General features: G+C 38.3%; 167 protein-coding genes and 3 tRNA genes (1 of these 170 running past the window's edge). 55 read left to right on the forward strand and 115 right to left on the reverse strand.

Annotation, left to right across the window (positions count from 1 at the left end; all coding sequences use genetic code 11):
* Positions 1 to 72 precede the first annotated feature (72 nt).
* The 8 genes from ACO052_RS00235 to ACO052_RS00270 form a co-directional block, all read right to left on the reverse strand.
* The gene (locus tag ACO052_RS00235; RefSeq protein WP_422105981.1) at positions 73 to 837 is read right to left on the reverse strand and encodes a hypothetical protein; all 765 of its coding nucleotides are present in this window, start codon (positions 835 to 837) and stop codon (positions 73 to 75) included.
* Between the two features lie 17 nt (positions 838 to 854).
* Entirely contained in the window at positions 855 to 2,309 is a 1,455-nt protein-coding gene (locus ACO052_RS00240; protein WP_422105982.1) for a RagB/SusD family nutrient uptake outer membrane protein, read from the reverse strand.
* Positions 2,310 to 2,318: 9 nt separating this feature from the next.
* Entirely contained in the window at positions 2,319 to 5,555 is a 3,237-nt protein-coding gene (locus tag ACO052_RS00245) for a SusC/RagA family TonB-linked outer membrane protein (RefSeq protein WP_422105983.1), read from the reverse strand.
* Positions 5,556 to 6,304: 749 nt separating this feature from the next.
* On the reverse strand, positions 6,305 to 7,813 hold the full coding sequence (locus tag ACO052_RS00250; RefSeq protein ID WP_422105984.1) for a helix-turn-helix domain-containing protein: 1,509 nt from the start codon (positions 7,811 to 7,813) through the stop codon (positions 6,305 to 6,307).
* A 250-nt stretch (positions 7,814 to 8,063) separates the two neighbouring features.
* On the reverse strand, positions 8,064 to 9,608 hold the full coding sequence (locus tag ACO052_RS00255; protein WP_422105985.1) for a helix-turn-helix domain-containing protein: 1,545 nt from the start codon (positions 9,606 to 9,608) through the stop codon (positions 8,064 to 8,066).
* Between the two features lie 424 nt (positions 9,609 to 10,032).
* Positions 10,033 to 10,155: a hypothetical protein gene (locus tag ACO052_RS00260; protein WP_422105986.1), complete on the reverse strand. Its 123-nt coding sequence runs from the start codon at positions 10,153 to 10,155 to the stop codon at positions 10,033 to 10,035.
* 197 nt (positions 10,156 to 10,352) lie between these two features.
* The gene (galE, locus tag ACO052_RS00265; RefSeq protein WP_422105987.1) at positions 10,353 to 11,372 is read right to left on the reverse strand and encodes a UDP-glucose 4-epimerase GalE; all 1,020 of its coding nucleotides are present in this window, start codon (positions 11,370 to 11,372) and stop codon (positions 10,353 to 10,355) included.
* Positions 11,373 to 11,375: 3 nt separating this feature from the next.
* Positions 11,376 to 12,536, reverse strand: a complete 1,161-nt coding sequence (locus tag ACO052_RS00270; RefSeq protein ID WP_422105988.1) for a DegT/DnrJ/EryC1/StrS family aminotransferase — start codon at positions 12,534 to 12,536, stop codon at positions 11,376 to 11,378.
* Positions 12,537 to 12,670: 134 nt separating this feature from the next.
* On the opposite strand from ACO052_RS00270, the gene ACO052_RS00275 reads away from it, so the two are divergent.
* Together ACO052_RS00275 and ACO052_RS00280 are read left to right on the forward strand one after the other, a co-directional pair.
* Positions 12,671 to 13,900, forward strand: a complete 1,230-nt coding sequence (locus ACO052_RS00275; protein ID WP_422105990.1) for a 3-deoxy-D-manno-octulosonic acid transferase — start codon at positions 12,671 to 12,673, stop codon at positions 13,898 to 13,900.
* A 106-nt stretch (positions 13,901 to 14,006) separates the two neighbouring features.
* Positions 14,007 to 14,372 carry a hypothetical protein gene (locus ACO052_RS00280; protein ID WP_422105991.1) on the forward strand — a complete coding sequence of 122 codons (366 nt, stop codon included), beginning with the start codon at positions 14,007 to 14,009 and terminating at the stop codon, positions 14,370 to 14,372.
* A 56-nt stretch (positions 14,373 to 14,428) separates the two neighbouring features.
* Here the strand turns inward: ACO052_RS00280 and ACO052_RS00285 are convergent, their stop codons facing one another.
* The 35 genes from ACO052_RS00285 to ACO052_RS00455 all read right to left on the reverse strand — a co-directional run bounded on the left by ACO052_RS00285 (position 14,429) and on the right by ACO052_RS00455 (position 68,330).
* The gene (locus ACO052_RS00285; RefSeq protein ID WP_422105993.1) at positions 14,429 to 15,427 is read right to left on the reverse strand and encodes a LacI family DNA-binding transcriptional regulator; all 999 of its coding nucleotides are present in this window, start codon (positions 15,425 to 15,427) and stop codon (positions 14,429 to 14,431) included.
* A gap of 5 nt (positions 15,428 to 15,432) precedes the next feature.
* Entirely contained in the window at positions 15,433 to 17,550 is a 2,118-nt protein-coding gene (locus ACO052_RS00290) for a thioredoxin domain-containing protein (RefSeq protein ID WP_422105994.1), read from the reverse strand.
* A gap of 112 nt (positions 17,551 to 17,662) precedes the next feature.
* Positions 17,663 to 19,111: a T9SS type A sorting domain-containing protein gene (locus ACO052_RS00295; RefSeq protein ID WP_422105995.1), complete on the reverse strand. Its 1,449-nt coding sequence runs from the start codon at positions 19,109 to 19,111 to the stop codon at positions 17,663 to 17,665.
* Between the two features lie 209 nt (positions 19,112 to 19,320).
* Positions 19,321 to 22,617 carry a VCBS repeat-containing protein gene (locus ACO052_RS00300; protein ID WP_422105996.1) on the reverse strand — a complete coding sequence of 1,099 codons (3,297 nt, stop codon included), beginning with the start codon at positions 22,615 to 22,617 and terminating at the stop codon, positions 19,321 to 19,323.
* A 95-nt stretch (positions 22,618 to 22,712) separates the two neighbouring features.
* On the reverse strand, positions 22,713 to 23,603 hold the full coding sequence (locus ACO052_RS00305; protein WP_422105997.1) for a glycosyl hydrolase family 17 protein: 891 nt from the start codon (positions 23,601 to 23,603) through the stop codon (positions 22,713 to 22,715).
* 18 nt (positions 23,604 to 23,621) lie between these two features.
* A complete protein-coding gene (locus ACO052_RS00310) occupies positions 23,622 to 24,539 on the reverse strand; it encodes a glycosyl hydrolase family 17 protein (protein ID WP_422105998.1) in 918 nt (305 codons plus the stop codon).
* A gap of 4 nt (positions 24,540 to 24,543) precedes the next feature.
* Positions 24,544 to 25,974 carry an MFS transporter gene (locus ACO052_RS00315; protein WP_422106000.1) on the reverse strand — a complete coding sequence of 477 codons (1,431 nt, stop codon included), beginning with the start codon at positions 25,972 to 25,974 and terminating at the stop codon, positions 24,544 to 24,546.
* Between the two features lie 21 nt (positions 25,975 to 25,995).
* Positions 25,996 to 26,631, reverse strand: coding sequence for a hypothetical protein (locus ACO052_RS00320; RefSeq protein ID WP_422106001.1), 636 nt, complete (start codon positions 26,629 to 26,631; stop codon positions 25,996 to 25,998).
* Positions 26,632 to 26,673: 42 nt separating this feature from the next.
* Positions 26,674 to 28,104: an MFS transporter gene (locus ACO052_RS00325; protein WP_422106002.1), complete on the reverse strand. Its 1,431-nt coding sequence runs from the start codon at positions 28,102 to 28,104 to the stop codon at positions 26,674 to 26,676.
* Positions 28,105 to 28,120: 16 nt separating this feature from the next.
* A complete protein-coding gene (locus ACO052_RS00330; RefSeq protein ID WP_422106003.1) occupies positions 28,121 to 29,563 on the reverse strand; it encodes a glycoside hydrolase family 30 protein in 1,443 nt (480 codons plus the stop codon).
* 61 nt (positions 29,564 to 29,624) lie between these two features.
* Positions 29,625 to 30,914 (reverse strand): glycosyl hydrolase family 17, encoded by a 1,290-nt coding sequence (locus ACO052_RS00335; protein WP_422106004.1) that lies wholly within the window; start codon positions 30,912 to 30,914, stop codon positions 29,625 to 29,627.
* Between the two features lie 43 nt (positions 30,915 to 30,957).
* Positions 30,958 to 32,247: a glycosyl hydrolase family 17 protein gene (locus ACO052_RS00340; protein ID WP_422106005.1), complete on the reverse strand. Its 1,290-nt coding sequence runs from the start codon at positions 32,245 to 32,247 to the stop codon at positions 30,958 to 30,960.
* A 13-nt stretch (positions 32,248 to 32,260) separates the two neighbouring features.
* A complete protein-coding gene (locus ACO052_RS00345; RefSeq protein ID WP_422106006.1) occupies positions 32,261 to 35,707 on the reverse strand; it encodes a hypothetical protein in 3,447 nt (1,148 codons plus the stop codon).
* A gap of 99 nt (positions 35,708 to 35,806) precedes the next feature.
* Positions 35,807 to 36,706 (reverse strand): glycoside hydrolase family 16 protein, encoded by a 900-nt coding sequence (locus ACO052_RS00350; protein ID WP_422106007.1) that lies wholly within the window; start codon positions 36,704 to 36,706, stop codon positions 35,807 to 35,809.
* A gap of 11 nt (positions 36,707 to 36,717) precedes the next feature.
* Positions 36,718 to 38,130 carry a carbohydrate-binding protein gene (locus ACO052_RS00355; RefSeq protein ID WP_422106009.1) on the reverse strand — a complete coding sequence of 471 codons (1,413 nt, stop codon included), beginning with the start codon at positions 38,128 to 38,130 and terminating at the stop codon, positions 36,718 to 36,720.
* A 13-nt stretch (positions 38,131 to 38,143) separates the two neighbouring features.
* On the reverse strand, positions 38,144 to 41,329 hold the full coding sequence (locus tag ACO052_RS00360; protein WP_422106010.1) for a glycoside hydrolase family 2 TIM barrel-domain containing protein: 3,186 nt from the start codon (positions 41,327 to 41,329) through the stop codon (positions 38,144 to 38,146).
* A 152-nt stretch (positions 41,330 to 41,481) separates the two neighbouring features.
* Positions 41,482 to 43,338, reverse strand: coding sequence for a hypothetical protein (locus tag ACO052_RS00365; RefSeq protein WP_422106011.1), 1,857 nt, complete (start codon positions 43,336 to 43,338; stop codon positions 41,482 to 41,484).
* A gap of 28 nt (positions 43,339 to 43,366) precedes the next feature.
* A complete protein-coding gene (locus tag ACO052_RS00370) occupies positions 43,367 to 44,941 on the reverse strand; it encodes a RagB/SusD family nutrient uptake outer membrane protein (RefSeq protein WP_422106012.1) in 1,575 nt (524 codons plus the stop codon).
* Between the two features lie 6 nt (positions 44,942 to 44,947).
* The gene (locus ACO052_RS00375; RefSeq protein ID WP_422106014.1) at positions 44,948 to 48,088 is read right to left on the reverse strand and encodes a SusC/RagA family TonB-linked outer membrane protein; all 3,141 of its coding nucleotides are present in this window, start codon (positions 48,086 to 48,088) and stop codon (positions 44,948 to 44,950) included.
* Positions 48,089 to 48,324: 236 nt separating this feature from the next.
* On the reverse strand, positions 48,325 to 51,126 hold the full coding sequence (locus ACO052_RS00380) for a triple tyrosine motif-containing protein (protein ID WP_422106016.1): 2,802 nt from the start codon (positions 51,124 to 51,126) through the stop codon (positions 48,325 to 48,327).
* 132 nt (positions 51,127 to 51,258) lie between these two features.
* Positions 51,259 to 52,569, reverse strand: a complete 1,311-nt coding sequence (locus ACO052_RS00385; protein WP_422106017.1) for a glycoside hydrolase family 2 TIM barrel-domain containing protein — start codon at positions 52,567 to 52,569, stop codon at positions 51,259 to 51,261.
* Between the two features lie 89 nt (positions 52,570 to 52,658).
* Positions 52,659 to 53,792, reverse strand: a complete 1,134-nt coding sequence (locus tag ACO052_RS00390; protein ID WP_422106018.1) for a type II secretion system F family protein — start codon at positions 53,790 to 53,792, stop codon at positions 52,659 to 52,661.
* A complete protein-coding gene (locus ACO052_RS00395; RefSeq protein WP_422106019.1) occupies positions 53,792 to 54,253 on the reverse strand; it encodes a PulJ/GspJ family protein in 462 nt (153 codons plus the stop codon). The genes ACO052_RS00390 and ACO052_RS00395 overlap by 1 nt, the downstream gene beginning before the upstream one ends.
* Positions 54,250 to 54,573: a type IV pilus modification PilV family protein gene (locus ACO052_RS00400; protein ID WP_422106020.1), complete on the reverse strand. Its 324-nt coding sequence runs from the start codon at positions 54,571 to 54,573 to the stop codon at positions 54,250 to 54,252. Before ACO052_RS00400 ends, ACO052_RS00395 begins: the two co-directional genes overlap by 4 nt.
* Positions 54,561 to 55,814 carry a hypothetical protein gene (locus ACO052_RS00405; RefSeq protein WP_422106022.1) on the reverse strand — a complete coding sequence of 418 codons (1,254 nt, stop codon included), beginning with the start codon at positions 55,812 to 55,814 and terminating at the stop codon, positions 54,561 to 54,563. Before ACO052_RS00405 ends, ACO052_RS00400 begins: the two co-directional genes overlap by 13 nt.
* The gene (locus tag ACO052_RS00410) at positions 55,811 to 56,269 is read right to left on the reverse strand and encodes a hypothetical protein (RefSeq protein ID WP_422106024.1); all 459 of its coding nucleotides are present in this window, start codon (positions 56,267 to 56,269) and stop codon (positions 55,811 to 55,813) included. Before ACO052_RS00410 ends, ACO052_RS00405 begins: the two co-directional genes overlap by 4 nt.
* Positions 56,259 to 56,618: a hypothetical protein gene (locus ACO052_RS00415; protein WP_422106025.1), complete on the reverse strand. Its 360-nt coding sequence runs from the start codon at positions 56,616 to 56,618 to the stop codon at positions 56,259 to 56,261. Before ACO052_RS00415 ends, ACO052_RS00410 begins: the two co-directional genes overlap by 11 nt.
* A 125-nt stretch (positions 56,619 to 56,743) precedes the next feature.
* The gene (locus tag ACO052_RS00420; protein WP_422106026.1) at positions 56,744 to 57,415 is read right to left on the reverse strand and encodes an IS1 family transposase; all 672 of its coding nucleotides are present in this window, start codon (positions 57,413 to 57,415) and stop codon (positions 56,744 to 56,746) included.
* Between the two features lie 277 nt (positions 57,416 to 57,692).
* Complete coding sequence (locus ACO052_RS00425; protein ID WP_422106027.1) at positions 57,693 to 58,508, reverse strand: hypothetical protein; 816 nt, start codon at positions 58,506 to 58,508, stop codon at positions 57,693 to 57,695.
* Between the two features lies 1 nt (position 58,509).
* Complete coding sequence (locus tag ACO052_RS00430) at positions 58,510 to 59,265, reverse strand: hypothetical protein (protein ID WP_422106028.1); 756 nt, start codon at positions 59,263 to 59,265, stop codon at positions 58,510 to 58,512.
* A 72-nt stretch (positions 59,266 to 59,337) separates the two neighbouring features.
* Entirely contained in the window at positions 59,338 to 59,802 is a 465-nt protein-coding gene (locus tag ACO052_RS00435) for a hypothetical protein (protein ID WP_422106029.1), read from the reverse strand.
* A 227-nt stretch (positions 59,803 to 60,029) separates the two neighbouring features.
* Positions 60,030 to 60,560, reverse strand: coding sequence for a hypothetical protein (locus ACO052_RS00440; RefSeq protein WP_422106030.1), 531 nt, complete (start codon positions 60,558 to 60,560; stop codon positions 60,030 to 60,032).
* 12 nt (positions 60,561 to 60,572) lie between these two features.
* Entirely contained in the window at positions 60,573 to 64,361 is a 3,789-nt protein-coding gene (locus ACO052_RS00445; protein ID WP_422106031.1) for a DUF6443 domain-containing protein, read from the reverse strand.
* An 11-nt stretch (positions 64,362 to 64,372) separates the two neighbouring features.
* Complete coding sequence (locus tag ACO052_RS00450; protein ID WP_422106032.1) at positions 64,373 to 64,783, reverse strand: hypothetical protein; 411 nt, start codon at positions 64,781 to 64,783, stop codon at positions 64,373 to 64,375.
* Between the two features lie 25 nt (positions 64,784 to 64,808).
* Positions 64,809 to 68,330 carry a hypothetical protein gene (locus ACO052_RS00455; protein WP_422106033.1) on the reverse strand — a complete coding sequence of 1,174 codons (3,522 nt, stop codon included), beginning with the start codon at positions 68,328 to 68,330 and terminating at the stop codon, positions 64,809 to 64,811.
* A gap of 238 nt (positions 68,331 to 68,568) precedes the next feature.
* On the opposite strand from ACO052_RS00455, the gene ACO052_RS00460 reads away from it, so the two are divergent.
* The 7 genes from ACO052_RS00460 to pilO are packed head-to-tail and all read left to right on the forward strand — an operon-like array spanning position 68,569 to position 75,455.
* The gene (locus ACO052_RS00460; protein WP_422106034.1) at positions 68,569 to 69,246 is read left to right on the forward strand and encodes a response regulator; all 678 of its coding nucleotides are present in this window, start codon (positions 68,569 to 68,571) and stop codon (positions 69,244 to 69,246) included.
* A gap of 10 nt (positions 69,247 to 69,256) precedes the next feature.
* Entirely contained in the window at positions 69,257 to 69,670 is a 414-nt protein-coding gene (locus ACO052_RS00465; RefSeq protein ID WP_422106035.1) for a type IV pilin protein, read from the forward strand.
* A 32-nt stretch (positions 69,671 to 69,702) separates the two neighbouring features.
* The gene (locus ACO052_RS00470) at positions 69,703 to 70,149 is read left to right on the forward strand and encodes a hypothetical protein (RefSeq protein WP_422106036.1); all 447 of its coding nucleotides are present in this window, start codon (positions 69,703 to 69,705) and stop codon (positions 70,147 to 70,149) included.
* Between the two features lie 3 nt (positions 70,150 to 70,152).
* Complete coding sequence (locus ACO052_RS00475) at positions 70,153 to 71,562, forward strand: GspE/PulE family protein (RefSeq protein ID WP_422106037.1); 1,410 nt, start codon at positions 70,153 to 70,155, stop codon at positions 71,560 to 71,562.
* Positions 71,563 to 71,600: 38 nt separating this feature from the next.
* Positions 71,601 to 73,745: a type II secretion system protein GspD gene (locus ACO052_RS00480; RefSeq protein WP_422106038.1), complete on the forward strand. Its 2,145-nt coding sequence runs from the start codon at positions 71,601 to 71,603 to the stop codon at positions 73,743 to 73,745.
* Positions 73,745 to 74,959 (forward strand): hypothetical protein, encoded by a 1,215-nt coding sequence (locus ACO052_RS00485; protein ID WP_422106039.1) that lies wholly within the window; start codon positions 73,745 to 73,747, stop codon positions 74,957 to 74,959. Before ACO052_RS00480 ends, ACO052_RS00485 begins: the two co-directional genes overlap by 1 nt.
* Positions 74,943 to 75,455 (forward strand): type 4a pilus biogenesis protein PilO, encoded by a 513-nt coding sequence (gene pilO, locus ACO052_RS00490; protein WP_422106040.1) that lies wholly within the window; start codon positions 74,943 to 74,945, stop codon positions 75,453 to 75,455. The genes ACO052_RS00485 and pilO overlap by 17 nt, the downstream gene beginning before the upstream one ends.
* A gap of 253 nt (positions 75,456 to 75,708) precedes the next feature.
* On the opposite strand, the gene ACO052_RS00495 is transcribed toward pilO, so the two are convergent.
* The 5 genes from ACO052_RS00495 to mutS form a co-directional block, all read right to left on the reverse strand.
* Positions 75,709 to 79,110 (reverse strand): RagB/SusD family nutrient uptake outer membrane protein, encoded by a 3,402-nt coding sequence (locus tag ACO052_RS00495; RefSeq protein WP_422106041.1) that lies wholly within the window; start codon positions 79,108 to 79,110, stop codon positions 75,709 to 75,711.
* A 7-nt stretch (positions 79,111 to 79,117) separates the two neighbouring features.
* A complete protein-coding gene (locus ACO052_RS00500; RefSeq protein WP_422106042.1) occupies positions 79,118 to 79,621 on the reverse strand; it encodes a T9SS type A sorting domain-containing protein in 504 nt (167 codons plus the stop codon).
* Between the two features lie 386 nt (positions 79,622 to 80,007).
* Positions 80,008 to 80,092, reverse strand: a tRNA-Leu gene (locus ACO052_RS00505).
* Positions 80,093 to 80,134: 42 nt separating this feature from the next.
* A tRNA-Gly gene (locus tag ACO052_RS00510) sits at positions 80,135 to 80,206 on the reverse strand.
* Positions 80,207 to 80,301: 95 nt separating this feature from the next.
* Positions 80,302 to 82,914 carry a DNA mismatch repair protein MutS gene (mutS, locus tag ACO052_RS00515; RefSeq protein WP_422106043.1) on the reverse strand — a complete coding sequence of 871 codons (2,613 nt, stop codon included), beginning with the start codon at positions 82,912 to 82,914 and terminating at the stop codon, positions 80,302 to 80,304.
* Between the two features lie 303 nt (positions 82,915 to 83,217).
* Between mutS and ACO052_RS00520 the strand changes: the two genes are divergently transcribed.
* Together ACO052_RS00520 and ACO052_RS00525 are read left to right on the forward strand one after the other, a co-directional pair.
* Positions 83,218 to 83,757: an RNA methyltransferase gene (locus tag ACO052_RS00520; protein WP_422106044.1), complete on the forward strand. Its 540-nt coding sequence runs from the start codon at positions 83,218 to 83,220 to the stop codon at positions 83,755 to 83,757.
* 355 nt (positions 83,758 to 84,112) lie between these two features.
* Positions 84,113 to 84,772: a class I SAM-dependent methyltransferase gene (locus ACO052_RS00525; RefSeq protein ID WP_422106045.1), complete on the forward strand. Its 660-nt coding sequence runs from the start codon at positions 84,113 to 84,115 to the stop codon at positions 84,770 to 84,772.
* Between the two features lie 74 nt (positions 84,773 to 84,846).
* Here the strand turns inward: ACO052_RS00525 and folK are convergent, their stop codons facing one another.
* Complete coding sequence (folK, locus tag ACO052_RS00530; RefSeq protein ID WP_422106046.1) at positions 84,847 to 85,974, reverse strand: 2-amino-4-hydroxy-6-hydroxymethyldihydropteridine diphosphokinase; 1,128 nt, start codon at positions 85,972 to 85,974, stop codon at positions 84,847 to 84,849.
* A 272-nt stretch (positions 85,975 to 86,246) separates the two neighbouring features.
* Positions 86,247 to 87,041, reverse strand: a complete 795-nt coding sequence (locus tag ACO052_RS00535) for a hypothetical protein (RefSeq protein WP_422106047.1) — start codon at positions 87,039 to 87,041, stop codon at positions 86,247 to 86,249.
* Positions 87,042 to 87,478: 437 nt separating this feature from the next.
* Between ACO052_RS00535 and ACO052_RS00540 the strand changes: the two genes are divergently transcribed.
* From ACO052_RS00540 to rpsU, 4 genes are all read left to right on the forward strand, one after another.
* Positions 87,479 to 88,183 carry a queuosine precursor transporter gene (locus tag ACO052_RS00540; RefSeq protein ID WP_422106048.1) on the forward strand — a complete coding sequence of 235 codons (705 nt, stop codon included), beginning with the start codon at positions 87,479 to 87,481 and terminating at the stop codon, positions 88,181 to 88,183.
* 98 nt (positions 88,184 to 88,281) lie between these two features.
* Entirely contained in the window at positions 88,282 to 90,927 is a 2,646-nt protein-coding gene (locus tag ACO052_RS00545) for an AsmA-like C-terminal region-containing protein (protein WP_422106049.1), read from the forward strand.
* A gap of 114 nt (positions 90,928 to 91,041) precedes the next feature.
* Complete coding sequence (locus ACO052_RS00550; RefSeq protein WP_422106050.1) at positions 91,042 to 91,905, forward strand: sigma-70 family RNA polymerase sigma factor; 864 nt, start codon at positions 91,042 to 91,044, stop codon at positions 91,903 to 91,905.
* A gap of 172 nt (positions 91,906 to 92,077) precedes the next feature.
* Entirely contained in the window at positions 92,078 to 92,272 is a 195-nt protein-coding gene (gene rpsU, locus ACO052_RS00555) for a 30S ribosomal protein S21 (RefSeq protein ID WP_185790016.1), read from the forward strand.
* A 78-nt stretch (positions 92,273 to 92,350) separates the two neighbouring features.
* Here rpsU and ACO052_RS00560 read toward each other — a convergent pair whose 3' ends face one another.
* The gene (locus ACO052_RS00560; protein ID WP_422106051.1) at positions 92,351 to 92,602 is read right to left on the reverse strand and encodes a hypothetical protein; all 252 of its coding nucleotides are present in this window, start codon (positions 92,600 to 92,602) and stop codon (positions 92,351 to 92,353) included.
* Between the two features lie 106 nt (positions 92,603 to 92,708).
* Between ACO052_RS00560 and ACO052_RS00565 the strand changes: the two genes are divergently transcribed.
* Entirely contained in the window at positions 92,709 to 93,329 is a 621-nt protein-coding gene (locus ACO052_RS00565; RefSeq protein WP_422106052.1) for a LysE family transporter, read from the forward strand.
* Here ACO052_RS00565 and ACO052_RS00570 read toward each other — a convergent pair.
* A complete protein-coding gene (locus ACO052_RS00570) occupies positions 93,326 to 94,114 on the reverse strand; it encodes a DUF2797 domain-containing protein (protein ID WP_422106053.1) in 789 nt (262 codons plus the stop codon). The two genes, ACO052_RS00565 and ACO052_RS00570, sit on opposite strands and share 4 nt — an antisense overlap.
* Before the next feature lie 54 nt (positions 94,115 to 94,168).
* Here ACO052_RS00570 and ACO052_RS00575 point away from each other — a divergent pair, with 54 nt between their 5' ends.
* Positions 94,169 to 95,686, forward strand: coding sequence for a GH3 auxin-responsive promoter family protein (locus ACO052_RS00575; RefSeq protein WP_422106054.1), 1,518 nt, complete (start codon positions 94,169 to 94,171; stop codon positions 95,684 to 95,686).
* A gap of 147 nt (positions 95,687 to 95,833) precedes the next feature.
* A complete protein-coding gene (locus tag ACO052_RS00580; RefSeq protein WP_422106055.1) occupies positions 95,834 to 97,057 on the forward strand; it encodes a TolB family protein in 1,224 nt (407 codons plus the stop codon).
* 259 nt (positions 97,058 to 97,316) lie between these two features.
* Here ACO052_RS00580 and clpX read toward each other — a convergent pair whose 3' ends face one another.
* The 6 genes from clpX to ACO052_RS00610 form a co-directional block, all read right to left on the reverse strand.
* Positions 97,317 to 98,549, reverse strand: a complete 1,233-nt coding sequence (gene clpX / locus ACO052_RS00585; RefSeq protein ID WP_422106057.1) for an ATP-dependent Clp protease ATP-binding subunit ClpX — start codon at positions 98,547 to 98,549, stop codon at positions 97,317 to 97,319.
* Between the two features lie 47 nt (positions 98,550 to 98,596).
* The gene (gene clpP / locus ACO052_RS00590) at positions 98,597 to 99,271 is read right to left on the reverse strand and encodes an ATP-dependent Clp endopeptidase proteolytic subunit ClpP (protein WP_422106058.1); all 675 of its coding nucleotides are present in this window, start codon (positions 99,269 to 99,271) and stop codon (positions 98,597 to 98,599) included.
* 143 nt (positions 99,272 to 99,414) lie between these two features.
* On the reverse strand, positions 99,415 to 100,737 hold the full coding sequence (tig, locus tag ACO052_RS00595; RefSeq protein WP_422106059.1) for a trigger factor: 1,323 nt from the start codon (positions 100,735 to 100,737) through the stop codon (positions 99,415 to 99,417).
* Positions 100,738 to 100,817: 80 nt separating this feature from the next.
* A complete protein-coding gene (locus ACO052_RS00600) occupies positions 100,818 to 101,165 on the reverse strand; it encodes a phage holin family protein (RefSeq protein WP_422106060.1) in 348 nt (115 codons plus the stop codon).
* Between the two features lie 297 nt (positions 101,166 to 101,462).
* Positions 101,463 to 102,224, reverse strand: coding sequence for an alpha/beta fold hydrolase (locus ACO052_RS00605; RefSeq protein WP_422106062.1), 762 nt, complete (start codon positions 102,222 to 102,224; stop codon positions 101,463 to 101,465).
* Positions 102,221 to 102,934, reverse strand: coding sequence for a pyridoxine 5'-phosphate synthase (locus ACO052_RS00610; RefSeq protein ID WP_422106063.1), 714 nt, complete (start codon positions 102,932 to 102,934; stop codon positions 102,221 to 102,223). The genes ACO052_RS00605 and ACO052_RS00610 overlap by 4 nt, the downstream gene beginning before the upstream one ends.
* A 91-nt stretch (positions 102,935 to 103,025) precedes the next feature.
* Between ACO052_RS00610 and ACO052_RS00615 the strand changes: the two genes are divergently transcribed.
* The 9 genes from ACO052_RS00615 (at position 103,026) to ACO052_RS00655 (ending at position 111,748) form a co-directional block, all read left to right on the forward strand.
* Positions 103,026 to 103,682, forward strand: a complete 657-nt coding sequence (locus ACO052_RS00615) for a CBS domain-containing protein (RefSeq protein WP_422106064.1) — start codon at positions 103,026 to 103,028, stop codon at positions 103,680 to 103,682.
* A gap of 2 nt (positions 103,683 to 103,684) precedes the next feature.
* A complete protein-coding gene (locus ACO052_RS00620; protein WP_422106066.1) occupies positions 103,685 to 104,563 on the forward strand; it encodes an NAD kinase in 879 nt (292 codons plus the stop codon).
* Between the two features lie 113 nt (positions 104,564 to 104,676).
* Positions 104,677 to 105,366: a DUF6089 family protein gene (locus ACO052_RS00625; protein ID WP_422106067.1), complete on the forward strand. Its 690-nt coding sequence runs from the start codon at positions 104,677 to 104,679 to the stop codon at positions 105,364 to 105,366.
* A complete protein-coding gene (locus ACO052_RS00630; protein WP_422106068.1) occupies positions 105,367 to 106,107 on the forward strand; it encodes an isoprenyl transferase in 741 nt (246 codons plus the stop codon).
* Positions 106,079 to 108,649, forward strand: a complete 2,571-nt coding sequence (bamA, locus tag ACO052_RS00635) for an outer membrane protein assembly factor BamA (protein ID WP_422106069.1) — start codon at positions 106,079 to 106,081, stop codon at positions 108,647 to 108,649. Before ACO052_RS00630 ends, bamA begins: the two co-directional genes overlap by 29 nt.
* A 151-nt stretch (positions 108,650 to 108,800) precedes the next feature.
* Positions 108,801 to 109,937, forward strand: a complete 1,137-nt coding sequence (locus ACO052_RS00640) for an OmpH family outer membrane protein (protein ID WP_422106070.1) — start codon at positions 108,801 to 108,803, stop codon at positions 109,935 to 109,937.
* Between the two features lie 32 nt (positions 109,938 to 109,969).
* On the forward strand, positions 109,970 to 110,518 hold the full coding sequence (locus ACO052_RS00645) for an OmpH family outer membrane protein (protein WP_422106071.1): 549 nt from the start codon (positions 109,970 to 109,972) through the stop codon (positions 110,516 to 110,518).
* 68 nt (positions 110,519 to 110,586) lie between these two features.
* On the forward strand, positions 110,587 to 111,366 hold the full coding sequence (gene murI, locus ACO052_RS00650; protein ID WP_422106072.1) for a glutamate racemase: 780 nt from the start codon (positions 110,587 to 110,589) through the stop codon (positions 111,364 to 111,366).
* Positions 111,341 to 111,748, forward strand: a complete 408-nt coding sequence (locus ACO052_RS00655; protein WP_422106073.1) for a GTPase — start codon at positions 111,341 to 111,343, stop codon at positions 111,746 to 111,748. Before murI ends, ACO052_RS00655 begins: the two co-directional genes overlap by 26 nt.
* On the opposite strand, the gene ACO052_RS00660 is transcribed toward ACO052_RS00655, so the two are convergent.
* Genes ACO052_RS00660 through ACO052_RS00670 form a run of 3 tightly spaced genes read right to left on the reverse strand, consistent with a single transcriptional unit; the run spans position 111,738 to position 115,170 of the window.
* Positions 111,738 to 112,253 carry a gamma carbonic anhydrase family protein gene (locus ACO052_RS00660; protein ID WP_422106074.1) on the reverse strand — a complete coding sequence of 172 codons (516 nt, stop codon included), beginning with the start codon at positions 112,251 to 112,253 and terminating at the stop codon, positions 111,738 to 111,740. The genes ACO052_RS00655 and ACO052_RS00660 overlap by 11 nt on opposite strands.
* A gap of 6 nt (positions 112,254 to 112,259) precedes the next feature.
* Positions 112,260 to 112,994: a LytR/AlgR family response regulator transcription factor gene (locus tag ACO052_RS00665; protein WP_422106075.1), complete on the reverse strand. Its 735-nt coding sequence runs from the start codon at positions 112,992 to 112,994 to the stop codon at positions 112,260 to 112,262.
* Between the two features lies 1 nt (position 112,995).
* The gene (locus ACO052_RS00670; protein WP_422106076.1) at positions 112,996 to 115,170 is read right to left on the reverse strand and encodes a histidine kinase; all 2,175 of its coding nucleotides are present in this window, start codon (positions 115,168 to 115,170) and stop codon (positions 112,996 to 112,998) included.
* Positions 115,171 to 115,385: 215 nt separating this feature from the next.
* On the opposite strand from ACO052_RS00670, the gene ACO052_RS00675 reads away from it, so the two are divergent.
* Together ACO052_RS00675 and ACO052_RS00680 are read left to right on the forward strand one after the other, a co-directional pair.
* A complete protein-coding gene (locus ACO052_RS00675; RefSeq protein ID WP_422106077.1) occupies positions 115,386 to 116,417 on the forward strand; it encodes an SIMPL domain-containing protein in 1,032 nt (343 codons plus the stop codon).
* A gap of 5 nt (positions 116,418 to 116,422) precedes the next feature.
* On the forward strand, positions 116,423 to 117,634 hold the full coding sequence (locus ACO052_RS00680; protein WP_422106078.1) for a vWA domain-containing protein: 1,212 nt from the start codon (positions 116,423 to 116,425) through the stop codon (positions 117,632 to 117,634).
* Positions 117,635 to 117,677: 43 nt separating this feature from the next.
* Here the strand turns inward: ACO052_RS00680 and ACO052_RS00685 are convergent, their stop codons facing one another.
* Positions 117,678 to 118,688, reverse strand: coding sequence for a type IX secretion system membrane protein PorP/SprF (locus ACO052_RS00685; RefSeq protein WP_422106079.1), 1,011 nt, complete (start codon positions 118,686 to 118,688; stop codon positions 117,678 to 117,680).
* A 7-nt stretch (positions 118,689 to 118,695) separates the two neighbouring features.
* On the reverse strand, positions 118,696 to 125,262 hold the full coding sequence (locus tag ACO052_RS00690; protein WP_422106080.1) for a choice-of-anchor L domain-containing protein: 6,567 nt from the start codon (positions 125,260 to 125,262) through the stop codon (positions 118,696 to 118,698).
* A gap of 182 nt (positions 125,263 to 125,444) precedes the next feature.
* On the opposite strand from ACO052_RS00690, the gene ACO052_RS00695 reads away from it, so the two are divergent.
* From ACO052_RS00695 to ACO052_RS00705, 3 genes are all read left to right on the forward strand, one after another.
* Complete coding sequence (locus ACO052_RS00695) at positions 125,445 to 126,347, forward strand: NifU family protein (protein WP_422106081.1); 903 nt, start codon at positions 125,445 to 125,447, stop codon at positions 126,345 to 126,347.
* A gap of 75 nt (positions 126,348 to 126,422) precedes the next feature.
* Positions 126,423 to 126,623, forward strand: coding sequence for a dodecin family protein (locus tag ACO052_RS00700; protein ID WP_422106082.1), 201 nt, complete (start codon positions 126,423 to 126,425; stop codon positions 126,621 to 126,623).
* A gap of 75 nt (positions 126,624 to 126,698) precedes the next feature.
* Positions 126,699 to 127,511 carry a mechanosensitive ion channel family protein gene (locus ACO052_RS00705; protein ID WP_422106083.1) on the forward strand — a complete coding sequence of 271 codons (813 nt, stop codon included), beginning with the start codon at positions 126,699 to 126,701 and terminating at the stop codon, positions 127,509 to 127,511.
* Here the strand turns inward: ACO052_RS00705 and tsaB are convergent.
* The 24 genes from tsaB to ACO052_RS00825 all read right to left on the reverse strand — a co-directional run bounded on the left by tsaB (position 127,508) and on the right by ACO052_RS00825 (position 156,816).
* Positions 127,508 to 128,182, reverse strand: a complete 675-nt coding sequence (gene tsaB / locus ACO052_RS00710; protein WP_422106084.1) for a tRNA (adenosine(37)-N6)-threonylcarbamoyltransferase complex dimerization subunit type 1 TsaB — start codon at positions 128,180 to 128,182, stop codon at positions 127,508 to 127,510. The two genes, ACO052_RS00705 and tsaB, sit on opposite strands and share 4 nt — an antisense overlap.
* Before the next feature lie 15 nt (positions 128,183 to 128,197).
* A complete protein-coding gene (locus tag ACO052_RS00715; protein WP_422106085.1) occupies positions 128,198 to 129,505 on the reverse strand; it encodes an efflux RND transporter periplasmic adaptor subunit in 1,308 nt (435 codons plus the stop codon).
* A gap of 2 nt (positions 129,506 to 129,507) precedes the next feature.
* Entirely contained in the window at positions 129,508 to 130,950 is a 1,443-nt protein-coding gene (locus tag ACO052_RS00720; RefSeq protein WP_422106086.1) for a TolC family protein, read from the reverse strand.
* Between the two features lie 142 nt (positions 130,951 to 131,092).
* Entirely contained in the window at positions 131,093 to 132,250 is a 1,158-nt protein-coding gene (locus tag ACO052_RS00725; protein ID WP_422106087.1) for an efflux RND transporter periplasmic adaptor subunit, read from the reverse strand.
* Positions 132,251 to 132,301: 51 nt separating this feature from the next.
* On the reverse strand, positions 132,302 to 133,561 hold the full coding sequence (locus ACO052_RS00730; protein ID WP_422106088.1) for an ABC transporter permease: 1,260 nt from the start codon (positions 133,559 to 133,561) through the stop codon (positions 132,302 to 132,304).
* Between the two features lies 1 nt (position 133,562).
* Positions 133,563 to 134,807 (reverse strand): ABC transporter permease, encoded by a 1,245-nt coding sequence (locus ACO052_RS00735; RefSeq protein WP_422106089.1) that lies wholly within the window; start codon positions 134,805 to 134,807, stop codon positions 133,563 to 133,565.
* Complete coding sequence (locus ACO052_RS00740; protein ID WP_422106090.1) at positions 134,800 to 135,501, reverse strand: ABC transporter ATP-binding protein; 702 nt, start codon at positions 135,499 to 135,501, stop codon at positions 134,800 to 134,802. Before ACO052_RS00740 ends, ACO052_RS00735 begins: the two co-directional genes overlap by 8 nt.
* A 115-nt stretch (positions 135,502 to 135,616) precedes the next feature.
* On the reverse strand, positions 135,617 to 135,859 hold the full coding sequence (locus tag ACO052_RS00745; RefSeq protein ID WP_422106091.1) for a hypothetical protein: 243 nt from the start codon (positions 135,857 to 135,859) through the stop codon (positions 135,617 to 135,619).
* A 1-nt stretch (position 135,860) separates the two neighbouring features.
* Positions 135,861 to 136,385: a DUF420 domain-containing protein gene (locus ACO052_RS00750; protein WP_422106092.1), complete on the reverse strand. Its 525-nt coding sequence runs from the start codon at positions 136,383 to 136,385 to the stop codon at positions 135,861 to 135,863.
* 2 nt (positions 136,386 to 136,387) lie between these two features.
* Positions 136,388 to 137,134 (reverse strand): SCO family protein, encoded by a 747-nt coding sequence (locus ACO052_RS00755; protein WP_422106093.1) that lies wholly within the window; start codon positions 137,132 to 137,134, stop codon positions 136,388 to 136,390.
* Positions 137,127 to 137,837 (reverse strand): hypothetical protein, encoded by a 711-nt coding sequence (locus ACO052_RS00760; protein WP_422106094.1) that lies wholly within the window; start codon positions 137,835 to 137,837, stop codon positions 137,127 to 137,129. Before ACO052_RS00760 ends, ACO052_RS00755 begins: the two co-directional genes overlap by 8 nt.
* A gap of 93 nt (positions 137,838 to 137,930) precedes the next feature.
* Positions 137,931 to 138,386 (reverse strand): cytochrome C oxidase subunit IV family protein, encoded by a 456-nt coding sequence (locus ACO052_RS00765; protein WP_422106095.1) that lies wholly within the window; start codon positions 138,384 to 138,386, stop codon positions 137,931 to 137,933.
* A 20-nt stretch (positions 138,387 to 138,406) separates the two neighbouring features.
* Positions 138,407 to 139,408, reverse strand: coding sequence for a cytochrome c oxidase subunit 3 (locus ACO052_RS00770; protein ID WP_422106096.1), 1,002 nt, complete (start codon positions 139,406 to 139,408; stop codon positions 138,407 to 138,409).
* 35 nt (positions 139,409 to 139,443) lie between these two features.
* Complete coding sequence (locus ACO052_RS00775) at positions 139,444 to 140,043, reverse strand: cytochrome c oxidase subunit 3 (RefSeq protein ID WP_422106097.1); 600 nt, start codon at positions 140,041 to 140,043, stop codon at positions 139,444 to 139,446.
* Positions 140,044 to 140,937: a heme o synthase gene (cyoE, locus tag ACO052_RS00780; protein ID WP_422106098.1), complete on the reverse strand. Its 894-nt coding sequence runs from the start codon at positions 140,935 to 140,937 to the stop codon at positions 140,044 to 140,046.
* Positions 140,938 to 141,035: 98 nt separating this feature from the next.
* Positions 141,036 to 143,153: a gliding motility protein RemB gene (locus ACO052_RS00785; RefSeq protein ID WP_422106099.1), complete on the reverse strand. Its 2,118-nt coding sequence runs from the start codon at positions 143,151 to 143,153 to the stop codon at positions 141,036 to 141,038.
* A gap of 233 nt (positions 143,154 to 143,386) precedes the next feature.
* Positions 143,387 to 144,178 carry an energy transducer TonB gene (locus ACO052_RS00790; RefSeq protein WP_422106100.1) on the reverse strand — a complete coding sequence of 264 codons (792 nt, stop codon included), beginning with the start codon at positions 144,176 to 144,178 and terminating at the stop codon, positions 143,387 to 143,389.
* Positions 144,179 to 144,301: 123 nt separating this feature from the next.
* Positions 144,302 to 145,030, reverse strand: coding sequence for an energy transducer TonB (locus ACO052_RS00795; RefSeq protein WP_422106101.1), 729 nt, complete (start codon positions 145,028 to 145,030; stop codon positions 144,302 to 144,304).
* A 63-nt stretch (positions 145,031 to 145,093) separates the two neighbouring features.
* The gene (locus ACO052_RS00800; protein ID WP_422106103.1) at positions 145,094 to 145,456 is read right to left on the reverse strand and encodes a VanZ family protein; all 363 of its coding nucleotides are present in this window, start codon (positions 145,454 to 145,456) and stop codon (positions 145,094 to 145,096) included.
* Positions 145,449 to 145,829, reverse strand: coding sequence for a glycine cleavage system protein GcvH (gcvH, locus tag ACO052_RS00805; RefSeq protein WP_422106104.1), 381 nt, complete (start codon positions 145,827 to 145,829; stop codon positions 145,449 to 145,451). Before gcvH ends, ACO052_RS00800 begins: the two co-directional genes overlap by 8 nt.
* A 68-nt stretch (positions 145,830 to 145,897) precedes the next feature.
* A complete protein-coding gene (sprA, locus tag ACO052_RS00810; protein ID WP_422106105.1) occupies positions 145,898 to 153,271 on the reverse strand; it encodes a cell surface protein SprA in 7,374 nt (2,457 codons plus the stop codon).
* The gene (ruvA, locus tag ACO052_RS00815) at positions 153,271 to 153,852 is read right to left on the reverse strand and encodes a Holliday junction branch migration protein RuvA (RefSeq protein ID WP_422106106.1); all 582 of its coding nucleotides are present in this window, start codon (positions 153,850 to 153,852) and stop codon (positions 153,271 to 153,273) included. The genes sprA and ruvA overlap by 1 nt, the downstream gene beginning before the upstream one ends.
* A 158-nt stretch (positions 153,853 to 154,010) precedes the next feature.
* Positions 154,011 to 156,305 carry an NADP-dependent malic enzyme gene (locus tag ACO052_RS00820; protein ID WP_422106107.1) on the reverse strand — a complete coding sequence of 765 codons (2,295 nt, stop codon included), beginning with the start codon at positions 156,303 to 156,305 and terminating at the stop codon, positions 154,011 to 154,013.
* Positions 156,306 to 156,648: 343 nt separating this feature from the next.
* Complete coding sequence (locus ACO052_RS00825; RefSeq protein WP_422106108.1) at positions 156,649 to 156,816, reverse strand: hypothetical protein; 168 nt, start codon at positions 156,814 to 156,816, stop codon at positions 156,649 to 156,651.
* Positions 156,817 to 157,141: 325 nt separating this feature from the next.
* Here ACO052_RS00825 and ACO052_RS00830 point away from each other — a divergent pair, with 325 nt between their 5' ends.
* Positions 157,142 to 157,351 carry a hypothetical protein gene (locus ACO052_RS00830; protein ID WP_422106109.1) on the forward strand — a complete coding sequence of 70 codons (210 nt, stop codon included), beginning with the start codon at positions 157,142 to 157,144 and terminating at the stop codon, positions 157,349 to 157,351.
* 43 nt (positions 157,352 to 157,394) lie between these two features.
* On the opposite strand, the gene ACO052_RS00835 is transcribed toward ACO052_RS00830, so the two are convergent.
* The 4 genes from ACO052_RS00835 to ruvB form a co-directional block, all read right to left on the reverse strand.
* On the reverse strand, positions 157,395 to 159,122 hold the full coding sequence (locus ACO052_RS00835; RefSeq protein WP_422106110.1) for a helix-turn-helix domain-containing protein: 1,728 nt from the start codon (positions 159,120 to 159,122) through the stop codon (positions 157,395 to 157,397).
* Between the two features lie 496 nt (positions 159,123 to 159,618).
* On the reverse strand, positions 159,619 to 160,536 hold the full coding sequence (gene queG, locus ACO052_RS00840) for a tRNA epoxyqueuosine(34) reductase QueG (protein ID WP_422106111.1): 918 nt from the start codon (positions 160,534 to 160,536) through the stop codon (positions 159,619 to 159,621).
* Positions 160,537 to 160,894: 358 nt separating this feature from the next.
* A complete protein-coding gene (locus tag ACO052_RS00845) occupies positions 160,895 to 162,235 on the reverse strand; it encodes a cytochrome P450 (RefSeq protein WP_422106112.1) in 1,341 nt (446 codons plus the stop codon).
* 39 nt (positions 162,236 to 162,274) lie between these two features.
* Entirely contained in the window at positions 162,275 to 163,297 is a 1,023-nt protein-coding gene (gene ruvB / locus ACO052_RS00850) for a Holliday junction branch migration DNA helicase RuvB (protein ID WP_422106113.1), read from the reverse strand.
* A gap of 180 nt (positions 163,298 to 163,477) precedes the next feature.
* Between ruvB and ACO052_RS00855 the strand changes: the two genes are divergently transcribed.
* From ACO052_RS00855 to ACO052_RS00875, 5 genes are all read left to right on the forward strand, one after another.
* Complete coding sequence (locus tag ACO052_RS00855) at positions 163,478 to 165,361, forward strand: histidine kinase (RefSeq protein WP_422106114.1); 1,884 nt, start codon at positions 163,478 to 163,480, stop codon at positions 165,359 to 165,361.
* Positions 165,354 to 166,094: a LytR/AlgR family response regulator transcription factor gene (locus ACO052_RS00860; protein WP_422106115.1), complete on the forward strand. Its 741-nt coding sequence runs from the start codon at positions 165,354 to 165,356 to the stop codon at positions 166,092 to 166,094. Before ACO052_RS00855 ends, ACO052_RS00860 begins: the two co-directional genes overlap by 8 nt.
* A 107-nt stretch (positions 166,095 to 166,201) precedes the next feature.
* Entirely contained in the window at positions 166,202 to 166,987 is a 786-nt protein-coding gene (locus ACO052_RS00865) for a hypothetical protein (protein ID WP_422106116.1), read from the forward strand.
* Positions 166,988 to 167,244: 257 nt separating this feature from the next.
* Positions 167,245 to 167,433, forward strand: coding sequence for a hypothetical protein (locus ACO052_RS00870; protein WP_422106117.1), 189 nt, complete (start codon positions 167,245 to 167,247; stop codon positions 167,431 to 167,433).
* Between the two features lie 218 nt (positions 167,434 to 167,651).
* Positions 167,652 to 167,852, forward strand: coding sequence for a hypothetical protein (locus ACO052_RS00875; RefSeq protein WP_422106118.1), 201 nt, complete (start codon positions 167,652 to 167,654; stop codon positions 167,850 to 167,852).
* A 232-nt stretch (positions 167,853 to 168,084) separates the two neighbouring features.
* Here ACO052_RS00875 and ACO052_RS00880 read toward each other — a convergent pair whose 3' ends face one another.
* The 11 genes from ACO052_RS00880 to ACO052_RS00930 all read right to left on the reverse strand — a co-directional run bounded on the left by ACO052_RS00880 (position 168,085) and on the right by ACO052_RS00930 (position 188,317).
* The gene (locus ACO052_RS00880; protein ID WP_422106119.1) at positions 168,085 to 169,965 is read right to left on the reverse strand and encodes an OmpA family protein; all 1,881 of its coding nucleotides are present in this window, start codon (positions 169,963 to 169,965) and stop codon (positions 168,085 to 168,087) included.
* Between the two features lie 18 nt (positions 169,966 to 169,983).
* Complete coding sequence (locus ACO052_RS00885) at positions 169,984 to 170,943, reverse strand: type IX secretion system membrane protein PorP/SprF (protein ID WP_422106120.1); 960 nt, start codon at positions 170,941 to 170,943, stop codon at positions 169,984 to 169,986.
* Positions 170,944 to 170,972: 29 nt separating this feature from the next.
* Positions 170,973 to 176,165, reverse strand: coding sequence for a gliding motility-associated C-terminal domain-containing protein (locus tag ACO052_RS00890; protein WP_422106121.1), 5,193 nt, complete (start codon positions 176,163 to 176,165; stop codon positions 170,973 to 170,975).
* A 317-nt stretch (positions 176,166 to 176,482) separates the two neighbouring features.
* Complete coding sequence (locus ACO052_RS00895) at positions 176,483 to 178,279, reverse strand: cytochrome c oxidase subunit I (protein WP_422106122.1); 1,797 nt, start codon at positions 178,277 to 178,279, stop codon at positions 176,483 to 176,485.
* Between the two features lie 25 nt (positions 178,280 to 178,304).
* Entirely contained in the window at positions 178,305 to 179,372 is a 1,068-nt protein-coding gene (locus ACO052_RS00900) for a cytochrome c oxidase subunit II (protein WP_422106123.1), read from the reverse strand.
* A 24-nt stretch (positions 179,373 to 179,396) separates the two neighbouring features.
* Positions 179,397 to 180,782 carry a quinol:cytochrome C oxidoreductase gene (locus ACO052_RS00905; RefSeq protein WP_422106124.1) on the reverse strand — a complete coding sequence of 462 codons (1,386 nt, stop codon included), beginning with the start codon at positions 180,780 to 180,782 and terminating at the stop codon, positions 179,397 to 179,399.
* Positions 180,783 to 180,803: 21 nt separating this feature from the next.
* On the reverse strand, positions 180,804 to 181,364 hold the full coding sequence (locus tag ACO052_RS00910) for a c-type cytochrome (protein WP_422106125.1): 561 nt from the start codon (positions 181,362 to 181,364) through the stop codon (positions 180,804 to 180,806).
* A gap of 1 nt (position 181,365) precedes the next feature.
* The gene (locus ACO052_RS00915) at positions 181,366 to 181,905 is read right to left on the reverse strand and encodes a DUF3341 domain-containing protein (RefSeq protein ID WP_422106126.1); all 540 of its coding nucleotides are present in this window, start codon (positions 181,903 to 181,905) and stop codon (positions 181,366 to 181,368) included.
* 8 nt (positions 181,906 to 181,913) lie between these two features.
* The gene (nrfD, locus tag ACO052_RS00920; RefSeq protein WP_422106127.1) at positions 181,914 to 183,650 is read right to left on the reverse strand and encodes an NrfD/PsrC family molybdoenzyme membrane anchor subunit; all 1,737 of its coding nucleotides are present in this window, start codon (positions 183,648 to 183,650) and stop codon (positions 181,914 to 181,916) included.
* A 170-nt stretch (positions 183,651 to 183,820) separates the two neighbouring features.
* Complete coding sequence (locus ACO052_RS00925) at positions 183,821 to 186,934, reverse strand: TAT-variant-translocated molybdopterin oxidoreductase (protein WP_422106128.1); 3,114 nt, start codon at positions 186,932 to 186,934, stop codon at positions 183,821 to 183,823.
* An 84-nt stretch (positions 186,935 to 187,018) separates the two neighbouring features.
* Positions 187,019 to 188,317: a c-type cytochrome gene (locus ACO052_RS00930; protein ID WP_422108026.1), complete on the reverse strand. Its 1,299-nt coding sequence runs from the start codon at positions 188,315 to 188,317 to the stop codon at positions 187,019 to 187,021.
* Positions 188,318 to 188,528: 211 nt separating this feature from the next.
* Here ACO052_RS00930 and ACO052_RS00935 point away from each other — a divergent pair, with 211 nt between their 5' ends.
* Complete coding sequence (locus tag ACO052_RS00935) at positions 188,529 to 188,918, forward strand: SPOR domain-containing protein (RefSeq protein WP_422106129.1); 390 nt, start codon at positions 188,529 to 188,531, stop codon at positions 188,916 to 188,918.
* 742 nt (positions 188,919 to 189,660) lie between these two features.
* On the opposite strand, the gene infB is transcribed toward ACO052_RS00935, so the two are convergent.
* From infB to rimP, 3 genes are all read right to left on the reverse strand, one after another.
* Positions 189,661 to 192,336, reverse strand: coding sequence for a translation initiation factor IF-2 (gene infB / locus ACO052_RS00940; RefSeq protein ID WP_422106130.1), 2,676 nt, complete (start codon positions 192,334 to 192,336; stop codon positions 189,661 to 189,663).
* A 69-nt stretch (positions 192,337 to 192,405) separates the two neighbouring features.
* Positions 192,406 to 193,638 (reverse strand): transcription termination factor NusA, encoded by a 1,233-nt coding sequence (gene nusA, locus ACO052_RS00945; RefSeq protein ID WP_422106131.1) that lies wholly within the window; start codon positions 193,636 to 193,638, stop codon positions 192,406 to 192,408.
* Between the two features lie 12 nt (positions 193,639 to 193,650).
* A complete protein-coding gene (rimP, locus tag ACO052_RS00950; protein WP_422106132.1) occupies positions 193,651 to 194,235 on the reverse strand; it encodes a ribosome assembly cofactor RimP in 585 nt (194 codons plus the stop codon).
* A 32-nt stretch (positions 194,236 to 194,267) separates the two neighbouring features.
* On the opposite strand from rimP, the gene ACO052_RS00955 reads away from it, so the two are divergent.
* Complete coding sequence (locus ACO052_RS00955) at positions 194,268 to 195,092, forward strand: universal stress protein (protein WP_422106133.1); 825 nt, start codon at positions 194,268 to 194,270, stop codon at positions 195,090 to 195,092.
* A 215-nt stretch (positions 195,093 to 195,307) separates the two neighbouring features.
* Here the strand turns inward: ACO052_RS00955 and ACO052_RS00960 are convergent.
* Positions 195,308 to 195,380 (reverse strand) — tRNA-Gln (locus tag ACO052_RS00960).
* A 193-nt stretch (positions 195,381 to 195,573) separates the two neighbouring features.
* Here ACO052_RS00960 and ACO052_RS00965 point away from each other — a divergent pair.
* Complete coding sequence (locus tag ACO052_RS00965; protein WP_422106134.1) at positions 195,574 to 199,158, forward strand: protein O-mannosyl-transferase family; 3,585 nt, start codon at positions 195,574 to 195,576, stop codon at positions 199,156 to 199,158.
* A 5-nt stretch (positions 199,159 to 199,163) separates the two neighbouring features.
* Positions 199,164 to 199,859 (forward strand): polysaccharide deacetylase family protein, encoded by a 696-nt coding sequence (locus tag ACO052_RS00970; RefSeq protein ID WP_422106135.1) that lies wholly within the window; start codon positions 199,164 to 199,166, stop codon positions 199,857 to 199,859.
* Positions 199,860 to 199,896: 37 nt separating this feature from the next.
* Here the strand turns inward: ACO052_RS00970 and ACO052_RS00975 are convergent, their stop codons facing one another.
* From ACO052_RS00975 to ACO052_RS00995, 5 genes are all read right to left on the reverse strand, one after another.
* Positions 199,897 to 200,193, reverse strand: a complete 297-nt coding sequence (locus tag ACO052_RS00975; protein WP_422106136.1) for a thioredoxin family protein — start codon at positions 200,191 to 200,193, stop codon at positions 199,897 to 199,899.
* A 106-nt stretch (positions 200,194 to 200,299) separates the two neighbouring features.
* Positions 200,300 to 201,544 (reverse strand): metallophosphoesterase, encoded by a 1,245-nt coding sequence (locus ACO052_RS00980; protein ID WP_422106137.1) that lies wholly within the window; start codon positions 201,542 to 201,544, stop codon positions 200,300 to 200,302.
* 42 nt (positions 201,545 to 201,586) lie between these two features.
* Positions 201,587 to 204,061 (reverse strand): beta-mannosidase, encoded by a 2,475-nt coding sequence (locus ACO052_RS00985; protein ID WP_422106138.1) that lies wholly within the window; start codon positions 204,059 to 204,061, stop codon positions 201,587 to 201,589.
* Between the two features lie 124 nt (positions 204,062 to 204,185).
* Positions 204,186 to 204,875 carry a copper homeostasis protein CutC gene (locus tag ACO052_RS00990; protein ID WP_422106139.1) on the reverse strand — a complete coding sequence of 230 codons (690 nt, stop codon included), beginning with the start codon at positions 204,873 to 204,875 and terminating at the stop codon, positions 204,186 to 204,188.
* A 253-nt stretch (positions 204,876 to 205,128) separates the two neighbouring features.
* The gene (locus tag ACO052_RS00995) at positions 205,129 to 207,441 is read right to left on the reverse strand and encodes a beta-N-acetylhexosaminidase (protein WP_422106140.1); all 2,313 of its coding nucleotides are present in this window, start codon (positions 207,439 to 207,441) and stop codon (positions 205,129 to 205,131) included.
* Between the two features lie 40 nt (positions 207,442 to 207,481).
* Here ACO052_RS00995 and ACO052_RS01000 point away from each other — a divergent pair, with 40 nt between their 5' ends.
* The 3 genes from ACO052_RS01000 (at position 207,482) to ACO052_RS01010 (ending at position 213,388) form a co-directional block, all read left to right on the forward strand.
* Positions 207,482 to 210,424 carry a GH92 family glycosyl hydrolase gene (locus tag ACO052_RS01000; protein WP_422106141.1) on the forward strand — a complete coding sequence of 981 codons (2,943 nt, stop codon included), beginning with the start codon at positions 207,482 to 207,484 and terminating at the stop codon, positions 210,422 to 210,424.
* 188 nt (positions 210,425 to 210,612) lie between these two features.
* Positions 210,613 to 212,286: an MFS transporter gene (locus ACO052_RS01005; protein WP_422106142.1), complete on the forward strand. Its 1,674-nt coding sequence runs from the start codon at positions 210,613 to 210,615 to the stop codon at positions 212,284 to 212,286.
* A 79-nt stretch (positions 212,287 to 212,365) separates the two neighbouring features.
* Complete coding sequence (locus ACO052_RS01010) at positions 212,366 to 213,388, forward strand: isoaspartyl peptidase/L-asparaginase family protein (RefSeq protein WP_422106143.1); 1,023 nt, start codon at positions 212,366 to 212,368, stop codon at positions 213,386 to 213,388.
* A gap of 47 nt (positions 213,389 to 213,435) precedes the next feature.
* On the opposite strand, the gene ACO052_RS01015 is transcribed toward ACO052_RS01010, so the two are convergent.
* Positions 213,436 to 214,860 (reverse strand): aldehyde dehydrogenase family protein, encoded by a 1,425-nt coding sequence (locus tag ACO052_RS01015; protein WP_422106144.1) that lies wholly within the window; start codon positions 214,858 to 214,860, stop codon positions 213,436 to 213,438.
* A gap of 265 nt (positions 214,861 to 215,125) precedes the next feature.
* Between ACO052_RS01015 and ACO052_RS01020 the strand changes: the two genes are divergently transcribed.
* Both ACO052_RS01020 and ACO052_RS01025 read left to right on the forward strand, forming a co-directional pair.
* Entirely contained in the window at positions 215,126 to 215,386 is a 261-nt protein-coding gene (locus ACO052_RS01020; RefSeq protein WP_422106146.1) for a hypothetical protein, read from the forward strand.
* Positions 215,387 to 215,728: 342 nt separating this feature from the next.
* Positions 215,729 to 215,989 (forward strand): hypothetical protein, encoded by a 261-nt coding sequence (locus tag ACO052_RS01025; protein WP_422106147.1) that lies wholly within the window; start codon positions 215,729 to 215,731, stop codon positions 215,987 to 215,989.
* A 55-nt stretch (positions 215,990 to 216,044) separates the two neighbouring features.
* Here ACO052_RS01025 and cphA read toward each other — a convergent pair whose 3' ends face one another.
* The gene (gene cphA / locus ACO052_RS01030; protein WP_422106148.1) at positions 216,045 to 218,684 is read right to left on the reverse strand and encodes a cyanophycin synthetase; all 2,640 of its coding nucleotides are present in this window, start codon (positions 218,682 to 218,684) and stop codon (positions 216,045 to 216,047) included.
* 94 nt (positions 218,685 to 218,778) lie between these two features.
* On the opposite strand from cphA, the gene ACO052_RS01035 reads away from it, so the two are divergent.
* Positions 218,779 to 219,639: a cyanophycinase gene (locus ACO052_RS01035; RefSeq protein WP_422106149.1), complete on the forward strand. Its 861-nt coding sequence runs from the start codon at positions 218,779 to 218,781 to the stop codon at positions 219,637 to 219,639.
* A 43-nt stretch (positions 219,640 to 219,682) separates the two neighbouring features.
* Here ACO052_RS01035 and ACO052_RS01040 read toward each other — a convergent pair whose 3' ends face one another.
* Both ACO052_RS01040 and ACO052_RS01045 read right to left on the reverse strand, forming a co-directional pair.
* Complete coding sequence (locus tag ACO052_RS01040; RefSeq protein ID WP_422106150.1) at positions 219,683 to 220,528, reverse strand: GNAT family N-acetyltransferase; 846 nt, start codon at positions 220,526 to 220,528, stop codon at positions 219,683 to 219,685.
* Positions 220,525 to 221,478 carry an isoaspartyl peptidase/L-asparaginase family protein gene (locus ACO052_RS01045; RefSeq protein WP_422106151.1) on the reverse strand — a complete coding sequence of 318 codons (954 nt, stop codon included), beginning with the start codon at positions 221,476 to 221,478 and terminating at the stop codon, positions 220,525 to 220,527. Before ACO052_RS01045 ends, ACO052_RS01040 begins: the two co-directional genes overlap by 4 nt.
* A 114-nt stretch (positions 221,479 to 221,592) precedes the next feature.
* Between ACO052_RS01045 and ACO052_RS01050 the strand changes: the two genes are divergently transcribed.
* The 7 genes from ACO052_RS01050 to polA all read left to right on the forward strand — a co-directional run.
* Positions 221,593 to 223,515 (forward strand): sensor histidine kinase, encoded by a 1,923-nt coding sequence (locus ACO052_RS01050; protein WP_422106152.1) that lies wholly within the window; start codon positions 221,593 to 221,595, stop codon positions 223,513 to 223,515.
* Positions 223,516 to 223,599: 84 nt separating this feature from the next.
* The gene (locus ACO052_RS01055) at positions 223,600 to 224,292 is read left to right on the forward strand and encodes a LytR/AlgR family response regulator transcription factor (protein WP_422106153.1); all 693 of its coding nucleotides are present in this window, start codon (positions 223,600 to 223,602) and stop codon (positions 224,290 to 224,292) included.
* A 224-nt stretch (positions 224,293 to 224,516) separates the two neighbouring features.
* Positions 224,517 to 226,001, forward strand: a complete 1,485-nt coding sequence (locus tag ACO052_RS01060) for a hypothetical protein (protein WP_422106154.1) — start codon at positions 224,517 to 224,519, stop codon at positions 225,999 to 226,001.
* A gap of 12 nt (positions 226,002 to 226,013) precedes the next feature.
* Positions 226,014 to 227,183 (forward strand): hypothetical protein, encoded by a 1,170-nt coding sequence (locus tag ACO052_RS01065; RefSeq protein ID WP_422106155.1) that lies wholly within the window; start codon positions 226,014 to 226,016, stop codon positions 227,181 to 227,183.
* Positions 227,184 to 227,188: 5 nt separating this feature from the next.
* The gene (locus ACO052_RS01070; protein WP_422106156.1) at positions 227,189 to 227,983 is read left to right on the forward strand and encodes a T9SS type A sorting domain-containing protein; all 795 of its coding nucleotides are present in this window, start codon (positions 227,189 to 227,191) and stop codon (positions 227,981 to 227,983) included.
* A 248-nt stretch (positions 227,984 to 228,231) separates the two neighbouring features.
* Positions 228,232 to 230,268, forward strand: coding sequence for a serine hydrolase (locus tag ACO052_RS01075; protein ID WP_422106157.1), 2,037 nt, complete (start codon positions 228,232 to 228,234; stop codon positions 230,266 to 230,268).
* A gap of 226 nt (positions 230,269 to 230,494) precedes the next feature.
* Positions 230,495 to 230,686: the beginning of a DNA polymerase I gene (gene polA, locus ACO052_RS01080; RefSeq protein ID WP_422106158.1), read on the forward strand. It continues 2,658 nt past the right edge of the window; 192 of the gene's 2,850 nt are visible here — the first part of the coding sequence; the start codon lies at positions 230,495 to 230,497; its stop codon lies beyond the right edge, outside the window.

The raw sequence follows: 230,686 nt of genomic DNA on the forward strand, positions 1-230,686 counted from the left end.
GCCTTTTAAAAAAGGCCTTTTTCAATTTGATAATTTAGTTAGTAGTAAGTATGACTAGTCATTCGTACTCGATTAAGGTAACGAAAAGGTCGTTGTCTCATTAGCGCCAAAAGAACCACCTTCTCTTATAACCTCACCATTGACAGTGAGTGAATAGCTTCCTTGCCCAAATCCACAGCAAATACCATCGGCATAAACATCATAAATCACAAAACCAAAATCCCCATCGTCTATACAAATACGTTCTTGTAAGGTTTGGTTGTCCAAATCTCCATAATTGCCTCCAGAAGTGATCAAGGTTGGGGTACCACTGGTAAGATCATAAAGCTCCCAGCTCGTTTCTTCTGCAAAATCGTCAAAAGTAATATCCAAGATGAGCTCATTTACCGGACAAACAATGACAATACCCAAGTTTAACGGGTGTGGGTTCTGTGCGGTATTGGTATTTGCAAACCCAAGAACTAACCTATCGCTACTTCCAAATTCATTGTCGGTGATAGTGACATCGAACTCTGCAGAAGATGCATTTGCCGGAATGGTTACTGAAGTTGGTACAGTATAAAAATCCGAACTAATGGTGGTACCAACACCATCATTAAATTCTAGAGGCAGCACTTCTAAATCGTAAGTTCTATCTGAAGATGAGGGTCTAGAATTATAAACCGTAATGGTTCGTGTAGAAGCACCATCTTGATTTAATTCAAAATTTATGTTATCGTCCTGAAAGCTTATAAAATCATAATCGGAGACACTAGGGGCGTCCGACTCAATGCTATTATCACAAGCCACGAACACTACGGCACATAAAACTAGGGTTGCATATAAAAATTTTTTCATATCACTTCTTTTTTAAATTAAATGTTATTAAATCCTGCATAGTTATCGTTAAGATCTAGTTCGTCCTCAGGAATTTTCAAAAAGAACAGGTTGCTATTTGCAGGGATATCAATGGATATTCTGTGGATATCATTTCTATTTATAGGAAGATTATACCTTTTAGCATCGAACCATTGTGGTCCGAATTCGCCGTAAAACTCTTTTTTTCTTTCCAATAAAATTTCGTTTAATAAAGCTTGTCCTGAATTCGTCGTTATCGTGGCATTAGGATCTCTAGCGGATTGTAAAGCAAATAGAAGGTTTCGCGCTTCTTGAACATTACCTAGCTGGTATTGAGCTTCAGCATCAAAAAGAACCATTTCCGACTTTCTAATTATAGGGATATCTGAAGCAAAGGTAAAGGCGTACTTGGTCGACACAAACTCTCTCCAAGGTGTTGTGGCCGAAACTCCATAGATATCGATAAAGGTATTTCTCACATCAGTTGATGTAAATTCCGCAGCAAATTCTGGGTCGATATACGAAGCATTATAGCTCAAGGTTAAGTGATCAAACATTGGTGCTGCGTGTCCCCAGAAAAAATTGGTCTCATCAGATCCATTTTGAAACATCGCCCATAACCATTCTTGGTCTTGCATATCACCAAAGCCTGTTCCCCAATTTGTGGATTGTACCGCCTGATTGGCGCTACCGCCATAGGCACTTCTCGCCAAATCTGAAACGCGTTGCCAATTATCTTGAGTCACCGCATACACTCGTGCTAAAACAGCCTCAGCTACGGCTCTATTTATAAAACTCTTACCCAATCTAGTATCTGGCAAGTCGGCGACCGCATCTTCCAAGTCCTGAATAATTTGTCCATAAACCTCACTCATAGGCGCTGGTGGATTACCCCCAACAGTCTCTAAAGAGGTCGGACTTGTATAAATAGGTATACGCTCCAAACTTCGGTCATTATTATAATTTGGCGCAAAATCTAAAGCCAATTCAAACAAATGGAACCCTCTAAAAAACTTACCCTTAGCTACAAACTCTCTTTTTTCATCATCACTTAAACCATCACTGTTATTGACTCCAAAAATCAGTGTGTTGGCAAAATTGATGTTTTCGTAGTTAAAATCCCATGTAAAATTCGTTCTTCTAAAATTCGGTTCTCTATTCTCATGGCCGTAATCAAAGGTATACCAATTAAAATCTTGGATAATATCGTTTCCCTTTACCGCTCTAGCAAAGTACATAGCGTATAAACCACCGACATCAACCGTTCTATATTGGCCTTTGTAATTAGCTAAGATCCCATTGACAAAGGTTTGGGCATTTTCTCTAGACGAGAAAATTAACTCATCGGTAACACCTGTTGTATCAACAGGCTCTTGCACAAATTCATCTTGACAAGACAAAAATATGCTCATTGTTAATAGGACTACGAAAAGCTTTGTAAATCCTAGTTTGTTGCTTTTATTTTTCATCATTTTTTATTTTTAAAATTCTATTAATGTACCAAAGGAGAGTGTTCTTTGCAACGGCGATCTATTGGCTGTAAGCCCATTAAATGCTTGCTCTGGGTCGATACCACCATGTGACTGCCAGGTTATTAAATTATCTCCTTGGAAGTATACTCTAACCGATTTTAGTCCTAGGTTTTCCAAAGCGTCCTGTGGTAAATTGTAACCTACGGTTAAACTTTTAAGTCTTACATAGTCATTCTTAAACAACCATCTCGTTGACTGTGAGTTAAAGTTATTGTTAGACGTCGTTAACCTTGGGAAATCCGTGATATCCCCTGGTTGTGACCAAGCGTTAAAATTATCGGGATGCGCAGATGCGCCTACGGCATCAAAATTATTGACCAACCCAGAATAATCGGTGTCTAAGAGATAAGCTCCCAAACTAAAATTAAACAGTGCGGTTAAATCAAATTGCTTATATCTTAAATTGGTATTGAACCCACCTTGTATATCCGGTAAGGACTCTTTTCCAGTTTCGACACGAGTAGCCGTATCGTAGTCATTGGTAACGGTTCTTACGATTTGCGCATCAGGGTTATCCGCTCTATATTGGGATAAACTTGTGATATTGGTATCCCCTGTGTTAAAGACACCGTCCCCGTTGGCATCATCAAAATATTGATTCCATAAGGCATCCCCATTTGCAGGATTAACACCTGCCCATTCACGAATATAAAATTCGAAAAGTGAATTCCCTGGAGCCCAATACTTTGTACCATTAACTTGATTATCTGTAAATGGAGAAATTTGAATGATTTCATTTTTCAATACTGAAAAATTACCTCCTACACTCCAACTGAAATCATTGGTATTAAAAATGTTTGCATTTAATGTGAGCTCCCAGCCAGAGTTCTCAATGATACCAGCATTTGCTCTCACTGTTGGTACTCCTGGCGATGGTGTGGCCGTAATATCTTGTATTAAATCTTCACTTCTCCTTTTAAAGTACTCAACCGTACCGCTGAGTCCCCCGTTGAATAGCGTAAAATCCATACCGATATTCAAATTTGTAGAGGTCTCCCATTGCAGTGCTGGATCAGGTAAGGTTCCTGCAGGTAAATTAGAAGGCTGTCCTTCTACTGGTGATATGACGACGCCTCCAAAATTAGCCCCACCGAATAAGAAACTGGTCGGGAAGAATCCACCTGGAATACTAATATTACCCAATTCCCCGTAAGATGCTCTTAGTCTAAGACTATTTAACCAATCGATACTTTCCATGAAAGTCTCGGCAGTTACATTCCAAGAACCTCCAATAGAGAAAAATTCTCCCGTATTAAAGTCCTCATTAAACTGAGACGATTTATCCTGTCTAAATGAACCTTCAACAAAATATCTGTTATCGTAATTATAGGCCAATCTACCTAACCAACTGGCAATTCTACGTTCCGTTCTAAAACCACCAAATGATTCCGCAATGGTTCCATTACCTAATTCCTCTTGCCCTGGCAAAAACCCGGTAGCTGAGGCACTAAACGTATCTGCTGTTGTGGTGTTTGCTTCATAAATGGCATCCACTGAAATTGAATGATCGTCGGCTATAGTCGTGTTATAATTTAATGCTTGTATAGCATTTAATCCCGTAGTAACATTTCTAGCTTTACTTACACGACCTCCAACGGCAGAAGCTGCACCGATTTCGTCATCGTTAAAACTATGACTATCGAAAACGAAGTTTTCGTAATTTAAGGTGGATCTAAATGTAAAGTTTTCCAAAAACTTAACCTCTGCATAGGCCGATCCTAAAAAGTTCGTTCTTATACGCTGCTCCGTACCTAATCGTATGGATGCTATAATATTCTCACCCTGATTGGTAGGTCTATTAAAGTTAACGGGCTGACCCACTGGTCTTCCGTTACCATTACCGAGGTCAAATATGGTATTACCATTATCGTCCAAAATTAAATTTCCATTGGCGTCTCTTACAAAAATTGGGTAGATGCCATTAACGCTATATATCCATGAAATAGCTTGTGTGGTACTTCCCGAAGTTTGATCAGGGTTGTTAGAGAAAGATCTTGAATATCCACTTGTGATACCTAACTTAAGCCAATCATTGACTTGGGAATCTAATCCGACCCTAGACGTAATCCTTTCAAAATCGGATGTAATTACTGGACCATCTTCACTGAGATAATCCACGGAGAAAAAATAGTTGGTATTATCCGTTCCTCCCGAGATATTAATATTATGATTAATTCTAGGAACATTCTCTCTTATTACAGCATCTTCCCAATTGGTTTCCCATAACAAATTAGCACCTGCAACTAAGTTGCCGTCTGGACCAATTGGATTAGTCTCGCTATAAGGGTTATAACCTAATGTTGGAATTAAACCAGTTGTCGCATTATTTGCTGCTTCTGTGGGAGATTGCCCCTGATTATACAAATTATCGTTTCTAAGTGCTGTCCACATCAACCTTAAATAATCCTCAGAATCTACGATATCATGGATACCCACGGCGGGATTCGATATACCGTATTGTGTTCTTATTCTTATACCGGTCTTTGTGTTTCTTTTTCCTCTTTTAGTAGTAATAAGCACAACTCCGTTGGCTGCCCTTGATCCATAAAGTGATGCTGAAGATGCATCTTTCAAGACAGAAATAGATTCTATTTGGTCTTGACTTATGGTGTTTAGGTTACCTGTAAACGGCGCACCATCTATCACAATAAGTGGACTGTTAGCCCCATTGAAACTTCCAAAACCCCTAATCACAAAATTGGGATTGGTTCCGGGTTGACCACCTGCCGTAATTAGGTTGACCCCAGCCACAACTCCTTGTAAGGCTCTTAATGGAGAAGTGACCTGTTGTGTCTCTAAGTTTTCTGAGTCTACTACCGTAACAGACCCTACGATGGCTTCTCGTTTTTGCGTACCATAGGCCACAACAACGACTTCATCAAGGGCATTGCCCTCTTTTAAGGCAACGTCATAAACATTAGCTGCTCCAATGGTAACTTCGGCAGTTTCCATACCAACGTAAGAGACGACTATAATATCGCCCGCTACAACCTGTATGCTAAATTTGCCATCAAAATCTGATTGGACACCCTTCGAAGTGTTTTTTACAATAATATTAGCACCTGGAAGTGGTAATCCATCCGATTCAGTCGTTACGGTTCCTGTGATTGTTTTTTCTTGGGCGAAAGCCAATTGAAAACCAAAAAGTAAATACAACAGAACCAAACTATAATTTTTTACATTCATAAATTTTAATTTAAATTATACAGTTAGTTTGTTGCAAAAAGAAAGGTCGGCAGTGAAGTATATTTTAAAGACTAACTTAAAATAATTACTTTGATGAAATTAAAGTTAACATGGTTATTTCATAAAATAAAGTAAGGCGACAACACTGCCTCCCTTTGCAATTGCTGTAGTAAAAAAACTACGAAGGATGAGAATATAGGTCAATGGTTATAAGGATTTACCTCTACCGATAGATGCTTACTTCTTGTTTACCTTTTATGTGATTTTGATTGCAGACTGTCATCTATAGACCATATTCTGTGTCTGTTACACCAAAGGATTGAAGCCCACTAATGTTATTTTCCCTTTATTAATACATCAAGTTTATTGAAGTTTACGATTTGTCAATATGCCACCTATTACCCATTATGCATTTTGATTGAAATTTATCAGCATAGGTAATTTTTTCAGTTTTCAATCAAAAAAATTACCTGTCTTGTCGGCAGACGGGAATCAAAAACAAGGATTTTTATATGTAAACTGATATTTTCATAGTTTTTCTTTCAGAAAAACCTAGCCTTTACTGAGTTTGACGACGGGAATTGACAGTTTTGGACACTTTGAAGCCTCAAAATGTACAATAGATTATCTATAATAACCTGAATGCTTGTTTGTATTATATATTATAGACATATAATATAGAAAAAAGAAGGAAAAGTCTATAAGGTTTATAGGTTGGTTAAGCCAAAAAAAAATAACTATTTTTTGCCTTAGACCAAAAGATGAAGTGACCTTATATAACTAGAAGGCGTTTGGTTCATATGCTTTTTAAAGGCCTTATTGAAGGTCACTTTGTTATTATAGCCCACCTCATAAGCTACTTCTATGATGTTTAGGTTACGTTTTTGATCCTGATCAAAAATATCGACAGCCTCCATAATTCTGAAGTGATTGACCAAATCATAGAAACTCATTCCAAAATGCTCATTGATGACCTGCGACGCGTTATGTCTTGTTGTACTTAGCATCTCTGCGAGCAACTCCAAATTGATATTGTTGTTTTTATAAATTTTATCGTTTATTAACAACTCAATAAGTCTTTCCTTGAGTTCGTTAGAGAGACTTTTGGTAAGGTTAGACTTTTCATATTTAATAATGGGCAACTTATTATTATTCGCATTAGAGTTGCCATTTGCATTCATAATAATTTCTGGTCGTAAACCAGACATCAAGGCCATGTAAAAGATCATCGCTATCATGAAAAACGACTTTATGTAGGTAAACGGTTGATATTCGATTAACCTCACGACGACAGTACCGTGCAAAATATAGACAAGCGCATAGCAAATGAAGATAATCATTATACTTCGCTCCCATATAACCCTGCTTCTAACCTCCGGATTTTTAGTAGCCTTACTTTGTTTTTTATTCCTGTAGATCATATAAATGCCAAAGGCATAAAGACTCAGTGACAATATTTTTAATACTACTATAACTTTTGTGCCGATTAAGACCGATTGCGTGTTGTCGAATAACAAATGAAATTTTTCTGTCCCCGTCAAACTATAATTTGGAATTAACCATAGCACAAGTAAAATCGTGGGTATTAAATGTAATGTATCTTTTAGGGATAGTTTGTAATTCTCTACGACACGCCTAAAATAAAAGTAGAGCAGTGGCCCATATAAAAATGAAAAAGAGGTGGAAATATAAAATGAATGTGGAAACTTTAAATTATAGTTAGACACAAACAGACTTATATGTAACATGAATAGGGAATGAAATAGAATAAAAGCCCCTATTAATAGGACGGATACTCTATCCAAATTTCTTTTGGCAAAAAGCACGAGGACAATAAAAATACCTATGACTCCCGTCAAAGCATGAATAATCGCTAAAAAATTAACTTGAGGTTTGTATTCTTTAATTAGACTATCGTAGGTTGGTTCTCCTTTAATATCTGAAAATACGTGATCGTTTAAAATAGATAAATCCTGAGTTGCCTTGATGTATTGTTTTATATGCTGTGACGCCTTATTGGGATTTTTATCTTCAGAATATAAGATAGCCAAGGTTTTAGTGACTGCAATAGAGTCTTCGGTATTATTGGCTAATAATGCCTCATTAATTTTTATTAAATCAACGCGTTTAAGAGAATCTCTTTCCTCTTGAACTTTAAGTATACTGTCTAGGCCTTTATTGGTAAATGCTTCGACATTAAAACTTGAAACTGTATTTCCACCACCACCGGCATGCGCATTGTAAGAATACAAAAGCAAGGCAAGCACTATTATATGCCTCAGAAATACCATTTTTAGAATTTAGTTGATTGATGTTAACTTTAAAGTTATAAGTTCAGTCGAAATTAATTCTTAAAAATTTCTTAAAAACCATTAAAAGAGGTTAATTCCGATGTTAACTTACTTTTCCCGTGTTTACGATACTACAATTGCTTAATAACGCAATAAAACCTTCTTATAAATACATACATCGATCCGTTTTATGTCTACCTAATACGGATTAAATCGATTAAATCGCTTGAGACACTTGTCTCTTAAATTGGGTAGGCGTTATCCCCAGTCGTTTCTTAAACGCCTTATTAAAGGTCGCTTTACTATTAAAGCCAACCTCGAACAAAATTTCTGAAATTGTCATCTTAGATTCTTTATCTAACAACAATACCTTCGCCTCTTCTATTCTAAAATCATTTAAGAAATCGAAAAAATTCTCATTGAATTCATCATTGATAATTTGGGAGGTATTATGCTTGGTCGTACCGAGCATTTCAGACAATTCCTCTAAGTTTATATTATTGTTTTTATATACTTTTTCATCGATCATTAAGGCAATGAGCTTGCGCTTTAACTCCAGAGATAAACCTGGTGTCAATCCTGATTTTTCATACTTCACCACATTTAATGCGGCTTGGGTCATATTAAAACCCCAAAAAATCTGTGGTTGAATTATACCAAATAACCCGATTAATAATATCGTACCAGAAAGGAAAAAATCAGCCATATAATCCCATCCGTCTCGATAGAAAAATGCATAGGTATCTAAGGACGCATATAAAAACATTGACGCTATAAAACATGCAAAACCAATGGTTATATAACGTAGCCATCTTGCAACATTTGCATCAACGGTATCCCTATTCTTTCTTATTAGTTTATAAATGAGGTATAAATACACCAGCATTTGTGAGTTTCTCAGCCAAACGTAATACACCACTTCCATAGACTTATGATACCAACTCTGCTCTGGAGTAAGTATATGATAGGTCGCGTAATATAAGAATCCAACAAAAAAGGGAATAAAATGTAACAGCTTGTGCCCTAAGGTATACTTTACCCTAAAAATATCTTTAACATAAAACAATAATAATGGTCCTAGAGCAAAAATTAGTGGTGCCCATAAATTACGTAAATAGGAAAATGGAAGTTCTATTACAAAGCCGCCCTTATATAAGGTATGTAAGGATAAAATCAGTCCGAAGCACAATACAAATAACCCGAGATGTTTATTCGCTTTACTGTTTCCTTTTTTTCTAAAAAATAAAAACAAGAAGAGCAAAGCGCCCTGAAATGCTACCAACAAGAAAATAATACCTCCTATACTTAAAGATGGCCTATGTGCATCTAATAATTCAGTAAAACTTGCATTCTGCTTTAGACGGTCAAATTCAGGAACTTCAAAGCGTTGCGGTCTTACATTTCTTTCTAAGGCAGCCTCTATATAATTTAATGACGCAGATTCATTACCCAGTTTCAACTCAACGCTCGCCAATTGAAAATAGAGATCCTTTTTATTATAATACCCATTGACTTTGGCCTTGATAAGACTGTATCTGGAAGCTGTGAAATCACCCACTTGATTCTCGCACATGGCTTTTAAAAACCAAAATTCCGCTGAATTTACATGTAATGCGATGATATCTTCAGAAATAGGAAGAATAGATGCGGACGTACCATTATCATAATTTGTTTTAAGCAAAACCAATGTATGATTCTCCTGCGCATTTAGACAAACACCAAATGTCATCAATAGTGCTAATATGACATAAAAACCCCTCATAGCCTTTTAAAGTTATTAAAGATTGCATTCTCAATCAAAAAATAATCTCACAAAAAAGGTAAACCTTCATAAAAGTTTACCTCGTTTTACCCCATATTCTGGCACTCGCTTTTTAAGAATTTACTGATTATTTAAAATCCGTATGAATTACAGGCTAAAATTGTTCAATGTGATAAATCCGTGGGCGACTTTTTAAGAATTTGTTAAATTTTTCTTAAAACCGTGAAATAGTGAAAAAAAATTAGGTTTTAGATGGTTTTTTAGCAAGATTCTATCCCTTCAGAAGACATTTACGCATCTTTATAAGCTATTTCACATAAAAAACCACCTCTAAAAAGCGGTGGCTCTACATTGAATTTTCTGTTTGCTTAGCTCTTAATTCCAACGTATATGTCGGTAAGTCAATCTATCTTGTACAAAAAATTTAATCAAAAGGATTATCTCCTGCATCTGGGGGTAATGATGACTGCTCCTGCAAAGGATTGAGGTAATGCGCTTGTTCGTCGCTATTATTACGAACCAGTTCTCTGGTTAGGTCGTCAAACACGACTAACCTATCCCTTTGTCAATCGTTTTTTCTAAAACTGTTTGTTTTAAGGGAATCTATTTTGGTTTGTGCATGACCAAAGCCAATAGAAAAAACTAAGGTGAGGCCAAAAATTAGCTTTTTAATCATCCTTAAGAATTTGAAGCAAAACACTAAATTTTACACTTCATTTAAAGGGTTCAAATAGGGCTCTTTTTTTACTTTCTCCGAATTTTTTGCTCCCATTTCCATGCTGAAGCCATGGCATCGTCCAAAGTCAACTCTGTCCTCCAACCTAACACATCATTGGCTTTGTCGGTATCTGCATAAGCCGCAATAACATCCCCTGCTCTCCGATCAGCAATCTTATAATTTAATTGTTGTCCAGATACCTTTTCAAAGGATTGAATCGCCTCTAAGACAGAACTGCCTTTACCTGTTCCCAGATTAAACACCTCATAGTTGGATTTATTCTTACCTTGAAGTAAACGTTGTAAAGCCACGACATGGGCTTTCGCCAAATCCACTACATGAATGTAATCCCTAACACAAGTGCCATCTTCGGTTGGATAATCATCTCCAAAAACAGACAATTGCTCTCGCAAACCCATAGCGGTTTGTGTAATAAAAGGCACCAAATTCTGAGGTACACCTTTTGGTAACTCACCGATTTCTGCCGTTGGATGGGCGCCAATTGGATTAAAATAGCGCAGTGCTATCCCTTTTAGTTCAGGGTTAACCTTGCAGGTATCTCTAATGATTTCTTCACCTATTTGCTTTGTATTGCCATAAGGCGATTCCGCTGGTTTTACAGGCGCATTTTCGGTAATCGGCAATTCATCGGCCTGACCATAAACGGTACAGGACGAACTAAAGATAAAATTCTGCTGTTGCAATTTTCCTAGTTCTTTCAATATGTAAACTAGGGTATTGATATTATTCTCATAATACTTTAATGGGTTTTGCACACTTTCACCAACAGCTTTACTAGCCGCGAAATGAATGATCCCAGCGATATCCTTATGGGTGGCAAAAAAGTCTTCAACTTTAGACCGGTCTTTTAAATCGAGCTGTTCAAAATGTGGTTTTACACCAGTAATTGCTGTAATCCCCTCTAAAACATCCATGGAAGAATTACTTAAATCATCAATGATAACGACCTCAAAGCCTTCATTCTGTAATTCGACAACCGTATGAGACCCAATAAAGCCGAGACCTCCAGTAACTAAGATTTTCATTGCTTAAGAATTGCTATTTATAAAGTTTAAGACTGTGGATGTGATAAATGCGATCTGCTCATCATCTAATTCGGTATGCATTGGGAGTGAAATTACAGACTTAACCAATCTGTTAGTGACCGTAAAGTCATCTTCATTGTAACGCTCGTCCTCATAAGCCTTTTGTTTATGCAAAGGAATAGGGTAATATACGCCACATGGAATGTTGTTTTCCTGTAAATGCGCCACCAAAGCATCTCTATCGACGCCTTCTAATTGCAAGGTGTATTGATGAAACACGTGACAATCACAGGTATCGCAAATACCATCGCAAGACGATTTACCCGTTGGCGTTACAATCTTAGGGTGATCTTTAAAGGCTTCTGTATATGTTCTAGCCGCATTGCGTCTTGCTTTATTATATGTATCTAAATGGGGGAGTTTAGCATCTAAAACAGCCGCTTGGATAGAATCTAATCTCGAATTGACTCCAACGACATCATGGTGATACCGCTTATACATCCCATGATTAACAATGCCTCTAATCGTATGCGCCAAATCATCATCATTGGTGAAAATAGCGCCACCATCACCGTAACATCCCAAATTTTTGGATGGAAAAAACGATGTAGATGCCACATGCCCTATAGCTCCTGTTTTTGTTTTTGTGCCATCACTATGGGTATAATCTGCACCAATACCTTGTGCATTATCTTCAATGACATAGAGATTATGCTTTTTAGCCAAGTCCATAATGGCATCCATATCTGCAGCTAAACCAAACAGATGCACGGGTACAATAGCTTTCGTTTTTGGGGTAATGGCTTTCTCAATTGCCGCGACATCAATATTAAATGTTATAGGATCGACATCGACCAAAACGGGTGTTAATTTTAACAATGCGATAACCTCAACGGTTGCTGCAAAGGTAAAATCTGCCGTAATGACCTCATCACCTGGTTGAAGGCCTAGTCCCATCATTGCTATCTGTAGGGCATCCGTTCCATTGGCGCATGGAATAACGTGCTTAACATCCAAATAATCCTCTAAATGCTTTTGAAATTGATGCACCTTAGGACCGTTTATAAATGCTGCACTGTCCACCACTTCTTGTATTGATGGATCCACAACATCCTTGATTTTTGAATACTGACCTTGAAGGTCAACCATTTGAATTTTTTTCATTACGACAATTCTAATTTTATGTGAGTCACTACCACTTAGGTATGAGCGAAAATACAAAAATGTAAGCGCTATGCCAATGCAATTAATTGAAAGAACTGTATTTTAGCATAAGAACTTGTTCTAAATCTAAAATATTGAGACAGCTTTATTCCATAGGAATTTATATCGCTCATTTTGTCCTTAAGGTTTTAGCCCTTTTTAATCCAAAATTAAAGCTAGGTGTTACGGGACGAAAAGACACTTTTGATAGACTCAAAGCCTCCATTAAGCCTAAAGATAAAACCTTTTGGTTTCACTGTGCATCTTTAGGCGAATATGAGCAAGGCTTACCTGTTTTTGAAGCCTTGAAAAAAAAATACCCCAACTATAAGGTAGTCCTTTCCTTTTTTTCCCCGTCTGGATATGAGCTTAGAAAAGATGCAAAAATAGCTGATGTCGTAGTTTACCTTCCGCTCGACACAAAGGCTAACGCCAAACATTTTTTAGATATAGTCCATCCCAACTATATCCTATTTGTGAAGTATGAAATATGGCCCAACATATTACTAGAGATAAAAAAACGCCAACTCAACGCTGTTCTTATATCGGCCGTTTTTAGAACATCGCAGAGCTTCTTTAAATGGTATGGTGGGTTTATGAAGTCTTCTTTGTTTGCCTTTAATCATATTTTTACACAGGATGACAACTCCAAAGCCTTACTTGAAGGCATCGCTTATCAGAATGTAACGGTTTCTGGCGATACGCGTTTTGACCGTGTTACCAATCAATTAAGTGTTGATAATTCCGTTAGTTTTATTGAAGGTTTTAAAAACCATAAACCATGCGTGGTTTTTGGTAGTACCTGGCCAGAGGACGATAAACTGTTTTTAGATTATATCAACGCTAATGCGCATATAAAATTTATTATAGCACCACACAATATAAAACGGAGTTATATAGCGGCTTTAAAATCTCAACTTAAAACCAAAACCATTTGTTTTTCCGAAATGGACCCTATGGATCTTTCCGATTACAATGTCTTTATTTTAGATACTATAGGCTATTTGAGCCGCGTTTACAATTACGCTGATGTTGTTTATGTTGGTGGTGCCGCAGGGCAGACCGGATTACACAATATCCTTGAACCTGCCGTTTTTGGTAAACCTATAATTATTGGTAAAAACTATCACAAATTTCCAGAGGCGAAAAGGCTTATTGCATTAGGTGGTGTTACATCGGTCTCGACAGTTTCTGCTTTTGAATCCGTAATCGCTTCATTAATTAAGGATCCTACATTACGAGCGCAACAAGGTAGTATTAACACAGGCTTTATTGAAAAAAATCGCGGGGCAGTTGTCCAAATCCTCGATTATATCCGTATATAGTATTGAACTTATTTAAATAAGTTTATTAACTGCATATTTTAAGCATTGAAATTACTTTAAGATGCTTTGTTAGTGCAAAACAACTATTAACACTAAAACTATTAAAATGAAAAAAGTTGTATTAAGTCTGGTACTTGTTGCCACACTAGGATTATCCATCACCTCTTGTAGAGAGACTAAGGAAAAAAAAGACGAGGCTGTAGAAAACGCGACAGAGACGGGCAATGAGGCTGTTGAAAGTGCTGGCGAAGCCATAGATAAGGCGATTGACGCAGCAGGTGAAGCTGTAGATAGCACCGTAAATGCTGCTGGTGAGGCGTTAGACAATGCTGTTGATGCAGCAGAAGACGCTGTGGACAAAGCCAAAGACGCTGGTAAAGATGCTGTAGACAAGGCTAAAGAAGCGGGTAAAGATGCTATGGATAAAGCCGCTGATAAAGTCAAAGAAGGTCATGACGGTAATGGGCTCTAGTCACCGACTATTTCTAAAATGTTTAAAAGCCTGATGTCCATCAGGCTTTTTTATTCTCATTTTGTAGATTCTCCTAGTTTAAGCTCGCTAGGCACAATAATCGTTTGTAATTGATGATCCTCAATGTTTAAATGGTCTATCAATAGTTTCACGGACATTTTTCCAATCTCAAAGGCCTTCTGGTGAATAATGGAAATCTTGGGGCTCGATAATAACTGTGTGTGTTCGTACCCAAAGCCAATGACCGATAAATCTCTTGGAATCGTTTTCCCTATTTTTTTTGCCATGTTAATGGCGATAATCCCGGTGATGTGATCAATAGACACAATGGCATCTGTTTCTGGATGGTCTTCAATGTATTTGTAGATTTTCGCTTCAACATTTTTAACCTTACCTAGTTTTAGGACGTTTGGTTTTAAATTAGCCTCCTTTAGAGCTTGTTGGTATCCTTTAATTCTTAATTTACCCACACTCAATTCTTCGATATTGCTCACCAACAGTATATGCTTTCGATTCTCGGTCTTAATTAAATAGTCTGTAGCCTCATAGACCGATTGAAAATCATCGACAACGACCTTATCACAACTGATCTCGCTCACGACCCTATCGAACATTAACACGGGAATTTTGTTGTCAATGGCCCCTGCAATATGTTTTGACTCTTCCTTTACTTGACTCTCTCTAGCCACGGCCATTATAAAACCATCTACACTCCCATTAGACAGTAATTCTAAACTACGCTCCTCCTTTTCTAAAGATTCATCGGAAAGGCATACAATGATATCATAATCGTTAGCTGTAGCGGATGTTTCAATCCCATGTAGTACCTGAGCAAAAAATGGGTTAGTCACCGTAGGTAAAATAACGCCAATGGTTTTAGTTTTATTAGTCTTTAACTGCTGTGCAATACGGTTGGGCTTGTAGTTTAATTTTTCAGCTAGTTCTATGACCCTTTTCTTAGTGTTCTCACTAATTTCATGGCTATCATTTAGTGCTTTAGACACTGTGGATACCGAAATATTGAGGAGCTTCGCTAATTCTTTTAATGTTGTCATATGCGTTATTTTAAAATCTGACCTAAAGCCTTATCAATTGCCCTTACAGGTAATTTGCAAGTCCCATTTACACAAACATAAATCAATGTTTCGTCTTGATTAAATTTATTTTTTAACAAAGGCAAATCACTATCTGCGGTTGCACCCGAAATGATAATATTTGGCAAATACAGTGCCTTAAGTTCTTTTAACTTATCCTTTGCCTCAACACCAGAAATGGCGACTTCGAAATAAGGATTGGAATAACTTAAATACAAGGACAGCCAATTGGTATAACCCGATGGTATTTTTAACATATCTTCATTGACGTTTTTAAGCATTTGATGCGCCAATTTTGAGTAGGTTTTATCGGCGTAATAATGACCGAGTTTAAACAAGGATGCTGCCAAAACAGAATTTGATGAGGGGATTACATTATCAAAGACTTCTGTTTTTCTGGTAATTAAGTCTGCAGAACGGTCTGAGGTAAAATAGAACATGCCACTGTCCTTATTAAAAAAATGCTCAAGCGTATAATCCATCAATGCTTTAGCTCTATACAACCATTGTTCGTTAAAGGTGACCTGATATAACTCTATAAATGCGGCAATGGTATGCGCATAATCTTCGGAAAAACCATCAATGGTACTTTTTCCATCTTTATAACTATGGTACAAGGCCCCACTTTCTGTTAATTGATTTTCAATAATAAAATTAGCGTTAACGATGGCCTTACGGAGATAAGCTTCATCGCCAATTGCCCTATAAGCATCTATATAGCCCTGCAACATCAACGCATTCCATGAGGTCAATACTTTGCCATCTAACCTCGGTTTGGGCCGCTTATTTCTAGCTTCTAAAAGATTTTGTTTCCAACTCTTGAGCTTAGCTTCTAAATCTAATGAGCTGAGCTGGTGTTTTGCCTTAAATGCCTCATCGCTCTGCGTCTTATATAGCACATAATTATCTTTTTCCCACTTACCAATAGTATTGATGTTATAATAGTCTTTAAATAATTCGTAATCGTCCTCTAACTCCGATTTCAATTCATCCGGTGTCCAAACATAATAGGCACCTTCCTCTAATTCTCCCTCAGCATTTTTACTATCGGCATCTAAGGAAGAGAAAAATCCTCCGTCTTCTGTGGCTAATTCTGAATCGATAAATTTTAGTGTTTCTTCAACGATACTTTTAAAATAGGGATTCTTGGTCCTTTGATAGGCTTTGGAATACAAGCTGACCAATTGGGCGTTATCGTAGAGCATCTTTTCAAAATGAGGGATATGCCACTTGCTATCGACCGAATATCTCGAAAATCCGCCACCTATGTGATCGTAAATCCCCCCATTAGCCATTTTATGTAATGAGGTCAAGACGAAATTTTTCAATTCTTCATTATTATTTTGATAACTGTATCTCAATAAAAAATTAAGATAACTCGGCATAGGAAACTTTGGTTCTCCTTTTTGGCCGCCTTGCTTATAGTCTAAAGCTGTTTCAAGGGCATCTACAGCTTTACTCAGCACCTTTTTATCAAACTCGACAGGTGCTTCATTGACAAGAATTAAATCGGATTGCTTGACGCCTTCAGTAAGTTTCTCGGCATAAGCCACCATTTTATCAGGGTTGTCCTTATAAAGCTGAGACATATCCTGCAATACTTTTGTCCATTGGGTTTTGGTAAAATAGGTCCCTCCAAAAACAGGTCGCCCATCTGGTAAAGTGATGCAATTGAGTGGCCATCCTCCTCTACCGGTCATCAATTGAACGGCATTCATATACACCTGATCGACATCTGGCCGCTCTTCGCGATCCACTTTAATATTTATAAAATTAGCATTCATCATCTGGGCTATAGAATCGTTCTCAAAACTCTCTTCTTCCATAACGTGGCACCAATGGCAAGCCGAATAGCCAATGGAAATAATGATGAGTTTATCCTGCTCTTTAGCCAGTTGTAAGGCCTCTTCATTCCAAGCCTTCCAATCTACTGGATTATAAGCATGTTGCAACAAGTACGGACTAGTCTCGTTAATGAGATCATTAGCCTTTTCTTGGTTCTGTTGTGAACTAGATGTATTGTTTTGAGCACAACTCATTAAAAACATGATCAATATGATGGCATAGCCTATATTTTTGAGCATTTTATACGTTTAATATGATATAATGATAACAATAAAACAGCTATATCACAAAAAAAGCGTGTTTAGACTATAAACACGCTTTCTTATATATCAATGTTGTATGCTAATGATCTTATTCTTTGACTAACTTAATAGTTTGAGAACCATTAACACCTTCAATTCTTGCGAAGTACACACCTGTTCTCAATGAAGATCCATCAATGGTCGCTTCATTAGATTCAGGGGACATTGTTATTACTTGCTTACCTAAGATATCATAAACCAATACGTCATTAATGGTATTCGCACTTAATAAGTTCCAATCTCCATTTGTTGGATTAGGGAATACCTTTAATTCTGCTGTTTCGAACTCATTAGTACTTAATACTGTATTATTGTGTAAATACAGATTGTCATACCAAACATTTTGCAAGTTGGTCGTAATTACAAACTGAACAATATCGTCTCTTCTTAAATTGTTAAAGAAAGCCACGTCAATCTCAACATCAATTGATACCCAAGAACCTGTAACTATTGCAGGAGAGGTACCCGTATTTATTGCCAATTCAAGTGCAGATCGCTCACCATTATCTGGATCATTACCAGGGTCATCATCGGACCATTGCGAAAATTTAAGGTTGAATACCTTTCCTACTAAATCCGCTTCATCTGTATAAAAATCCATATGGAAATGTGTCATACCAGATGCGTCAACAGGTCTACTACTTTGCCAATCCACACCCTCACATAGTGCACCGGTCGTTAACTTGGTAGGATTACCATCTACCATTACCTCAGTAGTGGTGTTTCCACACCAAGGCGTATCAAACGTATCTACTGTAATATCACTATAGGCATCACTAAAGAAAGATATCACATCCGCTGGATCCCTATTTGGAGGTGTTGGTGCACCAGTTGTTGGTGCCGAAGGACATGCCGGACACGTACTACCCCCACAATCGATCCCCGTCTCATCCTGATTCATGATGCCATCATTACAGGTTTCAATGGGTAAACTGGTACCTGCAACTGCTGTAATATTATCAACAAGCAATGTAATCCCATCAACAGGATCATTCCAATTAGGGTTAGTTGTATTATTGCCTGCTCCTCCGCCTACCCAGTTAGGGAAAAACGAAATTTGAGAAAACTCATTATTAGCTGCGGTACCACCATCTGGCAATTCTGTAAAATCAAAGGTTAAGGTCTCCCAACCCGATCCTGTATGATTAGCATCTGCCGTGGCAAATGGAGCCACCATAAGTATTGGATCTTCGATTCTAGACAATACATTTATAGCAGTGTTTGAGTAAACGTCGACCTGTACTGTTGTATCAGATGTTAAATCCATCAGATTGTTCTGCATTAGTAAATCTGCCTGTTGCCAAGGATCACCAGAAGCTGCAGAAATAAGCTGTCCCACCATATTAGAAGCATTGTCAGGATCTGCAACTATGGCCGTGCTTCCTAAACCATTATTGGTGACAAAACTAGGTGGCGTACCATCAAAATCCTCTAACACCACCTGAGAGTAACCCAAGCTAACTGTTAAAAGAAAAAACAAAAACGTAATTTTTTTCATACTTTTTTAGTTATTTATTAATTAATACCACAAGAAAATGATTTTTATTCAATTTTAGGCCAAACAACACCTATACAAAAACCATACAACGCCAAAAAAAGACAAAGTTCAATACCAACAAAAAAGCAACATACTTATCTGGTTATCAAGATTTTAAAATAAAATTTAAATAAATTCAGCTTTTATAAATTAACTATACAATACGTCATTTAGCCTTTAAACTTAAAAACACAGGGCTTTGCATTGTTATTTGTCACTATAAGCAACGCTTCTTTTGCTTTGCTTAAATGTATGACATCTCTGCTGTCGTGTGGCACATAAAAGCCGCTTTCTTTGGGTCCGACAAATTTAAAATTATTGTGACCATCACCTAAAAGCACACCTCCGTAACCGGCATCATAACGTGTTGTTTCTACTTCAACACCGTAGTGATTTCCGGCAATAATGATGTCATTGTGGCCATCCTGATTTATATCCATGACCAATGATGATTTTATAGGAGAGATCTGAATATCATTGGGCAATGTTTGTTTAATGAGCTTACCGTTATCATTAATTAATACGATACTTTCAAAACTTTTTATTTCATAAACCACAGCATCATCAACCTTTTCCTCTGGTAAAATATCAATAAGCTTAGATGATGCAAAACTATGGTAGTCCTTAAATTTCTCAGCGACATAAGGCATTTGTTGACTTGTACATTCTCTTCCTCGAACGGGTACATAATCGTTCTTATAAAATTTGGCCAGAACAACATCATTAGTACCATTATTATCAAAGTCATTGGCATATACCTTAAATGGATGTTCCTCTGAGGCTTTAAATTTATTGTTCTTACCAAGGTTACCAAGGATATAATCCTCATCACCGTCATTATCGATATCACCAGAAGATATCGACCACCAAATACCCCTTGTATCATTTAGGCCAAATGATTGAGACGCGTCTTCAAAAACCCCTTTTTCATTAGTCAATACTTTGACTTCCATCCATTCACCTACAATCATTAAGTCGTCATCGTTATCCTTATCGATATCCGTAAAAATGGCATCCGTTACCATTCCAATATTGGTCAATGCTGGTGCGTTTTCTTCTGAATATCTTTCAAACTTTCCATTAGTGTTAATGAGTAAATAACTCGTCGCTGGAAATGCATAGGACCTCGCAACCAAACGCGTCCCCACAAATAAATCTAAATCACCATCAGCGTCAATATCCGAGGCTTTAACCACTTGAGAACTCTCCCTAATATCTGGCAGGGCTGTGCTATTTTTTGAGAAATTACCGGAGCCATCATTAATATACAAGCGATCTCTTAATGCACTATCCCCTCTCATATACTCACTCCCCCCACTTGCGACATATAAATCTAAATCCCCATCATTGTCGACATCGATAAATAAACAGCCTAGATCCTCTGAGTCCTTGTCAACATCCCATGGTTGTGACTCATTTTTTATAAATCTGCCGTCCTTATTTTGAACATATAACATTCCTGATTGTCCCAAAGCACCACCTATAAATATATCGTCTAAGCCATCGTTATTGATATCTCCAACTTCTGAAAATGGACCGTTCTGTGATACATTGTGAGGCAGCAGAATTTCTTCTGTAAATTCATCAAACTGATTTTCCCTATGCGCGAAATCAATGCCTAATTCGTCCGCACTGATCTCAGCCAATAGAGTTTTCTTGTTTTCTTCTTCTTTTAGCATCTCCTTTGCTTCAGATACTTTAGCCATTAATACCTGGTTAGCCTCAACGTTTTCAAAAACATTAACCTTTCCATTAGGCCAAATCACCTCAACTTTTTCAATTTCCGTAGTCTTTCCTATTCCGAAAAACATACCATGTTCTACTGACGAAATAAACCCTCTAGTTACAGTATTTTCAACCAATTGCGTCTTTCCATCATAATGAATAACAGCCTTGGCTCCTATTCCAAATCTATTATTCTCTGATCCTTCGACATTAATTTTCAAAAAATTTCCGGTCGCTTTGTTCTCATACACAAAAGCTGGAGCATCAATATTATTAGTAATCACATCTAAATCACCATCATTATCCAAGTCCCCATAGGCCATACCATTAGAAAAACTCGGCGTATCAAAACCCCATTCTTTGGCTACTTTTTCGAACTTAAGATTCCCTTTATTTCTAAACGCATAGTTAGACACTGGTTGGGATGGCGTGTCCTTACTTAATTGAAACAGATCTTCTGCTGTGGCTCCCTTTGATAGATTCTTAACCTTGTTTCTAAAGTCATTATTATCGACATCTTTTTTAATTCCATTTGAAATAATAATATCCTTCAGTCCATCATTATCCAAGTCCACCAGAAGGCTTGCCCAACTCCAATCAGTATAGGCAATCCCAGCCATATTACCAATATCAGAAAAATTTCCTAAGCCTGTATTTATTTGTAAGGCATTAGCCATATACTGACGATGTGCACCAGCTTCGACCATGGTATAAAATCTTTCAGTACTCATAGAGGCCATGTTCGTCTTTGATCTGTAGTGATCTTCTGGTGTCATATCAGTAGTAATCAAATCGATTAAGCCATCATTATTGACATCGCCCGTATCAGAACCCATACTCAACTGTGTGATGTGTTTTAACTGTTCATTAATGACATTTGTAAACGTCCCATCCCCATTATTGAAATACATAAAATCTGGTTCTGCATAATCGTTGGCAACGTATAAATCCATCCAACCGTCATTGTTAAAATCTGTTGCATTAACACTCAAGCCATAAGCAACATCTCTAGTAATACCAACTTCCTGTGAAACATCTTTAAACTTCCCATTGTCGTTTCTGTATATTCTATCTCTGAAATACTTGAACTGTTCTCTAGGTATTTTATTTATTAAGAGTAATTTTTTATCTGCCACCTGATTGACTTGATACATATCTAAATCGCCATCATTGTCCATATCAAAAAATACGGCTTGAGTAGAAAATCCAGCATCTGCTAGACCATATTTAATTGCAGATTCGGTAAAAGTTAAGTCTTGATTATTAATATAAAGTTGATTTCTACGATCAGAGGGGTTAGCATAAGCTCCATTCCTACTCACATAAATATCCAAATATCCATCTGCATTAACATCGGCCATTGTGACGCCCCAAGTCCAACCAGAATTTCTTGCCACTTTAGACGACTTTGTTATATTCTCGAATTGAAGATTCCCCTTATTGAGATACAAGCGGTCTTCGACCTGGTTACCTCCAAAAAACACATCCGGTAAACCATCATTATTTATATCTCCTATGGCTACACCAGACCCCACATACATTTGGCTATAATAGTAATGATTAAAATAGGTCGATTCCTTAATCGTATTTTGAAAGTCTATTCCTGTGGTCTCAGGGGGTAATAATTCGAAACCTCCTAGTAATTCAGTTGGATATAAGTCGCGTTTGGGACCATTATCACATCCAAAAACTGCAAATAAAATAAAAGCAAATGCAAAGCATTTAGCGTAAAGGGTTTTCATCTTAATCATAGTATATAGTCAATTCCGTAAAGGTATGGAATAACCGTGCTAACTGGAAATAGCACAGCTAGTCAGAATGTTAAAATATATATAACTTAGTACTTGAGTCTTTCATTTTTATCCCAAATGCCCCAAAAGGCACCTACATCGCCTTCACCACCAACTTTCCATGATTCGTCAAAGGCGGAAAAATAGAAGATGTCGATATCTTCTTCTTGCGCCCATTTTTGGGTATTAATAAAATACTTTATCGCATTGGCTTCCGAGGGGAAAGCTCCTTGTAGATTAGTACCTTCACTAGGCCAACCGGTCTCTGTAATGATGACTTTTTTACCGTTTCCGGCACGACGCGCTTTGTGATACATATCTTTCATATACAATAGCGAATAATCTAAATCGCAGCCTTCCCAAAAGGGATAACAATTGGCCAATATAATATCGCAGGCATCGGTTATTGAAGGACGCTCCTGAAACTCGTAATAGGCATCGACATAACCCACAGGTATGTCTAAATCTTTAATAGATGCTTTTACGTAGTGGATTTTATCTAAGAGTTCTTCTTCGCTAAGGTCTCCTCTATACATGACTTCATTACCTACGGCAGCAACATCGACCAATCCTTCATGGCATAGGCTAATTAAGTTTTCCAATTCCCGCTCATTAATATCTGGATCATCGCCTAACCAAGCACCTACCAGTGTTTTTATTCCCATTTCTCGGGCAATCTTAGGGATGTGCTCGTTTCCATCCGTACATGAAAATGAACGAATCCATTTCATATAGGGTTTCATTTTTTTTAATCTGCGACGTATTTGCGCTTCTGATAATTGATCACCAGGCTCTTGTCCTTCTTCGTAAGGGCTAGCACATAAGCCATGTACACCCGCCTTTAAGGATGTTCTAAATAGCTTCCTTAAGTCCTTGATGGACTTTCCTTGATAATCAATGGATGCTAATGCAAAAAACTTTTCTTTCCTTAAGGACATGACTGTTGCTATAAACTTTTAACTATATTTCAGATTTTCGTGCTTATCCCAAAGTCCCCAATAGGCACCAACTTCTCCTTCTGGCCCCACTTTCCAAGACTCGTCAAATGATGAAAAATAGAAGATCGGAATATCATTTTCCTTGGTCCAACGCATAGCGTCAATAAAGTATTTCATCGCTGCTTCCTCTCCCGCAATCGCTCCTCTTAGGCCTCCGCCCTGGCTTGGCCAACCTGTTTCGGTAATAATGATCGGTTTGCCCTGTGCCGCATCTACAACTTGACCATACATGGCCTGCATGTGACCTAAAGCATATTCTATGGGACAACCTTCCCAATACGGATATAAATTGGCCAAGACCACATCGGTGCTCTCCACCAATATGGGATGGCGCGAAAATTCATAATAGGCATCTACATACCCTACAGGAATGTTCATCCCTGACAGGGCTTCCTTAACGCGATTAATGTAATCGACCAGTTCCTCTAAGGTTAAATCGTTTCGGTATAACACTTCATTACCCACGGCAGCAACATCTACACAGCCTTCCTTGGCGAGTTGAATTAGACCTTCTATTTCTTGTTCATTATCATCTTTATCATCGCCGAGCCAAGCACCAACCAAGGTCTTTACACCATGCTTTTTGGACATTCGTGCTACATGTTCGTTGCCTTCGATACAAGAAAACGAACGAATCCATTTGGCATAAGGTTTCAATATACCTACACGGCGATCCACTTGTTGCTCTGTAATGGTATCCCCTGGTCTTTGACCATCTTCGTACATGCTAAAGCAAATGCCATGCATGCCTTCTTCCAAGGTCTTACGCCATAGCGCTTTTAATTCTTCTAAACTATATTTTGATAAGTCAATGCCTTGCGTTGCAATTTGACTATATGATCCCTTTTTAAAATAGTGTCCTTCTCTGTATGACATAACTTTAATTTATATAATTATTTTCGTTTTTTCTTTCTTTTAATTCTAAACGCACTTCATTGGCGCGTTCTTCAGAAACATCGTAGTTCCACATAATAGCAATTGCCGTTAAGGTTCCTAAAATTGGAAGGCCCGAATATATTAAGCGCAAACCTGTTATTGCTCCTTCTGGCTGAACATCGAGGTCATTATCGAACCCGACGGATTTCATAAGTAGAGCTGTTAATAAACCAGCAATAGCAAATCCAAACTTTACCATCCACCAATAAATTGCTCCATATATACCTTCGCGACGCTTTCCTGTTTCTAGTTCATCTAAGTCTATAACATCTGCCGTCATTGACATCATGAGCGTAAATAGACCTCCTATTCCAAAGGAGAAAAAAGGCAAGGCAAACAGAAACATATAGGGCTTCCCTGGAATGAATAAAAACCAGAATAGGATGTATCCAATCAGTGATATGGATTGGGATACTAAAAATGCTTTCTTTTTACCTATTTGTTTTGACAGCCAAGTAATGATTGGAATAACCATAAACGTGGTTAACAGTGCCCCAATACAACCGTGTAGTGTAGGCCAAATTCCCGCATCACCAGCGTTACCATCAAACATGTAATAGACAATTATAAAAAACGAGAACCCTGCAATAGTATTGAAAGAGTTAAATATTAAAAAGGTCGCTAAACATAACTTTTTGAATGGTTTAGACTTAAATGCTTCTTTAAAACTTTTAAAAATATGCTTTAAGCTACTACCCATTGATTTGATGGTTATATCTACATAACTATCTTCATTTAACGTTGATTTACTTTTTATGAAAATTGCAGGAACCATGGCGCATAGCATACAACCTACCCCGACCCAAACGGCGAGGTTCCTTGTAGCAACTTCTCCTGAAGCAAACCAATCTTGGTCATACATAATCACCCAAAACCACGGTGCAATTACCCACGCCCATTGCCCAATAAACTGTGCTACAGCCATGATATGGGTACGCTCGTGAAAATCGTCACTCATTTCATAACCCATAGCCACATAAGGCACGCTAAAAATGGTCAAACCCAAATAAAAAACAATGGACCAAAGTAGAAAATACCAAAAATTATAGTCTAAAGAATTGTCTTTATATAACTGCCACATTATTACAAATGAAACCCCCATAATTAGGGCACCTAGCAAGACATACCGTCTTCGTCTACCCCACTTTGATTTGGTATTATCTGATATAAATCCCATCAAAGGATCCGTAATGGCATCAAATGTTCGAGGTAAAAAATACAATATAGCCCACATGGTAAGTGAAAGTCCTAAGTCTTCGACCAAAACAACAAAGAATATGGCCATTGTAGCCGGAAACATCTGATTGGCAAACATGCCGACACCAAAGGCTACTTTTTGACTAAATGAGACTTTATTTCTTTTAACTCTATACATTATTTAACCAATAATAACGCATTAAAATACGCCTCTACAGTTTTTTCTTGTATAAATCTTGATCCTGTCTACTTCATTGGCACCAGGTGGAATTTCCTCTAATTTTAATCCAGGATAATCATCTGCTTCCTTCCACTTTTCTATTGTAGAACTAAAGAATGAAGATGCTGGAGCGTCTGCTTCATAAATAATTAAATCGTAGACTTCTCCTAAATCGCCTCCAAAACGTGTTACCACCTGCCATTCACCATCTCTTTTGTACGACGTATTGGTATGGTCTGATTGTGGATAATATCTATCATCAGTAGGCCTTATCATGACCCAAATATCCTTACTGTGTCCTTCTGGATAAACACCCATGGTAAGAATACGGCAATCCACAGAATCCTGATCTATCGGTGATACCACCTTTATATTTGTAACTGGTCCGTCAATCTTCAATTTATTTCCAATAGAGATTTGCTCCAATTGATTATTGACGTTAACCAATTGCGATGAATAACTACCATACATCATCATTAACACACCGACAACTCCAAAAAGCACAGCTATTTTAGTGTTAAGAAGTCTTTTACCCGAACCCCCTTTTCTACTACCAAAAACAGCAACTAGGGTTAGTATAAGTCCTATTATTATGATTATTATTTTTGCTGACATTTCTAATATTTTTAGTTTGAAATTAACTTAAACACGGGCTATTTATAAAACACCTCGTCGCTCTTCTAATTGCTTTTTGATTTCTTTAGCGCGTTCCTCAGAAAGGCTATATTTCCACATCACCCAAATAGCCAGACCTGCTGTAACTACTGGAAAAACAATATCGGCAATACGAAGATTTACCAAAGTTTCTTCGGATTGTGTTGCCAGACCACCATCAAAACCTATTGCCTGTAACACAATACCCCCGAATACTAAAGCCAAACCTTGACCTAGTTTTACAACCCACCAGTATAAAGCTCCGAAGGTTCCTTCTTTACGAGGCATACCATTTACCAATTCATCCAAATCACAAACATCCGCGGTCATACTCATCATCAATGTAAATAAACTACCTAGTCCAAATGAGATCAATGGGATTGGAATAAACATTAACCAAGGATTATCTGGTGTAAATGTCCACCATTTTAGGACATATCCAATAATTGAAAGTGCAGTTGATATAATAAATGCATTTTTCTTACCCCATTTATTGGCCATTGCAGACACAATTGGAATAACTACTATCGCTGATACTAATGCACTAATTGAACTAAACCAAGCTGGCCAGGTTCCAGTTGCGCCATAATCACCATTAAACAAGTAAAATACGATTATGAAAAAACTAAATGATGCCACAATTTGAAATCCGTTGAACACTAAAAATGTTGCACCGCATAATTTCATAAAGGGTTTATTTTTTATGGCTTCTCCAATACTCGCCACTAAATCTTTTAAGTTACTGAATATGGTCTTCAGTGTGAGTTTCTTTCTATCTTCCATGTTTCCGGCATCTATACCTCTACAAAATATGGCTGGTAGGATACCCAATAGCAAACAGCCTAATCCTACATATAAGGCCAATGTTCTAATACCAACAGCTTGACTTTCGAATAGGTTTTCATTTGGAATCATTGGCCAAAACCATGGTACAATAACCCAAGCCACTAAACCAACGGTTTGAGAGAACGCCATTAATCGTGTTCTTTCATTATAATCAGTGGTCATTTCAAATCCAAGTCCAACCAATGGTGTTGCAAACATGGTATTACCTATTAAAAAAACCAATGACATGATTAAAAAATACCAAAAATTGAAAGTAGCCGAGTTGTTCTCATCCATTTGCCAAAGCAAAACGAAAAATATGGCACTTAAAATGGCGCCAATAAAAATATAAGGTCGTCGCCGTCCATACTTTGAACTCGTATTATCCGAAATAAAACCCATCACTGGGTCGGTAATAGCATCAAAAATTCGTGGCAAGCCTCCTAAAATTCCAGCCTGAACAGGATCCATCCCAAAGACTGTTAATAAGAAAAACATAAATACTCCTAGTGCTCCTGGCAGTAAATTAAGAACCAAATGCCCAGCTCCAAATGCCGCTTTTTGGCCTAATGGCACTCTATCTTTCGCGGCTGTTTTCTGATTTGACATATGTATTGATTTTTAGTTAGTTCGGTATGATAATCGTTTGTATAGCTTGTCCGCTTATTCCAATTCGTTTACGTTCTTCATTAAGGCGCAGCGAAAAGTACTTAGCCTCTTGACCTTCATTAAAAATGACGACAGCAATTGAACCGTCCGTATTTTTGGCTGCCGCAACCATTAAGTCGTCATCGGTTTTTTCAACACCAATGACTTCGGCATCCGGACGGATAAACTTGCTAAAATGCGTCATGGTATAATATAAAGGGGTAAGGTATACTTCGTCCTTATCGGGATCTACAATTACCGGTGCAATGCACCAATTTTTAAACCAGTTGGGGCCGCCTTGGGTATCTAACACCATGTTCCAATCCACCCAGCCATCGACCCAGTTGTTCAAGCAGCCAATAATATCTCTTGCATATCTGTTGACTGGTGCATACTTCGGATGTAGGTGTTTGTCTTTTTCGGGCGCCCAATCCCAGCCCCAATCCGTAGCTTCTTTTTTCCAATACCAAGCATCATCTCTCCAAACTGGAACTTCTGCGTCTACACAAGCTTCGGACTGAATTAAATATTTATCAGGAGCCTTATGATGAGCATATTGCAATTCTTCTGGGAAGTAATGAAAGGTACTGGCATACCAATGAATAGCCGTCCCATCGAAGTATTTTGAGGTTGCTTCATTTTTATATTGCGAATCCACCCACTCTTTTAAATGTTCTCTATTTTGGTCATAGCCCAAAATCTTTATATCTCCCTTTCCATCGGCTTCTAACTTAGGTCCCAAGTAGTTTTGAACAAAGTGAGTCATCTCATCTGGTGTAAAATGCATGCTCTCCCAGTTATTGCCATTACCCAAGGGTTCATTTTCTACGGTAAACCCCCAAATATCTATGCCTTCTGCTTTATAAGCATCTACATATTTGGAAAAAAATAAGGCCCAAGTATCATAATATTCTGGAAGTAACTTTCCGCCTACATAGTTGTTATTATCTTTCATCCAAGGTGCTGCGGTCCAAGGGGAGCCAAATATCTTAAAGCCGTCCTCGGATGCCTCTAATGCATCTTTTATAAAGGGTATTAAATCAGCTTTATCCTCTTCAATAGAAAAATGTTCTAGTTCTTTATCACCTTCTACTGGCGTATAGGAATAATTGCTCAGCGAGAAATCGCAGGAGTTCATGTGTGTGCGGGTCAAAGAATATTGCGCCCCTGTTTCTCCAAAATAAGCTTCAATGATTTTTGCTCTGTTTTCTTTGCTTAACTTATTTAACAAATAGGCAGAGGATTCCGTAAAAGCACCACCAAATCCTGTAATGGTCTGGTATTTTTTTTCCGGATTTAAAGTAATTTCTGATATACTATCTAAAGCAGTAAACTCTGTAAGTTTTGTTAGTTGATTTCCACTTGCCGACGTCTCGTAGACCTCTGCAACTAATTGGTCTTGTTTTTCAGCGCAACTCATTAGCATTAGAATTAAAAAAAAGACAGAAAAATAATTAGTTGGTTTCATCCTTAGTTATAGATTAATTTGATTTATGCGCTAAAGCCTCTTCTTTCGTTGGTGGCACTAACACATCTTTCATCAACGCTTCTTTATCTCCATTATAGGTTTTGCCAATAGGGTTTCCATTTCTGGTCAATCCCTCAAAAACACCTTTATCAACCATATCCCATAAAGCATATTTGGCTTTACCTTCAACAGTAAACAATCCAAAATGGTTTTCTGAACCTTGCGGATTAGTCGCATCTTTCCAAGGTTCATCGAAGCCTTCAAAATAAAAACAAGCGATATTGTTCTTATTCGTATAGTCTCGTATCAACTCATGGAATCTCGCTTCTTTATACTCATCAGTGGCTTTTGAACCTTCAGGTCCGTAAAAACTGTTAGAGACGGTTGCCCAACCTGTTTCTCCAATATGAATTGGTTTGTCCGCGCTTATGTCCTTCATATAATTCAGGACACTTTGGTACTGTCCTTTAGAATATTCTAAGGAACGGTTCATTGCCGCTTCAATCTTTTCTATATCTGATAATCCTACCTCATCTTCGGGGATATACCAAAAATCGGGATTATAGTGAGTATCGTGCATAGGATAGGTATGCATGGAAATAAAATCAACGGCTTTAATAAGACTGTTTAAATCTTCAACATGATATTCGTCGCCACCACCGCCCCAAGATGCAAAATTATCGGAGCTTGTTATCCATAAATCCTTTGGCAACCCACCATTTGCCTTAAGATTTTGAAGATGGTTCACCCATTTTAAAATAACCCCTGGTTGCACGTAGTATAAGGCTTGCCATTTGACCATGGCTTCATTACCGACTGCTATTACTTTGACGATGTCGGGATATGTATTGGCTAAAGCAACTGCTTTTTCTATTTCTGCTGCGTTTTCTTCGCTTTCTTCATTATGATCTACTTGATCGGTAAATGCATTTTTGCAGTTAATCCATGCCCCAAGCATGACATACATCTCAAAATTGGGATCTTCTTTCTTTAATTCTGAAATGGCTTTTAAAACGTTAGACGCATGAGGTAAGTACACTTTATAGGTACGAATAATACCTACTCCCATTGCTGACAAAAGCTTCATATCCTCCTTGAGTTCCTCAATAGTGGGCTCAATATCATGATCAACATTTCTATAACCTCCGTAAGACATGGCTAAATATTCTGGATTGCCCAAAATATCTTTTGCGGTTACCTGGTTTACCTCTTGTTCTTGTTCTTTCAATTTTGGGGTATCTTTACAAGAGCACATGAACATTGAAATAAATGCTATCGTCCATATGTATTTACTTAATGTCATGACGTGTCTTTGTTTATTTAACTCTTTAAATTTTAAAAATTAACTAGCGTGCCATAATTTCTTCTTCGGATGGGGGCACAAGCACATCCTTTAATAGTAATGCTTTATCACCATTATAGGTTTTGGTAATGACATTTCCTCCACGCGTTAAGCCCTCAAAAATGCCCTGATCCACCAAGTCCCAAATAGGATATTTTGCTTTGCCATCGATTGTAAATAGTCCGAAGTGATTTTCCGACCCTTTGGCATTATGCGCATCCTTCCACTTCTCGTTAAAGGCCTCAAAATAAAAACAAGATATACCGGACCCGTTGGTCCAACGTCGCATTGACTTGTAGAATAAGCCTTGCTTATATTCGTCTGTGGCACGAGAACCTTTGCTACCATAGTGTCCGTTAGATACAGTGGCCCAACCTGTTTCACCGATGTGAATAGGTTTATTGACACCCAAGCTCTTCATATAATTGGTAACACTATCGTATTGTTGTTGTGAAAACTTTAAGGCACGTTCCATAGCCATCTCTATTTTAGTAGAATCCGGCATGCTTCGGTGCGCCGTAGGCACACCCCAAAATTGTGGATTATAATGCGAATTATGATAGGGATAGGTATGCATAGAAATAAAATCTACAGCCTTAATAAGCTCCTCTAAATCCTTGACATGATATTCGTCAGAACCGCCACCCCATGATGAGAAATCATCGGAACTGGTAATCCATAAATCTTTAGATAACTTCCCTTCCTTTTTTAGGTCTTGTAAATGGTTGACCCACTTTAAAATCACCTCTGGCTGCACAAAATACGACGTTGCCCATTTTACCATAGCTTCATTTCCTACGGCAATAATCTTAACAATATCTGGGTATTGATTAGCCAGCTTTACTGCTCTTTCTATTTCGCCAGCATTGTTGGGACTTTCGACATTATGATCTGGTGCTTTGTCTGTCCAAGCGTTTAAACAATCTATCCAAGCCCCAAGCATAACATACATTTCAAAACTCTCGTCTTCAGCTTTTAGTTCTTTAATCGCCTTTAGAATGTTGGATGCATGTGGTAGCTTAGGTTGTACATTATAGGTTCTGAGCAACTTTACTCCCATAGCCGATAAGATTTTTAAATCTTCTTTCAACTCTGGTATCGTTGGTTGACTGTCTCTTGATCGCTCTCGATAACCCCCATAGGATATGGCCAAATACTTTGGATTTCCTAATATCTCTTTTGCTGTCACTTCTTTCTTTATTTGGGTTGTAGACGTTTCGTCTTTTTTCTTTTCATTGCAAGACATCATGAATACTAGGGATAAAACAAAAATGATAACAACTCCTTTTTTCATGATTATAGACGTTTTATTTTAAGTATTCTTCTTTAACATGAACCGTAACCACTTCTATTTGTCCTGAACGACCAAAGACTTCTGCACTTGTTTCTTGATCTAAACCTAACTGATCGAAGGTGATGTCTGATCCGTTCTTGGTGGTCACGATAGTTTTATACGCATCGGCAATTGTATATACAATTGGTACTTGGCAATAGGTAAATACGAGTTGTCCTTCGTTTACGTTTAACACAGACGCCTCACCTGCTGCAGACACATAATCGAACCTTTGTGCTTCTTCCAAAAATTCATTTTTCCGAAGCATACATGGGTCAAATACAAGCAAGCCATTTTTTACAAAAACGCCTAACTCTCCAAAACGACTTAAGATATCCTCTTTGACTTGCCCAGTCATCCCTGGTTGCTGTGCACCTTTTCCTGCTGGTGTATGCGAATATGGATCTGTAGGGAAAGCACCATACAATTCTGGCGATTTGTGTACCCCTATACCTTCATTAATCTCATAATAATGTTCTAAAAGTCGACCAACCACTTCGTCACTCTCGTTGTCTTCAATAGCTTTATGGCAACATTCCATAACAGCTAACAGTAATTTAGACACCATATGCCAATAAATAGACCCTAATCCTTCGTAGCCATAAAAGGTTCCTGAGCGCCCTGTAAATGCCTTATGATTAAATAGGTCTTCGAAAATCTGCAATACTTTGGCTTCATCCGTTGCAGCTAGATCTTCGTAATTCGTTCCAGTTAACGCATCGAGTGCCTCTTTGAGGTCATTAGCATTTTTGAAACTGCCATTAAAATGGTATTCGCCGTTGATGTCCTTTTCTAAAATACGGACATTTCCATCGGCTACTAAGGTTTTTAATAGCTCAGAACTTTCTACGGCATTCGCTGGGATCGTATTTCTATCCATAAAACCCTTTAGATTTTTAAATGGATATAGTATATAACTGTATTGATCGTCTCTAAACAACTTGCTATGCTTAAGGCCGTCTAATACTGCCAAATTCTCTTGTGAAGACAGAAAACCAGAACTCAATACTGCCACTTGGCCTTCTAACATCTCATCTAGATAGGAAATAGAAACGTCCTCATTTGCATTAACGGTCATAATATTATACGCATGGTATATTTGATCCGAACGCTTATTGGCCTTTATAGAGTGTTCTAAGTAGTCCAAACCTATTTTGACAAATTCTTTTAAGTCACTAATCGCCAGACTAGATTTACGACCAGAGAAGGCATTATTATATATTTGCTCACGGTATTGGCTACCAGCTTCTCCTAAGCCATCCATGATTTCCTTACGATTGTTGTCACTGATTTTGCCTGACAATACGTACTGGTGCGTTTTGAACGTTTGAGCAACAGCATTGAAAAAGACGAGTAGTTCATTAGACACTTCAACAGTATCTGTACTTGCCTTAGAGAATACCGCATCAAAGAACTTTAAAAAGCGTCTCAGATAATATAAAGTCACCATGGACACCCCATTACCTACCAAGGCATTATTAGCATCATTCCATTCGGGACGCTGGGTGTTCATCCATATTCCCCCTTCGGGAATAAAATTGGATAATTTGGCTAGGGTTGTCGCCAATATTTTTTCAACAAAATTCACTTTGACAATAAGTCTGTTCTCATCCCTTAACAAAGCACCATCAGCACCTAGCTCTGATCGGTCTTGGCGAATCCTTCTGTCTGAATCTTCGTCAAACTCAATCGTATCTTTTGGATTTTTAAGTAAATCTTTATAAGGCTTTATTTTGTAAGGTACATTGGCATATACAAATAGATCCTGGTTAAAAAAGCTTTCTAACTTGCCTGGGTTATGGCCTTCTATAAATTCTAAAAATTTAAGAAGGTAGATAATTTGATGGTCACCCCAATACCCAATATAAGACCAAGGATCATCGGGTTCTATAATTTCCCAATCAAACCCATCTTTTGTAATTCTGTAGGGATTATAACCATCAAAAGTTGTAGCGTTCAAGAACTTATGAATCATACTTTCCATAAATTCTGGATACGAATGTGCTAAGGCTTCCCAATTCTGAAAAATATCTCTCCAGTTGCCTTCATAATCTAAAATCTTAGAGCCATCTATTTCACTTCTTGTATTTATAGAAAACTTATTCCAGGGTCTACTTGGATCGCCATGACGACGACTAAACTTCAATGGCATATACTCCAAGCATAAACGCCTGAAGTTTTTATCGTCAGATTGATAAGCCATATCTTTTAGAAAGCTTACCGAAAAGGTATCGGGCATAGCCTTAACAAGATCTTCTAACTTTCTTGATACTTTTTTATTGGCCTTGGACAGATAGTTTTCAAAATCCCATTTTTCGATGGTATAACCATTATCAAAAATACCACCCCTCATAATATTGAAAAGCGTGTTTGAAAAATGTCTTGTATCCCGAAAATTATCTGATGTTAGCTGTAATCCATCGGAAGACGCATTCAACTTAATGAGTTTTTTTGTACCCAATTCTATATTGTCTTGGAGCTTGTGTAATAGCTGATCGTCCTCATCTATTTGTTTTGAAATTTGGGCAATGGCCGAATGATCTTGATTTACATTGGCTATAATGACCCAGTCCTTAGCCGCTTTAGACGCCAACTCGAGTTGCGAATTAATGAAGTATGCCCCTTTCTCAGCCTTGACATCAGTTTCCTGATGGATCTTATCAAAATTTCTGAAGTGATTTAATTGAAGTGAAGACAATAAATAAGTCACATTGTCTAATCCTAAGGACCATGCAATATTTGCTTTGAGCGCTTCACTAGGCTCAGCCTTATCAACAATAATAGCACTAAGTGCAAAAATTCCGATACCGGTTTCTGCTACAAGTTCTGTGCGTTTATAGGCATCTACTAAATTACTACTGGCATTTTGCAAAGCACTACTAACCCCATAAGGCAATACGTTTTGAATACCATCCAAAACATTTATGGCAACCGGTAGAGTTGAATTATTAATGAGTTTTGATTTCTTAACAAAACCATAGGCATTACTCGAACACCATTCGTAACGATACACTAAATCTAGGTCTAGATTTTCTTCTTCAAAAATAACGGCATTCCCATAGACGCTTTTGTAAAGATTACGCCTTATGTTATAATCATCTTGAAAACGTATTGAAAATGGTTCCCAAATATGACGTTCCCCATTTTTACTAACCTGAAAAATAGATTTTGCACCCGTCATTTCTGATGACTCTGTTACTTTATCATCGGAATAGTATGGAAACAACGCGTACTCTGCATTTTTGCGGCCAGCCGTTAATCCTCCATTACTTGATATAAACATCCAATGATTGGAATCACTGACGATACTCATAAAAAATGGACGCATTTGGTCACTATTAGAAATCTTAAAATAAGCCTTGTTATCGATAGTTACAGGCTCCAGATTTACAGCTTTGTCTTTTGTAATTGTATCTTTCAATTTTCTTTTAAATTCGTGTGTTAGCAATTTTACGAACAGGGGTCAAAAAGGTCAAGAATGGTGTCTCTTGACCTTTATTCGGTTGTTATTTTTTAAATACTAGTCGGCAGCGTAAGCCCTTACATAATCCACGTACATGGTTTGAGGGAATACGGTATCTGCATTTGGTGAGCCAGGTAAATTACCCCCGACAGCAATATTAATGATAATGTAAAATGGACGATTAAAAACCCATTCTCCAGCGTTATCAAGCAAACTATCATCGATGGATTCTGCAGCTTCATCAGCAATGGTTTCTGGTGTAATCGACTGATATAATACATCATCGACGTAATAGTTAATTCGGTTAGGACTCCACTCTACCCCAAAGACATGAAATTCATCATCAAAACGTGCATCTGGGAGCCGATATTCTTTGGATACGGAATCACCACCATTATAGCCAGGTCCATGGACACTACCAAAGACTACGGTTGGATCATCACCGAGGTACTCCATGATGTCTATCTCACCACAATTAGGCCAAGGGTTTTCAGCACAGTCATTCCCTAGTAACCAAAATGCTGGCCATAGCCCTTTACCCCATGGTAATTTGATGCGTGCCTCGAAACGCCCATATTGTTGTTCGAATAAGCCTTGTGTTAAAATTCTAGCCGACGTATAACTAGACCCTTCAAAATCTTCTTGTATTGCGGTAATCTTTAACATACCATTTTCAACTACCACATTTTCCGGTCGGTCGGTATAATACTGTAATTCGTTGTTTCCCCAACCAGGGATACCTTGTGCAGTACCATCGCCAATTTCGTAACCCCAAACCGTAGGGTCAGGTGCACCATCCACATCGAACTCATCCTGCATAGTTATAGTATTAAAATTTGCCACGACTTGTGTATCGTCGGGATTACAACTTACAGCTACAACACCAATGGTTCCCATCCCTAATAAAGCACAGCACCACTGTAGTGTGCTTAATTTTATGTTTTTCTTAATGTTCATAGTTTTTTATTTTAATTTTCAGAATAGAAATATATATTGTCTAGAGAAAGATTATTTATAGTATTGTCTGTCACTGTAAATAAAGCCCCTAAGGCATCTCTTCCGCCTAATCCATTGAAACTGGACAATGGAATATCGAACTCCACCCACTGGTTAGCTTGTAATTCGCCTGATGATATGGTAACGCTGCCCTCTGTTTGACTCGGCATTGTAAAATTATTGAACAAAGCAAATCTTACGAAATCCCCTGGATCCACATTTTCATTAACTCTTACATCAATATGCAAGTGAGTCATTTCTGTAGCATCAATTGGTTCTGCCTCGCTACCATCTCTTCCATAAAATTCAATAGCTACAAAGTCTAGTTGCGTATAAGTAATAACTTCGTTACCGTCTTCATCAACATTACCTCCTAAAGTATTCTGCTCTAGATAGAAACCATTATAATTATCAACTAATACCTCAGCAAAGACATCGCTAAAAAGCGCAATAACATTGATGTTTACAGCTTCAATGGTTAATGATCCTTGGGCGGGTGTACCGGCAATAGATCCTGTGATGACCGCTGTATTGTCACCATCCACACCTGGGCCATCAACAGTAACTATTCCTAATTCATCTACCGACGCCACGAATGGGTTTGAGGTTTCAAAATCATAATAGGACGGTGCAGCATTAACCGTTATATCAAGGCCATCTGGTCCGTTAACGGTATAAACTAAACCTATTACCGGCACTGATGTATCCACATTAGCTTGTCCAGTTTGGTCTTGCCCACCAAATATTTTAGGTCTTGGTTGCCCTAGAGTTCCTAAATTCTCAAAACGCAGTTCGTCCATCCAAAAGGTATAACCCATACCGTTTGTACTTTCTGTACCGGCCGAAAACAAGAACATCCCTTTTTCTTGTACCAGCTTGGACGGATCTGGAATTGGAATAATAACTTTTTTCCAATCCGTGGACAGTTCTATATTGTTTATAGAAACCGCAAATTTATCCTCTTCAAAATCTGAACCGAAACCAAAAGTACCTATAGTTGCTGTAGTCGAGCCCTTTACCCAGAAGGTTAGAGCATCATAACCTGTTAGGTTTCTTCCGTCGCCTCTGTCCTTAAAAATACCTCCTATAAACCCACCATTGGGGTCATTTGGCGTTGGTACATCGACTCTAATAGATGTTGTACCCGCAAAGGCCTCGCTATCGTCAGTACTAAAGCCTTCGGTATTGGCGCCGACAGCTGGGTCAAAAGAATCAAAAAATTCATCAGTTAGTCCGACAGGTGCATCCGTAAAAATATCTGGTGTATTAGGAAACGTTGCTAAATCAACATCATCGGAAAAGCCGCGTTCACAACCGATCATCACTATACATGCCAGTCCCAATAATGGAAAAACGATGTGATATTTTAAATTAAATTTTTTCATAATCATAGATTTTTTATTTGCCAATATTAATATGTATATAGGTTCTTATCTCCCATTCCGAGCCATCAGGAAACCCAACTGGACTTAGTACCGGTGGTGAATTGGGGTTCGTTGAATTCGGATCTGTAGCAAGCGGTGAATACCTCGGTGAATTTTCATCTAAAGAACGCCACATTCCTCTAATACCGACTTGGGTACTTGGCAAAATAAACCAATCTGGTTTCCCTAAAGTCGTTGAAACATCTAGCATTAACTGTAACGGGAACGTTAAGTTAAAATCTCTGTGATAATCGAATGGTCCCCAATCGTTTACTTTAATATGAGACATCACCTTAAACTTTTTGTAGATCATTCTTAAATCTCCTCCAAAACGTGTAATGGTTCTATCTGAATCACCATTACCTTGGCCATTACCGTAGTAAAAGTTACCAATAATTCCTAAGTCAGGACTCAATTTTGAAACCATACGTGTATGTGCCTCCCATAAATCTTCAGCCGGCGCTGACTCTCCAAAGGCAAAGAAGGTACGATCTGCCAAGAAACCGATATGGGCATCTTGAGTCGTTGGTAAGTGTCGGTAAACAAAGCCTGCGCTCATAGCAAACTTAGCGTCTTCTGCGCGATCATTATTCCATTCATACATCCATGTTCCTGGAGTGGGATCAAAGGTCAACAATATTTCACCTGCTGTCATTTCTCTATTGCCTCCTCTTACCGCAAATGGGTCATCAATAAAATTTCTAAGTCGTCCCGGTCCTGGCACACCATTTGGCATAGGATCCACCAAAGGTTTTTGCCACATAAAGTTAGGGGCGATTTGTAAGTCACCGACAGCATAAGTAAATCCAGAAAGGAAATTGGTCATATTACCACTACCAGAGTCTAAAAGTCTCCAACCCGTAAAGGTTCTGGTCTGATCTACACCTCCATTGGCTACCAAGCCCATATAGGAGCCTTGGGCATACCAATTAAAAGGCCCTTTTTGAAAGGTCACCTTAGCCTTGGCCCCCCAATTATCTTTACCTTGTACCTTGTCAATAACAACGACATCGTTATCCTCTTCATACATTTGGAAGGAACTTCCATTTAATGGACTACCTCCCCAGATACCCCCTACTGTAACACCAAAACTGCCAAAATCTCTTTCAACGGCTAATGTGGCTCTTTCTTGAGGCCAAGCAGGAATGATACCAGATCGCACTTGATTGGCATCTAATACACGTCGACCTGTTTCATCGAATTCAAGGTCCGTGTCAAGGTCTCTATGATAGATCCCTGTCACATCCCAGTTTAATATTTTTCTAGAATACTTAAATAGCATCGTTGGGTTAGCCCCCCACCACAATTGCGGTCCAAAAGCGGCCTTAAGCCCTTCCAATTCTCCTTTGGCATCGACTTCAATACCTAAAATTTCACCATTATAGATATCTAAATTTGGCCCGTAGTTGGCTTCTGGATAAAGATTAAAGATATCTCCTTCATAAGCCCAGTGGTAATGGCCAGTTCTATAAAAACCTCTTAAATCAAAGTCCTTGGCATTCCACTCAAATTCTGCCTGATAGACTCTAAGGCGATTAAAATCAGAGATTTCAACATCAATATCATTACCGCCATCGACCCCTACAATCGTTACTGGTCTTCCGACATTTTCATAAAAAATTTCGTTTATAGGGTTTTCCGCAACGTTTCCTAAAATGTTGAATTCAACATTGGCTCTCATATTTGAGGACGGATTCCCCTCGATACCTACATAATAGGATTGCATATGATCAAAACCTAGCTGATTTGGAAACACATTGGCATTGGGGTCTTCCGTTTCAGGCGTTGTAATTAAGCTACCCCCTGTATTAAATGTCGTAAATTCAGCCCTAAGTCGACTTATCCCTAATTTACCAGCAGAGCCACCATCCAAAGCGGCCTTGTCACCCCTAGCCTTTAGAACAGCATCCATAAGGTTAATATTATCAAAGTAATTACTAACGAAATCTAGACTTACCCCCTCATCATAAGGATTCAATTGGTGCACTTCTTTTAAAGCGTAGTAAGCAGCTCTAGGATAAAGTTCGTATAAGCCTCTCTCGTTTGTTGGTCCTTTGGCACAAATACCAAACCATTCCTCGTTCATGTTGTTACCACCTGGCGCCAAATCTCTAGAATAACCTCCATTTGGCCAGGTCGCGATGGTGTTATGCACATCAAAGTCCTTGGTCTGATTCCATTTCCACCAGCCATCACTAGATTGGAAGGTAAAACCACCTATGGAATTTTCAGCCTTACCAAGACCTGCAGCATTCTCGTAGATATCTTTCCAATTACCCACATTGTAATAGGCTTGCGAATACTGGTCTTCTTTATTTTCGATAGCATTAAAGGCATCAGCTCCAAACTCTGTAAATAAAATAGGTTTGTTGAGCTCATCCTTAACACGCTGAAAGGCATCGCCGAACGAAATTCCACGATACATATTTGTTCCATAAATATCAATATCTGTACAGAACTCTTTTACAATATCGAGATACAGTAAGTCTCCATTACAAATCGATACCGGTACAGAACTGTCTATTTCTTTAATGGCCAGTGCGGCGTCATTAAATGCTTTATAAAGTCCTTCGGCGGCCAATCGGATCCCTGGATCTACTCCGTCAATCGGTATTGCTTCTGTCTCTGCACCGGTCCATGACAAGTGGTAATTGTTTTCGTTACCGACCATGTACAATAAAAGTCCTGGGGTGTCCTTATACTTCTTCGCCATATCGGTGACTTCTTTCATTAACACCGCGCGTGTGGCGTCATCCGTATAATCGGTTTGCGGTACCCAAGCGCCATTAATGGTCAAACCATAGGCCCCAAACTGTGTATTTAGCATGGTGTAAATACCATAATTCTCATAGATATAGGTAATCCATTTAGGTTCTAATCCATACGTACGAATGGCATTGACCCCCATATTTTTAAACAGTGCCATTTCTGAATCTAACGCTGCCCTAATGACGTCATCAGATTCGGCCCAAATACCTTTGTCCAGAATACCGTTGCCTATTGGCACATAATCCCAATTGATTCCGTTAACAATCATGGTTTGGCCATTAGCCACAAGTCTAAAACCATCTGCACTTTTTTCGACTGATACTTTATTTGATTGTGCTAGTGCGAATGACACACTAAACATAAAGAATAGTACTATTAGATTATTTTTCATATAGTTAGTTTTATTTTTTTGGTTCCTTAAGGTCATTCGCCTTAGTAGTAGTCCTATAGTCTTTAGCGCTGTTTACGACCTAAAAGTTCGGTTAAAAAAGGTCAATACATGGTAAATATTGACCTTTTAGCACAGACTAATAAACTAAATAATTATTGTCTTACAAGTTTAAATCTCCACCAGCCATCGCCTGCAACGGCAACGTCTAAAATCATGGTATCCGCATCCTCAAATTCTATGATGTATTCAATAGAATCCACAGCGCCTGATGGAGCAGTTAGCTCACCACCATTAAACACTTTGGATAAACCTAAGAAGGCTCCTGTTCCGTCAATAGTCACTGTTCCGGCACCTTCATCATAATCGTATGTCGCTGAAGCTGTCCCATCATGCGGGAATACAGGCGCTCCACAACCCTCAGGATCCATACCTTGCCATCCTTCTAACCAGGTTTCTGAACCTAATGCATTTTCGAAGGTTCCATCGGCATTAAATATATAGTCGTCATCAAATAAGCAGTCTCTAGTAGTTACATCATCTGATGAACTAGAGAACCAAGACACATTACCTTGTCCTGGACCAACTCCGAATGCTCCAGCTTCTGGTGCGAATCTCCATGTGCCTACCAATGGATTTGCAGGCGCACCATCTCTCACCAGCTTAAATCTCCACCAGCCATCACCTGCTACAGCAATGTCTACAATCATTGTATTCTCATCTGTTAATTCTACGATATATTCTATAGAATCTACGGCATCTGCCGGATTCGCAAGCTCGGCACCATTAACTACTTTGGCCAGACCTAAGAATGCCCCCGTACCATCAATCGTCAATGTACCGGCACTCGCATTATAATCATAAGTTGCTGAGGCGGTTCCATCGTGAGGGAATACAGGCGTTCCACAAGCTTCAGGATCTTGTCCTTGCCATGCTTCTAACCAAGTTTCTGAACCTAATACGTTTTGGAAAGTGCCATCTGCACCAAAGACATACTCATCATCAAACAAGCAATCTCTTGTTGTAACATCGTCTGCAGAGCTAGAGAACCATGAGACATTACCTTGTCCTGGACCAACACCGAAAGCTCCAGCTTCTGGTGCTAATCGCCATGTCCCTTCTAAACCAGAAGGTGCTGGAGGCGCATCTTTCTCGAAATTAAAGTTCCACCAGCCATCGCCTTCAACGGCAATATCTAAGGTCATGTTAAGACCATCTTCTGAAATTGTGGCTATGTATGTTACTGAATCTGGTGCATCGTTAGGATTTGTGAGCTCACCTCCATTAAATACTTTTGAAAGTCCCATAAAAGCACCTGTACCATTGAGGGTGAGTTGACCACCACTAAAGGACCAAGTTGCAGCTTGGGTTCCATCATGTGGGAATACTGGTGTACCACAAGCTTCTGGATCTGTACCTTGCCATGGCTCTAACCAAGTTTCTCCGCCCAAGACATTTTGAAAAGTCCCATCGGCGTTAATGACATACTCGTCATCAAATAGACAATCTCGGGTCACTACATCGTCTGCTGAGTTTGAAAACCATGAGACGTTACCCTGACCAGGGCCTACACCAAAGGCACCAGCCGCTGGTACTAAACGCCATCTTCCTACAATTGGAGGCGCATCAACGGGATCTTCTTCCACTGTAAAAATAACCGTGTAGTCTCTTGTAATTGACACATCTTCCCTTCCCGGAAGCGATGCGGTGACTTCTATCCTATAAGTGGCTGTCTCCTCTGGATATTCATAAGATACCATCGGACCACTAGTTTGAAAAACATCCTCAGTGGAATTTGGATCTCCGAAATCGACCGTATATTCAATCCTTCCATCTGGTGGGATAGTCGTCGCAATGACACCTATTTCGTTACCTTCAGCGTTTAACTCCGCTATATTAAAATCTAAGCCTCGTATGATATTTAATTCATCATCTTCTTCACAAGAAAATGCCGCACTCAACATTACCAATGCCAGTGCATAATAAACGCCTTTTTTTAATATTTTCATCATAATCTAATTTTTGTTCAACAATTTTCTTTTAATATCCTGGATTTTGTCCCCATCTATCTGCAGCTTGTGCTAATTCTAATTCTATTAATGGGATTGGAAATAATTCATTTTTATCTGTTTGGAAATTGACATCGGTAAAGCCTTCCCCTTTGGTCGCATTATAATTGCTAAAAGCCTCTTGAGCTCTTCCCGTTCTAACCAAATCAAAGAAACGGTGGCCTTCACCTGCTAACTCTTTTCGTCGTTCTAAATAAATCGCATCGAGTAAAGCCCCTTCTGAAGCATTGTAATCATTGCTATTATCTCCATATGCTCTTGCCCTTACTTGATTTAGATAGTTCACTGCATTTGAGCCTCCTGATTCTGCCTCGGCTTCAGCAGCCATTAATAAGACATCGGCATAACGAATGGATCTGTAGTTATGTGGGTGTGTTAGCTGCGCCACACTTTCTCCGAGATCCGCTCTTCGCGGTGCATACTTATGATTATAAAAGCCCGTATCTTCGCGTGGAGGACTGTAAACTGAGTTATCCTCTAAGGCTGCCAAATCTCTTAAATCCAATATGGTGACATCTCTTCGCATACTCTCTTCATCATCAAAAAGGTCATAAAATTGAGGCGTTGGCAAATTAAAGCCCCATCCAGCAGCATAAACCGGATCATCATAAGGAGATCGCGGTCCATTAAACTGCACAAAATAGGTTCCTTCACTACAGGCGATACATTCCCAACCTGCACCTTCAACATTGGTATATTGAATTTCAAACACGGATTCTGGTCCGTTCTCACCATCTAAAGTAAAGAGGTTGGTGTAATCAGCTCCCGTGACCAAACTATATTGACCACTATTAATCACTTCGTTTAAAACCGTAGCGGCTTCCGAAAATTTGCTTTGATCATAGGTGCCGTGGTATAGATATACTTTGCCCAATAAGGCCTGTGCGGCACTTTTAGTCACTTCATAAGGTAAGTCTTGCGCTACCGGTAAATTAGGAATCGCTTCTTTTAGGTCTTCCTCGATAAGTCCATAAGTTGCAGCAATACTGGCTGTTCTTTCCATCGAAAATTGTTCCCCCGGAATCACCGGTGCGTTTACAATTCTGTCGACACCATCGCGATTTTCAACCTTTAGAGGGACATTTCCATAAAACTTAGCCAGCTCGAAGGTATAATAGGCTCTTAAAAAATAACCCTGTGCGATGATTTCATCTCTGCCCTCAAACTCAATTTTGTTTTCATTCTGCAATAGGAAATTAGCTCTATTCAGGCCTGCATACATCAAGGTCCAAATGTCCCTTAGCTGATTATTATCTGAAGGACTATGGTTCATTGAATTTACATTTTGAAGTGTCGGCTGGTCAATGGATGCCGAATCGCCACCTGCTATAAAATCATCTGAAGCCACAACGCTTGTAAGTACATTCCAAAATGTGGCTTGTAGCAAATCGTATGCGCCAATCAAAGCATCTTCATATTCCTCAGGAGTATTAAAGAAATCATCCGAGGTTACTGGAATAGGGTCTACCTCAACAAAATCATCACAAGCTGATGCTGCAAGAAGGAATAAGACCCAAACGTATTTTAATTTTAAAATCTTTTTCATAGTTTTTTAAAAGTTTAAGTTAACACCTAATAAATAAGAACTTGCTACAGGATAAAATCCCTTATCTATAGTACCTCCAAGAGGAGCTCCTGTACTGGCACTAGGGTCATAACCGGAATAATCGGTGATTGTGAATAAATTATTACCAGAAAGATAAAGTCTTAGTTTATCTATTCCTAATGAGGATGTGGTTTTCTCCCCGAAGGTCAAACCAATCTGAACATTCTGTAAGCGTAAGAAAGACGCATCTTCCACAAAAAAGTCTGAAAACACATTCGCGTTAATGGAACCATTATCGAATCTCGGTACTGAGTTGCTTGTCCCTGAGCCTTGCCATCTCGCCAAAGCATAAGTCCCGATATTAGCGGTTGGTACTTTTCGTTCATAGTCCCTGACCATATCATTTCCTACTGATGCAAATGCATTAGCACTAAAATCTATGTTTTTATATCTAAAGCCAATATTAAAGCCCATGGTAACATCAGGAATCGGATTACCAATAACCGTTCGGTCATCTGGATCTATCTGGCCGTCACCATTAATATCGGCAAACCTTAAATCTCCGGGTGCAACCTCACCTATTTCACTCGATACATAAGTGCCATTTGGTGATGCAGCATCTAAAGCATCGATTTCAGCTTGGGTTTGAAATACCCCTTCTGTTTGGTAACCGTAGTAATGTCCTAAGGGCAATCCTGGCACCATTCTTGAAATTCCGATTTGGTTAATTCCAACTCCAAATTCGCCTGCTACTGGAGGAATTTCACCATTAACTGAAATGACCTCATTATCTAATGTGGTAAGATTAAAGTTGACATTAAAACTAAAATCCTCAGATAGACTATCATTGTAGCCTATACTAAATTCAAACCCTCTATTTTCAACCGTACCTGCATTGATGGTAGGAAAAATAGAAGGATTAAGGCTCGTATTGATTAAGGCAGAAGCCTGTGGATCGAATAACAGATCTTCTGTACGTTTCTTGAAGGCATCGAATGTAAGGCTTACTTTATAATCAAATAGTCTCGCATCAAAACCGACATTTAAAGACTCTTGTTCCTCCCATTTTAAGTTAGGGTTTCCAGGTACTCCAGGCGCAACACCGAGAAGTACATCTGTTTGATTAATAGCGTTACCTGGTGCTATAGCGCCTTCACCATTAAGGAGTGTGATATATCGAAAATCTGGTATTCTATCATTACCAATAATACCATAACTACCTCTTAACTTTAGAGAGCTCAACCAACCGATATCTTGCATAAACTCCTCATCAGAGATATTCCAACCCGCAGAGGCTGAGGGGAAATATCCAAATCTATTGTTTGGCCCAAATTTGGACGAGCCATCACGTCTTAACACAAAGGAGAAGAGGTATTTTTCTTTATAATTATATTGTACTCTTGTGAAAAATGACTGTAGACGGACGTCAAACTGTTCGTCTCCATTTTCTAATTGATTGGGTTGAAAGCGCTGAACAATACGTCCATTGACCGGATCTAATCGATCTCCAATCCAACCATCCTGAAAGGCATCGCCTACCGAATTACTTTCAGCTGCCAAAACAAAGCCTGTCTGACCATAAAAATGACCTCTTGTTCTAAAAGCGGAGCCACCGAGTAACACCGTCACATTATGATCCTCATTAAAAGTATCCGTGTAGTTGATGTAAGCATCAAAGGTATAATCCGTAAAAATAGCACTGTGATCAACGATTTCATTACCACCACTATTGTTATCTGGATTAAATGGTCTTACACTTCCCGCTTTGCTAAAGTTATTACCATAATCAATAACAGGTCTAAAAACATCGTTTAAAACATTTGAATAGTTAATCTGAAGTTTTGCACTGGCTGTAAACTTTTCTAGAAAGGTATAATCCAAACCAATAGTCCCACTATATCTATCGATGCGTTCTATATTATGCGTATTAGCAATTTGCGTCAATGGGTTGACCACCTCTATAGCGGCGACCGTTGTAGGAACAGAGAAATTCCCGTCCGCATCGAAAATCGGAAGATCTGGATTAACATTAACCGCATTATACAATGGACTTCCTATACCATTTTCCTGTAGAATATTTCGTTTAGAGTTAGTAAAAAGCCCTGTGGTAGACAATTTTAAATTACTCAGTATGTCGTACTGAAATGAGAATCTCCCCGTTGTACGTCTGTAATTCGATTTATCACCCCCTACTATACCATCTTGATCTAGGTTAGCGATACCGAAACTATAGGCTGATTTTTCACCACCGCCACTCGCACTAAGGTTAATATCGGTAATCGCTGCTGTTTCAAACACCTCATCTTGCCAATCCGTGCCTTCATTCGGAAACACAAAAAACTGTGTCTCATTCAATGCATCGTTGACATATATCGCATAGTCTCTAGGCCCTAGCACATCAATTTTTTGCGCGGTGGTCTGAAAGCCTGTAAAGGCATCAAAAGAGAATTTAAGATCCGATGCCTTACGTCCCGTTTTGGTAGTGATTAAAACAACACCATTTGCCCCTCTTACACCATAAATACCTGCTGTAGCATCTTTAAGTACATTGATACTTTTAATATCATTAGGGTTTAATACCGACAAATCCTCAATGACGTTACCATCTACCAAAATTAATGGTCTGTTGTCCCCATTCGTGGACACCCCACGTATTCTAATATTGGACCCTGCGCCAGGCGAACCTGAAGTCGATGTCACGTTTACCCCTGCAATCTGGCCTTGTAATGCCTGCTCAACACGCTGAGGATTTAACTTTTCAATGGCCTCGGAATCCAGCACGGCGACCGCCCCAGTGGTTTCCTTTTTCTTCTGAGTACCATAACCAACAACCACAACTTCGCTCAAGGACTGTGCATCCTCAACAAGTGCAATCGTTAGTGGCTCACTGCCTGTTATGGTAATCTCTTGGGTAATGAATCCCAGATAAGATACGACCAAAATGGAATTGAGCGGTACATCGGTAATCGAGAAATTTCCATCAAAATCTGTTGACGCCCCTTTGGCAGTACCCTTGATGACAAGATTTACCCCCGGGAGCGGTTGGTCAGATGCAGCTTCCGTTACCGTTCCGATAACATCAACGTTCTGCCCAAACATTGCCATTGAAAAGCACATGGCAAGAAGTGTAAAAAAATTGATTTTCATAGTTAGTTGCATTAGAATTAGCAACATACCATAAAATTTTGTCGAATTCGCAATAATAGACTATACAAAAAACATACATCGCAAAAAAAATTGACTTTTTTTACGAATATGGTGTTAAAAGCCTGTTAAATCGAGGATTAAGGCCGTTAACACTAAGTTTACAAAACTCTAACATAAGGGTAAAAAACCTTAAATGTATAGGTGATGTATAGGAAAAAAAATGATTTGTATAGGCGCTATAACTCTAATATATAGTCCGTAAGGCTTTGCTCATGGTCTAATCCCATTTTTTTACGCAATCGATATCGCTTCACTTCGACGCTTTTATGCGAAATATTCAATAAAGGTGCTATTTCCTTAGATGATAAATTCAGCCTTAAATAGGCACATAGTCTTAAGTCGTTGGGCGTTATTGATGGATGTAGCGTTTTAATTCGTCTCATGAAGTTTTTATCCACATTATTAAAAGCCTCTTCGAACAATTTCCAGTCACTGGTGTTGTTTAAACTTGTATTAATTAAACGTATCACCCCTTTTACATCGTCCAAAGATTTGCTTCGCGACAGCTCCTCCTTAATATTATTGAGTAATTCATTGCGCTTTACCAAGTTCATAGTTGCCGTTCCCAGCTCTCTATTCTTATTTTCGATGTCTAGCTGAAGATTTTGATTTTTAAACTGAATCAATTGCCGCTGATTCTCAAGCTGCTCGAGTTCTAATTCCCTTTGCTTTCTTTCTATTAATTTTTGCTTTTGCTTTTTATAATACCTATTATTAAAATACTGTATAAAAAATATCAAAGCTAATCCTATCAGCACATAAGCTGCAATTGCCAAAGGTCTAAGTAACCAAGGTTTTTTAATTGAAAACACATACGAGGCCAAGTTACCGGAAACTGTTCCTCCTGACTGGGCCATCACCTCAAAAGTATAATCCCCATGCGGAAGATTTTCAAAATAGGCTTCCGGATCCGAAGTCCAATCACTCCAATTATCATAGAAACCAACCAAACGGTATTTGTACTTCGTCGCTGAAAACTTGTTATAATCTGTTATACTGTACTTAAACAAAATGCTGTTGTCTTTATTTTCCAAGTCCACGGTTTCATTTAAATCCAACTGAATGGATTCGTCATGTAAAGCGCTATAAGAGATGTAATCGATCTTCACTGTTTTTGAACCTTGCTGAAGCTTATTTAAATCGATAATCAAGTATCCATCGGTGGTTCCTATTAAATAGGTATTATTGGCCAGACATAGTATATTTTCATAACCCACCTTGCTGTTTCTGAGCTCGTGCGGTATCGAGATCTTATTTATTTTTGGTTCATCAGACAGTGTCCCTGGTTCCACATAGGCGATGTCATTTTTAGAAAACAACCATAACCTATTATTATAATCATCGAACACTAATTTGCCCGACAGATAATTATAGTCTTTGGTCAAGGCGCTCAAGGTGCTATCTCTTTCAAAGCTATTTTGCGATTCGTTATAGGTATAAACTCCGTGCTTATTACTATACAATATCTTATCCTTATATTTTATAATGCTCGACTTGGGACCTTCCTCAATATCCAACTTCTTAGACTCTAAAACTTGAACGTAGTTAGCATCCACCGACACTTTGTAAACACCTTTATATTCGTGGCTGATGAGTAATTGGTTGGCATTGACCACCTCAAAGTACCTAGAGGAAATATCAAACCCTCTGATCTTATTTCTATACAACCAAGTGCCATTTTTTTGTTCCAAAACACTTAAGCCTTCATAATTACCTTGAATCAAAAGTTTAGGATTTTCGGTCTCTTTGATGAGCCAAGTTCCTATTTCACCGTTTATATAGGTGGCACTGCCATTTTTAACAAGAAAGGTCCCTTTATCATGGCCGCAGAACAAATCATCTTTAATCTTGTTTAGGCACCACACCTGTCCTTTTGTCCCTTTAACCAGCTTAAAGCCAGTATCCTCGCCATCCTTTTTGTAAAACAACCCTTGATTACTGCCTAAATACAGATAGTCATCAACTTTTATTGACGCATAAATTGTTCCCAGAACACCTTGCTTGTCTTTATAAACGATATAAGGAGATTCTAAGTTAATGCAATTGATACCGTTGTCTAAACCCAACCAAATATTACCTTTAGTTCCTTCAAAAAGCGATAATACTGTATTATTGCTTAAGCCTCCTGACTGATCGATTTTTAACACCTTTTTTCCACTTGAAGACATCTGTAGGATGCCTTCCGAAACGGTCCCAAAAAGAAAACTACCATCCTTAAGTCTGATACTGCTGTAAATGCTCAAACCCTCAAGCAACTCGTCCGCTTCAGTAGTCCAACGCGACACCTTGCCCTCATCATAGCTGTACATCCCATTCTCTTTGGTCAGTAAGAGTACAGCACCATCATCTTGATATATATTTATGATTTCATGGTCATTAAATTCATTCGCTGGGATAAACAATTGTTCCTTACCATTCTTGATCTCGCAAAGTCCTAGACCATTCTTCTGAAAATAAATGTTCTTACCGACTTTAAATAGCTTATTTATTCTACTCTTAGAATCAATAATCTTAAAACTGCTGTTTTCGATACTATAAATATAGATACGATCTAAGGACTGAAATAGAATATAATCTTCTATCTCAATGATATCCCAAAATTGTTCATCTTCCTTGACTTCAATGGCTTTTCCTGCAATTAAGGATGTATATACCAAACCCCCGTACTTATCTTTTTCCCAATAGCCAAAATCCATATAGCAGCCTGTATAGACTTTATCGCCGATGACACTAACGGATCGTAGAATTGACTGATTTGGCGTAGGAAAGAGCTCCCATCTCGCACTATTATAGCGTAGTAAGCCTTTATTATTTGCAAAGTACATATGGCCTTCTCCGTCCTGAGAAATATCCCAATTCTGGTCTTCGGCCTGATAATCTTGCTGTGTAAAAATTTGTATGGGAGGAATCTCCTGAGCATGAACAACACTTCCTACAAGTAAAGTGACAGCTATAAGAATTTTTTTGAGCTTAACCATTAACCACAAGTGTTGATTGTTTGATGTTAAAACACACCACAACAACGCTGTTAAGTAGCTAAGGTAAGTAAATATAGGAACTTTGAGAAGTAATGTAGTGTTATTCTGAATAAAAAGAACGCTTTAAACAACTTAGTTCTCTACTAAAAAAGGAATATTGGCATGTGCTGTATGGTTATTTCCGTCGTCGATATAAATGAATAAACGATAAGCTCCAGGTTCCGTTGGAGCCTTGAAAGTAGCCCCTCGATCTCTATTTTCGGGAAATAAGTCTTTAATGACTTCAGGAATGTACTCTGCATCACCACCTGTCTTTTTTGAGGTGCTTTCTTTCATAATTTCCCAACGATAGGTCAAGTGATCATTATCTGGGTCAGACGATTTTACTTGAGCAGCATATAAATGACCTGCTTTGAGTTTTATATTGTCAGGAGCCCGCTGTCCTTCAAGCGCAAAATCTTGTAGTCTGGGAGAGCGATTTTTTGGCCATTCACCAGTCCAAATATAGTGCATAACATCTACAGATTCGGTTTCATTACCATCTGGCATTAACATACCGAACCAAGTCGGCGTGCGTTCTTGTTTTTGGCCCCAAAGAAATGCGAAAGACCCCATAACCTGTGATTGCGATTCAATAGACTTTCGATATCTTCTGAGGTAGCCATCGGCTTTAACAGAGCTATTGTTTTCTAATGGGGCTCCCCATTGCGTGTTTTCAACCTCCCAATATCCCGTAGCTCCCCATTCCGTCACTAACATAGGGCCCTTGTAGCCAGATTTTTTAACAAGTTTGGGTAAAATCTCAATGGCAGCATACATTTGCACGCTGATAAAATCCAAATCAGGTGCTCGCTCTGCAATTAGATTTACATCTTTCTTATCTATTCCTGACAAGGATGTTGTCGTGAGATGATGCGGGTCTATTTTATGAATCATTTCTGATATCTCATTCACGGCATTCCAAACTTTAGGATTTTGAGACTGTAGATTCATTTCATTTCCAATACCCCAAATCATTAATGCCGGATGGTCTTTTAGCTCTAAAACACGCTTTCGAATGCGCTCCAATTGCTGCTTCACCGCTTTTTCATTATTATAATCAAAGCCATGGCGCTCTAGACCCACCCAAATACCCATCATCACTTTCATACCAAGCCGTTCGGCTTCATCTAATACCGCTTTTCCATTGTCCATACTCCAAGTTCTAATGGCGTTCGCCCCATGACTGGCAAGCACTTCCAAACTTCCATTAGCTACCCCAGCGCCTTTTACATAAAAGGGTTCACCATTAAGAAAAATACGGTAGCCCTGTTCTGTCATACGAATTTCGGATTTAGTAATCACGTCAGATGGTTTCATTTTCTCATTGGTATAAAAACTGCTCAAGGTTATAAGTAGAAGAAAAAGTAGGATATAGCGATTTTGTTGATTTAAATACTTCATTTTAGAACTTAGGTTATGAATTTGTGCTATAATTTACGACATATAAGTGATAAGGCCCTTAGTTCTTTAAGCATTTTAACTTATAATAATCAACCAAGTATACTACTTAACTTAAACATGGGTAAATACATGGCTATAAGTATAAACCCAACAAATAAGCCCACAAATAAGATAATCATAGGCTCCATAACCGTGGCTAATACCTTAGAGCGTTGTTGCACCCTGGCATTATATTGACTATTGAGCCGTTCGAATATAAATTCGGTTTGGTTCGTTTCTTCAGCTACTCTTACCAAAGCAATCATTTTTTCATCAAAAAGTGCATGCCCACTCAAACTTTGGCTTAAGGTTTCTCCTTTCAATAGTTGTTGCTCGACCTTATCTAGGGCCGTCATTAGCGGATAGTAATCTATCATTTGCTTCACTAGGGTAATACTATTGACAATAGGGACTTTAGATGCTGTTAACAAGGCTATAGCTTGTGCAAATTGTGAAAGATATACGGTCTTTATAAATTTCCCCACAAAGGGTATTTTGTTCAAAAATGCGTCTTTAAGACGTCTGTATGTTCCTTTTTGATTTAAAAACAATCTTGCGAAAAACAATCCCAACACACCCAAAAACAGCCATAAACCATAGTCTTGTATAAGGTCAGAAATGCGAACTACAAAAACCGTAATGGCGGGCATCTCTATATTTTGCTGCTTAAAAATATCTTCGAACATGGGGACGACGAATTGCAACATAAAAACAACGACTAAAACCGCTGTAGACAAAATAATGCATGGATAAGTAAGTGCATTGATCAAGTGCTTACGCTGTTCGTTTTTTCTGCAATAAAAAGTTCCTAATTGTTCAGCAATGGTGAATAATGTACCTGTTTCTTCTCCAATTTTGATAGAGTGGTATTCGTAATCCGAAAATTCCTTTTGCCGTTGTAGGGCTTCCGATAAGCTCTTACCTGAAATCACATCCTCTAATACAATTTGCAATATGGATTTGGTCTTTTTTTGTTTCTGGGTGTTCTTTATAAGTTCTAGAGCTTCCTTGAGGTTGATCCCAGCTTTTAATAACACCCCTAGTTCTGTGTAAAAGTCCTCTTTAACTTTATTAGAAAAGGCTTTCTTTAGCACAATAACTTCCTTTTCTAACAAGGTGGTGATCGTCGATTTCTTCTCAACTACAGCATCTGATCCCGATATGTTTTCTAATTGAAATGCCATTAGTCCATGAGGTGTTTTGCATCATTTGTCTTAAAAATGAAGATTTGTTGGTCCCGCCGCGCCTTTGACAATTGCAGTCGCAAGGCATCGAACGGACCTACAGCGATTTCTTCACCCTTAAAGTACAAGGTTTTTTGCGCTATACTTATTTTAAAGGTATCCCTGTCTTTCAGTACATAGTCATTTTCAAACCGATATATGGTAGAATCCAATGCCGTTTTGAATCTTAATTTATGATCTTGGCTATCTAAAATTAGGGTATTATAACGGTTACAGTCTATCCATAAGACTTCCTCTAAGCGATTAAACTCTGTATTTAAATTAAAGTTCTGTTGAATGGACCACATGTGACGTTGTACTAAGGAAAGTACCGTAAATGCTAAGCCCACCACAATAGAGGTGATGATCATTACAATGACCATTTCATTTAAGGTAAGGGCTTTGACTTTGGTTTTCATCATGGGTATATAAGTTTTTCAATCGTTTTTGATGGATGTTTTTTTGTTGCCCTTAAATTGACTTCTTCCTGATTTTTGGACTGTACGACGTCGATGGCCCATCCGTCATAATCGTCATGGTATGGCAAACTCAGTTTGTCGTTAATATATAAGTATTCTATTTCATTCAGCTTTGCGGTGATGCTTCGGGTATTATGCTTTATGCGATTAGAAAATAAGTTGTTTAATATCAAACTCGCAACAACAAATATGACCATAATCAAGACCGTAGCGATTAAGGTTTCCATAAGCGTAGCGCCCTTTACTCTTTTCAATATAACCATTTGGCAACTCCTTTTTTTGAATTTCCGATATCGAGACTTACAAATGCTGAGGGTAGCTTGTTAGCATCAATCAAAGCATTAAATAGATGATTTTGATAGACCGCTCCCGCTTCTTTAATGATAAAATTATCCGTATAAACCGCACCATAAACGGTACCTCTAAGCTCTAAGTTTTGTTCGCAATAAATAAGGCCCTCAACCAGGGCATTGGCACTAATCTTGAGTTGCGCCTCATAATTATGAGCTTGTGTTTGTCCCAAGACAAGGATTTGGCCAGAAACGCTTGAATTATCATCCATAACAATACCCCTAGGTAGCGTCGTTGGATGTTCGTCATCATCCTGTTGTAAAACCAACGCCGAAGGATAGCTTAAATGCACATCCTTGGCGATATGAATATACTCCGTCGCAAAGGCCTGAAAGCTGCCAGACACATTCGCCGCAATTTCGATGACCGGTGCTATCAGCAACACATCCGTTAAATGCGCGGTGCTATGAACTGTGATTTTCGTGTCGGACTTAATCACTATATGACCAATCATAGTGACCTCTGCTAATACCATATCCAACGGATCGTAAATCCTTTGTAAGGGATTTTCAAAAGCATTTTTAAATAAGTTTTGCCCTTTTGGATTGATGTAGTCCGTGGTTATCGTGTTTAAGTTCCCTTCCTTAAGATGTTTTAAATAGTCTAAATGGGCACTATTTAACTCTGGTAGTGCTTTACTTATGAAGGTCTTACCATAAATATAATGTTCCCCATAATAGGATTGCCCAGCGATATTTCCGGATTTCACACCGCGCTTAGGTAAATGGGCCTCGCCTTTAATTGTGGTTTGCCCAACTAAGACCAGCGGCTTGTTATTGTCCTTTAAATAAAGACTGGGACAATTTTGCTTTGCTATGCTATTGCCAACCAAGGCTGTTTTACCAAGTGTACTCCGTTTTATCTTAGCTTTGACATGGACTTTCTCAAAACTGCCCCAAAAATCACGGTGGACTTTCAAGGATTTGTAAGCTTCATCGTTTAAGCTCACAGAAACTGTATCTTTTAAAGGAATATGGTTGTGCAACAATGTATGAATACCCGTATTTACCAAAGCCACGGTGGCAATCGTATGATTACTTTTTATACGGAACTGCCGATGCACATGCAGCAATAGTACAAAAGCGGCTAGTAGTAACGCTATAACTACGACTACGAAGGTCACTAATTGCAATGCCCCAGCTTTAAGTTTCATGACTTTTGTTTTAGCCTAAAGGTTTTGGACGATGTTTTATAGCGCATCGTAATGCTCTTGGCATTACCATTTAGCAGTTTAACGCTATCCTTGGTCTGGCCTTTTTTTAGCAAATGTTGTTTGCCATCTATAGACACGATAAACAATTTGTTCTTACCGTTTTTTACGATACCATGGTATTGTATGGGTTTCCATAACAGGGTTTGTTTTTTCACCCTGGTTTTTTTTGGAGACGCCTTGATCATGTAAGTCCCTAAAAAAGGATCTCTATTGACTTTTCTTATGGAAAAGGTATCTACTGCGGTCTCCACCTTATAGTTGGTATTTACCACAAATTCTTGTTGTTGCATCTTAGGCATATCAGGATGTAATGCCGTAACTATTTTATAGGCTATGGTACCCCATACCCCAATAACGAGCACCAAGAGTACATATGTTTTTTTCTTAGTTTTCAATATTTAGGTTTTGCGTGGTAAATGGTGTTTCGTAGGCAAAATTAATGGCTTTAATGCGCCATTGATAGGTGCCTGCTTCTAGGGTCTTGGTAAAACTGGTCGTATTAACTATGGTATCCTCCACAATGACTTGGGCATTTTCAAAATTTGGTGATGCCACTTGTAATTGGTAAGACTCGGCAAAGTCTAATGGACTCCAAGAAAAACCGACGCTATTATTCGTAAGGGTCGTATTGTCTACCGGAGCCAAAATAATAACGGCCTCATTAGAAATATCCTCAACCTCAATAAGTTCTTCGCAGCTCGCAAATAGGCTGAAACACAAAATAACATATAACTTCTTCAACATTACACTACCTTTAATTTAGATTACGCTTACATTATAAAAGTATGGGAAATAGACAAGGTAGCGCTATGCATTTTGTATAGTATTATTATACAAAACGTATAGATTTAATAGGATTCAAAGAGGCCTTAGGCCGTTTTTAATTCAGTGCTGTGCCAAAAGTAAATTTTTAAAATAGCCGATAATAGCTCTAGACTTTTACTATAGCAGATGGTTTTTCGATGAAGACGTTTAAGGTGTGTTCTTAAATTTAGATGATAACGTTCAATTCTATTGGTTTGGTTGCGAGCGGTACTATGAATTTCTCTCGGGATCAATGTTTTATAGCATAACAATCCATCTGTATAAATACATTTTGGGTTGAGATCTAAGAGCTTATTAACGACCCTCATCAGGTTTTTATTGGTTCTACCGCCTACTACAAAGTCAATGACCTGCTTTGTTTTTCTGTTGATGGCATAAGCGATATAGCACCATTTTCCATTTATCCTAACACTAAGCTCATCCATCTCATAGCTCTGTAAAACCTCAATGACCATTGGTCTTTTAATCTGGGTTCCCATGGCCAAAATTCTTTTCTTTATGGTGTTTCTCGAGATACTTAGTACTCTTGAAATATCTGTAATACCACAACTATTAAGCAATAACGTTTTTATAGATTGATTGGCATTATAAGCACAAGCTTTGTAACTGTAGTTTGCTTGCTGACTGTGCTTACAAGCTTTACAGCGATAGCGTTGCTTACCGTTAGCTTGGAATCCATTTTTAACACATGCCGCTTTACAAATGTTGCAGTTCACTTTTTTAGAATTGATGGCCTAAAATTAATATGAAATATGCTTAACCCATTATTCATTTTGTATAGAAAAACTATGCAAAATGCCTAGTACTCAACCACTAATTTGACCTAGTAGGGTTAATTAAGCCTTGTTATCAAAAGGTTTAAGCCTTTTAAAATAAAAAGAGCATACCTAAGTATGCCCTCTTATTACTTTAAAATTATTTTATTTAATTCATTATTAGCTATTTACCAACAATATATTATCACCCACTAATTTGAGCGACTACCGCTATTAACTAATCCTTATCATTACCTGTGTCATTAATAAACCATTTTTTGTTTAATGAAAGATCAAGTATTTTTTTGATGTCAAACGGATTATTTAAATCAACATCACTATCAATAGCATAATCTTCACCAAGAAATCGACTCTTCATCTCTCTCGCAAGTTCAACATTAAAAGTGAAGTAATAATTATTGCCTTTGGAGTCTACAAAAGTAGGCTGAAATGATAAAGGATAATTATTATTGTGTTCTAATACTACTCTTCCATTGTTTAAATCAATTTCATTAAAATACTTAATGCCAAATAGAAGTAAATGAAAATAAAAATCTTTGTAAGCACTCTCAACACCATATTCTATCAATTTTTTATTAAGAGTTTCAAAATTAGTCGACAAAACAAGTTCAGGAATTTCAATATTCAATTTTACAAACATCTCATCAACAAAAAAATTCATATAATTTTCTATATTATTCATAAAATATCGATACTTGAATAATGGATGTGAAATTTTTTCTTTCTCATAAGAATCTATCTCACTAAAAAAAACTTTTTCGTTGATATAGCTTTTAACAAGAGTCTCGTCTTTATTACATGATAGTATTTTTTCACTATTACTAAAACTAGTGAAAATAGTAATTTCTTTAGTATTCTTATTTCTTACTAGAAAAGAAAGGGATTTATCTTCATTCTTTTCAAGAATAGAATCATATGTTTTAATATCTAAATTTTTCATCATAGAATTCTTTCTTTTTACAATTTCCTTATCATAATCAGATACTTGTGCAGACATACTACAAAAGAAAAATAAATAAACAAATAATTTCATGTCAATTTTTTAATACTGTTCTATATTTATACAACAATTGGTTAGCTGTTTGTCTGTTTAATTCGATATAATGACTTTCTGCGCCAGATAACCAGCTCCCCAGATTACCTGACCAATATCTAATTTGTATGACACCATTCTCTATTCTAAACCTTGCATTATAATCCCTGACACTTATGCCGTAGTCATTATTCTTAAAATTCTGATTAATGCTCACACCAGCAGGTAGTACATATGTGATAGTTGGATTTTCAAAATCTCGACTATCTAAAGCTTCAAGCATTCTTTCTCCCTGTTTATTATAATCTCTCATAGAAATAGTTCCTGATGATTTTAATTTTACTTCATAATATGATCCATAAACATCAAAATCTATATCTAATTTATTTTTAAATTTCTTTAATTCAAATTCTGTTGCAATAGCAATTCCGTCGGGTGAAACCGTTCTACCGTCTCCAGTAGATATTTGTGAACTATTAGGTGTATAATTGGAGGTGTCAAAAACCATAGATCTCCATTCATGAAAAATTGCTTCAAACAATTTCTCCTGAGTTTGAGAATTTGTGATTCCAAGACTTGAAGCAAATTTTCTAAATTGTGCGGCATCTAAACCAGACCATGATGCATCATCAGAGTATTTTGCAAGAGCATTGCCTAGACTACCACTTTTATATTCTCCAGTTTCCCAATTATAATCACTATTGTTTGTTCTTTCGTAGTCATCAGCAGTCCTTGCTAAACCACCTTCCCATGTCACATCATGACCAAACTCGTTTATGGCATCGGCACCACTAGGATCCGCCCAAAATACAGGATTATTATCAAAAGCTTAATAGGTCGAATATTCATAATGCACCACAGGATCAATGCTTGTCCACCTTGCAATAGCAGGGTCGTACTGTCTCATATCCATCTCATACAAGTCCAAGGCATCTCCACTAATATCGCTATCCTCAAGCTCCATACCGTTGAACCCGAAACGGCTGGCCACGGAGTTAACGTTCGCGGAAACGTTGTTATTATAGCCCCTGTGCTGTAATCCAAAAGGATAGTAGTTATTTTCCTCGATGATTTCGGTGCTACTGTCAATACTACCGTTCTTATCGCTATCCGAGTATGTCAATCTTATATTTCCCAAATGGTCCTTATATTGATACACATATTTGTAAGGTGGATGTTTTTGTGCACTGGACGATGGCGGCTCCACATAGCCCTCTGGATGAGAGAACATCATTAATGTCCCATCCTCATAGATAAAGTTCCCTGCATATTCCGTGGTGGTTCCCGTACTCACGATCTTTTTTTGTTTTACGCCGGTGGCATCGAAATGATAACCAAGCGCCAATTTGAAACACTAAAGAATTTCTAAGCCTTATTTTATAGGGTATAAGAAGCGTTTATCATGTCAAAGAACAAGAATAGGCTTCGAAAACAAAACCTATTCTTATATTAATCTATTGGTTTACAACAATTAAAATCTACCTATTCACAAAAGCGCCATTTTGGAACATTACCTACCACCTAGTCTAGCTCTAAATTATTTTTAACAACGTATACCTTCTCACTAAACCTATGTTCAAAATTAATATATCTACTTAATGAAGTATCACTATATTTATAGGCATAGAGATAAATATCTTCATTGATCAACCCCCCAATAATTTGATTTCCGGTTTTCTTTGGCACTATATAAAATGGAATCCTAGAATTTTCAAAGTCATCCGTTGCTTGGTAAAATGTATCACACTCTTTTTCATTTATTTCTATAATATCTTTGTTTGATTCAAAAATATTCAAGCAAGAAGTAACTATTCTAACATCTTTGTTACTCCTTTTTATACTATCTCTCAATTTGTTGTAGATAATTATGTCTCCAAAATTTCTTTTACCTTCGATTAGAGTATCCTTAATCACAACTTCGACTCTAAAGCTTTCAACTAGAGGGTCTTCGTTTGCTAATGACGTTATTTTCGTTTTTTCATTGTTACAAGAATAAAGGCAAAAAAAGATTAGGTAAACAATAATAATTCTACTTTTAGATTTCGATTTCATTTATTTTAAGGTTTACTGTTGAGCTTTTCTAAGCGAATCTATTTTTTTACCCAACCTTTGTTGGGATACTGACCACGTTCGCGTTCTATTAGAAGATGTATTTTCAATAGTTGTGTCTTTTCTTTTTGTCGTTACAATATTTCCATTACGATCATATGAGACTTTGGTATTTTGTCCTACGATATCAGTAGTGAATTTATTTCCAAACTCAGCTATAAATGGGTCAATAAATTTTTTTGGAACTTCCACTGCTCTATCAAGTGCGTCACTTGCATCCTCATGTCCTTCTTTTAAGTGATTAAAGAAGTTCTTTGAGCTATTTACATTCTTTGCATTCGTCTTCCCATCCCCAGACTTACGGTTCTTGCCAGTTTTGGCATATCCACCTGCCTGCATTACACCTTCAACATTCATTTCTTGAACTTCTCGATTACCTGGATTATCATTTATTAAATCTGGATCCCCAGATGCTCTTCCAGTATCATCAACTAATGCCGCACCACCTTTTGCTGTAAATAGATTTAGAACAGGTGAAGCTAAAACAAAGCCAAAAGCAATCGATTTCTGAACGAAATTTGGTCCAGACGAATTACTCTCAACTGTTCCCACATTAACCTCTTCGCCAATAGTCATATGATTATCGCCACTATTTCTATAATCATCATAAATATCCGCATCAGGACAAGCTATTTGATTACCATTTGCGTCATAACAATGTCCCCCATCTGGATCAAATGAAATAACTGGATTATTACCCATTGCAACATAGGGTGACATAAATTGTTCGTAGGGGTCAGTTGTTACAAATCTACCAATAGCCGCATCATAGTGCCTTAATATAAACTCATACATATTGTATCCTAAGCTTTCCATTAATTCTTGTGACTGATACTTAAACCTGCTCGCCACAGAGTTACTATTAGCAGAAACAGTATTATTATATCCCTTATGCTTCAAACCAAAGGGATAGTAGTTATTTTCCTCGATGATTTCGGTACCACTGTCAATACTACCGTTCTTATCGCTATCCGAGTATATCAATCTTATATTGCCCAAATGGTCCTTATATTGATACACATATTTGTAAGGTGGATGTTTTTGTGCACTTGATGATGGCGGTTCCACATAGCCCTCTGGATGCGAGAACATCATTAATGTCCCATCCTCATAGATAAAATTGCCCGCATATTCCGTTGTCGTTCCCGTACTCACGATCTTTTTTTGTTTTATCCCCGTAGCGTCGTAAATATACTGAATATTCCCACCAGAAAGGGTCACCTGTGTGGGTAAATTGAGGTGGTTATACAAAATATTCGATGAAATGCCCTTGTTAAGGTCCGTCAGCATATTGCCGCTGTCGTCGTAGGTGTATTCGGTGGCCACATCGGCACCGTCCTTAAAGCCAAAATTGTCCTCGCCGTTGTCCAAGACCTTCTTTAAGCGGTTGCTCTTGGTCTCGTAGGTGTAGACCAGATTGTCCATATCGCCAAATGATGTTGCTGCGGCGTTTTCGTGCCCGTTCCTCTGAAGGGCGGTAATATTGCCGTTTTTGTCATAGTCGACATTAGAAACCGAATACCTGTTGGGCTGGTTACCGCTACCGGTATTAAAGATCCCCGCGGTAAGCCTGTTGAGCGCATCGTATTCGTAACGGTACCGTCTCAGTAGATTGTCGTTTGCGGTCTTCCATGCGGTCTCGGCAATGTTGCCGTTGTAGAGCAAGGTGCCCCCGTGGTCTTGCGTATTGTAGTTGATCTTAAAGCCAAAGAGGTCGCTGCCAAGACTGGCCGGGTCGTTGATGGTCCTCAACCAGCCCCTCACGTTATAATCGTAATCGATATCCTGTAATCGTGTCGTATTCTGCTTTCCGCCAACGCCCTTTTCTGTCAACTGCCCCAGATCGTCATAGGTATTGGCCGCTATGACCTCATCCAGAGCTGCACTATTGACTTTATGTCTATGCTCCGTTAACCTGTTGGCATGGTCGTAAAAGTACCTATCATAGACGGTCATAACCGTCATTGTAGGTAGTACGCCCTTGGTGTGGAGGGTATAGGTCTCCAAGACCGTGCCATCAAAGCTAAGATCGCTCTTTACCTTGTCCGTAGTATTGAGATAGGCGTTGTTGCTATACACATAGATGGGCCTAGACCTGTCATCGTAATAGGTTACCGTCGTAATCCAATCGCTGGTACCCAATACCCTCACCTTGCTGCCCGTGGCCAAACCTTTTACATTGGTCTCGGGCGTTACCCCATAGGCCGTATCGGAGCTACCACCGGCTAAGTCAAACGTATAGTTGTCGTAGTAGTTGATGGTATAGATCTCCGAGATATTGGTGGTCGGGTAACCGTTGTTGCTGTAGTAAATGGTGGTCCCGGCCAATGTAGTGGCACTGCCCAGTTTGGTCACATGGGTAGTAGTGACGGCATTGGCCGCATTCTGTAGGGCCTGCCTGGTGCTGCCACTGGTGATATAGCCCGTATAGGCCACCCTACCAAAGATGTCGTACTTGGTAAACAGCCACCTGGTCTGCGCGTCCAGATTGGCGTCCCGGGTCAATATCGGCTGGTCCAGTATGTTATAGACGATATACTCCCAGCCCTTACCGGGGATCTTCTTTTCCACCAGGCGGTTGTGCTCGTCGTACCTGTACTGGTAGCACAGTTCGCTGAGTTCCGTGCCATCGGGCTTGTCCACATGGGCCTCTACCTTGGGGGGCATCACAAAGCTCAGGTTGCCAAAGTCGTCATAGGCATAATAGGTATCGTGGGCCACTCCGTTGTCGTAGGTACGCTTCAATACCACCTGCCCCTGCTTGTCCTTGAACTCCTCGGTGGTATGGTCCTTGGTAGCGGTCCCCGGATGGTTCTCGTCCCTGGTGACGGTCTTGATAAGCTCGTGCACCGCGTAGTGGCCACCGGTACTCAGCGTCGGTACATAGGTCACCACACCGCTAACGGTGTTCTTTGACAAACTAACATCATAGCGCCGTACCTCGGTGGCCGAGGTATTGGTGAGATAGTCCATCTCGATCTCGTGGCCATTGCCCAGTTTCCAGTCCTTGCCCGGTGCGGCCTGTTTCATCACCCTGTTCAAGGGGGAATCGTCGAACTCCTTCTCCGAATAGGGGTTGATGTCCACCGTGGTCATCCCGGGGAAGTCATCGTCGTAGGCCGTGGTATCGTAATAATCGAGGACCTTGGTCAGGGCATCGGACCTATAGCTGCCGATGTTTGTCGTCGCACTGTAGGGCAGGTACTCCCTGACCATCCTACCGTAGGGGTCGTATTCCATAGGGGTAATGATATCCTCGCTGTTGCCCCCGGCCCTGATGGCCACCGACTGCTTGGCACGCCCCAAACCGTCGAAGTAACTGATGGCCTCGATCTTCTCACCGTTGGTCAGCGTAGTGATGTCCGTGGTGGCCGTCCTCGGGGTGATGTTGTGCACGTAGTTGAGGGCCGTTACCACCACGGGTGTCGGTGGGTTTACCGTCACGGCCATGTTGTCCAGTACCACATCATTGCGGTCCTTAAAGGCCACATCGCCCACACCCAGCACGTTCCACTGTACGATGGCAAAATAGTCCATTCCAGAGCTGCTGGTACTCATCACGGTGCCCCCGGTGACCTCCCAGACGCCACCCGGCCTCGAGTTGCCGTCGTTAAAGGTATAGGTATAGTTGATACCCAGCTCCACCGGATCGGGACCCGAAAGGTGCTGTGCGTGGCCAAAACTATATAGCGCCAACAGCGTCAATACCGCTGCAATACGTTTTATATATCTGATGTCTTTCATGGTCTTGGATTTTAAGGTTGTGTAAAGGTCTCTACCTCGAAGCTATAGCTATCGATTTGAGTATTACTATTGTCGATCACCAGCGCTATGCTAATCCCCTCAGCAGTACCGGTAACGGTCATCGTGGCCGAGTCGCTATCTAGCGTCAGATTATAAGTAAGTGTGCCCAATTGGTTTTGGGCATCCCAACTGCCGCTGCTTCCCGTGACCATAAAGGTCAGGCTATGGGCAGTATTGTAACCATTCTGATGCCAAACAAGGGATGCTCCCTGTAGAGTCAATGTAGAATTGATCTCAACGTCCTTACCGTTGATCGTTACCAAATAGCTTTCCGCGGACCAGTCCTGGCTTTGTGAAAAAGAGAGTAGCATCCCTATAAAAAAGCATAGTGCCAATAATCGGAATTTATATAGTGCTTTCATTGTGTTCTGTGTTTTGTGTTTTTGTTTAATTGTCCAAGAGGTAATGGTATTTGTTTTCGCTTAAGATGTTGCCATCGGCGTCTTTAACACGCTCTAGACGGTTAAGACCATCGTATTCGTAATAGACCGTATAACCTTTAGGGTCGGTCATACTGGTGATACCGATGAGCGAATCGTAGGTATAGGTGGTCACCATGGCATCGGGGAAGGCCGTCCTTAGTCCATCCAGTGCCGTTCGCAGTGTGGCTTCCGAAGCGGTATCCACGTCATTTTCCGAGGCGGCCTTCGCAGCGTCGATGGCACTTTGTTGCGCTGGAGTCAAGTTCCCATTATCCACGTTCTCGAGCTTGGCAATAGGGTAAGTGTCTCCATAACCGTAGACATAGGTGATATCCATACCATCGGTTCTGGAGACCTGCAATACGTTACCGTCCGAATCGTAGTCCTTAAAATCGATACGGTCGATGAACGTAACGCTGCCAGGATCGGTATCCTTGCCGGTCTGTACCAAGGTGGGTTCCAGGACGTCTTGGGTTAGGTCATCAGGAAACCATGCAAAGGTGGTTTTTGATTTGCTGGTCTCTTCCCCGAGGTCAGCCACCCCGTCGGCATCGGTATCTCTAAAGGTCATGGTCTCCAAGGGTACAAAACGGTGCTGTTCCGCTAGGGCCGTTATGGGGGTGGTATTATAGTTATTAGGGTGTATGGTATAGCCGCTTGCTATTTCCTGCGGATAGGTAAAGCTTCGTACCATAGGTTCGCCGTTACTTGTTACCGAGGTTATCATATCGGGCTGGTAGTGCTTGGTGTAGTTGTATGCCGTAAGGGTACTGTCGATGATGGTCGGGTTTTCATTAGCATCGAACAGGGTCGTCGCCGTCTTTGAGGTATCCAAAGTCCCACCCGTAAAATGGAAGATCTTGAGTTGTGGTATAGGCGGGTTACCGATTATTAAAACCTGATTATAATACCATGCAAAGGGCAGTCTAAAATTGGTACGTGTCTCGTTGTAGTAAATATCGGCCTGATGGGTAGCTGGATTTATGGATGCTATATCAAATGTATATGCATCTGGTGTTAATATGGGATTATTGGGCAGGACCTGCAAGGTATAGGGTGGGGTATTGGATACCGGTAATACGTTGGTATGCGCATCGTTGGTCACCAAATACTCATTATCCACCTGCTTTACCTTCATGTAGGTACCATTTCCATTGTTCTTATAATCAATAATCTGTAAAGGTAGACCCCTTAACCACTCATTGTCCGTCGGCGGAGTTACTGGCCGTGCCACAAAATCTCCACTATCTCTAGTGACTAGGAACTCGTAGCGGCGCTTCCCTGCATTGTTCTGCTTGTCCCCCAAGTATTCATCCACGATTTTATAACCGATGGTATTCCCTTGAAAGGTACTGAACGGGGAGCCGGGTGTGGCCGAATTAATATCGGCAGAGGTATAGACGATGCTCCCCCCAAGATTAAGCGGTACCTTATGGGTAAAATTGGAGAGCCCTAGGATGATACCAGAGTCGTTGTAGTCATAGGTCTTTTTGGAAACCACGTTTTCTGCGCTGTCCAAAAACTCTACCTGTTTGATGCGTTTTCCCGCTGCATAGAGAATGGTGCCTTGGCCTGTTACCTGGTCTTCCCAGAAGAGGGCCACATTAAAGAACTGCCCAGAACCGGACTGCGCAGTGGGGTTCCAAAGATTTGGAACGTGTACTTCGAGCCTGTAGTCCCCGGCATCGATCCACATGGGGAAGCTGTCCGTCCAGATGTAAATGGGCTGGGTAGGGTTTGATATCGGGACTAGGCGAATCCTAAAGTTGCATCCAGACCCTCCATTTATACAGGCATCGTTTTGGTTTACGCCGCCCCATGGTGGAAGATTGATATTAAAAGTAAATTGTGACCTACTGTTGACTGTAAAGTTAGGGGTATTGTAGTAAGGCCCATATAAGCCGCCAGAGGTATTATAGGTATTGTTATTGATACCGATATTGGATAGACCAATAGAATTTTGTCCGGTCGGGTTAATACTCGGTATCCATATCCCATCATATTCGGCGCCCAGTACGCCTCTGTTATGCTCATAGGTCAATCGGGTACTGCCACCGGTAGGATAAGTAATCTTCTTCAGCATACCCGCCTCAGATAGTACAGTGTCTACACGTTTGTCGTTATTGTGATAGGTCAGGAACTGTCCGTTGGCCTTACCATTGTAATAGCCCCAAAAATCCTGAGAATTGGAATGGCGATTGGGCAGTACCGCTGCATTGTAGCTAAACTTGTAAGGTGGCTTAGATATACTACCCCCAACTTCTGTAATAGAATCAAGTACCAAACGCTTGGCGGCACCAGGATCTGCACTCGCCAGAGTCTGGTGGTAGTTCAGGTCTGAGGGACTCACCATATAACTATGGTGCAGATTAAAGGTTTTATTAAGCTGGAACTGGGTTACCGGTGAACCTCCAACATCATAAGTATGGCTTTTTTCGTAAATTTTAATGGCGTCCAATTCCTTGCCCTCGGAAGTCCAGATATTATCCAAATCTTGTCTATTATCGTTGGCTTCAAAAACTATTTTTACATAATCCCCTTGAGTGTCATAATTATAGCGGATTTCCGATAATTGGTACTGATCGACCTTTGATCTGGTAACAGCACACGAAAATTCAGAGTTAACATAGGTATCTCCGGAGCGCCTCATCACATGGTCCGTCTGCTTTATATAATGAAATGTGGCCATATCACCATTGGGACTCTCAATCTTGGTAAGGTGCCAAGTGGTGGTATGTGGATCTAGTCTCCATTGATTAGCGGTACTTCCATCCACATCGGCAGGGTTTGTCTGAAAACTGCCGTCTGCCTTATAACTATAATGCTCTTGTGTTTGGTCCGAAGTCTGGGTCGTGTCAAAGTAGTACCTGTATCCATCCTTGTCTGTCACCGTAAAGCCGTTGATGTTGCCGTTGACCACTGGGGCATCAATGTGGAGATCCCCATATTTTTGGAGTATAGGATTTAGGTTGTCCTTATAATTGTATATGAATTTTGCCGATAGACCACCCGCCTGTAAGGTAAAGACATCGGGTAACTTGTCATCGTCAGTAATGAATGGGGCGCAACAGGTATCCAGACCGGTCGCGGTACCATCGTTCTTGAAGGTGTTGTTAAACACTGTGGAATAATGGCCAAAGAACCCGGTCATACCGTCATCTGGCTTTTGCCTTACCTGTCTACTAATCTGACCCCCTGCATTAAGGGCCCAGCCTAAGCCAACACGGGAGGCTGTTTCAGCTACCTGGATCCCCCTGCCGTGGTAGCTGATGCTGACTGGAAAGGATTTATCCCCTACGCTAAAGGAGGTGATAGGTACCGAGATATTGGGTAGACCCGTATAATGCGAAATGGGCATTTCGGAAAACTTTCCCAAGGACGCCGCTTCGGGCGAGGGCGGAATGATGGTGGGTAGCTCCTGGGCCACCAAAACCGATGCCAAACCCATAAGCAAGGTATGGCATAGCATAAGCATTGTTCGTTTCATATCTAATTTATTTATAATGGTTATACATGTTATAATCAAATTCAATACATCATTAACATTTGGTTAACTAATACTGCATTTTTAAGGTGTAAATTTATGCTCCTTATCCCTTAAAAAACTATACGTTTTGTATAGAAATACTATACAAAATGTATAGTCTCAGGTCCTAGATCCTACATACCTTAGTAACCGAAAAATCACATCACTATATCCCCTTAAGTGTTTGAGTTTATTTATTATGAGCAGAAAAATAAACACGCTCATTGTTGAAGATGAGCCATTAATGACGGAACGCTTTTGCGCCGCTTTGGAAGAAATTAGCGAGGCTGATGGCATTTTGGATTTTGATGTAAAATCCAGCCTTGATTGTGTGGCTGCCGCCAGAGAAATACAACGGTCAGTGAAAGCAACACCTATAGATTTGGTATTACTTGATATCAACATGGACCCCTCATCTGACAATAGATATTTATCAGGTGAGGATCTCGGTATAGAAATTCGAGAGTTTTTCCCTAATGCAAAAATTGTGGCTTTTACTTACCATAACAACAATTTTAGGCTCAACAACACGCTCGAGAACTTAAATCCCGATGCTTTTTTAATTAAAAAAGACATGAGCTTTAAAATACTAATCGATGCCCTAAAAAGTGTTATAGATGATACCCCTTATTATAGTAAGGCCATTATAAAACTAATGCGTCGTCATTTTTTGAATGATTTTAAACTCGATAGAATTGATCGCCAACTGTTGTATCAGCTATCAAAAGGCGCCAAGATGAAACACCTTACATCTGTGATTCCTTTAACAAAGCCCGCTTTAGATCTAAGAAAACGCCATTTAAAGGAAATTTTTGGTGTAGCCAAGGGAGATGACAGGGATTTACTCATTAAAGCTGAGGAGTGTGGTTTTATTTAAATAGACTACCATGATTTTAAAAAAAATGACTCGAAGAACCAAAGCCTTCAGTTTACAGGAGGTTTTAATTGTACTCCTTATTATAGGCGTGTTTATGCTTATCGCCTTACCCAACCTTATGCCATTAGTGGTTAAAGCCAAAAGTATAGAGGCACAAATGCAGTTAAAATATATCTATAACAATCAAACCTCTCACCGTTATTTATATTCCAAATACACCACGGATTTGTACGAGCTCGATTTTGAGGCTCCAAAAACCGTTAAGGAGGATGGCACTAGCAATTATATGTATGAGATTTTGAGTGCCAGCAACACCAGTTTTGTCGCACGCGCTACGGCCATTACCGACTTTGATGGTGATGGTATCTTTAACGTTTGGGAGATCAATGAAACCGGGACACCAAAACAAATTATTAAAGACTAATGATTCTTTTAAAACTTATATTAATAAGCAGTATGGGCCTTATCTTTTATCAAGACCTAAAAGACCGCCAAGTCTATTGGTTTTTGTTTCCTTTATTGGGCCTATGCAGTGCGGTGTTATTTTACAACAGCACATTGCCAGAGCTCTTTTACGTTGCGGTTGGTATCAATTTGATCTTTATTTCGATACTGCTGGCAATCATTTTTCTGTATACAAGACTAAAGCTTAAATCGCGCTTCACGGATGCCCTCGGCCTAGGTGATGTGCTCTTATTTATCGGTTTGGTCTTTTCATTTTCCACACTATCTTTCTTAATAATTTTTGTGTTTTCATTGGTATTTGCACTGGTACTTCATCTTATAGTAAAACGCTATTCCAAATTACAGTCTGTACCACTTGCGGGTTATATCAGTTTATTTTTTGGGTTGACTTACATCTCAAATTGGATGGGCTTAACAGTTTCCTTATATGCCTTTTGAATTATGATAAAAGACCATTTTAAAATACCCGTACATTTAACACAACTTATCAGCAGTGAGCAAGCCTATCAATACGGTATTATACCTATTGATGATCATAAAGACGGCTATACCTTTAAGTCTCACGATACCTCGGAAAAGCTCAGGCAAGAATTGGAAATCATTTTAGGAAAACAGGTGGTCTTGTTGGGAGAATCTGAGGACAATATTAAACAATACCTAGCTTCTAATTTTAGAAAGCGCACCCAGTCCGATTCTGAGGCTTTTGAGTATTCATCAGACTTTTTAGAAAAGCTATTGGCTACGGCAAAGCATATTGGTAGTAGCGATATTCATTTTGAGATTTATGAGGAGCGCTGTCGCGTTCGACTGCGACTCGATGGCAAGCTTAAAGAGTACTTTATTATTGAACAGGGCCAATATCCCATTATCGTCAATAAACTAAAAATAAAAGCAGGCTTGGATATCTCGGAGAAACGCCTACCTCAAGATGGGCGGATTTCCGTTAAAACCGAACGCGAAGAGTTCGATATCAGAGTCTCATCCCTTCCCACATTACACGGTGAAAAAATGGTTTTAAGAATCTTAAGTAAGGATGCCAACCATATTGAGTTAGGGGATTTAGGCTTTACTCACCAAGAACTAAAATCGTATACAGAAACTATTAAAAAACCCAATGGCATTATCCTTATCTCCGGACCAACAGGTTCTGGAAAGACAACCACCTTATACGCCACATTAAAGCAACTCAATGATGAGAAAACTAATATTCTCACGATAGAGGATCCTATTGAATACACCCTTGAAGGGATTAACCAAGTGCAGCTCAAAGAAAATATTGGTCTGGACTTTTCCAGTACCTTGCGCACCTTCTTACGACAAGATCCCGATGTCATTATGGTTGGTGAAATTCGAGATGCCAAAACTGCCAATATGGCCATACGGGCGGCGCTGACAGGGCATCTGGTTTTATCGACCATACATACCAATTCGGCCTGGGCCACCATATCCCGTTTGATTGATATGGATATCCCTCCATTCCTGATTGCCAGCACCTTGAATGTTAGTGTAGCACAACGTTTGGTTAGAAAATTATGTCCGGATTGTAAAACCGAGCAAGCGATTAAATCATCGGATTTTCCTGAGCAATTTAAAATTCCTGATACACTAAAAACCCAATTTACACCTGTGGGCTGCCATAGCTGTTATTTTACGGGCTATCAAGGCCGAGAAGCCATCTATGAGATTATACCTATTACAAAAACTTTGGTTGCTCATATTAAGAACCACCAATTGGAAATTGATGACTACATAAAAGCGGAAGGCATCGCAACCCTCAAAACCAATGCCATACAGCTTGTACAAGACGGTGTGACTTCTGTTGAAGAAGTGTATGCACTATTAATCGATTAAACCTATGAAACGGTTGATTTAATTACAACATAGAATACATGAAATTAGTTATAAAAATCGTAGTTGGAATCATGATGACAGGTATGGTCTATTCGCAAAACGACCAGAGGTTAGAGCGTTTAGATGCACAGCTCCTACAACTTGCTCCAGATAATACCGGCCTATCCGAACAATTGGATGCCAATATTTCACTTAATGATGTGACTTTGCCCAACTTTTTGTTAGCTGTCTCTAATATTCATAAGGTTAATATTAACATTTCACCAGAGCTTAATAACATTCATATAAAGAACAACTTCTCCAACGTTACGGTTTCCAACATGCTACTTTTTCTTTGTAAAGAGTACAGTTTAACAATTGAATTCACCAAGAATATTCTCTCTATTAAACCTTATGTTGAAGAAACCGTAGAAGAGCTATATCCATTTAAAATTGATTACGATCCTACGGACGAGATTATTTCCATAGATGTCAAAAACAATCAGCTTTATGAGGTCTTTAAGGAGATTATGGATCTAAGTGCCAAAAACCTGCTCTATGCTCCTGGTATGGAAAACTTAGAACTGACCGCCTATATTAAACCTACGGATTTTGATACTGCCATGGACAAAATGGCCCTGACCAATAACCTAGTCCTCACTAAAACAAGAGATAATTTTTATGTGTTTGACCAAGCCCTGAGTGCAACTCAAAGCGATAAAAACAACAGGCTGAGTCATCGAGTAACTGCAGACTTAAATTTTACAATTATCGATTCAACGGTACAATTATTGGCCGTAGATTTTAAAGATGTACCTGTAAAACAGATTATTGAGGTGATCGGAGAGGCTTTAGATATCAATATGTTTATGGCATCACCCTTAGATGGCGCAGGCCGTGCTACTTTGAAGGCCAAGTCCATTAGCTTTGATAATTTGCTTATTAAGCTATTTGAACCGCAAGCGGCAAGTCTGTCAAACGTCGCAGATACGACTCCGCAAAACCGAAATAATGTCTCAGCTCCTGCTGATCGTTACACCTTTAAAAAAGAAGATGACATCTATTTTTTCGGTACCGAAAAACAGCTAAGCGTTAGAAAGGTAGAAATTATTAGGTTAAAGCACCGGTCCGTCAACATGATGTCTGATCCACAGGTCATGAATAGCGGTAATGCCATTAGGGACAATTATCAGGTTGCGGAACAAGGGTTTAGAAACCAACTGAACTTTGGGTTTAATAACAACAACCTTAACAACTCTGGCACCAGACCACAAAGCAGAAACTTTACCACCAATAATAGCGCTCCATTAAATGACAATGGTAGTATTCTAGATTTAATTCCCGAAGAGGTAAAAGCCGGTTTGGATTATAAGATCGACGTAGAACTCAATAGTATTTACGTTACGGGAACCGGCGCCAAAATTGAGTTTTTTAAGAAGTTTATAAAGAGTATTGACAAGGCCATTCCCGTGATTCTTATAGAAGTCATGATCGTGGAAGCGCAAGTCACAAGTACGGTTGAAGCTGGTGTAAGCTGGGGTATAGGTAACGAACCCACAACTACCCAAGGAACGCTTTTTCCAACCACCGATATTAATGTGGGTGCAGAAACCATCAATAGGATTATCAGTGGTTTTAGTAGCACTTCGGTATTTAACTTTGGTAGAGTAGTGCCTAACTTTTTTGCTACGGTCAAGGCTATGGAGACCAATGGGGATCTTAAAATTAAATCAACACCCAAGCTCGCCACTTTAAACGGACATAGGGCCTCCTTTTCAAATGGGCAGACCTCGTATTATGCCGTTGTACAGCGCAATATTATTGGCACGGATAATCCACAGACTTCTGAAATAAGAAACTATTTTCCAATCGATGCGCAATTAGGCCTAGAGATTAAGCCTTATGTTACGGGCAATAAAGAAGTACTGCTGGATATCAATGTAATACAGTCGAGTTTTGGACAGCGTATTGCAGAGGATGCGCCACCAGACATCAGCTCGCGCAATTTTTCTTCGGTAGTACGAATGAAAGACCAGGACATTGCGGTACTCGGAGGCTTAGAAGAGAACTTTTCTAATAATTCTGGCTCTGGTGTGCCCCTTTTAGCAAGAATACCGGTGATTAAATGGCTCTTTAGTAAACGTGTAAGGGAAGGTCGCAAATCCAAGCTTACGGTATTTATTAAACCAACGGTGATGTTCTAATGACAGCAACTATTTTGACATATCTAAAGTTTGGAAATCGCTTTTACGGTGTAGAACACACACAGAAACACGGTAAAGACCTTTATTATGGCCTGGTTTTAAAAAAGAAAAAAAAACAGCTTGATATTGAGAACAGTTTCGAAACCGAAACTATGGATACTTTAAAAACACATATTCCCAAGGATAAAGCTATTAGTTTGGTTATTAATACCAATGCGGTTTTAACCAAACGTATCCAAAGCAAAACAGGTGATTCCCAGAAGTTGGTCTATATGGCTTTTCCGAATATTAAAGTGGAGGATTTTTATTATGAAACATTAAGTCAGGGGGAATATCAATTTGTATCCATATGCAGAAAACACTACGTTGACGATCTGTTGAATATCTATTTATCTAAGGGATTTATGGTCGTTGATTTTGTCTTGGGAAACCTGATATGCTCAACGTTGAATCCCTTTATTGATAGCGACACCATTAGGTCATCAAATGCTAGTTTTGTATTTGAATCGCATCATATCGTTGATATCTCCGTTGACGCCAATGATATGGAAACGCAATACAGCATCAACGGTCTAAATATTAAAAATACGCTATTGCTTAGCTTTGCTGCCGCTTTGCAGTTTCTCACAAAATTAAAGCATATACAATCTAGTTTTGCGGGCAGAAAGGGAGAGCTAAATTCGTCGTTTCAACAGAAATTGTTCGCTAAGCAATTCCTTAAAATAGGCCTGAGTACTCTGTTTTTAATCTTGCTGATCAACTTTTTAATGTTTAACCATTATTATAACGAGGTGAATTCTCTTAGAGAAACGGCACAAGTTTTAAAGGCTTCAAAAGTTAAAATGACAGACCTTAACAATAAAGTCAAGACCTCTGAAAAAATGGTGAACGATATTTTGCAGAGTAAGAGTTCTAAGAGTTCATTTTACGCAAATGTGATCATTAATCGTCTACCTGAATCTATTTTATTAGGAGAATTCGATTATCAGCCTTTGGTTAAAAAAATAAAAGAGGATAAACCTATTGAAAACCAAAAAAATACAATTCTTATTTCGGGGCAAACCAAAGCACGGGTTCTGTTCTCACAGTGGATATCACAACTCGAAACCATCTCATGGATACATGCTATCGACATTGTAAGCTTTGAGGATATAACATCCAGGTCTTCAAAATTTACCATTAAACTCCATATTACTAATGACACAAAAGACTAAGAACATCCTATTAGTTGCTGGTTTTATCATAGTGGTTATTATCGCCTATAACTATGCTATAGCCAATACATTTGAGTTAAAGCGTGAGTTTAAGACCTTACAACGAGAGGCTTTGGTTTTTGACAATCTGCCCTTGCAGTTGTCTTCCTTAAAACAAAGGGAGCATTATTATGATTCTCTATTGACGACCTACCAATTAGGTCAGGGGTCTATGCAGAATAGTATGCTTAGTGCTATCAACACCTTTGCAGATACCCATCAGTTAAAAATCGTAGAATTTAGGGAGCCCCATAACATCGAGCAAAATGATCTAAAGATCAACACCTATCAATTTACTTTAGAGGGTAACTATAATGCGATTATAGCACTTATATATCAACTAGAACAGCACACCAAGTTTGGTGAAATTATTAATCTGCATTTTGAAAAAAAGAAAAACTATAAGTCTGGAAAGTATTATTTGCAAGCCAAGGTGTTGTTAAAGAGTTTTGGGTGAGAGAACTTTGGTTTTAGAAGCTAAGGTTCGAATTACCTAAAGTGAACCCCAGCTTGAACATGGCGAGAAAAGCCTTCGCAATAACGCAGATATTTTTGTTTCCTAGCACTCAACTAAGCGCTCCTAGCCCGTTTCTGGAAACAAAAAAACCAAGACTTTCGTCTTGGCTTTTCATATGTACTTAAGGCGGAAATTTAAACTAAATTAGCTTGCATTACAATTGAGGCTAGCCTGTATCATAATCTTTAAACATCTAATTTAATGTAAAAGTATTCGAAGATTGTGTTCCCATTACAGTTGTGGCAGGAACTAAGATGGTAGATCCGGTTGACACACTATAGGTTGGACCACCATCGCCGTAAGCATCATATACGGCAATACCGTAGCTACCTGATGGCAAACAAAAATCATAGGATAATACCGCAAAATCATCGTCTGGATTAATATATGGACCACCAGAAATAATTAAGGTTGGTGCACCTGACAAATCGTAAATCTCCCATGTCGTTTCGTCTGGCCATGTATCCAACTGAATTTGAACTTGTATATCATGTATATCTGCTGTTTCAACTCCTGTTGTAAATAATGTACTTTGTGAATCAGCAAATGCCCCACCGCAAGCATAAACGTTCCCATAAATATCTTCTAATTGATAATTCCCAGTAAGAGACATCCCATTACCGTTTGTATCAAAAAATGATAAGATATAATCTCCATCCTCTAAGCAAAAAGGGACAGCAACTGAGGTCATCCCAGAATAACCTCCATTTATTCCGCCAGAGAATAACGGGGTTGAAGTATTATTTGTGCTATAAAGCTCCCAGTAGGTTTCTTCTGGATTTTCATTAAAATTAATTGTCAATATCGTTGGGTAAGCCGAACAATTTCCTGCCACAACAACCTCAAACGAGACATTACAATTTTTACCATCAATAGAAACATCAAACTCCGCTGTTCCATAAAGTGAAGGCGTTCCTGTTACGTTAAATTCCAACACACCTTCAAATTCATTAAAAACACCACTGTCGAGTGAAGCTGTTAAACCTTCAACTCCCGTTGATTCGATACTTAAAGCTTCATAATCTCCACCTGTTTGTGTAATGTAAGGTATTTGGAAGGTAAAATCAGTAACCGCTTCACCAAAAGCCAAATCATCTCCATTTTGTACAAGCCCCTCACAGTCTAAAAACTCTAATTGTGGTGGTGTATATGTGGAGATATCCTCAAAACTAACATCGAAAGTGAGTTCATCCGAGTCGTGTGCAAAGGTTTCGCCAGCACGATACAAATGATTTGTTCCCCTAGTAACCGTAGCATCATTTCGTTTCATGGCGAGATAAGATTTACCTTCTCCCCAAAGTTCAATTCTCGTCTGTAAATAAATAAAATCAATTAACGCTTGGCCAGACAATGGACTCACAATACCATTGGCATCAGTCATTCGACTGTTTAAAAGGTTAATCATTGTTGCTCTTGCAGTAGCATCATCTCCTAACCCAGCAGCGCACTCGGCGCTTAATAAATGAAATTCATCAGATCTCATGAAAATTAAATCCGTTGTAATGAGTAATTGCCCGCCTTCTGTTCTGCCAGGATCAAAGAACTTACCGATGGGTTGCAAATCATCATAACCTGTTCCAAACTGCGTCTTTCTGATATCGTCAGACAAAATCTGAGCGAATAATCCATCATCTATTGATTTTGTATCACCAGCCCAAGCATAACCATATGTAAAATAATCCATCTGAGCCCACCAATTAATTAATTGCTGACTATCTTGTGCAGTCAAATCTTTACCCCATAACCATGAACTCGTATTAACATCATTGAATCCAGATCCTGCGCCAGGGAAAGCCAACTCTTCAGTAGTGGTTAATGGAGGGCCGTTGCTAATCACTGCATCCGCTAATAATTTAGCATTTAAATAATCACCCATGGCTGCATATACGTATGCCAACAAGCCTTGGGCGACTGTTTTATCAATATGTAATTTGTTAGGCCTTACATAATTATCTAACAAACTAATTGCACTATTTAAATCGCTTGTTATTTGATTATAAATAGCGCCTGTCTCAACAGGACTAACATCATTCTGGCCTCCTAGATGCAATGGCAGAATAACTTCTGTAGGGTCATATTGCTCTTGATATAACTGCGTTAAGTAAAAATAAGCATAACCCCTGAGTGCTAGCACCTGCCCCAAAACCCATTGATCTTCGTCATTAGTTGGGACGGAACCAGAAGGACTAAGTGCTTCAATAATGGGATTGACCCCATTAATAACTCTAAAGTAATAGTCATAGGTTAATCGAGGTGGACTGGTTGCAGACGCATCCTCAGTTGTGGTATCCTCAAGATCAGCTATCGAATTATACCATCCATATGTAGTTGTTGATAATGCCATATCACCAGACAACATATCTGAATAAATATCTACGCCCTTTTGACCAAACTCATCGTGTCTAAAAGTATTTGAAGTGTATAATATAGAATATATGTCTTCTAGGCTTAAACTACCATCAAGCGATGCCGTAGTTATTGGGCCATAGGAGGTTCCTATGCCATTTGTTGCATAGACTCTAAATGTGTAAATATTATCAGAATTTAGATCGGTTAATGTAGCATTAAAAAGCCCGACGCCCGAACCTGAGCTTGAGGTCTCATCTTCAATTGTTGGTATGCCTTCTGTACTCCAGCAAACACCGCGTTCGGTAATTTCTGAGCCTCCATCAAATAAAACACCCATATTAAGACTTACTGTACCATTTGTTAAGTAATTATTTAGTGTTGTCTCAAATTGACTGGGCAAATCATGCGTTCTAAATAAAACTTCTTCGCCATAAGCAACGCCGGCATCACTAGTTGCAAAGGCTCTTACCCTGTACAATGTATCTGGCAAAAGATCTTCCAATACACTACTAAAAGTACCCGCTCCAGTGCCTTCTACAGAAAGGCTTGAATTTATAGTTGGTGAAGCACCAATGGCCCAACAAACACCTCTAGACGTTATTGTACCTGAACCGATTGAAACTGTACCTGAGCCTAAGGCCGTTAAACCATCGTCATAAGTTAAATCTCCTGTCGTTACCTGTGGTAATTCAGCAGACAGGTCTGGACTCGCCATTGTAAAAACAAGTTGATTGCCATAATTAGTACCGTTTTCATTTATGGCGTAGGCCCTAACATAATAGACTGTTGATGGATTTAAGGGATACACCTGCGACGTAAAATTGCCCGTTCCCGTTCCATCCATCGTAAAGTTATTTGCAATCGTGGGATTTGGCATGGTATTCCAGCAAACACCCCGTTGAATTATAGGCGTACCACCATTGTTTGTTATAATACCACCAGAAAATAATGATGTTGGGGATTCCTCAGTTATAGCGGTTGTGCTGAGTGCCGGTAGATCATTGATATTGGGCATCTTAAAAGTAATACTATCGATATCTTGAACTGCAATGCTAAGAATATTACCATTGTTTTGATAAACTCTTTTTAGAGAAGTACTATTATAATACTCAACGTTGACACTATCTATAGATTCAATAGGTAACTCCAAGACCGTTCCATTAGACAGATGTGTCACCTCAATAATTTGTGAAAAGCCAAATTGCAAAAACAGGACGGAAATTATAGTAATGTAATATTTTTTCATGCTAAGGCTATTGCTTTATTAGTTGTTTTGAAGACTTTATATGGCCACTTTTCAACTCCACAAAGTACATACCAGAGGGGAATTTTTCGATTGAAATATCTTCTGTGTAAAAGCCATTTAAAACGCCTAAGTCTTTTTGTAAAATCGCTTTGCCATTCACATCGTAAATAGTGCATTCATAGGGTAAAGATGATTGGGCATCTAAACGTATCCTGAAGACACCTTCTGTTGGATTAGGATAAATCCTAAACGCATTTGAATCTTTAACAACCTCCTCGTTACTTAAGGTTTCTTCACTGTATTGGTAATTTTTGAATTCATCAAATGGTAGTGTTACGATTTCGTCATTATTGAGATAAATGGAGACATTGCCTGAGTTAAAGGTGATTTTTCGCACATCAGTCAAGTTATATTCCGTTGTTGTACCATCCATATCCGCAAAACTTATCGATTGGGATGTTACCAGATTAAGAGAAGAAAAGAAAACTATAGCAAGTAAAAGTTTTTTCATTTGGTCGGTTTTTATTTACTATAAACATAAATAATTTCTCACATTTCTGCAACAACCATTTACTGTTGCCATTGATAGTCTTTAGAAGTTGGTTTTATTGCTTAGGATTTAAACAATAGATAGAAATCATTAATGAAAAATCACTGCATTATGGCATATATACTATAATATAGAAGGTTAAATTGGCAAACAAAAAAACCGAAACTTTTATTTGGGCTTTTTCTTGTAATAAATACGGGAATTAGCTACGGTGAGTCCCCACTTCAACATGGTGAGAAAAGCCTTCGCATAGCACAGATATTTTTGTTTCCTAGTACTCAACTAAGCGCTCTTAGCCCGTTTCTGGAAACAAAAAAACCAAGACTTTCGTCTTGGCTTTTCATATGTACTGAAGGCGGGACTTGAACCCGCACGGCCATAATGGCCATTGGATTTTAAGTCCAACGTGTCTACCAATTCCACCACTTCAGCATCCAGTTGCGGACAGCAACTTAATTGGTATATATCATATAGAGCGAAAGACGGGATTTGAACCCGCGACCCTCACCTTGGCAAGGTGATGCTCTACCCCTGAGCTACTTTCGCGTGAGTTTTAAAGACCTTTTTCGCTGTAAAAGCGGATGCAAATTTAAACTATTTCTTAGAAATGCAAAGACTTTTTTAAAATAAATTAAAGTCCATTAGGCCTGTTTTTTCTTAATGAGCATACGCTTTATTTCGTTGAGCTTCATTAGGGCTTCGACCGGTGTTAGGGTATCTATATCCGTGTGGAGAATTTCTTCTTTAATCTCTTCTAACAAAGGATCATCCAGATTAAAGAAACTCAATTGCATATCATCTTTTAGCGACTTTACCTTATCGGTCAGCTCCTCACTGGAGTGCGATTTTTCCAGTTTGGACAAGATTTTATTGGCACGTCGAATCACCTGCTGGGGCATACCCGCCATTTTAGCCACATGTATCCCAAAACTGTGCTCACTGCCCCCTTCGACCAATTTCCGTACAAACAAGACATTATCTTTTAGTTCCTTAACAGCAACATTAAAGTTCTTAATCCTAGAAAAGGTTTCGGTCATCTCATTGAGCTCGTGGTAATGAGTGGCAAATAAGGTCTTAGGCCGCGCTGGATGTTCGTGCAAATATTCGCTTATCGCCCAAGCAATGGAGATACCATCATAGGTACTGGTACCACGGCCTATCTCGTCCAAGAGTACCAAACTACGATCCGAAATATTATTGAGTATGGATGCGGTTTCGTTCATTTCTACCATAAAGGTCGATTCGCCCATAGATATATTATCGCTAGCCCCCACACGAGTAAAAATCTTATCTACCAGACCTATTCGTGCCGCTTTAGCAGGCACAAAACTTCCTATTTGGGCCAATAATACAATTAAAGCCGTCTGCCTTAATATGGCCGATTTACCAGACATATTTGGACCGGTAATCATGATGATTTGCTGAGATGCCCTATCGAGATAGACATCATTGGCTATATAGGATTCGCCTAATGGGAGTTGTTTTTCAATTACCGGGTGACGTCCGTCCTTAATCTCCAAATCAAAACTATCGTCCATTTGCGGACAATTATAGTTATTGGATTTCGCTAGGCTTGCAAAGCTGCAAAGACAATCGAGTTGCCCAATACCCTGTGCATTTTGCTGCACATGTAAAATAAACTGATGCATCCAATGCACTAATTCAGCAAAGAGCTGCTGCTCAATGGTTAAAATCCGTTCTTCAGCACCAAGGATTTTGGCCTCATATTCCTTTAATTCCTCGGTAATATAACGTTCGGCATTGACCAAAGTTTGCTTCCGAATCCATTCTTGTGGGACTTTATCCTTGTGTGTATTCCGCACTTCAATATAGTAACCAAAGACGTTGTTAGAGGCAATTTTTAAGGATGGAATCCCTGTACGTTCGCTTTCACGCTCTAACATCTCATCGAGATAGTCCTTCCCCGATTTTGACAAGCCTCGTAACTCGTCGAGCTCTTCTGAAAACCCTTCGGCAATTGTATTCCCTTTAAGTACATTGACGGGAGCCTCTTCGTTGAGAGTTTGCTTAATTTTATCACGAAGCAAATCACAATTATGTAGGTTTTCACCAATATTTCTTAAGGACTCATTAGTACAATGCCCTGCTACTGCTTTGATGGGTACAATGGCTTCCAAAGCGTTTTTTAGCTGAATGACTTCCCGTGGCGTCACTTTGGTCGTTGCAATCTTTGATATGAGCCGTTCTATATCGCCAATGTGCTTGATCTGCCCTTGAATCTTTTGAAGTACAGCATCTTCATCCAACAAATACTGAACCACCTCGTGCCGCTCCTTTATCCTATCCATCTGTTTTAGTGGCAGTGCCAACCAACGCTTTAGGGTACGACCTCCCATAGCTGAAATGGTTTTATCAATCACATTGATAAGTGTAACAGCATTGGCATTGGTAGAATGGTACAACTCCAAATTTCGGATGGTAAACTTATCCATCCACACATAATCATCGGTTGCTATTCTTGAGATGTTGGTGATGTGGTCTAATCGGTTATGTTGCGTTTCACTGAGATAATGAAGAACCACGCCAGAGGCAATAATGCCTTCGTACAAATCGGCTATACCATAACCTTTAAGTGTTTTGGTATTGAAATGTTTGGTCAAAGACTCATTTGCATAATCCGCTTGAAACACCCAATCCTCTAAATAAAAGGTATGGTAATCGTTTCCAAAGGTCTCTGAAAAGGCTTTTCTACTTTGTTTTGAAATAAGCACCTCACTCGGACTAAAGTTTTGCAGTAACTTATCAATATATTCGGCATCTCCTTGCGAGGTTAAAAACTCACCGGTAGAAATATCTAAAAAGGCTATTCCAATATATTTCTTGTCAAAATGAATAGCCGATAAAAAATTATTGGATTTTGAATGTAAAATATCATCGTTTAATGCGACGCCGGGCGTTACCAATTCAGTCACACCGCGTTTTACAATTTTCTTGGTGAGTTTGGGATCTTCGAGTTGATCGCAAATCGCGACGCGCTCGCCAGCTCTTACCAATTTGGGCAAATAGGTATTTAAGGAATGATGCGGAAATCCAGCCAACTCAGTTTCACTCTCACTACCAGCACCTCGTTTGGTTAAAATAATGTCTAAAATCTTTGCCGCTTTAACCGCATCACTGCCAAAGGTTTCATAAAAATCACCAACTCTAAAGAGCAATAGAGCATCCGGATACTTTGCCTTAATCGCATTGTATTGCTTCATTAACGGTGTTTCCTTTTTTGTGTTTTTAGCCAAGACTTTTGTTTATTTTTGTTTCGATCCCGATAGCTATCGGGACTATCGGATCTTTAAGATTGCTAATTTACTTAGAATTTGAGGTTTATTGAAATCGAAAAAACTATAAGTTATTTACAGCTGTTGATAAGATTACAACACCCCTAAAGTCCCCTCAAGGGGACATTAGTAGTTAAGTTTATTTTTGAATGTCCCCTTGAGGGTTATCGAAATTAAGGCAATAGCTTTAATTGAAGATACCGAGCGCAGCTCATTAGGGGTGTTTCTTGAACTTGGGTTTTCAATTTTACCCAACATACATGTATGAACAGAAAACTAAAAAATAGCGAACTAGACCGCCTAGACGTTTCAGAATTTAAAACCGCGAAAAAGTCGCCAGTAATCATCATACTGGATAATATTCGTAGCCTCAATAATATTGGATCGGTATTTAGAACCAGTGATGCCTTTCTCATAGAAAAAATTTACCTCTGCGGCATCACCGCACAGCCCCCTCATAACGACATTAGAAAAACGGCACTGGGCAGTACCGAAACAGTAGACTGGGTTTATGCAGAGCATACACTTGAAGTAGTGCATCAATTAAAAGCTCAAGGAGTAAACGTTTGCGCTATTGAGCAAGCTGAAAATGCCACCATGCTCCACAACTTTATGCCTCAGTCCGATACGACCTATGCCTTTGTATTTGGCAATGAAGTTAAAGGGGTTTCCCAAGAGGTCGTTGATGCCAGCGATAGCGTTATTGAAATCCCACAGTTTGGTACCAAGCACTCCTTAAATATTTCGGTGAGTGCAGGCGTAGTGATTTGGGATGTGTTTTCGAAGTTAGAAGTTAGAAGTTAGAAGTTAGAAATATTGGATTTTATAATGTCATTTTGAGTGACTCGTTCTACATAACTTTAGTGAAGTTGAAAGTTAGAAACCGCTGGTTAAACATAGCTAAATTTCAAATGAGATACCCGAGCTTTACTCAAACTATGAGATGTCTCACGGTTTACACTGAGCTTGTCGAAGTGTTCAACATGACAGACGTTTTAAACCGCCAGACTGTCCCGATAGTTATCGGGATTGTCGAAGTTAAAGCAAGAAACTATAGGTTCTGTGAACCTAGATCTCATAATTCTAAGTTTTAAGATATGCCATAAGGTTCCTCAATCGCCCCTCATTTTGGAATGACAAATAATAATGTATATAGAAGTTGAAAAAGAAATCAAAAACACCTTGGCCAACAAAAGACGCCATGACCCAAATTTATGAAAAGCAGCTTTGGGGAGGTGATTCCCATGACTTTTATTCGGGTGCAGGCTCACACCATCTGGATATCGTGGAGCCTTATATTGAAGCGGTCACCAACTTCTTAAAATCCAAAAAAAGCAACTTATCAGTCTGCGATTTGGGCTGTGGTGATTTTAACATTGGTCAGCAATTAGTACCATACACTTCAAAATACATAGCTGTAGATATTGTAGAGGATTTAATCGAAAGAAACAAAACCCTTTTCGAGGCTCACAATCTAGAATTTCGTTGCTTAGATATTGCTAATGACGAATTACCAATAGCTGATTGTGCAATTCTAAGACAAGTTCTTCAACACCTATCGAATGCTGAAATTAAGCGCATTGTTAAAGGGCTATCTCGTTACCAATACATAATTCTTACCGAACACCTACCAGTTGGCGACTTTGAGCCTAATGTTGATATTATTTCTGGCCAAGGGATTCGGTTAAAGCACAATAGCGGTGTGGATGTATTAAAAACTCCTTTTAATTTAAAAGTTAAAGAAGAAAGGATTCTCAGTGAGCTCGATTTAGGCAAGACTAAAGGTAGAATAGTGACCATATTATACCAACTCTTTTGAGGTTTAGCTTCGCTAAACCTCTGATTTCTCAATCAATTCGTTCATTTCGAAGCAACTCAAAGTTAAAGCCATTTTTATGAATTAATTTCACTTAATAACCACAAATAATCCTCATAGTTTTTCACAAAATCCCTATCCGAAATATCTATAATCTTTACATTGAGCTCGGTTTGGGATTTTAAGAATTCTAAATACCCCGCATTGATTTTTTCCAAGTAATCGTCTTTGATATCCTCTTCGTATTTTCGGCCTCTTTTTTTAATGTTTGCTTGAAGACGCTCTGTATTTTGATAGAGATAGACATATAAATCGGGGCGTGCAATGTCCTTATACACCTGATAAAACAGTTTACGGTACAATCGAAATTCATCTTCTGGCAAAGTTACCTTAGAAAACACTAATGATTTGTGCACATCATAATCACTGACCATAAAATCCTTAAATAAATCCAACTGCGATAAATCATCACTAATCTGTTGATAACGGTCTGCTAAAAAAGACATCTCCAAGGTAAAGGCATAGCGCTCGGGCTCCTTATAAAATTTAGGTAAAAACGGATTATCGGCAAAGCGTTCTAAAATAAGCTTCGCATTAAAGTCCTGGGATATTTTAGTAGCTAAACTGGTTTTGCCAGCTCCAATGTTGCCTTCTATAGCAATAAAATTGAACCTACTGAAATCATAATGCTTTTTTGGGTTTTTTAACCAAATCTTAATAGGTTCTATTTCTGAGTCATCATCACAAGCTTGTAGCAAGTCATGAACTAGTTGATTCAATATAGGATGTTTTAAGTCTTTCGCAATATCCTGAAGCGGTTGCAATACAAATCTACGTTGGTGTAATTTGGGATGCGGAATGACTAAGTGTTTATCGCTAAAGACTTCATCATCGTAAAATAGAATATCCAAATCGATCTCACGGGATTCATAGCTGTCCGTTTTTTTTGGAACCCTCCCTAAATCAGCTTCAATATGCTTTAAGGCCTTGAGTAACTTCTTTGGCTTTAATGCTGTATCGATCTTAATACAAGCATTAAAAAAATCATCGCCTTCAAAACCTAAAGCTGGTGTTTTATACACTTTAGAAATCTTATGAATCACCCCAACACGCTTAAAAATAGCATCAATAGCAGACTGTAAATACTGTAATTTGTGGCCTTTATTACTTCCTAATGCTATGTAAACGGTCTTAGTCGGATTCATCTTTGGTAAACATACAGCGTTTCAGCGGGATTAGTTATTCTAGAATTATGAATGTGCTTCACAGGCTTTTAAAATTCTGAACGCCGCAACAAAATAACTAAAACCGAATCGAAAATACTAATGCTTGTATAATAGGAAAAAAAAGAAGTATCAGTATTTAATTGCATTATGAGAAACTTATAAAACTAAAATCCAACGCTAGAAACTAAATAATTTTGACAAAAAATGGTTACTGATAAAAAGTGTTATGCGTTCATTATTAAAGCCAACATTTAGGGGTTTTGAAATATATTTGCAAAATACTGATAGAACTTTGGTTTTTTATTTTCTTCAAGCATAGAAAACATTAAGCCAGAATCTTTAAAACCGGCGTATTGAAATACATCCAATAAACTAATTGGCATATTTGACGCCTCATCTTGGTATTCAACTTGAACAACATAAATGATATAGCCTTTTACATTCTTTATATCTTCTTTTTTGAATAGCTCTTTTGAATAATGTATGAATACACCTGTGTCCGGACTAATCAATCCATTTAATTCAGACTCCGAGGCAAACAATTGCTTTGAAACGTTATAGTTTTCATCTGTCAACAGCAACATCGTCATTAATCTTTTTATTATACCATGCCTATGGCCGGTATTTTTAATTTTCTGTTTGAAAACATAGTGGTCAGGATGATTTATGTCTTCCTCCCACACCGTATCAGTATTACTAAAAACTAACCGAGCACCTTCTGATTCGAACCTTTTCCTATCTATCAAGTTCTGTTCATCTAGCATTTTCTGAAATCGCTTAGCTTCGTCTAAAGAATTTTCAAGGATTGATATCTGTTTATTTAAATTCTTTTTCACAATCATTAAACTCTCGCCCATGGTATTAATCTCACTAATCAAATTATTAGTATGTATTAAACTCTCATCTAAGTTCTTTTGCACTTCATTAACTGAGCTCTTTAATTCCTTTTCAGATTTTTGTGTTTCAATATCCTTAGCTCTTGTACTCAAAAAAGTAAACAAAACTACACCAACACTACAAATTAGGGCCAAAATTGCAAACGTCATAGATCTTGTTTTGAAATAATTCTTCATAAAATAAAGTTCTCTGAAATATAGTTAAATTATTGTAATTAAAGGAGTTGTATTCCAATATTAATCCTAACATAGTTGATAATACAAAAGCCACCTTTAAGATTATAAACCTACATGGTGTTTTTAAATAAAACTTAATTTCTCTAACAGCTCATTTCAAAAAAATCTCTTTAACAGCATTTTGCCAATATAATATGCCTCTATGTTCTTCTTACTATCTAAATTTTAGATGCGACACTCAAAAATCAAAAATGCTCACCCAATTCTATAATTATTCCAAATTCTCCTTTAAACATTACAAAATAATTCTAACTACTAACATGTATTGTCATCTTCAAGCTCATGTCAAAAATCATTCTTTTCTTCGAATGCATTAAACCTATATCTTTACAAAAAAATTCAATCTATAAATGCCATCAAAAGACAAGCTTTTAGCACAGCGCATCTATATTTTATTAGGTGCACTTTTCATCACCTCTTTAGTAGTTTCCAACCTTATTTTTCAAAAGTTTTTCTATTGGTATCCTCTCGATATTGAAATTTTTGGCAGTAAACTCTTTGAAATCTCTGTCGGTATTTTGCCCTACCCTATCACGTTCTTAATTACCGACTTAATCAGTGAGATTTACGGTAAAAAGCGCGCTAATGATATTGTTGTGGTTGGTATTTTCGCTTCGGTTTTTTCGTTATTAATTGTCTATGTAAGTTCTCAAGTGCCTGCAACGTCTTGGTCCTATGTAGATGACAGCATGTTTAATACGGTCTTTGGCAATTCGGTTATCGCGGTATTTGCGAGTATGTTGACCTATTTGTTCGCCCAGTTTGTCGATATTCAAATTTACCACTTTTGGAAGCGCCTCACCCAAGGAAAACATCTATGGCTGCGCAATAACTTTTCTACATGGTTTTCTCAGTTTGTAGACACCTTTACCATTGTGTTTTTACTGTGCTCATTTGGTATTATAGATTGGGCCAATTTTAAGGGTTTATTAATTAGTGGCTTTTTATTTAAGGTTTTCGTCGCTATCCTCGATACGCCCTTTTTATACTTAGGGGTTTTCTTGTTTAGACGACGATTTAAACTTGCGGTGAACGAAGAAATTGATTTGGCTTAAGTGTTACTAAATCATTAAAATCTTGCTAAAGTTGTAGACGCGCACAACTATTCTTAGCAACTTTGCGTATAATACTTTAGAAGCCATATCTATTTCTTATGAAGAAAATTTTCAAAATTATCGGAATCCTATTACTTCTTTTTATCGCCATACTTATTGCCGTTCCTTTCATTTTAGAGTCCAAAATAGATACTATAGTTCAGAATTATGCCGATGAAAATCTCGACGCGGATTTAAGCTTTAATGATATAAGCCTTAGTCTTATCAGTAGTTTTCCGAGAGCCGAAGTCACTGTAGAGAACCTACAAATCATCAACAGGGCTCCTTTTCAGGACGAAACCTTAGTAACAGCAAAGTCATTATCGTTCGAAATGCCTATTGGCGAACTATTTAAAGGTACTGAAGACCCTTTGACGGTTAACGAAATTATAGCTGATGAAATGCTTCTTACTTTGAAGACCAATACCAACGGAACACCTAATTATGATATTGTAAAGGGCAAAGATGATGAAGTTGCATCAAATTCGGATAATGCGTCTTCTGGATTTAGTTTTGATATCAAAAACTACGAGCTCAACAATAGTGCCTTTACCTATATCGATGAAGCCTCGAACACCAGCCTTTACGCCACCGAAATTAATCACAGCGGCAAAGGAATTTTCTCTGGCGAACAATCCGAATTGGATACCAAGACCGAAGCCAGAATAAGCATGTCCGTTGATAGCACGGAATACCTGAGCAATAATATTATAAAGCTAGATGCACTTTTGGGTATGGACTTAGAGCAAGGAAAATACACCTTTAAAGACAATAAAGGCTATATAAATGCACTGCCATTAGAATTTGAAGGCTTTATACAAATGGTAGAGAAAGGTCAAGAATTAGATATTAGCTTTAAAAACCCCGAATCTTCTTTTAAGGATTTCTTAGCGGTTATCCCCAAAGCATACGCCAAGAATATCGAGAACGTCAATACTACTGGCAACTTTACGGTCAATGGTGTGATAAAAGGCTTGGTCTCTGAAGAAACGATTCCGACCTTAGATATCAACATGCGCTCTAATAATGCCTCGTTTAAATATCCCGATTTACCAAAACAAGTTGAGCATATTATGATAGATGCTTCTATAAAAAATACGACCGGAAAGGCGGATGAGACCTACATAGATTTAAATCGGCTCGACTTTCAAATCGATGAGGATGTTTTTAAATCTGAAGCCCATATTAAAAACTTAACTGATAATATGTTGGTTAATGCCGATTTAGACGGTGTTTTGAATTTAGCAAATATCACTAAAGCCTATCCTGTTGAGCTAGACAATCAATTAAGCGGTATTTTAAAAGGTAAACTCAACACCAGTTTCGATATGGACGCTATTGAAACCAACGCCTATGACCGTATAAAAAACAATGGCACCGTTTCAATTTCCGATTTCATATTTTCTTCCGAAGATATTGTTAATCCTATTCAAATTAACAATGCGGATTTGACGCTTCAACCTGGAGTGGTGAGTCTCAATAGCTTCGATGCCCAAACCGGACAAAGTGATTTTTCCGCAACAGGAACCATTAGCAATTTGCTAGGGTTTTTATTGAGTGATAAAAAATTACAAGGCCAATTTGATGTGAGTTCTAATAGATTTGCCATTTCAGACTTTATGGTTGAAGACGAATCGGCTACTGAAGTTTCTAATAAAACTTCATCTGACGATGAGTCTTTAAAAATTCCTGATTTTTTGGACTGCGCTATAAAGGCCAATGCCAAAACCGTTATTTACGATAATCTCAACTTGAAGAACGTAAAAGGTGAATTATTAATTAAAGACCAAAATGCCAATCTCGTCAATATGACTACTGATGTCTTTAATGGCCAACTAGGCATTTCTGGCAATGTCAATACAAAAGAGGCCAAACCCGAGTTCGATATGCAGTTGGCCATGCAAGACTTTGACATATCCCAATCGTTTAAGGATTTGGAAATGCTAAAAGCATTAGCACCTATCGCCAAAGTTGTACAGGGTAAATTAAATTCGACCATTGATGTAAGCGGCCTATTAGATGAGACCTTTTCTCCTGATCTATCCACAATTTCCGGTAATGCGCTTGCCGAAATATTGACTTCAAATATCGATGTCACTAAAAGCCCTTTACTATCGGGATTGGGGAGCCAACTCAATTTTATTGATTTTAAGGAGTTACAGAACGACATTAAGACCAGATTGAGTTTTGAAAATGGTCAGGTATCTGTAAAACCATTTACTGTTAATTACAAAGATGTTCCAATTGAAGTTTCTGGAATGCACACCTTTACCAACAATATGCAATATGATGTGGTCTTTAATGTGCCCGCTAAATATCTCGGAGGAGAAGTCAATCGTCTTATCGGTCAAATTAATGATAAGGATGTCAACAATATCACTATACCGGTTACAGCAAATATTAACGGAAATTTTTCCAGCCCTAATATTTCTACAGACCTCACTAGTGGTGTTTCGGACCTGACAAAACAATTGGTGGATATCCAAAAACAAAAATTATTGGGTCAGGGCAAAGACAAAATCAATGATCTTTTGGGAGGCGTCTTAGGTGGAAACTCGACGGCTACCAAAGCTGATTCTACAGCGACTCAGACCGATCCCAAAGACAGCATTAAAGAAGGTGTCAATTCTGTTTTAGGTGGTATTCTTGGTGGAAAAAAGAAGAAAAAAGACAAAAAAGCCCAAGATTCGACCAAAAATGACTGATTTTTCACTAAAACTCGTCGTTTTTTTCTAGTTTTTATTAATAATTGTCCGTTTTCCTTGTTTTTCTTAATAATTACGTTATAATATGGTTTGACAAATTTTTAAAGATTCTACATGAGGCAACTAAAGATTACCAAACAGGTTACCAACAGAGAAGACAAATCCCTAGACAAATACCTACAAGACATTAGTAAAATTCCTTTGATAACTGCGGACGAAGAAGTTGAATTGGCACAGCGTATCAAAACGGGGGATCAAGAGGCTTTAGACAAACTGACAACTGCGAATCTGAGGTTTGTAGTATCTGTAGCGAAACAGTATCAAAATCAGGGCCTAAAACTTCCCGATTTAATTAACGAAGGTAATGCGGGTTTGGTAAAAGCGGCGCAACGCTTTGATGAAACCAGAGGTTTTAAATTTATCTCTTATGCCGTTTGGTGGATTAGACAAGCCATTTTACAGGCATTGGCAGAGCAGTCTAGAATTGTGAGGTTACCCCTTAACAAGATAGGCACTATTAATAAGATTAATAAAACCTACTCTCATCTAGAGCAAATTCATCAAAGGCCCCCTAATGCCGAAGAGATTGCCAGAGAGCTCGATATTAGCACCTATGAAGTTAAACAGTCTCTAAAAAATTCTGGGCGCCATTTATCTATGGACGCTCCATTAAAAGATGGTGAAACCTTTAGCCTTTATGATGTGGTTAGCGAAAATGAATCTCCAAGACCAGATAAAGATTTGATGAAAGCGTCTTTGCATACAGAAATTGAGCGTGCTTTAGATACTCTAACGCAAAAAGAAAGTGATGTCATCCGCCTCAATTTTGGTATTGGCAACCAACCACCAATGACCCTAGAAGAAATAGGAAGTATGTACGATTTAACGAGAGAGCGCGTAAGACAGATACGAGAAAAAGGTATAAGACGGCTGCGCCATGCCAGTAAAAGTAAAATTTTAAAGACCTATTTGGGATAAGACACCTAGCTTATAAGGTATAAAGAGTCTTTAGGCAGCTCTTGTTTTAGTAAATACCTTACTTTAAAAACTTTAAATCTCGATTATGGGGTATTTTATTTTTTATTTTAAAATAGTTGGAGTATATTTGCCGACCATTTGCAAGAAATAGACATTAAAAATATATTGATAGATGATTAAAATCGAAATCAAAGAAGGAGAAAACATAGAAAGAGCTCTTAAGCGTTACAAGCGTAAACACAGAAATGTACAGATTATGCAGAACTTGAGAGAGTCTCGTTATTTCACTAAACCATCTGTTAAGAGAAGAAGAGAAATTCAAAAAGCACAATATATTCAAGGTTTAAGAGATCAAGAGAATATCTAATCGCTGACACTTTGTTTTCCATATACAAAAAGAGCAACTTTATGTTGCTCTTTTTTTGCTTCCACCAATCTAAGTTTCTTACCTGAATTCTTCATTCTCTGCCTTTATATCTAAAGGTTCTATTGGATGATCTTCGTAAAAGTGCTCAAAGGTTTTATCCGTACTATAATTGTCTGTTAATACCTTATACACCATAACAACAACAAGAATTTGCCCAATCACAGTGAGATAAAACACCCAATTAAAAGGAAAATCCATGGCACACATGATGGTAATAGTCACTAATAGTAACGTCGTAATAGTGATATAAAGAAAAGGCGAGGTCTTCATTATATTTTTTTGTTTAAATTTAAATAATAAATGTTAAACAAAATAATTTTTAACGGAAAACTAACATCAGCTGTAAGGATAGTTTTTTCTTAGCTACTAAGGCCTTATGATTCTCATCTACTTAATCATTGGCATAATAGCAGCCGTACTTGGTGCACTCCCCTTAGGGGCAACTAATATTGCCGTTATTAACACCACACTTAAACAAAATGCAAAACAAGCATTTAAGATTACCATAGCTGCTGCCTTTGCTGAAGTGATCCTATCCTACTATGCCTTGCATTGTAATATGATCGTTCGGGATTTTTTCAACACCAATCAATGGATACAGATTCTCATTGCCTTTTTGCTTTTGGCCGTTGGTGGCATTTTGTTTTTTAAATCAACCAAAAAGACCACTAATCCTAGTCGATTAAAGACCTCGAAATACACTACAGGGTTTTTACTAGGTTTACTCAACCCCCCAGTACTTATTTATTGGTTGGTCATTTATGGCGTCATCAACAGCTATTCGATAAGCTTAACTATTGACGCATCGTTTTTAGTTCTTTTTTTATTTTTCTTTGGCGTCTATATCGGAAAGTTACTCACCCTATATCTTTATGGCAAATTCAGTTTGGTCATAAAACAAAAATTTGAAAACATAAATGCTGTTATCAACAAAGTTACTGGAAGTTTGCTCTTTGTTATTGGTGTGGTGAACGTCTTTAAACTCTATTTTATCTAAATACCTAACTCAACAACCAAACCTTCATTGGCCCTAACATTAAAAACGGTATTATCCTCAAAAATAAGATACTGCCCTTTTATACCGACGAGCTTGCCCGTGTACTCAATTTGCTTTTTTAAATTTAAACTCTGTGGTTTTTCAGGGTATTGCTCTACCGGGAATTGAAGGTGTGTCTCAGCATTGTTCTCTATAAAATAGTCTTTTACTTCTTCTGGAATAAACGACTTTAGATTGTTTCGCCACTCTAGAAGATTTTCATCTTCAATATCATTCTTCAGCATCTTTCGCCAGTTGGTTTTATCTGCAACATGATCTTTTAAGGCCACTTCGGTAATACCTGCCAGATATCGGTTCGGCACCTCAACTATTTCTATGGCCTCATGTGCGCCTTGATCTATCCATCGCGTCGGCACTTGACTTTTTCGGGTGACGCCCACTTTAACATTGCTAGAATTAGCTAAATAAACTATATGTGGCTGTAGTTGTGCCTGTTTTTCATATTCTAGGTCTCTGTCCTCTATACCCAAATGAGCCTTGCTCAACTCTGGACGCATAATCCATTCGCCGGCCTCAGGTTTTTCAAAAAAGCACGACTTACAAAATCCTTGCCTATATACAGGACGGCCCAAACCACAAATGCACTCCTCTCCTATTTTTTTAAGCGTTATGGATTTATTTAATAACTGATTCATATGAATAAAGTCATTTTCAAAGACCAAATAATACTGGATCGGATCTAAAAACTCGGTCTGCATTTTCGTTAGAGCACCACTATAAAGCATAAAAGAATTTTAGTATTTTTAGCGTTAATTATTTAGTGTAAATATAGCTAATCCATGCCAATTCCTATTGTAAATTCCATAGCTTCATGGTTTTTAAAAAAACGATTTCATCAAATCGAATTGTTTTTAAAATATCCCAATGAAGTACAAAACGAATTGCTTTTCAGCCTTTTAAAACTCGCTAAGGATACTGAAATAGGTAAACAGTACGATTTTGCATCTATAAAAAACTACAAAGAATTTAATGAGCGCCTACCCATAGTCACTTATGAGAAAATTCAGCCATTAATAGAACGTTCTAGAAACGGCGAACACAACATTTTCTGGCCAAGACCTATTAGATGGTTTGCCAAATCCAGTGGCACGACCAACGCTAAAAGTAAATTTATACCTGTAAGCAGCGATTCTTTAGAAGATTGCCACTATGCGGCCAGTAAAGATCTCTTGTGCATGTACCTCAACAATAATGAAGACTCTCAATTGTTTACGGGAAAGAGTCTTCGCTTGGGCGGAAGTAAAGAGCTATACAAAGAAAATGGAACAGTCTTTGGCGACCTCAGCGCTATACTTATTGATAATATGCCCTTTTGGGCAGAATTTAGTAGTACGCCTAGCAGTAAAGTCTCGCTTATGAGCGAGTGGGAAGCTAAAATGCAAGCCATTGTAGAAGAGACGATTGAAGAAAATGTAACTAGCCTAGCGGGTGTACCTTCTTGGATGTTGGTACTTCTCAATAAGGTTTTAGACAAAACAGGCAAGGATCATTTGTTTGACATCTGGCCAAACCTCGAGGTTTATTTTCATGGTGGAGTAAGTTTTAATCCTTATATCGAGCAGTACCGAACTATATTACCCAAAAAGGAGTTTAAGTTCTACGAAATTTACAATGCCTCTGAAGGGTTCTTTGCTATACAAGATCAGAACTACTCTGGGGATTTATTACTTATGTTAGACTATGGTATTTTCTACGAATTCATTCCTATGGATACCTACGGCAGCAAAGAAGAAAAAGTCATTCCATTAAGTGAAGTCGAACTCAATACCAATTACGCCTTAGTCATTACGACAAATGCCGGGCTTTGGCGCTATGAAATCGGAGACACTATACGCTTTGTGAGCTTAAGTCCACATAGAATAAAAGTATCGGGCCGGACAAAACATCATATTAATGTTTTTGGTGAAGAACTAATCATTGAAAATGCTGAGGATGCCCTTAAAAAGGTTTGTAAACGAACCTCTGCAGAAATTGTTGATTACACCGCAGCTCCTATATTTATGAAGGGCAAAGAAAAAGGAGCGCACGAGTGGATTATTGAGTTTAAAAAGCCACCTGAAGACTTATCTTATTTTGAAGAACTTTTTGACAATGCACTTAAATCGCTTAACTCCGATTATGAAGCCAAACGTTATAATAATATGACGCTTAACAAACCGAAAATTCATTGCGCTAGGACCAACCTTTTTTACGATTGGCTAAAAGAGCACAATAAGCTAGGAGGACAGCATAAAGTTCCTCGTTTATCTAATTCCAGAGACTATATTGACGAATTATTGCTTTTAAATAATGTATAGTTTTACGATTATTTCACCTAAGAAATAGGCCTTTTCTTAAGAATTGTCGAAAAAAAGACCAGTTTTATCTAAAAAAGTGCAACAATAATTTAGCGCTCTAAATTATGTTAGTAACTTAGTGATATAATTAATCCATTACCCTACGTTATGAAAACGACTTCCTATGTGCTGTTGTCAGCATTGCTGTTTTGTACCTATACTTTCGACAAAACAGACCCTTCAAATAGTAAGATTGACGATTTTAATGATAGCGGTTACATTTTTAATGTGAACGTTACTAAAATTAATTCGCAATATTCGGACATACCGAGTGCCGTTTTTAGAGATAAACTTGTCTTCGTCTCCTCTAAAAAAATCGGAGCTATTGGCAGTGGCAAAGATAAAGTGACCAACTTGCCATATACCAATTTGTTTTGTACGGACATTAGTAACAATAATGGTGATTTTTCAGTTCCCATTCTTTTTAGCAGAATACTTAACAGCAGAGGTAATGAAGGGCAAGTTTCGTTTTCTCCGGACCAACACACCATATACTACACCAAAAGCAAACGCAAAAATTCTGAAAACTACCAAATGTATTTGGCGACATTGGAAAAAGACTCCTATGGCAATTGGGTAAATCATACGCCACTAAATTTTAATAGTGATGAGCATTCTGTTGAAACCCCTCATGTATCCTATGATGGTCAATACCTCTATTTTTCGTCTAATATGGAAGGTGGCTTCGGTGGATTTGATATCTACAAAGCAAAAATAAATTCTAATGGCTCTGTTGGAGCGCCTGTTAATTTAGGGCCTACCATAAATACAGAAATGGATGAAAAATATCCACATACCTCATTAGATGGTGGCGAATTATTTTTCTCCTCCAACGGTCATGAAGGGCAAGGTGGATTTGACATATTTATTTCGAACGACTATGGTAATATGGAATACGCTACACCGAGAAATCTAGGTATTATTGTTAATTCGCTTAGAGATGATATCGCTTTCACGCTTATCAACGAGGACAATGGTGTTTTTGCCTCTAATGCGGGTAACGTTGGTCAGCGATTTAATATGTATAAGTTTAATGCTAGAGCCATATACCAAAATTTAGAAGGCATTATTTTTAAAGAAAACGATGAGATTTTGGCAGATATTACCGTAAGCCTATACGATAATAATGGTAATGAGCTTGAGCGTCAGGTTACGGGCAAGGATGGTATTTACAGATTTAAAGTTAGACCATTTGTTTCGTATCAAATTAAGACGAGTAAGGAAGGCTACGAGGACGGTGTTATCATATTTCAATCTAAAGACACCAATCTTAATCTAGCTTATAAAGAGGATTTAGAATTGTCTCCTGACGGCACCTTATCCAAAAAGTAAGACCTTCATTTTATCGTTAAAAAACGCATAGAAATTTCATACAACGATATTTAAAATGTCTTTAACCAAAATTTGGATATAAATAACTTTAGTCTAAAAGTTGCCACTATATTAGCAGTAAATAAATGTGCTATTTATAATCCCTAACTTATTATAAAATATTGCCAGCAATATTAATTTAATTCAATCCCAAACAATAAAAAAACCACAAGTCCATAATAAACTTGTGGTTTCTTTTTTATTCGATTTCTTAAAATATCTAAGACACTGCTTTTAACTTCTTTAAAGTAGACTTGGTCAACCTATCTTCTGCATAGGCCTTCGTCACATTGAGTTTGGTTTCACCTGAACCAGGCAGATCGAACATGGCTTCGGTAAGGATTTCCTCGCAGAGCGAACGTAAGCCACGGGCACCAAGTTTGTATTCTATAGCTTTTTCTACGATATAATTTAAAGCACCTTCCGTAATACTAAATTCGACCTCATCCATAGCAAACAGCTTTTTGTACTGTTTAATAATAGCGTTCTTAGGCTCGGTTAAAATCGCTCTTAATGTATTTGCATCTAGAGGGTCCATATGAGTTAATACTGGCAAACGACCAATAATTTCGGGAATAAGTCCAAAGTCTTTTAAGTCCTTAGGAATAATATACTGTAAGATATTATCACTATCTACATCATCATCTGTATTAATAGAACTATAACCTATGGCCTGCATATTTAAGCGTTTGGTAATGACCCGTTCTATACCATCAAATGCCCCACCAGCTATAAATAAAATGTGCTCTGTATTAACTTCTATGAATTTTTGATCAGGATGCTTGCGCCCCCCTTTCGGCGGTACATTAACCACAGTGCCTTCCAATAATTTCAATAGGGCTTGTTGCACACCTTCTCCAGACACATCTCTAGTAATTGAAGGGTTATCACTTTTACGGGCAATCTTATCTATTTCGTCTATAAAAACGATACCGCGCTGTGCTTTTTCAAGATTATAATCTGCAGCTTGTAATAGACGTGTTAAGATACTTTCTACATCTTCTCCTACATAACCCGCTTCGGTCAAAACCGTGGCATCAACAATAGCTAAAGGCACATTAAGCATACGGGCTACAGTCTTGGCCATTAAGGTTTTACCTGTTCCTGTTTGCCCTACCATGATAATGTTGCTCTTTTGAATTTCAATATCATCGTCAGATGCTGGTTGAAGTAGACGCTTGTAATGATTGTATACGGCCACCGACATTACACGTTTGGTGTATTCTTGTCCAATAATATATTCATCAAGAAAAGCCTTTATCTCTTTTGGTTTTCTCAACATCAACTCAGCACTTAACTCTGAGTTACCCGATTGTTTGGATTCTTCAACGACAATGCCATAGGCCTGCTCGATACAACGATCACAAATGTGCGCATCAAGGCCAGCAATCAATAAATTGGTTTCTGACTTTTTCCTACCGCAAAATGAGCATTCTAATTCTTCTTTTGCCATAATTTTAGTTCTATCTAGTTAGGGGGTTTAGTCGTAGGTTTTTACTATTACTTGCGTTCTAAAACTTCGTCTATCATTCCATAAGCTAATGCTTCATCAGATTTCATCCAATAATCTCTATCGGAATCTTTTTCTACTTGGTCGTAAGGTTTTCCTGAATGGCTAGAAATGATATTATACAACTCTTCTTTTACTTTTATTGTTTCGCGAACTGCAATCTCCATATCAGAGACTTGTCCTTGGGTTCCGCTCATGGGTTGGTGAATCATAACACGCGAGTGTTTTAATGCCGAACGTTTTCCTTTCTCACCAGCGCATAATAATACGGCCGCCATAGACGCAGCGATACCCGTACAAATGGTGGCCACATCTGGTTTTACAAATTGCATGGTATCGTAAATGCCTAAGCCTGCATATACAGAACCTCCTGGAGAATTGATATAGATTTGAATATCCTTTGAGGCATCCGTACTTTGTAAAAACAACAATTGCGCCTGAATGATGTTTGCCACCTGATCATTAACCCCTGTACCCAAAAATATAATGCGGTCCATCATAAGACGTGAGAACACATCCATGGCAATAGCATTGAGCTGTCGTTCTTCTATAATATTAGGTGTTAGATTGGTGGGATACATACTCCGCATTATTTTATCATAATACATACTATTAATCCCTTGATCCTTTATGGCGAACTTTTCAAATTCTTTTCCGTAATTCATTTAATTTCAATTTGTTTTTTGATTAAAAAAAAAGCGTAAAACTTTTCAGTTCTACGCCTTAAAGATACTAATTTTTAGATTCCTGTTTTCACAGGAATGACATTTTAAGGTTTTGAGGCTATACCTCAAGTGATTTTTCAATACTAACTGTAGAACTCTTTAACGAAATCGTCATAAGTGATGTCTTTTGTTTTAAGATTTGCCTCAGTTTTATATAGGTTCAATAATTTTTGGCTCATCAGTTGTTCAGATAAACGCTTTACCTCATCTTGATTAGACATTATCCTTGCAGCAATATCTTCTAATTCTTTTTCTGAAGGATTCATTTGGCCGAACTGTGCCATTTGCCCCTTGATCATATCCATGGCAAAGGCTTTGAGTTCTTCAAACTGCACTTGAAGATTATGCTCCGCAATTAATTTCCCTTCAATTAATTGGTAACGCATGCTTTTTTCAGACTTCTCGTATTCTTCCTTAGCTTGATCTTCGGTCATAGGTTCTTCACCCGCAGTCTGCATCCATTTTTGAAGAAATTCAGCAGGCAAATCGAACTTCGTATTATCAACTAAATATTCCGTAACGTCGTTTAATAATTTTTGATCGCCTTGTTGAGCAAATTGTTTTTCAGAATCTGCTTTGATCTTCTCCTTTAACTCTGTCACCGTAGTCACCACTTTAGGTCCAAAAAGTTTGTCAAATAATTCTTGGTCTAGATCTGCTAACTCGCGTTTGTTAATTTCTGATACTTCAAAAGTCACTTCAACATTGAGATCCTTAGCAACTTGGTGATCAACTTTTAGATACGTGGTTAGGCCGTAATCTACGTTAAAAAGGTTCTTTGTCTTTAATGTAATAACATCACCAACTTTAGCTCCAACAAATTTCTTTACGTTTGCTTTTCCTTTTATTTTATCAACCGAAAATGTCGCTACATTCTCAATGTTTTCAGCTTCATTTACAAATTTCCCAGTAATTTCAGAATCTTCAGCAACTTGCTCTTGAGATATAATCTTGCCGTATTGTTTTTGTATGTTCTCGACCTGATTAGTAATCATGTCATCATCGGCAATAATATTATAATGGGTAATTGCTTTTTTACCTTTTAGCTTCACTTCGAATTCAGGCGCCAAGCCCAATTCAAACTCAAAAGAAAAAGCATCGGCATCCCAATCCAGATCGTCCTGCGGTTTTGGTAGAGGATTACCTAAGACATCTAGTTTCTCTTCCACGAGATATTTTCCTAAAGCGTCTTGTAGTAACTTGTTAACCTCATCGACCAATACGGCCTTACCATACTGCTTCTTAACCATTCCCATAGGCACATGACCTTTTCTAAATCCAGGAATATTAGCAGATTTACGGTAATCCGATAAGATCTTTTCTACTTTATCTCTGTAATCTTCCTTAACGATGTCTACTTTTACAACTGCGTTTAAAGCATCGATATTTTCTCTTGTAATGTTCATTATTCTTGAAACTAAAATTGGGCTGCAAAAATACAACATTTTTTACAACCCAACAACAGTTTTAAGGCTTTGGTTTTTAGCTACTTTTTATCGGTTTTTATAAACGAATGCAACAAGGATTGTAGGATGCAAAGTAGTATACTAAAGAGTATGGCCGTCCATATACCGTCAACTCTAAAACCGTCAATAAGTTTATCCGCCAATAGTATAATCAATGCATTGATAACAAATAAAAATAGTCCTAAGGTTAGTATGGTCGCCGGTAGTGTTAAAATAACCAATAAAGGTTTTACTAATACATTGAGAATTGAAATAACTACGGCCACTAAAAGTGATGTGATATAATTATCTACATAGACACCATTTAGAATTTCTGCAAGTGCAAATACAGCAACCGCATTGAGCAAGAGTTTAACGATGAGATTCATAAGTATTTCTTTTTAACTATTCTAAAAATAGACTTAATCATAAAGTATATGATTACAGAATAAACACAAAGGTCGATTAATACCCCTAAAAAGTAAAAATTATCCTCTGAAGTTAAAAATAAACGAGAAGGAAATTGAAAAATTTCTGCAAGATTCAGAATAAAAAAATTTCCAATACGTCCATAGTCACTACCACTCTCTTTAATAGTTTCATAAAGTGCAATGACGCTCAGATAGATTAAAAACAATACACTTAAAATAGCTAAATACGCCAGAACATTACATCTTCGCTTCACTTTAAACAAAGTTGATGACTGCCTTATAAAATTCCTTTGGATTTTCTGCGTGTAACCAATGACCTGCATTTGCAATGGTTATGATTTTTGAATTTGGAAAATGACGGTGTATGATGACTTCATCTTGTTCTCCAATATATTCTGAGTGATCACCTCTAAGAAAAATGGTATCCTTTGCAAAAGTCGCATGCGCCGGAAGTGCCTCGCCAACTTCCGAAACATATTCTTTTAAAATTGGCAAATTGATTCTTAGCCCTAGTTGACCCTTCTCTACCCAATACAGATTTTTAAGTAAAAACATACGAGTGCCTACTTCTGGCACATAATCACTTAAAACCTTATCAGCTTCACCTCTACTTTTAATCTTCGAGAAATCCAAACGGCTCAAGCCTTTTAATATCGCATCGTGATGTATCGGGTAATATCGGGGTGAAATATCTGCAACCAAAAGCTTATGGACTAATTCTGGGTAAGTTGTAGCAAATAACATAGCCGTTTTTCCTCCCATAGAATGCCCTAGTAAGACGATATCGCTCAAGTTATGTTCTTCACAATAGTGTTTTAAATCTTTGACCATTAATTCATAATCAAAGTCTTCATCATGAAAACTGCGGCCATGGTTACGTTGGTCGACTAAGTGCACTTGAAATCCGGATTCCGAGAACTGTCTGGCCAGCGTTTTCCAGTTATCACCCATACCTAAAAAGCCATGTAGAATCACAAAGGGCCTTCCTTCACCTATAATATTGGAATGTAAAATCATTTGAGCTTCTCCAAATACATGTTAATGACATTTTCCACGCCCATGTATAAACTTTCAGAAATTAGAGCATGACCTATGGAAACTTCTAAAAGCCCAGTGATGTTTTCTTTAAAAAAAGCGATGTTATTTAAAGATAAATCATGTCCGGCATTGACCCCTAAACTCAGTGCATTTGCTAAACCCGCGCATTCCATATAGGGTTTTATAGCGTCTTTATTTCCTAAATTGTATTGGTGTGCATAGGCTTCGGTATAAAGCTCAATTCTGTCCGTTCCGGTTTCCTTCGCACCTTCAATCTGGTGCAAATCAGGATCTACAAATATGGATGTTCGTATGCCATTATTTTTAAACTCGTCAATAACCTCAACCAAAAAATTCTTATGCTTAAGCGTGTCCCAACCAGCGTTAGAAGTAATCGCATCCTCGGCATCGGGTACCAAAGTGACTTGTGTAGGTTTTATCTCTAAAACCATATCTACAAATTTGGGAATGGGGTTGCCCTCTATATTGTATTCTGTATAAATTTCGGGTTTTAAATCATAGACATCCTGATAGCGAATATGACGCTCATCTGGTCTCGGATGTATGGTGACTCCCTCTGCTCCAAAACGCTGTACATCTTTTGCAAATTGTACCACATTAGGCAGGTCACCTCCTCTACTGTTTCTCAGTGTTGCAATCTTATTTATATTAACACTTAACTTTGTCATTCCATTAGATTTTGAAACACAAAAATACAGAACTCATCTTGGGTTTTTATGGTTATTTTTGATTAATTTGCAAGATATTCAAACCCTATTTATGCACTTACAGGATTTTGTTATAAACGATATAAGACCACTAAACATCACTGATAAAATAGCTGATTTACAAATGCTGTTTAATCAGTTGACTTACTCGCATATTCCTATTGAAAATGAAGGGGTTTACATGGGTTGTATTTCTGAAACTGATGCGCATTGTTTTGATGGCGCGAAATCCATAAACGACTGTAATTATACTATTGAAGGTTTTTTTGTAAGATCGACAACCAATTGGTTAGATGTGCTTGAAGCTTTTGCGAATCACGACTCTAACATCATGCCGGTTTTGGATGAGAAAAATACCTATTTAGGTTATTATGAACTCAATGATATCATCCACTTATTCAACGAAACACCATTTTTTGCCGAACCAGGGGGTATTATTATTATAGAAAAAGGAATTCACGATTATTCCTTTAGTGAAATTAGTCAAATTGTAGAGTCTAACGATGCCAAATTATTAGGAGCGTTTATTTCTAAGATGAGTACTGATTTGGCACAAATTACTTTAAAGATCAGTAATACTAGCCTTAACGATATTATACAAACTTTCAGACGCTATAGTTATAATGTCGTATCTGGCCATGAAGAAGACGCTTATATAGAAAGTTTAAAAGAGCGTTCAGAGTATTTAGACAAATACTTAAATATGTAGTTATGAAGGTAGCAGTTTATGGCCAAAGTTACGCCAAAGAATCTACACAAAACGCTTTCGAAATTCTTATAAAGGGACTCTTAGAGAAGGATGTGGAGATTTTTGTTGAAACTGATTTCCTGAACCAACAAAACGAAACCAGTACGACTAACTCCAGAATTAAAACATTCACCCACTTAGACAAAAGTTACGATTTACTTATCAGCATTGGGGGTGATGGCACTATATTAAGAGCCATTACCTATGTTAGGGATTTAGGCATTCCCATTGCAGGTATAAATACGGGGCGTTTAGGGTTTTTAGCTACTATCCAAACCGATGAAATAGAAATTTCAATTTCAGAAATATTTAAAGGTGATTATAAGGTGTCGGAACGGTCACTATTGAGCGTTACCACCGAACCAACAAATAACAGTATTCTAGATACTAATTTTGCGCTTAATGAGATTGCTTTAAGTCGAAAGAATACCACCTCGATGATTACCGTAAAAACCCATCTCGATGGTGAATATTTAACTTCATATTGGGCAGACGGCCTTATTCTTTCGACCCCAACGGGCTCAACTGGTTATTCTTTAAGTTGTGGCGGACCAGTTATAGCACCTGATGCCAAGAACTTTGCGTTGACCCCAATTGCGCCACACAATCTCAGCGCTCGCCCACTTATTATTCCAGATGGCACCACTGTTACTTTTAGTGTTGACGGTCGAGAAGATCAGTTTTTAATGTCTTTAGATTCTAGAATCGTTACACTTCCCAATACCACCTCGGTAACCGTAAAAAAAGCCGATTTTGTCATTAAGATGATAGAACGCCTTGACGAAACCTTTTTAGACACCCTGAGAAAAAAGCTGCTATGGGGTGAAGACCGACGTAACTAAAACGTCAATTTCATACAATAAAAACCTTTAAAAACTGTTTATCTGTAAGACATTTTACGTCAAATTGTTATAGGCTAATCATAATTGTTATATTTGCAAACTTTAAAAAATTTATGAGGTATTTATTCCTATTTTTTATTAGTATAAGTGTCTTACAAAATACTGATGCTCAAATCTATGAGGTTGGTGTATTTGTGGGAGGCAGTAATTTTATTGGTGATGTTGGTGCTACAAATTACATTTCCCCAAATCAAGTTGCGTTTGGGGCTATTTTAAAATGGAACAGAAGTCCTAGACACTCATTTAGAGCCTCGTTTATTTTTTCGGATATAGAAGGTATTGATGGCAAATCTGATGATCCTAGACGTGTTCAACGCGGGTACAGTTTTAATAATAGTATTTTTGAAGTATCGGCGGGCATGGAATTTACCTTTTGGGAATTTGATCTGCATACCAGTGGCATTAAAGGAACTCCTTATTTGTACTCAGGCATATCAATAGCCAATCACGATAATTATTTTTTTGACCAAAACGGCGTGTACACTTCTGAAAATACGAGCAGTTGGGCCTATGGTATACCAATGGTATTAGGCTACAAATCCAATATAAGCAATCACTTGGTACTGGCTGCTGAAATTGGAGCGCGCTATACATTTTCGGATGAATTAGATGGTAGTGTCCCAGACGCCGATTTTAGAGAACAATTGAGCTTTGGAAATACAAATAGCAATGATTGGTATGTATTTTCAGGAATTACACTAACTTACACCTTTGGTAGAAGACCTTGCTATTGCAATTTTTAAATGAGTCTTAAAGAACACATAAATAAAGAAAAACTTCCAAATCATGTCGCCATTATTATGGACGGCAATGGTCGTTGGGCTAAGCAAAAAGGGCTAATGCGCGTCATGGGACATGAAACTGGCACAAAGGCCGTTAGGCAAGCAGTAGAGGCTAGCGCAGAGCTTGGAATAAAAAACCTAACCCTATATGCGTTCTCTACTGAAAACTGGAAACGACCAAAACTGGAAGTTCAAACCTTGATGAAACTTTTGGTAAAATCCTTAAAAAAGGAAATTAAAACACTACAAGACAACAATATAAAATTGTCTGCCATCGGTTCGCTGCATGATTTACCAGCAAAAGCCCACCAAGAGCTGTTAGATGTTATAGAAAAAACAAAAAACAATGCGAATATGACACTAACATTGGCATTGAGCTACGGTTCTCGTGAAGAAATTGTTAATGTTATTAAAGAATTATCAGTTAAAGTTAAAAATAATATAATTTCTCCCGAAAGTATTGATGAATCCATTATAAATAAGCATCTTTACACGCAAAATTTACCAGACGTTGACCTGCTAATTCGCACAAGCGGTGAACAAAGAATCAGTAATTTTTTGCTATGGCAAATTGCCTATGCAGAATTATATTTTACAGATATTTTATGGCCAGATTTTAAGAAAGAAAATCTGTATGAAGCACTCATAAACTATCAAAATAGAGAACGAAGATTTGGAAAAACAAGCGAACAACTTACTTAATATCGGTCAATTAAAATCCCTCGCAACTTTTATAATTACCCTACTACTATTTACCGTTTCGTTTAATAGTAATGCGCAGGATGGCGGTGCGACTTATCTCATTAAAAACATTACCGTAACCGGCAACACCAACTTTAGTCCGCAAACTATTATAGCTTATTCAAAGCTTCGAAAAAATGAAGAGATACAGGTTGGTGGGGAAAAAATAGCTAATGCCGTTAAAACACTTTGGAAATCTAATCTTTTCAGCAGCATCGATGTCTTTATCACCAATATTGACGGTAACACGGCCGACCTAGAGATTAACCTTATAGATCTCCCTGAACTCAAGGATGTGACCATTTTAGGTGTCAAGAAAGGCAAAAAAGACGAGATTATTAGTGAAAATAAGTTGCAAGCAGGGCAAAAAGTAACGGAGAATCTCATAGCGACCACTAGAAACTATCTCACCAATAAATATAAAAAGAAAGGATTTTTAAATACAAAAGTAACCATATCTACATCTAAAGTCATTGACTCCATTGAAAAAGAGCGTGTTAATATGCGCGTTAAAATTGATAAAGGTGAAAAAGTAAAAATCAAGAAAATCAACATTGTCGGTAATGAAAAACTAAAGGATAAAAAGCTTCGTAAAGCCATGAAAAACACGAAGCAAAAAAATCCGATCCGTATTTTTAAGCGTTCAAAATATATCGAAGAGGACTTTAATGAGGATCTTGTGAGTATTGTCGATAAATACAAAGAAAACGGCTATAGAGATGCTAGGATTATATCCGATTCAATCATTTATAATAACGACAAAACCATAAGTTTAAATATTGAAGTTGAAGAAGGCGAAAAATATACGTTTGGCAACATTGATTTTGTCGGAAATACAGTTTACACGGATAGACAACTGGCCATTTTTCTAGGGATTAAAAAAGGGGACACCTATAATGGCGTAGAGTTAAGAGAACGCATCGATGACCCCAATGATCCTGATGCCCCTAGCTTGACAAATGCATATCAGAATTCTGGATATTTATTCTCGACCATCAATCCGGTTGAAGTTAGTGCAGAAGGTAATGTGATTGATATGGAAATCCGCATTTCTGAAGGAAAACCGGCCTATTTTAACAACGTTACTGTAACAGGAAATGATGTGACCAATGACCATGTTATCTACAGAGAAATTAGAACCCGCCCAGGTGAACTGTACAGCAAATCTCAAATTATAAGAACCTTAAGGGAATTAGGACAACTTGGTTTTTTCGATGCGCAACAACTTGTTCCTAATATTAAGAATCCAAATCCTGTAGATGGTACGTTGGATATTGAATATGAAGTTGTTGAACAAGGATCAAGCCAAATCCAGTTACAAGGAGGCTATGGCGGTGGTGGTTTTATAGGTACCTTAGGTTTGTCATTTAACAATTTTGCCATAAAGGATATCTTTAAAAAAGATGCCTACAAACCGGTACCAAGGGGTGATGGGCAAAGTTTAGCCTTGCGATTACAGGCTAGTCAGTTCTTTCAAACCTATAGTTTTTCCTTTAGCGAGCCTTGGTTAGGCGGCAAGAAACCGTTCCAACTCTCAACATCTGTATCTTATTCTAGACAGTTTTTGTTCGACCAACGAACGCGAAGAGCCGATAGAGATAGACGCTTTAATATCTTGGGATTAACAGCAGGAGTATCTACGCGATTGACAGAACCAGATAATTACTTTTTATTATCGCAGGCAGTGAGTTACCAGAACTACGATTTAAAAAACTACAACACAGGCCTATTTACATTTGGTGATGGAACGGCAAACAACTTATCCTATACTATTGGATTAAGTAGAAATAGCCTTACTATAGATCCTATATTCCCAACTGGTGGATCTAGTTTTAGTGTCTCCGCAAAATTTTCTTTCCCTTATTCATTAGTTAATGGGGTAGACTATAAAGCACTAAGAGAAGAAAGAGATCAACTAGACCCTACCGACCCTGATGATTTTGAACGTATCGGAGAAATTGACCAAGAACGTTTTAAATGGTTAGAGTTCTACAAAATAAAATTTAAAGCTGATTGGTATACGGAATTGGCTAAAAAACTCGTCTTAAGACCCAGTATAGAATTTGGATTCTTAGGCGCCTATAATAACGATAGAGGTGTTATTCCTTTCGAACGCTTTTTCGTTGGTGGTGATGGTTTAGGAAATTTTGCGCTTGATGGAAGAGAAATTATACAGCTCAGAGGGTATCCAAATCAGTCGTTGTCTTCGCAGGATGGAGGTTCGATTTACAATAAGTTTTCTCTTGAACTCCGTTATCCAATCACCTTAGGTGCGCAGGCGAAAATATATGGCTTATCCTTCTTAGAAGGAGGTCAGTCCGTTAATAGTTTTAGAGATTTTAATCCTTTTGACCTACAAAGATCTGCTGGGTTAGGAATCAGAATATTTATGCCAGCATTTGGTCTACTCGGTATTGATTTTGGTCATGGTTTTGATCCAATTCCAGGTGATACACAAAAAAGTGGCTGGCAAACACATTTCATTATTGGGCAGCAATTTTAAGTTTGGCACGATATTTTCTAAAGCATAAATAAGTATTTCATCATGGTGTTAAAATTTTTAATGATTTATTTCGTTACATTTGAAGCTTGATAACACTAACATCGAAGAAACGTTTGGTTAACAGAACAATGTCTCAAAACAAAAAATTATCATGATGAAATTTAAAGTTCTTTTTTTATTGGCAATAATAGGTCTAATGAGCTTTAGCGTTAACGCACAACGTGGTGTTAGGATAGGTTACATCGATACGGAATATATTTTACAAAATGTACCAGAATATCAAGAAGCTTCAACACAGTTAGATAAGAAAGTTCTGCAGTGGAAGACCGAAATTGAAAAGAAACTCAGTGTTATCGAACAAAAGAAAAAAGAGTTGGAAAATGAAAGTGTCCTCTTAACCAAGGAGCTCTATGAAGAGCGCATGGAAGACATTTCTTTTGAAGAAGCCGAGATTTTAGATTACCAGCAAAAACGTTTTGGACCTAATGGAGATATGATTATCCAAAAAAGGCAATTAATCGAACCCATCCAAGATCAGATTTTTGCAGCAGTCCAGCAGATAGCGGAAACAAAGAAATTTGATTTTGTTTTCGATAAATCTGCAGATGTTGTGATGTTGTATTCTGCAGAACGCTATGATATTAGCGAACAGGTGTTGCGAACCATCACAAGAACATCACGTCGTAATCAAGTGAAAAGTAAAGCAGAGCGCAAGGCTTTAGAAGACGAAGAGGTGGTTCCTGTGGTGAGTGAAGAAAAAGATGAAAGGCAACAAGCCATAGAAGACCGAAAAGCAGCGAGAGAAGCCGAATTAGCAGCTAAACGTGCTGAGCGTGAAAAAGCTCTTGAAGCTCGACGTGCGCGTCAGGATTCTCTTAGAGCAGCTAGAAAGCGCGAAGCTGATGCAAGACGTCAAAAAGTTTTGGATGAACGAAATGCTAAATCTAAAGGCGAAGAAGAAACTGAAACCGAACCTAAAGTCGCCGAAACTGAGTCTAAAGATGGTTCTACTAATGACAAGAAAAATACAAGTCTCGAAAAAAATAATATAAAGAAAGATTCGACACAAGCTAAGGAAACCGTAAAGAAAGATTCGACGGCGACTAAAAGACCTTTGACTGCCGCGGAAATAAAAGCTAAGGATAGAGAACGTAGAAAAAAAGCTTTAGAAGACAGAAAAAAGAAAATTCAAGAGCAACGTAAAAAGGCTCGCGAAGAACGAGAAAAACAATTAAAACGAAGAGATTCTATAGCAAAAGCTAAGAAAGCCGAACAGGAAAACAATTAATAATTATAACACACAAATACAATTTAGGAAAAATGAAATCACAGATTTACAAACTCACTAATGCAAATGGATTTCATGTGAGTAAACATTTAAAATCACTATTATTTGCAGCGGCATTATTTATTGGAGCGACCAGCTTTATGTCTGCCCAAAGCAAGATTGCACATATTGACACACAAAAACTGGTTGAAGCTATGCCAGAATACAAGGCTGCGGATCAAGAAATTAGCAAACTTGGCAAGACCTATGAAGCACAGATCCAAGATTCTTTAAAAGAGTTGGATAACAAACTTAAGCAATACAATGCTGAAGCTGAAAGCCAGACTGAGGAGACTAATATGGAGCGTATGCAGGAAGTAGAAGGTATGAAGCAAAGTTTAGCACAATTTCAACAAACGGCACAGAGAGATTTAGAAAAGAAAAGAATCGATTTGTTAAAGCCAATTACTGAAAAAGCTAAAGCAGCTATTGAAAAAGTGGCTGCGGCTCAAGGGTTTGACTATGTTTTAGAAGCTGGTGGACTTATTGTAGCTAAAGGAAAAGATTTATTAGCTGATGTTAAAGCTGAAATGGGAATTTAAATAATAGTTAATCATAAACTCATAAAAAGTCGCTTTAAATAAAGCGACTTTTTATTTTTGTGTTACTTATGAGTAAGCAAGCTATCGGTATATTTGATTCTGGTGTTGGAGGTACTTCCATCTTTAAGGAAATTCATGCACTATTGCCAAATGAAAATTGCATTTATCTCGCGGATAGCAAAAATGCGCCATATGGCAATAAATCAGCATCAGAAATTCTACAATTAAGTATTAAGAATACCGAACTACTGCTCAATAAAGGCTGTAAACTTATAGTCGTCGCTTGTAATACCGCTACCACCAATGCGATCTCCTATTTAAGAGCTAACTATACCGTTCCTTTTATTGGTATAGAACCCGCTATTAAACCGGCTGCTCTAAATACCAAAACCAATACTGTGGGCGTATTAGCCACCAAAGGCACATTGAGTAGTCATTTATTTCACAAGACCTCTGATCTATATGCAAGTGGTATAAAAGTCATAGAACAAGTCGGCGAAGGCATTGTGCCTTTGATAGAATCTGGTAAATTATATTCTGATGAAATGAGAGATTTATTAGTTTCTTATTTGGAACCTATGATTAGAGAACATATTGATTATTTAGTTCTTGGCTGTACACATTACCCTTATTTAATACCTATACTTAAAAAAATACTTCCCGAAAATGTCAGTATTATCGATTCTGGTTCGGCCGTAGCCAAACAGACCAAGGCAGTTCTTATTGCCCATGATATGATGAATACAACCAAGGCCTCCCCTTCTATTAAATTATATACAAATGGGCGTCTAGAGGTTTTAAATACGCTATTAAACCATCAATTTGAAACCTCTTATCTCGACTTTTAGTAAGGTTTTTAATTTAAGTGTTACCAATAGTATTATGACCTTACTTTTTGTCTACAATGCCAACTCTGGTAAAATCAGTGCGCTTTTTGACGCTGGACATAAATTATTAAGTCCATCGACTTATCAATGTAGTTTATGCGCATTGACTCACGATACGTTTAGCGAAAACAAAACTTGGAAGGCCTTTAGAACAAAAAGCAACTTGCATATGAAGTTCTTTCACAAGGATGAATTTGAACGTCATTTCCCTAACACCCCTATCGTATATCCAGCGGTGTTAAAATTAGATAAGGATGCTCTTTCAATGGTTTTAAACGATGAAGCATTAAGTAAAATACCTAATGTAGAAGGTTTAATACAAAGGCTTAAAACTAGTCTTTAAACCAGCTAGAATAGGTCACATAATTGTTGGCAATCCTATTGATTTCTCCAGAAATTAATGCTTCACTTATGTCCTTTACTTTTTTAGCGGGCACACCCGCATAAATACTGCCAGATTCTACGATGGTATTTTTTGTGACTACCGCACCGGCAGCAATAATACTATTACTTTCTACGACACAATCATCCATAATAATACTTCCCATACCAATAAGTACATCATTGTGAATGGTACATCCATGGACAATGGCATTGTGACCTATAGACACGTTGTTACCAATCGTTGTAGGTGATTTTTGGTATGTAGCATGGATAATAGCCCCGTCTTGTACATTGACCTTATCACCCATTTTAATGTAGTGGACGTCTCCCCTAACAACAGCATTAAACCAAATGCTACAATTATTCCCCATAGTAACTTCACCTACTATTGTGGCATTATCTGCGATAAAACAATCTTTTGGAATTTGCGGATGTATACCTCTTACCGGCTTTATGATTGGCATAATTTTTTATTTAAAATAAGATAACAAATCTGCTTTTTTAGAGGCAGATACCATGATTTCCTTTCCATTGCTCAACACAACGCTTCCCCCTTTTCCTTTTACATATTTCACAACTTCATTGACATTCACTAAATAACTCTTATGCACTCTAGCAAAATTCGCCTCCTTCAAGCCTTCTTCTATATATTTTAAGGTTTTACTCACCAATTTCTTTTTGTTATTATTCAGGTAAATTTCTGTATAATTATCGTCCGCTTTACAATACATAATATCTGCCGTATTCAAAATCTCAAATCCGTCTTGTTGCGGAATGGTAATTTTTCCATTTACTGCCTTGGTCTTTGGTACCAATACCTGATTCTGTAAAGCCTCTTCCTTAACCTTAATTTCGGTGACATAATCCACAGCCTTGATTAATTCATCAATAGAAATAGGTTTCATTAAATAATATGAGGCATGTGCATTTAAAGCATCGATAGCATAATGATTATAGGCGGTAACAAATATGGTTTCAAAATCAATATTGCCGACTTTATCCAATAAATCAAAAGCATTACCATAGGGCATTTCAACATCCAGAAAGACTACATCTAAATCATTACTTCTTATGAGTACTAAGGCTTGATCGACATTGGCCGCCTCTCCAACAATGTTAATATTTGGACAGTATTTCGTGAGATAGTTTCTTAAAATATCTCTACTGGTCTCCTCATCTTCTACTAAAATAGCGTTTAACTTCATATTAATCTTTTTTTAATGTCACGACAACTTTCGTACCTATATCTTTTTCCGATTCTTGAAAATCGGAGATGCTTACGTCCACCTTATCTTTATACATTTCGTTCAAAATGGCAACGCGCTCCTTTATATTGCTCATTCCTTTGGAGTTTTGCTTTTTCTGATTAGTCGTTTTCAATGCTTTTGAACGCGTTCTGCCAATACCATTATCGATGATAGTTATTACAATTTCGTTTTTGGATTTTGATTTTACGACAATGTTTAAATGGCCTTTTTCTTCTTTATAACGCAAGCCGTGCCATACGGCATTTTCTATATAAGGTTGTAAAAGCATAGGCGGGATTAGAAACTCTTCAACATTAATACGCTCATCGACTTCGATAGAATACTCAAACTTATCTTGAAACCTAAAATGCTCTAGCTTGGTATATAAGTCCAATAGTTCTATCTCTTTTTTTAGAGGAATGAAATCTTCTTCACTATTTTCCAAAACCGATCGCATCAATTGCGAAAAGTCCGATAAATATTTATTTGCCGTACGTTCATCGTTTTTTGCTATAAAACTATTGACCGAGTTTAATGCATTAAAAATAAAATGAGGGTTCATTTGACTTCGCAATGACTTTAGTGCCAATAAGTTGTTGGCCAGACGTTGTTGCTTTATATACTTATACATAAAAAACCCTGTAATTAAAAATAGCACAAGGCCACCAAGGAGTGAATAAATAATAATTTGCTGGCCCTTATTTCGTTCTTGCGTCAATTCATATTTACTCCGTGACAGTTCTCTATCACTCTCCAAAGAGGTGATTCTATTTTGCTGCTCTGCTAAACTCCTACTAAATCGAGCAACTTGCGATATCTCCTGAACCTTTTTAGCATATAACTCGTCCACCGTCTTTTTATATTCATTCAACCATTTTAAACCTTCTTCAGAATTCCCAGCATCTATTAGGGCTTCTGAAAGTTTTCGCGTTGCGTCTTTTTTTACATCCAGATCTTCTTTCTTATCTGCTTCTTCGATACTCTTTTTAAATGAAGGAATGGCATTTTCAAGATCGTTATTTAACAGATAGGCATTGCCTAGTTTGTAATTTTGCTTTTGTGAACTTAAGGCACTTTCGTTGGGGATTAGGGAATCGAGTTCTATGTCTTCGATACTTTCTATAGCCTGTTTTCTCAATTTAATCTCACTATCATAATCTTCATTAGCACTATTGAACTCTGCGACCTTTATTTGTTCCTCTATAGCACGCTTCTTGTTCTCCTTTTCTGCTAAATTCAACGAATTATCAAAAAATCCTTTAGCTTTTACTTTATCCCCCTGCACATTATAGGCTTGGGCAATCTTTGAGTTTAAATCTGTAATCTTGGGAGTGATTAAGTATTTCTTGGCAACTCTTAATCCTTTTTTGTAGGTTTTTACAGACTCGTCAAAATTTTTAGCTTTAAGATAGGCATCGCCAAGACCTTCATAGAGCATTGTTTTATCGTAATTAGACAAGGAACTTTCATCAATGTCATCATAGATCTCTATACTTTTTTTATGATCATCATTCTTTAAATGGGCTCTCGCCAATTTGAGTCTCGCTGAATTTGTGGTGTAGTTCTGTAGACTAATTTTGTAAGCCGAAATAGCCAAATCATATTGTTTCCAAAACATAAAAACATCACCTAATAACTCGTGGGCCTCTGCATTTTGAACTGGTGATGTATTGGCCTTTAAGGCATCTTCTACAAATTTTATACTTTTTTGTGCATCTTTTTTTAAATAGGCATCAGCGGAATCGATCATTCGATTGAATTGCACATTAAGCAGTTTCTTTTCAGAACTTCTAAACTGCTGTACCTGTTCCTCCAAGACTTTAATATAAATACGCTCATCACTTGTTATGGTATAATAAAGTGTTTTAAAGTCTTTATGGCTAATCGTAAGTTTATCTCCTATTTTGGCGTTGACTACAAACTTCCCAAAGGCATCGGTACGCGTATACTTACCATCGTTTATTTGGATACTTACATTGTCTATTGGTTCTCCACTGTCTTCCAAATACACGGTCCCCCTTACCGTAAATAGAGCGCTCTCACTCTTTTCAAGGTTTCGGTCATCCTGTGCAAAGCCAAAGACGTTTATCACACAAAACAACAACAGGGTATATGTTCTAAGCTTTTTAATCAAAATTCATTCATTAAGCCGAACTAAACTTACATACTTTATTTGATACCAAAAAATGAGCCTATAGAATTTTAGGTCATAAATCTTTTAATTTTTCGACTTTGCTAAGGCATCGTTTTTATACACTCATTGATAGTTCCCTTTGACTCATTTTGAATTTTTATTGTTGTTTTTTCAACAGAGCTTTACCCATCATTAATCAAAAAGCAGATCAAAAAATGAAAAGATGCAATATCATACTCTTGCTATGTCTTTTATGTTACCAGCTAATCACTGCTCAGCATAAGGGTAATTACAACCAAATCACACAAGAAATTTCACGTCAAAATATTTTATCAAGTGGTAATGCGACTATCTATAATCCAGCCGTTCAACAGCACATTAATAAGGTACTAAACCCTAGTAATATCTTGACTATAGATGTAAAAGCGCTCCAAAACGTAAGTGCAACGGCCTATACAGCTATGTTTAACCTATCCCAAATTGGTCCAACGGCGGAGCGAACAAACACCCTCATAAAAGATCGCATTGAGGCTATTAAAAAAAGATTGAACAACATAGGTATTACCGAAGAAGCCATTGCAATAGATGTGATATCATTTGTACCGGTCTATGAAGTCGAAGTCACAAAAAAGCTATTTAGTAAAACCTATACCGAAGTCCCTAAAGGTTTTGAGTTGCAACAAAACATTCATATTCAATTTACAAAGACGAATCAGTTTGAATCTATATTAGAGGCTTGTGCTAAAAGCGAAGTTTATAATCTCGTAAAAGTCGACTATTATATTGAAAACATTCAAGAGGTTTATAAAAACCTTCAAGATAAATTATTAGACCTTATTGAAGACAAGAAATCTTACTACAACACTCTGGGCTTTAATTTATCGGAATACGATATTAAAATAGCGGATGATAAATATTGTTATTTCCCTAAGGATTTTTATCAGAGCTATCAGGCCTACAACAGTGTTTCGTTCGAAACTTTAAAAAAAGATAAAGGCATTACAAGTGTAAAAAAACAGAGGTCGTATTACTATCAGCCGCTGACCTACGAAAGTTATGACATTGTTATCAACCCAGCAATCCTAGAACCCGTAGTTCAGATAGGGATGAACATAAAATTGGTTTTTACGCCTAAGCCAAAAGAACAAAAACAACAACCCATTACAAAGACCGAAATAGACCATAAATACTATGTGATTTCACCAAACGGAACCATAGATGTAAAAGAACTGAATACAAAACATTGAACATTATGAATTTTTCAAAAAAAAATCACGAACACTCAAGAGACAGGAATAGCGGAAGTAAAACAATATCTAAGGCTTTGGCTATGCTCATAGGCATTATATGTTTTACAGCTTGTAATGCAAATACTAAAACAAAGACCAATGATTTAAGCTTAAAAACTGCGCTAATTGAAACCAAGTCACCCTCTGAAAAACCAGAAATAAAAGTAGCCCTATTACTAGATACAAGCAACAGTATGGATGGGTTAATCGACCAGGCTAAGGCCCAGCTATGGCAGATTGTTAATGAATTGTCATATGCAAAGTGTAATGAAGACAGTCCAAACCTTAAAATTGCACTTTATGAATATGGTAATGACAATTTAAATGCTGATGAGGGCTATTTAAGACAGGTCATTGCTTTTAGTGATGATCTTGATGAAATCTCTAAGTCATTATTCTCTTTAACGACCAACGGCGGAAACGAATACTGTGGTAAAGTCATTAAAACTGCCATCAATCAATTGGAATGGGGAGTTAACAATAAGGATTTAAAATTTATTTTTATTGCAGGAAATGAGCCCTATACCCAAGGAAATGTAAGTTATAAAGACGCATCAAAATTGGCACACCAAAACGATATTACTGTGAATACCATTTTTTGCGGCGACTATAACCAAGGCATCTCAGGTTTTTGGAAAGATGGAGCAGATTTAACCCACGGAGATTATATGGCCATTAATCATAATAAAGCAACAGTGCATGTTGCCTCCCCATATGATGATAAAATTCTTGAACTCAACGAGAAACTGAACAAAACCTACGTAGCATACGGTAGTCTCGGAAAGGCAAAGATGCAAATGCAAGCAGATCAAGATGACAATGCACGGAACTATAACAAAGCTAATGCCGTAAGCAGAACCGTAAGTAAAAGTTCTAGATTGTATAAGAATAGTTCTTGGGATTTAGTAGACGCCGAAAGAGAAGCTGATTTTTCATATGACGATTTAGACACAGATCAACTACCAAAAGAATTAAAAGGAAAGTCCAAAGAGGAGATAAAATCTTATGTAGAAAATAAACGAAAAGAGCGCAAAAAACTTCAAAAAGATATCGCTGAATTAAATATTAAACGCCGTGATTATATATCTAAGACATCAGTCGATAATGGATTAGAAGATGCTATGATCAATGCCATAAAGACGCAAGCTAAAAAGAAAAACTACGTTTGGGAATAGCGATCAAAATAAAAAAGGCTCAATTTAAATTGAGCCTTTTTTATTAGTTTACTGCCGGACAGTTACATTCAAACTTCTCTCGTCTACAATTAAAGTTATAACCTAGAGTAATCTGGTGAAATCCTCCAGTATTAAAGTTAATCGTATTAGCTTGATATGAATAGGTATAGGCAAACACAAAGTTGTTATAATCCACCCCTATAAATGGTGTAAAGTATTGCAGTTTTTGACTGCTAACCCCAGAACCATCTAAAAATTCAGCACCATCTAAACTTCTTCTGTAGGATAAACCACCCCATACTTTACCAAAATCCATCTCACGATATACTTTGGCATTAATGTCTATAGTTGATTCTTCGGTAGCATCTCTATACATATACATAATTGAAGGTTCATAGCTCCAGTCACTTCCAAACTTGTTAAACGTATAACCAGTAGAAAATAAATAGGTTCTTAGATTATCAAACTCAAAACCTTGATCATTAAAATTAATGCCTTCATTTTTTAAAATATTCTTGGCCGTAAAGTGCGCATAGAAATCAACAAAATGGTATGAAAATCCAAAATCAATATTAAAATTTGTTGCACTTTGTTCAATTCCCGCAATAAGCTGATCAAACTCCCCAGGAGCCAAAAAGGTGGTTTCGTCTAATTTATACTGAAGCACTCCTGCGCTCAACCCAAACGACAACATATTCAAGTCAATTTCATTTCTTGAAAACATTAAGTGGTAAGCAAAGGTAGCATAACCACCAACCGTTGAATGAAACCCGTTGGCATCATTAAACAAGATCCCTCCGAGTGCTACAGGAGAGTCTCCTAATCTTCCGTTTATACTTAAAGTTTGTAGACTTGGTGCATCATCGACACCAAACCATTGTTGCCTTGCGGTTAACCTTACTTTCGCACAATTAGCAACTCCAGCCATAGAAGGATGAATTAAATAATAGTTATCCAATAGATAATCAGAATAAATAGGTACACCTTCCTGTGACATTCCAATATTTGCAAATAATGCCGTTAGTGCTACTAAACAAAACTTTTTTAATCTCATAATTTATTTATCGTTTCAAGGTAAAATGGGCCTTCAGTTCCCTGCGCTGTCCCGTCAACGGCTCGTCGTACTCCAACAAAAACCAGTAATCGCTCGTGGGCATCAACTGGCCGTTGAACGTACCGTCCCAGCCCGGGCCCGTAGGGCTCAACTGCTTCAACAGCTTCCCGTAGCGGTCAAATATATAAATTTTTGCACTACTGCCGATACCGGCTATGTTCCACGTCTCGTGGTTGCCGTCGCCGTTCGGCGTAAAGTACCTCGGGTAGTCCAATACGAAAACGCTCACCACCGCAAGGCCGCAGCCGTTCCTGTCCCTAGCCGTAACCTCGTGCTCCCCCGCCGATACGTCCGCAAACGTACCGCCGGACTGCCAAGGTCCGCCGTCAAGGCTGTACTCGTAGTCCCCGGGACCGGTGGCCACTGCTTCTATAACGTGGTTTTCCGAAAAAGCTTGTGTCGTCACCCCAGCGGTCAACACCGGAGGCTCGCTCTCGATCACCTCCGTTATGGCCATGTTCGTACAGCTCGTCTGCGTCGAGGTCGTGATATCCGTGACCGTAACGCCATAGATACCGCCCTGCGTTGGGGACAGCGTAGGGCCCGTCTCGCCAGCCAGTACCGTACCGTCGAGGGTCCATTCAAAACTATAGTCCACGGCCGATAGCCCCGTATCCAACACCAGGGGATCCAACACCTCCGTACCGTTCGTATTTACGCACAATATGTAGCTCTCCTCGAACACCACCACCGGCAACGGGTTCACCTGAAGCGTCAGGGGGGCCACCGCAAAACAGATCGAACCGCCGATCTCGTTGTCCACCCTAGCATAGATCACCTGCGGGTTGACAATGTTCTCGTATAGGTTCGGCAGCGGGTTCACGCCAAGGTCGGCATCTTCCTCCGTGGCATAGTACGTTACCAGGTAGCCCACGGGGTCCTGGCCGTCCAATACCTCCGCGTCGCGCGTCGAAAGGTCGAACTGCACGCTGTCGTCCGTCGGGTCGCCGTCCGTCTCCATGGCGTCGTCGCACAGCTCGTAGACGATCTCAACCATGTCAGGGTTCGCCTGCGCAGCCTCGTCAACCCTAAGGTCGAAGCGCTGCGTGCTGATCGAACAGCCCGTTACGTTGTTGGTGATCGTCACGTAGATCTCCTGGGGGTTCATTATGTTCGTATAGGGGCTCACAAGCGCGTTCATGCCCGATTCCGCGTCCGCAAGGCTCTCGTGGTAGCTCACCTCGAACACGCCCGGGTCCTGACCGTTCAGCACCTCAGCGTCCTTGGTCGCCAGATCGAAGCCGGCGAAGCCGTCAGTGTTAAGCTCGCACTGGATAAAGTCCGTCACCGCAACAACCTCCGGGAGCGGGTCCACCCTGACGGCAAAATCCACCACCGTGTAGCAGCCCGTTACGTCGTTGGTTACCCTGACGTAGATCGCCTGTTCCGGTATGTCCGTGTTCGTATATTGTGTCGGGTCCGCTATGGCGTTATCCCCCGTATCGGCATCCTCCGCCGTCTCGTGGTAGCTCGGCGTTACGCCGGCCTCCCCGTTGAGGAGCAGTACCTCGTTCTCCGTAAGGTCGAAGACCTCCCGGCCGTCGCCCGTATTGGTATCGTCGCACAGCACAAGGTCCGGCAACTGGTCGCTGGGCGTGGGCGTAGGGTTGGGCAGCACACGGATGGTAAGGGTCGTATAGGCAACGCAGCCCGTGTCCGTGTCCGTAACCACGGCGTAAAGCGTCTGGGGGTTAGCCGGTAACCCCCCCACCGAGGTGTTCGTATAGTCCGTAGGGTCGCCTATCGCGTTCTCCTGGAGCTGGGCGTCAGCGTCCGTCTCGTAGTAAGATACCGACCAGCTCGCGTTGCCGCCCGTGATCTCGACGTCCTTGACCGTAAGGTCGAAAGAGGTCAGCTCGTCGCCAGGGGACTCCCCGAGGTCGTCGCAGAGCTCCAAAGGCGCGGGTACCACAGGAACCGGCGGAAGGTCCACCCGGAGCTCCAGCTCGCCCGTGTCGAAACAGCCCGTGGCGGGATCGTAGAGCCTTATGTATAGCGTCTGGGGGTTGGTCGTATTCGTATAGTTGCCGGGGTTGCCGATGGGCGCGTTGCCCGTCTGCGCGTCGGCAGCGCTCACGTGGTGGGTCAGTACCACCTGTGCGGGATCCTGGGTCCCCAGGATATCGCCATCGCGTTCGCCAAGGTCGAACTGCGAGATGCCGTCGCCGTCGTCGTCGCACACCACCAAGTCCTCAAGGGACGTCGGTACCTGTGGCGAGGGCACCACGATTAGCTCAAGGGTCCCCTGCGTGAGGCTGTAGCAGCCCGTTAGCAGGTTCTCAGAGCGCACGTAGATCATCTGGCTGTTCGCAACGATGTTCGTATAGGGGCTCGCCAGTGCGTTCTCCCCCGCATCAGCGGACTCCTGCGTATCGTGGTAGGTGATCACCACGTCGGGCTCACCGTTGGTGATCTCCAGCGTGCGCAGCTCAAGGTCGAACTCCGCAAAGCCGTCGTTGTCGTCGTCGCACACCTCTATAGGCGTAGGGTCAGGCTCCGGAGAGGGCACGGGCAGTACCCTCAGCGTAAGCGTTACCGTTTCGTAACAGCCCGTTATCTCGTTCTCGCCCCTGACGTACACCGTCTGCGCGTTCATCGTGTTCACGTAGGGGCTCGATATGGGAGAGGTGCCGCTCTCGGCATCCGCCTCCGTCTCGTAATAGCTCAGCGTTATACCCGTCTGGCCGCCGAGTATGCCCGGTCCGGCATCCTCCAGCGTGAAGGGCTCGCGTTCGTCGTCCGGCGTCTCAACGTCGCACACCTCCAGGGGATCCGGCTGCAAAAGTACCGGGAGCGGGTGAACGATAAGGTCCAGGCTCGTCACCTTGTAACAGCCCTCCACAGTATTGCCGTCCACCACGCGTACCCAGAGTGTCTGCGTATCCTCCGTCGTGTTCACGTAGGCGTTAGGGTTGGCTATCTCCGCCGTGCCAGCCTCGGCATCGGCCTCGCTCGGGTGGTAGCTAACCGTATACTGTAACGGATCGAGGCCGTTCAGGAGCTCGTCCTCGCTAGCCGTAAGGTCGAAAACCGCAAAGCCGTCGGCCGAAACGTCGTCGCACTCCTCCAGGGGCGAAGGGGACACCAACTGGGGCGTCGGCTCGACGATAAGCACAAGCTCCACCACCGTGGCGCAGTCCGTCGCTATCGTGCTGCTCTCCACACGCGCGTGCAGCGTCTGCGTCCAGGCGGATATATTGTTGTAGGGGACCGTCGTATCGATAGGGTTGGCACCGGAATCCGCATTGGCGAAGGTCTCGTGGTAGGTCACCGTAAGGCCCGCAACGCCGCCAGTGATCTGCCCGTCGGCGGCCGTTAGGTCGAAAGGACCGAAGCCGTCGTTGTCCGGGTCGCAGTAGCGCAGAGCGTCAGGGACGTTCGCAACGGGTGCCTGCTCCACCACAAGGTCCAGCAACGTCGTCGCGTAACAGCCCGTGCCCGTATCCTCGACGCGCACGAAAATAGTCTCAGGGTTGCTCATGTTCGTATACGGGATCGGCAATGGGTCGGTCGCCGCATCCGCGTCCGCCTGGCTCGGGTAATAGGTCACCGAGTAAGCTGGGTTGCCGCCCGATATCTCAAAGTTCTTTAGGCTAAGGTCTATGGCCGTCTGGCCGTCCGGGATCCCGTCGTCGCAGACCTCCAGCGCGGTCGGTACAACGAGTGAAGGAAGGGGATCCACCATAAGGTCGAAAAGGATACGGGACGTACAGCCCGTCACCGTATTGGTCAGGACCGCCGTAATCTCCTGGGGGTTCATTATGTTCGTATAGGGCGCCGTGATCGCATTGGTCTGCGCATCGGCATCCGCCCCGCTCGGATAGTAGGTCACCGTAACGTTGGCCTGGCCGTCGATCAGCTCGGTATCCTTTACGCTAAGGTCGAACCCCTCCGACTCGTCGCCCGGATTGTTGTCATCACATACTATTAATGGTGCCGTAGTAACAGTGGATGGACGCGGATTAACAATTAGTTGTAAAGTTGTTGTTGCATAACAGCCCGTAATATCGCTTTGTATTCGCGCATAAATTAATTGAGCGCCTACATCCGTATTTGTAAATAATGTTGGTAATACCCCCGTGCCCGCAATGGCATCCGCCTCTGTAGGGTGGTATGTGACAGTCATATCCATTTGCGGCCCAATGATCTCAAAATCTCTTAAACTCAAATCAAACTCTGTAAAGCCATCACTATCGTCATCGCAAGCCTCTAAAGCTGTAGTAAGATTAGCCAAGGGTGGTGCAATTACCTCTAAATCTAGTGTCGCCGTAGCATAACAATCTTCGCTAGTTACTGTTTGTAAACGTGCATAAACTGTTTGATTATTGGCCGTAGCATTTGTGTAAGGTTCAGGTAATGGAGCAACATTGTTATCTGCATCATCCTGAGTTAGATGATAGGTAACAATCATATCGTCAGGATTATTAGGTCCTATCACCTCGGCATCTCTTTCCGTAAGGTTGAAGGATGTAAAACCATCCGTATCATCATCACATACACTTAATGTTGAAAGCGGATTATCGATAGTGATATCTGAGAATAATAATTGAAATGATGTTGTAGAATAACAAACTTGTGTATTATCTGCGATACGTGCCCAAATCATTTGCCCATTTACTGCATTCGTGTAAGTTGTTGGTAACGCACCTAGATTATCCATAGCATCTTGCTCTAGTAAATGGTAAGTTATTATAAAATCTGCAGGATCTTGCCCTCCTAAAATATCATCATCATTTTCTGATAAATTGAAATCGGCCGTGCCATCCGCATCACAGATTTCAAGATTCTGAGCAGGATTTGCCATTGGGCTTGGTCTAAATTCTACTAAAATACTATCTGTTGTCGTACATCCTGCCCCAAATTCAACTTCTACAGAATAGGTCCCTGCTTCATCAATATCTAAGGTAGAGGTGTTTTCGCCAGGTACCTCAACTCCATCTAAAAACCAAGTATGATTTACTGCAGTAGGGACTCCAGTATCCAACGTAATGGAATTACCACCACATTCTGCAGTACCAGCAGCGATGGTGATATCATCACCTAACTCACCTCCGAGATTAAAACTTCCCGCCTCTAAAAATATTGCTGAATCCCAAATAGAATCTCCTTGATCAGCAACTACAAGTTTAATTTCATATTCAACATTCGGAGTCACATCCACTAAGGCTGTTAAAACCTCTGTTCTTCCTCCATAGTTGGTTTCGCCAATATTGTATCCAGCAAAAAAAGCAGGGTTAGCCGTACAGGTACCAGAGTTGTTGATATTAGTCACACTAACTGGTGTGCCATCTGGTAAGACGGCAATATTAGTATAGGTGGTTGTCCCAACTTCACGCAATAAAAAAGCAAAGCTATCTGCAAAACTGCATTCTGTACTCCCGTCATACTCTTCGGACGCCATGATATACCTAAATGGTATTTGACTTATTGGGGAGATAAAATTAAATTTTACAAATGTAGCATCGTTTGTATTGGTCTGAGCTAAGGCAGCTTCCAAATCATTGTCACCTGCTTGACCGTTATTATTCGAAACCAAAGTAGCGTTGACGGCATTACCCGCCTCAAAAGCTACACCGGTTGTTAGAATAATACCTTCTTCAAACGGGAAGTTAACGGCACCGCCTCTTGTAAAATAGCCATAACTTTTTGTGCCTGTTGCATCAGGAGAACCATTGACCTGAAATGAAAAAGTATCTACAGAGGAGCACCCTTCACCGGTAACAAAGACATTTTCAATAAGCTCTGGAAGTGACATACTAGATTCGGGAAATGCCGAATTATTGACCGATACTATAGCTTCCAATACGTTTACAAAGAAGGTTATGGTATCTTGACAGCCAATTGGATTATCATCTTGAACGGTCAAAGTCACAAAATAGGTACCCGGCGTATTAAATGTGTTGGATACATCCGTTCCTGTTGCTGTATTTCCATCCCCAAAATCCCAAGAGTACGTTGCATTAGTTCCGTCTACAGAGAATGTAGCACTCCCTGTAAAATCGACGGTTTCACCAGGTAGAATTTCTACGACGTTAGGTGATGTTTCCGCTGGCACTGTATTATCTATTGCAGCTGTTATGTCTTGACATGGTACTGCACAAGAAATATCAGCTGCCCATCCTATGGAATTCGAAGCACCATTGGATGCAAAGGTTATAGTTAAACACCCAGATGTATTGGTATCAGATGCCATTACTGTACCGGGAGAAGGTGTGATACCTGAATACGTCCCAATAATAGCAGCCGTAGTATCATCTCCATCATAAATAGTTAAAACGTCAATAAAGTTCTGTGTGTTAAACTCTGTAAAATCAAGAATAATGAATTCACCTGCGTTTTGAGGACAAATTGTAGTCGTGAAATCCTCGTCATCACCATAATTTCCAAATTCACCCCCAGAGTCAAAAAACCTATCTGGTGCACAGCGAATAAACGTTCCATTTTGCATCAAAAGATCCTGAGAAGATGCGATAAATGAAATCAATAGGGCCGTAAATAAAAATATCTTTTTCATAGTTAGTTAGTCTTCATTTAATCCCTCCAAAATATGACTCTCGACTCATATTTTACTTCGTTTCTGTAAATGAGGACGAAATTTAATCAAATTATATGAATTGGCTTAAGAATTTGGTCACAAAACATAATATACATGATTAACGTTTAATCTTGATATTTCATATTTTTGTAAAAAAAAAGATGACAAAGACCAATATTACTATAGTACCTACTTCTAACAACACCATTTTAAAATTCGAAGCAGACCGATTTTTAACAAATCATAATAGCTTTGAATTCGAAAATATTGATGATGCCAAGTTTTCTCCATTGGCACAACAGTTGTTTCATTTGCCTTTTGTAAAGAAAGTATATATAGCCTCAAATTTTGTAGCCATTGAGCGTTATAACATTGTAGAATGGAGCGATGTACAGGACGAAGTAGCCTTACAAATTGAAAATTACCTATCCAACGATGGTGTCATCGTTACTGAAGAGGCCATTAAGCCAAAAGCCGCCGTTACTGTTTATGCTGAAAGCACACCTAATCCGAGTGTTTTAAAGTTTGTATGCAACAAGGTTTTGGTTCCTAATGTCTATGAGTTTTCATCTATTGAAGAGGCTAAGCCTTCGCCCCTTGCAACGGCATTATTTCAATTTCCTTTTGTAAAGAACGTGTTTATGGAAAAGAATTTTATTTCGATAACTAAGTTCGACATTATAGAATGGGAGGAAATCACGCTTCAACTTCGAGAATTTATCAAATCTTACGTTGAGCAAGGAAAGACGATTCTAAACGATGATGCTCCAAAACAGCTCAATAAAACTGAAGAAGCCATCGAGAAAAAATTTGAAGCTTTGGACGATACGTCTAAAAATATTGTGAACATTCTTGAAGAGTATGTTAAACCAGCCGTTGCGAGCGATGGAGGGAATATAGAGTTTAGATCATATGATGCAGAAACTAAGAAAGTGGAAGTTTTACTGCAAGGTGCCTGTAGTGGCTGCCCATCCTCGACATTTACCTTAAAAAATGGGATTGAAAATATGCTAAAGGAAATGCTTAATGATGCCTCAATAACCGTAAATGCTATAAATGGCTAAATTTTGATTACTATTTTAGTGACTTTTTGAAATTTTAAGTTTCTAAAAGGTATTAATCAAATAAAGTAAAATATTATGGCAGTATTAAAGGTTATTGAAGTCTTATCTAACTCGGATAAGAGTTGGGAAGATGCTACTAAAAAAGCAGTAAAAGAAGCATCAAAAACTCTAAAAAACATTCGTTCTGTATATGTACAAGAGCAAAGTGCAATTGTAAATGATGATGCTGTTACGGAGTTTAGGGTTAACCTAAAATTGACTTTTGAGGTTAAATAAATTCAAACCAAAATCATAACTTTAGACTCGGCGGTATAAGCCGGGTTTTTATTCAACCAAATTAAATCGACTCATATGGACACACAACAATGGATTGACAAAGGTTATAACTTAATCGTTGAGTTTGCGCCTAAATTACTAGCAGCCATTCTGATATGGATTATTGGAAGCTGGATCATTAAGTTATTGCTTAAAGGAATCAAAAAAGTAATGAATAAAGGGAATTATGATGAAAGCCTTAAAAAGTTTCTTATCAATCTGACGAATTGGATTTTAAAAATTATTCTAGTTGTCGTTGTACTTGGTACCGTAGGGGTTGAAACAACATCTTTTGCTGCTATTTTAGCTGCAGCCGGTTTAGCTATTGGTATGGCCCTGCAAGGATCCCTAGGCAATTTTGCAGGTGGTGTCTTAATCATGATCTTTAAACCTTTTAAAATTGGTGATCTTATAGAAGCACAAGGTGAGTTAGGGGTCGTTAAGGAAATAGAGATTTTCACCACAAAACTAACTGGGTTATCGAACAAGGAAATCATTATTCCTAATGGTGCACTTTCTAATGGTAATATTATCAATTATACGTCAGAAGGGACACGACGCGTTGACTTAGTTTATGGTGTAAGCTACGATTCTGATATTAAGCAAACAAAAGACGTTATGCTAAACGTCTTAACATCTCACCCTAAGGTCTTACAGGATCCTGCACCAGCAGTAACTGTTCTAGAATTAGCCGATAGCTCAGTAAATTTCGCCGTTAGACCTTGGTGCAATGTGGAAGATTATTGGGATGTGTATTTTGATGTGACTGAAAACATGAAAATAGCGCTTGATGCTGCGGGTATTGAAATACCATATCCTCATCAAGTCGAAATTCATAAACAAGGTTAATTTGTTTTGCTTTTTATGGCAATAAAATCCTTTAAATAATAAGGCTCAAAATAAGCGACATCTTCGGTGTCGCTTTTTTTATACTTTAATTCTGAAAGCCCTGCCATTTCATTTGCAGATGGTAACTTACCTTCAATAAATACCGCATTTGGGTGCTTTACGATGCTTTTTGTTTTATCGACTCCGCTGCCAATAAAATACACCTTGTTATCACAAAGCAGATCGGCGAAACTCTCTGAAGTCAAAATTTCTGCTTTAATTGCTCGAGACTGTTCAAAATTAGAGGTATAAACAGCCGAATAGACCTCCATGCGCCTGGCATCTAGCATTGGCACAATTAATCCTTCTTCGATAGTAACCTGATGCGCCAAACTCTCTAAAGTTGAAACTGAAATTAACGGTTTGTCTAAGGCATAGCACAGCCCTTTTGCTGAAGATACTCCTATGCGTAATCCTGTATAAGACCCTGGCCCTTTACTAACTGCAACGGCATCAATTTCGTTGGATTCAATTTGAGCCGATTTAAACAGCTCCTTGATAAACACGTGCAGCAATTCTGCATGAGAATAGCCTGGACTGTTATCTTCCTTTAAAACCAAAGTCTCCCCATCTTTGGATAGAGAGACTGAACAGTTAGTGGTCGCTGTTTCTATATTTAGCACTAAGGCCATTATTTAAATCTGATATTATTCCTCTGCTTCTTCTTGAGTATCCTCAACTTTCTTATTCTTGTCTTCAATCAAATCCCCAGGTTTTAAGGTCTTTGAAACCGTATTATAAGGCCCAGTGATTATTTTGTCTTCTTTACCGAGTCCGGAAACAACCTCAATAAAGGTATCGTCCTGAATGCCGGTTTCAACAACTCTAAGTTTGGCCTTGCCATTATCATTCACAAACACACACTCAAATTTCTCCTCTTCTTTTTGGGTCTCATCATCTTCGACTTCAGCAGTTTTACCATAAGGTTTTTTTGTTGAACTCGTATCGGTTTTAATAACAATTGCACTAATCGGCACGGCAATGGCATCCTTGCGTGTCTTCGTTATAATATCTACTGTTGCGGTCATTCCTGGTCTAAAAGGTGAATAGGTCTCTGGCTTCCCTTCTGTTAAATCTTGATAGGACTCCTCTAAAATTCTGACCTTTACTTTAAAATTCGTCACCTGGTCTGCGGCCAAATCGCCCGCTGCCGAATTGGCAATTTCCGTGACTATGCCCTTAAATTCCTTCTTTAAGTAAGCATCGACCTCAACAATGGTAGAATCACCAATGTTGACTTTTACAATATCGTTTTCATTAACATCAACCTCTACCTCCATGTTGTTTAAGTTGGCTACTCTTAGAATTTCCGTACCAGCCATTTGCTGTGTTCCAACTACGCGCTCTCCAAGTTCTACATTAAGCATGGATATGGTTCCGCTCATAGGGGCGTATATCGTGGTTCTCATTAAATTATCCCTTGCCTCATTAACCGTTGCCGCAGCACTTTGAACATTGTAGTACGCTGAGCTCTTGCTGGCTTCGGCAGTTTCATAAGCGGCCAAAGCTCTATCCCAATCCGCCTTGGAGATCACCCCTTTTTCAAAAAGACTTTTATTTCTATCGTAATCGGCTTTTGCCTGCTTTAAGCTGGCTTCTGCCTGTTCTAAGCCTGCCTTTACATTTTGATAGGATGCCTGAGATCTATTTAAGGCTGACTGTATCAAATCTGGATTCACTCTTACCAACAAATCTCCCTTTTTTACTTCTTGCCCTTCTTTGAACGGTAAATCTAATATTTCGCCTGAGACTTCCGAAGATATTTTCACTTCCACTTCAGGCTGAATTTTACCCGTAGCTGAAACGGTCTCAACAATATCTTTTAGAGTAACTTCTTTTATGGTAACTTCCTTAAAGTTTCCTTTTTTGCCGAACCATCCCATAGACTTCCCAGCGATAAGAAATACTATTAGAAGTACAACTACCCCTAAAATAATTTTTACTGTTTTACTCATAATTAAAACTTTAATTCAGTTGCAGGAATTCCGAAATATAATTCAAGAACCTTTAACTTAAATATGTAATCGTATTTTGTTCTGTTTAATTCAATTTTTGCATTATCATATCTCAACTTGGACTGACTAAAATCGAAGGCATTGGTTAAACCTACATCATAACGTTCTTTAGCATACTCATAGGCCAATTCTTGTGATTCAAGAGCAGATTGCGCCGCTTCATAAGACTTTAAAGATCCTTTAGCATCTACATAGGCTTGGTATACGGTAGACTCTAAATCCAACTCTGCCTGTTCTAACTGAAACTTTGCGCGTTCTAGACTAACACGGCTTCTCTGAACATTTGCTTTAGTGTTAAAACCATTTAAAATTGGGATATTTACTTGCAGCCCGTATCCAATACCATCGTTTAAATACAACTGATCAATAAATGGATCTGCCGGAACTTCAACCGGAATCGTATTGGGAAACGTCGCTACAACGGATTGCCCTGTAGCTTCTACTGTACCTATTTGTTCGGTTACCGTAGGGTTATCTGGATCAGGAACCGAGCTAAAGGAAGGCGAATCTGCATATCTGGTATTATATCCAAAAAATGCTGATAGGGTTGGCCAGTTAACGCCTTTTGCAATCTTTAAATCGATTTCCGCCAAGGCAACATCTTCTTCGGCAATCTTAATCTCAGATCTGTTTTCCTTTGCCGCAGCGATGATTTCTGAAACATCTCTACCTGCTACACCTCCATCAACAATATTATAGCCTTCATCTTCTATATCAAAGTTTTCATAATCTTTGATTAAAAGTAGTTGAGCCAAACTTATTAATGATATCCTCACATTGTTCTCTGCATTTATAATCTGTTGTTTTTCACTGGCATCCGTTGCTTGTATTTCTAAAAGATCACCCCTAGGCAACGAACCGGCCTCAACTAATTCTTTGGTTTGTTGAATTTGTTCTTGGGTGACCTGATTCTGGGATATTAAAACCTCCAGATTGGCTTTATTTAATAAAACGGTTAAATAGCCATTAGCCACAAACAATGAAATATCATCTTTCATTTTGTCCAAGCGATACTGACTTGCTAATCTTGAAATGTCGGCTCTTTGCAGTTGTCTTATATTTCTCAAACCGTCAAAGATTGTATAGCCTACATTAATATTCCCTGAAGCAGAAAGAAACGTCGTGGTTTGTGCGTTATTCGTTAATGGGTTAAAACTCAAACCCGTATTTTCTGATACGTTGGAACTTATATTGAGACTAGGAATAAAATTACCTTTTGCTGTCAGCTTATCAACTTCGGCTTGCTGTAAATCAAGCTCACTCTGTTTTACGGAAATATTGTTTTCTAATGCATATTGAACGCACTCCTTTAGGGTCCACTTTTTGTTTTGTGCTTGACCAATAACTCCAAGAAATAGTAGTACTATTATGATTGATTTTTTCATCTGTTGTTTCTATCGTTTTTATTGACAGATGGAATTCACCTTTAAAAAACCTTAAATACCATTAAGATTTAGTTGTTGGTTCATTTCATGATGTCTATTTGTCTCTATAAATCTTTAAGTGTTACATTAAATGTTAAAATTTTTATCTGCTGACTTCAGGTGGCCCTTGAAGTTGGTTCCATATTTTTATTTCATCCGATTCTGATATGCCACTTTTAATCTCAACAAAAATACCGTTACTCAGCCCTAATTCAACATCTCGTCTCTCAAATTTTTGATCACCGACCGCAACTTCAACAAATGGTTTTTTAGTTTCAGGATCGTACTGCACCAATGCTTCTTTTATGGCCAAAACATTTTCTACCTTATCTAATATGATGGAAGCATTTGCACTTAAACCTGCACGTATAAATGTAGAATCTATCTGTTTAAGTGAGCCTTTAATCTCGAACTGAATGGCTCCATTTTCTTCAACCCCTTTTGGTGCAATGTAATCCAAAATGGCATCAAATTTTTCATTCTCTATGGCACCAACTGTAATTTCTAGAGGGAGTCCTTCTTTTATTTTACCCACTTCACTTTCATCAACCTTACCTTCAAAAATCATTTTCTTTACGTCAGCTAAAGACGCTATTGAGGTACCTTCATTAAAATTGTTAGCTTCAATGACCTGGTTTCCAGCTTTTACCGGAACATCTAAAACCATACCTGCCACAGTTGCTCTGACTTGAGTTTGGGCAATATTTCCTAAACCCGATGTGGTACCAGTCTTAATGATATCATAGTTTTGACGGGATTGGGTCACATTAATCCTCGCTTGCTCCACCTGTTGTTTCGCTTGTAAAAAAGTATTATTGACTTGGTCAAATTCATTAGCTGCAATAACACCTTTTTCAAATAATTCCTTTTGACGATCGAATATGGCTTTTTGCGTTTTGTAATTGATCTCTGCTGTTTGCAACGCTGTTTGATTAGAGGCGATATTGTTTTTTGCACTCGTTAGGTTTGAAACATTAGGAATAACTCTAATCTTTGCAATTAAATCCCCTTGTCTTACATACTCTCCGGCTTCTACAAAAACTTCATCGACTACACCTGAAATATTGGGTTTGATCAAAACCTCTTCTTTTGGTACAATGCTACCTGTAGCAACAGTCTTTAACACAATTGTTTCATTTGAAGCTTTTTCGGTGGTATAGGTTTTTGGATCTTCTTGATTTTTAGACCATAAATAGTATAGTGAAACTCCAAAAATTACGACTATTAGAACTAATATAATTACGGTTGTGGTTCTTTTCATTTGTAATTCTTTATTATTTGATTGATTGTTTTTTATTCTAAATTCTTAAACTCATTCAATTCTTAAGGCATCTACGGGCTTCATTTTTGTAGCGCTATTGGCAGGTATCAAACCTGCAAGTAAACCCGAAACCACTAAAATTATCAGTGCGGTAAATACCACTTGCATGCTCACGCTTGGATTAGCAAAATTCTCAACAGGACCAACACTATCCAAAATAGCATTCATTCCCCAAATAACCAGAGCTGCAAAAGAGATACCAACCATTCCAGACAAAATAGTGAGTATTAAACTTTCTTGTAAAATTTGACCTTTAATGGTCCATGGTGTAGCACCCAAAGCACGCCTCACCCCTATTTCTTTTGTACGTTCTTTTACCACGATAAGCATAATGTTACTTATGCCAATAATACCGGACATTAAGATTAAGGCACCAACAAAATATCCTACTGCAGATAGAATACTAAAAAGTCCATTTATTCTTCCAAATTGTTCAGCTAAATCAAAATGACCAATCGCTCGCACATCCTCTGGATGAATCTTATGGCGTTCTCTCATTAAGGAAAATATTCCTTCTTTTACAGAAGTAATGGGTGTATTATCTTCTGCTGTAATAGCCATCCAGCCCACTATTTCACCATAATTGAAAGCCTGACTAAAAGCAGTAAATGGAATAAAAATAGTGTTAGCCTCTTCTTCTGAATCCCCTTGGCTGTTAGTAATTTTAAAAGTCCCAACTACCATAAAGTTTACACCGTTTATCTTAATATAAGATCCCACAGCGTCTTCACCGTTGTCATAAAGTGCTTTTACAACATCTGGACCAATAACACACACTTTCCGCTTAGCGTTAATATCGGAGTAATTAATGAATCGCCCTTGAAGAATATCCATAGGTTTTTGTTTTATAAACTCCGGATAGTCACCATAAATTTGAAAAGCACCAGTTTTCATACCTCGAACCACATTATTGGCCCCTTGATATCCACCTAATTGATTTCTAGGTGACACATATTTTAAATTAGGTACTGCAGCTTTAATAGCTGCTACATCATCAATTTTATAATTAAAATAACGTGATTTGGGCATTCCTTTATAAGGCTTAGAGGTTCGTTGGGTCCACATAAACATGGAATTCGTAGCAAAATCGCCAAAATCTGCAGTAACTCCATTGCGCAAGCCATTGGTCAGCGCTAATAATAAAACCAATATGGCAATACCCCAAAACACACCGAACGCTGTTAGAACAGTTCTTACTTTGTTTGCATTTAGTGCTTCTAATATTTCACTCCAACGTTCTCTATTAAACATACTATTCGTCTCTTAAAGCTATGATTGGTTTTATTTTTGCAGCGCGATAGGCTGGAAGAAATCCTGCTAACGCACCTGCAAATACGAGTATAAAAACTGTGGTTATCGCCGTTGGAAAATCTACTTGTGGGAATTTAATAAATGGACTATCAACCTGAGGGCCAAACAATTCTAGTAAACCCATTCCAAATATAAGGCCTATGAAGCCCGAAAACATAGTAACAAAAATTGCCTCTTGCAAAATCATGGCAATTATTGATAAGGGCTCAGCTCCTATAGCTTTTCTAATTCCAATTTCTTTTGTACGCTCTTTAACAATAATAATCATGATATTGCCTACACCAACAACACCTGCAATTATTGTAAAAATACCTATCACCCAAAATACAGTTTTGATTGTATCAATAAGTGAATAGATTTTCTTCGCTTCTTCTAAAGTATTCCAAACGCGTATAGCGGCCTCATCATCTGGAGCAACAATATGCTTTTGCTTTATATCCTTTTCTATGGCTAGACTTAGGTTTTTAGAGAGTTCAACAGCCTCATCAAAGTTTTCTGACATTTTCACAGTAAACTCAATGTGCCTTACATTATCACCTCCATTAAATGCTTTTTGAACTGATGTTATAGGAAGCATTATATTACTTTCCTCGCGTTCGCCACCTGGATCTGAATAAACACCAACGACTTTATAACTTATACCCCAAATGGAAATGTATTTATCTATAGGGTCTTCATCCTTAAATATATCTGTCTTAACTTTTCTACCAATAACTGCGACTTTTCTAGTTCCATCGAGATCCGCTTGGTTTATAAAACGACCATCAACTATATCACAATTTTCTATAAATTGTCCGTCTGGCATCATGCCTCGCAAGGTGTAATTACCTGTTTCATTTTTATAAGCAACTTGGCCACCCCAAATGTTATAATTAGAAGATTTGTACTCTAAAAATTCGTCATAAGTCGACGACAACATATTAAAATCTTCATTTTTTAATTGAATACGTCTACCAGGATTTAAGCCTTTATAACCTTTAGTGGTAACACGAGTTCTCACGCCCAGTTCGTTAGTGGCATCTTGCTGGAACTGAGATGTAACGCCGTTTTTTAAGCCTGAACTTACACCTAATAAGATCACTAGTATAAAAATCCCAGAGGCCACAGAAAGGCCTGTTAGAAAGGTTCTTAGCTTATTTTTTCTAAGTGTTTCAAATATTTCTTGCCAACGTTCTATATTAAACATGCTGTTTGGCTCTTACTTGTTTTACTAAACTATCATCAATGATAATACCATCCTTAAGATTAACAATTCGCTTTGTCATGTGTGCTATATCATCTTCGTGAGTAACGACTAAAATCGTTTTACCTTCATCATTAATACCTTGAATTAATTCCATTACACCATAAGACGTCTTAGAATCCAAAGCTCCCGTAGGCTCGTCAGCTAATAACACTTTTGGTTCGCTAGCTAAGGCTCTTGCTATAGCCACACGTTGTTTTTGGCCACCAGACAGCTCACTAGGTAAATGATGAGACCATTCCGCCAATCCAACTTTTTCTAAATAATATTCTGCTTTTTGAATACGTTCTTTTCTTGGCAAACCTTGATAATACAAAGGTAAAGCGACGTTGTCAGCAGCTGATTTATAATTAATAAGATTGAAAGATTGAAAAACAAAGCCTAAAAATTCGTTTCGGTATCTGGCTGCAACTTTTTCATTCAAATTTTTAATGGGCTTACCATCCAAAGCATAACTTCCTGAATCTGCCTCATCTAACATTCCTAGAATATTGAGCAAAGTTGATTTACCTGATCCGGAAGAGCCCATAATTGAAACTAGTTCCCCTTCTTCTACATTAAAATTAATACCCTTGAGCACGTGAAGCGAATTGCTCCCCATGTGATAAGATTTATGTAAATCTTTGATTTGTATCATGCGATGATGGTTGATTGATGCAATATTACACAAAACACTAAGTGTTTTATGCTAAGTATTTGTTAAGACTTACCTGCAAATACTATAGATATAAGACTGTTTATTAAAGAAAATGTTACAGTATTTCCCCTGTATTTTTAGTCTTTTGTGATTTATTATAGGTTCTGTAGATGATATAGCCTATGGTGGCTACTAAAATATAGGGGACGACCATAAGAAACATAATGCCATCATTGATCCCTTCTGCTGCTGATTGGTCCTCACCGCTCTCTAAAACCGCCCTACACATAGCGCATTGTGCTTTCGACTGAAAGAAAAGGAGACAAGAGACAAGAAATAAGAACACTTTCTTTTTCATACTAGGCATAATAAGGTGAAATCATGATGTAAACTATAACACCCGTTATAGCGACGTATAACCATAATGGAAAGGTAATTTTTGCAATCTTTTTATGTCTCGCTATATTATTGGTTATAGCCCTTACATAAGTAATTAGCACAAAGGGAATCACAGCAACAGACAACACAATATGACTTAGTAAAATAAACAAATACACACCTCTGAATGATCCTTTATATGTTGTGGAATCGCTTGTCATATGATACAGCACATACATGACCAAGAACAAAACCGATAACAGAATTGCAAACTTCATTAAGCGCTCGTGCATTGTTCGATTGCCTTTCTTTATCATGACAACGGCGATAATCAATACCAAAGCCGTAATCGCATTTATAGTCGCATAGATAGGTGGTAAAAATACGGGAAGTTCTACGTCGATCTTCACACCAAATAACAAGGCGACTACTAAGGGTATCACCACAGAAAGTACCACAATCCATTTGTTGTACTTTTTTTCTTTTTCCAAATCAACTGCACTCATAGCTACTCTTTCAATAATTTAGCAATATCTTCTTTTAAAATACTAATTTGTTCTTTCTGTCCATCTTCTTCTCCTTCTGCTTCGCTAATAACACCAATGTAATAAATCATAGGATTGCCATGAGCATCTTTTCGACTTCTTATATAACCTTCTTTATCTATCAAAGCAAAGTTACCTGAATGTTCAAATCCGCCTTCAGCCTCTGCGTTTTTACCTGCATATATATTGAATCCAATATTTGCTAGATTATAAATATCTTCTTCCTTTCCGGTCATGAAGTGCCAATTAGGATTTATGACGCCATATTTTTCGGCATATGCTTTAAGTACATCTTGTGTATCATAATCTGGGTTTATCGTAAATGATGCAATACCGAAATTCTCAAATGCTTTGAATTCGTCCTGGATATCCACTAAATTCCTGTTCATTCTTGGACATATGGTAGGACAGGTTGTGAAAAAGAATTCAACCACATAAACCTTCCCTAAATAATCTTCATTCGTTATGGTATTACCGTGTTGATCGGTAAAGCTAAACGGGGGTACTTTTCTGTTTTCCCCGCTAAGTGGTATATAAGCCAAATCCGACGCTTTTTTACCTGCATTTACAGAGACCTCTTCACTTCGGCTTTCATCTCTGGTGACGTCTCCTTTGCTCATTCTATCTATAATCTTAGGAATAAAAATAATTCCGAAGACTAACATGATAAATGCAATGCCTATATACGAATAATTTGTTTTTTTACTCATTGGTTTGTTTTATGCCTTTTTGTCTCCTTTTATCAGATTCAGCAAAATTCCCTTTCCGTTTGTCCCTATACTCCTTAAACAACACACGCATATCCTCAGCGGCCATTTTATTCTTTAACTCAGCCACTTGTATGCAATCGTAATCAAAGAGTCCATAGACAGGAGCTCCGCTCTCTATTTCTTTATCTGTTCTATCGTCAAGTCTTCCTCTTTGATTCATATCTCTATCCACAATATAGACGGCATCACAAGCCAGGTTTTCGTTTAATTCTACTTCGGACCTGAGACTCTTAAATACGCGCTTTATGTCATGGTCATCTGCATATAACAAATGCCAGAACCTAAGGTCTTCATAAGACTTAATTTCTTTAAGCAATTCTTCTGCTTCTTCTTTTGCGGAATGTGGTAACATGACCACTATCTGAAAGGCTTTGAACCCTTTATTTCTATCATAGATTAGTTCCTTAAGGTTTAAAGCAGCCGTTGAATGTTCCATTGGGTTTTTACCCCAAAACGACAATATGGTAAGATGTCCTTTTAATTGGAGATTATCCTTATTAACAGGTAACTCGGAAACATTTTCATTAACGATATCCAAAGGGTTGTAATTATCCTTGGATAGCATCATTATAATGATGAAGGCCACCGGTAAAAAAAACAAAATGCTAAGTACAAGGTTGCGTTTTCTGCTGCTCAATTCCATACTGCAAAAATAAAAAAGGCGGTTTAGAAAAACCACCTTTTAATATCTAATTTAACACTTTGATAGAGCTATATATTCCTTCAATTGTGTCTGTTAAAAATCTCTTTTAATTAAAGCCTCATCTGTATTCTCCGGAAAATAAACTTCATATACATAGCCTCCTTCTTGTAACAAGATAAAAATCAAATAACAGATTAAGAAAACTGCTGTCCATACCACCATGCGTCTCAATGCCTTTACTTCGTCTCTCATGTGCATAAAGTCCCAGGTAATATAGTAAGCCTTTACAAGGGTTAATAGTATGAAGATTAAGTTTAAGGGCTTCATAAAGACAAACGGTGATAATATAATATTTGCCAGTGTCGCAAAGAAACCTCCTTTTATAGGATTTATCCAAGTATGCATTAAGAAATCTGGCTTATAAATACCAAGAACCACCTCTATAGCCGTAACAAAGGTTAAGAAGGCTAAAACCCCCCAAATCTTTTGTGTATTGGACTTAAATTTCCAAAGTCCTCTGAATATCTCTAATTTATGTTCGTGAGCCATAACTAAATCTCAAATTGCTTTTATACTAAATAGAAGAATGTAAATACAAATACCCAAACCAAATCGACAAAGTGCCAGTACAGACCAACTTTCTCGACCATTTCATAGCTTCCTCTTCGCTCGTAAGTTCCTAAAATAACGTTGAAGAAAATAATGATATTAATGACCACACCTGAAAATACGTGGAAGCCGTGGAACCCTGTAATAAAGAAGAAAAAGTCTGCAAATAATGCCGTTCCATACTCATTAACTTGAAGGTTAGCACCTTTAACTACCAGCTTACCGTTTTCTTTTATCTGTTTTAGAGACTCTTCCCTCGACAATACGGTTTTTTCACCGTCTTCATTAATAATCTGATTTCTAACCAATATATTTTCATTAGCAGCCAGACCATTATATATTTCATTCACAGAATAAGGTGGGAGCGGCTTTTCATCTACATACCACAATCCATTTTTTCGCTCGTGCTCAACTCTAGAACCAGCAACTGGTATGGCAAATTCATCTATTGAAACACGTTTAAATTTTTCCTTACCGTTAACAGTTACATATTCACCAAATTGTAAAATATTGCCTCCTTTGGTTTGCACCGCACCATAATCGCCTTGAATAAAGGTGGCCCATTCCCAAGCTTGCGATCCAACAAATATTGCACCTCCAATGATGGTTAGGAACATGTAAAGTGTCACTTTAGCTTTATTCATGTGGTGCCCTGCGTCTACAGCCAATACCATGGTTACAGATGACATGATAAGAATAAATGTCATGAATGCTACATAGATCATAGGCAATTCCTGACCGTGTAAAAACGGTACGTGTGTAAATACCTCATCTGCGATTGGCCACTCTTTGATAAATTTAAATCTAGAAAATCCGTAGGCTGCCAAGAATCCAGAAAATGTGAGTGCATCAGAAACAATAAAAAACCACATCATCATCTTGCCATAACTTGCATTTAGAGGTTTATTTCCACCTCCCCAAGTTCTTCCTTCTGTGCCAGTATTCGCTACTGTAGAATCCATAGAAATTATTTAATTTTAAGATTGGACAAAAATAATCAAATTATATCTCTAAAAAAATATAAAAATAAAAAGAGCACAAGCCAAAGCAGGTCTACGAAATGCCAGAAATTAGCCGCTAGTTCTAAACCCAACATATTATTGGCATTGTACTTCTGTTTAAAATGATTATAAATAACAACAATGATACATATTAAGCCAGCAATGACGTGTCCTATGTGCAAAATTGCTATCAAATAAATATAGGACATGGTGATATTACTGGTAGGTCCTGTAAAATTGTAACCTGTTTCAATGATTTGCCTAAATCCTTCAAACTGGCTAAAGATAAAAACCACACCTAAAACCAAGGTCAGCAACAACCAAAGGGTCGTCTTTTGTCGGTCATTTTGTTGTAATGCGCGTCGCGCCAAAATAAAGGTAAGACTACTTAACAAAATAATACCGACACTAATTAAAAACGCATCTGGTAATTCATAACTACTCAACCAGTCCTTATCCCTTCGCTGTTTGGAGCTTACAATAAATGCACTGATTAAAGCCGAAAAGGACATAATTAAAGACCCTATTCCAAACCAAAGCATCATTTTCTTTGCCCTTGCCTTTTTCTCCTCTGGCGTTCCTTGTGTTAAATCCATTTATCTCAAAAATTTATCTACGACATATATAATCTGCAACATGGTAATATAAAATACACTCGATAGCATGAGTTGTTTTGCCGCCTTTATCGTGCGCTTCTGAAATAACCGCAGCGCATACAGCAGCATTACCATGCCTAATAAAAATACAAGCACAGCTCCTACTATAGATAATCTTAAATCCCCTGTGAAACCAAATACGGGAATAATCGAAGCTAGAACGGTCCAAACACTATACATAATGATTTGCACTGCTGTACCCTTATCTGGTTTGCCCGTAGGCAACATAAAAAACCCACCTTTTTCGTAGTCCTCATGAAGGAACCAGCCTATAGCCCAAAAATGAGGGAACTGCCAAAAAAACTGAATAGCGAATAAAGTGCCAGGCTCAATACCGAATGCATTACGTGCCGCCACCCAACCTAGCATAAAAGGGATGGCTCCGGGAATGGCCCCAACAAAAACGGCTAAAGGGGTTTTCGTTTTTAACGGTGTATAAATACTAGTATATAAAAATATGGATATCGCACCCCACATTGCTGTTTTAGGGTTAATAATATAAAGCGTAATTAAGCCTAAAACCGTAAATGAAGTAGCTATAATAAATGCTGTATTAACACTCATACGCCCTGCTGGTATGGGTCTGCTTTTTGTGCGGTCCATTAAGGCATCTAAATCGCGCTCTATAATTTGGTTGTAAGCGTTGGATGCGCCAACCATAAAATAGCCGCCAAATGCTAAAAGAAGTAATGTGGTAAAATTAATCGTTTCAGCTCCTAGAAGATAACCAGCGAGCGCCGAAAATACGACACTTAAGGACAAACCCATTTTCGTGATTTCCTTAAAGTCCGTAATCACAGAAGCTTTTGATACCGAAGATTTTGTGCTACTCAAACCGTTAATCCTTTATCCTAATTCTTAGCGAGTGCAAAGATACTTTGAAAAAAGGTTTTGACCAACGCAAACTAAAGTTTTATAGCCATTAGCATAATCTAGAAATCATTATACCAATTAAATAAGTCCGTTCTAAGACCAATGCTAAACCAAAGTGTATTAGACTCCATTGTCGATGCCGTAACGGCCTCTGGATTAAAATCCCTGTAAATAATATTGGCAAACAGTTTTAAATTGGTTTCTGGGTTGAGTAAATAGCCTACTTGCTGTTCCCACATAAAGCTATTGGTCTTATTCCCTTGGCCTATGGTAATTCCGGTATCACTTGGACGGTCGTTTTCGTTCGTGTAAATATCTCCTCCGTAAGCGAAACTATCTTCATCGGTGTTGAAATCGAAACCACGTTGCCCTATAATGAGCTTAGCATCGGCAAACCATCGCTTGTAATTATAACGCCCTATCAACACCAATTCCCTAAAGTTAGCACCCCAAAGATGTGCCATCGGTTGATTAAAATGCGCGTAGTTTAAAATCTCCGTATTATGCGAATAGGTATAAGGACGTACCTGATTGTATTCGGCTTGCAACAGCAGATTATCAACTTTAAAGGCATTAAAGTATTTGGCTCCTAGCTGAAACCCGAATTTGTTTTTCCAACTCTTATTACCTCCTGTGACATCGCTCAAAGAGAATTCATCTACAATAAACTGTCCGTAGAGGTTCACCTTATTGTTCCACTTATATTTTGCGCTTAAGCCTAAAATGGCATTACCAGCGCCTTGGCCTGTTTGAAATTCTATAGCTCTAAAAAATATAATGGGATTGAGGTAATTCACATCAAAACCCCTACCATTGGTATCTGCCCACATCACCGATTCAAACAGACCAATATTCAGGCGTTTAGACACATTCCAACTTAAATAATGGTTGGCCATATACTTGGTTAAGAAGGCGTCGTCCATCACCACTTCTGGACGTACATCCTTTAGCCACATCCATGTGCTCGTATACTTTATTTTCCAGAAGGTGGCGTTTAATTTTAAAAAGGGATAGGGACTGGCCACGTCACTTTGAAGTAATGAACGGTATCCATCACCTATAAAATTCTTGCCATGCCCGAACTGGATGTTCAAAAAATCAGCTGGTGTGTATGACAGATAGGCTTCTGCAACTGGGTAATCATAGGAGTTTTCCTTAAAGCCCTTAGCAATACCGCGTCCAGGTATGATTGCAGGATCTGGACCGAAGGCTCTTAAGCTTTCCGCAAAACGATTGAAGTAATCTGCAAAACGTCCTTGACTTTCGTAAACCGAAGCGGACAGATTAAAGCGCTTCCCTAAACCTGCTTGTATAAAAATACCTCTTGTATTATTCCAAGTACCGTCATCAGCTTCGGTATCAGTACCCACTTGCAGGTCTACAATAGGATCTACCGTGAACCAATAATCCTTGCCTTGCACCTCGACCATATGCTCGTTATACAACTTTCTTCCAAACCATGAGTCCACATCTTTGGCCAAACTTTCTTTTTCAGCTTTTATATCATAATAGCGTTCTACATCACTATATACAAAGGGTTTTGCCGCTGTATGACTGTTAGTCCCTATCCGATTCATTTCATCATCAAAACGTGCGTAATACGAATGGGTAAAGGGCACATTCAATTGGCTACTATACTCTAATTTTTCATAAGGTTTTGTTTCGGCATTAACGGTGTCGAACTCATCGGACAAGGTGGCATTAAGACTATCTTTATCCTTAAGACTCAAGTATGTTGGAAGTTCATTCTCGTCATTGCCTGCTTCTTTTACAGGTTCTACCAAAGGTATAGCAACACTCATACTATATTGAACAAAGGCCGGTTTTCCGTTGTAAGTTGCCGGTTTAATTTTTGGCAACAATCCAAAAACCCGCTTGCTTTCGTCTTTTAATTCGTCGTATATGGCGTCAACATAAATGACTCTAAATGTACCTTCCTTATCAACTTCGAATAGAATCTGAACATCACCTTTATAATCCTCATCGGAAACAACTTGTGGCACCTGAAAATTCTTGAAAATAAAGTCGTTTAAGGTATAATTGAAACAACTTTTAAGTTTGTCTATTGCCAATGAATCGCATTCAGTAAAAACGGGTGGTTTTTCGTATGTTGAAAGGGTTTGTGCATTACTTAAAAAAGAAATCAATAAAAGAATAATAAGCCAAATGCGCTTCATAAAAAAGGACGGGGTTTTTAATACGCGAAAGATACTTATTTTTTTTAGTACCCTTAAAACAAAAAAGAGGCGGTCTGAAAAGGGGTTACTTTTTGTCATTCAGAGTCTCGATAGCTATCGGGACGAAGAATCTTGTTCCATTAATAATTAGCACGTTATAATTAGATCAGATTCTTCATTTCATTCAGAATGACACTTTTCAAACCACCTCCTTTAATCGTCATTATTTAATTCTAGTTTCTGACTTGGAATTTGATAGGCAGCGTATAAATGACCCCAACCGGAACATCTCTTTGATAACCGGGTTTCATACTAGGAATTTTACCTATAACACGTCTGGCTTCTTTTTCTAAAGCCGGATGCGAACTTCTCACTTTAACATCTGTAATATTACCGTATTTATCGACCGTAAATTGCGTTTGAATTTTCTGTAAGCCCGTCATACCATGCTCCTCGCCAATACTGGTATCAAATTTCCTATTGACTAATTTGGTAATCTTTTGCGACATGCACTTTCTTTTATCCTCGTTAGTTTTCTTTTTTTCACAACCTGGATAGACAGGCACCTTTTCAATTATTGTGAAAGGCACAAAAATGTCCTCTTCCGGCTCGTCAACTTCAGGAAGGGCTCCTGGATCTAAAGGCTGTTCTGTTGTGGTTTCTGGAGCATCTGGAGTAAAAATCTCTTGTTCTAAATCCGGAGTGTCATTGTCTACTTCCTCGTACTTATCAATCAAGGTTGTGCTACGGTCAACCCTTGGCTTTTCTTCTTGCACAACTTCTAAACGATAGTCTGGTGCCACATCAATTGTTGCGACCTCATCAATGGTTATCGTCTCAGGAACAATCGTCTTGTCCTGAAATTGCATTTCAAAAAGCGAATAGGTGCCCAATAAACAAAGAATCAACCCGATCTGAAAATAGAGGGTTGAGTTTTTTTGTAAATTTGCATCATGCTTTTGTGATGTCTTTACCCCAATAGTGTTCTGACCAGCACTATTGACATTCTTTTTAGAATTCTTCATAATACGTATTATTTAAAATGTTAATATTATGATAAAGTCACAATAAGCATACCAAAAAGAAAATCCCGTCCAATTAATTTTGAACGGGATTTTTATTTAAAATGATAAATTTCTATAGGCTACCTAATCTTGTACTTGGAATACGATTGGAATTGAAAACGGCATCACCACCGGTTTACCTCTCTGCTTACCAGGCTTCATTTTTGGCAACTTGCCAATAACACGCTTCGCCTCTTTTTCTAAAGCTGGGTGTGGCCCACGAGCCTGTACCGCAGTAATCGCACCAGTTTTGTCTACCTTGAACCTAACAAATACTCTTTTCTTACCTGGCGTTAATCCTAATTCATTGGCCAACTCGGTATTGAACTTTCGCTGTATAAATTTGTTCACCTTCTCATTCATACACTGTTTTTTTGCTTCGTTTCCTTTTTTGTTTTCACAACCCGGGAATACGGCAACATTTTCAATGACATGGAACGGTACCTCAATATCTTCTTCTACCTCTTCTACTTCTACTTCTTCTACTTCAACAATTTCAGTATCCATTTCTGTTTCTGTAGACTCAATAACTGTTTCCTCTACTTCTTCTTCATCCTCAACAACTTCTATAACTTCTGGTGCTGCTGGTGGTGGAGGTGGTGGAGGTGGTGGTGTTACGACCTGCTCAGTGATTGGAATTTCCTCTTCCAATTCGTCATCTAGGTTAAGTGTATCTGCCACGACATCACTTTTATCATAGGTCTTGTAATTAATTGCCATGTAAGTAATACCAAGCATTAAAGCAAGACCGACTGCAAAGTAAAGTGAACTATTGCGTCTTACGTCTGATTTAGGATTCTTTTTAGGTTCCATAGTACATACATTTATAGTGTTGCTAATTTAGTTAAATAATAGCTAAAAAAGCAAGCCTTCTAATTATTTTAACTTAATTATGTTTAATCTACCTGCAATTAATGTGCCAATAAGTACGCCTATGCAATTAGCCATTAAATCATAGGGGTCGTAAGTTCTGTTCGGGTTTAATTGATGTTGCATAAGTTCTAACACTACACCAAACACTATAAGGCCAATAAAGACTACAATTAAGTTAGGTCCTCCTTTGTTATGTTTAAAAAAGGTAATCCATAAAACTGCCAACAAGGTATAGGCTAAAAAATGATAGATTTTGTCATCAAAAGTTGACCCCAAATCAGGAAGTCCCTTAAGATTGATTAAACTTACAATAACTAGCAGTATTGTATAAACTACAGCCGCTAATAGCAGTAGTTTTTTAGCCACTTATAAGTGCTTTATAATCTTCAGCAGATAATAGATGATCTACTTGCGATGGATCAGAAATTTTTAGTTGGATCATCCAACCTTCCCCATAAGGATCGGTGTTTACTTTTTCTGGTTCGTCTTCTAGGTTGTCGTTAAACGCAATGATCTCTCCTGATAGTGGTAAAAATAAATCCGAAACCGTTTTAACAGCTTCTACCGTACCAAAGACTTCCTCAGCGTCTAGGGTTTCATCTAAAGTGTCTACTTCAACATAAACGATATCACCTAGTTCTCCTTGTGCGAAATCCGTAATACCAACGGTCGCGGTATTGCCTTCAATCTTAATCCACTCGTGATCCTTGGTATACTTTAATTCTGATGGTATATTCATCTTTTAGTTATAAATATTAGTGAAACAAAAGTAATTTTTTAATCGCTGCTTTTCAAAATTAACCCCATTTAATTCCCAAAATTGTAGCGTAATGTAATACCCGATCTTAATGAGGTTTGTGGGAATGACGTAGAAATTGCAAAGTCTGAAAATGTATAATCGAAATAAAATATAGCGGTGAGGTTTTTACTAAAGGCGTAGTCTGCAGTAAATTTAGCCCCCCAAATCGTTTGCCCTGCAGTGACCTGACTATTTTCCAAATCTAAATACCGCACTATGGTCTTATTGTCCCTTACCGAAATATCCGCTCGCATATTTAAATCGCTTTTTACGACTTGTTTGGCACCAGCAAGGGCCGATCGGATTCTTAAATCCTTAATTCTGTAGCCCAAACCTAATATATACTCTTGCCCTTGAACTTCGGTCATTAAGTTATTATCAAAGCTCAGTGATAGCAATCTATCTTTTTGAACCTCAGCTAGGACTTTAATGGAATTTTTCATTTCAAACTCCAAGCGAATCAGCGGGCTAAATTGTTCTTCTAAGTTTATATTACTGTACAGGGTTCTGTTCTTTATATTACCTGATTGGTCTAAGGCATCCTCATTTTGAGGTGAATCATAAGCAAAGTCGGTATCGTAGGCCTCAAAATCCAAATTCGCCCTAAATTGATTGATGGTATATCTAGATCGGTATCCATGTTGTATGGAAAAACGCCTAAACGTTTTCTTAAACCATGGAATTTTCATCAGTCCTGTATATTTTAAGGTCCAGTTGGGGATAGGTATATCCCTAAACGCCCCTGTATTTATTTTTTCCGGATCAGAACCTTGATAAGCCGATAAAAATGCTGGCAATAATACACGCTGACTGTTTTTACCAAATCCTTCTGGGAAGCCATCTGCATCGGTACCAAATGGGGTCGTACCGTAGAACTCTCTAGCAAGTCGATTGGCGATAATTAAACGGTTAGCCCTAAAATCATCAAATGTGGCAGACTGGTTTTCGTCACTTTTACTAAATGCAGTTCTAATTAGTGCTGTTGAAATGTTGAAATTCCCGAATGAATTCGTTATTAAAGCTTCGTATCGATCACTTAAACCATCTAAATCATCATCCCTTCCGACAAAGTTTTCCGAAATGTTCTCTGCATAGGTTCTATTACCGATCAAGTCGATTTTTAAATCCCGCATGGGCTCCACGTTGACCGAATAATCCAGGGTTCTATTGGTAACCTCTGTATATTGCTGATTAAATTCGTCGAATGTGGTAAGCCAACCTTCCCTTGCTACAACATCCCTTATGTCCCTTTGGCTACCAAAGGTGTAGCCTAAGGTTGGCCTTAAGGTACCTATAAATCCTGGAGTGGGTAAATACCCCGGTAAAAATGTACCGTTGTTTTCGGTATATCCGAATTGAATACGCTTTACCATGGTTACAATATCGACTAAAGTGTTATAGGCCTTTTTACCGGCGCTCAACTTATTAGGATCTTGTGTTTGGTTGTTGGCAAGCGCTCCATCTTCATTTGGAGTTGAAGAACGTCGCTTTGCCGGTGCATTTCTATTTCGTCCCCTACCTCTTTGATTGCCCTTTCTCACCAAACCAATAGACCTGTAGAAGGTCTCCATATTCAAGGTCGTGTTGATATTGTGTGTGTTAGAATTCTGAATGGAATGCCCCAAGTTAAATGTTTGTATTTCTCCCGTATCCGGATCTTCCAACTGTAATCCTTCATTTAGATCAGACCCTTTTTGCCATTGAAACGTACCATTATATGCATAGGTCGTTCTTAAAAAACTCAATGCGGGAATTTTATAAAGTGGCAATTCGTAATTCACCTGAAGCTGTTGTGTTTGTATATTAGGATCTCCAAAATCAAAAAAGCCGTCCCAAACATCAAGCTCTGGATCTTGTCGTCCGTTAATACGGTCGTCTATAAAGTAATTACGAACAATATTACTGTTTGCTGCCGAGAAGTTTAAACTTAAAGCATCCGTCAGATTATAATTAATGGCATACTGAAAGTCGAAGGTATAATTTCTTCTGAATAATTCTTCAATGGCAATATTGTCGCCTCCTAACTCGACTTCCCTAAATCTCTGCTTGCTAAATTGTCTGTTGATGTCTGTGTTAAACGTAATATTGGACGGCAGCAAATTGAGGTTAAAGTCCTTCAATATTTTCCAATATTTACCGGTAAATAGAGAGTCGTTATTCTTAAACGGTTCTATTTTAGCAGGATTAAAATTGTAATTATAATTCACCCCTGCTCTAATATTCTGATCGAGAGAATTTTCAATTTCAAAATCGCGATGCTCCACCTTATTATAAGAATAATTAAAGGTTAAGTTTTCGACATCATAAAACCGTTTTTTCTTCTCTCCCGTTCTCTGTTTTCTAACACCGATAAAGTTAATACTCTTTCGTTTGGTATAACTTTCGGATTGTTGTCGAATACGTTCTTCCTCCTCATTAGAATCCGCAGCATCTAGGCGCGATTCAAGAGTGAGGTCATTATAAAACTGATCGAATTTCGGCGTGATCAATTCTTCACTCTGTGCATAATTAAAAGGCAACTGAATCCCCCATTTTTTAGGTAACAATTGACCTAATTGAACATTCGTTACGACATCGTATTGCTGCGTATCTTCTAGACTTCTCTCAGCAGGTCCTTGTTCAATACCTCCATAACCAACAGTACTTCGCCTCCCTGTAAAGCTGATATCCGCAAAGTCTGCAATATTGGAGTCCATACCTACGACTGCAGCCCAACCACCTTCATTTTCCAATTCCGACATTCGCAACTCATTAAACCATACCTCACCACAAGCATTACTCATCGTACTTCCTGAGTTTTTAAGTCCTACCATTAACACCCTAATATTACCATAATTAGGATTCCCTTTTACAGCGATTCGCTGTTGTCCGATGGGTAAGGGCGAAAATTCTAAAACCGGGGTTTCGTTTAATTGTCCATCTATGACGTCATAAAATGTTGGATCTGGATTGGATAAAGTACCTTCGTCAATGCCTAGGGCTTTGATTTGCTGTAAAAATGATAAGGGTATGTTCATCTCATTTTCAGAAGGCCAAATACGTTCTTCAATAGGTAGGCCCGGATCTACAAAATCGGTTGGTAAAAGCGGCACTTCTATTTGATAAAAGTTATCTGTGAAGTCATTCCCCATCCTAATGAAAGCAATCAATTCGCCCTCCTCTAAGGTTTGTCCGTCTTGTGCCTCAGCATGCAAAAACATACGTAATTTTTTGTATTGACGCATGTCTAAACTGATATTTTTGAATACACCACGTGAATCCGTAGGTTCTAATTCACAAGCTTGTAAGACTAAGGATTGTTCATTTTGTCTAATGATATTATTGTTGTTGTTCAATTCCTCACGTCTAACACCTGGTGGAATGACGTAATCCCCATCATTTTCTTGCACACCAATAATGGCCACATTGAATTCTGCATTCGCACTGTTATTGGATGGATCATTATCTAAATCTTGTGTAAAACGTCGCCAATCACTTCTCACCAAATCCAAGGTCGCAAAACGTAACACGGTATTCTCTGTGAACTCTCTTAAATACAGACGCGCAAAACGTACCGATCTTATGTCGCCTATACCACCAACTTCATTAGTCGGTTCATTGATGGGTAGTCTAAATTGATACCATGACACTTCTCTTTGGTCACCATTGGGTAAGGTGACCGTTCTTACCTTGATATCATTAATCTGAGGGTTGTTAATATTTAATGCTGCCGGATTGATATCCACTTCATACTCAAAATAACTATCTATAGTATTCATGGTATTATCGCGGTTGATATCCTCAACATCAGGTTGTGTTGTCGACCCTCTATTGGTATCCGTAAATACATCTGGCGTGTTTCCTTCTAAACCATTGTACTGCTTGTAACGTTCAAAAATATTACCCTCAGTATTGAGATAATAGGTATAATTATCTTTGGAAGGATCTTCTAGATTTGAGAAGTTTCCGTAAATAGCCGTTAACGCTGGATCATTAGGAAAGACTGGTGTTTCTTCGCTATCATCATAACCATCATAACCCACATCTTGATTCGCCCTTTGCTCACCGGTAGTCGCGAAGGTATAAATTAAGGATTGCTGTTGCGGAACAACACCACCAAAAATCGTAGGCTCCAATATAGAGATGTCCCCGTCTTCAGGTAACCCATTTTCATATTGTTTTTTACCATCCTTAATAACGTCCTCAGATATATTACCTAAATTAACATAGAGCTTACCACCCTGACCTGTAGGGTTATCTAAGAACGGGTCTTGTACCCAAAATTCAATGTATTCAACATTAGCCTGCTCAAAATCGGTAGAGGTAATCTGTCGTGTAATCCCTGCCCAACTGGTCGTAGGATCGATGGTGTCATCGACAGCATCATCACTAAAATTATAGGGACCACGCTCAGAGGGATAATATACCAAATCCAAAGTATTGATGACCGAAGTCTGCCCTTGTACAATATCGACTTCTGGAAAAATCTCCTCAATAAAGACACGTCTCGTGTATAAGTTAGACACATCATCATCGGTAATACCATCGGGACGCTGGTTGCTATAAAAAATAGGGTCAATGGTATACCAGTTTAAAAACGCTCTACCAAAACCGTTTTGTACGCCATTATCATCATTCCCTGGTGTCGTTGTTGGTAAATCCACCGGACGACTCGATAAGAACCAGGACAAAGGACTTAATAAGTCGATAGCTCCTTGCGTTCCTTCAAAATCATCGATATAGGCTGTGGCCTCACCATTAAAATCGGTCCCATTGGGTGCCCCTGGTAATAAGTAGGCAAACTCACCTCTTACTGAGAGATTGGACGGAACATCCGTATCAATGTTAGGGAGCTTGTTTACCATTCTCGTTAAAAATGGTACTTCAGTGGAATAGTTACCGTTAATACCAAATATGGTATTGTTAATCGGTTCGGCATTAAAATTGGCTTTTTGTGTGATTGGCCGTTCATTAAGGTTTAAAAGCGTTGCCCCTAGCACAAAGTTTTCATTAAACTGGTGTTCTACATTAAGCCCTGTAAAACGTCTGGTCTGTTGACCGAAAACCGCATTGTTCTCCACCGAAATATTAATGGGTGTATTGGACGCCTTTAAGGCTTCATCCAATATTTCAACACGTCCTAATTGATAATTGACCGTATAATCAATACCTTCTACAAGCAATCGTCCTCCTGCAGTCACCCTTACCGAACCACGGGGCACGTTAAAGGCTCCTATAGGTATACCACCATCTCCACCGCTACTCTTAAAACGCCCTTTTATTTGAAACTTGTTCTTTTCAGACTCATCTAAAGCCTGTGTTTTTGTGGATTTATAAAGTAAGTCGTAGACATACTTTTCTTGGTTTTCATTGGTAAAAATATCTTGTTCATAGTCCGCATCATTGTCATTTGGGTTACCATCATCGTCTAAAATATCGAATAGGTAACGTCCAAAGGGCTCGACTTTGGTGAAAATAATTTTCCCGTTCTGTGTTAGTACTGTTAAGCCTGGCACATAGTCAAAAAATCCATCTCCCAATTCTTGCGGGTCATTATTAAAATTGAGTCGATCTAAATGAAAAAGTCGGATCAAAGGGGTTTCCCTAATTTCGGTGTCATCACCAGTAAAGGGTGTATTATTCCCAAATATCGGGAAGGTCGTCCCTTCTACAGGTGTGATATAGTTAACTGGTGAGGCTTCCGTATAAAATATATTTAATCTAAAGTCCTCTTGACTCAACTGAAATGCACCTGTATCGTAGATGTTTTTCATCATCAGCTCCCAAATTGGCTCATCTACAACGGTCACCGCACTCTTTAACATCTTTAAAACCAAGCTCTGGTTATTAATCACTTCATTTCCAGTTGTACCTTCACTCACTTGAGTGGCATCGACACCATCATTGGCAAATTCACCCACTTGAAATACTTCTCCCCCGATGGTGTATTGAAAAGCCACCGCTAATACCTCGTCATTGAGCAAACGCTGATTTAGGGAAATATAACCCAGCTCTGAATGCAATACATAATCCTGACCTTCTTGTAGTTTACGTGCCGCTTCAAGTTTACCGTAATCAAATCCCTCATTGGCGTTACCGGCCACAACAGCATTGTTAAACCAGTTGTTTTCGTTTGTAATATCTCGAACGCCTTCAGTTAAAACAGAGGTTGTACCAATGGCCGTTGGATCTAAATCATTATTTCCATTGTCTGGAAATGTGTTAAAACCTGAGGGCACATTAAAAAAGTTAGCTGGGAACCCTGCGATGGGGTTACCTGCATTGTCAAAAGGTAAACTTGTTTTATTGGGATCATTTTCCGATTCCCCTAAATCTTGAAAAGCGACTACATTCCTTACATTATCGGTCTGATTATTTCTATTGGTGACCCATACTTCGACCCTGGTAATTTGAAGTCCTTGATTGTCTATAAACGGATATTGCAATAAGGCTTGATCATAATTGTCCTTAAAATACTGGGCCAAGAAATAGTGCCTGTTCTCGTCGTAGTCTCTTGCAAAAAACTCAAATTCTTCTAAAGTACCACCGCCTTGAGCGACCACGGACCGCGATTGTGACTGCTGCTCAGAAAATACAGCGGTTACCCTTGTTTTACCAAATTGCAATTCTGTCTTTACCCCAAACAGACTTTGCGCTCCTGTAATTAAGGAGTTGTTTAGGGGCATGTTGACATTACCAACTTCTATTTTTCGGACGATATCATCTTCGGTAGGCGTGTATTCTAACTTCACCAGTTGTTGAAAATCGAAAGTGGCCTCGGTATCGTAATTTGCTGTTACCTGAAGTCTTGTTCCTACCTTACCTAATAAACTCAATCCGATTCTTTGGTCAAAATCAAAGGTAAAGTTAGTACGGTTCCGCGGTGAAAATGCCGGATTGTCCTGTCTTGAAAACAGCACTCCCAAGTCGACCTCAGCATAACCACTCGGAATAACACTTATGGTATTTCCACCAAAAAGGGTTTCAAAGAATCCTGAATTGACATAGAATTCTGGTAATAAATTTCTTTGATCTTCTTCCGTTCCCTCTTTTTGACCGGCAGCAGCATCGATCATCTGTTTGTAATAGGCCTTTAGTTTCTCTTCGAGCACTAGCCTCTGAAACTCTTCAGGTGTAAGGATTAAAGGATAATTGATATTGAAATCCCCTATTTTTTCGGTATAGATGTATTTATCTAAAATAGGGTCATATGTATATTTTGAAACTATACTATTCGGATTTGGCATATTTAACTTGCCAAATGCAAAGGTCGTTTTTGTAGAATCTTGCGGTGTTTCGGTCTCTTGTGCAAAAACTGACGCACCCACTAGCATCATAAGCACTAATAAGACATAAAAACGGGTTGATTTTAATTGCGTATAGTTAGTTTTGTTCAATTGCATTATAAGTTTTTGAGAGCTTCTTTAATGATCTGCTCTACAAGGGCATTTGGTTGGGCTTTTATAATTCTATCTACTACTTTTTCCGATTGCTTTTTATTGAATCCTAAAACATCTAATGCAGATAACGCTTCATCTTTATTCGTATTGTTTGGTATTAAAGAAAGTTCATCTAAGCCGTAAACTTTTAACACTTTATCCTTTAAATCAATAATAACGCGTTGTGCCGTCTTTGCCCCTATACCCTTAACACTTTGTATTAAAGCCACATCTCCACTTGCTATACCTTCTTTTACCTGATCTGGAGTTAATGATGACAACATGGTACGCGCCGTATTGGCCCCTATGCCACTCACCGAGATTAGTAGTTTGAATATTTCTCGCTCAATCTTAGATGAAAACCCATAGAGACTATGAGCATCTTCTCTTACTTGGAGATAGGTATATAGCTTGAGATTTTCCCCATCTGGAATTTGGGAAAATGTATGCAGTGATATATTTATAAAATACCCTACACCATTGCAATCTATTACAACATCTGTAGGATTTTTTTCAACAAGTTTACCCTCTATGTGCGTAATCATAAATTTTAGCTATCTGCTTAGATTAACGCTAATCAATATGTATCGGCACCTTAGAAATGGCCTATTGTGCTTTAGCCATAAAAATCCAATACATCTATATCATAGGTTAAAGCCCCAAATGTAATAAAATTATTTACATTACTAAGGCTAGATACACACTAAGAATCTATTGTTTTTTGAGCTCTTTTTTCACGTTCCTGAGCATCGATTACAGCGATGGCCGTCATATTTACAATTTCATCGACACTAGCGCCTAATTGTAGGATATGTACAGGTTTACGCATTCCCATCATAATAGGCCCTATGGACTCTGCTTTATTCAGTTCTTTTAAAAGCTTGTAGGTAATATTCGATGAATCTAAATTTGGAAAAATAAGAGTGTTTACTTTTTTGCCAGCTAATTTTGAAAAAGGAAAAATATCCTGAAGCATTTTAGCATTTAATGCAAAGTCGGTTTGTAATTCACCATCAACGATCATCTCAGGGTAGTGCTCATGGAGGTAATTCACAGCTTGATTCACTTTTTGGGCACTCGGATTTGTAGAAGACCCAAAGTTGGAATAGGATATCATCGCCATCACTGGGTTCATTCCAAAAAGCTTGACTGTTTTTGAGGTCATTTTAGCTATGGTGACCAAATCTTCGGCAGTTGGATTGATATTGATGGCCGTATCACTTAAAAATATGGGACCTCTTTGAGTTAACAAAATGTTGGTGGTTGCTATTCTGGTCGCCCCTTTAGCCATACCAATGAGGTCTAACATGGGTTTTACCACAGAAGGGTAGCTACGCGAATATCCCGAAATTAAGGCATCGGCATCACCTACGTTCACCATCATCGCCGCAAAGTAATTACGCTCGCGCATTACTTTGCGTGCTGAATATTGGGTTTCGCCTTTGCGCTTGTTCATTTGCCAAAACGCATCGGCATATTTGTTTTTTCGTTCCGTTTCTTCGTCAGATTTTGGATCGATAATGGGAATGTCGGCTTCAAAATCAATCTCTGACATTAAGGCCTCAATGGTTTCTTTTCGTCCTAATAAAATAGGTTTAGCAATCCCTTCATCGTGAACAATTTGCGCGGCTTTTAACACATCCAAGCGATCCGCCTCGGCAAAAACAACACGCTTCGGATTGGTTCTGGCTCTATTCAGCAGTAAACGTACTACCTTATTATCTGACCCTAAACGTTCTAAAAGGCGTTCTTTATAGGCATCCCAATCGTTAATGGGTTCTTGTGCTACGCCACTTTCCATAGCTGCTTTGGCTACAGCCGGTGGCACCTCACCAATGAGTCTTGGATCAAACGGTTTAGGAATGATATAGTCCTTACCAAAAGCCAGTCGTGTTTCGCCATAGGCAATATTCACCTGCTCTGGTACAGGTTCTTTTGCCAATCGCGATAAGGCTTTAACGGCGGCCATCTTCATGGCTTCATTAATCTTGGTGGCTCTAACATCTAGCGCCCCTCTAAAAATAAAGGGAAAGCCCAAGACATTATTCACCTGATTGGGATGATCACTACGACCGGTGGCCATAATGATATCGTCACGTGTTTTACAGGCTAAATCATAGTTGATTTCAGGATCGGGATTGGCCATGGCGAATACGATGGGATTCTTTGCCATGGCTTTTAGCATCTCAGGCGATACAATATCGGCCATAGACAAGCCAATAAATACATCGGCATCTACCATGGCCTCATCAAGGGTATCAATTTTCCGGTCCGTGGCGAACTCTGCTTTTTGTGAGGTTAAGTTATCACGATCTTTTCTTATGACCCCTTTACTATCGAGCATCACGATATTTTCGGCCTTCGCACCACATTCTTTATATAATCGTGTACAGGATATGGCGGCGGCACCAGCACCACTGACGACGATCTTAACATCTTCAATGTTTTTCTTAGCAAGTTCTAGAGCGTTGATTAAGGCCGCAGCAGAAATAATAGCGGTGCCGTGTTGGTCATCGTGCATCACAGGAATATCTAATTCCTCCTTTAGTCGACGCTCTATTTCAAAGGCCTCGGGCGCTTTGATATCTTCGAGGTTAATGCCTCCAAAAGTCGGTGCAATATTTTTAACGGTCTCAATAAAGGCGTCAATATTCTCGGTATCTACTTCTATATCAAACACATCGATATCCGCAAAGATTTTAAACAGTACGCCTTTACCTTCCATCACTGGTTTTGAGGCCTCTGGCCCAATATTTCCCAGTCCTAAAACGGCAGTACCATTAGAGATGACAGCCACTAAATTGCCTTTAGCGGTGTATTTATAGGCGTTGTTGACATCCTTTTCTATCTCTAAACAAGGTTCTGCAACACCTGGGGAATAAGCTAAGGATAAATCACGCTGCGTCGCGTATTTCTTAGTCGGTACGACTTTTATTTTTCCTGGTGTGGGTTTGGCATGGTAGACTAAGGCCTCAATACGCTTGCTTTGTTCGCTCATAATCAGACAGAATTAAGGGGCAAAGATACGTAATGCATATGTGTATATTCAACTAACGGTTTTAAATGTTTGGGTTTTTGGGACTGTTTGGAGAACTGGTGCGTCTTTAGGTGCTAATTATTAGCTGAAGGAAATTTAATAATAATTTATTCTTTATCATGACACCCCTAAAGTCCCCTCAGTGATAATCTTAGAAGCTTTTTATTAGTTTTTGTGCCTAAATCCTCTTTTCCGGTTTAATTTTAAATGATTTGTTATTTCAATTATTTAAATGTGAAGAAAAAAGACACTCCTCTCAACTGTTTTTGAAAAGAGAAATGTCTAAATGTTGAATTAGAATATTTTAATGATAAACACAGCATTTACCATCAATGAATACCCCTTGCCCAGTAAGACAAGGCCAATCGCTTTTAGAAAATGAACAATCTACGGGAACCGGATCGTTACCTCCAAAAATATTCTTTTGTTCATTTCTATTTAAAACTTTCCCTAAGTTTTTTAAATTTTTCATAAAAATATAATTTTAAATTTTTGCTTTTCTATAAACATTTAAAGACACTCATAGATTATGTCTATGCTTATGGACATGTCATAGTTTCTCGAGAACAGCATAAAAGTATTGGGTAAAAGAATTATTCAAAAATGAAGTATGTCAATATTTATAAATTTTAATTTATACAAAACATTCAAAAAAGTAAAAATTTATAAATTTTGAAGTTTCAAAATCATCGTTATTATCTGATTTTCAGTAACTTAAATTTTAACTGTGTTTTGGTGAGTTTTTTAGGTCCTTTTTCTAGCTATATTGAAGTTAATTAATTCTTAAACCATAAAATATGTTATTAGAAAATTTAAAAAACGTAAAAGTTTTGCAAAGAGATCAATTAAAACGGATTATATCTGGTACGGCACCCGATTGTGAAGAAGGTTTTCATCACGTCGTAACAGAGGATGGGGTTATTTGTAGAGAGATGACCGTAATTGATGGCTCTGGTGGTACACTTGGTGGAGGTGACGATCCTATTGACAATTGTCATGTAGGATAGACGATAGATTTAATACAAAATCTGAGCAGTTTAGCTTTTATGGTTAAACTGTTTTTTTATGCGAAACATTTGTTTTTAAATGCTTAAGGTATTGTTTTGGGCTTACTCCTGTGATCAACTTAAAATGCTTATTAAAAGAGCTAAGACTTTTATAACCTGCACTTTCTGCTATAGCCAATAAAGTGAATTTTTGATAAATTTCATCTTCATTTAGCTTTAAGAGTATATAATTTATTCTAAGCTCATTAGTATATTGTACAAATGATTTATCCCAATACTCATTCACCACTTGTGAAACATACGCTGAGTTGCTTCCAATCTTTTTAGCTACTTTGTTTAAGGAATAGTCTGTATCAATAAAAAGATGCTGTGATTCTATAGCCCTAAGCTTTGATAGAATAGTATTGGCCTTTTCTTCTGTAACCTTGCTAGTAATAGATACATCCTGATTACTCTTTAAATTTTCTATATAACTGTTTAAATGATTAATGTTTTGTTTATACCTATACTTTTGGTTTTTATTGATCAATACAGCAGCAAAGACGCCTATTACTATTATAGCAATGCTAACTAACAGGTAATTTGTCAGTTCTGTATTGGCTGTTTTCTCATTAGATAAATCTTCCCTTAAATTTTGTATGGCTTCATTTTTAGATCTCAGCTCATTCTCTGTAAAAACATCAATCTTTAGATTACTCATTTTTTTATAATAATCCTCTATCTGATCATTAAAAGTGTCTGTATACTTTAACGCTAAATCTGGTTTACCATATTCTTGATAAATCATAGCATAATAATATTTTATTCTTATACTATTTTTCAATAGCTCATAAGTATCTATAGCTGATTTATCCAATTCATCAAACAAGGTTTTAGCCTTTGCATAATCCTCTAAAAAGAAATAGCTTTCGGCAATTCTGTATTTTATTTGATAGATTCTTTTTTTTAAGCCAGAGGCTCTAACTATTTTTAAAGTTCTTGTATACGCTTCTATGGCCTTATCATACTTTTGGGTATGAAAAAAAATATCAGCACTAAGATTAAGTAACCTCCTTTCTTGATTAACATTAAGCTTTATGTTTTTCGTGGTAACAAATTCTTTTACTTGTCCTATGTAAATTTTTGTAGTATCAATATAAGTCTTGTTATTAACGGTATCTCGTAAAAAAGAATTTATGCATCTATGAGCGGTATTCAAATAGGCGTTAAATAAAGTACTATTATAGGTACTTCCTGAAAACTTATCTTTTAATACCTTTATTTGGTCTATAGTGTATTTACCATTTTCAATGGCTTTTTGATCTAAACCCAATATCGAGAAACTACGACCTAGGAGATTATTAAACTTAATCAACATTATAGCATTATCTAATTCCTTAGCTAGCTGAATTCCCTCATTTATTGATATATCTGCTTGTTCAATTTTGTGTTCTGCCAGTAGAAGTCTTGCATAATACTCTAAGACATATAACTTCTCTTCTAGTAGCTGCTTATCATTAGAAATGCTATTGAGTTCGGTAAAGCTTTTACCAAAATTATTATGGGCTTTAGTGTAATCTCCTTGTGTTGATAATATATACCCTTTAGTTGCAAAACCAAATGCTCTAAGATTTGCCTTTGGGGATGACATAAGTTGTTTACAGTAAACCTCAGCAGAATCTTTTGAAATCGAATATTTCTCCGTAAAAATACTTCTGTAATCTTGTGTAAAAACCAACTGAACAGATGCTATGGAAAACAGTAATACGGAAATAAATAATTCTTTATTCAAATAAATAAATTTTAGTGAACATAAAACCTAAATATACTCTTTTTAGCTATCATTTTAATTTTGTTTTCTTACCGGATCTTTCAAAAACTTAATATTTTTTGTTATGTCTGGACAACTTTTGGGGTTTTAGGTTTTGATTATTGACTTAACGTGAGTTCGATATAAAAATTTTACTTAAATCCTGATTATCAATCAATTAATCTTTTATGCCAGGTTGAGCCCTTCGACTACGCTCAGGGTAAACTGTGGTCGAAACCTATTTGGAAACTATATTTTAAAAACCTTTCGACTGAGCTCAAGGCGACAAGCTCTTGTTTTATTAAGATAAATCAAGCTAATTTTGAATTCTTACGTCGAACTAACGTTAACTTAAGGTAGACCAATAAAATCCATTCTTTATGACGACACCCCTAATGAGCTGCGCTCGGTATCTTCAATTAAAGCTATCGCTTTAATTTCGATAATCCTCAAGGGGACAATACAAAAGGACAATAGTTTATTTTAAAAACTCAATGTTTCTTTTTAACCCAGAAAACTTAGTCCGTTTAACCGCTGATTTTTTAAAAACCTTTTTAAAGGTGTCTTCGGTAATCTCCTCCCAATCTTGTTTGGTCATGGATAGCAGTTCTGGATGTGGGTTAAACAAGGGTTCGCTATGCGATTTAGAAAATCGGTTCCAAGGACAAACGTCTTGACACACGTCGCAACCAAACATCCAATCGTCGAATTGGCCTTTAAACTCAGAAGGAATGTTATCTTTTAATTCAATTGTAAAATAGGAAATACATTTACTTCCATCCACCACATAGGGGTCTACAATGGCCTCTGTGGGGCAGGCGTCTATACAGGCGGTACAGGTGCCACAGTGATCCGTCACAGGCGTGTCATAGTCCAGCTCTAAATCGATGATTAACTCCGCGATAAAATAAAAGGAGCCGACTTGTTGGGTTAGGAGATTACTGTGTTTCCCAATCCAACCCAAGCCCGACTTTGCGGCCCAGGCTTTGTCCAATACCGGAGCTGAATCGACGAAGGCACGACCATGCACCTCGCCTATTTCGTCTTGAATAAAGGCCAAAAGCGATTTGAGCTTATCCTTAATCACAAAGTGATAATCGGTACCGTAGGCGTACTTTGATAGCTTATAGCTATCCGTTGTTTGTGCTTCGCTTGGATAGTAATTTAATAATAAGGACACCACACTTTTAGAGCCTTCCACTAGCAAGGTTGGATCTAAGCGCTTATCGAAGTGGTTCTCCATATAACGCATCTCGCCGTGCATATTTTTGTTGAGCCATTTTTCTAAACGTGGTGCTTCTTCTTCTAAAAATTCTGCTCTACTGATACCACAAGACAAAAAGCCAAGGCGTTTCGCTTCGGCTTTTATTAGTTGTGTATAGGTGGTTTTGTTCAAATTCGTTCTTAAAGGAACTAAATTACAATAGTATTTTTAATAAACCACTATGGGTTAGAAATCCGCAGTTTTAAACAAAGAATGAAGTTCTTTTTGGAATTGGGTTGTCATTCTGAAATGAACGAAGTGACTGAAGAATCTCAAAAAGCTTAGTTTTTATGATGAGATTCCTCTTCGTGCCTCATTCGGAATGACAAAAAAGGAAGACTTCTCTATAGTTCCACTGAGCACTTCGATGCTTTGACTGCCTGTCCGCCGTACAAGACTTTGGAAGGCGCGGCGCTTCGACAGGCTCAGCGTGACAAGCTCAGCACAGGCAGGCTCGAACTGACATCGTACTGTTTAAGCATTAATACCGTTAATCAAGCTCTCGTGGTTCGAACTTCAAGAAAGCATTCTTTGGTTTTAAGGTAATTAGCGGTGTAATCTCAATCTCCTCAAACTCAGGATATATCTTAAACTTCGATACCAATTCGGTCATGGCAATAATCATTTCGAACATCGCAAAGTTATTGCCGATGCACTTTCTGGGTCCTGCTCCAAAAGGATAATATTGCGACGAGAATTTCCGTCCCCCATCGGCAAAGCGTTCTGGTAAAAATACTTCTGGGTTTTCCCATAAATCCGGATGACGATGGATCTCATATACCGAAAATAAGATACTGGAGCCGGCTTTAAAGGTCATCCCACTAAAATGGTCTTCTGCGTAGTTGACACGATCCATAAAATAGGCTGGTGGATACAGTCGCATGGACTCTTCAATCACCTGCTGGCACACTTTTGATGCCATAACCCGAGCCATCAAATCTTCTGTTCCCTTTTTCAAATAGGACGCCTCTTCATAGAGCTTTTCTTGCCATTCTGGGTGCAGCGCCAATAACTGACAGGTAAAGGTCAAGGCATTGGATGTGGTTTCGTGCCCTGCGGTGAACAGAATCAGGATTTCATCAATCAACTGTTCTTCATCCATAGCACTGCCATCTTCGTATCTGGCCTCCAATAACATGTCTAACAAATCATTTTCCTTTTGATTTGATATGCGCCTTTCATCAACAATCCGATTTAATATACCACGGGCTTCCCGCGTTAAGGCCAAATACTTTTCTATTTTGCCACTAGCCTTAAACCACCATCGAAAATAGGGTTGCCGTAATTCTCTTACCATCATGTTTTGAGCAGCTTCAGTGATATACTGCAGTCTACTAATATCGTCCTGACTTGCCGCACTGCTGAATAGCGACTTCACTACGGTCTGAAAGGCTAGGTCATTAAAAATGGGAAAGATATCAATAACTTTATGGGGTTCTATACGCTTGTATTCGGATAGAATGGCCTGCTTTATAGCACTTAACAACTGCTCTAATTGCTTTTTATGAAATGCTGGCTGAATCAATTTGCGTTGTTTCCGCCAGTGTTCTCCTTCCGCAGTTAGCAACCCCTTACCGACATATTTAGCCAAGTCCTTGGTCTGAATTTTAGACTTGGTATAGTTCTTTTGATTTTTCTGAAGGACATATTCAGCTAATGCGGCATCTCTGGAAAAAAAGACACTGGTGTTAAACCCTATTTTTAATCGGAACACATCACCTAGATCCTCAAAATTTTGATGATGGAAGGGCAAAGGATTCTTAAGAATTTCGAAAGAGTGTTTTAGAAACCGATTTAAAGGGACTGTAGGTATTTTTTTTGATGTGTTCATTAGGCATCTATAGCACTACTCAAGCAGAAATGGATATGATTAAAACAAGCCTCCTTGTGTTGGTCCTTTTATCTTACCCAAATGCCTATAGGCTTGCTCAGTCACTTCGCGTCCTCTAGGTGTACGCATAATAAAGCCTTGCTGAATTAAAAACGGTTCGTAAACTTCTTCTATGGTTTCCGCACTTTCACTGACTGCCGTCGCCAAGGTGGTTATACCCACGGGACCGCCTTTAAACTTGTCGATTATCGTTGTCAGGATTTTATTGTCCATTTCGTCCAAACCATGGGCATCTACATTCAGGGCTTTAAGTGCAAACTTGGCAATCTCAATATCGATTTTACCATTGCCTTTTATTTGTGCAAAGTCTCGAACACGCCTTAACAAGGCATTAGCAATACGAGGAGTGCCACGACTGCGTCCCGCAATCTCGATAGCGGCTTCCATGGTGATTGGAACATTTAAGATGGAAGCACTTCGCTGTACAATCGTCGTCAACAAATCAGTCTTATAATACTGTAAGCGACTACTAATCCCAAAGCGTGCGCGCATGGGTGCTGTTAATAAGCCCGAGCGTGTTGTTGCTCCAACTAAAGTAAAAGGATTTAAATTAATTTGAACGGTTCTGGCATTAGGACCCGATTCTATCATGATATCAATCTTATAATCCTCCATAGCTGAGTAGAGATACTCTTCTACAATAGGGCTTAAACGATGAATCTCATCAATGAAAAGCACGTCCCTATCTTCGAGGTTGGTCAATAATCCCGCTAAATCCCCAGGTTTGTCTAAAACTGGGCCAGAGGTCACTTTAATACCAACATCCAGTTCATTGGCCAAAATATGGGCTAAGGTTGTTTTCCCCAATCCTGGTGGGCCGTGAAAGAGCGTATGATCTAGGGCTTCGTCTCTTAAATTTGCTGCTTTAACGAAAACCAGTAGATTCTCTAGCACTTGGTCCTGACCCGTAAAGTCTTCAAAAGTTAAAGGCCTTAACTTTCTTTCAACATCGAGCTCTTCAGGACTGAAATTATCATTAGACGGATTTAGGTTTTCGTTCATAATTCAAAAAGTAATAATTAAAACACTTTTTGTGTTTTACAAAAATATTCTTTTTATAAAAATTCATGGAATTCTTAACCTACAAGATAAATAAAAACTTTTGTTTCCTTATTTTTGAATAGACACAACCTCTATATTTTATAATTTCCCCTTCAAGTATAAAATCATAATCATCCTTGTATGCATTATATGTTAAGGTTTTTGATCTTTCTTTTAATTTCTTTATGTCTACTGTTACTGAATTGTTCTCAAGGAGATAGCGAGCAAGAGTTAAGAAACACTATCGATAGTGTACTGACGTACCAGGAAAAAGCCAAAACTAACAGTGCTGATTCTACACTCACCTATTTAAGAATCGCAGATCAAATCATCCTGAATAATAACAATATCCCAGATTCAATAGTCATAGAACACATGTTCTTAAAAGGGCTTTACTTTTATGACGCGAAACAACTCGATTCCGCAGCTTATTATTTCCACAATACCGTTAACCGCGTTGATCTTTCCAACATATCTCCCAGAGCGATCGATTATTTTAAGAAAACGCTTGCCACTGATTTAGAAACCGAAAACTCTTTACCTAATGGCATTAGTACAGCCAATAAATTTATTGAAGGGCTTCTCAAAACGAAAGATTACGACAACCTCATCTATCCTTATAATTTTTTGGATCGCGCCCATCGTCTTATTGGTGATTATAAAAAAGCACTGTACTATAATGAAAAGGCTCTGGAAGCTGCCGAATTATCTGGAAATAAAAATGTGTCTGCCATAACCGCTGTTTCCAGATCAAATCTCTTATACGGTTTGAATAAAAAAGCAGAAGCCTATCAGCTTTTAGATAGTATCTTAGAAAACAAAAATGCTTATAGTAATGATGCCCGTCGGCAATTATTTACCAACTACGGGATATTGAATTATTACGATGCCGATTTCAAAAATGCGGTTATCAACTACAAGGAAGCTTTATTCTATTTAAAAAAGGAAACGGCGCATCCGGAGTATTACTACTTTCTGGTGGAAAGCTATGTTAATTTATCTGAAGCCTATATGGAATTAGAGGATTATAATCGTTCTGAGGCTTATCTCGATTCTGCAAGTATGTATATGAATGAGGATTTTAGAATCGATAATTTAATCTTTTTAGGAGAGCAAAAGTTGAAACTAAGCTATTTAACAAAAAAGAACATCGCTAATATTTTATCGGAGTACGATACACTGGTTAAAATTCAAAATGAATTTTATAAACAAAAGATTAATGATGAGTTATTGGCTTTAGAATTAGAATACGAAAACGGAAGAGTGCTAGCAGCAAAAAATAGAGCAAATGAAAAGAAGAACGAACAATTAAGATTTGCATTTATAGTCGTAATACTCGTTACGCCTTTAATTATCATTATCGTATATCTACTTTATAGACAACGCCGCTATCGCTTTAAGAACTTAAGCCTTCAAATGCAACAGCGTCTGTTGCGTTCTCAGATGAATCCTCATTTCACATTTAACACTTTATATGCCATTCAAAATGAACTAAAAAAGGATCCTGAAAGTGCTAAAGACTATATGCTTAAATTTTCGAGATTATTAAGGCTTATTCTCGAAAATTCTACACAGAATTATGTACAACTCAACAAAGAGTTAGATTCCTTAAAACAGTATATGGACCTTCAATTATTGCGAAGTCCTTCAAAATTTAATTATCATATCTCTCTTGAGAACATGGTTGAAGACGACCTCATATTTATACCACCAATGTTGATACAGCCCTTTATAGAGAACAGCATAGAACACGGTTTTTCTCATATAGATTATAAAGGGGATATTCAAATACATCTGGCCTTGGAAGGCGCATACATTTTATGTCGTATCACTGACAATGGTAATGGTCATCATACCTCTGATATCGCCGATAAAGAATCCATTTCTACCGGCCTTATTTCAGAATTTATACTAAAAACGACCAAGACTAAGATTAAATTCATAAATAGAACTGAAGCAACACCTAAAGACTCTGGAATGATTATTGAATTCTTAATTCCCTATAAACCAACTGAAGATGATTAAAGCGATTTTAATAGATGACGAAGCTCATGTAAGACAGGACATCCGCGAGAAACTAGACCATCATTTTAGTAAAGAGATTGTCATTATGGATGAAGCTGAAAGTGTAGCCAAAGCATTGGACGCCATCAAAACACATGAGCCACACTTACTTTTCTTGGATATACATCTACCCGATGGCAACGGATTTGATCTTATTGCTCAATCGGATTTTAAAAAATTTGAAGTTATTTTTATTACAGGATACGATAATCATGCTATTAAAGCTATTAAAGTTGGGGCTTTAGATTATATTCTAAAACCTATTGATGATGGTGAATTTAAAGCTGCTGTGATTAAAGCTATTGAGAATCATAAAAAAGAAAATCACCTAGAAAAACTTATAGAGATTTCTAGTGAATATTTTCAAGGTGTCAAGAAAAGACGGATCATTCTAAAAACCACCAATAACGTTTATGCCATATACGAGGATGATATTATTTATTGTAAATCTGACGGCAATTACACCACGCTTTACTCCCAGCTATCGGGAAAAATAGTAGCTTCTAAATCACTCAAAAAAATAACCGAAATCTTGTCGGAAGATGTTTTTGTGCGTTGTCATCAATCTTATATCGTTAATAAAAAATACGTTTTAAAGTATAATAAACAGGGGGTTTTAATCGTCAAACCCGATATAAGGGTTCCTGTTTCTGGTCGTCGCAAGGATTATGTTATTAAACGCATTTTTGAATGAGCATATCCTACAAACACTTTCGAATATGAAATAGATATCACCAAATTTGAAATCCTTCATCTTTTCCAGTAGTCCATACCTTAGTTTTATCAAAAAAATAGAGTATTATGAAAAACTATTTAAAATTTATCGTCCTACCATTCCTAGTATGCGCCTTATCATGCGACCAGGGCATTGAAGAATTAGAAACACATCAAACCACTGAAAGTGCTAAAAGTACACAACCAGGTCCATCAGCAGTAGATATTTTGGAAAGCTATTTACAAGTTACTGCATTTCTTACAGCACAAGTTCTATATCAGGCTGACCCCAACAACAATACCACAAATCAGCTTGTTTTAACAGAATTTGAAAATGCCCTGTCCACGCCTAATGACTCCACTTACAATAGTTTGGTTAGAGTCGTCAACCTTGATGACCTTTTGGGCACAAACAGCCAAACTCCTAATTTTGAGAATGCCTTTAAAGCCAGGTTTAATGATTATTTTGGAGACGAAACAGAAGATCGTAAATGTCGTCCAAAAGGGGGGCACCCCAATATAACTTGTCCCGACTGTGCTATTGACTCCAATCCCACATATCAAAGTTTCATCGATGTTGTTATCTTCGAAAACTGTATTGAATTGTATTTGCCTAATGGCTATAAGTCAAGTGACTTGAGTAGGTTTAACACGACTGCCCATCCAATGAATAGTGATTTATTCAATGATGGGTGGGAAATCCCCCTAACATGTGATGATGAATTGGGTCTGGAAATTGACTCTATTGATACCTCCAACTTTAGTACCTATAGTAATCTTATAGTTGCGCGTCCTTATAAAGATGTCAGTTCTTTCTATTGTACTTATACCTCTTACCCTAATATAGTTTTTAAAGACTTTCTTTTCAATTAAGCAGAAAACATCTTTTTAAAATGAGAGCCACCTAAATAATTTGGGTGGTTTTTTATTTAGCAAAAGTATGCTAGATACGCTTCAAATATGAAATGGTCTACAGCGCTTATGAGTTTGCTATTGTGACACCTTATTATTTAAGCCAATTTTATTGATGCCTTATTGAAACACTATGTTTTAGAGAAATCAAGGGCCATAGACACAAACTGTGGGTGTCTTAAACTGTTCACAGCATACAAATCTTAAACATTTTAAAAATGAAGAATTTATTAAATCTAAATGGTGCTAAAGAATTAAGCAGAAAAGAACAACAATCCATTTCTGGTGGAGCTGCATATCCATGTGATCCCGGTGAAAAATTTGCGATTATACCGCTAGGTGAAGCCTCTTGCATAAGTAATGGGGGCGTATGGCAAAGTAATCTATGCTACTATTGTTACAGTTAAATCCTTGGCATGGATATTACTATCCATGCCTTTATAAAAACTTTGCGTAATAAATCATGGTCATAAGCATGAGTTTTTTGCGATAATTACCAAAAACTTTAAAGTCATCAATCGCTTCTTCTACCAGCTAAAAAGCTAATCCATGACTATGACCATGACAGACACAAACTGTGGGTGTCTTAAACTGTTCACAGAGAAACAACTTAAAAATTTTTAAAATGAAAAAACTATTAAATCTAAGTGGTGCTCAAGAACTGAGTAAGCACGAGCAACGTACTATCAATGGAGGACATGTAACTGTATGCGGAGGTACAGGCGGAACCTATGTGCCTCTGATTGAATCTGAGGCGGAATGCATATTCCGTTTTGGATCAACAATGAGTGATTGGGTGGCTGGTAAATGTTATGTTTGCCATTAAAATCAACTAAATAGTATTGGTTTGTAATGGCATTACAAACCAATACTGTACTTCTATCTCACATAAGTCTTTTGACCAGACCCCTCAATAGAGAATAATCTCGCTACAATAACTACCAAAAACTTAAAGTGTATCCATCTCATCTTTTACGAGCTCAAAAGCTTAGTCATTTATTAAACAAGAAAAAAGCCTTTCTGAATTAGAAAGGCTTTAGATTAACATAGCATTGTTGCTAATTTAGAATTTTAAATTCGCATCGGCGATTAATATCGTATTCTTCATCACTACACATATCCTCCTTTACACATTTGTTAAGCGGTTGTAATTCACCATATCCTATACTCTTTAATCGAGACGCGTCAATTCCTTTTGACACTAAATAGGCTACGGTAGATGCCGCTCTTCGTTTAGAAAGATCTAAATTATATTGATCCGATCCTCGAGCATCTGTATGTGCGGAGACTTCTACTTCCATCGTTGGATATTTGTTCATAATATCGACTAACACATCCAGGACATCTGCCGCATCCTCGCGAACGTTAGACTTATCAAAATCAAAATAGATCTTATCTAAATTAACCTGTACATCACCTTGTTCTTTTTCTTCTATAATGTCTTCGGCATCGACAAAGGATTCTAAGGTCAGGAATATATTGTGACTAATCTTTCCTTTACTATCCGTAGAAAACTCAACATCTTGAGGTACATAAGCTTTTCTGGTGCCTCTAACTTTATAGTTTTTGTTAGGTTCAATTTTAAATAAATAGGTAGCATTTTCTCCAACAATTGTATCTTGTATGACAGTGCCTGATTCATCGAATAAAGTGACCAGAGCACCTGATAGCAATTCATTTGAATTTATATCTTTTACAACACCTTCTACCAAATATTTTGAAAGTATATTTTCTTCTCTATCAAATCCGTATAGCCTATCGTATCCTGATTTATTGGATGATACATAACCCAAATCCTCGTTAGCTTTCAGCACATAGGCAAAATCATCATAATTGCTATTTATGGTAGCCCCTAAGTTGACCGGCTTACCGAATTCACCATTGACCACATTACTTCTAAACACATCCAATCCACCAAATCCCAGATGGCCGTTAGACGCAAAATACAGTACATTATTATCGTTTATATGAGGGAATTGCTCTCTGTGTTTGGTATTAACAGTCTGACCTAAATTTTCAGGTTCACCATAGGTGCCATCGTCATTAATAGCAACCTTATAAATATCGAAACCTCCATAACCTCCAGACATATCGCTGGCAAAGTATAGTGTCTTACCGTCTTTACTTAGACTTGGATGCTCTGTACTGAAATCATTAGATGTAAATGGTAAGGCTTTAATATTCGTCCAACTGCCATCTACTAATTCTGCTTTATAAATCTTAATATGGGCAACTCTCAACTCGCCCGTTTTGTTTCTGTTTTTATTCGTTCTGTTGAAGTACATGGTGTTACCATCTGCTGAGAATACAGCGTTACTTTCATGTGAATCTGTATTCACCTTATCCGAAAGCGGCGTGATGTTTTCTAAGCTATTATTCGTCAAAGAAGCACTATACAAGTCTAAATAGGGTTGCTCATTCCAAACATAGGAAGGATTTTCGCTATTTCTTGTCGATGCAAAAACGACCTTCTCATCTCCGTAAAAAGTTAAACCAAAATCACCATTTAAACTATTTTCTACAGCTTTTAGCTTAAAGTTGTGAGGCGTTGTTGATTCTAAATCTTTAATAAACTTAGGTGTGTTTATTTGTTTATTATAGTATAAACTTAAATGCTTATCCGCCTCTTTATAATTACCGACTCCTTTTAGCGCTTGAGCAAATCTAAAACGATACTCTATGTCTAAAGAATCTCCGTAAGTAATAAATAATTCTCTGTAGGTCTTTATCGCTTTTTGCATGGACGCATTATAGTAATAACTATCGGCCAAATTTTGAAGAACTTCTTGCGTTCTTTCTTTGGTTTCGTATAATTCAGCGGCTTGCGTATAAGCTCTAATATCGAAAAGCTTATTAGCTCTTTTCAAATTTTTCTTTTGAGCTACTGTAATACCACTGATAAGTAAAAGACAGCTTAATATGTATAATTGTTTTTTCATTGTTCTGTGGTTTTTAGTTTAAAAGAATCTTGGAGAACGATCATAGCCATTTTTAAGTCCAAATAGGTCAACATCGAATAGTATAAATATTTCGTGTGATCCTGAACTAAAATCAGACAAGTTACTCGTCGTATAATCATAGGCATATCCCACGCGTAGATCCTTAGTAATTCTAAAATTTACTAATGCACTTACCGCATCTTCTAATCGGTATCCTAATCCTGCCTCTACTTTTTCGTTAATCAGCACATTCGCTGTGAAGTCTGCTGCAAGTGGTGCGCCTTCAACACCCCTTAACATAAATGCAGGTTTAAATTTCAGATTATCATTAATATCAAAAACGTAACCACCTGTTAAAAAGTAATGTATACTTTCAACCCCTGTGGTTCTCACACCATTTTCGGTTTCTAAATGCGTTGATGTTAAAAGGTTTGGCGCAGATAATCCGATGTAATACTTATTTGTAAAGTAAAATACACCAGCACCAACATTAGGGAATGTTTGGTTGATGTTTTCATTAAATGCGATGTCCGTTGAAACATTACCAGATTGCAAGTTAAAGCCTGAAAAATCAGTATTAAAAAATGTAAATCCGGCTTTGACACCTAGAGATAATTTACTCTCTAGACCTACGGGTAAAACGTATGCAAAATCTGCATAAACATTGTTTTCGTTGACAACATTACCAATCCTGTCGTTGACAAAAGAAATACCTAGTTCTACTCTTTCGCTTACTGGTGCGTGAGCAAAAAATGTTGCTGTTTCTGGTGCGCCCTCAACACCGACCCATTGTGATCGGTATAAACCACCAATATTTAAAATATCTTGCTCTGCTGTCGCATAAGCAGGATTTATAACACTCATATTATACATGTACTGTGTAAATTGTGGGTCTTGTTGCGCATAGGTTTGGGTACACATAAGTAACATTAAACCTATTATCGTAGCTATTTTATTATTTATATTAAAATTTTTCATTGTCTTAAAGTTGTTTTAATCCAAAATATTTATCTACTTAGGTATAAACTACCTTGTATAGGTTTATTAATTCCGTTGTTATATTTGAAAATATAGAAGTAAACACCGACCGGTAAATCACCATCTATCGTACCTGATTGATTCGACTTTCCATTAAAACGCGGTGATGCTGCATTACCCCTATAAATGAGATTTCCATAGCGGTTATAAATCTCCATTTCAAAATTAGGCACTAAAACATCTAGGTTGTCGATGTCGTATGTGTCATTGACGCCATCTCCATTAGGTGAAAACCCATCCGGAAAGATAAGGGCTCCACAAGCGGTAAGATCTGGTGTAAATTCCAATCTTACACTACTCTCACAACCGCTTACAGGATCTACTAAGACTGCATAATAGGTTGTATTTGGCAGGAGTAAATCTGAAGCACTTAAAGGTGAGCCTCCTTGTTCTTCCTCATACCATAATACATTATCTATAGACGCATCAAACTCTAAAATATTCAATGTCAAATCATCTATAGTAGGATTATCATTAATACATAACTCATTTAATGGGCTAATTAAAGATGGTGTAGGACTATCACTAACACTGACGTTTACCACTACATTTTGAGATGATTCACAACCCGTTGTATTGGTTTGTGTAGCGTAGTAATCTTCCCCATCGACTAAGGCTTCGGTACCTAGTAGTGCTGTCGTTAAGGTACTATCGGCATACCAATTTACAGTACCCGTAGCCGACACAACAGCATTTAAATCGGAAACTATTGGATTATCTACTTGACAAAACGCTGGATTCGCATCAATAACTGTTGGTGGGTTACTATCATCTACAGTAATGCTTAGCTCAGCTGTGGCATCGGATGCACAAGGCGAAACTGCCAGCACCGTATAGGTATATGTTCCAGAAGTATCGACTGTTGGATCAAAAATATTTGTCCCACTTGCCAAGGCTGGAGACCAAGTACCATTAGTATCTGGTGTCCCTGTCAATTGCGTCGTTAAATCAATTAGACCATCTATTGTACAAACTGAAATTGTATTATCACCACCTGCATCTGGTGCAGCTGTAACCGTAACTACGATATCACTGCTATAAATACCACAGGCATTTTGCAAGGTGTAAGTGTATGTTCCTGAAGGATCAACTGTAGGATCAAAAACTCCAGTATTACTAGTTAATGCAGGAGACCATGTACCACCAGTATCTGCGCCACCTAGAAGTGTAAAGAGGTCGACTATGGCTTCATCAGTACAGATGTCCAATACATTATCAGAACCCGCATTAAGTGGGGCTTCGATGGTAACAGTAATTGTCGTACTTGCATCAGGGCATGGACTCAAGCCTACTATAAAATATTCGAAATCGTAGGATCCAACTGCTAAGCTAGTTGCATCCAAAATATTGCCAGTTAATGCTCCGGTGCCATCTGTATCTATCCATTGACCTCCGGCATCTTGCGTACCGTCCAAACCAGTATTTAAATCAATCGTACTGTTATCACTACAGGCTATGATTGGATTAGCACTAGGATTACCTGAATTAGGCGCTATATTAATGACAACATTCACAGCTAACCTATTGGAAGATTCGCAATTGGTTACCTGATCTGTTTGTGTTGCATAATAGGTTTGACCATCAATTAATGCAGTCGCACCATCTAAAGGCGTTGTACCCGTTAAACTATCATACCATTGTATCCCTTGACCTGTTGCTACTAAATCGGCAACGGTGGCTGAATCACAAAACTCTTGTGTTGCGTCACCTGATGGTTCCGGAATGTCTTGTATGATGATTGTAACAGTGACTAAAACATCATCACAACTACCTATGGCAGCAACATCATAAGTAAAATTATAAGTTCCGGTTGCTAATCCATCTAGGGTAACTGTGTTTCCTGCTAAAGCTCCTGAGCTATCATCGTCAGACCAGGTTCCTGTTTGGTCTTCACCATCTAACAAATCAAATAGATCTTGTGTTTGACCTGCTGTGATATCCACTAGGCAGATTTCCAATGCTGGATTTGCAGTTCCAGATTCTGGTGCATCTTCTACAGTTATCGTTACCGTAGTGCTATTAGAACAGTTGTTGGTATCTGTAATGCTATAGGTAAAGTCATAAGATCCTATAGTCAATATTGTTAAGTCTACAGTGTTGCCTGTTAAAGCTCCTGAACCACTATCGTCTGTCCAAGTACCACCTGAATCATTTCCAGACAACTGACCAAATAAATCTAATGGTGAGTTGGCTGCTAATTCATTTTCACATAATGTCAATGGTGTCGCTATACCCGTATTCGGTAAGGGGTTGATGATGATACTTACAGTGACCAAAACATCGTCGCAATTGCCTATGGCATTGACATCATAAGTATAATCATAGGTTCCTGAAGATAAGCCTGACAAGTCCACTGGGTTAGTGACTATGGGTCCCGTATTATCTCCGCCTGAGTGCCAAACTCCTGCTTGGTCCTCATCATCCAATAGATCAAATAAGTCAAAACTTGCTGGTGCTTCACCTTCACAAAATTCTGGTGTACTATTTACCGTTCCAGATTCTGGTGCGTCTTCTACGGTTATCGTTACCGTAGTGCTATTAGAACAGTTGTTGGTATCCGTAATACTATAGGTAAAGTCATAAGATCCTATAGTCAATATTGTTAAGTCTACAGTGTTGCCTGTTAAAGCTCCTGAACCACTATCGTCTGTCCAAGTACCGCCTGAATCATTTCCAGACAACTGACCAAATAAATCCAATGGTGAGTTGGCTGCTAATTCGTTTTCACATAATGTCAATGGTGTCGCTATACCTGTATTCGGTAAGGGGTTGATGATGACACTTACGGTGACCAAAACATCGTCGCAATTGCCTATGGCATTGACATCATAAGTATAATCGTAGGTTCCCGAGGATAAGCCTGACAAGTCCACTGGGTTAGTGACTATAGGTCCCGTATTATCTCCGCCTGAGTGCCAAACTCCTGCTTGGTCCTCTCCATCCAACAGATCAAACAAGTCAAAACTTGCTGGTGCTTCACCTTCACAAAATTCTGGTGTACTATTTACCGTTCCAGATTCTGGTGCGTCTTCTACGGTTATCGTTACCGTAGTGCTATTAGAACAGTTGTTGGTATCCGTAATGCTATAGGTAAAGTCATAAGATCCTATAGCTAATGCTGTTAAGTCTACAGTGTTGCCCGTTAGAGCTCCCGAACCACTATCGTCTGCCCAAGTACCACCTGAATCATTTCCAGACAACTGACCAAATAAATCCAATGGTGAATTGGCTGCTAATTCGTTTTCACATAATGTCAATGGTGTCGCTATACCTGTATTCGGTAAGGGGTTGATGATGATACTTACGGTGACCAAAACATCGTCGCAATTGCCTATGGCATTGACATCATAGGTATAATCATAAGTTCCCGAGGATAAGCCTGACAAGTCCACTGGGTTAGTGACTATGGGACCTGTATTATCTCCGCCTGAGTGCCAAACTCCTGCTTGGTCCTCTCCATCTAATAGATCAAATAAGTCAAAACTTGCTGGGGCTTCACCTTCACAAAATTCTGGTGTACTATTTACCGTTCCGGATTCTGGAGCATCTTCAATGGTAATGGTAATCGTTTCAGAATCGGTACAAGTACCATTGTCTATAGTATACGTAAACTCATAAGGACTTCCTAAAGTGGTAAAGCCAGTGATATCTATAGGGTTTATGACTGTAATACCATTGCTATCAGTCCAAGTACCGCTATTATTATCTTGCGATCCATCTAAGGCGTTGAACAAATCATAGGGTGAGTTAGAGATGAGCTCGTTTTCACAAAACAAAGCATTAACCGCTAAACCTGCATTAGGGTCTTCCAATACAGTGACCTGTACGGTTGTTGACAGCTCGTTACATGGATTTGGTAATAAGTTTTGAAAATATGTAAAGTCATAGGTCCCTGGAGCGAAACCTGTTAAATCTGCAGGTGATGTTATTTGAGGATCTGTATTATTTGTGCCTTGAACCCATATACCACCGGCATCTTCATTATCGAGTAAGCTAAATAAGTCAAACGCTGATGGTAAATCAGCCTCACAAAATAATGCAGGACTTGAAGACGCTACCGTTCCTGATGAGAGTTCTGCATATACTCGAATGGTCACTGAAGACACACTATCCGGACATGCATTGTTGCTTGTAATGGTATACGTAAAAACATAATCATTGGCTGCAACTAAACTAGAAATATTGACCGTCCCTAAATGTCCGTTGGAGGTTGGTAAAGGGCCTGACCACACACCGTTAGTATCTGGTGTACCTGTTAACTCATCAAATAAATTAAAATCCGTAGCAGGTAAGTTATCGTTACAATATTCTAAAATTGCAGAGGTCCCAGCATCTGAAGGGTCGTCAATGACTACAGTTACAGAAACAGGGTTGCTATCACAAAAAATATCAGTGATTTGAACATAATAGGTATTACCATTTACCAATGGGGTTAAGAGGGATAATGCTGGTGGAATGGGATTACCTGCTCCGTCTATACTATCAAACCAATTTATGGTCGCTGGTGTTCCTGGATTTAAGTCGCCCACCGTAGGATTAGTATCCGAACAAAATGATTGAACGGAAGGTGGAGTAGGATCAGCCGGCGCACCAAATACTGCGGTATTACCTAACTCTATTTGGCTTCTACAACCTCCATTATCGATAAAAACCACAAAGTAACTATTAGCACCCATTGGAATCCCATCTGTCGAGTTGACCATAGTGGTTAAACCAATATCTGAGTAAACTTCAACACTACCACCTGGAGGTAAATTAGGTGTTAATACATCGTCAGTATAATCCTGAAACGTAGGATTTTCATTGGAGCAATAAATCGCATCCAAATTTTGTCCAGATGGATCGACTTCAAAATCAACAATTATGGCAGGTCTTGTACCACAGCTACCTGTAGTATCCCCGGCATAAAAAGTACCTTCTGATAACAATTCATTAGAATTATAAGGCGAGCCATTAGTCGGAGCATCATACCATACTATTCCGTTTCCTTGATCTGTTACAAAACTATTAAGATCTGCAAATGTTAAACCAGCCGCATCACATATAATAGGAGGTTGGCTGTTGATTGTAGGACACTGGGCTAGAGTTAATGATGACCAGAATAAGATTAAAGTGTAGATCATAGGTTTTACTATGTATCTAAACAAGTGTAAGGTTCTCATAGTTATATGATTAAGGGTTGGTATTTGTCTTATTATATTAGAGGCTAGGTCATATTTTTAAGACTTCAACATATTAAACAAATATTTTACGGAGTGCAATATAACGGAATTTTTTGTTTTTCGTCGTAAAAAAATGATTTTTATCTTATTTTTTTACCTTTCATCGAATTTTTGTTTTAAAATCGTACATTCTGAGCTTGTAAGTAAAATCATATATCTTAACATAATTCATCCCTTAAATCCTCGATATAGCCCATAAAAAAAGCCTTTCTGAATCAGAAAGGCTTTATATACATTATAATGTTTTATAGTAGTATCTAATGATGCAACTCTTCTTCCCCTTCTTTCATAGGGACATTTTGAGGCACAAAGTCTTCATCATGACCTGGTTTACTGTAGTCATAAGGCCACCGGTATACATGAGGAATGGCCCCTGGCCAGTTTCCGTGCATGTGCTTTACAGGAGCTGTCCATTCGAGCGTATTAGATCTCCAAGGGTTCTGCTCTGCTTTCTTTCCATAAAATATACTGCTAATGAAATTGTATAAAAACACAAGTTGTACAAGGCCAGCGACTAGCGCAAATATGGTAATAACGACTTGTGTATTTGTAGTATCATCGAATAAAGGGAAATTAGAATTCGTATAATAACGTCTTGGTAGGCCTGCCATACCTATAAAGTGCATTGGGAAAAAGACCCCATAAGCACAAATCGCCGTCACCCAAAAATGCAGATATCCCAAATTTTTATTCATCATGCGTCCGAACATCTTTGGAAACCAGTGGTAAATTCCAGCAAATACACCATATAAAGCCGAAATACCCATTACTAAATGGAAGTGCGCCACTACAAAATAAGTATCATGAACATTAATATCGAGTGCACTATCCCCTAAAATGATTCCTGTTAAACCACCCGTAATGAATGTGGATACTAAACCTATAGAGAATAACATGGCAGGATTCATTTGCAGATTACCCTTCCAAAGTGTCGTGATATAATTAAATGCTTTTACAGCAGATGGAATGGCGATCAATAATGTTGTAAACGTAAATACAGACCCCAAGAAAGGATTCATACCAGAAATAAACATGTGGTGACCCCAAACGATTGTTGATAAGAATGCAATTGCCAGAATCGACAGAATCATAGCGCGGTAACCAAAGATTGGTTTTCTCGAATTTGTCGCTATAATCTCTGATGTAATTCCCAATGCCGGTAGTAATACAATGTACACTTCTGGATGTCCTAAGAACCAGAACAAGTGCTCAAATAATACTGGGGAACCACCTTGGTAATGCAATACTTCACCTTGGATAAAAATATCGGATAGGAAAAATGATGTTCCAAAGCTTCTATCCATGATCAACAACAAGGCTGCTGACAATAATACAGGGAATGAAATAACACCAATTACCGCAGTAATAAAGAAGGCCCAAATGGTTAGAGGCATTCTTGTCATTGACATACCTTTGGTACGTAAGTTTAATACCGTTACGATATAGTTTAGCGATCCTAATAAGGATGATGCAATAAAAATAGCCATGGATACCAACCATAAGGTCATCCCTGCTCCAGAGCCTGGCTGCGCCATTGGTAGTGCAGATAATGGAGGGTAAATGGTCCATCCTGCAGCTGCTGGGCCAAATTCAACAAAAAATGACACAATCATAACAACACAAGACACAAAGAACAGCCAATACGATATCATATTTAGGAATCCAGAAGCCATATCCCTTGCCCCCAATTGCAGTGGAATTAACAAGTTACTGAAGGTACCACTAAGACCAGCTGTTAGTACAAAGAACACCATTAAGGTACCATGTATGGTTACTAAGGCCAAATAAATATCGGCATCCATTACACCATCAGGAGCCCATTTTCCGAGTAGGGCTTCAAAAATAACATTCGATTTCTCGGGCCATGCTATTTGCATACGTATCATCAAGGACATCAAAATGCCTATAATACCCATAATGATTACACCAGTAATTAAATACTGCTTGGCAATCATTTTATGATCCTGACTAAATATGTACTTCGTTATGAAGGTTTCTTTATGGTGATGTACTTCGTGTTCGTCGTGTACATGAGTATCTAGTGATGCAGACATAATCTATTTCTTTTCTAATTTTTTATTAATTTAATAAAGAATTTGCAAATGTTTGTTGCTCGGCCATCCATGCGTTAAACTCTTCTTCGGTCTCCACAATAATTTTCATTTGCATATTATAATGCGATTTACCACATATCTTGTTACATAATAATAAGTAATCAAATACGTAAGGGTCTAAAGCTGTTTCTCCATTAGCAGTTAGCTCCTTGCTTTTTTCTGCTCTAATTCTATTAATATTTTGAACCTTATCCTTTATATCATCGGTTTCGCGCATTTCTGCGGTCGTCATTGTTGGCGTAAAACCAAATTGCGTTACCATACCTGGCACACAATTCATTTGAGCTCTAAAGTGTGGCATATACGCTGAATGCAATACATCTTGAGAACGCATCTTAAACACTACAGGTCTACCCTTTGGCAGGTGTAATTCTGTAACAATAACATCGTCTTGTGCATTCGGATCATCCTCGGCTACACCAAGGATATTGGCTCTGTCAATATCAATCAATCTTACATTGGCTTTACCAAGAACGTTATCCTCTCCGCCATATCGAGCCTTCCAGTTAAATTGCTGCGCGTATAATTCGATCACTAAAGGATCTCCTTCCTCATCAATATTCATGATATCGTTCCATGTGAACAAGCCATACATAATTAAACCTGCTAAAACCACCACGGGAATACCTGTCCAAATTGCTTCAAGTTTATTGTTATCAGCATAAAACAAGGCTTTCTTTCCTTTTTCACCCCTGTACTTAAAGGCAAAGTAATGCAATAAGAATTGCGTGACAATCTGAACTATAAAAATAACAACCATTGAGATGACCATTAAGTTATCTAATCCAGGACCATGTTCAGATGCCGAATTTGACATTAAAGGTAAATCTCCTAGGTATATAAAACTTACGATAGTAATGGCATAGATAAATATTAAAAAACCTATCATTAAATAGCCATTTATCTTATTGTCTTTATCATCTGCAATTTGTGTATTTGATGATCCTACTTGAGCCAAATCAAAAATCTTTACCATTTGCCAGAGGGCAATGGCCACAAAAAGTACAATTATAATCGTTAATAAAGCTGTCATTATCGTCTCTGTTCTTTTTAAAAATTAATAATGGAAATGTTCACTTTCCTTCATAAATGGATTTCCTTTTGCTAGTAGCGGTGCCTTCCCTAATGCCGTAAATACTATAAACAAGAAGAGCCCCCCAAATAATAGAATTGCACCTATCTCCGGCATTCCGATATACCATCGATCTACAACAGTAGCAGGCATAATCATATTAAATACATCCAAATAGTGACCACAAAGAATTACAATTCCTGCCATAACTACAAACCAAGGGATTCGTTTATAGTCACTATTCATTAATAGTAATAATGGGAAAATGAAATTCATAGCCAACATTCCAAAGAAAGGTAGTTTGTAATGTTCAATACGTGTGACGAAATAAGTTACCTCTTCAGGAATATCTGCGTACCAGATTAACATAAACTGAGAGAACCATAAGTAGGTCCAGAAAATACTAATTGCAAACATAAACTTCGCCAAATCGTGAATATGGCTATCATTTACAAACTCTAATAAACCTTTAGATTTTAAGTAAATGGTAATCATCGCTATTACTGTGATACCACTTACAAACATGCTGGCAAATACATACCAGCCGAATAAGGTACTAAACCAGTGCGGATCAACACTCATAATCCAGTCCCAAGACATCATGGATTCTGTGTAAATATAAAATACTAAGAAAGCCGCAGAAATTCTAAAATTCTTTTTAAAGTTTCTACCATCATTAGCACTGTCTTGAGCTATTGAAAACTTTCTTGAGAAATATCTATATAAAGACCAACCTCCTAAGAAAATTAAACCTCTAATGAAGAATCCTGTTTTATTTAGCCATCCTGATTTACCAGCTACTAATTTGTCATAATTTTCATGACCCACTTCAGTAACTCCTTCTTTTAACCAAACAAATAAGTGGCTATCTGCAACAAATGCAATAGCTAAAACAATTAAACCGCCAGGTAACACGTAAGACGTAATCCCTTCCATCACTCTAAATAAGACTGGTGACCATCCTGCTTGAGCCGCATATTGAATAGCATAGAATGCTAAAACACCTAAAGCAATCATAAAGAAAAAGAAGGCTGCAACATATAAAGCAGCATATGGTCTATTATGGATCTGATGCAATACATGCTCCTCATGACTCATGTGATGACCTCCTTCCGCATGAGAATCTGTTCCATGCGCTTCTTCTCCATGAGATGCTGATTCACCATGTGCTGTTTCAGCATGGTCATTTCCATGGCTTTCAGTTCCATGAGCGTCACCATGTCCATGGTGCTCATTTGCCAGTAGTACTTTAACATCTTCAACTGTCTTAACGCTATTGGCTGATAAAAACCCTGAAGCAACACCAATCAAGCCTAGAGCCATCATAATAATGGCAGCTATTTTTAATCGATTTGAAATTTTATATTCCATTATATAATCTTTATCTAAATCTTATTTTTCTAACTCAGCTTTTAGTTTTTCAACATAAGCAACCACCTGCCAACGCTCACTTTCGTTTAATTGGTTAGCGTATGATCCCATAGTATTTTTACCGTAATAAATGACGTGATAAATACTTCCTGTGGTGATAGCCCTTCCTGGATCGTCATAACTAGGAACACCTAATATTTTTTCGCGTTCAACCAACTTCCCTTTTCCATTACCCTTGGTACCGTGGCAAATTCCGCAGTAAATGTCATATAACACTTTACCTTCAGCATAATCTATCTGCATAGAATCTAAAGGACTCTGAAGATTAGCCTTTGCTTCCTCATAACCTTCATTAGTATCTTCAATCTCATAAGGCATAAAATCGCCTCTTGGAATGGTGCCTTCAGCTGGTAGTTGTGCTTCAACGCCATTGGCAAAGGCCTCAGATTCTTGATAGGTCTCGTAACCAACCGGTTCATACATGTTAGGCATATACTGATAGTTGGGTCTTGAATTCTTCTGGCAAGACGCAAAACTTACCAATAATACGAGTACTGTGATATATTTTAATGCTATTTTCATACTAATGTGCATCTTCGTCTTTATCAACTATATTTATTTCAACAGCTCCTGTTTCCTGCAATAATGATGTTAATTCACTCTCATTATCATGAATAGCAATTTCCATTAAGAAATGGTCATCTGTTGTTCTTGGATCTGGGTTCTCAGCTTTCTTAAATGGCCACATTCTACTTCTTAAATAAAAGGTGATGACCATCAAATGCGCCGCAAAAAATACGGTAAGCTCAAACATAATGGGCACAAAAGCCGGCATATTCTCTAAGTAACTAAAGCTTGGTTTACCACCAATATCTTGGGGCCAATCCTTAATCATGATAAAATTCATCATGACAATGGCTACCGTTAAACCAACACAACCATACATAAAGGATGTAATGGCAATACGCGTAGGCGCTAAGCCCATAGCCTTATCCAACCCATGTACTGGGAAAGGTGTATATATTTCTTCGATATGATGTTTTTCTGCCTTTACCTTTTTAACGGCAGACATCAATACATCATCGTCTGTATAAATAGCATGAATTACTTTTGAAGCTTCCATATACTATATTAGTTATTTAATAAATTCTTTGCTTGCCCTGCCCAATCATCGCGTTCAGCTCTTCCCGGGAACGACCCTGTGATTGCGTCTAACAAATCATATTCTCTTTTCGTCATCTTACTTACTTGTAGGTAAGTATAGATACCTATGCTGTTCAATACCTCTTCCATTTTAGGGCCTACGCCATTAATTTTCTTTAAGTCATCTGCCGTCTCCGTGGCTGCATCAAAAGATCCTATGGTTCCTAAGAGGTCATTTACTTTTCCAGAATTGTCACCTGAATCATCAGAACTCGATTCTGTTACTATTGCGGCTCCAATATTAGAAGTTCGCTCATCTGCTCCTGCACCCACTAAGCTTTCACCACCTTCTCTTAAGCGCTTATAACGCTCGCCTGAAGACTTTAAAATGGTCTTCACCTCTGCCTGTGCTATTACCGGGAATGTTCTAGAATACAATAAGAACAATACAAAGAAGAAACCTATGGTACCAATAAAGATGCCTATATCAACAAATGTTGGTGAGAACATGGTCCAAGATGATGGCAAGTAATCTCTGTGTAATGATGTTACAATAATTACAAAACGCTCAAACCACATCCCTATGTTTACAACAATAGAAATGAAGAATGAGAACATAATGCTCGTTCTGAGTTTCTTAAACCACATAAACTGTGGAGAGAACACATTACAGGTCATCATTGCCCAGTATGCCCACCAGTAAGGACCAGTAGCTCTATTTAAGAAGGCATATTGCTCATATTCTACACCCGAATACCATGCAATAAATAACTCCGTAATATAAGCCACACCTACTATAGAACCTGTAATCATGATGACTATGTTCATGAGTTCGATGTGTTGTACTGTAATATAATCTTCGAGGTCACACACTTTTCTCATAATGATAAGCAGTGTATTTACCATAGCGAATCCTGAGAATATCGCACCGGCAACGAAATAGGGTGGAAAAATTGTGGTATGCCAACCTGGAATCACCGATGTGGCGAAGTCAAAAGATACGATCGTATGTACGGAAAGTACTAAAGGTGTTGCCAAACCGGCAAGTACTAATGAGACTTCTTCAAAACGTTGCCAGTCTTTTGCTCTACCCGACCACCCAAAGCTAATTAAAGAATATATTTTCTTTTGGAAAGGCCTAACGGCTCGATCTCTGATCATGGCGAAGTCTGGTAGCAAACCAGTCCACCAGAATACTAAGGATACCGATAAGTAGGTCGAAATCGCAAACACGTCCCAAAGTAATGGTGAGTTAAAGTTAACCCATAAAGATCCAAATTGGTTAGGGATTGGTAATACCCAATAGGCTAACCATGGACGACCCATGTGAATGATTGGGAATAAACCAGCTTGTATTACCGAGAAAATTGTCATCGCTTCAGCAGAACGGTTAATCGCCATTCTCCACTTTTGACGGAAGAGTAAAAGTACTGCAGAAATCAGTGTCCCTGCGTGACCAATACCAACCCACCAGACGAAGTTAGTAATATCCCAAGCCCAGTTTACGGTCTTGTTAAGACCCCAAACTCCAATACCTGTCGAAATGGTGTAAATAATACAACCTATTCCCCAGAGGAATGCAACCAAAGATATGCTGAAAACAATCCACCAAGCTTTGTTCGCTTTGCCTTCAACCGGTTTTGCTACATCCACGGTAACATCGTGATACGATTTTTCTCCGGTAACTAAAGGTCTTCTAATAGGTGCTTCGTAATGAGACGCCATAATTATATAATTGATTCTTTAATTATTTAAGTTTGAAGCTCGAAGTTTGAAGCTTGACATTAATCTTCGCTTCATTCCACGTATTTCAAACTATTATATATTTCACTTTACAATTAATTTGAATCAGACGCTAGATGACTTCTAACTTCTGACTTCAAACGTTTAACTTTTTATGCCTCAGCCGTATTTCTTACCTTAGTTTGGTACACCACATTGGGTTTAGTACCTACGTGCTCTAGTAAATGATAGGCTCTATTATCTTCTTTTAATTCAGCAATCTTACTGTGCTCATCATTGATATCTCCGAATACCATAGCGCCATTTCCACATGCTGCTGAACATGCCGTTTGGAATTCACCATCTTTTACAGGACGACCTTCACGCTTCGCATCTAAAATGGTCTTTTGTGTTTTTTGGATACACATAGAACATTTCTCCATCACACCACGAGATCTTACTGTAACATCTGGATTTAATACCATACGTCCTAAATCATCGTTCATGTAGTAATCGAACTCATCGTTCTTATTGTATAAGAACCAGTTGAAACGACGTACTTTATAAGGACAGTTGTTGGCACAATATCTCGTACCCACACAACGGTTGTAAGCCATATGATTTTGACCTTGTCTACCATGCGCTGTCGCTGCAACCGGACAAACGGTCTCACAAGGTGCATGGTTACAGTGCTGACACATCACAGGTTGAAAAGCGACTTGTGGATTGTCTGCAGGACTCTCCATTTCGCCAAATTCACTCAATGAACTTCCTAGACCAGAAATATTATCCTTTTTGGCATTATCACCCTCGAAGGAATCTTGAGATGAATAGTATCTATCAATACGCAACCAGTGCATATCTCTACTACGTCTCATTTCGGACTTACCCACAACTGGTACATTATTCTCAGCATGACATGCAATGACACAAGCACCACAACCTGTACAAGCATTTAAGTCGATAGATAAATTAAAGTGGTGACCAATTGAACGGTCAAAGGACTCCCATAAATCAACATCAGGTGAAGTTACGGGGGTTTCTATATGATCTTTGGAAACTTTTGGTACAGCATTCCAATAGTCTTTGTCTTTAGTATTAAAAATCTCCAAACTGGTTTCCTTAATGATATCTCCACGACCCATTAAAGTATTATGTAATTGTACACAAGCAAACTCATGTGTACCAGATGCCTTCTCAATTGTAACCTCTTGTACCGTATTGAAGTTTTGATATAATGGATAGGCATTCACCCCAGTCTTCATTTCTGATTTCAGAGCATCTGATGTTCTTCCATATCCAAATGCCAATCCTACAGAGCCTTTAGCCTGTCCCGGTTGAATAATTACAGGAACGTTTTCAACGGTAACTCCATTAACCGTAACATTAGCATAACTACCATTTAAGCCTCCATTGGCAACATTTTCATTGACCAATCCTTTGGCTTCGGCATCAACTCTAGATATGGTTAAATAGTTATCCCAAGTTGTTCTTGTAATCGGATCTGGGAATTCTTGCAACCAAGGGTTATTGGCTTGCTGACCGTCACCCATACCTGTTTTAGCATAAAGTGCTAATTCCATGCCACTAGACTTCGCTGAACGCGCTAATGCTCTTGCGGCATTTCCACTAGGAGTTTCAGTCGCTTCGCCTTCTGTTTCAGCAGAGGTCGTATCTACTGGTGTTTCAATATCTGTTGATACTGCACTTACAAACACACCATCTTGAACCGCTTTGTTAAATGATACACCATTTAAGATATCTGTAGTCCATAAAGATTTTAAGTAATCTCTGTATGATGCGCTATTTCCATTCCATGCTAAAAGCACTTCTTGAAATTGTTTGGTATCAAATAAAGGGCGAATGGTCGGCTGCATCATTGAATAATGTCCAGACTTTAATTCGAAGTCACCCCAAGACTCAAGATTATGAGGTGCGGCTGCAATATAATTACAGTTTGAAGCCGTTTCATCATTCTTCATCGAAAACGCAATTGACAATTCCGTTTTCTTCAAACCTTCAGCAAAGTCCGTTGCATTTGCTAAAGTGTACATTGGATTAACACCACTCATAATCAGTGCACCAACTCTACCAGCTTTCATATCTGCAACGAGTTGCATTACAGACTTATCATTTCCTTGTCTCGTTAATATAACGGTATCAGGATCAAATGCTTTACTACTTAAGTGCTCGTTGATTTCTAATGCTACGGTTTGTGCATTGACATCTTGAATGCCAGTAACCACTACAGCATTGCTTCCAGCCTTTTTAATTTCATTGGCTGCTTTTTGAACCGCATCTAATATATTATCTGGCAAATCAACTGATACTGCTCCGCCTACAACCAGACTATATAATTTTGCCAATACCTTTCTCTGTTCGCTCGGTGTTATTGGCACACGCTTATCAGCATTTGCACCAGTTAACGACATGTTAGATTCGAACTGGATATGGCGCGACATCTTTCCATGATCTGGAATACGCTTTTTAGCATACTCAGATTCGAAGCCTCCTCCTTGCCAATCTCCTAAGAAATCCGCTCCAACAGAAACAATAGTTTTGGCCTTAGAGAAATCGTAGTTAGCCATTCCTCTTTTGCCGTACTTAGCTTCATAAGCATCTAAGGTTGCTGACTCTGAAATAGCATCATAAGCCACATGCTTTACATTACCATATTTTTCAGAAAACTCAGCTATTAATTTGTGAGCAGATGGACTTGGCATTGTTGCCGTTAAGAATACAATCTGCTTGTCATCAGCCAGTCCATTTAATTTGGATGTCGTTTCAGACATAAAGGTATCCCAAGAAATGCTGGCACCATCTTTCATTGGTGACTTTACCCTTAGGTTATCGTATAATCCCAAGACCGAGGCATGTACTCTTGCATTAGCCATACCATTAGTGGCTGCATCTGTGTTATTCTCAATCTTTATAGGGCGCCCTTCTCTTGTCTTTACGAGTACACTGGCAAAATCATAACCATTCGCTATGGTCGTTGCGTAATAATTAGCAACACCAGGCACAATCTCAGTGGGCTGAACCACATAAGGGATTGACTTAATCACTGGACCTTCACAGGCGGCCAAAGATGCCGCCGCAGTACTAAATCCAACATACTTTAAGAAATCACGACGTGAGGTTGATGACGACTCAAGCGTCTCTTTATCACCTAAAAATTCATCTGTTGGAATCTCCTCCACAAATTCATTTTGCTGAAGTGTCTCAACAATAGAGCTATTTTGGTTTAGCTCTTCAACACTTTTCCAGTATTTCTTGTTTGATGACATATTGTTATTTATGATTTTTGATTTACGATTTACGATTCTGCTTTTGCCAACTTTCGTAATTCGTCAATCGTAATTCTTTAATTTTTAATAGTGACACTTACCACATTCTAATCCACCCATTTGTGCCGCAGTCAACTGATCAACACCATACTTTTTTGATAATTCCTCGTGAATCTTCGTATAGTAGCCGTTGTCTTTAACTTTTACATTGGTTTCTCTATGACAGTTAATACACCAGCCCATAGTCAATGGAGAGTGCTGATACATGATTTCCATTTCCTCAACCGGACCATGACAAGTCTGGCACTCTACACCAGCCACAGATACGTGCTGTGAGTGGTTGAAATAAGCAAAATCAGGCAAATTGTGAATGCGTATCCATTTCACGGGTTTTGATTCACCTGTATAGTCTCTTCCATCCCATCCTACGGCTTCATACAATTTCTGTATCTCAGCGTTGTAATCGACTCCATACTCACTCAAGCCTTCTTGCTGCGTTGCCTCTGCCACTTGAGAAATGGATTTATGACAATTCATACAAATATTCAATGATGGGATCCCTGAGTGCTTACTCACTCGTGCTGATGAGTGACAGTACTTACAATCGATACCATTATCTCCTGCGTGAATTCTATGTGAATAGTGAATAGGTTGTACAGGTTCGTACCCCTGATCAACACCGACTTGCATTAGATAGCCATATACAAAATAACCACTAGCCAATAGGAAGAAAATCGCTGTTACCAATACTAAGAATTGGTTTTCAACAAAGGCTTTCCATATCGGTTTTCTCTTAGCCTCTGCAACGACTTCTATACCTTTGGCTTCAGCAAAACGATTTAAAGTACGTTTTACTAAAATTAAGGCCATGGCCAAGAGTCCGAATAATACTGCTAAAGCACCAAGAATTAAATCGTTGGAAACACCACCTCCTGTTGCTTCTGAAGGATCCCCAGGTATTGGCGCTGGCGGTTCTGGTTTAGGCTGGGCTGTGTAAGCTAAAATATCCGAAATATCCTGATCGCTCAACTGCGGGAAGGCATTCATGGCTGTTTGGTTCCACTCATTATAAATCTTATTAGCATAAGCATCACCTGATTTTATCAATGCCGAACTGTTTTTTATCCATGCATTAATCCATTCCCTGTCCAAGCCTTCTTCGGCAAGTCGTGCTTCAACATTACGAAGTGCAGGACCAGTCATATCGCTGTCTAATTTATGACAAGCGGCACAATTGGCATTGAATATTGATTTTCCGTTTGCTGGGTCTCCTGCTTGTGGATCGCCGTCTTGGGCACTAAGTGAGGTTGAAAACGTAAGTAATAAAATAAAACCTAGACTGAGTATCTTAGCGGTTAAATTTCGGTAGATCACCTGTTTCATATTCTGAGTTGAATTATCTTCTAAACTTTGGTACGATTTTTTCAGTAAAATATGACTAAAGTCATGATTCCAAAAACTCATGCAAAAGTAAGGCATAAAGTCGATTTTAGAAATCTTAGAGAAGTGTTAATATCTAATTTATACCAATTCTAAATAACATTTTTCAGGCATTTGCGTTGATTAGCATACCTTTGCATCAAAACTAGTCATTATGAGCATAAAACTTAGACATATTAGCATCGTGATAAGCGCATTATTCTTGTCATTAAACCTCGCTGCTCAGCAAGGTGAAGTCACTATTGACCAAGACCGTGATATCGATAAATTATTGGAATTCAAAAAGGACATAGAAACCACCAAAATTTATAAAATACAGGTGTATCAAAGTGTCGATCCCGATAAAGCGCAACGTGAAAAACTGAACTTTTTAAATGCTTATGGCGAATGGCCTGTGGAGATTGTTTGGAACACCCCTAATTACAAAGTTTGGGTCGGTAATTTTGCGACCCGATTGGAAGCGGATCGTGCTTTGGCTAAAATCAAGAAAAATTACATGAATGCCATTATTTTTCGACCCAAAGCGGAGAAGAAAAAAAAGTAAGTCGTTAGGTGCATTGCTTAACCTTCGGTTTCTCACATTGAACTTCGATGCTTCGACTGCCTGTCCGCCGTACAAGACTTTGGAAGGCGCGGCGCTTCGACAAGCTCAGCGTGACAGTTTGAAATAGTAATATCACTAAAAGTGAAACAAAATAATTTCACTCTATACTACGGCATGAGATTTCTCACATCAGTTCGAAATGACAAATACTCAGGTTTGCACGATAGCCATGATCAATGACCATATCCACTCAGAATTGAGCTAAGCAGTACTTCTTATTGATAGATATGAGATTTAGCTGCTCTGAAAACCTTCAGGATCTCATGTCGACTTCTATACCTCGGCTGCATTTCGAGGTCATTCGATAACCATACTCACAGGCAGGCTCGGTCTTATAGTTCGAAACGTATGTCATGTCGAACCTTGTGTGAGACATCTCATAATTCGAGGGCATTTACAATCAACGAAAATGTAATTCAAACACAGAGTGACTCGTTCAATGTAGTTTTGGTGAAGTTAAAAGCGAAGTAGAAGAATCTGAAAGACACTCTTACTTCACTTAGATTCATTGGTCCCTTCGATACCTCGATTGCATTTCGAGGTCACTCAATAACCATACTCACAGGCAGGCTTAATCTTATAATTCGAAACGTATGTCATGTCGAACCTTGTGTGAGACATCTCATAATTCAAAGACATTTACAATCAATGAGAATGTCATTCAAACAGGGTATAACTATTATTATTTCAAGGTCTTCTTAACCTCAACTTCTTGGAAAGCCTCTATAATATCACTTTCCTTGATATCATTATAGCCTTTGATTTGTATACCACAATCATAGCCTTTAGACACTTCTTTGACATCGTCCTTAAAGCGTTTTAAGGAGGCGAGTTCACCTGTAAATACCACGACACCATCTCTAATAATTCTCACACCAGAGTTTCTAAAGATTTTACCATTAGTGACCATACAACCTGCAATTGTTCCGATTTTCGAAATCTTGAAGGTCTCTCTAATCTCAGCTGTACCGGTAACTTCTTCTTTGACTTCAGGCGACAATAAACCTTCCATGGCATCTTTTAGATCATTGATAGCATCATAGATGATAGAGTAGGTTCGGATATCGATTTCTTCTTTATCGGCTATAGTCCTTGCATTTCCAACAGGACGCACATTAAATCCAACAATAATAGCATCGGAGGCTGAAGCGAGTAGTACATCACTTTCAGTGATTGCACCAACGCCTTTATGGATAATGTTCACTTGAATTTCTTCAGTAGATAACTTCTGGAAGGAGTCTGTTAAGGCTTCTACAGAACCATCCACGTCCCCTTTCAGAATAATATTTAACTCTTGGAAATCCCCTAAGGCTATACGTCTTCCGATTTCATCAAGTGTGATATGGCGCTGCGTTCTTACGGATTGCTCACGCTGTAACTGTGTACGTTTGGCTGCAATTTGTTTAGCTTCTCTTTCATCTTCGAAGACATTGAACTTATCCCCGGCCTGTGGTGCACCATCTAATCCTAAGATAGATACTGGTGTTGAAGGGCCAGCTTCGGATACATTGTTGCCACGTTCATCGTGCATCGCTTTTACCTTACCACTATTCTTACCGGCTAGGACATAGTCTCCAACTTTTAATGTTCCGGCTTGTACCAGAATTGTAGAGACATAGCCTCTACCTTTATCCAAATACGCTTCCACAACAGTACCATTTGCCGGTTTGCTTGGGTTAGCTGTTAACTCAAGTAATTCGGCTTCAAGCAATACTTTTTCAAGCAACTCTTTAACTCCTGTACCAAACTTTGCCGAAATATCATGCGACTGAATCTTTCCTCCCCAATCTTCTACCAATAAATTCATATTGGCCAATCCTTCCTTAACCTTGTCTGGATTAGCATCTGGTTTATCTATTTTGTTAATCGCAAATACGATGGGTACTCCAGCTGCCTGGGCATGAGAAATAGCTTCTTTGGTTTGTGGCATAATAGCATCATCTGCAGCGACCACAATAATCGCAATATCTGTCACCTGCGCACCACGTGCACGCATCGCGGTAAAGGCCTCGTGACCTGGTGTATCTAAAAATGCTATTTTTTGACCGTCTTTCAATTCCACACCGTAGGCTCCAATATGCTGTGTGATGCCACCGGACTCACCAGCAATAACGTTCTCTTCACGTATATAATCCAGAAGCGATGTCTTACCGTGGTCAACGTGACCCATAACGGTTACGATAGGAGCACGGGGTTTTAAGTCTTTAGGATCATCAGCAGCGGTTTCTATAGATTCTTCTATATCGGCTGTTACAAATTCGACATCGTATCCAAACTCTTCAGCAACAATGGAAAGCGTCTCAGCATCTAATCGCTGGTTCATCGTTACCATCATCCCTAATGACATACAGGCCGAAATCACCTGAGTCACTCCAACATCCATCATCGTAGCCACTTCACTTACGGTCACAAACTCCGTAACCTTTAGGATTTTGCTTTCTGCAGCTTCTGCCTGAAGTTCTTTCTCAGATTGTTCTCTATGTTGTTCTCTTTTTTCTCGACGGTACTTGGCTCCTTTTCCTTTATTGGATTTCCCCTGAAGTTTTTCTAGGGTTTCCCTAACTTGCTTTTGTACTTCCTCTTCACTTGGCTCCTCCTTGACAACTTTTGGTCTAGAACCTCTGCCTTTTTGATTTCGTCTATTATCAAAGTTAGGTCGTCCGCCTCCATCATTTCCACCCTTACTGATGCGACGTCTTTTGCGCTTATTAGCATCATTAGTATTAGACGTCGTTTCGGTCTTCTTTTCTTCTTTCTTCTTTTTGGGCTTGTTAAACTGAGAAAGATCTATCTTTTTTCCTGTGGTTACGGGCCCCGTAAGTTTTTGATATTGGGTTTTTAATTTTTCATCTGTCTTAGGGACTTCTTCAGTTTGCGCTGGCTTTTCAACCTTAGGCTCAACTTTAGGAGTCGTTTCCTTTTTCGGTTTTTCTTTTACAACCTTAGGTTTTTCAACCTTTTCAACAGGCTTAGGAGCTTCTTCTTTTTTCTCTACCTTAGCCTTTGGTTTTTTATCTAAATCGATTTTACCGATTTGCTTAGGCCCACTCAATTCTGCCCTAGCCTTAACGACAGTTTCTTTGGCGGCTTCCTTTTTTTCTTTTTCTTCAATTTCGCGTTCACGTTGTTCGCGAAGCTCTTCTTTTTCCTTGAGTTTTGCTTCACTTACTTCTTGGGCTTTTTCACGCTTAGATGCATCCGTCTGAAATTCATCGGACAGCGTATCGTAAACCTCCTGCGAAATTTTTGTATTGGGGCTTTTCTCAATATCAATACCCTTGGACTCCAAAAAGTCCACAGCACGATCTAATGAGATATTCAATTCCCTTAATACTTTATTTATTCTAATTTGAGCCATAAATTGCCGTAATATACTTAAATCTGTTATATCAATCTAACTTTAACTCATTTAAAGCCAAACTGCTATTTAGTCTTCGAATTCCTCTTTTAGAATTCTAATGACATCTAATATTGTTTCTTCTTCTAAATCCGTACGCTTTACCAAATCATTCACATCCTGCTCTAGTATACTTTTCGCCGTATCTAAACCAGCCTTGCTAAACTCATCGATAATCCATCCCTCGATTTCATCAGAGAATTCCTTTAATTCCACGTCTTCCTCTGCACCTTCCCTGAACACATCAATCTCGTAACCTGTTAATTGACCTGCCAAGCGAATGTTATGACCGCCTCTACCAATGGCTTTAGACACCTCTTCTGGTTTTAGCAATACTTCGGCCCGCATATTGTCCTCGTCTAATTTTAAAGAGGTCACACGCGCAGGGCTTAATGCTCTGGTTACAAACAGCTGCACGTTATTGGTATAATTAATCACATCGATATTTTCATTGCCCAATTCTCTCACAATACCGTGAATTCTCGATCCTTTCATACCGACACAGGCCCCGACAGGATCAATTCTATCATCATAAGAATCTACTGCTACTTTGGCCTTTTCGCCTGGAATTCTCACCACTTTCTTAACGGTAATAAGACCGTCAAAGACTTCTGGAATCTCCTGTTCAAACAACTTTTCTAAGAACAATGGTGATGTTCTAGACATGATGATCGCCGGCTTGCTTCCTTTTAATTCTACGCTTTCAATAATACCTCTGACGTTTTCCCCTTTTCTGAAGAAATCCGAAGGAATTTGTCTATCCTTAGGCAGGATAATCTCATTACCATCATCATCTAACAAAATAATTGCTCTATGGCGAATGTGGTGAACCTCAGCAGTGTAAATCTCTCCTTCTAGTTCCTTAAACTGCTTGTAGATATTAGTGTTATCGTGCTCGTGAATTTTAGAGATTAAATTCTGTCTCAAAGCTAAAATAGAACGTCTTCCCAAATCTACAAGCTTTACTTCTTCTGCAACATCCTCGCCCACTTCAAAATCAGGTTCGATTTTCTGAGCTTCAGACAAGGCGATTTCCTGATTAGGCTCCTCAACTTCTCCATCGGCTACAACGATGCGATTTCTCCATATCTCTAAATCCCCTTTATCTGGATTTATAATAATATCAAAGTTATCGTCGTCCCCATATTTTTTCTTTAATGCATTACGCAACACATCTTCTAGAATCGCCATCAGCGTTACTCTGTCTATTAACTTATCGTCCTTAAATTCCGAAAATGATTCAATCAATGCTACATTTTCCATAATTGATATGAATTAAAATTTTATTTTAACTTTTGCTTCCTTAATATCACTAAAGGCAATAGCAGCTTCCTTTGTTACGGTTACTTTACCCTTGCCTACAGGTTTTGGTTCTCTTGCTTTCCAGGTTAACAGGATGCCATCTTCACTAGCTTCCGTCAATTGACCTTCCAGTTTGTTGCCTTCATTGGTCTTTACTTCTAAAGTTCGACCTATATGTTTGTTGTATTGTCTTGGGAGCACTAATGGCGATGCGGCACCACTCGAGGTGACCTCTAAGGAAAAATCCTGTGCTTCCCGATCTAAATTGTGCTCTATAGACCTGCTCACAAACATACAGTCTTCTACCAAGACGCCTTTATCTCCGTCTAGTACAACTCTTATTGTATAATCCGATAAGATGTCGAAATCTATAAGGAATAAATCTTGGCGCTCATTTAGCGCATTATCCAATAACTCTTTTACCGTTTCCCTAAACATGTCTGATATAAAAAGAGAGGACTCCTCGTCCTCTCGCTTATTCATTATCGTAAACAACGGTGCAAATATACAACTTTTATATTGATTTTTCAAAGCCCTTAAAAGTGGAATTATTTTCATAAATTTATATGACTAACTAAAATCAATATATAATGAACCGAATACTTGTTCCTACAGATTTTTCAGAGCAAGCTGAGCATGCACTTAAAGTGGCGGCCATGTTAGCAAGAAAACACAATGCCGAGATTTATTTATTGCATATGATGGAAATTCCCATGCAACAGATCGATCCCATAAACGCGCATAGTGATGTTCCTGAAGCTTTATTTTTTATGAGACTTGCCCATAAGAAGTTTGAAGATCTTATGGAACATGATTTTTTAGAGGACATTACTGTTCATGAGACGGTTAAGGCCGATATTACCTTCAATGAAATTAAAGAGGCCTGCAAAGAGTTTGATATCGACTTGATTGTTATGGGCTCTCATGGGGCTTCTGGTCTTAAGGAAATGTTTATCGGTTCTAATGCTGAGAAAGTGGTGCGTTCTTCGGACGTCCCCGTGCTGGTCATTAAAAATGAGCACAACAGTTTTAATATTAGAAACTTTGTCTTTGCTTCCGACTTTAAGAACGATAATAAAGAGACCTATAAACAAGCCGTAAAATTTGCACAGCTATTCAACTCTAGAATTCATTTGCTTTTGGTGAATACGGCAAATAATTTCATTACGACCTATGATTCTAGAACACGAATTAATGATTTTATCGCGGGCCAAACTTTTGAAAACTTTACGATTAATGTGCACAACGACAAAAGTGTGGAACAGGGTATTTTAAATTTCTCCGAAGAGATTGATGCTGATCTTATTGGGATCAGTACCCATGGTCGCCAAGGTATAGCCCATTTTTTTAATAGTAGTATTAGTGAGGATTTGGTCAACCATGCCGATCGGCCAGTGATTACGTTTAAGATTTAGATATAGTAATATCCATTTAATTAAAAAATCCTAATCATAACTGATTAGGATTTTTTAATTGGCCTACTAGGGCTCCCTTCGACTTGCTTTGCAAGGTGCTTTCAACAACATATATGTTATCTCAACCAATGCTCGGCACAGGCTTCTCGCCCAATAAAACTTTTCGTAAAAAGAAAAAGTCCCAAACAAATCAATGTTCAGGACTCCTATTTTAGTTGGCCTACTAGGGCTCGAACCTAGACTCTTCTGGACCAAAACCAGACGTGTTGCCAGTTACACCATAGGCCAATCTCTTTATTTGAGCACTTTGCCCTCTGTAGCTCAGACGTAGTTTGAGCGTAAGAGGGTGCAAATTTAAAACAAAGTTTGTCTTAGGCAAAAAAAAACCACAAAATAATTGAAATTACTTAACGTTAACTTAAAAGCTTAGGCATTACTATAATAATTAGTAAATTCGCCAACATCAATATCTAAGGTTTTCATGACGGATTTTAACTTTAAAAAGTGGAACAACATTTTAGCATGGTTTGTATTTGCTGTAGCATTTGCGGTTTATGCCCTTACCATAGAACCCACCGTTAGCTTTTGGGATGCTGGTGAGTATATTTTAACCTCATCAAAATTACAGGTGGGTCATCCGCCAGGAGCACCGTTGTTTCAGATGATGGGAGCCTTCTTTTCTATTTTTGCTCTGGAGCCGTCACAAATAGGGATGATCATGAATATGATGAGTGCCGTGGCCAGTGCATTCACGATTCTGTTTATGTTTTGGACCATCAGTATGCTGTTGGTGAAACTGGTAAAATACCATAAAGACTCCAGCCAAAGTAAAGGAATGGCAGTCTTGGGCAGTGCCTTAGTAGGCAGTTTGGCCTTTACATTCACGGATTCGTTTTGGTTTAATGCCGTTGAAACCGAAGTCTACGCCATGGCGACCTTAATCATGGCCGTTATGTTTTATTTGGCCTTACGTTGGGAACAAGATATGCACACACCAAGAGGTAACCGTTGGTTGATCCTCATCGCTTTTATTATTGGTTTGTCGTTTGGAGTCCACTTTATGGGGCTGTTAACCATTCCTGCTATAGGCCTTATTTATTATTTTAAACATTACAAAGGTCAGTTGTTAGACGATTTTTTGGTTGCTTTTGCTCTATTTGCACTGACCATAGTCATCTCTTTAGTTCTACTATATGCACTATTTGAAGGATTCGAATATTTCCCAGGCATTCCGCTTCTTTTGCTAATGGCTTTGGTTGCCATAGGCTATTATTACCATTTTACTAAGCACAAAGACTTAACACTCAAAATATTTATAAAGAAGAACTTACATTTTGTTTTAGTCAATGCTATTGCAGCAGCTATATTACTGTTCATATTCAAGTTACTATTACCATCAACACTAAAATTATTTGGTTATCTAGAGGTCTTCTTTGTAAATTCCATCGGATTACCGTTTAATTCCGGAACCATAATTACGGGCTTACTTGTCATTGGCGTATTCTATTTTGGCCTTAACTACACACGTCAGAAGGGTTTGGTACACATCAATACATTAGTACTGTGCTTGATGTTTATCTTTATGGGCTTTTCGTCTTGGATGATGTTACCTATACGCGCCAATGCCAATGTTATCATCAATGAAAATGACCCCTCAGATGCCCGAGAATTACTAGCCTATTACAATCTAGAACAGTATCCTGAGACCCATTTGTTTTATGGGCCGCAGTTTACAGAAATCTATTCTGGTGCCGATGCGGATGAACCTTTTGTGGACGATAAAAAGAACTACGAACGGGATGAAGCACAAGGCAAGTACGTTATCATAAACGACTGGGAAGGCAGCAAGCAAAATTACAACCACGACCATGCATCCATTTTACCAAGAATGTGGAGTAGTGAGCATGCCGATAATTACATGATGTTTACGGGTTTAATTGACTTTAAAGTGGATCCGAACCTTCAAACCCGTGCTTTTAATGAAGCACTCAGTGTGGGTTTAAGTGAAGAACAGGCAAGTCAATACGCCCTTCAGGAAAAACGACGCTTCGACCAAGTGGTTAATGATTTTAGAATGCGCATTAGGAATGGTGAAGTAGACTATGAAGATTATGACCAATTTTTAAGACGCTACGGCCAGCAATATTTGATTATTGAAAAGCCTTCGTTTGGAGACAATCTGGCCTATATGTTTCAATACCAGTTTGGTTATATGTACTGGCGTTATTTTATGTGGAATTTTACGGGACGACAAAATGATATTCAAGGGAAATACGACAATTTTAATGGGAATTGGATTTCGGGTATATCATTTATTGACGAATTGCACCTCGGCGTATCCCAAGACAATCTACAAACCGAAGTTCTGGAAAATAAAGCCAGAAACACCTACTACTTTTTACCGCTCATACTGGGTCTTGTTGGATTTTTCTTTTTAATGTATACGGATGCTAAGCGTTTTTGGGTGCTGTTGGTATTTTTCCTATTAACTGGTTTAGCTATTCAGTTCTATACCAACATTAGACCTTTTGAACCACGTGAACGCGATTATTCTGTAGTGGGCTCATTTTATGTCTTTGCGATTTGGATTGGTTTTGGAGTCTATGCGATTTATGACCTTTTAAAAACGAGTGTAAAATCAAAACTATTGGCTCCGGTCATCACCCTCGCCTGTCTTATCATTGTTCCTGGAATACTCGCTGCGAATAACTGGGATGACCATGATCGCTCTGGAAAATACACAGCCAATGCCATGGCGCGTAAGTATTTGGAATCCTGCGCTCCTAACGCTATCCTCTTCACTATTGGTGATAATGATTCTTTTCCACTTTGGTATTTACAAGAAATCGAAGGTGTACGGACCGACGTACGTGTGGTTAACACGAGCTTATTTCAAACGGATTGGTATATTGATCAAATGAAACGAAAGGCTTACGAAAGTGACCCTATTCCTTCACAATTAACGCATAATCAATATCGAGGTGGCAACAGAGACGTTATTATAAGACGTGAAATTACCCAAGACACACTACCTATTAAAGATTTTATGGACTTTGTGGCTAATGAAGATCCAAAAACAAAATTTGCCTACGTCATAAAGGCCCAAGGTGAAGATCCGGCGCAATATCCAAGTCATATTTTAAAAACCAATTATTTCCCAACAAGACATATCAGTATTCCCGTGAATAAAGACGTCGTTTTAAAAAATGGTATTGTCAAACCTAAGGACGCAGACCTCATTGTAGATAATTTGTATGCTGAAATTGAAGGCAGTTATATCTACAAAAATAGATTGCTGATGTTAGACATTATTGCCAACAACAATTGGGAAAGGCCTATTTACTTTACAGGCGGTGCTTTTGGTGCTGATGATTATGTATGGCTAAAGGATTATTTACAGCTCGATGGTATGTGCTACAAATTGGTCCCTATAAAAACACCTATTGACAGAGCCAATCCATATGATATGGGACGTGTTGATCCTGACCTCATGTACAATATGGTAAAACAATGGAATTGGGGAGGCAGTGGCGAAGAGATCTATCACGACATTGAAACCCGAAGAAACGGTATTACTTATAGAGGTAACTTGGCACGTTTAATAGAAGCACTCATTAATGAAGACGAATTGGATAAAGCCGAAGAAATTGCTGATTTGGCTATGGAAAAGATGCCTGTTGACAAATTCGGTTTCCATTCACTTTTAGAACCTTATATCAGCGCTTATTATGAAATTGGCAATGTTGAAAAAGGTAGGGCACTTTATATGGATGTTGCTAAGATATACCAAGAAAACCTCATTTATTACGGCGGGCTCGATGAGGATGACCAAATAAGTAATATTGAAGACATTTACTTGGATATCCAGCGGTATAGAGCCCTTGTCGATTTATTAATCATCTATAATGATAAGGATTTTGCACTCGAAGAAACCAAGAAATTCAACAGCTATTTAAGTTTGCTGGATATTATGGGATCCGAAGACGAATATGAGCCAAGAGAGGATATAGATATTAATTCGATATTAAGCGACAGCATCCAAGATTCTATAGCACCTGAAGAATAGCACCTATGAAAATCATTCCCGCCAAGACTCCTGGATTTGTAAAAACACTGTTTCCAAATTTTGTCTGGAATGTTAATACGACTAAAAAGGAACTTTACCTAACTTTTGATGATGGGCCGACACCTGACATCACCGAATGGGTGCTTCAGATGCTCAAAATGTATAATGCTAAGGCCACATTTTTCTGTATTGGAAAGAACATAGAATCTAACCCAGTAGTATTTCAAAAGATACTCATGGACCAACATAGTGTTGGCAACCATACCTATGACCATCTTAAAGGATGGCAATGTAAAACTAAAATGTATGTGGGTAATACCGAACTCACGGATTCGGTAATAGCATTTCAGGTTCAGAATTCAAAATTTGCTAATGACCATAATCTAGAGTCACTTAAACTTTTTAGACCGCCCTATGGCAAGTTTAAAACTAAGCAAAGTAAAAGATTACAACAATTAGGTTATCGCATTATACTTTGGGATGTACTCTCTTATGATTGGGACAAAACGGTAAGTGAAGCTACTTGTTTAAAGAATGTTATTTCTGCTGCTAAAGCAGGGAGCATAATTGTATTTCACGATAGTGTAAAAGCCGCTCGTAACTTAAAATACACTTTACCTAAAGTATTGGATCATTACAGTTCTCAGGGCTACGCGTTTAAAGCAATTACTAAGGATAGTATGAATTATGTTAATAAGTGACTAAGAATATGAGATTCCTGCCGACGCAGGAACTAGCCTAAATATATTCTTGGATAATACCAATTAAGGTATTGGCATCTTGCTCACCGCTATGACGCCATTTCATTTCACCATTTTTGTAGATAATCAATGTTGGCAAACCTTTGACCCGAAGTGCCTCGGCTAACTCTTTGTTTTTATCAACATCAATCTTAATGACTTTAGCTTTATCTCCTAGTGCTGCTGCAACATCTCGTAATACAGGATGCATCGCAACGGATTGGTCGTTCCATTCCGTATAGAAGTCTAATAGTACCGGAATATCGACGTCTATTAATTCCCCAAATTTTGACATACCTTACTATTTTAGTCAAATGAGCTATACAAACCTAAACAAAATTTTAATAGAAAAATCCAATCCGTTTGTATTGCGCCATATAAAAATAAACAATTGTTAGCAATTATGCTTCCTTTGCTCCTTTTTTAAGCTCTATCACGGTTATTTCTGGCCATATCCCCACTCTACCGGGAAATGCCAGATATCCGAATCCTCTATTGACATTAATATATTGTCCTAAGGTTTCATAAATCCCGGCCCATTGTTTGTATCGCCATTTTACCGGACTCCATTTAAACCACCCAGGAATTTCGATTCCAAATTGCATGCCATGCGTATGTCCGCTTAATGTAAGATGATAATGATACTCGGCATTCACTACCTCAGCATCCCAATGGCTAGGATCATGACTGAGTAATATCTTAAAATCATCCTTATCTACTAAACTTGAGGCTTTTTTTAAGTCTCCGGCTTTTTTAAAGCCTCCTTTACCCCAATTTTCTACACCTATGATGGCAATACGTTGGCCGTCTTTTTCGATAAATCGATTTTCATTTAACAACAAATCAAAACCTATACCTTTTTGAAGCGCCTTTAAGTCCTCTAAATTTTGTCTTTTATCAGCCTCTGAATTCCAACTCACATAATCCCCATAATCATGATTTCCCAATACCGAGTATAAGCCATGTTTAGCCTTTAATTGTTTAAATATATCGACATAAGGCAGCATTTCTTCAGCCTTATTATTTACCATATCACCTGTAAACAAAATGACGTCACTCTGTTGCTCGTTGATTAAATCAATAGCATATTTAACTTTATCGATGTTATCGAAACTACCTGAATGCACATCGCTAATCTGTGTCAGTTTATAGCCATCAAAAGCATCTGGTAAATCCTCAAAATGTAAGGTGTACTTTAAAACTTTGAAGTTGTATTTGCCCTTATACATCCCATAAAGTATAGAAGCAAAAGGAATAGCAGCAAGACCTAAAGCAATTTGGCTAATGAATCTTCTCCTTGAAGGCAGATGTTTTATTTGACCACCACTATTACTATCATCTTGCATAAAATAACTGTAGATGCCTTGCGGAATTCTAAACACATCCTCGGCAAACATAATAGCAATTAATATAAGCTTAGGGACTATTAAGGCGATTAAAAATCCAACAGCAAATGAATTCGCCTGTGAAAACCCATTGCTTCTGTTGAATCCATAAAACTGAAAAATAAAATTTCCTATGACTGCAATAGTAAACAACCAATATAGTGCATACCACCAATTACTTTTTGTAACAGTCTTTAAGGATTGAAAGGCATAATAGTCCGCAACACCAATAATAGCCACAAAGATTATCCAGCGAATCATAACAACATTTTAATTGTCAAAGTTAAGCATCTGCAATTCCACTTATCTTATGAAATTGTTAAAGCTTTTGATTTGCAAATCCTCGAATGTCTTATGATTGGTCTCAAATTCTATAACCACAGTTGTATTTGGAAGGATGTCAAAAAAGTTGTCCGAAAATCGACCTTTAGTGCTTGAATATAAAAACACGTCCTTTTGAAGTGTAGGGCTACTTAGTTCGATTTTAAAACCACCTTCTGTTGGTTCAATTGTCTTTAGAATCTCAGCTGTATGTAGTGCTAAATCTTTAGGCCTTGAAAAATAATAGTGATTTGTTTTACCATTGAATTCAGAGACTAAAACGACCTTGTTCTTATCGAAAGTACTATCTCTTAGACTATGTTGTAACTTGAGTTCACTAGTATTAGAGCTTACTTCAACTTGTTGTTTATTTTCCCATATAATACGGCCATTAAAATCAATGATCTTAGAATTTAAAACTCCCGATTGCTTTTCTAACTTATCATTTACAATCCAAGTTTTTAGTGTATCATTGTCTACTTTGGTGCTCACCAAAATATCTTCAAAGGCTTTCTTGGTTTTAAAATGCATGGCTTTCCAATTCCCTAAATAATCAATACTGGACCAAGAAATGACGGGCCAACAATCGTTTAATTGCCAATACAAAGTGCCCATATTATAAGGTCTCGCCCTGCGCTGCGCTTCAAACCCTAAAACCATACCATTGGCCTGAACTAATTGACTCATATAGACATAGTCTTCGTCTTTTTCGGGTATGGGATAATCGCGTTCCATATAGTTTCTGATAATGGAATAGCCTCTTGGGTGCTTTTGGTGTGTATCGAAAGCCTTAGAGGAAATGGATATACTGTCGTTACCATTAATATACTTAATCGCTTCGTAGCTTGGAAAGGCCTGAAATCCAAATTCACTCATAAAGCGCGGTATGGCCTCAAGTAGATGTTCAAATGGGTATTCATCATGCCAAATCCACCAATCATGTGCATCGCCTTCTGTTAAAGATCTCGGATCCCTCCTTCCAAAACTGGGTGAGCTTTCCCAATAATCGATTTCGGAATGATATTGATTAACGACATCTGGTAAAACACCATTAAATAAGGCTTGATAGCTCTCCCATATCTCATCAATTTCTTCTTGGCCTCGATCAGTTTGCCAACCCCAATTATGCCATGCTTCATTGTTTTCATTATTACCACACCATAAAGCAATAGAACTATGATTCCGCAAGCGTTTGACGTTATCTATGGCTTCTTGCTTTACATTTTCCAAAAAGGCCGTGTCCCCTGGATACATGGCACAGGCAAACATAAAATCTTGCCAAACCATAATGCCCTTTTCATCGCATAGCTCATAAAAGATATCTTCTTCATAAATGCCTCCGCCCCAAACACGTAGCATGTTCATATTAGCGTCAACCGTATCATCCAATAAACGTTCATAGTCAGCTTTAGTAACTTCACCCTGAAAGCTGTGTTGTGGAATATAATTAGCCCCCTTAGCATATACGGGCACACCATTGACTTTAAAATAAAAGGTTTTGCCGGCATTATCTTTCTCTTGGATTAATGCTACCGTTCTCAACCCTTTTTTCTTTTCAACCTGATCTAAAATACGACCATCGTGTTTTATGACAGCTTTCATACTATAGAGATAAGGTTCGCCAACATTATGCGGCCACCAACGTTTAGGGTTTTTAATTTGGAATGGTACCGAAAAGGTGTTCGAAACGATTGAAAGCTCCGTAGTCGATTTTAATTCATCATTAACAAATATCTCTATTTCTACAGGTTCAGATAGCATATCATATTCGATGTCGATCTCCGCTTGTAGACTCGCTGAACCATCATCTAAATAATTCTGTTTGAAATAAACATCTCTAATTTTTAAGTCATTCCAAGACACCAACTCAATCGCCCTAGAAATTCCGCTTGAGGTTAATATAGGTCCCCAATCCCAACCATAATGAAATTGAGGTTTACGTGTAAAGACACGTTTATCAACCGGCATTTTATATGGTAATTTTTCAGCTTCGAGCGTCTCATGTTTACCTGTGGATTCAAAAACTATTTTGAGTTCATTTTCAGATTTGATAATAGACTTTACATCTACTTGGTACGTTCTAAATGCGTTTTTTGAATTTAAAATGAGACTATCATTTAAAAATACGGACGCGTAGGTGTCTAAGCCATTAAATTTAAGCTCTAAATGCTTTCTTTTTAGTGTTTCTTCGTCGACAGAAAACTTAGATTTATAAACCCAATCTTCCTCAGAAATCCATTGCAGGTCTAGCTCATTATTGGCTACAAAAGGATCTTCAATACGTTGATTATTCAATAAATCCGTATGGACTTGGCCTGGTACTTTTGCGGCATACCAAGAAGTATCAGCAGACTTTTTAAACTGCCAGTTTTCATTGAGGACTTGTGACTTTGGTAAATCATCTTTTTTACAACCTACAGCAGTTACAATAATGATGGCTAAAAAAAGTCTTTTCATAGGTAATAAGTGCTACATTAACTAAATCGATGCACTAAATTAAAAGAAATTAGCTCTTAACTTTAGAACATATGGGTGGATTTCTATAACAAATCGGGAGATTTAACGCTATTGATGCTAAATTTCAAACAAGCTTTATTATAGCCTTTATCGCATTGCTATCTGACACAGTTTGTGTCATCCCAAACATAAATTTATCTTGTTCTATTTTTTTTGATGCTGACGCATGAATTTCCTTAAAACCCCACTTTTTAAATTCTAAGACATTAGTCGCGTTAATGCCACCACCTACAAGAATAGTGATTCTTTCCTTACTTATGTCATTCAATGCTCTTAAAAGATCTAAACCTTTCTCAGCAGTTGATTGCTGACCTGAAGTTAAAACACGTTCTACTTCCAAATCCATCAATTGCGCTAAAGCTTCTTCTGGATTCACCACCTCATCAAAAGCACGATGAAATGTAAATGGCAATGGTTTTGACAATTCAACCAATTCATTTGTGCGTTGAATATCTATGGTTCTATCGGCATTTAAAACTCCTGAAACAATACCTTGACCGCCTAGATCTTTACTGATTTGAATATCCTGCTTCATGATTTCAAATTCGTCATCGGTGTATATAAAATTCCCGCTTCTTGGTCTAATTAACACGAATACAGGAATCTGAATATTCTCAATAACTTGTTTTATCAATCCATAGGATGGTGTAATGCCTCCTACTGATAATTCTTGGCATAATTCGATACGATGTGCCCCTGCGTCTTGCGCATTTTTTGCGGATTGAAAGGAATTGGCACAGATTTCTAAAAGCATTTTTTATATTGTGTGTCATTGCGAGACCTTCAGGTCGTGGCAATCTTTTCTTAATTCATTATGGTCAGATTCTTCGTCCTGATCCCGATAGCTGTACTGAGCACTTTGATGCTTCGACTGCCTGTCCGCCGTACAAGACTTTGGAAGGCGCGGCGCTTCGACAGGCTCAGCGTGACACACTCAGTACAAGTAAGCTCAGTGTGACACTCGTCGAAGTACATCAAGCCTTTGGCGTGACACTCGAACTGACATTTTAGTTGACAATGATTTCATCTATAAAAGTCCAGGCCTTATGACCAGCACCTTGTCGGCCTTCTGGAATAATTCCGTAGTTCGGGATTTTCAAAGTAATTGTCTTGACCTTTATCTCTAAATGTTTTGGTCTCATAAATTCGTAATCAAAACTAACAATTTTGTTAGACTGGGACGGCAATTCTCTTCTATCGGTAACAATGCTACCATCATCTAGTAAGAATTCAATACTGATCTCTTTTGGTGCATAAATCCACTGTCCATTACCGTTATGAAATCTTGTTTTAATCGAATCAATGTCCTTAGCCTCTCCCAAATCAATGATAATTTCAATATCCTCTCCCCAAAAGCCTAACCATTCTTTATCTCCATAACGTTTGTCGCTACCCGAAACCCCATTAATCAAGCCTTGGGCACCACTTCCGGTATAGGCCTTATGTGGTTGTTTATCAATGGTGATTTTTGCACCTACAGCTTTGTGATAATTGATGTTTTGTGTAAAGGTTTTACCAAGTTGTTTGTTGTTATCAAAAACTGCTGCCTTCATTATCAAATCCCCGGTAATTGCAATTTTGGAATCGTAAATAGTAGAACTTGAATCTGGTTCACTACCATCAGTCGTGTAATGAATGGCCTTCCCTCCGGTCAAGGTTTTAAGCTCATAAAATGTCCCATCATTTTCAGTCAACATATGGCCTTCTATTTCATAAAGATGATTGGCATAGTTGATGTCTAGCGCCTCTAATCTTTCGTGAAATCTTTCAAGTCTCGACACAAAATCCGCATAATCTTTTTGCTCCGGATTGGACCAGAGCACTTCGCTCATCGCCAACATTCGTGGAAAGGCCATATACTCAACCTGATCTTCGGTCGGCATATATTCGGTCCATATATTGCCTTGTGCACCTAATACATATTTAGACTGTTCGTCCGATAATTCTTCGGGAATTGGATTAAAGTTATAGACCTTTTCTAAAGGTAAAAAACCGCCAATAGCTAAAGGTTCGTTCTCGTTTTCAGATTGATAATAATCAAAATAACAGTGCGAAGTTGGTGTCATCACCACATGGTGTCCAGCTTTGGCTGCCTCAATAGCACCATCCATACCTCTCCAGGACATTACTGTAGCATTTGGTGCCAAACCACCTTCTAAAATCTCATCCCAACCTATGATTTGCTTGCCTTTGGAGTTGATGTATTTTTCCATACGTGCAATGAAATAACTTTGCAAGCCCTGTTCGTCCTTTAATCCTTTTTCTTTGATCAATTCCTGACAATACCTACAGTCTTTCCATCGCGTCTTTGGTGCTTCATCGCCACCAATGTGAATATACTTTCCAGGAAACAGTTCGACCACTTCATCAATGACATCTTCCAAAAATTTAAAGGTAGCCTCACTAGGACAATAGACCTCTTCAAAAACGCCCCATGCTTTGGCCACCTTAACCTGTTCGCCTGTACAACCCAATTCGGGATAGGCAGCAATTGCTGCCTGACTATGGCCAGGCATTTCAATTTCAGGTATAATGGTTACAAAACGTTCTTGGGCATAAGCCACAATATCTTTAATCTGCTCTTGTGTATAGTAACCCCCATAGCGTTTTCCATCAAACTGATGGGGTTGGTCGCTATAATGTCCGACTAAAGTCTCATCTCTATAAGCGGCAATTTCCTGAAGTTTTGGGTACTTTTTAATTTCAATACGCCAACCTTGATCTTCGGTAAGATGCCAATGAAAGGTATTCATTTTCAGCATGGCCAAGGCATCAATATAGGTTTTAACAAAGTCTACTGAATACATATGTCGACCTACGTCTAGGTGCATGCCTCTGTAAGCAAATTGAGGTTGATCTTTAATGACTAAACAAGGAAGTACAACTTCGCTTTCTGTGTAGGATTTATTCACAAATCCTGCTGGTAATAATTGCTTTAAAGTTTGCGCAGCATAAAAGGCACCTTTAACATCACTTGCTTCAATATAAACGCCTTTAGTGTCAATCCTTAAGGTATAAGACTCTTTAGAACTGCCTCCGTCTTCGACATAATTAAATGAAATATTAGTTTTATTATCTCCAGTTCCGGTTTTAATATTAGGTGCTGAATCAATAAAAGTCTCTAACATCAATGCTGGTTGCCTAAACACCCACGGAAACGAGAAGTAAGTATCTTTACTTATAATTAAAACACCTTCATTTTGTTCAATTTTATTAGGTGCAGGAATAATCTGAGGCACAACGTATTCAACTTCATCTTCTTTACAAGCCATAATAATTGCACCGAAAACAAATAATAAGACTAATTTCTTGAAATGCATTTTAGTATATTAGATGCTTAAAATTAGTAATCTATTTCTAATGCCTTCTAAACTTCACTTCGTTTTTTTAATTCTTCTCTTCGTAAGCTGTAAAAACGACTCTAAAATTGAAGCTGCGCAAAAAGATAAGCCACTGATTTCTTATGTCAATCCCTTTATAGGTACAGGTGGTCATGGGCACACCTATCCCGGAGCTACATTACCTTTTGGTATGATGCAGTTGAGTCCAGATACACGCCTTGACGGTTGGGACGGTTGCTCTGGCTATCATTATTCTGACCAATATATTTATGGCTTTTCGCATACGCATCTTAGTGGCACTGGTGTTTCTGACTATGGAGATATATTGCTCATGCCAACTAACGCTGTTAATTTTAACAATGGAAGGGATGGTAAGCCCGGCTATCGTGCTCATTTTTCACATGATAACGAGGTTGCCGAACCTGGTTTTTACAAAGTACATTTAGATTCCACCAATATTGATGTGGAATTAACGGTGTCCCTTAGAAGTGGCATACATAAATATCAATTTCCTTCATCCGAAAATCAAGTTATTATTTTAGATTTAGAGCATCGTGATGAACTGATTTCCTCAGCCATTGAATTTGATTTATCCAATGAAAAAGCAATCAAAGGGCATAGACATTCTAAAGCCTGGGCAACACACCAAAAGTTATTTTATTATATAGAATTCTCACATTCATTTTCAACCGATCCAAAAGAGAGTACAATCAGATCATTTTTGAATGAAAGTAAAACCAAAGCTGTTCTTAGATTTAAAAACCCAAACAATGATCCTGTATATGTAAAAATTGGTATAAGTGCGGTGGATGAAGAAGGCGCAAAGAAAAATCTCGAAGCAGAAATAGGCGACAAAGATTTTGAAACTGTTAAAAAGGAAGCCCAAGATTATTGGGAACAGCAACTTGAAAAAATCGTTGTACAAAGCTCAAATGAAGACTATAAAACTAATTTTTATACGGCATTGTACCATACCATGTTGGCACCCAATCGCTATCAGGATGTAGATGGTCGATATCGAGGTATGGACTTAGAAATCCACCATGCCAATTTCGATTATTACACGGTATTTTCCCTTTGGGACACCTATCGTGCTGCGCATCCGTTATACACCATTATTGAAGAAGAACGTACCAATCATTTTATCAATACCTTTTTAGCAAAGTACGATGAAGGTGGCATTATGCCCATTTGGGATTTATCGGGCTGCTATACGGGCTGTATGATCGGTTACCATGCAGTTCCAGTGATTGCAGATGCTTATTTAAAAGGGATTAATGATTATGATACAGAAAAAGCTTTTGAAGCTATGAAGCATTCAGCCACAAGAGACCACTTAGGGTTGGAGTCTTACAAACAATTTGGATTTATTCCGGTAGAAGATGAAAGTGAATCCGTGTCTAAAACCTTAGAATACGCCTATGACGATTGGACCATTGCACAAATGGCAAAAGCTATGGAAAAAGATGATGATTATAAAATCTATTCGGAACGTGCACAGTATTATAAAAATAGCTTTGATCCAGAAACCCAATTTATGAGAGGGCGTTTTAGAAATACATGGTTTGCGCCTTTCGATCCTTATGAAGTCAACTTTAATTATACCGAAGCCAATTCATGGCAATACAGCTATTATGTACCACAGGACATTTCAGGGTTTATAGAGCTACTGGGTGGAAAAGATAAGCTCGAAGCTCACCTGGATCAACTCTTTACGGCTGAAGCTGAGACCTCCGGACGTAACCAAGCGGATATTACAGGACTCATAGGGCAATATGCCCATGGTAATGAACCCAGTCATCATATGGCTTACCTTTATAATTTTGTGGGGAAACCTCATAAAACCATGGAGAAAGTACATCAAATTCTCACAGAACTGTACAAAAATACCCCTGACGGTATTTCGGGCAATGAAGATTGCGGCCAAATGAGTGCTTGGTATGTGTTTTCTTCGCTAGGCTTTTATCCCGTAACCCCAGGAAGCAACCAGTATATTATAGGCACCCCTATTATGGATAGAGCCACATTTAATTTAGAAAATGGGAATCAATTCACCGTGCAAACCTATGATTTAAGCCCTACTAATAAATACATCGAATACGTGTATCTCAATGGTGAACCATTGGATAGAACCTACATTACTCACGATGAAATTATACAAGGGGGCACGCTTGAATTTCACATGAACAATAATCCAGCGGTTTGGGGCAGCAGGGATCGACAAATACCTAAAACAGAAATCACAGAACATCTTATTGTTCCTGCACCGCATATAGCCAAAGGTGATGTGGCCTTTAAGAAGCAAACTGAAGTCACTTTAGGCAATGCTGCAAACAATGTAATCACCTATTACAGTTTGGATAATGACGATTTTAAGCCCTATAGTCATCCATTTACTATTTCTGAACCCACACTACTAAAAGTATATTCTGAAAAAGATGGTAAAAAAAGTGCCATTATTGAAACCCAATTCTACAAGATTGACCCCAATTTGAGCATCAAACTTGAAACGGCGTACGCCAACCAATATAATGCTGGTGGTAATGACGCTCTTATTGATGGTATTTTAGGAACCAAGGATTTTAGAACAGGAACTTGGCAGGGCTATTGGGATGAAGATGTTATCGCTATTGTCGATTTGGGTAAAGTTAAACCCATAGATAAGATAAGTGTTAGCTTTCTACAAGACCAACGGTCGTGGATCTTTTATCCAACTGAAGTCGAATGCTATGTATCTGACAATCCAAGAAATTTTCATAAAAGTCTTCCAAATTATACTATTGATACGACTATACCATCAGAAGATTCGGAAATTAAAACTTTGGACTTTTCCATAAATGGCTATAGTGCCAGATATGTAAAAATAGTTGCCAAAAAATTGGGCAAACTTCCCGAATGGCATTTGGGTTACAAGCACGATGGCCGAAGCTGGATTTTTGTGGATGAAATAACTATTAAGTAATCAGTAGCAGTATTCAGTTTGCAGATATGGAAACTATTAATAAACTAAAAGGCACTCAACTAGACTGTCATTTCGAGCATTATCGAAAGTAAAGTGTGCTTTGCTTGAAGATAGCTTACGAAGTAAGTCGAGAAACTGTTAAGTTCAGCGTAGCTAAATCTAATAATAAAACTAACTAACAAAACAATATGAGCAATCAAAACAACAAATCAGCACTGGCTACTTTAGTCACCGTATTCTTTTTCTGGGGATTTATCGCGGCATCCAATGGTGTTTTTATTCCTTTTTGTAAAACCTATTTTAACATTGATCAGTTTCAATCGCAATTGGTAGATTTCGCCTTTTATGGCGCCTATTATATAGGAGCCTTATTGCTATTTATCATGTCTGGCTCTATTAAAAAAGACATCATGAATAATTGGGGCTACAAAAATGGGATTACTTATGGTTTATTACTGTCTGCTATTGGTGCTTTTGTCATGTACCCCGCAACGGCAGGTGCTGAACAGGGGCAAACCGGTGTTTTTTATTTTGTTCTTATTGCTTATTTTATAGTGGCTTTGGGCTTCTCCTTACAACAAACAGCTGCCAATCCCTTTGCTATTGCTTTAGGGGATCCTCAAACCGGTTCGCATCGTCTCAATTTAGCGGGAGGTATCAATTCATTTGGAACCACCATAGGGCCCATTGTGGTCAGCTTGGTCATCTTTGGCTCTGCGTCATGGAGTACCGATGAATTAGCTTCGATGATTGCCAACAATGAAATTACTTTAGTTACTGTACAGACCTTATATTTAGGTGTAGGGCTTCTATTTTTAGCGGCTGCAGCACTGTTTTACTTTTCAAAAAAGCTGCCCGCACTCAAATCAGATACCCTATTTGAACCTGCAAACAAAGCTCGAAATTTATTAATCGTATTAACCCTTATTATTGTAGGATGCTTTGGCTATATTTTCAGTACTTATGCCGAAGAGACCTCAGCAACCGAAAGCATTGAAAACACACGATTAATTGTTTTATTTGTTGCCCTTATTGCTGTAATTGTAGCTGTATTTATCGCAAATTCTAGTGCCTCTAAAACACCTGAAGGTTGGGGAGCCATGAAATATCCTCAGCTGGTTCTGGGTATGCTAGCTATCTTTATGTATGTCGGTGTTGAAGTCACTATAGGCAGTAATTTGGGCGAACTGCTAAAGCAAAACGCAGAAAACACGGGCCTAAATGCACTCGGTCTGCCTGTACTTAACGATTCGCAACTGGGTATATACATTTCTTTATATTGGGGAGGTTTGATGATTGGACGTTGGGTTGGCGCTATTACTGTTTTTAATCCTAGTCAAGGTCTTAAAAAAGTCCTTTTAATTCTTATACCGTATATTGCTTTTGGCGTAATTCTCAGCGTCAATTGGATAGCAGGTAATGAATTTTCGACTAATGAAATCCTATTCTTTGCCATCTGTATCGCTGTACAAATATTCGGATTCTTTTTGGCTAAAGACCGTCCAGTTAAGACCCTCAAAATATTTAGCTTTTTAGGTATCATAGGTATGCTGATTGGCCTATTTGCCTCTGGAAATGTTGCCTTATTTGCATTCCTGTCCGGAGGACTCTTCTGTTCTATCATGTGGCCATGTATTTTTACATTGAGCATTGCTGGCTTGGGTAAATATACCTCTCAGGGGTCAGCGTTTTTAGTTATGATGATTTTGGGTGGCGCCATTATTCCACCTGTACAAGGAAAATTAGCGGATGTATTTTCTATTCAATCGTCGTATTGGATCGCAGTAGCGTGTTTTGCTTATTTATTGTTTTATGCTTTTAGAACGAAAACTGTTCTGGACAAGCAAGGGGTTGAATATTAAATATTATACACTATTGACTTTAGGGTTGATATTGGAAAGATTCTGAAATAAATTCAGAATAAAATAAATTCAGGATAAAATGAATCGTAGAAAATTTATCAAAAATACGGCGCTGACTAGTGCGGGTTTAACCCTTGGAAATTCCTTAATGGGGTGTGATGAGAAATCAACAGAGAAAAACGAGGCAGTAACTGTTGCATCAGAAAATGACAAAAAAGCAAAGTTGCCACTGGTCATAGCGACATGGCATGTTGAAGAAGCCACCGCAAAAGCCATGGAAGTCTTACAAGCTGGCGGAAACGCCCTTGATGCTGTTGAACAGGGTTGTAGGGTTGAAGAAGCCAATGAAGAAGGACAATCCGTCGGTAAGGGTGGACTTCCGGATCGCGATGGAAATGTCACACTCGATGCCTGTATTATGGATAAAAACGGAAACTGTGGGGCTGTTGTCTATCTTCAAGATATTACACATGCGGTATCAGTCGCCCGAAAAGTCATGGAAGATACCCCTCACGTTATGCTCGCCGGTGAGGGAGCAAAACAATTTGCCATCTCCCAAGGGTTTCAACCCGAAGATTTGTTGACTGAGGCTTCCAAAAAGGATTGGGAAGCATGGAAAGTTGAAGCCAAATACAAGCCTATTATTAATATCGAAAACCACGATACGATTGGAATGTTAGCCATGGATAAAAATGGGGATATTTCGGGCGCTTGCACCACTAGCGGCTTAGCCTATAAAATGGGAGGACGTGTTGGCGATTCGCCTATCATCGGATCAGGACTATTTGTAGACAACGAAATAGGAGCCGCAGTAGCTACTGGCTTGGGAGAAGAAGTTGTAAAAACCGTGGGTAGTTTCTTAGTCGTCGAACTCATGCGTCAAGGCAAGTCACCTCAAGAGGCTTGTGAAGAAGCTATTGGTAGAATTGTAAATAAACCTAACAGTAATTATAAGGACTTTCAGGTGGGTTATATTGCTGTCAATAAAAAAGGAGAGACTGGCAGTTACTCCATTCATCAATGGTTTAGCATGACCAAATTTCAAGATGGCGTTAACGAACAGATTCAATCGGATTTTTTTAATAGGGAGGGAGAATCCTAGTCCGTTGACAAAAACCAATTATTGTTAGGAAGAATATTATCTCTTTTTTAAAACCATTTTATCGTGAGTCGCGCCAGCTTTTCTTTTAAACTGGTATATGGTGGAAATAAGGACTCGGTAATCCCAAAAGTCATCTGTTTTACTACTGCTCTTTGATTACTAAAAGCTTTAAAACCATAAAAGCCATGACTTTTTCCGATACCACTATTATTGACTCCACCAAAAGGTAAGTTGTGATTGCTATAATGAATGACATTATTATTAATACATGTCCCTCCCGCCCTTGTTTGTTTTAAAATGGCATTGATATGGGCTTTTCTTTTACTGTAAATATAAAGTGCCAAAGGCCTTTCTTTCTTATTTACATAATCTATAGCGTCACTAATACTGGTGTAAGTTACAATGGGTAAAATAGGTCCAAATATCTCTTCTTCTAATAATGAAGCTTTCTCATTCAGATTAGATACTATAGTTGGTGCTATGTACTTTGACGCTTTATCGTGCTCTCCTCCAACATCAATTGTTGCATTTTGAGATGTTGCATTGTCTAAATGAGCTGTTAAACGCTCAAAGTGTCGCTGTGTTACAATTCTTGCATAGGCATTAGAGTCTTTTGGTTGATTAGAATAAAAATAATTCAGCCATTTTTTACATGCCTCAATGAATTTGGCTTTAATACTTTCATCAATTAGCACATAGTCCGGTGATACGCAAATTTGCCCTGCATTCATAAACTTACCCCAGACAATCCGTTTTGCTGCTAAATCTAAATTGGCGGACTTATCAATTATTGTTGGTGATTTACCACCCAACTCAAGGGTAACAGATGCTAAATGTTTGGCCGCAGCAGTCATTACTATTTTACCCACCTTCGGAGACCCCGTGAAAAAGATATGATTAAAAGGGAGTCTTAATAATTGAGTAGACGTTTCAACTTCACCTTCGATTAGGGCAACCTCATCTTCAGCAAACACATTAGAAATTATTTCTACCATGAGGGCAGACGAATGGACTGTCATTTCCGAAGGCTTTATCATCACAGAATTACCAGCCGCTATTGCAGAAACTAAAGGTCCAAACGTAAGATTAAATGGAAAATTCCAAGGTGAAATAATGAGACAGACGCCTTTAGGTTCATATACATAATACGACCTTGAACCCAACATAGATATAGGTGTTTTAACTTTTTGCTTACGCATCCACCGATGTAAATAGGCTTTGGCGTGCTTTATTTCTCCTATGATTTGATAAATCTCTGTTAGTTCCGATTCAACGTTTGGTTTGCCCAAGTCTTTACTAAGTGCTTCTAAGATTCTGGCCCTGTAGGTTTTTTCAATAGCAACCTTAAGTCTATTTAGTAGTTTTATTCTATAATCATAAGACTGTTGCCCAACACTAAGTTGCTTTAATCTTTGCTTTTGAAACATATCAAAATACGGATTATCGCTATAATCGTTAATGTCGTTCTTCATAGTTATTTTGAGATTATATTTATATTGCGCATTTTGTCGATGTTATTGACAAACCGCTGTATTTGGTCTAAATCTTAAGTTTTTTCGTCTATAAAAACAATGGTTTTAAAGGGCTGCGAGTCCATTTTGTGCATTTCATCGATGTTTTTAGCTAACAGATGTCAGTTATCTAATTATCGCTCTCTTTCGTCCAAAAATTTCATCATGAACAAATAAACCGACGTTTCTTTGAACCGAAGTTAAAACAAAAAACGATTTAACACTCATGAAAAAAGGTTTAGTCATCATATTATTTTTAACAATGTCTTTAGCAGGATTTGCGCAACAAGAGGTTGTAAGTGCTATTGAGACTGAACTTATTGAGCCTGTTAAAGCGGAAAAGCCTGAAGTCAAGAAAACTGTTATTTCTGCGAAAATGAAGGCTAAAGTTTTAAAAATAAATCACAAGAAAAGTAACGAAATTATAAGTATTAAAGCTTACAGAAAGAGTTTACAAATCAAAGTTAAAACTGTAAAACTTTGCTAATTAATATATGCTATTAACCATTAAAAAAGCCAAAACGTATGTTTTGGCTTTTTTTTTTATGTCGAGTACCATTGGAAATTATCTGCAGTTTCTGTTTTGTTGAGCAACTTTAACAATGCTTACAGTATTAGAGATTAAATCGCAATGGATGCTACATAACCTCTATGAAAATAAACTCTTGGAATAATCACCTAATTATGAATATTGTCAAAAAACAAACCACCGATTGATACATGACATTCATCTAAACTAACCGCTTTTTTCATCTAAAAATCAGTTCCCCCAACAGTTAACGGTTGTTTCTTTGTATTGAAGTTAAAACAAAAAAACAATTTAACAGTCATGAAAAAAGGTGTAATCATAGTAGCATTCTTAACAATGTCTTTAGCAGGATTTACACAACAAGAGGTTGTAAGCACTATTGAGACCGAACGCATTGAAACTGTTAAAGTAGAAAAGCCTGAAGCCAAGAAAACCGTTATTTCTGCGAAAATGAAGGCTAAAGTTTTAAAAATAAACCATAAAAAAAGTAATGAAATTATAAGTATTAAAGCTTACAGAAAGAGTTTACAAATCAAAGTAAGAGCTGTTAAGTATTGCTGATTGTTTGCTATTAATCAGGGAAATTGCCGAAACCTTTGTTTCGGCTTTTTCTTTTTTAGACCAGATTCAGTTCCCCTTTGGCCTCCTTCTCTTTAAGTTCCTTGACCAATTCTAAAGCGTCAGGGACAACATCACTACAAAGAATAATTAAGGCGCCTTTTTCTGCATGTTTAACAGCGTGCTTAATGGCTTCGCGTTCTGATGGAATGATGGTTGTTTTTTTGTTTGGATCCTTCATCTTAATGCCATCATCGAGCATTTTGATAAGCTCTTCTTCAGTCTTTCCGCGTAAGTGTTTATCTTGACGAATTATAATTTCATCAAACATTTCGGCTGCTATGGAGCCCATTTCATTATTATCTTCTTCTCGGCGGTCACCAATACCTGCTATAATACCTACCTTAACACTAGCATCAAGTTCCTCCGTAAACTTTTGAAGCGCTCTCATTCCAGCAGCATTGTGTGCATAATCCAACAAAATATTAAAGTCATTAAACTTAAATAAGTTCAATCGACCTGGTGTCTGTGCCGCTGATGGGATTAATGTCTCCAATCCAGCTTTGATATCTTCATTACTTATACCTTGAACATGTGCTGCCAAAACCGCTGCCAAAACATTCTGAATCATGAATTTAGCCTTACCTCCATAGGTTAAAGGTATATTTTCCGCCTTCATGAGGCGCATTTTCCATTCTCCTCTACAAATGGTCACATAGCCATTTTCATAAACTGCCGTAATCCCATGAAGACGTTGTAAAGCCTTTATTCTTGGATTGTTTTCATCCATTGAGAACAAGGCTACATTACAATCCACACTTCTGCGCATGTCATATACGAGATCATCATCCGCATTCAAAATGGTATAACCATCGGGCAGCACCGTTTCGGGGATGACCCCTTTTACTTTTGCTAACTGCTCAACGGTATGAATCCCCTTTAGGCCTAAGTGATCCGCCGCCACATTGGTCACGATACCTACATCACATTTTTTAAATCCTAAACCTGCTCTTAACAACCCACCACGGGCGCATTCTAGAACAGCAAAATTTACTGTTGGATCTTTAAGGACAAACTCTGCACTAGATGGACCCGTACAATCGCCGGTCATTAATAATCTATTTTGAATATAAACCCCATCACTAGTCGTATAGCCAACACGATAGCCTTTCATCTTTGCAATATGAGCAATTAAGCGCGATGTTGTGGTCTTTCCATTAGTCCCTGTAATAGCTATAATTGGGATTCTGCCCGTATCTCCTTTCTGTGGAAATAACTTGTCTATTACCGGAGCCGCCACATTACGAGGTAAACCCGTAGTTGGTGCCAAATGCATTCTAAAACCTGGCCCTGCATTAACTTCCAATACGGCTCCACCAGTTTCAGCTAAAGGTTTAGAGATGTCGGTAGTCATCACATCAATACCACAAATATCTAAATCAATAATCTTCGAAATACGTTCTGCCATCGCAATATTGGCAGGATGAATGATATCAGTAACATCTTCGGCCGTACCACCTGTACTTAGATTAGCTGTATCCTTCAATACTAACTTCTCTCCTTCTGCAATAACTGAATCTAAGGTGTAACCTGCATCTTTGATTATGGTTTGCGTTAATTCATTCACCGTAATTTGCGTCAGCACTTTTTCATGACCATAACCACGACGTGGATCGCTATTAACTTCATCGATTAACTCTTGGATCGTAGATGTACCATTTCCAATAACATGAGCAGGAGAACGCAAGGCTGCGGCTACCAATTTGTTATTAATAACTAATAATCTGTAATCTTCACCAACAATGAACTTTTCAACGATGATAGCACCACTTTTTGAACTATTTTTGGCATGTCTAAACGCTTCAAGTGCCTCGTCATAACTCTGAATATTAACTGTAATCCCTCTGCCGTGATTACCATCAATAGGCTTAATCACCAAAGGATAACCAACATAACGACAAGCCTCTTCTAAGCTGCGCTCACGACGAATAATATCTCCTCGAGGTACTTCTACCTCTGCTTGCTCTAATAAATACTTTGTATCTTCCTTATCACAGGCTAATTCCACACCAATGCTACTCGTTTCACTGGTTACTGTGGCTTGAATTCGCTTTTGATTAGCACCATACCCCAATTGACATAAGGAGTATTTATTGAGTCTAATCCATGGTATACCCCTAGCCTCAGCTTCTTCAACAATAGAGCCTGTACTTGGCCCTAAACGGTCTTCTTCACGAAGTTCCCGCATTCTTTGTATATCATCAGAGAGATCATATGCCTCACCACTTATTAGTGCTTCACAGATCCTAACGGCAGCCTTGGCTGCATAGCGCCCAACAGATTCTTCCATATAAGCGAAAACCACATTGTAAACACCGTATTCCCCATAACCTCTGGTTCTTCCAAAGCCCACATCCATGCCTGCCAAGGTTTGAATCTCTAAAGCAATATGTTCAATAATATGGCCCATCCAAGTACCTCTCTCGACGCGTTGAAAAAATCCACCTGGCTCACCTACAGAACAGCGATGTTCATACATGGTGGGAAACATCGTTGTTAAACGTTCATAAAACCCTTCAACTTTATCCGATGGTCGCTCCTCCATCTCTAGAAGGTCCAAGACCATCACAATTAACTTATGTCTTCGCACTGACCAGTAATTTGGTCCCCGCATGGCATTTATACTTCTTATCTCCATTCGTGTTGGTTTTTAGTTAGTGAAAGATTATAAATATAGTATTTTCAATAGAAAATTTGGTTTATTTTTGCCCAATATTTTTAGACTAAACATTATGCAGAAGGCAAAGGGAACTTTAATACCAATTGGGGGAAATGAGGATAAAGGTATTGACGCTGATGAAATGTACACACTAGAGTTTGTTGAAGAAGGGATTTTAGCGCATGTCGTTAAAGAAGCTGGTGGAGTCGATGCAAACATTGTTGTTATACCTACCGCATCCAGTATTCCCGAGGAAGTTGGCAAAAGTTATATTACCGCATTCTCAACTTTAGGGTGTAAAAACGTCACCATATTAGATATAAGATCGAAAAAAGATTCCGAATCTAAAGAAGCTATTTTTCTAATTGAAAATGCTGATTGCATTATGTTTTCTGGCGGTAATCAGTCCAAGATAACAGATAAAATAGGTGGGACATCTATCCATAAAATTCTAGTAGAACGTTATCAAAACGAAAAGGGTTTTGTTATTGCCGGCACTAGTGCTGGCGCTATGGCCATGGCCAATCAAATGATTGCAGGCGGAAGCGCCTCCGAATCCTTTATTAAAGGTGCCGTGAAAATGTATAGAGGCTTAAGTCTTATCCCTGAATTAATTATCGATACACATTTTATTCGCCGAGGAAGATTTGGACGCGTTACTGAAGCGGTGGCACAATATCCAAAACTTGTTGGCTTAGGTTTGGCCGAGGATACCGGGTTGATTATAAAAAATAATTGTTTTGAGGTGATTGGCTCTGGAATGGTTATTGTTTTTGATGGCAGAAAAATTAAACACAACAACCATAAAATTTTAGAGAAAGGAACTCCAATGTCCTTGACGAATCTGAGAACCCATATCTTATCGAATGGTGATCGCTTTAATATTAAAAAGAAGAAAGTTGAAGTGTTACCAATTGAGGCACCATTTATTTAACTTCGATACTTCGACAGTGCCTGTATCGAGCTTGTCGAGATGCTCAGTGCAAGCTAGGCTCAGTTACCAAGAATAATTCCATTTCATATTGATTGAAGGTGTTTTCTAAGCCAAAAGCTTCTACCATTCTCATTTTATTGGTCAATCTATCATCAATGTTGTTAATTCTGATTTCCCGATTTATAGATTTAATGGCTGTAAAAAGTATTTTCCATTGCAGAGGTGCATCTCCTAGTACTTCGAATTGTGCAACATACCCACTCGTCGCGTCCATTACAAAATAAGCCTTGATTTCATCTGCAGCATATACATGATAGTACTGGTAATTGCCTTTGGCTAGACTTTCTTTCTGATTATCCCATGAATATAAGTCTTGGTATGGGTTTTTACTCCAATCTATTGCATTGTGCTCTACTTTTTTTAAATCAAAGTTTTGTACACCATCAGATAAAATTGTGCCTTTATAACATTTATAATGTTTACAAATACTAAAACCTATCCCTGCATAAGATTTAATAGCTTTTTCATTTTCAGTAATCACTTCGAGTTGGCATTTGGTAACCCCCTTTTTTCTCAATTCTGGGATGGCGTATTCATAAATGGTGTTTACAATACGTTGTCCTCTATACTCAGGAATCACTCCAGTACCTGAATTATAAGCCGTTACATAGCCTTGCCTTTTATCAATAGCATTAATGATAAAACCGACTAATCTTTCGCCGTCGAACATGCCAAAGGATAAATCATATTGCACACCTGCTGCTTTCCAACGTTGTTTGTAATAATTGTGATCTGTTGGCATCTGTACAAAGTAGTTCTCAAATGCTGACAAGAAGCATTCTATAATCACTTCAAAATCGGTATTGCCCAAATGTCTTACTTCCATCATTTATAGATTGAAATCTCCTCTTGACCATTTGAAGATTTACTGGCCCTGTACATACCTTCTGTATTGAAAGGCATAGCGATAGCTCCATTCTTATCGACAGCAATCAATCCGCCATCACCGTTAATCTCTAGAATGCGTTTATGAATCACCTCATCCGAAGCGTCTTGCACGCCCATGTCTTTATGCTCCATGAGCATAGCGACATCGTAGGCCACAACACCTCGTATAAAATACTCACCACTGCCCGTACAACTGACAGCACAGGTTTTATTATTGGCGTAATTACCCGCTCCAATCATCGGACTATCACCAACACGTCCCCATTTTTTATTGGTCATACCACCAGTGGAGGTGGCGGCCGCTACATGTCCATTTTTATCGCAAGCCACAGCGCCAACGGTGCCAAATTTTGAATCCTTCTGACTTCGAGCAGCTTCAGTCACCGATTTGGAATGGTCTAACTGAAAACTGTTAGTGTCTCTAATCTCTAACCATTGCTGATGTCTAAATTCATCATAGAAATAAGTCGGCTCTTCTAATTCATAGTTGTGCTCTTTTGCAAATTGCATGGCCCCATCACCTGCTAAAAATACGTGCTCACTTTTTTCCATAACATCCCTTGCTAAAGACACAGGGTTTTTAATTCCAGTAATTAAAGACACAGCTCCGGCATTTAAGGTTTTGCCATCCATAATAGCAGCATCCATTTCGTGCGTACCTTCAGCAGTAAATACTGAGCCTTTTCCTGCATTGAATAAATGGGAATCTTCGAGTTGTTTAACCGCTTCTTCAACAGCATCTATAGCCGAACCACCCTCTTCGAGCAATTTATAACCACTATCCAATGCTTTTTTTAATGCGGATTTGTATTGCTTTTCAAGTTCTGGTGTCATCATCCCTTTCACCAAGGTACCTGCACCTCCGTGTATGGCTATTGAAAATATTTGCATACTTAAAGTTTAACGCTCGAAAATTACAAATTCTGAATCATTATTCATCAGTTCTTACTGGTTTTAGTATATTTATAAATGTCCTTATGCTTTGGCTCAGAAGTATTTTATTAAATGAATGACAAGATTGTATTTTTCTTACTCACAATACTAAGCTGTAGCCATATTGTTTTCTCCCAAAGCACAGCTACAAAACAATTGGATAGCCTTTTATCGACTAAAAGTATGATCGATGAAATTAAAGTGGATAATGATATCAATACACTTTCTCAAAAAATCTTTAGACTTCCCCAAATAGAAGCTGTTAACACCTATCGATACATCGACTCTGTTTACGGCCATAGCGACTATATTAGAATTAATGTCTTAGATAATTTTGCAAGTACCCACCAAAGAATTGGAAATCAAATGCTGTCTCGCGACCTCAACCTGATAGGGCTCCGACTTGCCCAAAAGCACAACTCAGCGTTTTTCTTATTTCAATACAACGAACTGTTATCTTATCATTACTTTGACAGATCGCTTACTGACTCTGCTATTTATTACATCAACGAAGCCGAAAAAATTGTCTTTGAAAACCCAAAACGTCTTAGCAACAATTGGCCTGCGATTTACAATAGGAAATCCCAAATAGAGGGGCAACTCGGAAACTACGAAAAGCGCGATTACTATATGGATCAAACTATTGCTTCCATAGACACCATACCAGACCATCCGTCAAGAGGCTATCATTTAGGAAATATTGTTTATCACTACAAGTTCACTAAAAATTATAAGAAACATGCGTTTTATGCTAACAAACTAAAGGAGCATTATTTGAAGAAGAATGATTATAATATGTCCTCATTGCACACTTCAATTGCATCTATACTCTCTTTTGAAGACAATGAAAACTATATAAAAGAATTAAGGTCTATTCTCAATTCTGCCAAGAAAGAAGATAATCTCATTAATTATGATTTTATTTCAACGTCGCTTGCCGAAGCATATATCAGTAATAAAGATTATAATAAAGTTGTGGCGCTATTGGCTAAAAGAACATTAGATACATCCTCGGAAATGAATACCGTGGATAGAATTTTGAATCTTATGAATCTTGAAGACGCCTATAAAGGTCTTGGTGACTATAAAAATGCCTATATAGCCTTGGACTATCGAAAAATACTTCAAGATTCGATTAAGCGCAAAGAGGTCATTGATAAGGTCGCCAATTATGAAGTGAAATATGAAACTGAACGGAAAGAGTCGCAACTTAAACTTGTCTCTTTAGAAAATGACAAAAACAAACAACAAAAACATTTATTCTCAATCATCGCTACTGGTGGCATTATTGCCAGTGTTATCATTGGCTTTCTCTTTTTCACCAACAAGAAAAAGAACCGTCAATTAGAAAAGCAAAAAAAGCTTTTAGAAAAAACCGTGGATGAAAAAAATGTATTGCTAAGAGAAACACATCACCGTGTTAAAAATAGTTTTCAAATCGTATCATCCTTATTGTATTTACAATCTGAAAGTATAGAAGATAAAGAAGCGCAGCTCGCCGTTAAAGAAGCAGAAAATAGAGTACGATCTATGGTTCTTATTCACCAAAAGCTCTACAGTAAGGATGATCTGGTAGGAATAAACACAAAAGAATATATCGAAGATCTCACAAAAGATATCATGGATAGTCACCAATCAGATAGCAAATCAATCACTTATGACCTTAAGATAGAACCTAAAGTTCTGGATATAGAGACGATCACGCCTTTAGGCTTAATTCTAAATGAACTTATTACGAACGTATTAAAACACGCCTTTAAAGATAGCTCGGAAAAGAAAAAAATGTCCATCGAATTCAAACAGGATCATGACGAATTAGTATTGAGCGTTAAGGATAACGGCATTGGTATGCCTCTTGAAATTAGGGAATCTTCATTTGGTTTGAAGTTAATAAGAGCCTTATCCAAAAAATTAAAGGCAAAATTGAATTTTGATTCGAATACGCAGGGTACGATAGCGCAAGTGCGAATGAAACGGTTTGAAGTTCTGTCTTAATGTAAGGTTAACTAAAAATATGCTGTTATTGACTAAAATTATTTGGCTTAAAATATTATCAAGACTATCTTTTGAAAGATCAACGTGGAAAAATCTCTGAACATAATCATAGTAGAGGACGAGCCCATTATCTGTGCAACCATTGAAACTGCACTGGTTAAGGCTGGTCACAATATTGTTGATGAAGCAGACACCTATGAGGATGCTCTTGACGCCATTTCCGATACCCCACCTGATCTTGTAATTATCGATATCCATTTGCACGGACAAAAAGACGGTATAGATTTAGCTATGGAGTTGGACAGAATTAATCTTCCCTATTTATATCTCACTTCACAAACAGACCCAGAAACCATTGATAGAGTTAAGAGCACTAATCCTTTAGGCTATATTGTAAAACCCTTTACAGAATCCGGACTTCAAAGTAATATAGAACTAGCTTGGTTTGATTATACAAAAAAGTCCTTAAACTCCATTTTGATCAAACATGAAGGAAGTGTTGTTAAAGTACTTCAAAACGATATTCTTTATCTAAAAGCATTTGATAATTACTGCTATATAATTACAAAAGATCAGCAATATTTGGTGCCTCACACTTTAAAGCATATGGCTCAGCAACTCGACGAAGAACTGTTCTTAAAAACGCACCGTTCCTATATCGTCAATATGTCTTATGTGGCTACTATTGAAAAAAAAGCTGTAGAAATTATGGGCGATTCAATTCCTCTGAGCTCCGCACACAGAACTTCTGTTTTAGACAAACTGAGCCGATTTTAAACGCTTGTTTTTGCATAGACATCTCATTCACTAAAAAAATATTGGGCTTCACTAAAAACTCAATATAAGCTAATTAAACATCGACTAATTTACCCAAGCTATTAATTGAGTTTTGCATTCGGGTACTTTTAGATTTCCCAATTGTTCCGTGGTATTTAGTCCTGTAATCTAATTGGTACTTGTTGTAGAAATCAAACCTTAGCCAAAACAAAATCTTAATTATAATGAAAAAAACGACGCTTTTAATAATTAGCCTTTTACAGATTGGTATGGTATGGGCTCATGGTATATCTGTTTCTAATGTCTCTTTAGTGAATTTTAATGAATCTGAAGGATGGGTACAGGTAGAATGTGATTTGGTTTGGCACGGCTCATGGCGGGTAGATGCAGGTCCGAGTAATTGGGATGCAGCCTGGGTTTTTGTGAAATATCGTGCAAATAGTGGTCCTTGGAATCATGCTACATTGTCCGCTGTAAATACAATGTTTCAGTTACCTACAGCAAATTACACCATTGAAGTTAGTAATGATAATAAAGGTGCTTTTGTATATCGTTCAACCGTTTCAAATGGTACAAGCGTAACATTTCCATGGTTGGGCTGGGATTTAAATGCTGATGGTATTGATATAAGCGATACTATTGAAGTTAAAGTCTTTGCCATAGAAATGGTGTATGTGCCAGAAGGAGCTTTTTATTTAGGAAACGACAGTTTTACAACCAATGAAGTAGATGCTTTTAAAAAGGGAAATACAGCATCTACAGCTTTTAAAGTGATTTCTGAAGATGAAATTCAAGTTGGCTCTACTAATTTATCGCAACTATATTATGACGCTACGAGTCAATATGCAGGAGATCAACAAGGTCCAATTCCTGCGGCATTCCCAAAAGGTTATAGTGCTTTTTATTGTATGAAATATGAAATCTCTGAACAACAATATGTGGAATATTTCAATACGCTTCCTGCTGATTTACAAATTGTAAGAGATATAACAAACAGTCCAGGCAAAAATAGCGACGATGAAGTTGATGGTAATACGGTATCTTGGTTGGATATAGGAACAGACGCCACAACTTTAGCACCTGAAAGACCATGTAACTATATAGGCAGTGGTGATTTAGAACTTTATCTCATTTGGTCAGCGTTGAGACCAATGACAGAGTTAGAATTTGAGAAAGCTGCTAAAGGTCCTGGTACACCAACACCTAATGCTTACGCCTGGGGAACACCTAATATCATTAGTACGCCATATTTATTAGTAAGTTCAGGTCAAGCTGGAGAATATGTAAGTTCAGGATATCCAAGTAATGAAGGCCAAGCAGCTTATAATTTAACCAGCACTAACTTTCCAAGACCTTTAAGATGTGGAGCTTTCGCCTCCAATGATCTAACACCAACACGAATAGAATCTGGAGCAAGTTATTACGGTATTATGGAACTTTCTGGTAACCTTGCGGAATTTGTTATATCTGTTGGTAATTCTACTCAAAGACAGTTTAATGGTGCACATGGACAAGGTCATCCAGAATTTCCTAGTGAAGGTGGTGCTAATTTCGCTAATATTTTACTTTATGCAGTCAGAGGAGGCGGTTGGAATGACAATGCTAGTTTATTACTCATTGCTGATAGAACATATGGAGGCACCTTCCCTGGTTCATTAAATACAGGAACCAAAAACGTAGGTGGACGTGGTGTACGCACGGCCAACTAACCAATGATAAAAATGACCAAGTTTGTAACACATATTCTATGTCTATTGGCCGCCAACAGTGTATTAGCACAAACGCAGCCGTACCAAGGAGGTGCTGGCGATGGATTTGCAATAGGCAGCATGGCAGAAACGACTTTAACGAACATAAGTCTAAGCGTGTTATACCAAGGTGGTGCTGGTGATGGATTTGCACTTAGCAGTATTGACATCACAACACTGAACAATACAGATTTATCAATACTGTATCAAGGTGGCGCTGGTGACGGTTTTGCGTACAATGCTATCGATGTAACGACCTTGACAAATACAGATCTAGGCGCGCTTTTCCAAGGTGGTGCTGGCGATGGATTTGCAACACTTATAGCAGAACCCATTGTTCTTGATGATTTCCCAAGGATAAAATTGGCCATGAAAGTCATCCTACAAGGCGCTGCTTTAAATCCAAATGCGGGTGAGACGAACTTAATGCGAGATACTTTAAGACAAACGAATAGTTTACCAACGACCTCACCTTATGGTGACGGGATAAGCTGTAACCCCTTGGTTTTTAGCACAGGCGGTAGCGATGGCAATGGTGCTATCTCAGATGACATCGTCGATTGGATATTTATAGAGCTTCGACACAGCACTGATGCCAGCGTTGTTGCAATCTCAAAATCCGCCCTATTACAGCGCGATGGCGATATTGTAGATATAGATGGTATATCACCACTTGTAATACCTTATACTCCAGGAGATTATTATATAGCAATAAGACATCGCAATCATTTAGGTATAATGACAGCTAATAGTACCTCATTATCACAGGTAACCAGAACCGTGAACTTTTTAAATAGTGGCTTTAACACTTTTGGTTCACATGCAAGAGTGCAACTAGGCAATGGCAAAATGGCCTTGTGGTCTGGAGACGCTAGCAACGGCGGAAACGTTAAATTTTCAGGCGCAAATAATGATAGCAACACCATTAAGGATAAAATTCTGAGTGATGCCTTCAATATTCTAGGCTTATTAACCTTCGCTGCTTCGGGGTATCTCAACGAAGATGTTGACTTAAATGGTACGGCCCGTTTTTCGGGTGTACAGAATGACAGCAATCTTATAAAGGATAATGTGTTGGCTCACCCAAATAATATATTGGGACTTTCAACTTTTAACATAACTGAACAAATACCAAACAATTAAGAATCATGCGACATTTTACAATCCTTTTATTCATTCTTCTTTTTAATCCCGTTAGTGCACAAAATTACGGCTTTGGTGTTGTCCCAAACGGAGGCAGTTCTGTACTTATACAAGCAACAACAAACTTCAGTGTAACCGATGCCGACATTTCGGATATTGGCTTTTCATTAGTATTACCTACCGGAAATACCACTATATCCAACCTCTCTGATTTCAGTGGAAGAGTTTGGACCGTTACAAAAATAACGGCAACTCAATTGAATGGTCTTTCTCTGGGCGATGGTACAAAAGACCTCTTTGTATTGAATTTAGCACCCGGTCAAACTATCTTATCGCACACGTCGGGTACACCTTTTGATTTGACCAGTTTTGAACTCGTCGATGCACCCAACTTCGGATTATTAGAATTCTTGGATAATAATGATCCTATAGCCATTGGTTTAGGCGGTATAGCTAATAGTTTCCTTAATGCCAATATCGATAACACAACCACTCAGGATTATTTTGGTGGTATTATACCTGGACAAGAGAGCTTGTCTTTTAATACTTTAAGTAGTCCCGAAATTTCATTTGACGAAAATGACATTACGGTTTACCCAAATCCTGCGTCAGAATATGTTATCGTAAAAACACCCTTCGCCATAGACCTCATAGAAATATATAGTATTAGTGGCCAACGGGTGCTAAGCCTTAAAGATGAAAATACAATTTCGATACGTGAATTGGCCAACGGAACATATACTATTAAGGCGTATTCTCATACCACGCTATACACTAAAAAATTCATTGTAAATAAATAGGTCTGTTAATAAATAAGGACTAAACAACATAATTGATTGTCTTCAATTATATTTTATGAGTGAAGAAAGCCGAATTAGAGATCGGCTTTCTTTTTTGCTTTTAATCAAAAAATAATCATAGCATCAAAACTTCTTAATTAGTCCTAATACATAAGTTGAAACCGTATTTAGTACTACTGGGCAGAGCATACTGTAACATTTTTAAACGATTCCTATCTATAAAGCATTAACGATATACTCAAATTATTATGTTGTCTTCTAAACCAAAAAAAACGCTAAGCTCCATTTTTTACTTTTGTCTTATTCTACTACCGTTAAAATTACTGGCAGACGTTCCTTTTTCAAATGGAGCATTGGCCTACGCTTACCCTGTTCATTCCATAGTTATCGATGGTAAGACCTCCGATTGGCCTACAACACTAGAAAAGCACCCCATTGCTATAACGCCCTATGGAGAACTGCCAAAAAAAGAAGACTTTGATGCTTACTTTCAAGTCGGACATAATGCAAACGAAAAGGCACTTTACATTCTTATAACTGTTATTGATGATAATCATGTTGTAGATACCAGCGAAAATGCCACTTGGATTACACAAGATTCCTACGCCCTGTATGTGGACTATAAGCACGATTGGAATGGTTCTGGCGTCAACCTTTTTCAATTTGGAGAAAGTTTTAAACGGGATTATGACTATACCGGAAGTTGGGATCCGGAAGTAAAGGATTTTAATTGGGATAAGGTGACGATGAAGATGTCACGACAAGGAAATACTAGTGTATATGAAGCAAAGATTGATTTAGGTGAACATTTTCAACTCAACAAAAGTATTGGTATAGACCACGTTCTGGTTGATAAAGACCTTAATGATGAGGAGGGTAAATTTTCGTTTGTTTCATGGGGAGCAAACGGCGGAAAAAGTCAATCAGCAACACGACTTGGAGATGTTATTCCTATTGCCAAAAACGCTGCAATCTCTGAAGTTAGTGGAACACTATCTTGGGAAGATACGACCATTAAAGAACTTCCAGATAGAGTTACGCTGATTAATAAAAACAACAACAAACAATGGACTGTTGCAAAAGTGGATACCCTTGGCAACTACAACACAATGTTACCCACGGGTCAATATTTGGCGAAGCCCTATTGGGATTTTATTGGCGGTCACCCGGTGGACATTGAAAACAGTAAAACCTTTTTTGAGGTAAAACCAAATAAAGTCAATCAAAACATAGATTTGGTAGTGAAAACCAAAACACCTTTGGATCTCATCCCAAAAAAGGGCGTTTTAGAAAGCTTCAACCCCAATAGGCCTGAGGCACTCGACAATTTCATCAGTGCATATCAAGATTACTATGTTATCCCAGGCGTATCATTGGCTCTTATAAAAGGCGGTAAAGTTGTATATCACAAAACCTACGGTAACAAAAATGCGGTGACTCGCCAAGCCGTAAATGACCAAACACTTTTTGAAGCTGCTTCTATTACCAAGCCCGTATTTGCCATTGCCGTTTGCCGTTTGGCAGAAAAAGGGATTATTGATTTGGACAAACCGCTATATACTTACTTACCTTTTGAGGATATCGCACATGACGAACGCTATAAACTAATCACAGGTAGACATGTATTAACCCATCAAACAGGTTTTCCTAATTGGGCTTGGGTAAATGACGATGGTAAAATTGATATTAAATTCACTCCCGGAACGGGATACGGATATTCCGGAGAAGGATTCGAGTATTTAAAGCGTGTAGTCAATAAAATAACTGGAAAAAAAGTTGAAGCTATCGTCAAAGAAGAAGTCTTAGACCCCATGGGAATAAAGCATACCTATTTTACTAAAAACGATTATATGCGTACTCATGTTTCTAACGGACATTTTGGGCGATTTGCCTCACCAGCCAACTTGCCTAATGAGCCAGGTATGGCCTGGAGCATGCATACGGAAGCCCTAGATTTTTCGAATTTTGCTTTAGGGCTTTTAGAACGCAAAGTCTTGAAACCAGAAACTTATGAAGACGTATTCAAAATCCACACTATTGTCGATGAAGACGACTCTAGAGAAGGTTGGGAGAGTTATTTTGGATTAGGTATATCCATGGAAAAAACGCCTTTTGGACCAAGCTTTGGGCACGGCGGTAATAATGGGGACTTTAGGTGTCAGTTTAAAATATTCACCGAACTCAATTCAGGTTTTATCATTTTTACTAATAGCGATCATGGGGATGATTTGGTCAATGCCCTAGAGGCCTATTTAATCACTGGAAAGCAAGAAACGAGCGATTAGCAAACTGAACACATTACAGACCGGTTTCCTTCTAAAGAAATATTGAAAATTATAGCATACTTGTAAAATAAGCAATCAACTTTTTGTAGTTTTATAGACTTCAAAATTGACGCTATATCATTTTGTATCTGGGTTTATTTCCAACATAAAATGATGATTTTTTTAGCTTACACAAGCAATAAAAAAGGCGTTTTATGAAGTTCACTTTAACACAAAATGATATAAAATGTCAGACCAAAAACGTCTCTTTTTAGTTGATGCCTACGCCCTTATTTTTCGCGGTTATTATGCCTTTATAAAAAATCCAAGAATTAATTCTAAAGGTGAAGACACCTCAGCCATTATGGGTTTTATGAATTCGCTTCTAGATGTCATTAAGCGCGAGCGCCCGGACCATTTAGCCGTGTGTTTTGATAAA

The sequence above is a fragment of the Winogradskyella sp. genome (assembly GCF_965228925.1).
Classification (GTDB): Bacteria; Bacteroidota; Bacteroidia; order Flavobacteriales; family Flavobacteriaceae; genus Winogradskyella.

Coding starts and splice junctions, on each gene's coding strand:
- ACO052_RS01065 (WP_422106155.1), top strand. CDS start 226,014: ATGACCAAGTTTGTAACACATATTCTATGTCTATTGGCCGCCAACAGT.
- ACO052_RS00545 (WP_422106049.1), top strand. CDS start 88,282: ATGAAGAAAATTTTCAAAATTATCGGAATCCTATTACTTCTTTTTATC.
- ACO052_RS00675 (WP_422106077.1), top strand. CDS start 115,386: ATGAAAAGATGCAATATCATACTCTTGCTATGTCTTTTATGTTACCAG.
- ACO052_RS00725 (WP_422106087.1), bottom strand. CDS start 132,250: ATGAAAAGAACCACAACCGTAATTATATTAGTTCTAATAGTCGTAATT.
- ACO052_RS00640 (WP_422106070.1), top strand. CDS start 108,801: ATGATGAAATTTAAAGTTCTTTTTTTATTGGCAATAATAGGTCTAATG.
- ACO052_RS00470 (WP_422106036.1), top strand. CDS start 69,703: ATGGGCCTTATCTTTTATCAAGACCTAAAAGACCGCCAAGTCTATTGG.
- ACO052_RS00795 (WP_422106101.1), bottom strand. CDS start 145,030: ATGGAACCTAAAAAGAATCCTAAATCAGACGTAAGACGCAATAGTTCA.
- ACO052_RS01040 (WP_422106150.1), bottom strand. CDS start 220,528: ATGATGGAAGTAAGACATTTGGGCAATACCGATTTTGAAGTGATTATA.
- ACO052_RS00325 (WP_422106002.1), bottom strand. CDS start 28,104: ATGTCAAATCAGAAAACAGCCGCGAAAGATAGAGTGCCATTAGGCCAA.
- tig (WP_422106059.1), bottom strand. CDS start 100,737: ATGAACATTACAAGAGAAAATATCGATGCTTTAAACGCAGTTGTAAAA.
- ACO052_RS00915 (WP_422106126.1), bottom strand. CDS start 181,905: ATGGAAGCTTCAAAAGTAATTCATGCTATTTATACAGACGATGATGTA.
- ACO052_RS00620 (WP_422106066.1), top strand. CDS start 103,685: ATGAAGGTAGCAGTTTATGGCCAAAGTTACGCCAAAGAATCTACACAA.
- ACO052_RS00680 (WP_422106078.1), top strand. CDS start 116,423: ATGAATTTTTCAAAAAAAAATCACGAACACTCAAGAGACAGGAATAGC.
- ACO052_RS00770 (WP_422106096.1), bottom strand. CDS start 139,408: ATGGATTCTACAGTAGCGAATACTGGCACAGAAGGAAGAACTTGGGGA.
- ACO052_RS00390 (WP_422106018.1), bottom strand. CDS start 53,792: ATGGCATTTCAATTAGAAAACATATCGGGATCAGATGCTGTAGTTGAG.
- ACO052_RS00825 (WP_422106108.1), bottom strand. CDS start 156,816: ATGAAAAATTTAAAAAACTTAGGGAAAGTTTTAAATAGAAATGAACAA.
- ACO052_RS00255 (WP_422105985.1), bottom strand. CDS start 9,608: ATGAGGGGTTTTTATGTCATATTAGCACTATTGATGACATTTGGTGTT.
- ACO052_RS00500 (WP_422106042.1), bottom strand. CDS start 79,621: ATGAAAAAACTTTTACTTGCTATAGTTTTCTTTTCTTCTCTTAATCTG.
- tsaB (WP_422106084.1), bottom strand. CDS start 128,182: ATGGCCTTAGTGCTAAATATAGAAACAGCGACCACTAACTGTTCAGTC.
- ACO052_RS00350 (WP_422106007.1), bottom strand. CDS start 36,706: ATGAACATTAAGAAAAACATAAAATTAAGCACACTACAGTGGTGCTGT.
- ACO052_RS00765 (WP_422106095.1), bottom strand. CDS start 138,386: ATGGCTCACGAACATAAATTAGAGATATTCAGAGGACTTTGGAAATTT.
- ACO052_RS00540 (WP_422106048.1), top strand. CDS start 87,479: ATGCCATCAAAAGACAAGCTTTTAGCACAGCGCATCTATATTTTATTA.
- ACO052_RS00615 (WP_422106064.1), top strand. CDS start 103,026: ATGCACTTACAGGATTTTGTTATAAACGATATAAGACCACTAAACATC.
- ACO052_RS00440 (WP_422106030.1), bottom strand. CDS start 60,560: ATGAAATCGAAATCTAAAAGTAGAATTATTATTGTTTACCTAATCTTT.
- ACO052_RS00830 (WP_422106109.1), top strand. CDS start 157,142: ATGTTATTAGAAAATTTAAAAAACGTAAAAGTTTTGCAAAGAGATCAA.
- ACO052_RS00965 (WP_422106134.1), top strand. CDS start 195,574: ATGACGGATTTTAACTTTAAAAAGTGGAACAACATTTTAGCATGGTTT.
- ACO052_RS01050 (WP_422106152.1), top strand. CDS start 221,593: ATGAATGACAAGATTGTATTTTTCTTACTCACAATACTAAGCTGTAGC.
- cphA (WP_422106148.1), bottom strand. CDS start 218,684: ATGGAGATAAGAAGTATAAATGCCATGCGGGGACCAAATTACTGGTCA.
- ACO052_RS00685 (WP_422106079.1), bottom strand. CDS start 118,688: ATGAGATTAAAAAAGTTTTGTTTAGTAGCACTAACGGCATTATTTGCA.
- ACO052_RS00930 (WP_422108026.1), bottom strand. CDS start 188,317: ATGAAACAGGTGATCTACCGAAATTTAACCGCTAAGATACTCAGTCTA.
- ACO052_RS00660 (WP_422106074.1), bottom strand. CDS start 112,253: ATGCCAATCATAAAGCCGGTAAGAGGTATACATCCGCAAATTCCAAAA.
- ACO052_RS00820 (WP_422106107.1), bottom strand. CDS start 156,305: ATGAGCGAACAAAGCAAGCGTATTGAGGCCTTAGTCTACCATGCCAAA.
- ACO052_RS00365 (WP_422106011.1), bottom strand. CDS start 43,338: ATGATGAAAATATTAAAAAAAGGCGTTTATTATGCACTGGCATTGGTA.
- ACO052_RS00280 (WP_422105991.1), top strand. CDS start 14,007: ATGAAAAAAGTTGTATTAAGTCTGGTACTTGTTGCCACACTAGGATTA.
- ACO052_RS01035 (WP_422106149.1), top strand. CDS start 218,779: ATGCAGAAGGCAAAGGGAACTTTAATACCAATTGGGGGAAATGAGGAT.
- ACO052_RS00415 (WP_422106025.1), bottom strand. CDS start 56,618: ATGTTGAAGAAGTTATATGTTATTTTGTGTTTCAGCCTATTTGCGAGC.
- ACO052_RS00455 (WP_422106033.1), bottom strand. CDS start 68,330: ATGAAACGAACAATGCTTATGCTATGCCATACCTTGCTTATGGGTTTG.
- ACO052_RS00775 (WP_422106097.1), bottom strand. CDS start 140,043: ATGGATTTAACACAAGGAACGCCAGAGGAGAAAAAGGCAAGGGCAAAG.
- ACO052_RS00290 (WP_422105994.1), bottom strand. CDS start 17,550: ATGCTCAAAAATATAGGCTATGCCATCATATTGATCATGTTTTTAATG.
- ACO052_RS00460 (WP_422106034.1), top strand. CDS start 68,569: ATGAGCAGAAAAATAAACACGCTCATTGTTGAAGATGAGCCATTAATG.
- ACO052_RS00445 (WP_422106031.1), bottom strand. CDS start 64,361: ATGAAAGACATCAGATATATAAAACGTATTGCAGCGGTATTGACGCTG.
- ACO052_RS00855 (WP_422106114.1), top strand. CDS start 163,478: ATGCATTATATGTTAAGGTTTTTGATCTTTCTTTTAATTTCTTTATGT.
- ACO052_RS01010 (WP_422106143.1), top strand. CDS start 212,366: ATGAATCGTAGAAAATTTATCAAAAATACGGCGCTGACTAGTGCGGGT.
- ACO052_RS00400 (WP_422106020.1), bottom strand. CDS start 54,573: ATGGTTATATTGAAAAGAGTAAAGGGCGCTACGCTTATGGAAACCTTA.
- ACO052_RS00405 (WP_422106022.1), bottom strand. CDS start 55,814: ATGAAACTTAAAGCTGGGGCATTGCAATTAGTGACCTTCGTAGTCGTA.
- ACO052_RS00375 (WP_422106014.1), bottom strand. CDS start 48,088: ATGAAAATCAATTTTTTTACACTTCTTGCCATGTGCTTTTCAATGGCA.
- ACO052_RS00340 (WP_422106005.1), bottom strand. CDS start 32,247: ATGAAAAAAGGAGTTGTTATCATTTTTGTTTTATCCCTAGTATTCATG.
- ACO052_RS00465 (WP_422106035.1), top strand. CDS start 69,257: ATGATTTTAAAAAAAATGACTCGAAGAACCAAAGCCTTCAGTTTACAG.
- ACO052_RS00995 (WP_422106140.1), bottom strand. CDS start 207,441: ATGCATTTCAAGAAATTAGTCTTATTATTTGTTTTCGGTGCAATTATT.
- ACO052_RS00570 (WP_422106053.1), bottom strand. CDS start 94,114: ATGCTTTATAGTGGTGCTCTAACGAAAATGCAGACCGAGTTTTTAGAT.
- ACO052_RS01020 (WP_422106146.1), top strand. CDS start 215,126: ATGAAAAAAGGTTTAGTCATCATATTATTTTTAACAATGTCTTTAGCA.
- ACO052_RS00720 (WP_422106086.1), bottom strand. CDS start 130,950: ATGAAAAAATCAATCATAATAGTACTACTATTTCTTGGAGTTATTGGT.
- ACO052_RS00715 (WP_422106085.1), bottom strand. CDS start 129,505: ATGAGTAAAACAGTAAAAATTATTTTAGGGGTAGTTGTACTTCTAATA.
- ACO052_RS00900 (WP_422106123.1), bottom strand. CDS start 179,372: ATGACAGCTTTATTAACGATTATAATTGTACTTTTTGTGGCCATTGCC.
- ACO052_RS00310 (WP_422105998.1), bottom strand. CDS start 24,539: ATGTCATACAGAGAAGGACACTATTTTAAAAAGGGATCATATAGTCAA.
- ACO052_RS00955 (WP_422106133.1), top strand. CDS start 194,268: ATGAACCGAATACTTGTTCCTACAGATTTTTCAGAGCAAGCTGAGCAT.
- ACO052_RS00485 (WP_422106039.1), top strand. CDS start 73,745: ATGACAGCAACTATTTTGACATATCTAAAGTTTGGAAATCGCTTTTAC.
- ACO052_RS00980 (WP_422106137.1), bottom strand. CDS start 201,544: ATGATTCGCTGGATAATCTTTGTGGCTATTATTGGTGTTGCGGACTAT.
- clpP (WP_422106058.1), bottom strand. CDS start 99,271: ATGAATTACGGAAAAGAATTTGAAAAGTTCGCCATAAAGGATCAAGGG.
- ACO052_RS01075 (WP_422106157.1), top strand. CDS start 228,232: ATGTTGTCTTCTAAACCAAAAAAAACGCTAAGCTCCATTTTTTACTTT.
- ACO052_RS00990 (WP_422106139.1), bottom strand. CDS start 204,875: ATGCTTTTAGAAATCTGTGCCAATTCCTTTCAATCCGCAAAAAATGCG.
- sprA (WP_422106105.1), bottom strand. CDS start 153,271: ATGCAATTGAACAAAACTAACTATACGCAATTAAAATCAACCCGTTTT.
- ACO052_RS00690 (WP_422106080.1), bottom strand. CDS start 125,262: ATGAAAAAGATATTTTTATTTACGGCCCTATTGATTTCATTTATCGCA.
- ACO052_RS00905 (WP_422106124.1), bottom strand. CDS start 180,782: ATGGAATATAAAATTTCAAATCGATTAAAAATAGCTGCCATTATTATG.
- ACO052_RS00580 (WP_422106055.1), top strand. CDS start 95,834: ATGAAAACGACTTCCTATGTGCTGTTGTCAGCATTGCTGTTTTGTACC.
- ACO052_RS00565 (WP_422106052.1), top strand. CDS start 92,709: ATGATTCTCATCTACTTAATCATTGGCATAATAGCAGCCGTACTTGGT.
- ACO052_RS00985 (WP_422106138.1), bottom strand. CDS start 204,061: ATGAAAAGACTTTTTTTAGCCATCATTATTGTAACTGCTGTAGGTTGT.
- ACO052_RS00240 (WP_422105982.1), bottom strand. CDS start 2,309: ATGATGAAAAATAAAAGCAACAAACTAGGATTTACAAAGCTTTTCGTA.
- folK (WP_422106046.1), bottom strand. CDS start 85,974: ATGAATCCGACTAAGACCGTTTACATAGCATTAGGAAGTAATAAAGGC.
- ACO052_RS00975 (WP_422106136.1), bottom strand. CDS start 200,193: ATGTCAAAATTTGGGGAATTAATAGACGTCGATATTCCGGTACTATTA.
- ACO052_RS00320 (WP_422106001.1), bottom strand. CDS start 26,631: ATGTCAGCAAAAATAATAATCATAATAATAGGACTTATACTAACCCTA.
- ACO052_RS00480 (WP_422106038.1), top strand. CDS start 71,601: ATGAAATTAGTTATAAAAATCGTAGTTGGAATCATGATGACAGGTATG.
- ACO052_RS00785 (WP_422106099.1), bottom strand. CDS start 143,153: ATGAAGCGCATTTGGCTTATTATTCTTTTATTGATTTCTTTTTTAAGT.
- ACO052_RS00360 (WP_422106010.1), bottom strand. CDS start 41,329: ATGAAAAATAATCTAATAGTACTATTCTTTATGTTTAGTGTGTCATTC.
- ACO052_RS01025 (WP_422106147.1), top strand. CDS start 215,729: ATGAAAAAAGGTGTAATCATAGTAGCATTCTTAACAATGTCTTTAGCA.
- ACO052_RS00370 (WP_422106012.1), bottom strand. CDS start 44,941: ATGAAAAAGATTTTAAAATTAAAATACGTTTGGGTCTTATTCCTTCTT.
- ACO052_RS00380 (WP_422106016.1), bottom strand. CDS start 51,126: ATGGTTAAGCTCAAAAAAATTCTTATAGCTGTCACTTTACTTGTAGGA.
- murI (WP_422106072.1), top strand. CDS start 110,587: ATGAGTAAGCAAGCTATCGGTATATTTGATTCTGGTGTTGGAGGTACT.
- ACO052_RS00730 (WP_422106088.1), bottom strand. CDS start 133,561: ATGTTTAATAGAGAACGTTGGAGTGAAATATTAGAAGCACTAAATGCA.
- ACO052_RS00395 (WP_422106019.1), bottom strand. CDS start 54,253: ATGATGAAAACCAAAGTCAAAGCCCTTACCTTAAATGAAATGGTCATT.
- ACO052_RS00550 (WP_422106050.1), top strand. CDS start 91,042: ATGAGGCAACTAAAGATTACCAAACAGGTTACCAACAGAGAAGACAAA.
- nrfD (WP_422106127.1), bottom strand. CDS start 183,650: ATGGCGTCTCATTACGAAGCACCTATTAGAAGACCTTTAGTTACCGGA.
- ACO052_RS00535 (WP_422106047.1), bottom strand. CDS start 87,041: ATGACGTTTGCAATTTTGGCCCTAATTTGTAGTGTTGGTGTAGTTTTG.
- ACO052_RS00705 (WP_422106083.1), top strand. CDS start 126,699: ATGGACACACAACAATGGATTGACAAAGGTTATAACTTAATCGTTGAG.
- ACO052_RS00860 (WP_422106115.1), top strand. CDS start 165,354: ATGATTAAAGCGATTTTAATAGATGACGAAGCTCATGTAAGACAGGAC.
- ACO052_RS00790 (WP_422106100.1), bottom strand. CDS start 144,178: ATGAAGAATTCTAAAAAGAATGTCAATAGTGCTGGTCAGAACACTATT.
- ACO052_RS00520 (WP_422106044.1), top strand. CDS start 83,218: ATGAACAGAAAACTAAAAAATAGCGAACTAGACCGCCTAGACGTTTCA.
- galE (WP_422105987.1), bottom strand. CDS start 11,372: ATGAAAATCTTAGTTACTGGAGGTCTCGGCTTTATTGGGTCTCATACG.
- ACO052_RS00890 (WP_422106121.1), bottom strand. CDS start 176,165: ATGAGAACCTTACACTTGTTTAGATACATAGTAAAACCTATGATCTAC.
- ACO052_RS01070 (WP_422106156.1), top strand. CDS start 227,189: ATGCGACATTTTACAATCCTTTTATTCATTCTTCTTTTTAATCCCGTT.
- clpX (WP_422106057.1), bottom strand. CDS start 98,549: ATGGCAAAAGAAGAATTAGAATGCTCATTTTGCGGTAGGAAAAAGTCA.
- ruvA (WP_422106106.1), bottom strand. CDS start 153,852: ATGATTACGCACATAGAGGGTAAACTTGTTGAAAAAAATCCTACAGAT.
- ACO052_RS00695 (WP_422106081.1), top strand. CDS start 125,445: ATGACAAAGACCAATATTACTATAGTACCTACTTCTAACAACACCATT.
- rpsU (WP_185790016.1), top strand. CDS start 92,078: ATGATTAAAATCGAAATCAAAGAAGGAGAAAACATAGAAAGAGCTCTT.
- ACO052_RS00870 (WP_422106117.1), top strand. CDS start 167,245: ATGAAGAATTTATTAAATCTAAATGGTGCTAAAGAATTAAGCAGAAAA.
- ACO052_RS00880 (WP_422106119.1), bottom strand. CDS start 169,965: ATGAAAAAACAATTATACATATTAAGCTGTCTTTTACTTATCAGTGGT.
- ACO052_RS00665 (WP_422106075.1), bottom strand. CDS start 112,994: ATGAAGTTAAACGCTATTTTAGTAGAAGATGAGGAGACCAGTAGAGAT.
- ACO052_RS00495 (WP_422106041.1), bottom strand. CDS start 79,110: ATGAAAAAATATTACATTACTATAATTTCCGTCCTGTTTTTGCAATTT.
- ACO052_RS01060 (WP_422106154.1), top strand. CDS start 224,517: ATGAAAAAAACGACGCTTTTAATAATTAGCCTTTTACAGATTGGTATG.
- ACO052_RS00235 (WP_422105981.1), bottom strand. CDS start 837: ATGAAAAAATTTTTATATGCAACCCTAGTTTTATGTGCCGTAGTGTTC.
- ACO052_RS00970 (WP_422106135.1), top strand. CDS start 199,164: ATGAAAATCATTCCCGCCAAGACTCCTGGATTTGTAAAAACACTGTTT.
- ACO052_RS01005 (WP_422106142.1), top strand. CDS start 210,613: ATGAGCAATCAAAACAACAAATCAGCACTGGCTACTTTAGTCACCGTA.
- ACO052_RS00755 (WP_422106093.1), bottom strand. CDS start 137,134: ATGAGTAAAAAAACAAATTATTCGTATATAGGCATTGCATTTATCATG.
- ACO052_RS00285 (WP_422105993.1), bottom strand. CDS start 15,427: ATGACAACATTAAAAGAATTAGCGAAGCTCCTCAATATTTCGGTATCC.
- ACO052_RS00625 (WP_422106067.1), top strand. CDS start 104,677: ATGAGGTATTTATTCCTATTTTTTATTAGTATAAGTGTCTTACAAAAT.
- ACO052_RS00910 (WP_422106125.1), bottom strand. CDS start 181,364: ATGAAAATAGCATTAAAATATATCACAGTACTCGTATTATTGGTAAGT.
- ACO052_RS00700 (WP_422106082.1), top strand. CDS start 126,423: ATGGCAGTATTAAAGGTTATTGAAGTCTTATCTAACTCGGATAAGAGT.
- gcvH (WP_422106104.1), bottom strand. CDS start 145,829: ATGAATATACCATCAGAATTAAAGTATACCAAGGATCACGAGTGGATT.
- ACO052_RS00875 (WP_422106118.1), top strand. CDS start 167,652: ATGAAAAAACTATTAAATCTAAGTGGTGCTCAAGAACTGAGTAAGCAC.
- ACO052_RS00750 (WP_422106092.1), bottom strand. CDS start 136,385: ATGAGTGCAGTTGATTTGGAAAAAGAAAAAAAGTACAACAAATGGATT.
- ACO052_RS00605 (WP_422106062.1), bottom strand. CDS start 102,224: ATGATTTTACATTCCAATATTATAGGTGAAGGAAGGCCCTTTGTGATT.
- ACO052_RS00475 (WP_422106037.1), top strand. CDS start 70,153: ATGATAAAAGACCATTTTAAAATACCCGTACATTTAACACAACTTATC.
- ACO052_RS00745 (WP_422106091.1), bottom strand. CDS start 135,859: ATGAAAAAGAAAGTGTTCTTATTTCTTGTCTCTTGTCTCCTTTTCTTT.
- ACO052_RS00600 (WP_422106060.1), bottom strand. CDS start 101,165: ATGAATCTCATCGTTAAACTCTTGCTCAATGCGGTTGCTGTATTTGCA.
- ACO052_RS00295 (WP_422105995.1), bottom strand. CDS start 19,111: ATGAAAAAAATTACGTTTTTGTTTTTTCTTTTAACAGTTAGCTTGGGT.
- ACO052_RS00645 (WP_422106071.1), top strand. CDS start 109,970: ATGAAATCACAGATTTACAAACTCACTAATGCAAATGGATTTCATGTG.
- ACO052_RS00925 (WP_422106128.1), bottom strand. CDS start 186,934: ATGTCATCAAACAAGAAATACTGGAAAAGTGTTGAAGAGCTAAACCAA.
- rimP (WP_422106132.1), bottom strand. CDS start 194,235: ATGAAAATAATTCCACTTTTAAGGGCTTTGAAAAATCAATATAAAAGT.
- ACO052_RS00270 (WP_422105988.1), bottom strand. CDS start 12,536: ATGAAAAAAATTCAAATGGTTGACCTTCAAGGTCAGTATTCAAAAATC.
- pilO (WP_422106040.1), top strand. CDS start 74,943: ATGACACAAAAGACTAAGAACATCCTATTAGTTGCTGGTTTTATCATA.
- ACO052_RS00315 (WP_422106000.1), bottom strand. CDS start 25,974: ATGTATAGAGTTAAAAGAAATAAAGTCTCATTTAGTCAAAAAGTAGCC.
- ACO052_RS00630 (WP_422106068.1), top strand. CDS start 105,367: ATGAGTCTTAAAGAACACATAAATAAAGAAAAACTTCCAAATCATGTC.
- ACO052_RS00895 (WP_422106122.1), bottom strand. CDS start 178,279: ATGTCTGCATCACTAGATACTCATGTACACGACGAACACGAAGTACAT.
- ACO052_RS01000 (WP_422106141.1), top strand. CDS start 207,482: ATGCCTTCTAAACTTCACTTCGTTTTTTTAATTCTTCTCTTCGTAAGC.
- ACO052_RS00935 (WP_422106129.1), top strand. CDS start 188,529: ATGAGCATAAAACTTAGACATATTAGCATCGTGATAAGCGCATTATTC.
- ACO052_RS00330 (WP_422106003.1), bottom strand. CDS start 29,563: ATGAGTTGCGCTGAAAAACAAGACCAATTAGTTGCAGAGGTCTACGAG.
- ACO052_RS00355 (WP_422106009.1), bottom strand. CDS start 38,130: ATGAAAAAATTTAATTTAAAATATCACATCGTTTTTCCATTATTGGGA.
- nusA (WP_422106131.1), bottom strand. CDS start 193,638: ATGGAAAATGTAGCATTGATTGAATCATTTTCGGAATTTAAGGACGAT.
- ruvB (WP_422106113.1), bottom strand. CDS start 163,297: ATGAACGAAAACCTAAATCCGTCTAATGATAATTTCAGTCCTGAAGAG.
- ACO052_RS01015 (WP_422106144.1), bottom strand. CDS start 214,860: ATGAAGAACGACATTAACGATTATAGCGATAATCCGTATTTTGATATG.
- ACO052_RS00760 (WP_422106094.1), bottom strand. CDS start 137,837: ATGGAATTGAGCAGCAGAAAACGCAACCTTGTACTTAGCATTTTGTTT.
- ACO052_RS00450 (WP_422106032.1), bottom strand. CDS start 64,783: ATGAAAGCACTATATAAATTCCGATTATTGGCACTATGCTTTTTTATA.
- ACO052_RS00300 (WP_422105996.1), bottom strand. CDS start 22,617: ATGAAAACCCTTTACGCTAAATGCTTTGCATTTGCTTTTATTTTATTT.
- ACO052_RS00385 (WP_422106017.1), bottom strand. CDS start 52,569: ATGAAGTATTTAAATCAACAAAATCGCTATATCCTACTTTTTCTTCTA.
- infB (WP_422106130.1), bottom strand. CDS start 192,336: ATGGCTCAAATTAGAATAAATAAAGTATTAAGGGAATTGAATATCTCA.
- ACO052_RS00560 (WP_422106051.1), bottom strand. CDS start 92,602: ATGAAGACCTCGCCTTTTCTTTATATCACTATTACGACGTTACTATTA.
- ACO052_RS00575 (WP_422106054.1), top strand. CDS start 94,169: ATGCCAATTCCTATTGTAAATTCCATAGCTTCATGGTTTTTAAAAAAA.
- ACO052_RS00865 (WP_422106116.1), top strand. CDS start 166,202: ATGAAAAACTATTTAAAATTTATCGTCCTACCATTCCTAGTATGCGCC.
- ACO052_RS00335 (WP_422106004.1), bottom strand. CDS start 30,914: ATGACATTAAGTAAATACATATGGACGATAGCATTTATTTCAATGTTC.
- ACO052_RS00735 (WP_422106089.1), bottom strand. CDS start 134,807: ATGTTTAATATAGAACGTTGGCAAGAAATATTTGAAACACTTAGAAAA.
- ACO052_RS00885 (WP_422106120.1), bottom strand. CDS start 170,943: ATGAAAAATTTTAATATAAATAATAAAATAGCTACGATAATAGGTTTA.
- ACO052_RS01045 (WP_422106151.1), bottom strand. CDS start 221,478: ATGCAAATATTTTCAATAGCCATACACGGAGGTGCAGGTACCTTGGTG.
- ACO052_RS00245 (WP_422105983.1), bottom strand. CDS start 5,555: ATGAATGTAAAAAATTATAGTTTGGTTCTGTTGTATTTACTTTTTGGT.
- ACO052_RS00305 (WP_422105997.1), bottom strand. CDS start 23,603: ATGTCCTTAAGGAAAGAAAAGTTTTTTGCATTAGCATCCATTGATTAT.
- ACO052_RS00610 (WP_422106063.1), bottom strand. CDS start 102,934: ATGACAAAGTTAAGTGTTAATATAAATAAGATTGCAACACTGAGAAAC.
- ACO052_RS00845 (WP_422106112.1), bottom strand. CDS start 162,235: ATGAACACATCAAAAAAAATACCTACAGTCCCTTTAAATCGGTTTCTA.
- ACO052_RS00740 (WP_422106090.1), bottom strand. CDS start 135,501: ATGATACAAATCAAAGATTTACATAAATCTTATCACATGGGGAGCAAT.
- ACO052_RS00425 (WP_422106027.1), bottom strand. CDS start 58,508: ATGAAATTATTTGTTTATTTATTTTTCTTTTGTAGTATGTCTGCACAA.